190 protein-coding genes, 3 tRNA genes, 2 pseudogenes and 1 other annotated feature are annotated in these 202,743 nt (G+C 58.5%); of the genes and pseudogenes, 112 read left to right on the plus strand and 83 right to left on the minus strand.

Annotation, left to right across the window (positions count from 1 at the left end):
• Nucleotides 1-90: 90 nt before the first annotated feature.
• The 4 genes from AB5Y84_RS05460 to torC all read right to left on the minus strand — a co-directional run bounded on the left by AB5Y84_RS05460 (nt 91) and on the right by torC (nt 4,921).
• Complete coding sequence (locus AB5Y84_RS05460) at nt 91-459, minus strand: hypothetical protein (protein WP_064338674.1); 369 nt, start codon at nt 457-459, stop codon at nt 91-93.
• A 7-nt stretch (nt 460-466) separates the two neighbouring features.
• Nucleotides 467-1,135 (minus strand): molecular chaperone TorD, encoded by a 669-nt coding sequence (gene torD / locus AB5Y84_RS05465; RefSeq protein WP_058057287.1) that lies wholly within the window; start codon nt 1,133-1,135, stop codon nt 467-469.
• 99 nt (nt 1,136-1,234) lie between these two features.
• Nucleotides 1,235-3,727, minus strand: coding sequence for a trimethylamine-N-oxide reductase TorA (gene torA / locus AB5Y84_RS05470; protein ID WP_368176531.1), 2,493 nt, complete (start codon nt 3,725-3,727; stop codon nt 1,235-1,237).
• A 27-nt stretch (nt 3,728-3,754) separates the two neighbouring features.
• On the minus strand, nt 3,755-4,921 hold the full coding sequence (torC, locus tag AB5Y84_RS05475) for a pentaheme c-type cytochrome TorC (RefSeq protein ID WP_368176532.1): 1,167 nt from the start codon (nt 4,919-4,921) through the stop codon (nt 3,755-3,757).
• 145 nt (nt 4,922-5,066) lie between these two features.
• On the opposite strand from torC, the gene torR reads away from it, so the two are divergent.
• Nucleotides 5,067-5,780, plus strand: a complete 714-nt coding sequence (torR, locus tag AB5Y84_RS05480; RefSeq protein ID WP_179903230.1) for a two-component system response regulator TorR — start codon at nt 5,067-5,069, stop codon at nt 5,778-5,780.
• 36 nt (nt 5,781-5,816) lie between these two features.
• Here torR and AB5Y84_RS05485 read toward each other — a convergent pair whose 3' ends face one another.
• Together AB5Y84_RS05485 and torT are read right to left on the minus strand one after the other, a co-directional pair.
• Complete coding sequence (locus AB5Y84_RS05485) at nt 5,817-6,221, minus strand: GFA family protein (protein WP_368176533.1); 405 nt, start codon at nt 6,219-6,221, stop codon at nt 5,817-5,819.
• Nucleotides 6,222-6,258: 37 nt separating this feature from the next.
• Nucleotides 6,259-7,305 (minus strand): TMAO reductase system periplasmic protein TorT, encoded by a 1,047-nt coding sequence (gene torT, locus AB5Y84_RS05490; protein ID WP_368176534.1) that lies wholly within the window; start codon nt 7,303-7,305, stop codon nt 6,259-6,261.
• Between the two features lie 70 nt (nt 7,306-7,375).
• Between torT and torS the strand changes: the two genes are divergently transcribed.
• Nucleotides 7,376-10,201: a TMAO reductase system sensor histidine kinase/response regulator TorS gene (gene torS / locus AB5Y84_RS05495; protein ID WP_368176535.1), complete on the plus strand. Its 2,826-nt coding sequence runs from the start codon at nt 7,376-7,378 to the stop codon at nt 10,199-10,201.
• 52 nt (nt 10,202-10,253) lie between these two features.
• Here torS and AB5Y84_RS05500 read toward each other — a convergent pair whose 3' ends face one another.
• Nucleotides 10,254-10,538, minus strand: coding sequence for a hypothetical protein (locus tag AB5Y84_RS05500; protein WP_368176536.1), 285 nt, complete (start codon nt 10,536-10,538; stop codon nt 10,254-10,256).
• A gap of 324 nt (nt 10,539-10,862) precedes the next feature.
• Here AB5Y84_RS05500 and glyA point away from each other — a divergent pair, with 324 nt between their 5' ends.
• From glyA to ribBA, 6 genes and pseudogenes are all read left to right on the plus strand, one after another.
• Entirely contained in the window at nt 10,863-12,116 is a 1,254-nt protein-coding gene (gene glyA / locus AB5Y84_RS05505) for a serine hydroxymethyltransferase (protein ID WP_005338884.1), read from the plus strand.
• Between the two features lie 79 nt (nt 12,117-12,195).
• Nucleotides 12,196-12,670, plus strand: a pseudogene (locus AB5Y84_RS05510) (hypothetical protein).
• Between the two features lie 135 nt (nt 12,671-12,805).
• A complete protein-coding gene (nrdR, locus tag AB5Y84_RS05515; RefSeq protein ID WP_005338880.1) occupies nt 12,806-13,255 on the plus strand; it encodes a transcriptional regulator NrdR in 450 nt (149 codons plus the stop codon).
• Between the two features lie 97 nt (nt 13,256-13,352).
• Nucleotides 13,353-14,462 carry a bifunctional diaminohydroxyphosphoribosylaminopyrimidine deaminase/5-amino-6-(5-phosphoribosylamino)uracil reductase RibD gene (gene ribD, locus AB5Y84_RS05520; RefSeq protein ID WP_368176537.1) on the plus strand — a complete coding sequence of 370 codons (1,110 nt, stop codon included), beginning with the start codon at nt 13,353-13,355 and terminating at the stop codon, nt 14,460-14,462.
• Nucleotides 14,463-14,517: 55 nt separating this feature from the next.
• Nucleotides 14,518-15,171 (plus strand): riboflavin synthase, encoded by a 654-nt coding sequence (locus tag AB5Y84_RS05525; protein ID WP_005358459.1) that lies wholly within the window; start codon nt 14,518-14,520, stop codon nt 15,169-15,171.
• 147 nt (nt 15,172-15,318) lie between these two features.
• Nucleotides 15,319-16,428 (plus strand): bifunctional 3,4-dihydroxy-2-butanone-4-phosphate synthase/GTP cyclohydrolase II, encoded by a 1,110-nt coding sequence (ribBA, locus tag AB5Y84_RS05530; RefSeq protein ID WP_005358461.1) that lies wholly within the window; start codon nt 15,319-15,321, stop codon nt 16,426-16,428.
• A gap of 57 nt (nt 16,429-16,485) precedes the next feature.
• Here ribBA and AB5Y84_RS05535 read toward each other — a convergent pair whose 3' ends face one another.
• Nucleotides 16,486-17,712, minus strand: a complete 1,227-nt coding sequence (locus tag AB5Y84_RS05535) for a trypsin-like serine protease (RefSeq protein WP_005338873.1) — start codon at nt 17,710-17,712, stop codon at nt 16,486-16,488.
• A gap of 212 nt (nt 17,713-17,924) precedes the next feature.
• Between AB5Y84_RS05535 and ribE the strand changes: the two genes are divergently transcribed.
• From ribE to AB5Y84_RS05575, 8 genes are all read left to right on the plus strand, one after another.
• The gene (ribE, locus tag AB5Y84_RS05540; protein ID WP_005338866.1) at nt 17,925-18,395 is read left to right on the plus strand and encodes a 6,7-dimethyl-8-ribityllumazine synthase; all 471 of its coding nucleotides are present in this window, start codon (nt 17,925-17,927) and stop codon (nt 18,393-18,395) included.
• Between the two features lie 14 nt (nt 18,396-18,409).
• Nucleotides 18,410-18,823 (plus strand): transcription antitermination factor NusB, encoded by a 414-nt coding sequence (nusB, locus tag AB5Y84_RS05545; RefSeq protein ID WP_005343514.1) that lies wholly within the window; start codon nt 18,410-18,412, stop codon nt 18,821-18,823.
• 57 nt (nt 18,824-18,880) lie between these two features.
• A complete protein-coding gene (thiL, locus tag AB5Y84_RS05550) occupies nt 18,881-19,840 on the plus strand; it encodes a thiamine-phosphate kinase (protein WP_368176538.1) in 960 nt (319 codons plus the stop codon).
• Nucleotides 19,837-20,331, plus strand: coding sequence for a phosphatidylglycerophosphatase A (locus AB5Y84_RS05555; RefSeq protein WP_368176539.1), 495 nt, complete (start codon nt 19,837-19,839; stop codon nt 20,329-20,331). The genes thiL and AB5Y84_RS05555 overlap by 4 nt, the downstream gene beginning before the upstream one ends.
• A 487-nt stretch (nt 20,332-20,818) precedes the next feature.
• Nucleotides 20,819-22,543 carry an ABC transporter ATP-binding protein gene (locus tag AB5Y84_RS05560; protein WP_100654430.1) on the plus strand — a complete coding sequence of 575 codons (1,725 nt, stop codon included), beginning with the start codon at nt 20,819-20,821 and terminating at the stop codon, nt 22,541-22,543.
• 70 nt (nt 22,544-22,613) lie between these two features.
• A complete protein-coding gene (locus AB5Y84_RS05565) occupies nt 22,614-24,170 on the plus strand; it encodes an ABC transporter substrate-binding protein (RefSeq protein WP_103250977.1) in 1,557 nt (518 codons plus the stop codon).
• Nucleotides 24,171-24,269: 99 nt separating this feature from the next.
• A complete protein-coding gene (locus AB5Y84_RS05570) occupies nt 24,270-25,244 on the plus strand; it encodes an ABC transporter permease (RefSeq protein WP_005349514.1) in 975 nt (324 codons plus the stop codon).
• A gap of 4 nt (nt 25,245-25,248) precedes the next feature.
• Complete coding sequence (locus AB5Y84_RS05575) at nt 25,249-26,190, plus strand: ABC transporter permease (RefSeq protein ID WP_019445927.1); 942 nt, start codon at nt 25,249-25,251, stop codon at nt 26,188-26,190.
• Nucleotides 26,191-26,264: 74 nt separating this feature from the next.
• Here AB5Y84_RS05575 and dxs read toward each other — a convergent pair whose 3' ends face one another.
• The 3 genes from dxs to xseB are packed head-to-tail and all read right to left on the minus strand — an operon-like array spanning nt 26,265 to nt 29,297.
• Nucleotides 26,265-28,133: a 1-deoxy-D-xylulose-5-phosphate synthase gene (gene dxs, locus AB5Y84_RS05580; protein WP_368176540.1), complete on the minus strand. Its 1,869-nt coding sequence runs from the start codon at nt 28,131-28,133 to the stop codon at nt 26,265-26,267.
• Between the two features lie 21 nt (nt 28,134-28,154).
• Entirely contained in the window at nt 28,155-29,045 is an 891-nt protein-coding gene (gene ispA, locus AB5Y84_RS05585; RefSeq protein WP_005338839.1) for a (2E,6E)-farnesyl diphosphate synthase, read from the minus strand.
• Nucleotides 29,046-29,297 (minus strand): exodeoxyribonuclease VII small subunit, encoded by a 252-nt coding sequence (xseB, locus tag AB5Y84_RS05590; RefSeq protein WP_005338838.1) that lies wholly within the window; start codon nt 29,295-29,297, stop codon nt 29,046-29,048.
• A 211-nt stretch (nt 29,298-29,508) separates the two neighbouring features.
• Here xseB and pomA point away from each other — a divergent pair, with 211 nt between their 5' ends.
• The 3 genes from pomA to greA all read left to right on the plus strand — a co-directional run bounded on the left by pomA (nt 29,509) and on the right by greA (nt 31,799).
• Nucleotides 29,509-30,267 carry a flagellar motor protein PomA gene (pomA, locus tag AB5Y84_RS05595; RefSeq protein WP_005338837.1) on the plus strand — a complete coding sequence of 253 codons (759 nt, stop codon included), beginning with the start codon at nt 29,509-29,511 and terminating at the stop codon, nt 30,265-30,267.
• 5 nt (nt 30,268-30,272) lie between these two features.
• Nucleotides 30,273-31,166: a flagellar motor protein MotB gene (locus AB5Y84_RS05600; protein ID WP_005338834.1), complete on the plus strand. Its 894-nt coding sequence runs from the start codon at nt 30,273-30,275 to the stop codon at nt 31,164-31,166.
• Between the two features lie 156 nt (nt 31,167-31,322).
• Nucleotides 31,323-31,799, plus strand: a complete 477-nt coding sequence (greA, locus tag AB5Y84_RS05605) for a transcription elongation factor GreA (protein ID WP_005338833.1) — start codon at nt 31,323-31,325, stop codon at nt 31,797-31,799.
• Nucleotides 31,800-31,875: 76 nt separating this feature from the next.
• Here greA and AB5Y84_RS05610 read toward each other — a convergent pair whose 3' ends face one another.
• Nucleotides 31,876-32,457, minus strand: coding sequence for a PilZ domain-containing protein (locus AB5Y84_RS05610; protein ID WP_368176541.1), 582 nt, complete (start codon nt 32,455-32,457; stop codon nt 31,876-31,878).
• Nucleotides 32,458-32,560: 103 nt separating this feature from the next.
• Nucleotides 32,561-32,857, minus strand: coding sequence for a ribosome assembly RNA-binding protein YhbY (yhbY, locus tag AB5Y84_RS05615; protein WP_005338829.1), 297 nt, complete (start codon nt 32,855-32,857; stop codon nt 32,561-32,563).
• 97 nt (nt 32,858-32,954) lie between these two features.
• On the opposite strand from yhbY, the gene rlmE reads away from it, so the two are divergent.
• From rlmE to pnp, 15 genes are all read left to right on the plus strand, one after another.
• Complete coding sequence (rlmE, locus tag AB5Y84_RS05620; RefSeq protein WP_005338828.1) at nt 32,955-33,584, plus strand: 23S rRNA (uridine(2552)-2'-O)-methyltransferase RlmE; 630 nt, start codon at nt 32,955-32,957, stop codon at nt 33,582-33,584.
• Nucleotides 33,585-33,629: 45 nt separating this feature from the next.
• Complete coding sequence (gene ftsH / locus AB5Y84_RS05625; RefSeq protein WP_005338827.1) at nt 33,630-35,576, plus strand: ATP-dependent zinc metalloprotease FtsH; 1,947 nt, start codon at nt 33,630-33,632, stop codon at nt 35,574-35,576.
• Nucleotides 35,577-35,635: 59 nt separating this feature from the next.
• Nucleotides 35,636-36,481 (plus strand): dihydropteroate synthase, encoded by an 846-nt coding sequence (gene folP, locus AB5Y84_RS05630; protein ID WP_005338825.1) that lies wholly within the window; start codon nt 35,636-35,638, stop codon nt 36,479-36,481.
• Nucleotides 36,482-36,496: 15 nt separating this feature from the next.
• On the plus strand, nt 36,497-37,831 hold the full coding sequence (gene glmM / locus AB5Y84_RS05635) for a phosphoglucosamine mutase (RefSeq protein WP_368176542.1): 1,335 nt from the start codon (nt 36,497-36,499) through the stop codon (nt 37,829-37,831).
• Between the two features lie 131 nt (nt 37,832-37,962).
• A complete protein-coding gene (gene tpiA / locus AB5Y84_RS05640) occupies nt 37,963-38,727 on the plus strand; it encodes a triose-phosphate isomerase (protein WP_368176543.1) in 765 nt (254 codons plus the stop codon).
• Nucleotides 38,728-39,054 carry a preprotein translocase subunit SecG gene (gene secG / locus AB5Y84_RS05645; protein ID WP_368176544.1) on the plus strand — a complete coding sequence of 109 codons (327 nt, stop codon included), beginning with the start codon at nt 38,728-38,730 and terminating at the stop codon, nt 39,052-39,054.
• Between the two features lie 7 nt (nt 39,055-39,061).
• Nucleotides 39,062-39,146 (plus strand) — tRNA-Leu (locus AB5Y84_RS05650).
• Nucleotides 39,147-39,238: 92 nt separating this feature from the next.
• Nucleotides 39,239-39,315: transfer RNA gene (locus AB5Y84_RS05655), tRNA-Met, on the plus strand.
• 166 nt (nt 39,316-39,481) lie between these two features.
• A complete protein-coding gene (rimP, locus tag AB5Y84_RS05660) occupies nt 39,482-39,940 on the plus strand; it encodes a ribosome maturation factor RimP (RefSeq protein WP_005338809.1) in 459 nt (152 codons plus the stop codon).
• A 14-nt stretch (nt 39,941-39,954) separates the two neighbouring features.
• A complete protein-coding gene (gene nusA / locus AB5Y84_RS05665) occupies nt 39,955-41,457 on the plus strand; it encodes a transcription termination factor NusA (protein ID WP_005338808.1) in 1,503 nt (500 codons plus the stop codon).
• Between the two features lie 20 nt (nt 41,458-41,477).
• Nucleotides 41,478-44,171, plus strand: coding sequence for a translation initiation factor IF-2 (gene infB / locus AB5Y84_RS05670; protein WP_005338806.1), 2,694 nt, complete (start codon nt 41,478-41,480; stop codon nt 44,169-44,171).
• Nucleotides 44,172-44,226: 55 nt separating this feature from the next.
• Nucleotides 44,227-44,664, plus strand: a complete 438-nt coding sequence (rbfA, locus tag AB5Y84_RS05675; protein WP_005338799.1) for a 30S ribosome-binding factor RbfA — start codon at nt 44,227-44,229, stop codon at nt 44,662-44,664.
• Nucleotide 44,665: 1 nt separating this feature from the next.
• Complete coding sequence (truB, locus tag AB5Y84_RS05680) at nt 44,666-45,616, plus strand: tRNA pseudouridine(55) synthase TruB (protein WP_368176545.1); 951 nt, start codon at nt 44,666-44,668, stop codon at nt 45,614-45,616.
• A gap of 144 nt (nt 45,617-45,760) precedes the next feature.
• Nucleotides 45,761-46,030 carry a 30S ribosomal protein S15 gene (gene rpsO, locus AB5Y84_RS05685; protein WP_005338797.1) on the plus strand — a complete coding sequence of 90 codons (270 nt, stop codon included), beginning with the start codon at nt 45,761-45,763 and terminating at the stop codon, nt 46,028-46,030.
• Nucleotides 46,031-46,197: 167 nt separating this feature from the next.
• Complete coding sequence (gene pnp / locus AB5Y84_RS05690; protein WP_005338796.1) at nt 46,198-48,345, plus strand: polyribonucleotide nucleotidyltransferase; 2,148 nt, start codon at nt 46,198-46,200, stop codon at nt 48,343-48,345.
• 98 nt (nt 48,346-48,443) lie between these two features.
• Here pnp and AB5Y84_RS05695 read toward each other — a convergent pair whose 3' ends face one another.
• The 11 genes from AB5Y84_RS05695 to AB5Y84_RS05745 form a co-directional block, all read right to left on the minus strand.
• Nucleotides 48,444-49,502: a chemotaxis response regulator protein-glutamate methylesterase gene (locus AB5Y84_RS05695; protein WP_005338795.1), complete on the minus strand. Its 1,059-nt coding sequence runs from the start codon at nt 49,500-49,502 to the stop codon at nt 48,444-48,446.
• Nucleotides 49,499-49,990, minus strand: a complete 492-nt coding sequence (gene cheD, locus AB5Y84_RS05700) for a chemoreceptor glutamine deamidase CheD (RefSeq protein WP_005349556.1) — start codon at nt 49,988-49,990, stop codon at nt 49,499-49,501. Before cheD ends, AB5Y84_RS05695 begins: the two co-directional genes overlap by 4 nt.
• Before the next feature lie 3 nt (nt 49,991-49,993).
• Nucleotides 49,994-50,797 carry a protein-glutamate O-methyltransferase CheR gene (locus tag AB5Y84_RS05705; RefSeq protein ID WP_040068586.1) on the minus strand — a complete coding sequence of 268 codons (804 nt, stop codon included), beginning with the start codon at nt 50,795-50,797 and terminating at the stop codon, nt 49,994-49,996.
• Between the two features lie 56 nt (nt 50,798-50,853).
• The gene (locus AB5Y84_RS05710; RefSeq protein WP_368176546.1) at nt 50,854-52,608 is read right to left on the minus strand and encodes a methyl-accepting chemotaxis protein; all 1,755 of its coding nucleotides are present in this window, start codon (nt 52,606-52,608) and stop codon (nt 50,854-50,856) included.
• A gap of 43 nt (nt 52,609-52,651) precedes the next feature.
• Complete coding sequence (locus tag AB5Y84_RS05715; RefSeq protein WP_128815057.1) at nt 52,652-53,221, minus strand: chemotaxis protein CheW; 570 nt, start codon at nt 53,219-53,221, stop codon at nt 52,652-52,654.
• 12 nt (nt 53,222-53,233) lie between these two features.
• Nucleotides 53,234-55,159, minus strand: coding sequence for a methyl-accepting chemotaxis protein (locus AB5Y84_RS05720; protein ID WP_368176547.1), 1,926 nt, complete (start codon nt 55,157-55,159; stop codon nt 53,234-53,236).
• Nucleotides 55,160-55,169: 10 nt separating this feature from the next.
• Nucleotides 55,170-57,380, minus strand: coding sequence for a chemotaxis protein CheA (locus AB5Y84_RS05725; RefSeq protein WP_368176548.1), 2,211 nt, complete (start codon nt 57,378-57,380; stop codon nt 55,170-55,172).
• Between the two features lie 22 nt (nt 57,381-57,402).
• Nucleotides 57,403-57,729, minus strand: coding sequence for an STAS domain-containing protein (locus AB5Y84_RS05730; RefSeq protein ID WP_005349569.1), 327 nt, complete (start codon nt 57,727-57,729; stop codon nt 57,403-57,405).
• A gap of 13 nt (nt 57,730-57,742) precedes the next feature.
• Nucleotides 57,743-58,111 carry a response regulator gene (locus tag AB5Y84_RS05735; RefSeq protein ID WP_005338778.1) on the minus strand — a complete coding sequence of 123 codons (369 nt, stop codon included), beginning with the start codon at nt 58,109-58,111 and terminating at the stop codon, nt 57,743-57,745.
• A 9-nt stretch (nt 58,112-58,120) separates the two neighbouring features.
• A complete protein-coding gene (locus AB5Y84_RS05740) occupies nt 58,121-59,335 on the minus strand; it encodes a methyl-accepting chemotaxis protein (protein WP_368176549.1) in 1,215 nt (404 codons plus the stop codon).
• 253 nt (nt 59,336-59,588) lie between these two features.
• A complete protein-coding gene (locus AB5Y84_RS05745; protein WP_368176550.1) occupies nt 59,589-60,677 on the minus strand; it encodes a ketoacyl-ACP synthase III in 1,089 nt (362 codons plus the stop codon).
• 226 nt (nt 60,678-60,903) lie between these two features.
• Between AB5Y84_RS05745 and AB5Y84_RS05750 the strand changes: the two genes are divergently transcribed.
• From AB5Y84_RS05750 to AB5Y84_RS05760, 3 genes are all read left to right on the plus strand, one after another.
• Nucleotides 60,904-61,845: a LysR family transcriptional regulator gene (locus tag AB5Y84_RS05750; protein ID WP_368176551.1), complete on the plus strand. Its 942-nt coding sequence runs from the start codon at nt 60,904-60,906 to the stop codon at nt 61,843-61,845.
• A 128-nt stretch (nt 61,846-61,973) separates the two neighbouring features.
• Nucleotides 61,974-62,582 carry a LysE family translocator gene (locus tag AB5Y84_RS05755; RefSeq protein ID WP_368176552.1) on the plus strand — a complete coding sequence of 203 codons (609 nt, stop codon included), beginning with the start codon at nt 61,974-61,976 and terminating at the stop codon, nt 62,580-62,582.
• Nucleotides 62,583-62,679: 97 nt separating this feature from the next.
• Nucleotides 62,680-64,539, plus strand: coding sequence for a U32 family peptidase (locus AB5Y84_RS05760; protein ID WP_368176553.1), 1,860 nt, complete (start codon nt 62,680-62,682; stop codon nt 64,537-64,539).
• A gap of 66 nt (nt 64,540-64,605) precedes the next feature.
• Here AB5Y84_RS05760 and AB5Y84_RS05765 read toward each other — a convergent pair whose 3' ends face one another.
• Together AB5Y84_RS05765 and AB5Y84_RS05770 are read right to left on the minus strand one after the other, a co-directional pair.
• The gene (locus AB5Y84_RS05765) at nt 64,606-65,079 is read right to left on the minus strand and encodes a methylated-DNA--[protein]-cysteine S-methyltransferase (protein WP_368176554.1); all 474 of its coding nucleotides are present in this window, start codon (nt 65,077-65,079) and stop codon (nt 64,606-64,608) included.
• A complete protein-coding gene (locus tag AB5Y84_RS05770; RefSeq protein ID WP_368176555.1) occupies nt 65,076-66,614 on the minus strand; it encodes an AlkA N-terminal domain-containing protein in 1,539 nt (512 codons plus the stop codon). The genes AB5Y84_RS05765 and AB5Y84_RS05770 overlap by 4 nt, the downstream gene beginning before the upstream one ends.
• A 411-nt stretch (nt 66,615-67,025) precedes the next feature.
• On the opposite strand from AB5Y84_RS05770, the gene AB5Y84_RS05775 reads away from it, so the two are divergent.
• The 6 genes from AB5Y84_RS05775 (at nt 67,026) to AB5Y84_RS05800 (ending at nt 70,888) form a co-directional block, all read left to right on the plus strand.
• A complete protein-coding gene (locus AB5Y84_RS05775; RefSeq protein ID WP_005343572.1) occupies nt 67,026-67,415 on the plus strand; it encodes a type IV pilin protein in 390 nt (129 codons plus the stop codon).
• Between the two features lies 1 nt (nt 67,416).
• Nucleotides 67,417-67,836, plus strand: a complete 420-nt coding sequence (locus AB5Y84_RS05780) for a GspH/FimT family pseudopilin (RefSeq protein ID WP_005349592.1) — start codon at nt 67,417-67,419, stop codon at nt 67,834-67,836.
• Nucleotides 67,833-68,225 carry a prepilin-type N-terminal cleavage/methylation domain-containing protein gene (locus tag AB5Y84_RS05785; protein ID WP_088870005.1) on the plus strand — a complete coding sequence of 131 codons (393 nt, stop codon included), beginning with the start codon at nt 67,833-67,835 and terminating at the stop codon, nt 68,223-68,225. The genes AB5Y84_RS05780 and AB5Y84_RS05785 overlap by 4 nt, the downstream gene beginning before the upstream one ends.
• Entirely contained in the window at nt 68,219-68,779 is a 561-nt protein-coding gene (locus AB5Y84_RS05790; protein ID WP_201992248.1) for a PilW family protein, read from the plus strand. The genes AB5Y84_RS05785 and AB5Y84_RS05790 overlap by 7 nt, the downstream gene beginning before the upstream one ends.
• Complete coding sequence (locus AB5Y84_RS05795) at nt 68,776-70,392, plus strand: hypothetical protein (protein WP_368176556.1); 1,617 nt, start codon at nt 68,776-68,778, stop codon at nt 70,390-70,392. The genes AB5Y84_RS05790 and AB5Y84_RS05795 overlap by 4 nt, the downstream gene beginning before the upstream one ends.
• A 94-nt stretch (nt 70,393-70,486) precedes the next feature.
• On the plus strand, nt 70,487-70,888 hold the full coding sequence (locus tag AB5Y84_RS05800; protein WP_201987934.1) for a VOC family protein: 402 nt from the start codon (nt 70,487-70,489) through the stop codon (nt 70,886-70,888).
• A gap of 135 nt (nt 70,889-71,023) precedes the next feature.
• Here the strand turns inward: AB5Y84_RS05800 and AB5Y84_RS05805 are convergent, their stop codons facing one another.
• From AB5Y84_RS05805 to AB5Y84_RS05820, 4 genes are all read right to left on the minus strand, one after another.
• Nucleotides 71,024-72,502, minus strand: coding sequence for a carboxypeptidase M32 (locus tag AB5Y84_RS05805; protein WP_368176557.1), 1,479 nt, complete (start codon nt 72,500-72,502; stop codon nt 71,024-71,026).
• Nucleotides 72,503-72,640: 138 nt separating this feature from the next.
• Entirely contained in the window at nt 72,641-73,222 is a 582-nt protein-coding gene (gene smrA / locus AB5Y84_RS05810; RefSeq protein WP_005338734.1) for a DNA endonuclease SmrA, read from the minus strand.
• A gap of 187 nt (nt 73,223-73,409) precedes the next feature.
• Nucleotides 73,410-73,589, minus strand: coding sequence for a DUF3149 domain-containing protein (locus AB5Y84_RS05815; RefSeq protein ID WP_005338733.1), 180 nt, complete (start codon nt 73,587-73,589; stop codon nt 73,410-73,412).
• Nucleotides 73,590-73,725: 136 nt separating this feature from the next.
• Complete coding sequence (locus AB5Y84_RS05820; protein ID WP_368176558.1) at nt 73,726-74,613, minus strand: TraB/GumN family protein; 888 nt, start codon at nt 74,611-74,613, stop codon at nt 73,726-73,728.
• A gap of 88 nt (nt 74,614-74,701) precedes the next feature.
• On the opposite strand from AB5Y84_RS05820, the gene AB5Y84_RS05825 reads away from it, so the two are divergent.
• A complete protein-coding gene (locus AB5Y84_RS05825) occupies nt 74,702-75,034 on the plus strand; it encodes a DUF1904 family protein (protein WP_368176559.1) in 333 nt (110 codons plus the stop codon).
• Nucleotides 75,035-75,142: 108 nt separating this feature from the next.
• On the opposite strand, the gene AB5Y84_RS05830 is transcribed toward AB5Y84_RS05825, so the two are convergent.
• The 6 genes from AB5Y84_RS05830 to AB5Y84_RS05855 all read right to left on the minus strand — a co-directional run bounded on the left by AB5Y84_RS05830 (nt 75,143) and on the right by AB5Y84_RS05855 (nt 82,465).
• Nucleotides 75,143-75,970 carry an SDR family oxidoreductase gene (locus AB5Y84_RS05830; RefSeq protein WP_368176560.1) on the minus strand — a complete coding sequence of 276 codons (828 nt, stop codon included), beginning with the start codon at nt 75,968-75,970 and terminating at the stop codon, nt 75,143-75,145.
• Nucleotides 75,971-76,111: 141 nt separating this feature from the next.
• Complete coding sequence (locus AB5Y84_RS05835) at nt 76,112-77,566, minus strand: OprD family outer membrane porin (RefSeq protein WP_019446288.1); 1,455 nt, start codon at nt 77,564-77,566, stop codon at nt 76,112-76,114.
• Between the two features lie 501 nt (nt 77,567-78,067).
• The gene (locus tag AB5Y84_RS05840) at nt 78,068-80,005 is read right to left on the minus strand and encodes a methyl-accepting chemotaxis protein (protein ID WP_368176561.1); all 1,938 of its coding nucleotides are present in this window, start codon (nt 80,003-80,005) and stop codon (nt 78,068-78,070) included.
• A 106-nt stretch (nt 80,006-80,111) separates the two neighbouring features.
• Nucleotides 80,112-80,996 carry a DMT family transporter gene (locus AB5Y84_RS05845; RefSeq protein WP_368176562.1) on the minus strand — a complete coding sequence of 295 codons (885 nt, stop codon included), beginning with the start codon at nt 80,994-80,996 and terminating at the stop codon, nt 80,112-80,114.
• A gap of 187 nt (nt 80,997-81,183) precedes the next feature.
• Nucleotides 81,184-81,260, minus strand: a tRNA-Arg gene (locus AB5Y84_RS05850).
• 50 nt (nt 81,261-81,310) lie between these two features.
• Nucleotides 81,311-82,465 carry a flagellar assembly protein FlgT gene (locus AB5Y84_RS05855; protein WP_368176563.1) on the minus strand — a complete coding sequence of 385 codons (1,155 nt, stop codon included), beginning with the start codon at nt 82,463-82,465 and terminating at the stop codon, nt 81,311-81,313.
• A gap of 206 nt (nt 82,466-82,671) precedes the next feature.
• Here AB5Y84_RS05855 and AB5Y84_RS05860 point away from each other — a divergent pair, with 206 nt between their 5' ends.
• Nucleotides 82,672-83,292 (plus strand): FlgO family outer membrane protein, encoded by a 621-nt coding sequence (locus AB5Y84_RS05860; RefSeq protein ID WP_005338718.1) that lies wholly within the window; start codon nt 82,672-82,674, stop codon nt 83,290-83,292.
• 10 nt (nt 83,293-83,302) lie between these two features.
• On the plus strand, nt 83,303-83,728 hold the full coding sequence (locus AB5Y84_RS05865) for an LPP20 family lipoprotein (RefSeq protein WP_005349622.1): 426 nt from the start codon (nt 83,303-83,305) through the stop codon (nt 83,726-83,728).
• Between the two features lie 74 nt (nt 83,729-83,802).
• Here the strand turns inward: AB5Y84_RS05865 and pheA are convergent, their stop codons facing one another.
• Nucleotides 83,803-84,975, minus strand: a complete 1,173-nt coding sequence (gene pheA, locus AB5Y84_RS05870; RefSeq protein ID WP_101323838.1) for a prephenate dehydratase — start codon at nt 84,973-84,975, stop codon at nt 83,803-83,805.
• Between the two features lie 38 nt (nt 84,976-85,013).
• Nucleotides 85,014-85,135, minus strand: a sequence feature (Phe leader region).
• Nucleotides 85,136-85,305: 170 nt separating this feature from the next.
• Here pheA and AB5Y84_RS05875 point away from each other — a divergent pair.
• The 17 genes from AB5Y84_RS05875 to AB5Y84_RS05955 all read left to right on the plus strand — a co-directional run bounded on the left by AB5Y84_RS05875 (nt 85,306) and on the right by AB5Y84_RS05955 (nt 98,345).
• Entirely contained in the window at nt 85,306-85,917 is a 612-nt protein-coding gene (locus AB5Y84_RS05875; RefSeq protein ID WP_368176564.1) for an HAD family hydrolase, read from the plus strand.
• Between the two features lie 18 nt (nt 85,918-85,935).
• Nucleotides 85,936-86,214 (plus strand): DUF6482 family protein, encoded by a 279-nt coding sequence (locus tag AB5Y84_RS05880; RefSeq protein ID WP_005338699.1) that lies wholly within the window; start codon nt 85,936-85,938, stop codon nt 86,212-86,214.
• A gap of 79 nt (nt 86,215-86,293) precedes the next feature.
• Nucleotides 86,294-87,130 (plus strand): hypothetical protein, encoded by an 837-nt coding sequence (locus AB5Y84_RS05885; protein ID WP_042054408.1) that lies wholly within the window; start codon nt 86,294-86,296, stop codon nt 87,128-87,130.
• A 106-nt stretch (nt 87,131-87,236) separates the two neighbouring features.
• Entirely contained in the window at nt 87,237-87,809 is a 573-nt protein-coding gene (locus tag AB5Y84_RS05890) for a DUF3157 family protein (protein WP_368176565.1), read from the plus strand.
• 189 nt (nt 87,810-87,998) lie between these two features.
• Nucleotides 87,999-88,640 carry an autotransporter gene (locus tag AB5Y84_RS05895; RefSeq protein WP_368176566.1) on the plus strand — a complete coding sequence of 214 codons (642 nt, stop codon included), beginning with the start codon at nt 87,999-88,001 and terminating at the stop codon, nt 88,638-88,640.
• Between the two features lie 180 nt (nt 88,641-88,820).
• Nucleotides 88,821-89,768, plus strand: coding sequence for a DUF523 and DUF1722 domain-containing protein (locus AB5Y84_RS05900; protein ID WP_005338692.1), 948 nt, complete (start codon nt 88,821-88,823; stop codon nt 89,766-89,768).
• Nucleotides 89,769-89,837: 69 nt separating this feature from the next.
• Nucleotides 89,838-90,725 carry a MerR family transcriptional regulator gene (locus AB5Y84_RS05905; RefSeq protein WP_368176567.1) on the plus strand — a complete coding sequence of 296 codons (888 nt, stop codon included), beginning with the start codon at nt 89,838-89,840 and terminating at the stop codon, nt 90,723-90,725.
• The gene (gene phrB, locus AB5Y84_RS05910; protein WP_368176568.1) at nt 90,722-92,143 is read left to right on the plus strand and encodes a deoxyribodipyrimidine photo-lyase; all 1,422 of its coding nucleotides are present in this window, start codon (nt 90,722-90,724) and stop codon (nt 92,141-92,143) included. The genes AB5Y84_RS05905 and phrB overlap by 4 nt, the downstream gene beginning before the upstream one ends.
• A 1-nt stretch (nt 92,144) precedes the next feature.
• Complete coding sequence (locus tag AB5Y84_RS05915) at nt 92,145-92,573, plus strand: nuclear transport factor 2 family protein (protein ID WP_368176569.1); 429 nt, start codon at nt 92,145-92,147, stop codon at nt 92,571-92,573.
• Nucleotides 92,570-93,304, plus strand: coding sequence for an SDR family NAD(P)-dependent oxidoreductase (locus tag AB5Y84_RS05920; RefSeq protein WP_368176570.1), 735 nt, complete (start codon nt 92,570-92,572; stop codon nt 93,302-93,304). The genes AB5Y84_RS05915 and AB5Y84_RS05920 overlap by 4 nt, the downstream gene beginning before the upstream one ends.
• Complete coding sequence (locus tag AB5Y84_RS05925) at nt 93,301-94,560, plus strand: NAD(P)/FAD-dependent oxidoreductase (protein ID WP_368176571.1); 1,260 nt, start codon at nt 93,301-93,303, stop codon at nt 94,558-94,560. The genes AB5Y84_RS05920 and AB5Y84_RS05925 overlap by 4 nt, the downstream gene beginning before the upstream one ends.
• Nucleotides 94,557-95,339 carry a DUF1365 domain-containing protein gene (locus tag AB5Y84_RS05930; protein ID WP_368176572.1) on the plus strand — a complete coding sequence of 261 codons (783 nt, stop codon included), beginning with the start codon at nt 94,557-94,559 and terminating at the stop codon, nt 95,337-95,339. Before AB5Y84_RS05925 ends, AB5Y84_RS05930 begins: the two co-directional genes overlap by 4 nt.
• Nucleotides 95,339-96,595 carry a cyclopropane-fatty-acyl-phospholipid synthase family protein gene (locus AB5Y84_RS05935; RefSeq protein WP_005343660.1) on the plus strand — a complete coding sequence of 419 codons (1,257 nt, stop codon included), beginning with the start codon at nt 95,339-95,341 and terminating at the stop codon, nt 96,593-96,595. Before AB5Y84_RS05930 ends, AB5Y84_RS05935 begins: the two co-directional genes overlap by 1 nt.
• Before the next feature lie 2 nt (nt 96,596-96,597).
• Nucleotides 96,598-97,074, plus strand: a complete 477-nt coding sequence (locus AB5Y84_RS05940; protein WP_368176573.1) for a DUF2878 domain-containing protein — start codon at nt 96,598-96,600, stop codon at nt 97,072-97,074.
• A complete protein-coding gene (locus AB5Y84_RS05945; RefSeq protein WP_216949541.1) occupies nt 97,071-97,292 on the plus strand; it encodes a TIGR02450 family Trp-rich protein in 222 nt (73 codons plus the stop codon). Before AB5Y84_RS05940 ends, AB5Y84_RS05945 begins: the two co-directional genes overlap by 4 nt.
• Nucleotides 97,249-97,791, plus strand: coding sequence for a chalcone isomerase family protein (locus AB5Y84_RS05950; RefSeq protein ID WP_368176574.1), 543 nt, complete (start codon nt 97,249-97,251; stop codon nt 97,789-97,791). The genes AB5Y84_RS05945 and AB5Y84_RS05950 overlap by 44 nt, the downstream gene beginning before the upstream one ends.
• Before the next feature lie 14 nt (nt 97,792-97,805).
• Complete coding sequence (locus tag AB5Y84_RS05955) at nt 97,806-98,345, plus strand: DUF3833 domain-containing protein (protein WP_368176575.1); 540 nt, start codon at nt 97,806-97,808, stop codon at nt 98,343-98,345.
• Nucleotides 98,346-98,418: 73 nt separating this feature from the next.
• Here the strand turns inward: AB5Y84_RS05955 and nqrM are convergent, their stop codons facing one another.
• The 9 genes from nqrM to AB5Y84_RS06000 all read right to left on the minus strand — a co-directional run bounded on the left by nqrM (nt 98,419) and on the right by AB5Y84_RS06000 (nt 106,279).
• Entirely contained in the window at nt 98,419-98,643 is a 225-nt protein-coding gene (nqrM, locus tag AB5Y84_RS05960; RefSeq protein WP_005338668.1) for a (Na+)-NQR maturation NqrM, read from the minus strand.
• Nucleotides 98,644-98,652: 9 nt separating this feature from the next.
• On the minus strand, nt 98,653-99,690 hold the full coding sequence (locus AB5Y84_RS05965; RefSeq protein ID WP_005358608.1) for an FAD:protein FMN transferase ApbE: 1,038 nt from the start codon (nt 99,688-99,690) through the stop codon (nt 98,653-98,655).
• A gap of 3 nt (nt 99,691-99,693) precedes the next feature.
• Nucleotides 99,694-100,917, minus strand: coding sequence for an NADH:ubiquinone reductase (Na(+)-transporting) subunit F (nqrF, locus tag AB5Y84_RS05970; protein WP_005338656.1), 1,224 nt, complete (start codon nt 100,915-100,917; stop codon nt 99,694-99,696).
• A 32-nt stretch (nt 100,918-100,949) separates the two neighbouring features.
• A complete protein-coding gene (nqrE, locus tag AB5Y84_RS05975) occupies nt 100,950-101,546 on the minus strand; it encodes an NADH:ubiquinone reductase (Na(+)-transporting) subunit E (protein WP_005338645.1) in 597 nt (198 codons plus the stop codon).
• A 3-nt stretch (nt 101,547-101,549) separates the two neighbouring features.
• Nucleotides 101,550-102,182, minus strand: a complete 633-nt coding sequence (locus AB5Y84_RS05980; RefSeq protein ID WP_005338644.1) for an NADH:ubiquinone reductase (Na(+)-transporting) subunit D — start codon at nt 102,180-102,182, stop codon at nt 101,550-101,552.
• Nucleotides 102,175-102,963 (minus strand): Na(+)-translocating NADH-quinone reductase subunit C, encoded by a 789-nt coding sequence (locus tag AB5Y84_RS05985; RefSeq protein ID WP_005338643.1) that lies wholly within the window; start codon nt 102,961-102,963, stop codon nt 102,175-102,177. The genes AB5Y84_RS05980 and AB5Y84_RS05985 overlap by 8 nt, the downstream gene beginning before the upstream one ends.
• On the minus strand, nt 102,953-104,182 hold the full coding sequence (locus AB5Y84_RS05990; RefSeq protein ID WP_005338642.1) for an NADH:ubiquinone reductase (Na(+)-transporting) subunit B: 1,230 nt from the start codon (nt 104,180-104,182) through the stop codon (nt 102,953-102,955). The genes AB5Y84_RS05985 and AB5Y84_RS05990 overlap by 11 nt, the downstream gene beginning before the upstream one ends.
• A 3-nt stretch (nt 104,183-104,185) precedes the next feature.
• The gene (locus AB5Y84_RS05995; protein ID WP_005349684.1) at nt 104,186-105,529 is read right to left on the minus strand and encodes a Na(+)-translocating NADH-quinone reductase subunit A; all 1,344 of its coding nucleotides are present in this window, start codon (nt 105,527-105,529) and stop codon (nt 104,186-104,188) included.
• A 435-nt stretch (nt 105,530-105,964) separates the two neighbouring features.
• Nucleotides 105,965-106,279: a BolA family transcriptional regulator gene (locus tag AB5Y84_RS06000; RefSeq protein WP_167572444.1), complete on the minus strand. Its 315-nt coding sequence runs from the start codon at nt 106,277-106,279 to the stop codon at nt 105,965-105,967.
• A gap of 204 nt (nt 106,280-106,483) precedes the next feature.
• Between AB5Y84_RS06000 and AB5Y84_RS06005 the strand changes: the two genes are divergently transcribed.
• The 5 genes from AB5Y84_RS06005 to AB5Y84_RS06025 all read left to right on the plus strand — a co-directional run bounded on the left by AB5Y84_RS06005 (nt 106,484) and on the right by AB5Y84_RS06025 (nt 111,339).
• Nucleotides 106,484-107,617, plus strand: a complete 1,134-nt coding sequence (locus AB5Y84_RS06005; RefSeq protein ID WP_216948125.1) for a methyltransferase — start codon at nt 106,484-106,486, stop codon at nt 107,615-107,617.
• Nucleotides 107,618-107,634: 17 nt separating this feature from the next.
• Nucleotides 107,635-108,219 (plus strand): YajG family lipoprotein, encoded by a 585-nt coding sequence (locus AB5Y84_RS06010; protein ID WP_005349692.1) that lies wholly within the window; start codon nt 107,635-107,637, stop codon nt 108,217-108,219.
• A 2-nt stretch (nt 108,220-108,221) separates the two neighbouring features.
• Nucleotides 108,222-108,809 carry a peptidylprolyl isomerase gene (locus AB5Y84_RS06015; RefSeq protein ID WP_041980608.1) on the plus strand — a complete coding sequence of 196 codons (588 nt, stop codon included), beginning with the start codon at nt 108,222-108,224 and terminating at the stop codon, nt 108,807-108,809.
• 172 nt (nt 108,810-108,981) lie between these two features.
• On the plus strand, nt 108,982-110,361 hold the full coding sequence (locus tag AB5Y84_RS06020; protein WP_368176576.1) for an MFS transporter: 1,380 nt from the start codon (nt 108,982-108,984) through the stop codon (nt 110,359-110,361).
• Between the two features lie 156 nt (nt 110,362-110,517).
• Nucleotides 110,518-111,339: an outer membrane protein OmpK gene (locus tag AB5Y84_RS06025; RefSeq protein ID WP_005338635.1), complete on the plus strand. Its 822-nt coding sequence runs from the start codon at nt 110,518-110,520 to the stop codon at nt 111,337-111,339.
• Between the two features lie 107 nt (nt 111,340-111,446).
• On the opposite strand, the gene AB5Y84_RS06030 is transcribed toward AB5Y84_RS06025, so the two are convergent.
• Nucleotides 111,447-111,929 carry a YajQ family cyclic di-GMP-binding protein gene (locus AB5Y84_RS06030; RefSeq protein ID WP_005338634.1) on the minus strand — a complete coding sequence of 161 codons (483 nt, stop codon included), beginning with the start codon at nt 111,927-111,929 and terminating at the stop codon, nt 111,447-111,449.
• A 200-nt stretch (nt 111,930-112,129) separates the two neighbouring features.
• On the opposite strand from AB5Y84_RS06030, the gene AB5Y84_RS06035 reads away from it, so the two are divergent.
• Both AB5Y84_RS06035 and AB5Y84_RS06040 read left to right on the plus strand, forming a co-directional pair.
• Nucleotides 112,130-113,083, plus strand: a complete 954-nt coding sequence (locus tag AB5Y84_RS06035; RefSeq protein ID WP_201952240.1) for a ketopantoate reductase family protein — start codon at nt 112,130-112,132, stop codon at nt 113,081-113,083.
• A 37-nt stretch (nt 113,084-113,120) separates the two neighbouring features.
• A complete protein-coding gene (locus AB5Y84_RS06040) occupies nt 113,121-113,681 on the plus strand; it encodes a DJ-1 family glyoxalase III (protein WP_201973039.1) in 561 nt (186 codons plus the stop codon).
• Between the two features lie 111 nt (nt 113,682-113,792).
• Here the strand turns inward: AB5Y84_RS06040 and AB5Y84_RS06045 are convergent, their stop codons facing one another.
• A complete protein-coding gene (locus tag AB5Y84_RS06045; RefSeq protein WP_005338629.1) occupies nt 113,793-113,999 on the minus strand; it encodes a hypothetical protein in 207 nt (68 codons plus the stop codon).
• 131 nt (nt 114,000-114,130) lie between these two features.
• Here AB5Y84_RS06045 and dinB point away from each other — a divergent pair, with 131 nt between their 5' ends.
• The 6 genes from dinB to rlmM all read left to right on the plus strand — a co-directional run bounded on the left by dinB (nt 114,131) and on the right by rlmM (nt 120,746).
• Nucleotides 114,131-115,186 carry a DNA polymerase IV gene (gene dinB, locus AB5Y84_RS06050; RefSeq protein ID WP_368176577.1) on the plus strand — a complete coding sequence of 352 codons (1,056 nt, stop codon included), beginning with the start codon at nt 114,131-114,133 and terminating at the stop codon, nt 115,184-115,186.
• Between the two features lie 66 nt (nt 115,187-115,252).
• Nucleotides 115,253-117,394 carry a methyl-accepting chemotaxis protein gene (locus tag AB5Y84_RS06055; RefSeq protein ID WP_005338625.1) on the plus strand — a complete coding sequence of 714 codons (2,142 nt, stop codon included), beginning with the start codon at nt 115,253-115,255 and terminating at the stop codon, nt 117,392-117,394.
• A 284-nt stretch (nt 117,395-117,678) separates the two neighbouring features.
• Nucleotides 117,679-118,599 (plus strand): transcriptional regulator GcvA, encoded by a 921-nt coding sequence (locus tag AB5Y84_RS06060; protein ID WP_005338622.1) that lies wholly within the window; start codon nt 117,679-117,681, stop codon nt 118,597-118,599.
• A complete protein-coding gene (locus AB5Y84_RS06065) occupies nt 118,592-119,221 on the plus strand; it encodes an alpha/beta family hydrolase (RefSeq protein ID WP_323895603.1) in 630 nt (209 codons plus the stop codon). Before AB5Y84_RS06060 ends, AB5Y84_RS06065 begins: the two co-directional genes overlap by 8 nt.
• 51 nt (nt 119,222-119,272) lie before the next feature.
• Complete coding sequence (locus AB5Y84_RS06070; protein WP_368176578.1) at nt 119,273-119,659, plus strand: DUF423 domain-containing protein; 387 nt, start codon at nt 119,273-119,275, stop codon at nt 119,657-119,659.
• The gene (gene rlmM, locus AB5Y84_RS06075; RefSeq protein ID WP_368176579.1) at nt 119,652-120,746 is read left to right on the plus strand and encodes a 23S rRNA (cytidine(2498)-2'-O)-methyltransferase RlmM; all 1,095 of its coding nucleotides are present in this window, start codon (nt 119,652-119,654) and stop codon (nt 120,744-120,746) included. Before AB5Y84_RS06070 ends, rlmM begins: the two co-directional genes overlap by 8 nt.
• A gap of 82 nt (nt 120,747-120,828) precedes the next feature.
• Here rlmM and AB5Y84_RS06080 read toward each other — a convergent pair whose 3' ends face one another.
• The 7 genes from AB5Y84_RS06080 to queF all read right to left on the minus strand — a co-directional run bounded on the left by AB5Y84_RS06080 (nt 120,829) and on the right by queF (nt 130,054).
• Nucleotides 120,829-121,287 (minus strand): hypothetical protein, encoded by a 459-nt coding sequence (locus tag AB5Y84_RS06080; protein ID WP_368176580.1) that lies wholly within the window; start codon nt 121,285-121,287, stop codon nt 120,829-120,831.
• A gap of 117 nt (nt 121,288-121,404) precedes the next feature.
• A complete protein-coding gene (locus tag AB5Y84_RS06085) occupies nt 121,405-122,412 on the minus strand; it encodes an isocitrate dehydrogenase (protein ID WP_005349723.1) in 1,008 nt (335 codons plus the stop codon).
• Nucleotides 122,413-122,571: 159 nt separating this feature from the next.
• Nucleotides 122,572-123,372 carry a flap endonuclease Xni gene (xni, locus tag AB5Y84_RS06090; protein WP_368176581.1) on the minus strand — a complete coding sequence of 267 codons (801 nt, stop codon included), beginning with the start codon at nt 123,370-123,372 and terminating at the stop codon, nt 122,572-122,574.
• Between the two features lie 135 nt (nt 123,373-123,507).
• Complete coding sequence (gene ppnN, locus AB5Y84_RS06095; RefSeq protein ID WP_019445906.1) at nt 123,508-124,863, minus strand: nucleotide 5'-monophosphate nucleosidase PpnN; 1,356 nt, start codon at nt 124,861-124,863, stop codon at nt 123,508-123,510.
• Between the two features lie 148 nt (nt 124,864-125,011).
• On the minus strand, nt 125,012-126,628 hold the full coding sequence (locus AB5Y84_RS06100; RefSeq protein WP_368176582.1) for a diguanylate cyclase: 1,617 nt from the start codon (nt 126,626-126,628) through the stop codon (nt 125,012-125,014).
• Between the two features lie 83 nt (nt 126,629-126,711).
• The gene (locus tag AB5Y84_RS06105; protein WP_368176583.1) at nt 126,712-128,994 is read right to left on the minus strand and encodes a tetratricopeptide repeat protein; all 2,283 of its coding nucleotides are present in this window, start codon (nt 128,992-128,994) and stop codon (nt 126,712-126,714) included.
• A gap of 211 nt (nt 128,995-129,205) precedes the next feature.
• Nucleotides 129,206-130,054 carry an NADPH-dependent 7-cyano-7-deazaguanine reductase QueF gene (queF, locus tag AB5Y84_RS06110; RefSeq protein ID WP_368176584.1) on the minus strand — a complete coding sequence of 283 codons (849 nt, stop codon included), beginning with the start codon at nt 130,052-130,054 and terminating at the stop codon, nt 129,206-129,208.
• 204 nt (nt 130,055-130,258) lie between these two features.
• On the opposite strand from queF, the gene syd reads away from it, so the two are divergent.
• Nucleotides 130,259-130,807, plus strand: coding sequence for a SecY-interacting protein (syd, locus tag AB5Y84_RS06115; RefSeq protein WP_368176585.1), 549 nt, complete (start codon nt 130,259-130,261; stop codon nt 130,805-130,807).
• Nucleotides 130,808-130,899: 92 nt separating this feature from the next.
• Here the strand turns inward: syd and AB5Y84_RS06120 are convergent, their stop codons facing one another.
• The 5 genes from AB5Y84_RS06120 to AB5Y84_RS06140 all read right to left on the minus strand — a co-directional run bounded on the left by AB5Y84_RS06120 (nt 130,900) and on the right by AB5Y84_RS06140 (nt 133,832).
• Nucleotides 130,900-131,685, minus strand: a complete 786-nt coding sequence (locus tag AB5Y84_RS06120) for a Zn-ribbon-containing protein (protein WP_368176586.1) — start codon at nt 131,683-131,685, stop codon at nt 130,900-130,902.
• Between the two features lie 3 nt (nt 131,686-131,688).
• Entirely contained in the window at nt 131,689-131,985 is a 297-nt protein-coding gene (locus AB5Y84_RS06125) for a DNA-binding protein (RefSeq protein ID WP_368176587.1), read from the minus strand.
• A gap of 84 nt (nt 131,986-132,069) precedes the next feature.
• Complete coding sequence (locus AB5Y84_RS06130) at nt 132,070-132,306, minus strand: DUF2789 family protein (RefSeq protein WP_158110992.1); 237 nt, start codon at nt 132,304-132,306, stop codon at nt 132,070-132,072.
• 74 nt (nt 132,307-132,380) lie between these two features.
• On the minus strand, nt 132,381-132,680 hold the full coding sequence (locus AB5Y84_RS06135) for a DUF3301 domain-containing protein (protein WP_088869964.1): 300 nt from the start codon (nt 132,678-132,680) through the stop codon (nt 132,381-132,383).
• A 111-nt stretch (nt 132,681-132,791) separates the two neighbouring features.
• A complete protein-coding gene (locus AB5Y84_RS06140; RefSeq protein ID WP_103251461.1) occupies nt 132,792-133,832 on the minus strand; it encodes a DUF3549 family protein in 1,041 nt (346 codons plus the stop codon).
• A gap of 276 nt (nt 133,833-134,108) precedes the next feature.
• On the opposite strand from AB5Y84_RS06140, the gene AB5Y84_RS06145 reads away from it, so the two are divergent.
• The 6 genes from AB5Y84_RS06145 (at nt 134,109) to ptsG (ending at nt 140,462) form a co-directional block, all read left to right on the plus strand.
• Nucleotides 134,109-134,444, plus strand: a complete 336-nt coding sequence (locus tag AB5Y84_RS06145; protein ID WP_100646598.1) for a YqcC family protein — start codon at nt 134,109-134,111, stop codon at nt 134,442-134,444.
• Nucleotides 134,441-135,214 carry a tRNA pseudouridine(65) synthase TruC gene (gene truC, locus AB5Y84_RS06150; protein WP_139473973.1) on the plus strand — a complete coding sequence of 258 codons (774 nt, stop codon included), beginning with the start codon at nt 134,441-134,443 and terminating at the stop codon, nt 135,212-135,214. The genes AB5Y84_RS06145 and truC overlap by 4 nt, the downstream gene beginning before the upstream one ends.
• A gap of 90 nt (nt 135,215-135,304) precedes the next feature.
• Entirely contained in the window at nt 135,305-135,745 is a 441-nt protein-coding gene (locus AB5Y84_RS06155) for a flavodoxin (protein WP_368176588.1), read from the plus strand.
• Nucleotides 135,746-136,287: 542 nt separating this feature from the next.
• Nucleotides 136,288-137,538 (plus strand): maltoporin, encoded by a 1,251-nt coding sequence (locus AB5Y84_RS06160; RefSeq protein ID WP_368176589.1) that lies wholly within the window; start codon nt 136,288-136,290, stop codon nt 137,536-137,538.
• A gap of 77 nt (nt 137,539-137,615) precedes the next feature.
• Nucleotides 137,616-138,608 carry a MalM family protein gene (locus AB5Y84_RS06165; RefSeq protein WP_368176590.1) on the plus strand — a complete coding sequence of 331 codons (993 nt, stop codon included), beginning with the start codon at nt 137,616-137,618 and terminating at the stop codon, nt 138,606-138,608.
• Nucleotides 138,609-139,031: 423 nt separating this feature from the next.
• Nucleotides 139,032-140,462, plus strand: coding sequence for a PTS glucose transporter subunit IIBC (gene ptsG, locus AB5Y84_RS06170; protein ID WP_005338586.1), 1,431 nt, complete (start codon nt 139,032-139,034; stop codon nt 140,460-140,462).
• Between the two features lie 291 nt (nt 140,463-140,753).
• Here ptsG and AB5Y84_RS06175 read toward each other — a convergent pair whose 3' ends face one another.
• The 4 genes from AB5Y84_RS06175 to map form a co-directional block, all read right to left on the minus strand.
• Complete coding sequence (locus tag AB5Y84_RS06175) at nt 140,754-141,137, minus strand: DUF3461 family protein (protein WP_005338583.1); 384 nt, start codon at nt 141,135-141,137, stop codon at nt 140,754-140,756.
• Nucleotides 141,138-141,263: 126 nt separating this feature from the next.
• Entirely contained in the window at nt 141,264-142,091 is an 828-nt protein-coding gene (dapD, locus tag AB5Y84_RS06180) for a 2,3,4,5-tetrahydropyridine-2,6-dicarboxylate N-succinyltransferase (protein WP_005338581.1), read from the minus strand.
• A gap of 174 nt (nt 142,092-142,265) precedes the next feature.
• Nucleotides 142,266-144,902, minus strand: a complete 2,637-nt coding sequence (gene glnD / locus AB5Y84_RS06185) for a bifunctional uridylyltransferase/uridylyl-removing protein GlnD (protein WP_100654337.1) — start codon at nt 144,900-144,902, stop codon at nt 142,266-142,268.
• 85 nt (nt 144,903-144,987) lie between these two features.
• Nucleotides 144,988-145,776 (minus strand): type I methionyl aminopeptidase, encoded by a 789-nt coding sequence (gene map, locus AB5Y84_RS06190; RefSeq protein WP_005338579.1) that lies wholly within the window; start codon nt 145,774-145,776, stop codon nt 144,988-144,990.
• Nucleotides 145,777-146,147: 371 nt separating this feature from the next.
• On the opposite strand from map, the gene rpsB reads away from it, so the two are divergent.
• The 17 genes from rpsB to accA all read left to right on the plus strand — a co-directional run bounded on the left by rpsB (nt 146,148) and on the right by accA (nt 165,469).
• Nucleotides 146,148-146,876, plus strand: a complete 729-nt coding sequence (rpsB, locus tag AB5Y84_RS06195; protein ID WP_005303470.1) for a 30S ribosomal protein S2 — start codon at nt 146,148-146,150, stop codon at nt 146,874-146,876.
• 104 nt (nt 146,877-146,980) lie between these two features.
• On the plus strand, nt 146,981-147,862 hold the full coding sequence (gene tsf / locus AB5Y84_RS06200) for a translation elongation factor Ts (protein ID WP_005338578.1): 882 nt from the start codon (nt 146,981-146,983) through the stop codon (nt 147,860-147,862).
• A 71-nt stretch (nt 147,863-147,933) separates the two neighbouring features.
• Nucleotides 147,934-148,668: a UMP kinase gene (gene pyrH, locus AB5Y84_RS06205; RefSeq protein ID WP_005338577.1), complete on the plus strand. Its 735-nt coding sequence runs from the start codon at nt 147,934-147,936 to the stop codon at nt 148,666-148,668.
• Between the two features lie 101 nt (nt 148,669-148,769).
• The gene (frr, locus tag AB5Y84_RS06210; protein ID WP_005338576.1) at nt 148,770-149,327 is read left to right on the plus strand and encodes a ribosome recycling factor; all 558 of its coding nucleotides are present in this window, start codon (nt 148,770-148,772) and stop codon (nt 149,325-149,327) included.
• Between the two features lie 72 nt (nt 149,328-149,399).
• The gene (uppS, locus tag AB5Y84_RS06215; protein WP_005338574.1) at nt 149,400-150,176 is read left to right on the plus strand and encodes a polyprenyl diphosphate synthase; all 777 of its coding nucleotides are present in this window, start codon (nt 149,400-149,402) and stop codon (nt 150,174-150,176) included.
• A 27-nt stretch (nt 150,177-150,203) separates the two neighbouring features.
• Nucleotides 150,204-151,061: a phosphatidate cytidylyltransferase gene (locus AB5Y84_RS06220; protein WP_026034918.1), complete on the plus strand. Its 858-nt coding sequence runs from the start codon at nt 150,204-150,206 to the stop codon at nt 151,059-151,061.
• Nucleotides 151,061-152,257 carry a 1-deoxy-D-xylulose-5-phosphate reductoisomerase gene (ispC, locus tag AB5Y84_RS06225; protein ID WP_368176591.1) on the plus strand — a complete coding sequence of 399 codons (1,197 nt, stop codon included), beginning with the start codon at nt 151,061-151,063 and terminating at the stop codon, nt 152,255-152,257. Before AB5Y84_RS06220 ends, ispC begins: the two co-directional genes overlap by 1 nt.
• A complete protein-coding gene (gene rseP, locus AB5Y84_RS06230; RefSeq protein WP_219263300.1) occupies nt 152,257-153,609 on the plus strand; it encodes a sigma E protease regulator RseP in 1,353 nt (450 codons plus the stop codon). The genes ispC and rseP overlap by 1 nt, the downstream gene beginning before the upstream one ends.
• Before the next feature lie 34 nt (nt 153,610-153,643).
• Entirely contained in the window at nt 153,644-156,175 is a 2,532-nt protein-coding gene (gene bamA / locus AB5Y84_RS06235; RefSeq protein WP_368176592.1) for an outer membrane protein assembly factor BamA, read from the plus strand.
• A gap of 149 nt (nt 156,176-156,324) precedes the next feature.
• Nucleotides 156,325-156,837: an OmpH family outer membrane protein gene (locus tag AB5Y84_RS06240; protein WP_005338563.1), complete on the plus strand. Its 513-nt coding sequence runs from the start codon at nt 156,325-156,327 to the stop codon at nt 156,835-156,837.
• 3 nt (nt 156,838-156,840) lie between these two features.
• Complete coding sequence (gene lpxD, locus AB5Y84_RS06245) at nt 156,841-157,860, plus strand: UDP-3-O-(3-hydroxymyristoyl)glucosamine N-acyltransferase (RefSeq protein WP_005338561.1); 1,020 nt, start codon at nt 156,841-156,843, stop codon at nt 157,858-157,860.
• 24 nt (nt 157,861-157,884) lie between these two features.
• Nucleotides 157,885-158,346, plus strand: coding sequence for a 3-hydroxyacyl-ACP dehydratase FabZ (gene fabZ / locus AB5Y84_RS06250; protein WP_005338559.1), 462 nt, complete (start codon nt 157,885-157,887; stop codon nt 158,344-158,346).
• Nucleotides 158,347-158,351: 5 nt separating this feature from the next.
• Nucleotides 158,352-159,143, plus strand: a complete 792-nt coding sequence (gene lpxA, locus AB5Y84_RS06255) for an acyl-ACP--UDP-N-acetylglucosamine O-acyltransferase (protein ID WP_005338557.1) — start codon at nt 158,352-158,354, stop codon at nt 159,141-159,143.
• Entirely contained in the window at nt 159,136-160,275 is a 1,140-nt protein-coding gene (gene lpxB / locus AB5Y84_RS06260; protein ID WP_279489596.1) for a lipid-A-disaccharide synthase, read from the plus strand. The genes lpxA and lpxB overlap by 8 nt, the downstream gene beginning before the upstream one ends.
• A gap of 119 nt (nt 160,276-160,394) precedes the next feature.
• Entirely contained in the window at nt 160,395-160,985 is a 591-nt protein-coding gene (gene rnhB / locus AB5Y84_RS06265) for a ribonuclease HII (protein WP_346201000.1), read from the plus strand.
• 38 nt (nt 160,986-161,023) lie between these two features.
• Entirely contained in the window at nt 161,024-164,503 is a 3,480-nt protein-coding gene (dnaE, locus tag AB5Y84_RS06270) for a DNA polymerase III subunit alpha (protein WP_368176593.1), read from the plus strand.
• 15 nt (nt 164,504-164,518) lie between these two features.
• Nucleotides 164,519-165,469, plus strand: a complete 951-nt coding sequence (gene accA / locus AB5Y84_RS06275; protein ID WP_005338549.1) for an acetyl-CoA carboxylase carboxyl transferase subunit alpha — start codon at nt 164,519-164,521, stop codon at nt 165,467-165,469.
• Between the two features lie 313 nt (nt 165,470-165,782).
• On the opposite strand, the gene AB5Y84_RS06280 is transcribed toward accA, so the two are convergent.
• Both AB5Y84_RS06280 and tal read right to left on the minus strand, forming a co-directional pair.
• Entirely contained in the window at nt 165,783-165,965 is a 183-nt protein-coding gene (locus tag AB5Y84_RS06280) for a DUF3545 family protein (RefSeq protein ID WP_005338547.1), read from the minus strand.
• 160 nt (nt 165,966-166,125) lie between these two features.
• Nucleotides 166,126-167,076: a transaldolase gene (gene tal, locus AB5Y84_RS06285; RefSeq protein WP_005349780.1), complete on the minus strand. Its 951-nt coding sequence runs from the start codon at nt 167,074-167,076 to the stop codon at nt 166,126-166,128.
• 701 nt (nt 167,077-167,777) lie between these two features.
• Between tal and AB5Y84_RS06290 the strand changes: the two genes are divergently transcribed.
• Nucleotides 167,778-169,208: an alanine/glycine:cation symporter family protein gene (locus AB5Y84_RS06290; protein ID WP_368176594.1), complete on the plus strand. Its 1,431-nt coding sequence runs from the start codon at nt 167,778-167,780 to the stop codon at nt 169,206-169,208.
• Between the two features lie 64 nt (nt 169,209-169,272).
• On the opposite strand, the gene AB5Y84_RS06295 is transcribed toward AB5Y84_RS06290, so the two are convergent.
• The 3 genes from AB5Y84_RS06295 to AB5Y84_RS06305 are packed head-to-tail and all read right to left on the minus strand — an operon-like array spanning nt 169,273 to nt 173,190.
• On the minus strand, nt 169,273-171,288 hold the full coding sequence (locus AB5Y84_RS06295; protein WP_368176595.1) for a transglutaminaseTgpA domain-containing protein: 2,016 nt from the start codon (nt 171,286-171,288) through the stop codon (nt 169,273-169,275).
• Complete coding sequence (locus AB5Y84_RS06300; RefSeq protein WP_368176596.1) at nt 171,275-172,270, minus strand: DUF58 domain-containing protein; 996 nt, start codon at nt 172,268-172,270, stop codon at nt 171,275-171,277. The genes AB5Y84_RS06295 and AB5Y84_RS06300 overlap by 14 nt, the downstream gene beginning before the upstream one ends.
• Complete coding sequence (locus AB5Y84_RS06305; RefSeq protein WP_368176603.1) at nt 172,270-173,190, minus strand: AAA family ATPase; 921 nt, start codon at nt 173,188-173,190, stop codon at nt 172,270-172,272. The genes AB5Y84_RS06300 and AB5Y84_RS06305 overlap by 1 nt, the downstream gene beginning before the upstream one ends.
• Before the next feature lie 367 nt (nt 173,191-173,557).
• On the opposite strand from AB5Y84_RS06305, the gene AB5Y84_RS06310 reads away from it, so the two are divergent.
• The 3 genes from AB5Y84_RS06310 to dtpB all read left to right on the plus strand — a co-directional run bounded on the left by AB5Y84_RS06310 (nt 173,558) and on the right by dtpB (nt 177,937).
• Complete coding sequence (locus AB5Y84_RS06310; protein ID WP_368176597.1) at nt 173,558-174,730, plus strand: MFS transporter; 1,173 nt, start codon at nt 173,558-173,560, stop codon at nt 174,728-174,730.
• Between the two features lie 18 nt (nt 174,731-174,748).
• Complete coding sequence (yidZ, locus tag AB5Y84_RS06315) at nt 174,749-175,711, plus strand: HTH-type transcriptional regulator YidZ (RefSeq protein ID WP_368176604.1); 963 nt, start codon at nt 174,749-174,751, stop codon at nt 175,709-175,711.
• Between the two features lie 720 nt (nt 175,712-176,431).
• Nucleotides 176,432-177,937, plus strand: a complete 1,506-nt coding sequence (gene dtpB / locus AB5Y84_RS06320; RefSeq protein ID WP_368176598.1) for a dipeptide/tripeptide permease DtpB — start codon at nt 176,432-176,434, stop codon at nt 177,935-177,937.
• A 60-nt stretch (nt 177,938-177,997) separates the two neighbouring features.
• On the opposite strand, the gene ruvX is transcribed toward dtpB, so the two are convergent.
• The 7 genes from ruvX to metK all read right to left on the minus strand — a co-directional run bounded on the left by ruvX (nt 177,998) and on the right by metK (nt 183,664).
• On the minus strand, nt 177,998-178,420 hold the full coding sequence (gene ruvX, locus AB5Y84_RS06325) for a Holliday junction resolvase RuvX (RefSeq protein WP_005343821.1): 423 nt from the start codon (nt 178,418-178,420) through the stop codon (nt 177,998-178,000).
• Between the two features lie 43 nt (nt 178,421-178,463).
• Complete coding sequence (locus AB5Y84_RS06330) at nt 178,464-179,018, minus strand: YqgE/AlgH family protein (RefSeq protein WP_005349793.1); 555 nt, start codon at nt 179,016-179,018, stop codon at nt 178,464-178,466.
• Nucleotides 179,019-179,220: 202 nt separating this feature from the next.
• On the minus strand, nt 179,221-180,171 hold the full coding sequence (gene gshB, locus AB5Y84_RS06335) for a glutathione synthase (protein WP_139443201.1): 951 nt from the start codon (nt 180,169-180,171) through the stop codon (nt 179,221-179,223).
• 114 nt (nt 180,172-180,285) lie between these two features.
• Nucleotides 180,286-181,017: a 16S rRNA (uracil(1498)-N(3))-methyltransferase gene (gene rsmE / locus AB5Y84_RS06340; protein ID WP_042055147.1), complete on the minus strand. Its 732-nt coding sequence runs from the start codon at nt 181,015-181,017 to the stop codon at nt 180,286-180,288.
• Nucleotides 181,018-181,137: 120 nt separating this feature from the next.
• The gene (locus AB5Y84_RS06345; protein WP_368176599.1) at nt 181,138-181,842 is read right to left on the minus strand and encodes an endonuclease; all 705 of its coding nucleotides are present in this window, start codon (nt 181,840-181,842) and stop codon (nt 181,138-181,140) included.
• Nucleotides 181,843-181,916: 74 nt separating this feature from the next.
• Nucleotides 181,917-182,444: a SprT family zinc-dependent metalloprotease gene (locus AB5Y84_RS06350; RefSeq protein WP_158111015.1), complete on the minus strand. Its 528-nt coding sequence runs from the start codon at nt 182,442-182,444 to the stop codon at nt 181,917-181,919.
• A gap of 68 nt (nt 182,445-182,512) precedes the next feature.
• Nucleotides 182,513-183,664, minus strand: a complete 1,152-nt coding sequence (metK, locus tag AB5Y84_RS06355) for a methionine adenosyltransferase (RefSeq protein WP_005338519.1) — start codon at nt 183,662-183,664, stop codon at nt 182,513-182,515.
• Between the two features lie 349 nt (nt 183,665-184,013).
• On the opposite strand from metK, the gene tkt reads away from it, so the two are divergent.
• Together tkt and AB5Y84_RS06365 are read left to right on the plus strand one after the other, a co-directional pair.
• Nucleotides 184,014-186,005: a transketolase gene (gene tkt / locus AB5Y84_RS06360; RefSeq protein ID WP_149153405.1), complete on the plus strand. Its 1,992-nt coding sequence runs from the start codon at nt 184,014-184,016 to the stop codon at nt 186,003-186,005.
• 208 nt (nt 186,006-186,213) lie between these two features.
• Complete coding sequence (locus AB5Y84_RS06365; RefSeq protein WP_368176600.1) at nt 186,214-187,047, plus strand: hypothetical protein; 834 nt, start codon at nt 186,214-186,216, stop codon at nt 187,045-187,047.
• 142 nt (nt 187,048-187,189) lie between these two features.
• On the opposite strand, the gene AB5Y84_RS06370 is transcribed toward AB5Y84_RS06365, so the two are convergent.
• Entirely contained in the window at nt 187,190-188,455 is a 1,266-nt protein-coding gene (locus tag AB5Y84_RS06370) for a RidA family protein (protein WP_368176601.1), read from the minus strand.
• A gap of 590 nt (nt 188,456-189,045) precedes the next feature.
• Nucleotides 189,046-189,225, minus strand: coding sequence for a hypothetical protein (locus AB5Y84_RS06375; RefSeq protein WP_368176602.1), 180 nt, complete (start codon nt 189,223-189,225; stop codon nt 189,046-189,048).
• A 410-nt stretch (nt 189,226-189,635) separates the two neighbouring features.
• Here AB5Y84_RS06375 and AB5Y84_RS06380 point away from each other — a divergent pair, with 410 nt between their 5' ends.
• The gene (locus AB5Y84_RS06380; RefSeq protein WP_201947399.1) at nt 189,636-190,508 is read left to right on the plus strand and encodes a hypothetical protein; all 873 of its coding nucleotides are present in this window, start codon (nt 189,636-189,638) and stop codon (nt 190,506-190,508) included.
• A 22-nt stretch (nt 190,509-190,530) separates the two neighbouring features.
• On the opposite strand, the gene AB5Y84_RS06385 is transcribed toward AB5Y84_RS06380, so the two are convergent.
• Together AB5Y84_RS06385 and AB5Y84_RS06390 are read right to left on the minus strand one after the other, a co-directional pair.
• Nucleotides 190,531-191,652: an anhydro-N-acetylmuramic acid kinase gene (locus AB5Y84_RS06385; protein WP_013724010.1), complete on the minus strand. Its 1,122-nt coding sequence runs from the start codon at nt 191,650-191,652 to the stop codon at nt 190,531-190,533.
• Nucleotides 191,653-191,964: 312 nt separating this feature from the next.
• Complete coding sequence (locus AB5Y84_RS06390; RefSeq protein WP_201947403.1) at nt 191,965-193,290, minus strand: peptidoglycan DD-metalloendopeptidase family protein; 1,326 nt, start codon at nt 193,288-193,290, stop codon at nt 191,965-191,967.
• A gap of 109 nt (nt 193,291-193,399) precedes the next feature.
• Between AB5Y84_RS06390 and tyrS the strand changes: the two genes are divergently transcribed.
• Nucleotides 193,400-194,599, plus strand: a complete 1,200-nt coding sequence (gene tyrS / locus AB5Y84_RS06395) for a tyrosine--tRNA ligase (RefSeq protein WP_005347884.1) — start codon at nt 193,400-193,402, stop codon at nt 194,597-194,599.
• A 42-nt stretch (nt 194,600-194,641) separates the two neighbouring features.
• Here tyrS and AB5Y84_RS06400 read toward each other — a convergent pair whose 3' ends face one another.
• Nucleotides 194,642-195,577, minus strand: coding sequence for a LysR family transcriptional regulator (locus AB5Y84_RS06400; RefSeq protein WP_043818935.1), 936 nt, complete (start codon nt 195,575-195,577; stop codon nt 194,642-194,644).
• A gap of 108 nt (nt 195,578-195,685) precedes the next feature.
• Between AB5Y84_RS06400 and budA the strand changes: the two genes are divergently transcribed.
• Nucleotides 195,686-196,480: an acetolactate decarboxylase gene (budA, locus tag AB5Y84_RS06405; protein ID WP_005338506.1), complete on the plus strand. Its 795-nt coding sequence runs from the start codon at nt 195,686-195,688 to the stop codon at nt 196,478-196,480.
• Nucleotides 196,481-196,498: 18 nt separating this feature from the next.
• A complete protein-coding gene (gene alsS / locus AB5Y84_RS06410) occupies nt 196,499-198,169 on the plus strand; it encodes an acetolactate synthase AlsS (RefSeq protein WP_042081073.1) in 1,671 nt (556 codons plus the stop codon).
• 114 nt (nt 198,170-198,283) lie between these two features.
• On the opposite strand, the gene AB5Y84_RS06415 is transcribed toward alsS, so the two are convergent.
• Together AB5Y84_RS06415 and AB5Y84_RS06420 are read right to left on the minus strand one after the other, a co-directional pair.
• Complete coding sequence (locus AB5Y84_RS06415) at nt 198,284-199,696, minus strand: MATE family efflux transporter (protein WP_042055186.1); 1,413 nt, start codon at nt 199,694-199,696, stop codon at nt 198,284-198,286.
• Nucleotides 199,697-199,769: 73 nt separating this feature from the next.
• Entirely contained in the window at nt 199,770-200,708 is a 939-nt protein-coding gene (locus AB5Y84_RS06420) for a LysR family transcriptional regulator (protein ID WP_042055187.1), read from the minus strand.
• Between the two features lie 498 nt (nt 200,709-201,206).
• Here AB5Y84_RS06420 and AB5Y84_RS06425 point away from each other — a divergent pair, with 498 nt between their 5' ends.
• Together AB5Y84_RS06425 and AB5Y84_RS06430 are read left to right on the plus strand one after the other, a co-directional pair.
• Nucleotides 201,207-202,499: an HAAAP family serine/threonine permease gene (locus tag AB5Y84_RS06425; protein ID WP_005338498.1), complete on the plus strand. Its 1,293-nt coding sequence runs from the start codon at nt 201,207-201,209 to the stop codon at nt 202,497-202,499.
• Between the two features lie 116 nt (nt 202,500-202,615).
• Nucleotides 202,616-202,743, plus strand: a pseudogene (locus AB5Y84_RS06430) (IS3 family transposase); the annotation flags it as partial.

Below are 202,743 nucleotides of genomic sequence, written 5' to 3' on the forward strand. Positions count from 1 at the left end.
GCCGGGAGTCAAGCGGAGTTATCTGGTTGTTTTGACGGCAAGAATAGGCAGAAAAACCTGATAAAAAGGGTGGAAAAAGGGGGCGAGTGGTTATCCCTTCTGGCGACCAAACGCCTGAATGCCGCGCACCAGTACCAGCCAACCGAGCAGATGGAAAGGGAGGGCAAGCAGATAGAGCAGCAGGAAGTGCGACTCGCAGCCACTGCTGTTGATGAAGTCGATCCAGGCGGCCAGCAGCGCCAGCATGCCGGCAATCTGGAAGCGGCGGCGCAACACCACCTCGACGCCGAGATTGGCAAGGTAGAGGGTGAGCAGGATGCCAGCAAATCCGGTGAGCTGGGCGGTGCCGTAGAGCTCGCGATCCGGGTTGAACAGCAGCGCAATCAGGGGAGTAATGCCCTGATCCAGCGGGATCAGGGCCAGCAGCCAGCATGCAATCAGAAGCAGGGCTGTCTTCATCGCGGGCTCAGTCGGCGGACGGTGCCGGTTTGACCAGAGAGAGGTAGTTGGCATCCATCTTGAGGAAGACCCCCAGCAGACGGGCACTGGCGCCGTAGAAGCCAAACCGGTCGGCGGCGCGACAGGCGCTTTCGAACTTGTCGAACCACCCCAGCAGATGACCGTGCAGCAGTGCTTCCTGCTCGTCGAGCCAGCGTTCCCGCTCGGCCGCGCTCTTGGCTTCCGCCGCACGAATGATGAGATTGCCCATCAAATCCAGCTCGATGGCCAGATGGTCGGCAGGCTCTTTGTATTTATCGCTGACATTGATACCAAGGCGATCGAGGCGGGCCTGCATCTCGGCCATCGGGGCCTGCATCAGCAACTTGGCCTCGCCACGGTAGAGCGATTCGTAGGGCAGGGCGCCCTGCTTGGGATCCACCAGAAACAGACCGGCGAAGTCGGCGGCGAGTTCCAGTTGGCGATCCGGGCGCACCAGCAGGCGGGCGATGGCATCGTTGAGTTCGGCCACGGCTTCACGCATCGGATCCAGGGTGGAGAGGCTTTTCAGGAAGCTTCGCACGTCATAGGTGTCATATTCGGCGATCTGCTCATCACTGAGTTCGGCGGCGAACAGGGTGGAGAACCACCAGTAGAGTTCGGCCCGGCGTTCGCTGGTAGCCATAAATTCCTGCATTTTTCCTCCGTGGATGGCAATCGGGAGCCTTGATGGCTCCCGATTCTAACGACTTTAAAAATAAAGGAAACTCAAGGGGGCGCTTTCGTCCCCCCGGGGTCAGAGTGCCGGGAACATGGGGTCGATGCCCTTTGCCGATTTCGGCGCGCCAAAGGCAGTGACGGCGGGTGCCTGTCCGCGGAACTTCTCGATCTCCACCAGCGCGGTATGGGCCGTGGTAGCCTGCGCCAGGCTGGAGGAGCCGATGTCGGCGGTCAGCACGTTGGGATCGCCGTAGGTACAGAGAGTCCCTACCTTGCCGCCCTCTTGCGGGCCATACCAGGCCCCTTCCTGAATGCGCACCACCCCAGGGGCGTAGTCATCGCTCACCACCAGACCGGCCAATACCTGACCGCGGCCGTTGAACACCCGCACCAGATCACCGTCCTTGAGGCCGCGGGATTTGGCATCCTGCGGATTCATATAGACAGGTTCGCGACCCTGCACCGTGTAGGTGGCGCGGTAGTTGTCGGAGGAGCAGAGCTGGCTGTGCAGCCGCTTGTCCGGGTGGCAGGATTGCAGGTGCAGCGGGTACTGTTTGCTGCCCGGCCCGCCGTGGGAACGCTCGTAGGGTTCAATCCAGACCGGGTGGCCCGGGCAATCCCCATAGCCGTAGTTGGCGATGGTCTTGGAGTAGATCTCGATAAGGCCGGACGGGGTACCGAGCGGTTCCAGATCCGGCTCCTGACGGAACGACTCGTGGCGCACCCAGGGTTGGCCTGCCGGGAAGGTGACGAAGCCTTCGCCGTGCCAGAACTGGCTGAAACGGGGCAGACGAATGCCGATGCCGCGGCCCTGCAGGCGGGCGTCGTCATAAATGCTCTGGATCCACTCCAGCTTGCTCTTGCCACCGGTGAACTCGGCCTCGCGACCGAAGCGACGGCAGAGATCGGCGAAGATGTCATAGTCATCGCGTGCCTCGAACAGCGGCTCCACCACCTTGTACATGGCCAGAATGCCCGCATTGGAGTGAGAACCCCACTGCTCGATGTCATCCCGCTCGTAGGTGGTGGTGGCGGGCAGCACGATATCGGCGAAGCGGCAGCTGGCGGTCCACTGGTGATCGATGCTGACCACGGTTTCCAGCTTGCGCCAGGCCGCGACCATCTTGTTGCGATCCTGCTGGTGGTGGAACGGGTTGTTGCCGCAGAACACCGCCATCTTCATGTGGGGGTAGGTGATGGTCTGGCCGTTGAAGGCGATCTGCTTGCCCGGATTGAGGATGCAGTCGACGAAACGGGCCACCGGAATGTACTTGGAGTAGCCCTTCCAGTCGCCGTCATGGATCGGCTTGACCCCGGGAATGACCGAGCTGAAACCGGACATGATGGGGCCGCTGGAGGTGATGGTGCCCGCTCCGTTGTAGTGCCAGCCAAAGCCGTAACCGCCCCCCGGCAGGCCGATCTGGCCAATCATCGAGGCCAGAACCACCAGCATCCAGGCGTACTGCTCGCCGTGGTGCATGCGCTGTACACACCAGCCGCCGATAAGCTGGGTGCGGCCGCTGCTCATGGTGCGGGCCAGCTCGCGGATGGTCTCGGCTGGTACGCCACAGATGGCGGCGGCCCACTCGGCGTCCTTCACCTGACCATCGCTGGTGCCCAGCAGGTAGGGCAGGAACTTGTCAAAGCCGGTGGTGTAGTTCTTCAGGAACGCCTCGTCGTGGCGCTTCTCGCTATACAGGGTGTGGGCGATGCCCAGCATCAGCGGTACGTCGGTTTGCGGATTCAGGGTCACCTGATCGCAGTTGAGGTACTTCTGGGTCTTGGATTTGACCGGGTCGACACTGATCACCCGGATCTCGCCTTTGGCCACCTTCTCTTTGAGTTGGGCCCAGTAGTCGTAGACGCTGTGATCCGGCACCAGCCAGCCCACTTGCAGGTTCTTGATGGGATCAGAACCCCAGATGACGATGGTCTTGCTGTGTTCCAGCACCAGCGGCCAGGAGGTCTGCTGCTCATACACCTCCATGGCGCCCGCCACGTGGGGCAGGATCACCTGGGCGGCACCGGTGGAGTAGTCACCAGCCTTGGCCAGATAGGTGCCGTGCAGGTTCATGGCGCGCCCCAGCATGGCACCAGCGGAGTGCAGTTTGCCTACCGACTGCCAGCCGGAGTGGCCGGCATAGAGGGCGCTCGGGCCATAGGTTTTCTGCACCCGTTCCAGCTCGTGATAGAAGAAGTCCAGCGCTTGGGACCAGGTGACCCGCACGAAGCGGTTCTGGCCGCGTTCGCTGGTGTCGGACTGGTGGCCCTTGCGTAGCCAGTCCAGTCGCACCATGGGGTAGCGGATGCGGGAGGGGTTGTAGACCACCTCACTCAAGGCCTTGAGCATGTCGGTGGGGTGCTTGTCATGCTCGAACGGCAGGGTCTCGACCCAGCGGCCATCGACCACCCGGGCACGGAAGGCGCCCCAGTGGGAACCGGACTGCACCAGTTTTTCGCCGGACTCGGCGGCCATCACGGCGCGACCGAGCAGGGAGGGGCCGATCAGGGCAGAGGCACCGCTGGCCAGCAAGCCACCCAGAAAACCACGACGGGAAATATTGATCATCTTGTTATTCCTCTTTCGAATCCGGACTTAGTGGCTGCCCTGACCACCGGTATCGGCGGCATGATTTTGCAGGTATTTGAGCAGGGTGCGCTCCTCTTCCTTGCTCAGGCGATAGTAGGCAGACATCGCCTTGAGCCCCGAGATCCAGCCGTTGGCAGTGAAGTGAGCGGGATCCGGCGCGCCGTGGCAGGAGTTGCAGGTGGATTTGTACATCTCGCCGGCGTAATCCCAGATCGGTTTGAGCGAGGATTCAAAGCCCTTGCCATCGACCCAGGCCTGCACCTGAACCTGTTCCCACTTGATATGGGTGGCGCTGTCGGTCTCCTGCTTGAGCACTTTCTCGCTCGCTTTCAGTTCATCACGGATGGTGGCGACGAAGACCCGCTTGCCCATGTATTCGCTCAGCACCCGGCCCTTGCCATCGCTCTCGCGCCACCCTTCGATGGTCACCTTGAGGCGATCGCCGCTGCGGTCCACCACGTCGATGCGGGAGGCGGGCAGCAGTTTGCCGACCGGGTCGGTGCTCTGTTCGCTGGCGTAGAGATCTTTTTCACCCAGGTTGTAGAGGGTCTCGGCGGCTGGCGCCTCTTGCGTGTCGTTGACCAGGGTGGCGTAAGTGGCCCGGAAGCCGCCCGCCATGTTGGGCAGTTCGTGGGCGATGCCCTTGTGGCACTCGATGCAGTTCATGTTCTTCGCCGCCGCATCTTTCATCGCCAGCGCTGCCGCCGGGGACTGCTTGGCGTGATCCATGTTGTCGTAGCTGTGGCAGGACTTGCAGGTCTTGGAGTTCTGGCTGCTCATCCGCGCCCACACCTTCTCGGCCAGATGCAGACGCCGGTCCTCGAACTTCTCCTGGGTGTCGATGCTGTGACCTATGTACTCCTGATAGAGGTCGTTGGCCGCCTCCATCTTGCGGGCCACCTTGCCGACGAAATCCTTCGGCTGATGACAGTCGGTACAGACCGCCTGTACCCCTGAGGCATTCTTGAAGTGGATGGACTCCTTGTACTCCGGATAGACGGTGTCTTTCATGGAGTGGCAGGAGATACAGAATTCGAGGCTGCTGGTTTTCTCAAAGCCGTAGTGCAGGCCGACGGTGCCCGCGAGGGTGACGCCGACGCCCACCAGAAGCAGCGCCAGTACCGACCAGCGACGGCTGGGGGTGCGCAGGAAGTGCCACAGTTTTTTCATCATGCTCTCTCACATCACTTTTTTGATGGGAGCCATGATAGGGAGGCGTTGTGAACAGGGCTGCCGCCACAAATTAATGAAATAGGGGTATTTATGACAAAATGTGAATAGAATAATCCTCCCTTGTCGACCATCGTGAACCCTGCCCATGAGCTACCACATTCTGGTTGTTGAAGATGACGCGGTTACCCGCGAGAAGCTGACCGGCTATTTCGAGCGGGAGGGCTATCGGGTGACTGCGGTCGAAAACGGCCAGGAGATGCGCGCCGTGCTGGCGGAGCAGAGGGTCGATCTGGTGATGCTGGATATCAATCTGCCGGGAGAAGATGGTCTGCTGCTGACCCGTGAACTGCGGGCGCGCAGCACGGTGGGGATCATTCTGGTCACCGGCCGCAGTGATGCGGTAGACCGGATTGTCGGCCTCGAGATGGGGGCCGATGACTATGTCACCAAGCCGTTCGAGCTACGGGAGTTGCTGGTGCGGGTCAAGAATCTGCTGTGGCGGATCTCGCTGGCGGCCGCCGCGCCGAGCGAGCCTGCGGTCGCTGACGATGCGGTGCGCTTTGGCCCCTGGCGTTTTGATATTCCCCGCCGCCAGCTCAGCAAGGACGGGGTGCCGGTTCGTCTGACCAAGGCCGAATATGAAGTGCTGGTGGCCTTTGTCGCCCATGCCGGGCGGGTGCTCAGTCGGGAGCGGATCCTGACCCTCATCAGCCATCGCGGCGATGGCCCGAGCGATCGCACCATAGACGTGTTGATCCGGCGGCTGCGCGGCAAGATGGAAGCGGATCCGCGGGATCCCCAGCTGTTTGTCACCGTCCATGGTGAAGGCTATCTGTTTGCCGGTGAGATAGCCTCCTGAGCCCGTTACGGTGGCCTTGACCTGTTTGACCGGGTATCAGACCGGCGGGCGGGTATCAAATTGCGGGCAGTCGTCGCCAATCTGGTGCCAGGGCGCCTTGGAGCCGACAAAGATGTGAAACGCGGGCCGCTGGCTCGGCACATCGTCCAGTACCCCGAGGCGCAGGTTGATCTTGCCGCTGCTGCTCTTCTGGCTGAACAGGCTGGAGCCGCAGTGGCGGCAGAAGGCCAGGGTGGTCTCTGCCGATTTCTGGTAGCGGCTGATGGCATCAATGCCCTTCACTATGGTGACCTGGTTGCCATCCAGTCCGCCGACCGAGGCGTAATCTCCCCCTGAAAACTTGCGGCATTCGCTGCAGTGGCAGTTCCCCATATAGTCAAACTGATCCGGCAGGGTCAGGGCGACGGCGCCGCACAGGCAGCTGGCATGTAACTCTTTCATCTCTTCTCCTTGAGTGTGCTAATCGGATTTGGAACGGCTATTCGACCCGATAGACGGGGCGAAAAGCGCCATCCGAGAGGGAATCGGCGGGGTCGGCCAGCGGTGCAGACAACGTCAGAATGGGTGGCCCCATCACCCGCGGGCACTGCTCGGCACTGGCATCCGGGTGTTGCAGCAGGCAGACCGCCTGAGCGACCGCAAGGCACCCCTGCAGCCGCATCTGATCGCTGTTGGCGGCCAGGATCTTGCCCCGGCGCAGGCTCCGCTGTACCCCGTGGCTGAAGTAGGTGCTCAGCACCTGAGGCCTGTCGATATGGCGCTGCGCCAGCTCGTTGACCGCCACTTCGGCGGCGATGGCGCCTCCCACCAGATAGTCGAGGTCGGGATAGCGGGCCAGCGTCTGCTGCACCAGCGTGCGCTGGATTTCCCGGCTGTTGTCGCCGCGCTCGGTGGTGACCAGCTTGATGGCGCTCCCCTTGATGGCGTCGGCAAAGCCCGGCTCGACAAAGTTGTTGCCGCCGCTTGCCTGCGGGCCGGGGAAGAGGGCGACCGAGACCGGTTTGCTGCCGGCGGGGTGGCGCTGCGCCAGCCAGTGGCCAATCTGCCAGCCCATCTGGTACCAGGAGACTCCCACCTTGGCCTGCACCAGACCGCTGGGCAGATCGTTGACCAGTCCAAAGACCGGCAGCGGCGTGACCTTGATTGCCTCGCGCAAGCCCTGATAGCTCACCGCGCCGAGCAAGATGGCGTCGCTCCCTTCCTGCACGCAGCGCAGCAACTGCTGGCGCTGCTCGGCGAGGGCACCGTAACCCCCTGCTTCGTGGAGCTGCAACTTGACTCCCAGCCGCTTCGCCTCGTCAACCATGCCCTGATTGACCGAAAGCCAGTAGGCGTCGCGCAGATGGGGGTAGAGGGCACAGAGGGTCAGCGGTTTGGTTGCCGCAGCGGGTTCCTGCCACTGCTGGCGCAGCGGCTGGCCGCTGAATTCGCCGCCGGGCCAGATATCGACCGTAAAGGCGAGGGCGGCGCGGGGAAGCATTAGCAACCAGATCAGCAACAACGGGGAGAGATAGACGCTTCGCATGGCCAGGGGTTTTGTTAAAGTGTTGGGCCATATTATCCGGTCAAAGCCGACCACAACCAAGGGACTTCCCGTGAGAATCTTTTCCGGCCTGGGTGGCAAGTTGCTGCTGGCCTTCTCCCTGATGGCGTTGCTGACCCTGAGTGCCTCCCTGCTGGGCTGGGTGGGGCTTAGCCATCTGCGCCAGCTGGAGCAAGGGGTACAGCAGACGTTGGCCGATCAGGAGCTGGCCCGCACGCTCTCTCGCCTCAGCGGCGAGATCCAGAGCGCGTCGCGGCTGCTGGCCACCGCAACCAGCGAGCAGGAGCGGGAGCATCAGGGGCGCTTGCTCACTCTGCAGGGGCAACAGTTGCAGCAGGTACTGGCACAACTTGGCCGTGGGCAGGGTTCAACAAGCCTCGATCAGCTCAACCAGAGCATTATCGGTAATCTGGGTCAGCAGGGCTGGCTGGTGGGGGAAAGATTGACCCTGATGGCGCAAGGGGAGGCGCAGCGGTCCCGTCTGGTGGCGGCGGCCGGACAGATCGCCGAGCTGGCGCGCAGCCAGATGGAGAACGCCGAAACCGTGATGGTGGCGGGATTGGATTCCCTCTACCAACAGCAAGGCGCGCAGGCGGCCCGGACGCTGGACCGCCTGCTGGAACAGGATCTCGACTGGCTGGAGCAGATGACCGAGCTGCGCCATCGCACCCTGATGCAACAGCAGCGCATCGAGGAGATGTGGCGCAGCGAACGGCAGGAACAGTTGCAAACGCTATTACAAGAGGGGCAACGGGAGCTGGCCATCTTGCAACTGCGGGCCGGGGCGGTGACCGATCCGGCTCGTCGTCAGGCGGTGGAGCAGGCGCTGACCGTGCTGGTGCAGAGCGACAAGCTGGTGCAACTGCGCAGCGACTGGCTCGGCAAGGGGGAGGCGCTGCGGGTGCTGGCCAATGCCAATGAAGCCCTGATGAGCAGTCTCAATCAGCAGGTCGGAGAGCTGGTCAGCCGTGCTCGCGATTCGCTGGGGCAGAGCCAGCAGGCGCTAAGCCAGCGTCTCAGGCTGCTGGAGCAGGCGTTGATGGCCATTGGCCTGTTTACGCTGGTCCTGCTGATGCTGCTGATGTGGCGCATGGTCTACGGCCGGATCGTCTGGCCGCTGCAACGGGCGGTGGCGGGGATGAGCCGGTTGGCGCGCGGGGATCTGGCCCCCCTTGAGCCGATCGCCAGCACCGGGCGCGATGAGCTGGCGGAGTTGGGCCGGGCCCTGCAGGTGTTTCGTGACAATGCGGTTGAGCTGGGCCGTTATCAGCGCGAGCTGGAGTCGCGGGTCGAGGAGCGCACCGGCCAGCTCAGCCACGCCAACGAGCGGCTCAATGAGGAGGTGGAGAAGCAGCGGCAGGCCCGCGCCGAGGCAGAACAGGCCAACCGCGCCAAGTCGGTGTTTCTCGCCACCATGAGCCACGAGATCCGCACCCCCATGAACGGCATTCTGGGCGGTCTAACACTGCTGGAAGATACCCACCTGAGCGATACCCAGCAGCGCTATCTGGCCGCCATCGAGCACAGTGGCGAATCCCTGCTGGAGATCCTCAACGACATTCTCGACTACTCCAAGATAGAGGCGGGCCATGTGGAGGCGCGCCGCGAACCCTTCCCCCTGTTCCAGCTGGTGGATGAGCTCAGCGCGTTGTTCCGGCCAAAGGCTGCGGCCAAGGGGGTCACCCTGGCGCTGGAATATGCGCCCGGGCTGGCGCCTGTGGTCGAGGGGGATCTGGGCAAGCTGCGCCAGGTGCTCGGCAACTTGCTCGGCAATGCGGTCAAGTTTACCGCCCGTGGCCAGATTACCCTGGCGGTGGCGCCTCTTGCCTGCCAAGGCCCTTGCGCCGAGCCCTGCATCCGCTTCGTGGTGCGCGATACCGGCCCCGGCATTCCGGCCGATGAGCAGGAGGCGGTGTTCGAGGCGTTTCGCCAGCGCAAGCGTGATATAGGCCATCAGGGCGGCACCGGGCTGGGACTGGCGATCAGCCGTAAGCTGGTGACTGCCATGGGGGGCGAGCTGAACCTTGTCAGCGAACCGGGCAAGGGGTGTGAATTCAGCTTCAGCCTGCCCTTGCAACGCTCGAGTGCCCAGCTGCCTGCCGAGGCGCAACCGCTGCACCTTGGCAAGTCCCGTGACATCCTGCTGGTGGAGGATAACGAGATCAACCGGTTGGTGGCGCACGGCATGCTGACCCGCCTCGGCCATCGCGTCACCCTGGCGGAGGATGGTCGCAGCGCACTGGCGCTGGTGACCGAGCGTCCCTTCGAGCTGGCGCTGCTCGATATCAATCTGCCCGATATGGACGGCATGACCCTGCGCGAGGATCTGGCAGCCATCAGCGAGGAGATGCATGAGCGGCCGCTGCCCGCCATCGCCATCTCGGCCCAGATGTATCCGGAGGATATCCGCCACTGCCTTGCCGCCGGGTTTGTCGATTTTGTCGGCAAGCCGGTGCGGCTGGCGGTGCTGGCGAACGCCATAGATCAACTATTTCGACAAGAAGGGGCCTCTATTGAGCCGCAGGTGCAGTTATCAGTAGCCGTGCCCCCAATTAACCAGCCCGGGTGGGCCAATCCGGTACTGGATGCCGATCTGCCCCTGCTCGGCATGGCGCGGATCCGCCAGCTGGTCGCGCTGTTTGAGTCGCAAGGGCGGGTGTTGGTGGATAAGTTGGCTCAGGGTGAGGGAAGTGAGCAACGTCAGCTGGCGCACAAGCTCAAGGGGAGTGCGCTGGCGCTTGGGTTGACCGAATTTGCCAGCCACTGTGCGGCTCTTGAGGCGGGGGGCGGTGAGCCTGCGACAATCGGGGCGCAATTTGACGCGGCGGTGAGCGGGTTGCAGCTGTGGCTGGCGGCCAACAGGGATTCGCCGTTCTGATCCCTGCTGGCGATGTACAACGTTCATAGGGGGTGGACAGTCCCTGCGCCGTTTATTCGATCTCCCGAAATAGCACCTGCTTGCACTTGGCACAGACCCATTCCCGGCGAAAATCGGTCAGGTGCACCATGCCTACCTCCAGCAACTCGTGGTGGCCGCAGTGATAACAGAAGATGATGTCGCCATCGACTGATTCAGGGTGGGCCGCCAGATATTCGGCTTTGGTGGGGAGTTGATCCCACGAGGTGGTGGGGACATGTTTGCGTTGGCTGGTGTAGTAGACCCAGTAGAACAGAAAAAAGACAGCCAGGATCACGAATGTCAGCAGATGGTCCATCTTGAACTCCTCCGGTTAGGTGCAGCCCCTCGGATGCATGGCTGCAATCAGCTCCATCATCATTAAATTTGTTTCGAATGAATATGTTACAGGATGGATAAAGAGGGCGTTGTGATCCCCTTCGGGTTTTGCCCGCCCGCCGCGGGATGAAAAATGTATCGTTTGGCGGAGCGGCCAGGGTATTGAACGGGGAGGGAATCTTGCTTTTTACAACATAAATTCAACATTTTTTTAGGTGGTTGGACTGTCTCTTTGATCCAGCTCACGTTACAATGCCCGCGCCCACTTCACCTAACGCGCAAACGATTTTCAGGAGAGAAACGGATGTTGAAACGTGACATGACCATCGCCAATTATGATCCGCAATTGTGGCAGGCCATCACAGACGAAACCCGTCGTCAGGAAGAGCATATCGAGCTGATTGCGTCTGAGAACTACACCAGCCCCCGTGTCATGGAAGCCCAGGGCTCCCAGCTGACCAACAAGTACGCTGAAGGTTACCCCTCCAAGCGTTACTACGGTGGTTGCGAGTATGTGGATGTGGTCGAAACCCTGGCTATCGAGCGCGCCAAAGAGCTGTTCGGTGCCACTTACGCCAACGTGCAGCCGCACTCCGGCTCCCAGGCCAACAGTGCCGTTTACATGGCACTGCTGCAGCCGGGCGACACCGTACTGGGCATGAACCTGGCCCACGGCGGTCACCTGACCCACGGCTCTCCGGTCAACTTCTCCGGCAAGCTATACAACATCGTGCCTTACGGTATCGATGAGTCCGGCAAGATCGACTACGACGACATGGAACGTCAGGCTGTCGAGCACAAGCCGAAGATGATGATCGGTGGCTTCTCCGCCTACTCCGGCATCGTTGACTGGGCCCGAATGCGCGAAATCGCCGACAAGGTCGGTGCCTACCTGTTCGTCGACATGGCCCACGTGGCTGGTCTGATTGCCGCTGGCGTCTACCCGAACCCGGTTCCCCACGCTCACGTGGTCACCTCCACCACCCACAAGACCCTGGCCGGTCCGCGCGGTGGCCTGATCCTCTCCGCCGCTGACGACGAGGAACTCTACAAGAAGCTCAACTCTGCCGTCTTCCCGGGTGGTCAGGGTGGCCCGCTGATGCACGTCATCGCCGGTAAAGCCGTTGCCTTCAAAGAGGCGCTGGAGCCGGAGTTCAAGACCTATCAGGCTCAGGTTGTCAAGAACGCCAAGGCGATGGCTGCCACCTTTATCGAGCGCGGTTACAAGATCGTCTCCGGCGGTACTGACAACCATCTGATGCTGGTTGACCTGATCGGCCGCGAGCTGACCGGTAAGGATGCTGACGCTGCGCTGGGTAAAGCCAACATCACCGTCAACAAGAACTCCGTGCCCAACGACCCGCGTTCCCCGTTCGTCACCTCCGGTGTGCGGATCGGTACCCCGGCCATCACCCGCCGTGGTTTCAAGGAAGCCGAGTCCATCGAGCTGACCCACTGGATCTGCGATGTACTGGACAACCACGACAACGATGCCGTGCTGGCCACCGTGCGTGAGAAGGTGCTGGATATCTGCCGCCGCTTCCCGGTTTATGGCTGATAAGCCAGACCATCCGGTTTGAGACCAATGCCACCTTCGGGTGGCATTGTTTTTTCTGGCGTTGGGCAACACGAGATGGATGAGATTGAACCACGAAGAGAAGTTACCGAGCGAAGAGGCACACTCCTGCGCAGAGCGGGACAAGGTGCTGGAGGCGGAGCTTCGGCTGGCAATCCGCGCCCAGTATCACTTTCGTGCCAGTGAGCAGGGGCTGCTGGCATGGGATGTACGGCGGTTGGTGCGACTGAGCCGTGATCTGCCGCTGCAGGCGGTGGCATTGCGACATTGCCGAGCTCGACCGTGATCACTGGTATGGCCATGGCAGCGCCACTCCTACGGTGCGCAGCGTAGTCGAGCACTGCCAGCTCATCATGGCGGCGGATCTCGCCTACCCGATCATTCTCGACAGCGCCGGTCGGGTGATGGATGGCATGCACCGGATAGGCAAGGCATTGATGCTGGGTCATGACTATATCGATGCGGTGCAGTTTACGGTCGACCCAGCCCCCGATTATCTGGGTTGTGATCCTGATACTCTGCCTTACGACGAGTGAGTTGCCCATTAGTGATAACGAACAGAAAAATCACGCTTTTCCGCTTTTTACCACGGTTGGATGGCCGTGTTACACTGGCCGACCTAGATCCTGGCCCGCCGGGCCGGTCCCTGTTCCATTAACGCCGGAGGTCCGATGCATTGCCCATTCTGTAGTGCGGTTGATACCAAGGTGATCGATTCCCGTCTGGTGGCAGAAGGCCATCAGGTGCGCCGCCGTCGTGAGTGTCTGCTCTGTCACGAGCGTTTTACCACCTTCGAGATGGCCGAGCTGGTGATGCCCCGCGTCATCAAGTCCAACGGTTCCCGCGAGCCGTTCAACGAAGACAAGCTGCGCGCCGGCATCCTGCGGGCGCTGGAGAAGCGGCCGGTGAGCATGGAGGCCATCGAAAAGGCGGTCAACCATATCAAATCCCGCCTGCGTGCCACCGGTGAGCGCGAAGTCGCCTCCGAGCTGGTAGGCAATCTGGTGATGGATGAGCTCAAGAGTCTGGACAAGGTGGCCTATATCCGCTTTGCCTCCGTCTATCGCAGCTTCGAAGATATTCGCGAGTTCGGCGAAGAGATCGCCAAGCTGGAGAAGTAAACCGCCATTCTCACCCATGTTGCCGCGTCCGATTACGCTGCGCTAATCGAACCTACGATACTGCGTAAAGTCGAGATGTGTTGTCAAAGGAGCCCGAATGTTTAGTCAAGATGATTACCAATGGATGAGTCGGGCCCTCGAACTGGCCCGCCGCGGCCGCTACACCACGGCTCCCAACCCCTGCGTCGGCGCCGTGCTGGTCAAAGATGGCGTGGTGGTTGGCGAAGGGTGGCATCAGAAGGCGGGCGAGCCCCATGCCGAGGTCTATGCCCTGCGCGCCGCCGGTGACAACGCCCGTGGTGCTACCGCCTATGTGACCCTCGAACCCTGCTCCCACCATGGCCGTACCCCTCCCTGCGCCGAAGCGCTGATCAACGCCGGCGTGGCCCGGGTGGTGGCGGCCATGGTCGATCCCAATCCCCAGGTGGGTGGGCGTGGCCTTCGGATGCTCTCCGAAGCGGGGATCAAGACCGATTTCGGCCTGCTGGCGAGCGAAGCGGAAGCGCTCAACCCGGGCTTTTTCAAGCGGATGCGTACCGCCTTCCCGCGAGTGACCGTCAAGCTGGGGGCCAGTCTCGATGGCCGCACCGCCATGGCGAGCGGCGAGAGCCAGTGGATCACCTCCCCGGATGCACGCCGCGATGTGCAACGGCTGCGGGCCCGCCACGATGCGGTGCTCTCCAGCGCTGAAACCGTGCTGGCCGATGGTGCCTCCCTGACCGTGCGCTGGGACGAGCTGCCCCCCTCGGTCAAGGCGAGTTATCCCAAGGAGACCCTGCGCCAGCCGCTGCGGGTCATCGTCGATTCGCAAAACCGGCTCACCCCGGATCTGCCGCTGTTCCAGAGCGAGAGCCCGGTGCTGCTGGCCTGTCACAAGGCGTCCGGCGAGTGGCCCGAGTGGGTGCAGCAGCTGGAGCTGCCGCTGCTGGATGGCAAGCTGGATCTGGTCAGCCTCTTCATGCTGCTGGCCAAACAGAACGTCAACTCGGTGCTGGTCGAGGCGGGCCCGCGGCTGTGCGGCGCTCTGCTGGAAAAAGGGCTGGTGGATGAGCTGGTGCTCTATCAGGCTCCAAAATTGATGGGTGACGAGGGGCGTGGCCTGTTCCATCTGCCGGGTCTGACCCGGCTGTTCCAGGCCCCCAAGCTCGCCATAAAGGATGTGCGCATGGTCGGCCAAGATATTCGCATTACCGCCAAAATAGCCTGATTTATCAATGTTCAAGGGGGCATAATCAGCCCCCGTCATCAGCAAGGTGATCTGCATGTTTACCGGAATTATCGAAGCGGTGGGAACCCTGGCCGAGCTGCGCCGTCAGGGCGATGACATGGCCCTCACCGTCCACGCACCAGGTCTGGATTTTAGCGACGTCAAACTGGGCGACTCCATCGCCACCAACGGCGTCTGCCTCACCGTGGTGGCGCTGGGCGACAAGAGTTATACCGCCGACGTGTCGCTGGAAACCCTCTCCCGTACCGGTTTTGCCGCCGCCAGAGTGGGCGATCGGGTCAACCTCGAGAAGGCGCTGATGCCCACCTCCCGCCTCGGCGGCCATCTGGTCTCCGGCCATGTGGATGGGGTAGGGGAGGTGAAAAGCGTCTCCAGCAGCGGCCGCGCCATCGAGTACTGGATCAAGGCGCCGGGGGAACTCTCCCGCTACATCGCCGAGAAGGGCTCCATTGCGGTGGATGGCATCAGCCTCACCGTCAACGCGGTGCAGGGGGACCTTTTCCGCCTGACTATCGTGCCCCACACCGCGCAGGAGACCACCATCGCCAGCTGGAAGCCGGGTCACAAGGTCAACCTCGAGGTCGATCAGATCGCCCGTTATCTGGAGCGGCTGATGATGGGCAAGAGTCAGGAGAGCAGCGCCTCCACCCTGACTCTGGACAAGCTGGCCAAGGCCGGTTTTCTCTGATGGTCGGGGTGTTGGCCCCGACCAAAACGATTTTCTGTGATCCCGCTCCGATTGAAATGGGGCAATGCGCCCCAATCTAGAGCAGCATATCTCGCATTCCCGTTGAGCCTGCGGGCTCAATCCCCAAATAGACAGATGGAGTAGCCCATGGCGCTGAGCACAACCCAGGAAATCATTGCCGATATCAAGGCTGGCAAGATGGTGATCCTGATGGATGACGAGGACAGGGAGAACGAAGGGGACCTCATCATGGCCGCCTCCTGCGTCCGTCCGGAGGATATCAACTTCATGGCCCGCTACGGCCGTGGCCTCATCTGCCTGACTCTGACCCGGGATCGCTGCAAGCAATTGGCGCTGCCGCTGATGGTGGATCGCAACAATGCCCAGTTCTCCACCGCCTTTACCGTCTCCATCGAGGCGGCAGAAGGGGTGACCACAGGTATCTCAGCTGCCGATCGCGCGGTGACCGTACAGGCGGCTGTGGCGCCCAACGCCAAGGCGGCCGATCTGGTGCAGCCGGGCCACATCTTCCCGCTGATGGCGCAGGATGGCGGCGTGCTGACCCGTGCCGGTCACACCGAAGCCGGTTGCGATCTGGCCCGTCTGGCTGGTTTCGAGCCTGCGGCCGTCATCGTCGAGATCCTCAACGAAGATGGCACCATGGCGCGCCGTCCGGATCTGGAGGTGTTCGCCGAGGAGCATGGCATCAAGCTTGGCACCATCGCCGACCTTATCGAGTACCGCAACCAGCACGAGACCACTGTCGAGAAGGTGGCCGAATGCAAGCTGCCGACCGAGTTTGGCGAGTTCGACCTCATCACCTTCCGCGACACCATCGACAATCAGGTTCACTTCGCCCTGAAAAAGGGTGAGGTGCAGGCCGACCAGCCGACCCTGGTGCGCGTCCATCTGCACGATGTGCTGAGCGATCTGCTGCTGACCGACCGCCACGCCGCCCGCAGCTGGCCGCTGCCCAAATCCATGGCCCGCATTGCTGACGAAGGCGGCGTGCTGGTGATTTTGGGGGCGGAATCCCATGGCGCCGAGCTGCTGGCTAGGGTCAAGGGTTTTGAAGCCGCCGACAAGGGACTGGCACCGGAAGGAGCCAAGTGGCAGGGCACCTCGCGCCGGGTTGGCGTGGGCTCCCAGATCCTCAAGGCGCTCGGCGTGAGCAAGATGCGCCTGTTGAGCTCGCCGAAGAAGTACCATGCCCTCGGTGGTTTCGGTCTGGAAGTGGTTGAGTACGTCGGCGAGTAATTAATCTTTGTAGGATAAAAAAGATGACGCCATGGCGTCATCTTTTTTTCGTTGGTTTCAACGGCGACGCCGCAGCCAGGCTATTGGTATTAGTAACAGTGCTGCTAGACCGATAGAACCACCGCCGCCACCGCCACTACCTGATGTGGTTGTCGGCTGGGAGGGTTGGACGGGTTGCGGTGTAGGTTCAGGGATGGGGGCTGGTTCTTCTTTTGTTGTGATACCTATAAGTGCTGCTTCAAGTGTTGAAGCTCGTCCAGCAATGGTACTTTTCATACTAATGATTTCGGCACGAATAGAGTCAACAGCGTATTTGCCATCGAAACGAACGCGAATTGTGCAATCTTGGCCCGGTTTTAGTTCAACGTTACAGTTATTGGCTATTCCAGGTGCAGTAGTTACCAGATCACTCAGGGTTGCGTTGAACATGGTGCGGTTGACTAGTCTATATTCTGCCCAGCGGCTCTGGTTTGCCGGAACATTCAGTCCGCGTAGTGATGTAATGGTAATGTTGTGTTTTTGTTCGTTTATCCAATCGGCCAAAGCAGGTGCATAAGTGTATCCCCCTGCGGCTCCGGAAGCACATGGAAAGGCCCCATAGCTAGTGATGCCGACCAGCTGTCCCATATAAACCAATGGCCCCCCGCTATCGCCTTTGCAGGAGTCCTGCATCACGGTCTGCCCGGCAAAGATATGGCTCAGGGTTGTGTCTCCATACCATCTGTCCCTGTCGCCTTGATAAGGGAGGTCAATAGTCTGCAGTACTGGACTGTCAATAGTGGCCTGCGGATTGATGCCGCCATAACCGTAGGTTCGTAGTTGAGTTGGCCCAATCCATGTGTCTTTGGTATTTAATGGTGCCACAGTGATAGGAGCATTGGCTGTGGGTGTTGCCAGGTGCAGCAGGGCAATATCTTTTTCAAAGGTTGGAATATCAAAACCGAGGGATTTCAGACGATTGACCAGATATTCGGTATTCATCAAAACTTGGTCAATCGAAGTCCGTTGATGAGATTTGCTCAAGTCCGTTACGCCGATGGCGACTTCCATCTTGCCTACTTGCGGGTTTTCTACGCAATGGGCTGCTGTGACGACCCACTCACGATCGATAAGAGTACCGCCACAGTAGTTAAACCATGTTCCGTTAACATTTTCCCCAATGGCAACCATCCAGCTGGGAGCGGTAGTACCACTGCCGCCAATAATGCGTGGTGTGCTATTTGCGTGAGGCGATATAGCTGCGATGATTGCAGATATCAATGCCGCACGTTTTAAATACAACATTTCGAACTCCTTTCAGTGTGTTTTTATTTTACCGCACTGGAACGATGCGGTTGTGGGGGGGAGTATTATGGGTCTTATTGACTGGCTGTGAAAAAAGTTAATAGATGGAATTTGCCGGAGTTATGAAGCTGGTTTTTGTCGTGGGTCTGTTGTGCTAGAATGTGCGCACTTTTGACTCCGGCCCTTTTGATTGCACAGATACAGGATTTCCAATGAAGGTTATCGAAGGAAATATCGCCGCTCCTGAGGCGCGCGTTGCTATTGTTGTTGCCCGTTTCAACAGCTTCATCAACGACAGTCTGGTGAACGGCGCGGTGGACGTACTGAAGCGTCAAGGTCAAGTGCAGGACAGCAACCTGACACTGGTAAAAGTGCCGGGCGCGGTTGAAATGCCATTGGTCATCAAGAAGCTGGCCAAGAGTGGTCAATACGACGCCATCGTGGCGGTCGGTACTGTCATCCGTGGCGGCACCTACCACTTCGACCTGGTGGCAAACGAGAACAGCAAGGGCATGGCCCAGGTAATGATGGAATATGAAATTCCCGTTGCCTTCGGTGTGCTGACCACTGAAAACATTGAACAAGCCATCGAGCGTGCAGGTACCAAGGCGGGTAACAAGGGTGCAGAGGCTGCACTGGCTGCGCTCGAAATGATCAACGTCCTGAAAGAACTGGACGTGTAACGAGGAGAAGTACATTGAAACCGTCTGAGCGCCGTAAAGCCCGCCATTGCGCCACCCAGGCCATCTACCAGTGGCAGATGACCAAGGCTAACGTGGGTGACATCGAAGAGCAGTTCAAGATCGATCAGGACACCAAGGGTGTAGACCTGAACTATTTCCGCGATCTGCTGTTCGGGGTAGCCCTCCACTGCAGCGAGCTGGACAAGGTGTTTGCACCTTTCCTCTCCCGTCCTCTGGAAGAAGTGGACATGGTGGACAAGGCGATCCTGCGTCTGGCGACCTACGAGCTGACCCGTCGTGATGATGTACCGCCGCGCGTGGTCATCAACGAAGCGATCGAGCTGGCCAAAGCTTTTGCTGCCGATGACAGCCACAAGTTTGTCAACGGTGTACTGGACAAGGTGATCAAGTCGCTGAACAAGCGTTGATCCTGCTGTCCGTCATCATCTAAGAGAGGAGCCAGCTTATTGCTGGCTTTTTACTGTATGGGTGAATTTGAGCTGATTGATAAGTACTTCAAGGTCCCCCACGCCCGCAAGGACGTGGTGATGGGCCCTGGAGATGACTGTGCCCTGCTGACCCTGCCCCCCGATACCCAGCTGGCGGTGAGCACCGACACTCTGGTGAGCGGCGTACACTTCTTTCCCGACATGGATCCGGTGGATCTCGGCTACAAGGCGCTGGCGGTCAATCTCTCCGATCTCGCCGCCATGGGGGCCGAGCCGCGCTGGGTGTCGCTGGCGCTGACTCTGCCTGCCATCAACGAAGGTTGGGTCGCCGGGTTTGCCGAAGGGTTTCTGGAGCTGGCCGAGTACTACAATGTGGCGCTGGTGGGCGGAGACATGACCCGCGGGCCGCTCTCCATCACCATCTCGGTGAAGGGATCGGTGCCTGCTGGTCGCGCCCTGATGCGCAGCGGCGCCAAAGCCGGTGACGGCATCTATGTGACCGGCACTCTGGGAGATGCCGCGCTGGCGCTCTCCCACCTGCTGGGCAAACGCACCCTCAACGAGAACCAGCTGGCGGCAGTGCTGCCACGGCTCGACCACCCCCATCCCCGCATTCTGGCCGGACAGGCGCTGCGCGGGCTGGCGGGGTGTGCGCTGGATCTCTCCGATGGTCTGGCATCGGATCTCGGCCATATCCTCAAGGCGTCCGGTGTGCGGGCCCAGATCGATCTCGATCTGCTGCCGCTCTCGCCGGTGCTGCAGGATGCGGTGAGCGAGCAGGAGGCGTGGCAACTGGCGCTGGCCGGTGGCGATGACTACGAGCTCTGCTTTACCGTACCGGAGGAGCACCGTGGCGCGCTCGATACGGCGCTGGCCCACAGCGGGGTCAAGTTCAGCCGCATCGGCCGCATCGTGGCGGGCGAGCCGGGCATCGACTACCTGCGTGGCGACCAAGCGGTCGAGCTGCAGCTGAAAGGGTGGGATCACTTCGCATGAGTTTGTTCAGGATAAAGCCCGAGCTGACACGACTGGATCTGAAAAATCCGCTTCACTTTTTGGCGGTGGGGTTTGGTTCCGGTCTCAGCCCCAAGGCGCCGGGCACCATGGGCACCCTGGCGGCCATTCCGCTCTACCTGCTGGTGAGCGGTCTGCCGACCTATTGGTTTATCGCCTTGCTGGCGGTGGGGTTTGTGGTCGGTATTCGTATCTGTCAGAGCGCCACCGATGCCATCGGTATGCCGGATCACGGCGCCATCGTCTGGGACGAGGTGATCGGTTTTGGTGTCACCATGATCGCCGCGCCAGCCGGTTGGGAGTGGGTGGTGGCGGGCTTCGCGCTGTTCCGGTTGTTTGATGTGCTCAAGCCCTGGCCCATCTCCTGGTTTGATCGCCGGATCCACGGTGGCCTGGGCATCATGCTGGACGATCTGATCGCCGGCCTGTTCGCCCTGTTTTGTATGCAATTACTGGTATTCTGGCTCGGTTGAGAGCCACTTTCCGGGGGATGACCGTTCTGGCATCCCCCGATTTATATCTGCTTAATTTTCATTCATCGGCATATGCTGCCGTTTATCATCCATTTCACATAAATATTCACTACTCATTCGGGGCTGGTGATTGTTTTGGAAATAGTGATAAATGCTGCTTGTTGCGTTGTTGTTGAAATTAAAGTAATGATACCAATAGATGTGCGGACGCACCGGCCATTTGTGTGATGAAAATCATCATTTATCTCTGCCGAATTGGTGGTTATCTGCACAAAACATTGCGGAATTGTATAACTCAATCATTTACACCCGTGGTCAAACCGTCTAAGTTACTCGCGGGTTATTCCAAAAAAATGCAAAAAACCCGCCCGGATCGCTGGTTTCGCTGCCTCATGGATTGAGCAAATATTGCCCAAGGTAACAACCGGCATCTGCGGCTGATTTACGGACGAATTATTTGGGACGGATGTCCCCCGCAGAGGTAAACATGTCCTTGCTCGAAGTAAAGAACTTGCGGATCGAGTACCCCTCCCGCTACGGGGTGCTGGCCGCGGTGAAGGATCTCTCTTTCTCTATCGAAAAGGGTGAGATTGTCGGGGTGGTCGGTGAATCCGGCGCCGGCAAGTCCACCATCGGCAACGCCGTTATCGATCTCCTGAGCCCGCCGGGTCGCATCGCCCGTGGCGATATCTATCTCAATGGCGAACTCATCTCCGGCAAGAGCCAGAACGAGATGCGGGCCATCCGTGGCTCCCGTATCGGGTTCATCTTCCAGGACCCCATGACCTCCCTCAACCCGCTGTTCACCGTTGAGCATCAGCTGGTGGAGACCATTCTGGCCAATACCGACCTCTCTCGCGAAGCCGCTTTTGCCAAGGCATTGGAGCTGATGGGGGCGGTGGGTATTCCGCAGCCGGAGCTGCGCATCAAACAGTATCCGCACCAGTTCTCCGGTGGCATGCGTCAGCGGGTGGTTATCGCCATTGCGCTCTCCTGCGATCCGGAGCTGATCATCGCCGATGAGCCGACCACGGCGCTCGACGTCTCCATTCAGGATCAGATCCTCCAGCTTATCCGCGCCCTCTGTAAAGAGCGTCAGGTGGGCTGCATGCTGGTGACCCACGACATGGGCGTGGTCTCCAACGTTACCGACAAGGTGGCGGTGATGTATCGCGGCGATCTGGTGGAGTTCGGCCTGACCGAACAGGTGCTGGGCAGCCCCAATCACCCCTATACCCGCAGCCTCATCTCGGCGGTACCCCGCTCCGATGTGAAGCTGGTGCGTTTCCCGCTGGTTTCCTATATCGAGGATGCCAGTGCGCCGGATACCAATATCGACCTCAAGACCCACTGGCTCGGCCAGAGTCAGGACGAGCGTGCCTATGAAGGGGCGCTGCTGCGGGTGGAGAATGTCGATCTGAAGTTCGTTACCAAGGACTCCATCTTCCCGAGCCGTCGTCAGTATGTGCGCGCCTGCAACAACATCAGCTTCGAGATCTTCGAAGGGGAGACCTTCGGTCTGGTGGGGGAATCGGGTTCCGGCAAATCGACCATTGCCCGCGCCATAACCGGTCTCTATCCGCCTGATACCGGCAAGATTTTCTTCGAGGGGATCGATCTGACTGCCCTCAAGAGCGAGCGCGAGCGCCGCCCGCTGCGTCGCCAGATGCAGATGGTGTTCCAGAACCCCTATTCATCGATGAACCCGCGGATGAAGGTGCGCGACATCATTGCCGAGCCGATCCGCTTCCATCAGCTGGCGAGCAGCGAGAGCCAGATTGAGGGGATTGTCGGGGATCTGCTGGATCACGTGGGTCTCGGTCGTGGTGCTGGCCTCAAGTACCCCCACGAGTTCTCCGGCGGCCAGCGTCAGCGCATCTCTATTGCCCGCGCCCTGGCCACTCGCCCGCGCTTCCTTATCTGTGACGAGCCGACCTCGGCGCTGGATGTGTCGGTGCAGGCCCAGATCCTCAACCTGCTCAAGGATCTGCAGCAGGAGCTCAAGCTCACCATGCTGTTTATCAGCCACGATCTGCCGGTGATCCGCCAGATGTGCGACCGCATCGGGGTGATGCAGCACGGCCATCTAGTGGAAGTGGCCGAGACCGAGAAACTCTTTACCAATGCCGAGCATGAGTACAGCCGCAAGCTGATCTCCCTCATGCCGGAGTTCAAGGGAATGTCCCGCGAGGGGCTGGAAATCGCAAGCTAGGAGAGCGCCGGTGCGCCGGTCTGCTTGTCAAAAAAAGTGTCATAAGAAAGCCAAAAGCATGGAGAACAAGATGAAGAAAGGATTGTCCAAGATTGCCCTGGCGCTGTTTGCCGCCGGTTTCGCCTTCAGTGTCTCAGCCGCTGATATCAAGGTGGGTGTCGCCTCTGACGCCACTTCGCTGGATCCGCAGGAGCAGCTCTCCGGTCAGACTCTGGAGATGTCGCACCTGGTATTCGATCCCCTGATGCGTTACACCCAGGACTTGCAGTTCGAGCCCCGTCTGGCCGAGAAGTATGAGCGTATTGACGACAAGACCGTCCGCTTCCACCTGCGCAAGGGGGTCAAGTTCCACTCTGGTAACGATTTTACCGCAGACGACGTGGTGTGGACCGTCAACCGCCTGAAATCCTCCGTCGACTTCAAGGCGATCTTCGATCCCATCAGCGAAGTGAAGAAAGTCGATGATTACACCGTCGATCTGATCACCGCCAAGCCGTTCCCGCTGGTGCTGCAGACCGTCACCTACATCTTCCCGATGGACTCCAAGTTCTATACCGGCAAGACCGAAGCGGGCAAAGACAAGGCGGAGATCGTCAAAAACGGCGACTCCTATGCCTCTACCCATGTTTCCGGTACTGGCCCGTTCACCGTCAAGTTCCGCGAGCAGGGTGTGAAGCTGGATTATGCCCGCAACGCCAACTACTGGGACAAAGCCTCCAAGGGTAACGTCGAGAACCTGACCGTGGTGCCGATCAAGGAAGATGCGACCCGTGTTGCAGCCCTGCTGGGTGGCGACGTGGACATGATCTATCCGGTTGCGCCGAACGATCTGGAGCGCGTGAAGAATGGCAAGGACTCCCAGCTGGTTACCCTGTCCGGTACCCGTGCCATCATCATCGAGCTGAACCAGAACACCAATCCGGCGCTGAAAGACAAGCGCGTGCGTCAGGCGATCAACTATGCCATCAACCAGGTGGGTATCGTCGAGAAGATCAACAAGGGCTTCGGTACCCCTGCTGGCCAGCTGAGCCCGAAAGGCTATGCCGGTCACAACGAGGCGCTGGTGCCCCAGTATGATCTGGCCAAGGCCAAGGAGCTGATGAAGGAGGCCGGTTACGAGAAAGGCTTCAAGATGACCTTCATCTCCCCGGCCGCCCGCTACGTCAACGACGTCAAGATTGCCCAGGCGGTTTCCGCCATGCTGGCCAAGATCAACATCAAGGTGGATCTGAAGACCATGCCGGTGGCCCAGTACTGGCCCGAGTTTGACAAGTGCGCCGCAGACATGCAGCTGATCGGCTGGCACTCCGACACTGAAGATACCGCGAACTTCTTCGAGTTCCTGACCTTCACCAAGGATGCCAAGACCGGTATGGGCCAGTACAACTGCGCCGGTTACGCCAACGCCGAAGCTGACAAGCTGGTGATGGATGCCAACGCCGAGACCGATCCGGCCAAGCGTGCCGAGATGCTGAAAAAGGTCGAAGCCATGCTGATCGAAGATGCTGCCTATGTGCCGTTGCACTGGGAAGATCTGGCCTATGGCGCCAAGAAGAACGTCGACATCAAGCCGGTGGTCAACGTGATGAACTTCCCTTACCTGGGTGACCTGGTGGTCAGCAAGTAAGCGAACGTCGCAAGGAAGGACGGGGCGGGGTGGTCAGCTGGCCACTCCGCCCACTAACAGAAGCCTGTGCCACGACACAGGCCACGTAGAAGGACAAGCATGTTTACATTCCTGCTGAAACGGTTCTATCAGGCCGTGATAGTGATGTTCGTCATCAGCCTGGTCGCCTTCTCCATCCAGGACAACCTGGGTGACCCGTTGCGCGAGCTGGTGGGACAATCCGTCTCCGAAGCCCAGCGTCACGAGTTGCGCGAGAAGATGGGCCTTAACGATCCCTTCCTCATCAAATACAGCCGCTTTCTGAAAAATGCGGTGCATGGGGATTTGGGCACCTCCTATTTCTTCAAGCGACCCGCTCTCGAGGTGATCCTCGACAAGCTGGTGGCTACCCTTGAGCTGGTGTTTGCTGCCGCACTGATCATCGTGGTGGTCTCCATTCCACTCGGTGTCTATTCGGCGATCCGCCCGCGCAGCATTCCCACCAAGATCATCATGGCGGGGAGCAGTATCGGCATTTCGATCCCGGTATTTTTGACCGCCATCATGCTGATGTACCTCTTCTCCATCCAGCTGGGCTGGCTGCCAGCCTATGGCCGCGGCGAGACTCGCAACCTGCTGGGCTGGGAGTCGGGCTTCTTCACCTGGGACGGTATCCTGCATCTGATCCTGCCGGCGGTGTCCCTCTCTTCCATCATGCTGCCGCTGTTTATCCGGCTGGTGCGCTCCGAGATGCTGGAGCAGCTCTCCTCCGAGTACGTCAAATTCGCCCGCGCCAAAGGGCTGGATAACAACAAGGTCTACTATCAGCACGCTCTGAAGAACACCATGCTGCCGGTCATTACCGTCGGTGGGGTGCAGATCGGCACCATGGTGGCCTACACCATTCTGACCGAGAGCGTGTTCCAGTGGCCGGGCACCGGCTTCCTGTTCCTCGAGGCGATCCACCGGGTCGATACGCCCCTCATCACCGCCTACGTCATCTTCGTGGGACTGATCTTCGTGGTGACCAATACCCTGGTCGACCTGCTCTACGGGTTGATCAACCCGACCGTTAACCTGACTGCCAAGGGGTAAGCGCATGACTAATGCTGTAACTGCAAGCCCAAGCCGTTGGGCACGATTCAAGAACTCTGACATCGTCTACTACTTCCTGCGAGACAAGGTAGCCATGTTCAGCTTTGCGGTGTTCGTGGTATTTGTGCTGGCGGCGCTGCTGGCCCCCTGGCTCGCCCCGCACAACGTCTATGACCAGACCAGTTTTGATCTGATGGATGCCGAGTTGCCCCCCTCCTGGCTCGAAGGTGGCGAGGAGCGCTTCTGGCTCGGCACCGACAACCAGGGGCGGGATATCTGGAGCACCATCCTCTATGGCGCCCGTATCTCCCTCACTATCGGTCTGTTTGCGGTGGCGCTGCAGCTGGTGCTCGGTATCGTCATCGGTCTGATTGCCGGTTACTTCGGTGGCCGCATCGACAACCTGCTGATGCGCTTTGCCGATGTGCAGTTGTCGTTCTCCACCATGATGGTGGCGATCATCATCTCCGCCATATTTCAGGCAACCTTTGGCTCCGAGTTCTACTCGAAGTTCGCCATCATGATGCTGGTGGTGATCATCGGTATCGCCGAGTGGCCGCAGTATGCCCGTACCGTGCGCGCCTCTGTGCTGGCGGAGAAGAAGAAGGAGTATGTGGAAGCAGCCAAGGTGATGGGATTCCGCGCCCCGCGCATCATGTTCCGCCACATTCTGCCCAACTGTTTGTCGCCCATTCTGGTGATCTCCACCGTGCAGGTGGCCAACGCCATCATGAGCGAGGCGGCACTCTCCTTCCTCGGTCTGGGAATGCCGGTTGATCAGCCCTCGCTCGGTTCGCTTATCAGCGTCGGCTTCAACTACATCTTCTCCGGCTCCTGGTGGATCACCGCCTTCCCGGGAATCTGTCTGGTGGTGCTGGTGCTGGTCATCAACCTGCTGGGTGACTGGCTGCGGGATGTGTTTAACCCCAAGATCTACAAAGGGTAATCCGGGTTAGAAACGCAAAAATAAGAAGGGCGCCAATGAGGCGCCCTTCTTTTGCTTGATAGCTTTGAACGTTATCAGGCTTGCAGCCAGCTTTCGATACTGCGCTGGATGCCTGCATCGTCCAGACCGAGCAGGGCATAGATCTCCTGCTGGGTACCCTGTTCCACGAAGCGATCCGGCAGGCCGAGGTTGAGCACCGACTTGCACTGTTTGCTGCGCATCAGCAGTTCGTTCACCGCCGAACCGGCGCCGCCCATGATGGCGTTGTCTTCCAGAGTGACAAACTGATCGTGGCTGGCTGCCAGCGATAGCACCAGTGCCTCATCCATTGGTTTGACAAAGCGCATGTCCACCAGGGTGGCATCCAGCGCTTCGGCGGCCGCTTTGGCGTGGTGCAGAAGGGTGCCAAACGCCAGAATAGCGGTGCCTTTGCCTTCTCGCAGGATACGCCCCTTGCCAAGCTCCAGCGCCTGCATCTCTGACGAGATGGGGGCATCGCTCAGGCTGCTGCCGCGTGGGTAACGCACTGCGGCAGGGCCCTGATGGAGATAGCCGGTATAGAGCATCTGGCGGCACTCGTTCTCGTCAGATGGCGTCATCACCACCATGTTGGGCACGGTACGCAGGAAGCTGATGTCGAACGCCCCTTGATGTGTCGGGCCATCGGCGCCCACCAGACCGGCCCGGTCGATGGCGAACAGCACCGGCAGATCTTGCAGCGCTACGTCGTGGATCACCTGATCGTAGGCGCGCTGCAGGAAGCTCGAATAGATGGCCACCACCGGCTTCTTGTCGGCGATGGCGAGACCAGCGGCGAAAGTGACCGCATGCTGCTCTGCAATGGCCACATCGAAGTAGCGATCCGGATATTGCTGGCTGAATTTCACCAGACCGGAGCCTTCGCGCATGGCGGGGGTGATGCCGACCAGCTTCTCGTCTTTGGCCGCCATGTCGCACAGCCACTGGCCAAAGATGGCGGAGAAGGTGGGTTTGGTGCTGCTCGCCTTGGGCAGGGAGCAATCGTCAGGATTGAACTTGGGCACGGCGTGATAACCGATGGGGTCTTTTTCGGCCGGCTCGTAACCCTTGCCCTTCTTGGTCTTTACATGCAGCAGCTGCGGGCCCTTGAGATTGCGCATGTTGCGCAGGGTCTCGACCAGAGCCTCGATATCGTGACCGTCGATGGGGCCGATATAGTTGAAGCCGAACTCCTCGAACAGGGTGCCGGGCACCACCATCCCCTTGAGGTGCTCTTCGGCCCGCTTGGCCAGCTCCTTGACCGGTGGCAAACCCGCCAGCACCTTCTTGCCGCCTTCGCGGATGGTGGTGTAGAGCTTGCCTGACATGACCCGGGCCAGATGGTTGTTGAGCGCCCCGACATTCTCTGAGATGGACATCTCGTTGTCGTTGAGGATCACCAGCATGTCCTTGTGGACATCGCCGGCGTGGTTGAGCGCTTCAAAGGCCATCCCTGCGGTAATGGCACCATCACCAATCACCGCTACCACCTTGCGACCCAGCCCTTCACTCTCGGCGGCGACCGCCATACCGAGCGCCGCACCGATGGAGGTGCTGGAGTGGCCGACGGAGAGCACGTCGTACTCGCTCTCGCCGCGCCAAGGGAAGGGGTGCAGACCGTCTTTCTGTCGGATAGTGTGGATCTGGTCACGGCGCCCGGTCAGGATCTTGTGGGGATAGGCCTGATGACCCACATCCCAGATCAGCCGATCGAACGGGGTGTTGTAGACGTAGTGCAGGGCCACGGTCAGTTCGACGGTACCGAGGCCGGAGGCAAAGTGTCCACTGGAACGGCTCACCGAGCGCAGCAGATATTCGCGCAGCTCGCGGCACACGGCAGGCAGCCGTTCGAAGGGGAGAGATCGCAACTCGACCGGCGTGTCAGCGAGGGCCAGGTTGGGGAAATTGCTAATATCAACGCTCATATTGTTACTGTTATCCAGCGTTTAGTGGGTTCGCTCGATGATGTAATCGGCAAACGCTTCCAGAATGTCGGTATTGTAGGGCAAGGATTGCAGGGCTGTTAAGGCTTTCCCATGCAGTTCGCGAGCCAGCTCACGGGCATTTTCGAGTCCGAGCAGGGCTGGATAGGTACTTTTCTCCAGCGCCAGGTCAGAACCTTGTGGCTTGCCCAGGGTGGCGGTATCACCTGTGATGTCGAGGATGTCATCCTGCACCTGAAAGGCGAGGCCAATCGCGGCGGCATAGGTTTGCAGGGCAGCCAGCGTGGCGTCATCGACATCGGCTTTGCACAGGGCGCCGAGTGCCACGGCGCATTCAATCAGCGCACCGGTCTTGTGGCGGTGTACCTGCTCCAGTTCGGTAAGCGTGATCTGGCGCCCTTCGGCCTGCAGATCCAGCGCCTGGCCGCCACACATACCGAGATAGCCGGAGGCGCGGGCAAGGGTACTCAGCATTCGCACCCGGTTGGCCATCAAGGCGTCGGGCATGGGGTGATCGGCCAGAATGGAGAACGCCAGGGTCTGCAGCGCATCACCGGCCAGAATGGCGGTTCCTTCGTCAAACGCCTTGTGAACGGTTGGCTGACCACGACGCAGGTCGTCGTTATCCATGGCGGGCAGGTCATCGTGCAGCAGGGAGTAGGCGTGGATGCACTCCACGGCAGCCGCAGGGCCATCCAGCAGTTCGCTCTTGACGCCCAGCATCTCGCCGACCGCGTAGACCAGAAACGGGCGAACCCGCTTGCCGCCCAGCAGCAGGCCATAACTCATGGCATCGCGCAGGCGCGGCGCCATGGCGGGCAAGGATTCAAGTTGTGCTGACAGACAGTCGTCAATACGCTGACGATGCAGACGGGAAAAATGGTCCAGCGCCACTCACTCCTCTCCTTGTTCTGGCTGGAAGGGGGCGAGCTGGTCACTGCCATCGGCTTGACTGAGCAGGATCTGGATCTTCTGTTCGGCCAGTTCCAGCTTCTGCTGACCGGCCCGTACCAGATGAACGCCCTGCTCGAACTGCTTGAGTGCCTCTTCCAGGGGTAGGGAACCTTGTTCCAGCTGATGAACGATGGTTTCCAGCTCTTCCAGAGTGGCATCAAAACTCAGACGGTCGATTTTTTTACTGGCCATGTCCATCCTCGGGGATTGAAAAAAACGGCTTATATTAACATCGACCGTCCACAGGGGGGAGGCAGAAAAGCACTGGCTCCTCAAACTCTCGCTAAACTGGCCGATAATGAGCCATCATTCTCAGTGGATGCATGCTTGCCGCTAGGGTCGCAATAGCAGAAAATTCAACAAACTATAATTAGGCATAAGAATCGATGACAGGAGTAGGGACGTGGATCTAGGGAGCTTGTTAGGTATCGTTTTAGGATTTGGTGTCGTGATTTACGGCATGATCCTTGGTGGCTCGTTGAGCATGTTTATCGATATGCCATCGGTCTATATCACTATTCTTGGCTCAATCTTCATCGCTATGATGAAGTTCAATATCGGGCAGTTTTTTCTGGCTTTCAAGGTGGCGGGCAAAGCCTTTATGTACAAGGGCGACAAGCTCGACGACCTGATCGCCAAAGCCGTTGAATTGGCTGACGCGGCTCGCAAAGGCGGCTTTTTGGCGCTGGAGGCCGCAGAGATCCCCAATGCATTTATGAAAAAAGGGATCGACATGCTGGTGGATGGTCACGATGCCGAAGTGGTGCGTGCCGTGATGGAAAAGGATATTGACCTGACAGCCGAGCGCCATGTCATTGCCATCAAGGTCTTCCGTACCCTTGGGGATCTGGGCCCAGCCATGGGGATGATAGGTACGTTGGTGGGCCTGGTGGCCATGTTGTCAAATATGAGTGACCCCAAGTCGATCGGTCCGGCAATGGCGGTGGCCTTGCTGACCACCCTGTACGGAGCGATTGAGGCCAACATGATCGCCATTCCTATTGCTGACAAGCTGGAGCTGCGCAGCGGGGAGGAGAAGCTCAGTCGTACCCTGATCCTTGATGCCATTATGGGGATTCAGGATGGCCAGAACCCGCGGGTGATCCAGTCCATGCTGCAGAACTATCTGAGCCAGTCCAAACGCAATACCGGCGCGGAGTAGGCACCATGTCTGATTGCAAATGTCCCCCCCCCGGTCTTCCTGCCTATATGGGCACCTTTGCCGACCTGATGTCGCTGCTGATGTGCTTCTTCGTGCTGCTTCTCTCCTTTGCCGAGATGGACGTACTCAAGTTCAAGCAGATCGCGGGCTCTATGAAGAATGCTTTCGGAGTGCAGAACATCCTTGAGGTGAAAGATATTCCCAAGGGAACCTCGGTGATTGCCCAGGAGTTCAGGCCCGGTCGCCCTGAGCCCACGCCGATTGATACCGTGATGCAGCAAACCATCGATATGACTCAGACCGAACTGGAGTTTCTGCCCGGCGAGGCGGATCAGGCCGGTGGTCAGGACAAGAGTGACGGCAAGCAGACGGGGGGCGATACCGCGCAGGATGCGAAGAAGGCGCAAGAACAGTCCAATACCCTGGCCAAAGCCCTCGCCGAGCAGATGAAAGATCAGATCCAGGATGGCGCTATCGAAATCGAGGCGCTGGGCCAGCAGATCATTATCCGGATCAGGGAGAAAGCGTCGTTCCCGGCCGGTTCGGCGTTTCTGCAGCCCCAGTTCTGGCCGGTCATTCGCAAGGTAGCGACCCTGCTTAAGGATGTGCCGGGTGAAATCACCATCTCCGGTCACACCGACAACGTGGCGACCGAAGATGAGCTGTTCCAGTCCAACTGGGAGTTGTCGTCGCAACGGGCGGTGGCGGTGGCGCACCAGATGCTAAAGGTCCCCGGTTTTGATCAGGGACGGCTGGTGGTGCAGGGGATGGCGGACTCCCAACCACTGGTGCCCAATACCACCCCGGAAAATCGTCGGATGAACCGGCGGGTGGAGATCGCCATCATGCAGGGCAAACCGACCGTTTCGTCCCCAATTTCCGTACCGGAAGGGAAGTAGGCGAGGGGAATGCCGATGACGCAAGTGGGATCTGCATCAGGGGGCTGACGTGGATTTTGTGTTGGCTTCATATTAAGATGCCTCATCCGAACCGATTGCTGCGGCCTCCTTGCAGATGGCCGCAGTTTCTATTTTCAAGCAACCCAGGTTTCGACTATGAATCATACTCCGATGACTGTTCGCGGCGCTGAGAAGCTGCGCGAAGAGCTCGATTATCTCAAGACCGAGCTTCGTCCCCAGATTATCGAAGCGATTGCCGATGCCCGTGAGCACGGTGATCTGAAGGAAAACGCCGAATACCATGCCGCTCGCGAGCAGCAGGGGTTCTGTGAAGGCCGCATTCAGGAGATTGAAGCCAAGCTCTCCAATGCGCAGGTGATCGATGTCACCAAGATGACCAACAACGGCCGCGTTATTTTTGGCGCGACTGTGACTCTGCTCAAGAGCGAGACAGAGGAAGAGGTGGTCTACCGCATCGTGGGTGACGATGAGGCTGATATCAAACAGAACCTGATTTCCGTCAACTCCCCCATTGCCCGCGCCCTGATTGGCAAGGAAGTGGACGATGTTGCAATCGTCAAGACGCCGGGCGGTGATGTGGAATACGAAGTGCTGGAAGTCGCTTATATCTAAGCGAATGCTATAGACGATGAAACAGGGGGGCTGGCGCTCCCCTGTTTGTCTTTATCTATATGATTATTGATAAAAATCAGGACAGATACGCCTCGGTAAAGGCGTCCTGATGACGCTGAAACAACCAGTGGCGCAGCCGTTCGATGTTGCTCTCGCTCATTTGAAAGCTCAGCGCCCAGGTGGCATGGTCGGCATTGGCTTTAATGCGCCTAACCAGTCGTCCCTGCAGTGGAAGAGGGGCCTCTTGCTCGAAGCAGGGCTCGCCGTTGATGGGGGTATCGGCCACCATGTCGATTGGCAAATTTTCCACGATGAGGCCGTTGAGGGAGAGGCTGAGTACCTGAAACAGGCCCAGCTCGCTGCATAGCTTGGCTTTTTGGGTGAGACGCCAGGCGCGCGGTTGCGCAAATCCCAACTCCCTGATGACCGGTGCAGATAACCGGGGCTCGACGAAGCCATCTTCCCCTTGGGTAAAGCTCAGGGGAAAACGCAGCTGATGGCCTGCGAAGCGGGCTTCGAGTACAAGGTGTTCGGCTTTTTGCAGTAAGCCAAGCATGGGGGCATCGAGGTGACCACTCAGAACATGGGTGTCCTGATTGCTCCCCAAGTCCCGCAGCATGGCCAGCTCATCGTCGGTCAGAATAGGATGGTGAGCCATAATGCGTGTCCGGAAGTATTCATCGCAGGTTAAGGGCTTTGCGACTACTTTGGCAAGCGACTCGGGAAGAAGTGGAATAAGGAAAGAGCGATGCTCTTTCCTTTTACTTGCGGGGCAGCTGGATTTTGGGTTCGTTGGCTTGACGATAAATGGTCAGCACATGACCCATGCTTTGCACCTTGATTGAACCGGTTTCACGGACGATAGCATCCATAACCAGTTGTTTCATTTCGCGATCTTCAGAGGCAACCTTAACCTTGATCAGCTCGTGATGGTTCAGTGCCAGATCGATCTCGGCCAGTACACCTTCGGTCAGACCATGCTGACCCAGCAGGACGACAGGCTTGAGGCTATGGGCAAGGCCCTTGAGGTACTGTTTCTGTTTATTGTTGAGAATCATCGCAATTTCTTCATAAGTCAGGGTTGAAAGGGGCGTATTCTACCCCCACTTAGCCCTTAATACTAATAACCCTTGTGGTTTTTTAAAGTCGATTATCATGACCCAGAAAAAACGTTCCCCCAGTTCAACTCGCTGGTTAAAAGAACATTTCGACGATCAATACGTCAAAAAAGCCCAGAAAATGGGCCTGCGTTCTCGTGCTGTTTTCAAGATTGACGAGATCCAGGGCAAGGATCGCTTGCTGAAACATGGCATGACCGTAGTGGATTTGGGTGCAGCTCCCGGTGGTTGGTCCCAGTTCGCGGTTGAACAGGTTGGTGATTCGGGTCGCGTCATCGCATGTGACATTTTGCCGATGGATCCCATTGCTGGTGTCGATTTCCTGCAAGGGGACTTTCGGGAGGAAACTGTGCTCGGCGCCTTGCTGGAACGAGTGGGTCCCGACAAGGTCGATGTCGTGATGTCTGATATGGCGCCCAACATGAGCGGTACCCAGCAGGTGGATCAGGCTCGCGCCATGTATCTGGTCGAGCTGGCACTGGACATGTGCAATCAGGTATTGCGTAGTGACGGCAGTTTCGTAGTGAAGGTGTTTCAGGGAGAGGGCTTTGATGCCTATCTCAATGAAATTCGTAAACTTTTCTCCGCTGTCAAAATTCGTAAACCAGACTCATCCCGCGCCAGATCACGGGAAGTCTACATTGTGGCTACCGGTTTTAAACTGTAGTACCCTAACCTTCATCGTTAACTGTCAGTCTGCGAGGTTACTGATTTGAGTGACATGGCGAAAAACTTAATCCTGTGGCTGGTCATCGCCGTCGTTTTGATGTCGGTGTTCAATAGCTTCAGCCCCAGCGATACCACCAGTCGCCAGTTGGACTATTCCAGCTTCGTTAAAGAGGTGACCCAAGAGCAGATCCGTGAAGTGCGGATGGATGGTAAGGTCATTAATGGCGTCAAGCGTACTGGTGAACGATTCACCACCATCATCCCGGCGCCGGATCCCCAGCTGCTCAACGATATGCTCAATCACAATGTCAAAGTGATGGGCGAGAAGCCGGAAGAGCCGTCTCTGTTGACCTCTATCTTCATCTCCTGGTTCCCGATGCTGCTGCTGATCGGTGTCTGGGTCTTCTTCATGCGTCAGATGCAGGGCGGCGGTGGCAAAGGTGCCATGTCCTTCGGCAAGAGCAAGGCTCGCCTGATGAGCGAAGATCAGATCAAGACCACCTTTGCTGATGTTGCAGGTTGCGATGAAGCCAAGGAAGAAGTGAAGGAGCTGGTCGACTATCTGCGCGACCCGAGCAAATTCCAGAAACTGGGTGGCAAGATCCCGACTGGTGTGCTGCTGGTTGGTCCTCCCGGTACCGGTAAGACCTTGCTGGCCAAGGCCATTGCGGGCGAGGCCAAGGTGCCGTTCTTCACCATCTCTGGTTCCGATTTCGTGGAGATGTTCGTCGGTGTCGGTGCCTCCCGGGTGCGTGACATGTTCGAACAGGCCAAGAAATCCTCCCCCTGCATCATCTTCATCGATGAAATTGATGCGGTCGGTCGCCAGCGTGGCGCCGGTCTGGGTGGTGGTCACGATGAACGTGAGCAGACTCTTAACCAGATGCTGGTCGAGATGGATGGTTTTGAAGGCAATGAAGGCATCATCGTCATCGCAGCCACCAACCGTCCTGACGTACTGGATCCGGCACTGCTGCGTCCGGGCCGTTTCGACCGTCAGGTTGTGGTCGGTCTGCCGGATGTCCGTGGTCGCGAGCAGATCCTGAAAGTGCACATGCGCAAAGTTCCGTTGGCGGATGACGTCAATCCGGCGCTGATTGCCCGTGGCACCCCCGGTTTCTCCGGGGCGGATTTGGCCAACCTGGTCAACGAGGCAGCCCTCTTCTCTGCTCGTGAGAGCCGCCGAGTGGTCTCCATGGCCGAGTTCGAGAAGGCCAAGGACAAGATCATGATGGGTGCGGAACGCCGCTCCATGGTGATGAAAGAGTCCGAGAAAGAGATGACTGCATATCATGAAGCCGGTCACGCCATCATTGGTCGTCTGGTTCCGGATCATGACCCGGTTTACAAGGTCTCCATCATTCCGCGCGGTCGTGCGCTGGGTGTGACCATGTATCTGCCGGAGCAGGATCGCTGGAGCCACTCCAAGCAGCATCTGGAGTCGATGATCTCCAGCCTGTATGGCGGTCGTCTGGCAGAAGAGCTGATCTACGGTGCCGAGAAGGTTTCTACTGGTGCTTCCAACGACATCGAGCGAGCGACCGACATTGCACGCAAGATGGTGACCCAGTGGGGTATGTCCGAGCGTCTCGGCCCAATGCTCTACGCGGAAGAAGATGGTGAAGTGTTCCTCGGTCGCAGCATGGCCAAGGCCAAGCATATGTCCGACGATACAGCTCGTGTGATCGATGCCGAGGTCAAGCAGGTCATCGACCGCAACTACGCCCGTTCCAAGCAGATCCTGCTGGATAATATGGACGTGTTGCACAGCATGAAAGATGCGCTGATGAAGTACGAGACCATCGACGCCAAACAGATCGATGATCTGATGGCGCGTCGCGAGGTACGTGCTCCGAGCAACTGGCATGACGAGCACGGTGATACCCCGCAAGGCGGCTCCACTGTAGCTGCCGAGGCCAATCCTGCCGATGAGGCTGCACCGGTGGCGGATGTCACTATCGACAAAGCCAACGACGCGCCGGCCAAATAATTGTGACTCTCCAAACCCCGGGCTTGCCCGGGGTTTTTCTTTATCAGATGGACGTGAAAATGCAGTTAACCAGCAAGGGGCTCAGCCTCTCCCTCGATCGTCCCCATGTGATGGGGATCCTCAATGTGACGCCCGACTCCTTCTCCGATGGCGGTAATTTCAACCAGTTTGAACGGGCAATGGCCCATGCGCGCCAGATGGTCTCTGACGGTGCGACCCTCATCGACATCGGTGGCGAGTCAACCCGCCCTGGTGCGCCCGATGTGAACGAGCAGGAGGAGCTGGACAGGGTCATTCCTGTTGTGGAGCAGATGGTTCGTGAGCTGGATGTGATGATCTCCCTCGATACCTCCAAAGCGGCTGTGATGCGGGAGGGTTGCAAGGCGGGTGCCCATCTGATCAACGATGTGCGGGCGCTGCAAGAGCCTGGAGCGCTGCAGGCCGCGGCCGAAGCGCGGGTTCCGGTCTGTCTGATGCATATGCAGGGGCAGCCGAGAACCATGCAAGTCGAGCCGCACTATGACGACCTGATCGGGGAGGTACGCGCCTTCTTTGATGAGCGTATTGCGGCTTGTCTGGCGGTCGGGATCCGTCGTGAAGAGCTGTTGCTGGATCCGGGATATGGCTTTGGCAAAACCCTTGCACACAACTATCAGCTGTTGGCGGCTCAAAAGGAACTGCTTGATTATGGCTTGCCGCTATTGGTGGGGATGTCGCGAAAGTCTATGATAGGCAACCTGCTGGGCCGTCCGGTGGATGATCGTCTGGCGGGCAGTCTGGCATGCGCCCTTATCGGCATGCAGCATGGGGCCCGCATCATCAGGGTACACGATGTTAGGGAGACCATGGACGCATTGCGCGTCGGTTGGCTGGCAATGACGGGACAAGATTTTATTTCCAGATAATAAAGAGAACAGACAATGGCAAGAAAGTATTTCGGTACCGATGGTGTGCGTGGCAAGGTTGGCGAATACCCGATCACTCCTGATTTTGTAATGAAATTGGGTTGGGCTGCCGGCAAGGTGCTCTCCAAGAAGGGCACCAAAAAGGTGCTGATTGGCAAAGATACCCGCATCTCCGGTTACATGCTGGAATCCGCGCTGGAAGCGGGGCTCTCTGCGGCAGGCCTCAAGGCCATTCTGATGGGTCCCATGCCCACGCCGGCGGTTGCCTACCTGACTCGCACTTTCCGTGCCGAAGCTGGCATCGTCATCAGCGCTTCCCACAACCCCTTCTATGACAACGGCATCAAGTTCTTCTCCGCCGATGGCACCAAGCTGCCTGATGATGTCGAGCTGGCTATCGAAGCCGAGCTGGATCACGAGCTCAAGTGTGTCGAGTCGGCCGAACTTGGCAAAGCGGTGCGCATTGATGATGCCGCCGGTCGCTATATCGAATTCTGCAAGAGCACCTTCCCCTCTCACATGAATCTGGATGGGGTGAAAATGGTGGTCGACTGTGGCCACGGCGCTACTTACCACATTGCGCCGTCGGTTTTCCGCGAGCTGGGTGCCGAAGTGATCACCATGGGCTGTGCCCCGGATGGTCTCAACATCAACGATGGTGTCGGTTCGACTGCACCTGACGCTCTGGTGGCCAAGGTGCTGGAGTGCAAGGCCGATCTGGGGGTTGCCTTTGATGGTGATGGTGATCGTCTGATCATGGTTGACCATACCGGCTATCTCATCGACGGTGATGAAGTGCTCTATATCATCGCGCGCGATGCCCTGCGCAATGGTCGCCTCAAAGGCGGTGTCGTCGGCACCCTGATGGCCAACATGGGTCTGGAGCTGGCGCTGCAAACCCTGGGCATTCCGTTTGCCCGTGCCAAGGTGGGTGACCGCTATGTGCTGGAGATGATGGAAGAGAAGGGCTGGCGCATCGGTGGCGAGAACTCCGGCCACATTATCTGTCTGGATCAGACCACTACGGGTGATGGCATCGTAGCCGCCTTGCAGGTGCTTACCGCCATGCGCAGTGCCGAGATGCCGCTGGCCAAGCTGCGCTCCGGCATGAGCAAGTTCCCGCAGGTGCTGGTGAATGTTCGTTTTGCCGAAGGCAAGGATCCGCTGGCCGCGGATGCTGTCATGGCTGAGGTTGCCAAGGTGGAACAGGAGCTGGCTGGCCGTGGTCGCGTACTGTTGCGTAAATCAGGTACCGAACCGCTGATCCGGGTCATGGTCGAAGGGGAGCATGAACAGCAGGTGCGTGACATGGCTAAGCGCATCGCCAAGCAGGTTGAATCGGCGTTTTAATGAACAACCAGGGCGGCTTTTTAGCCGCTCTGGTTGTATCTTGTTCAAACGATTCAAAAATTTAAAAATAGCACTTGTCAGCTGAGCATCCTCTGGATATTATCAGCCCCGCTTTCGCAAGGGAGTTGCCGATGGGACATCGCAAGCCGTTTGTAGCAGCCAACTGGAAGTTGCACGGTAGTAGGTCGCAGTTAGAGCAGTTTACGAGTCAGTGTCTAAACGGCGTTGACGGGAAAGTAGATGTGGTTCTCTGCCCTTCCCATGTGCATCTCGACTTTAGCGCTTCACTGCTCAATGAGCAGAAGGTAATAAAGTTGGGGGCTCAGAATGTGAGTCAGCACGCGGCTGGCGCTTACACTGGAGAAATCTCGTGTCGGATGCTGGTAGAGGCAGGGTGTTGTTACGTATTGGTAGGGCACTCCGAGCGTAGGCGTCTCTTTGGTGAGACCAGTTTTATCGTCGCAGAGAAGTTTGCGGCAGCCAGAGCGGCAGGCTTGATTCCCATCCTCTGTTTAGGTGAATCAGGTGCGGCGAGGCAGGCGAGAAGAGCCTTCGAGGTGATCGCTGAAGAGCTGGATATCGTCATAGAGAAAAATGGCGCGATGGCTTTCGATAATGCTATCATCGCCTACGAGCCGATTTGGGCTGTAGGTACAGGTAAATGCGCCACACCCGAGCAGGCACAAGAGGTTCATTCCTTTATACGTGGTCGCTTGGCGGAGGATACTCCGGTAATAGGTGAGAAAGTTAGAATCATCTATGGTGGGAGCGTAACGCCGAGCAACGCGAGAGATTTGTTTGCACAGCCCGACATTGATGGCGGACTGATTGGCAGAGCAAGCCTCGATAGCGATGCGTTTTTAGGAATTGTTGAAGCGGCAAAGGGTGCAAGTTAAATGTACGAGATTCTTTTAGTCGTTTATCTGCTGGTTTCACTGGCTCTGATTGGTCTGGTGATGATTCAGCAAGGTAAAGGGGCTGATATGGGCGCCTCCTTCGGCGCAGGGGCATCGAACACAGTATTCGGCTCCGGTGGTTCAGGCAGTTTCCTGACCCGAACAACAGCAATTTTGGCTACTCTGTTTTTCGTTATCAGCCTGGTGCTCGGATCTATGTCCAGCAACAAGGTAAAACAGAGTAGTGAGTGGGAAAATCTGCAACAAACCCAACAGGTTGAGCAGACCAAAGCGCCAGTGAAGAAAGATACTGACGTTCCCGAGTAAGAGTTTTGCCGTGGTGGTGGAATTGGTAGACACGCTATCTTGAGGGGGTAGTGCTCTAGGGTGTGCGGGTTCGAGTCCCGCCCACGGCACCAATTAAGCAGTGAGCTCGGGAAACCGAGTGTATTATAGCCAGTCACTCTTGTGTCGAGAGAGTGAAGTGGCTATAATCTCGCACGATTTCGGACGCGGGGTGGAGCAGCATGGTAGCTCGTCGGGCTCATAACCCGAAGGTCGTCGGTTCAAATCCGGCCCCCGCAACCAAATTTCACGCATTTCCTACGCTCAGGAAGGCGGTCGCTGCGAGGCGACAATCAGGGTAAAGCGCCAAGCCCCGATTTGACATCGGGGCTTTTTGTTATGTGCAATTTACTCTGAATCGATATCTATCTGGGCTTTATGCCCTTTTTTTGTTTTTCGGAGGGTGACTTTGGCTACGTTGGAACAACGTTTGACCGATCTGCTCGAGGCTCCGGTCGTTGCCTTGGGTTTTGAACTTTGGGGTATTGAGTTTATCCGTGCGGGTAAACACTCCACCTTGCGTGTCTATATCGACGGCGAGCAGGGTGTGACTGTCGAGAACTGTGCTGAGGTCAGCCATCAGGTTGGCGCCATCATGGACGTCGAAGATCCCATCACCGAGGAGTATTACCTCGAGGTATCCTCCCCCGGCCTGGATCGTCCCCTGTTCAAGGTTGCCCATTTCGAAAAATACGTTGGCCAAGAGGCGGCGGTAACGCTTCGGATGGCAACAAACAACCGCCGCAAGTTCAAAGGCGTAATCAAAGCTGTGCAAGGCGACATGATCACCCTGACAGTAGATGGTAAGGACGACGTGTTGGCTTTCACCAATATCCAAAAAGCGAACATAGTGCCGAACTTTGGTTAACGAGGCTATCGGATATGAATAAAGAGATTTTGCTGGTCGTTGACGCAGTATCCAACGAGAAAGCGGTACCCCGTGAGAAGATCTTCCAGGCTCTGGAAACCGCGCTGGCGACTGCGACCAAGAAGAAATATGAAGGCGAGATTGAAGTTCGGGTCGAAATCGATCGCAAGACCGGTGACTACGACACTTATCGCCGCTGGGTAGTCATTGCGGATCAAGCCGCGATGGAGAACCCCTATGCTGAAATCACCCTGGAAGCGGCACAAATTGATCAGCCGGAAATCCAGATCGGTGAGTATGTTGAAGACCAGATCGACTCTGTGACCTTCGACCGTATCACTACCCAGACCGCCAAGCAGGTTATCGTGCAGAAAGTGCGCGAAGCCGAGCGTTCACAAGTAGTTGATCAGTTTAAAGATAAAGAAGGCACCATCATCAGTGGTGTGGTCAAGAAGAGTAACCGCGACAACGTCATCCTGGATCTGGGCAGCAATGCTGAAGCCGTGATCTTCCGTGATGACATGCTGCCGCGCGAAACCTTCCGCCCGGGCGACCGTGTCCGTGGCCTGCTGTATGCAGTGCGTCCGGAAGCCCGTGGTTCCCAGCTGTTTGTCAGCCGTTCCAGCCCGGACTTCCTGAAAGAGCTGTTCCGTATCGAAGTACCGGAGATCGGTGAAGAGATGATCGAAATCATGGGCGCTGCCCGTGATCCGGGTTCCCGCGCCAAGATCGCGGTGAAGACCAACGATCGTCGTATCGACCCGATCGGTGCCTGTATCGGTATGCGTGGTGCCCGTGTGCAAGCTGTCTCCGCCGAGCTGAGCGGTGAGCGTGCCGACATCGTACTGTACGATGACAACCCGGCCCAGTACGTGATCAATGCCATGGCACCTGCCGATGTGGCCTCCATCATCGTTGATGAAGACAACCACACCATGGATATCGCCGTGGAAGCTGCCAACCTGGCTCAGGCCATCGGTCGCAATGGTCAGAACGTGCGTCTGGCCTCCCAGCTGACCGGTTGGGAGCTGAACGTGATGACCGTTGAGGACATGCGTGCCAAGCACCAGGCCGAAAACGACCGCATCATGAACCTGTTCACCAGCACTCTGGATATCGACGACGATTTCGCCGGTCTGCTGATGGAAGAGGGCTTCTCTACCCTGGAAGAGATCGCCTTTGTACCGGTCAACGAGCTGCTGGCTATCGACGGTCTGGATGAAGACATGGTCGAAGAGCTGCGCAAGCGCGCCAAAGATGCCCTGACTACCAAGGCACTGGCCAAAGAAGAGTCTTTCGATGGCGTTGAGCCGTCCGAAGAGCTGCTCAATCTGAACGGTCTGAGCCGCGAACTGGCTTACGCTCTGGCGGGCCGTGGCGTGGGCACCCTGGAAGATTTGGCTGAGCAAGGTATCGATGACCTTGCTGATATTGAAGGGCTGACTGCCGAGAAGGCAGGTGAGCTCATTATGGCTGCTCGCAATATCTGTTGGTTCGGAGAAGAGCAGTCCGAGTAAGATCAAACGGAGGAAAATGAATGGCAGAAGTATCAGTCAAACAACTTGCCACTGACATCGACACACCGGTTGATCGTCTTCTCCAGCAGTTTGTCGATGCCGGTATCAGCAAGAGCAAGGCCGACGACATGGTCAGCGAGTCTGAGAAACAGGCTCTGCTGGCACACCTGAAGAAACAGCATGGAGGTGACGAGGTCGCCGCTCCTGCCCGCATGACCTTGCAGCGCAAGACCAAGAGCACCATCAGTGTTCAGGGGACTGGCGGCAAGAACAAGGAAGTGCAGGTAGAAGTGCGCAAGTCTCGCACCTATGTAAGACGCTCGGCGCTGGAAGATGAACAGCGTCAGGCGGAAGCCGAGGAAACAGCGCGTTTGGAAGCAGAAGAAAAAGCTCGTCGCGAGGCCGAAGAGAAGGCTCGCCTCGAAGCTGAAGAGAAGGCTCGCCGTGAGGCTGAGCAAGCTCGTCGTGAAGCTGAGGAAAAGGCGCGGATCGAGGCACAATCAAAGGCTCGACAGGCTTCACAGCCCGCCAAAGCAGCCAGTAGCACAGCTCAGCAAGAGGCAGAAAAGATGGCCAAGCGCGAAGCAGAAGAACTGAAGCGCCAACAGGAACAGACAGCTTTGAAAAAAGCTGAAGAACTCGCCGCGAAGAAAGCCGAAGAGGCTCGTCTCATGGCGGAACAGAACGCAGCCCGCTGGGCTGAAGAAGAGGCCGCTCGCGCCAAAGAGAGCAGCGACTACCATCTGACCACCAACAAGCATGCGCAAGCCGCAGAAGACGAGTTGGATCGGAAAGAAGAGACCAGCCGTCGCACTGCCGCAGCAGCCAAGGCACCGAAGAAAGCCGGTCGTCGTGAAGATGATCGCGACTCTCGCAACCCGCGTGCCCGTAAAGGCAAGCGCGGCAAGGTCGCCATGCCGAACGCCATGAAGCACGGCTTCAACAAGCCGGCTGCCGTGGTGAACCGCGACGTCGTCATCGGCGAGACCATCACTGTGGCCGAGCTGGCCAACAAGATGGCTGTCAAGGGCGTTGAAGTCATCAAGGTGATGATGAAGATGGGTGCCATGGCCACCATCAACCAGGTGATCGACCAGGAGACCGCTCAGCTGGTCGCCGAGGAGATGGGTCACAAGGTTGTGCTGCGTCGTGAGAACGAGCTGGAAGAGGCGGTACTGTCCGATCGTGACGAGACCTCCGAAGCCAAGCCGCGCGCACCGGTCGTTACCATCATGGGTCACGTTGACCACGGTAAGACCTCGCTGCTCGACTACATTCGTAAAGCCAAGGTTGCTGCTGGCGAAGCCGGTGGTATTACCCAGCATATCGGTGCTTACCACGTCCAGACCGACAGTGGCATGATCACCTTCCTGGATACTCCGGGTCACGCGGCGTTTACCTCCATGCGTGCTCGTGGTGCCAAGGCGACCGATATCGTTGTTCTGGTTGTTGCAGCTGACGACGGCGTGATGCCGCAAACCATCGAAGCTATCCAGCACGCCAAGGCTGCCGGTGTGCCGCTGGTTGTTGCGGTCAACAAGATCGACAAGCCGGAAGCGGATCCGGATCGCGTCAAGACCGAACTGGCCCGTTACAACGTCATGTCCGAAGATTGGGGTGGAGACTGCCAGTTCGTGCACGTATCCGCCAAGTCTGGCGAAGGCATCGACGACCTGCTGGAAGCCATCCTGATCCAGGCTGAAGTACTGGAGCTGAAAGCGGTGGTTGACGGTATGGCCAACGGCGTCGTGATTGAATCCTTCCTGGATAAAGGTCGTGGTCCGGTTGCTACCGTACTGGTACAAGAAGGTACTCTGCGTCAGGGCGACATCGTTCTGTGTGGTCTCGAGTACGGCCGTGTTCGCGCCATGCGTGACGAACTGGGTCGCGAGATCAAGGAAGCGGGTCCGTCCCTGCCGGTGGAAATCCTGGGTCTGTCCGGCGTTCCCTCTGCCGGTGACGAAGCTACCGTTGTCCGTGACGAGAAGAAAGCCCGTGAAGTGGCGCTCTATCGTCAGGGCAAGTTCCGCGAAGTCAAGCTGGCTCGCCAGCAGAAGGCCAAGCTGGAAAACATGTTCGCCAACATGACCGAGGGCGAAGTGTCCGAAGTGAACGTGGTGATCAAGGCCGACGTACAAGGTTCTGTGGAAGCGATCTGCGATGCGCTGGTCAAACTCTCCACCGACGAAGTGAAGGTGAAGATCGTGGGTTCCGGCGTAGGTGGTATCACCGAAACCGACGCGACCCTGGCTGCTGCTTCCAGCGCCATCCTGGTTGGTTTCAACGTCCGTGCCGACGCATCTGCGCGCAAGGTCATCGAATCCGAGAGCCTGGATCTGCGTTACTACTCCGTCATCTATGACCTGATCGACGAAGTGAAGCAGGCCATGAGCGGCAAGCTGGCCCCTGAGTATCGTCAGGAAATCATCGGTCTGGCTGAAGTGCGTAGCGTCTTCAAGTCTCCGAAGTTCGGCGCCGTTGCCGGCTGTATGGTTACCGAAGGTGTGGTCAAGCGTTCCAACCGTATCCGCGTTCTGCGTGACAACGTGGTTATCTATGAAGGCGAGCTGGAATCCCTGCGCCGCTTCAAGGATGACGTCAACGAAGTTCGCAACGGCTACGAGTGTGGTATCGCGGTCAAGAACTACAACGACGTGCGCGAAGGCGACCAGATCGAAGTTTACGAGACTGTTGAAATCCAACGGACTCTGTAAGCCGAGAGTTAGACAAAATAGGGGGCCGCGGCCCCCTTTTATCGCAGGATAGAATATGGCCAGAGAATTCAGCCGGACCCGTCGGGTCGGACAGCAGATCCAGCGTGAAATCGCGCTGATCCTGCAGCGCGAGGTGAAAGACCCGCGCATCGGCATGGTGACCGTTTCCGATGTGGAAGTGTCCCGTGACCTCAACTATGCCAAGATTTACGTCACCTTCTTGCAGCTGGAAAATGATGCAGAGCGCATCAAGGAAGGCTTGCAGGGTCTGACCGAAGCAGCCGGATATATCCGTAGTCTGCTGGGCAGTGCCATGCGTCTGCGCGTGGTGCCCGAGCTGCGTTTCTACTACGACCAGACCCTGGTCGAGGGGATGCGTCTCTCCAACCTGGTGACCAACACTGTGCGTGAAGACAAGCGTCGCATGGCCGAATCCGGCCGTGACGAAGAAGCTGAATCCGCACCGGATGACACGACAGAGGATAAAGCCTGAGATGACCCGAAGACGTCGTTTCAAGGGCCGTGATGTGCACGGCATTCTGCTGCTGGACAAGCCGACCGGCCTGACCTCCAACGATGTGTTGCAGAAGGTCAAGCGCATTTACAACGCCGCCAAGGCCGGTCACACCGGCGCACTGGATCCGCTGGCGACCGGCATGCTGCCGATCTGCCTCGGCGAGGCCACCAAGTTCTCCCAGTATTTGCTGGAAGCGGACAAACGCTATGAGGTGACCGCCAAACTGGGCGAGCGCACCAACACCAGCGACTCCGATGGTGAGGTTGTCTCTACTCGTCCGGTGAACGTGGCTGTCGGTACCCTGATCGAGGCGCTGGATCAGTTCCGCGGCCCCATCATGCAGGTGCCGTCCATGTACTCCGCGCTCAAGCACAACGGCCGTCCGCTCTACGAATATGCCCGTGAAGGCATCGAGATCGAGCGAGAAGCCCGTCCCATCACCGTATTCGAGCTCAAACTGCTGAGCTTTGAAAGTGATGAAGTGCGCCTTGAAGTGCACTGCAGCAAGGGCACCTACATCCGCTCTCTGGTGGATGATCTGGGTGAAGCGCTGGGTTGTGGCGCCCACGTGACCCAGTTGCGCCGTACCCAGGTGGCCAGCTATCCGTACGAGCGGATGCTGACGCTGGAGCAACTCGAGTGCATCTTCGAGCAGGCCAAGGCCGAGAGCATCCCGCCGCGTGAGCAGCTGGATCCGCTGTTGTTGCCGATGGATACCGCCGTGGCAAGCTTGCCCGAGGTGAACATGCTGGCGGTTGTGGCTGCCTATGTGAATCAGGGCCAGGCGGTGCAGGTAGCGGGTGCGCCGCAAAGCGGTCAGGTTCGCATGACGGTCGGCCCGGAGCGCGAGTTCATCGGGGTTGGCGAGATTGATGATGATGGCCGCGTTGCTCCCAAGCGACTGGTGCGTTATCACGACGAGGAGTGATCCTCAGGCGGTATCAGGGCGTCTTTCCCGTTTCGCCTCTTTATCGTTGCGAAATGGGGCGGGGACGATTATGATACCGCCCTCATTTCACGGCTGAATTAGAGATTGGCTGTGAACCTTTAAACACTCTACTGGAGTATTACCATGTCTCTAAATGCTGAGATCAAAGCTCAAATCGTTGCTGACAACGCTCGTTGCGCCAACGACACCGGTTCCCCCGAAGTGCAAGTTGCCCTGCTGACTGCCCAGATCAACCATCTGCAAGGTCACTTCAAAGAGCACTCCAAGGACCACCACGGTCGTCGCGGTCTGCTGCGCATGGTTTCCCAGCGTCGTAAGCTGCTGGACTACCTGAAGCGTAAAGATTCCGAGCGTTATGCTGCTCTGATCGCCAAGCTGGGTCTGCGTCGTTAATCGACCTTCAGATTTCGCGAAAAAGGGGAACCGTCAGGTTCCCCTTTTTTATTGCTCTTCAAGCCGTTGCCTGCCTCACAGAATTCGCGTCGCCGCTTACCTTTTGCATCGAATCAAGTATACTTGTGCGCGAATTTAAAGAGCCAAATTGTAAAAAGGAAATTCACGTGAATCCTATTGTAAAGTCATTCCAGTACGGTCAACACACCGTCACTCTGGAAACCGGTGTGATGGCCCGTCAAGCCACTGCGGCCGTTATGGTCAGCATGGACGATACCTGCGTATTTGTGACCGTAGTCGGCAAGAAAGAGGCCGATCACGGCCGTGATTTCTTCCCGCTGACCGTCAACTACCAGGAGCGTACCTATGCTGCTGGTCGTATCCCGGGTGGTTTCTTCCGTCGTGAAGGCCGTCCGAGCGAAGGCGAGACCCTCATCTCCCGTCTGATCGACCGTCCTATTCGTCCGCTGTTCCCGGAAGGCTTCCTCAATGAGGTTCAGGTCGTTGCGACCGTAATGTCCGTGAATCCGGCCGTATCCCCCGACATCGTTGCCATGATCGGTGCCTCTGCTGCACTGGCCATCTCCGGTATCCCGTTTGGCGGCCCGATCGGTGCTGCTCGCGTGGGTTACATGAACGGTCAGTATGTGCTGAACCCGACCACCACCGAACTGCCGCAGAGCGATCTGGATCTGGTGGTTGCCGGTACTGCCAACGCGGTACTGATGGTTGAGTCCGAAGCGGCCATCCTTTCCGAAGAAGTGATGCTGGGCGCCGTGGTATACGGTCACGAGCAGATGCAGACCGTGATCAATGCGATCAACGAGTTTGCCGCTGCCGTCGGCACCAAGCCGTGGGACTGGACTCCGCCTGCCGTCAACGAAGCGCTGAAAGCCAAGGTTGCCGAGCTGGCGAGCGCCGAACTGGGTGAAGCCTACCGCATCACCGAGAAGGCCGTTCGTTACGAAACCATCGCGGCCATCAAGGGCCGTGTGGTTGAGCAAGTTATCGCTTCCGGCGTGGAAGAAGATGCCAAGAAGATCGGCGAAGAGTTCCACAGTCTGGAAAGCCGCATCGTTCGTGGTCGCGTAGTACGTGGTGAGCCGCGTATCGATGGTCGCGATCCGGAAATGATCCGCGCCCTGAGCGTAGGTACCGGTATTCTGCCCCGTGCTCACGGCTCTGCCCTGTTCACCCGTGGTGAAACTCAGGCCATCGTGGTCGCCACTCTGGGTACCGAGCGTGACGCCCAGAACATCGATGAGCTGACCGGCAACCGTGCCGATCGCTTCATGCTGCACTACAACTTCCCGCCATACTGTGTCGGTGAGACTGGCATGATGGGTAGCCCGAAGCGTCGTGAAATCGGTCACGGCCGTCTGGCCAAGCGCGGCGTTGCTGCCGTGATGCCGAGCGCCGCCGAGTTCCCGTACGTGGTGCGCGTGGTCTCTGAAATTACCGAATCCAACGGTTCCTCCTCCATGGCGTCTGTCTGTGGTTCCTCTCTGGCGCTGATGGATGCCGGTGTGCCGATCAAGGCCTCCGTTGCCGGTATCGCCATGGGTCTGGTGAAGGAAGAAGAAGGTTTCGTTGTGCTGTCCGACATTCTGGGTGACGAAGATCACCTGGGCGACATGGACTTCAAAGTAGCCGGTACCACCGAAGGTGTGACCGCGCTGCAGATGGACATCAAGATCGAAGGCATCACCAAAGAGATCATGGAGATTGCTCTGAAGCAAGCTCGTGGCGCTCGTCTGCACATCCTGAAAGTGATGGACGAAGCTATCCAGGCTCCCCGTGCCCAGATCTCCGATTTTGCACCGCGTATCCACACCATCAAGATCAATCCTGAGAAGATCAAGGACGTGATCGGTAAGGGTGGTTCCGTGATCCGTGCGCTGACCGAAGAGACCGGCACCAACATCGAGCTGGATGATGACGGCACTGTACGTATCTCCGCCGTGGCCAACGAAGCCGCCATGGAAGCGATCCGTCGCATCGAGGCCATCACCGCCGAGATCGAAGTGAACCGCATCTATGAAGGTAAAGTTGTTCGTCTGGCCGATTTCGGTGCATTCGTCAACATTCTGCCGGGCAAAGATGGTCTGGTACACATCTCCCAGATCACCGACGCTCGCGTGCAGAACGTGGCTGACCACCTGACCATCGGTGACGTAGTCAAGGTGAAGGTACTGGAAGTGGACCGTCAGGGCCGCGTACGTCTCTCCATCAAGGAAGCGAACGCCCCGACCGAAGCGGCTGCACCTGCTGCTGACGCCGCTCCGGCCGCTGAAGAAGCGCCTGCTGCAGAGTAATCTGCTCGCCTGATACCGGATTGGTTCCGGTTGATGTAAAAAGTCCGGCTCCCCAATGGGAGCCGGACTTTTTTATGGTCAAAACGCGCTATAAGGGATTACTTGCCGAGGATGGCGTACTGCATCTCTTGCAAGGGGAGCACATGGCGGGCTGCTCCCAGCTTGATCGCCTCTTTGGGCATGCCGAAGACCACGCAGGATGCCTCATCCTGGGCATAGGTGTTGGCACCCGCATCCAGCATCTCGCGCAATCCCCGTGCACCATCATCCCCCATGCCGGTCATGATGATGCCGGTGGCATTCTTGCCGGCATATTTGGCGACGGAGCGAAACAGCACATCCACCGAGGGGCGATGGCGGTTGATAAGCGGCCCGTCGACTACCTCGACGTGATAGTAGGCCCCGCTGCGCTTGAGCAGCATATGCTTGCCTCCGGGGGCAATCAGCGCCAGCCCCGGGATCACCCTGTCATTGTTTCTCGCCTCCCGCACTTCTATCTGGCAGACCCCGTTCAGGCGTTCTGCAAACATGGCGGTAAATTTCTCCGGCATGTGCTGCACGATGACAATGCCGGGGCTGACCCGGGGCAAGGCAGTCAGCACGGCTTCCAGTGCCTGGGTGCCGCCGGTTGAGGTGCCGATGGCGATGAGCCGCTCGGTGGTTTGTGCCATGGCGTGCTGGTTGGGCGCCAGCATGGCATCCGCGTTGAGTTTGGTGCTGACCGGCACAGAGGATGGCTTGCCCACGCGCTTGAGGTTGGCTTGGGCCGCAGCACGTACCGCCATAGCCAGGTCGTGGGCAGATTCTTGCAGAAAGCTTTTTATCCCCATGGTCGGCTTGGTGATGATGTCCACCGCGCCGGCAGCCATTGCCTGCAGGGTGGTCTCGGCTCCCTTTTCGGTGAGGGAGGAGCAGATCACCACCGGGGTTGGATGCTCTGCCATGATCTTGGTGAGAAAGGTGATGCCATCCATACGGGGCATCTCCACATCGAGCACGATGACGTCAGGCCACTCTTTCTTCAGCTTTTCCTGGGCAAACAGGGGATCCGATGCTGTGGCGATCACCCGGATATCAGGCTCCTGCTCCAGCACCGCTTGCAATACCTGTCTGACCACGGCGGAATCATCCACCAGCATGACCCGGATCTGCTTCATTCTCGCGACTCCCGTTGATGTGGCAGACGATGATGGCGGAGCCAGACACTGCCGTTGCTGAGCTCAAAGAGCAAGCTTCGGTGGCCGCTATGGCCAAGATGATGAGCCTTGATATCAAGGCCAAGGTGTCGGGTCAGCTGCCAGGCTGCCTGAATATTTTTGGCGGCGACATTGTTGTCGCTCTGTGCGTATTGAGGCTCGGTAAACATGTTGCCACCCCCGAACAACTTGGCCTCATATTCATGGATAGGGGCGGGATAGTGACTGGCCGCTTGCAGCAGCAAGGCGAGGGCCTCATCGGCATAGCGCCCATCCAGCTTGGTAGAGGGATTGCGCCGACTTGGCAGCATGTAGTGGCACATTCCTCCCTGTTTCTGCTCCGGATGCCACAAGGTGATGGCAATACAGGAGCCCAGTACGGTTCTGACCACCACATCCTCCTTGCCAAAAAAGAGCTCTCCCGGTTGCAGGATCACCTCCCGAGTCATGACTTATCTCTTCTGATAGATGGAAGGCGAGACAAGCTGCAGGCCGTGGTGCAGGCCATGCAGGCTCTCGGCGTGGCTCACCAGCAGGTAGCCACCGGGTTTGAGTCTGGGTACCAGCCGCTGCAATACTTGCCCTTTGGTCTCCTTGTTGAAGTAGATCATCACGTTTCTGATGAAGATGACGTCAAACATGCCGATGTCCGGCAGATCCTGATTGAGGTTGATCTGCATGAACTGCACCTTGTCCCGCAACTTGCGATCGATGATGAAGATGCCCTCCTGCAGGCCCACACCCTTGAGGCAATATTTCATCAAAAAGGGCAGTGGAATATTTTGCGCCCGCTCGATGGGGTAGCGACCGCTCATCGCCTGTTCCAGCACCCTGGACGAGATATCGGAGGCCAGGATCTCCCAGTTGAAGGTGCTGCGTTTTTCCGCGAGGGTCATGGCCAGACTGTAGGGCTCCTCGCCGGATGAGCTAGCAGCGCTCCAGACCCGCAGTGGTTGCTCGGGCGGGAGCGCTGAGACTATCTCCCGCGTCAGAAACTCGAAGTGTTTGGGCTCCCTGAAAAAGTAGGTTTCGTTGGTGGTAAGGAGATCAAGCGCCAGCTGCAGTTCGCTGCTGCGATCGTTCATGATGAGCTGGAAGTAGTCGTCATAACTATCCAGCTCATAGTGGCAGAGGCGTTTCGCCAGTCGGCTGGCTACCAGCGCCTTCTTGGCCGGAGACAGCTCTATCCCCGCCGTTTGATGAAGCCAGCGTTGGAAACGGGAGAACTCATCATCATGCAGCTGGGTTTGATACAAAAAACTGTCCCTCTACCTGTGTTGTCGGAGATGGGAGAGGCAACGCCTCTCCGTGACTAGAACCGCACAAAATCACCATCGCCGATGGGGCGTTGGACTGTGGTGGCTCGTTCCCGACTGTTGGCATTGCTCTCGTTCATGAAGCGACCTCGGGTATTGGGGTGAAGATGCGAGCTGGCTGCTTTACCTTCTTTGGCGTGGGCCTCGAGGGTAAAGAACTCCATGGCCAGTTGCAGCTGTTCAGCCTGGCTGCTCATCTCTTCTGCTGTGGCAGCCAGCTCTTCGCTGCAAGAAGCGTTCTGCTGGGTAACCTGACTCAGCTGGTTCATGGCCTGATTGATCTGGCTGACACCGGTGGATTGCTCAACCGAAGCGGCACTGATCTCCTGCACCAGATCCGAGGTCTTGTTGATGGAGGGCACCATTTGATCGAGCAGGCGACCTGCTTTTTCCGCCATCTCGACACTGCTGGAGGCCAGCTCACCAATCTCCTGTGCTGCCACCTGGCTGCGTTCGGCCAGTTTGCGCACCTCCGCCGCCACTACGGCAAAGCCTTTGCCGTGATCGCCTGCCCGCGCCGCTTCGATAGCTGCGTTGAGTGCCAGCAGGTTGGTCTGGTAGGCGATGTCATCGATGATGCCAATCCGTCTGGCGATCTGCTTCATGGCATCCACAGTCAGTTTGACCGCTTCTCCTCCCTCTACGGCTTCTTTGGCTGCCTTGCTGGCCATGCCATCGGTGACCTGGGCATTGTCGGTATTCTGGTTGATGCTGGCGCTCATCTGCTCGATGGAAGCGCTAGTCTCCTCCATGCTGGAGGCTTGTTCACTGCTGGATTGGCTGATCGACTGGGCGGTCGCGCTTACCTGCTCGGCGGCACTGGAGAGGTTGTCAGAGGCGCCGCGCACTTCGGTGACGATGTTGGTGAGCGAAGCGATAGTTTTGTTGAGCGCATCCTTGGTGGTGCCAAACACGCCAGGGTAGTCCGCCTCAATCTGTTGGGTCAGGTCACCTTTTGCCAGACATTGCACGACCCGGATGACGTCGTTGAGGGTGCTGTCGATCACTTCGGCAATCTGGTTGATCCCTTCTCCCATCGCCTGAAAGAAGCCGCTCTTGCCAGTAAGTTCCATCCTGCGGTGCAGCTCGCCATTGATCACGGCCTGCACAATGTCGGACATCTCTTTCTCTATCATCACCTCCTTGGTTCTGTCGGCCCATTCGACCACGGATCCCAACCGTTCACCGGTATCGTTGAAGACCGGATTGGCGATCAGGGAAAAGGTACGCCCCCCCAGCTGGATCTGGGTACGGTAGGTGCTGTTGAGTTTGGCCAGCATGGCGCGCTGATGGCCGGGATTTTTATGGAAGCTGTCGATGTTGGCGCCCATCAGCTGATTGGCGTTGAAGCTGTAGAGCTCTTTCTTGATGTCAGTCTCAGCCTGATTGAGCATGCCGGTCACTGCCTCGTTCATATAGATAATGTCGAGGTTGGTATCGGCAATCATCACGTTGGTGCTGGCACAATCGAGGGCTTTGCGAACCAGCTGGTTCTCATGGAGCAGCATCTGGTTCTTTTTAATGTCGTTGCGACTCTGTTCCAGCTTGTCACTGAGCAAGGTGACCACCTCGTTGATGGCATGTCCTACTTCACGAAAGGGACTGTCCATACCGGAAAGATCGAGTGGTGCTGGAACCTGCTCTGCCAGGACTGCGTGTTGCAGCTGGCCGATTGCGTCGAGTAACTGGGTCCGCTGCCTCACTTCGGTGGCATTGTCTCCGAAGAGTTTTCCTAAGAGTGATTGGGTCATGAGCGTTTCCTTATGCTGCATGTCGTGGAGTATGGAGGCCTTTTCAGGAGGGTTGCAGGTTGCCTTGTGGCAACCTTGCCTGTGGCTGGGCCAGTTCGTTGAGTTGAGCCATCTCATCGAGTGACAACACTTTCCCGGTATCTATGAGGATGACGAATTTGCCGTTGACCTTGCCCATGCCGCTGATGAAATCGGCCCGGATGCGGGCACCAAAACTGGGTGGGGGCTCGATATCTGCTTGTGGGATACCCAGTACTTCCGATACGGAATCCACCACAACGCCAATATCCTGACCTACAGGTTCATCGCCCTGCGGGGCCATTCCCTCAATAATGACGATGCAACTGCGGCGAGTGATGACCGACGGTGCATTGCCAAAGCGGGCATTCAAGTCTACGACCGACACTACCGCCCCTCTGAGGTTGATTACGCCGCGAATAAAACCCGGCATCATCGGAACCGGAGTGATATTGCCGTATTCGATGATCTCTTTGACCCCCAGAATATTGATGGCGAACATCTCGTTGTTGATCAGGAATGTCAGGTACTGGGCATCGCCACTGTTCTCGTCAGCGGCCGCTGATGGCACCGTGATGTCGGTGGATGTATGCATGGTCGCCTCCGGTTAAAAGCGGACAAAATCCGCGTCATCAATGGAATGGGATGATGGTTGATTGGGCTGGCTGGCCCGTTGTGGGGGGGCGATGAAACTGCCTCTGGGTGGCATGCCCTTGTGGCCGGTTTCATGGGGCCTGGTGTTGAGCTGCGCACTTTTCTCCAGAGCAAAAAAGGCCATGGTTTGCTGCAGTTCGCTGGCTTGTGAACTCATCTCTTCGGCCGTGGCTGCCAGCTCCTCGCTGCTGGCTGCATTCTGCTGTGTCACCTGATTAAGCTGGTTCATGGCCAGACTGATCTGGTTGGCTGCACTGGCTTGTTCACCTGAGGCGGCATTGATCTCTTGTACCAGGTCAGAGGTTTTGCGAATGGAGGGGACGATCCTCTCCAGCAGGTTGCCAGCCCGCTCTGCCTTGCTGACGCTGTCGGAGGAGAGCTCGCCAATCTCCTGCGCTGCGATCTGGCTGCGCTCTGCCAGTTTTCTCACCTCGGCAGCAACCACCGCGAAGCCTTTGCCATGTTCTCCGGCGCGAGCCGCCTCGATGGCGGCGTTGAGGGCAAGCAGGTTGGTCTGGTAGGCAATGTCGTCGATGATGCTGACTTTCTTGGCGATTTGCTGCATGGCGGTCACCGTCTGTTGAACGGATTGGCCCCCTTCGGTAGCCTCCAGTACCGAGTTGCTGGCCATGCTGTCGGTGATCTTGGCGTTCTCGGTGTTCTGATTGATGCTGGCGCTCATCTGCTCGATAGAGGCGCTGGTCTCTTCAACGCTGGCTGCTTGCTCGCTGGTGGCCTGGCTCAATGCCTGCGCCGTATTGCTCACCTGATTGGAGGCATTGGTCAGGTTGTCGGCGGCGTTGCGTACCTCTTCGATGATATTGGTCAGCGCAGTGATGGTCCGGTTGAGGCCGTCTTTGGTCTGGCCGAAAATACCTGGGTAGGGCTCATCGATCCGTTGGGTCAGGTCCCCTTTGGAGAGCGCGGTGGCGATGCGCATCACATCTTCCAGACTGGTATCTGTCACATGGGAAAGGCGATTCAGCAGCTCGGATACCCGCTTGATATAGCCTTGACGATCCTCCAGCGCAATCTTGTGGCTGAAGTCGCCCTGTTCGACAGCGGCGGTGACCAGCGTTTCGATATCCGTGATCAAGGCACCCAGTTTCTTGACCATGTTATCCATCGCCATCAAGAGCTGACCCGCTTCATCGTTGGACTCTATCCGGATCGATACATCCAGATTGCCCTCAGCCAGACTATTGGCCACGCGTAGAGCCTGTTCGATGGGGGTGATGATGCTTTTGATCAGCAGGGTGCCAAACCAGGCTGCGAGTGCGATGCCGACCGCGATAACTACCGCCATGGTTATCAGCATCACGTCATACCAGGATTGCGCTGCGGTATATTCCGACTTGGCCACATTGAGCTGCAGGTTGACCAGCTCGGTGATTTTGTTGCCTATCGGGTCGATGGAGCCATAGAGGGCACCGTCAAAAGTGTTCAGCATGCCAGTAATCATGCCGTGCTGGGTGGCGAGGTATTTCTCCAGCTTGCCAATATCGGTATCGGCCGCGTTGAACAGGGTTGTCGCCTCGGCTGACAAGCGTTGTTCATCCGGTGTGAGGGTGGTGGACTGGTAGTGATGCCACTCGTTTTTGATTGTCTGCTGTGCCTGTTGTATCTGCTTCAAAGCCTCTTCTGCCGGGATCAGCCCCGCATTGGCCTTGTTGAGGTTGTCGATGATCGAGACGGCATAGCTGTCGGAGATGGTCTTCAGCTGCTTGAGGGGAACCACCCTGTCGTTGTAAACGCGCTGCAACCCGGTATTGCTGCTCTGCATGTTGTATAACCCGAGGCTGCCAACGGCCAGCAGCAGCAGGCAGAGCATGCAGAGCAGTATAATAAGACGCAATTTGATGGTGGAATTTTTTAACATGATGGTCCCCTCAGTTGATGCTGGATTGAGGCAGGTTGCGCGACACTGTCAACCTGTTGAGCTGACAGGATTCCTGAGTGATTGCGTGCTGGATCAGCGAAGGAATGTCGAGGATCAGGGCGACCTCTCCCCCCCCCAGAATGGTTGAACCACTAATGCCCTGCAGGCGCTGGAACAATTTTCCCAACGGTTTGATGACGGTCTGGAATTCTCCCAGCAGTTCATCCACCACCAGTCCGGATTTTTTGCCTGCATGGCTGACCACGACAATGTTCTCGCGCCTTCCTTTGCTGCCATTGGTATCGAAGTAGTGTTGCAGGCGGATAAAGGGCAGCACCTCGCCACGCAAATTGATGTAATTGCGACCCTGGGTATCGGACAGTGCACTCTGGGTCAATTCAACGCACTCGATCACCATATCGAGGGGAATGACGTAGTGGGTGTCGCAGACTCGCACCAGGAAGCCGTCGATGATGGCAAGGGTAAGCGGCAGGCGGATCTGCACACGGGTTCCTTTTCCCGGGATGCTGTCCAGATCGACTGTGCCGCGCAGGGCAGAGATGTTGCGTTTGACGACATCCATGCCCACCCCGCGACCGGAGAGGTTGGTTATCGCCTCGGCGGTAGAGAACCCCGGCTCGAAGATCAGGTTGTATATCTCCTGATCCGTCAGCGTGGTGGTTGGGCTGATCAGGCCGCGCTCGATGGCTTTTTGCTGGATCCTGGCTTTGTTGAGACCTGCGCCGTCATCCCGAATTTCGATGACGATACTGTTGGAGTCGTGATAGGCATTGAGATTCAGGGTGCCACGGGGGGGTTTGCCTGCCAGCAGCCGTTGTTCTGCCGATTCGATGCCATGATCCATCGAGTTTCTGACCAGATGCATCAGCGGATCGCCGATCTTCTCTACCACCGACTTGTCCAGTTCAGTCTCGGCACCGGAGATCACCAGAGTGATATCCTTGTTCAGTTCCTGACTGACATCGCGCACTACCCGCTGGAAGCGGTTGAAGGTATCACCGATAGGCACCATTCGCAGGCGCAGTGCACTGTCGCGGATCTCTTCCACCAGCATGGCAATGACCGAGGTGGCTTCCTGTAGCTGGCTTTCGCGGGTGCGTTGGGCCAGCAGATTGGCTCCTGAACTGGCGACTACCAACTCCCCGACCAGATTGATCAGATCGTCCAGCTTGTCGGCATGCACCCTGACGTAACGGCCCTCTTTGCTCTTGCTCTCCTTGGTCTGGTTCTGTTTTTTCAGGGCGGCATCGACGACGGCTTCGTTGACGGCACCCTGCGCAATCAGGATTTCTCCGAGTTTGGGCGCTTGTTCTGCCGGGGTCGCTTGTTGTGCCTGCAGACCGCTTGCTAACTCCTCTGCAGTCAGGGCGCCGGTGTTGACCAACAACTGCCCCAGCATGGCGCTATCTTCCGGCAGCGACTCGATCAGGTTGATGAACTCGGCGATCTTGCTGTGGGGTGGCAAGATGGTGATCTGGCAGTCATCTCTGACAAATTCAAAGACATCGCTGATGGCCGCCTTGTCTGCCTGCGAGTCGAAGTCTATCTCGTAGCCGAGGTAGCAATTCTCCGGATCGAACTGTTCCCAATCCGGTAGCGCCTGATGGATTGTCTCCACCGAGCATATGGTTCCGAGGGTGCCGAGATAGCGCAGAAATGCGGCCGGATCCATGCCATTGCGCAGCACATCGGGGCCAAAACGCAGGGAGATATGCCACAGGGAGGCGGAGCTGGTAATTCCTCCCTCTTTTTCGATTTTGGGTTCCGGCGTATGTACAGTATCTGGCAGCGTGGCATGGGGGACGCACTGATGACGGGTGAGGGTGAGCCTCAGCCGTTCATCCTGGTTGGCATCGCCCTCGCTTAACGTGCTGCCCTGTTCTGCAACGACACTGATGAGCGTCTGGATGTGGTCACAGCTCTCCAGCAGATCCTTGATCAGAGGAGAGGTGACGGTGAGCTGCTGATTGCGGATCTGGTCTAGCAGATCCTCGACAATATGGGTAAACCCGACGATGGGTTGCAGACCAAACAGGCCAGCCGACCCCTTGATGGTATGAGCAGCACGGAAGATGGCACCAATCAGCTCGCTATTGTCAGGGTCAGATTCCAGTGATAGAAGGGCTGACTCCATCTCTTCAAGCAACTCGCGTGCCTCGGCGATATAGGTTTGTAAAGCCTGATCAAGATCGATGCTCACGGTGACTCCTTGTCATGGTGGCTCAGGGCCGTTCGCCATGGGTGATGAGGGTGGGGTCGCCAAAAAAGGCCGAGAGTTGGCAGAGCTCCAGCAGTTCAAGCACAACATGGCTGTGCCAGACCAGCGCCAGGGAGGTGCCCTGCTGCAGAGCGGTCTTCTTCGCTGCCAGCAGCAGTTGCAGTCCGGCGCTGTCTATCTCGGATACCGCCGCCAAATTCAGCTCCAGTTCGTTCCCCTGATGCAATAAGGGCGAGAGGGCATCTTTCAGCTCGCTGACTGTATAAATGGTGATCTCGTCCGGCATGGTCACCACTACCTTGTTGTCGAGTAGCTCACTCTGTAGTTGCATGATGCGCTCCGGATCACGGCATGATGAGCTTGGCTACTGCGGCCAGCATCTGTTCGGGCTGGAAGGGTTTGACCACCCAGGCTTTGGCTCCCGCGGCTTGTCCCTCCTGCTTCTTGCTGTCCTGAGACTCGGTGGTCAGCATGATGACAGGGGTAAATTTGTAGTTGGCCAGCTTTTTGGCCTCTTTGACGAAGGTGATGCCATCCATGTTCGGCATGTTGACGTCACTGATGATCAGGTTGATCTTCTTGCCATCAAGTTTGTTGAGCGCATCTTTGCCGTCAGAGGCTTCCATGACCTCATAACCGGCGCCCTTGAGGGTCATGCCCACGACTTGGCGAATAGTTGCCGAGTCATCCACGATCAGGATCGTTTTGCCCATATCTCTCTCCTAGAAAAATGTGATGTCGGCGCTGCTTGGTTGCGCGTTGACAGAACGGGTGGTGCGACCATGGTGAATATTGCGCTGTTCGTCGGTGGCGTATGAGAGTTCCATCTCTGCCAGCCAGCGATTGGCATCGATCTGGATTGGCCCTGTCGCATTGCTGCTCTTCTCCGAAGCAACCAGATGGCTTGAGAGGCTCTCCATGTTTTGTCTGACGTGGCTGAGGATCTGGCTGACCCTGTCTTGAAATTGCAGCGAGACAATGACGCTGGAGATTTCGCGATGGATATCGGTGCTCTCGTTTTGCAGCAGGGAGGCGGATTCCGCCAGGCTGTCAGTGGCATGGCGAAAACGGGCCAGTACCTGTTCGATTGTCTGCTCCGAGTTGAGTGCCGAGGCGTGATCCCGTGCGGCAGCATTTTCGGCAATCTGGAATGCGCGGCCGATAGCAGTATTGATGGTGTCTACCTTGTCGGTCATCTTCTGGGCGGTTTCGCTGGAGAGGCGGGAGAGGTTGCGCACTTCATCAGCGACCACAGCAAAGCCACGGCCTGCTTCCCCTGCGCGGGCCGCTTCAATGGCGGCGTTGAGGGCCAGCAGGTTGGTCTGGGAGGCGATTTTGGCCACATCCATGGCCATGGTGTTGAGCTCTATGGTGTAGGTGGTCAGGCTTTTTATCTCACCCAGCATGGCGTCTCGATTGGCCTGGGCGGAATGCAGGATGGCAACCACTTCATTGAGCTGCTGCTGGCTCTCGCTCAAGACTCCAGCCATGCCACGGGAATTGGCATCACCCAATTCTCCGGCTGCCAGATGAGAAGCATTGACTGCTTCTTCCAGCTTGTTGGCCAAGCCGCTGAAGCGTTGAGTCAGGTCAATCATCGCGGCTTCGGTTTGTTGACGAGAGCTTTCAATTTGCTGGGACCAGATAGGTAGAGCCTTCTCGCACACCTGTTCGAGCCCGATGATGGAGTGGGCGAGAGGATCGGTTGCGACGGTTTGTTCCTCTCCTGCACGATGTCGGAGTGTGTGCTGGTGGAAGTGACTCGATGTCCAGAGCGCGGCGGCAATACCAACCAGCACATTGAGCAGCAGGTAGAGAGGTGACAGCGCATCGGCTAGCTGCAGCAACAGGCAGCTCAGCAGAGCAAGCCCGATGCAGCAAATCCAGCAAACTGGTTCCCAAAGCGGTGTGTTCACGCCACTTTTGTGTTGTGCCATACGTAGCTTATCCCTGTGCAATTATTTGGTAAGAGGTAAAGGCGCGGGACCGAAACAGTCATGGTGCCCCTTGACGCTCTTTTCTTTATTTATAGTTGGCACAATAAGGTTAGCGGAAAAAAATTAATTGGCTGCAAATCGGAGTTGTTTGTATCAGCGATTGCCGTATCAAGTGGCTTGCGAAGTGGGGGGAAGAGCCAGGTGGGGATGAAAAGGAGAGAAGGAGCCTGATGATTCAGGCTCCTGATGAGGATCAAGCCTCGTTGGCGTGAGCCTTCTGGCAACCTTCCACTGCGTGGGTAATCAGTTCCAGCGCGCTCTTGTCACACGGGGGCAGTTCGGCATCGCACGCCTTGATAGGGGTGACGCGATCGCCCCACTTGATGATGGCGGCCCCCCAGGTCAGGCCGGCACCGAAAGCGGCGGTCAGCAGATAGGAGTTCGGCTTGACGCGGCCCTGCTCCAGCGCTTCACACAGGGCGATGGGCACAGTGGCTGCGGAGGTGTTGCCGTAGTTTTCGATGTTGACCATCACCTTCTCCATCGGCGCATTCATCCGCTTGGCGAGGGTCTCGATGATGCGGATATTGGCCTGGTGCGGCACGATCAGGTCGACCTGCTCCGGCGCAATACCGGCCTGCGCCAGCACAGTGCTGGTGGCTTCCCCCATGCCGCGCACGGCGCGTTTGAAGATCTCCGGCCCTTCGAAGTTGAAGGTGAACAGACCATCGATGTCGGCAAAACGCACCCGATCGGTACCGAAGTTCGGCACATGCAGGATCTCCCGCGCTTCGCTGTCACAGCCGAGCTTGTTGGCGATCAGGCCACACTCCAGCTCACTCGCCTCGATTACCACGGCACCGGCACCATCGCCAAACAGCACGGCAGTATCGCGGCGCGCCCAGTCCAGCAGGTAGGTGAGGCGCTCGGCACCAATCACCAGCACCTTCTTCATCATGCCGGTCTGCACCAGCGAGGTGGCGACGGAGAGGGAGTAGACGAAACCGGTGCAGGCAGCGTTGAGGTCAAACACGGCGGCATTGACGGCACCGAGCTTCTTCTGTACCGCAGAGGCGGCACTTGGCAACAGGTTGTCCGGGGTTGCGGTCGCCAGGATGATGCCATCGAGATCGCTCGCTTCCAGACCGGCGCAGGCCAGTGCACGGCGAGCGGCCAGGGTGGCGAGATCCGAGGTGCTGACATGGGAGATCCGGCGGGCCTTGATGCCGGTGCGCGGATAGATCCACTCGTCTGACGTATCCATGATGGTGCTGAGGTCATCGTTGGTCAGCACGGAGGGAGGCAGGCATTTGCCCCAGCCGGTGATATTGGCGTATTTCATCTTGTTACCGCTTCTCAAAGTGGATCGCCCGCGGGCGGAAAATCGTGCAATTATGCCGTACGAGACAACCACTGTCATCTTGTGGTCATGGTTATGTGCGGGGGGCTCAGCTGTGCCATCTGGTCGCAAAGGGCTACAACGTGCTGAACATGGCTGGAAATTTTGCTTAAAACGCGGGACTCCTCTGCCCTAAGATAGGCGTTTCACCACCGATGAGGGTATCTCCTTGCTCAGAGCCAATCTCAACTTGTTGCCGACCCTCAAGGTACTGCTGGAGACCCGCAATATCAGCCGCGCCGCCGAGCTGCTGCACCTTAGCCAGCCCTCCATCAGCAAGCAGCTTGCCCAGTTGCGCAGCGAGTTTGATGACGAGTTGCTGGTGCGGGAGGGGCAACGCTGGCTGCTGACGCCACGGGCCGAACTGTTGGCCGCCCAGCTGGCGGATTCTCTCGGTGCGCTGGAGCGGCTCTACGAGGCCCCAAGGTTTGACCCGAGCCGCTGCGAGCGGGTATTTCGACTCGCCTCTTCTGATTATGTTGCCCAGCATATCCTGCCCGATATCTGTGCCGCGCTCGCCAAAGAGGCGCCGTTGGCGGCGCTGGAGTACAGCCTGTGGGACAAGCGTCAGCTGCCGCAACTGTGGCAGTCCGAGCTGGATCTGGTCTCCACCATCACCGAGCAGGTACCGGAGCAGATCCGTGGTCTGCATCAGGGGGAAGATCGGCTGGCGGTGCTGATGGGATGTCACCACCCGCTGGCAGGCAAGACGCTTAATCTCGATGACTATCTCGCCTGGCCTCACCTGCAGGTGAGTGGCGGTGGCGACAAGGACAGCCCGGTGGAACAGGTGTTGGCGCCGCAGGGACTGAGTCGGCGCTGGTTTGCCAGAGTTCCCTTCTTTCAGGCGGCTGTGGAGGTGTTGCTGCGCACCGATTGCCTGATGACCACCCCGGCTCATATCGCCTGGCAGCTCTCCTGCGGCCATGAGCTCACCTTTGTCGACCTGCCCTTTGCTACCCGCGACCAGCAGTATCATCTGCTGTGGCATCAGCGCCACCATCAGGATCCGGCCCACCGCTGGTTTCGCGAGCTGGCCTACCCATTCCTGCGGGATCACCTGCAACGTACCGTCGGCGAGAGTCGCAAGCTGCTCGATCACGGCGGTTAGCCGCAGTCGGTTGTGTGGCGTTATAGCCATGGGTTATGGGTTCTATTCGTAACTTTCACTACTGGCATAATGGCTCAGCCCGTACCCTGAATGCAGGTCATCATATCGAGCATATAAAGAGGAAAAGCATGGAACTGACGAGTTGGCTGGCTCTGGCCGCAATCTGCGTGATGGGGGCCATCAGCCCGGGGCCGAGTCTGGCGCTGATCATCCGCAACACTGTGCAGGGTGGGCAGGGGCACGGCGTCGCCACTGCGCTTGGCCACGGTCTCGGGGTTGGTATCTATGCGCTGGTCACCGCGCTTGGCCTCTCCATCCTGATCACCCAGACCCCTATCCTGTTTGATCTGATCCGCTACGGCGGCGCCGCATTTCTTGCCTGGCTCGGGGTGAAAGCTCTGCTGGCAAAACCAACCAGTGACGAAGGGAATGAAGAGGTGCATCAACTGCGCGGTCGGCAGGGGGCCTTTGAAGGTTTTATGGTTGCCTTTCTTAACCCCCAGCTGGCGGTTTTCTTCATCGCCCTGTTCAGCCAGTTTGTGCGGGCCGATACCGGCTGGAGCGAAGGGGGCATCATGATGCTCACCGCTGGCGGGATCGATGCCGTCTGGTACGTGCTGGTGGCGCTGGTGCTCTCGCGCGGGCCGGTGCTGGCGTGGCTTAAAGCCAAATCCTTTGTGATCGATAAGGTGAGCGGCCTGGTGCTGCTTGGACTGGCACTCAAGGTGGTTGTGTAATCCTGTATTTCGCATATACCTTAAGCGGGATCAAGGCACGCAGGCGGTGAATGGGCTAGAGTAGCGCCCATTTGCTGTCCGCCCTGATCCCGAGACCATGCACCAGAACAAGCACCCGTTAAGCCACAACAACCGGTTGGAGCTGCTGGCTCCGGCCAAGAACCTCGTCTACGGCATCGAAGCCATCAACCATGGTGCCGATGCCGTCTACATGGGCGGTCCTGCCTTTGGCGCCCGCAGTGCGGCGGGCAACTCCATCGAGGATATCGAAGCGCTGGCACGTCACGCCCACCGTTTCGGCGCCCAGGTCTTTGTCGCCTTCAACACCCTGCTGCACGATCATGAGCTGGAGCAGGCCCGGCGGCTGACCCACCAGATCTACGAAGCCGGTGCCGATGCGCTCATCGTGCAGGATATGGGACTGCTGGCGCTGGATTTGCCTCCCATCGCGCTCCATGCCAGTACCCAGACCGACAACCGCACGCCGGAGAAGGTGAAGTTTCTGCAGGATGTGGGTTTCTCTCAGGTGGTGCTGGCGCGCGAACTGTCTCTTGCGCAGATCCGCGATATCAGTGCAGCGACCAATGTACAGCTGGAGTTCTTTATCCACGGCGCGCTCTGCGTCTCCTACAGTGGCCAGTGCAATATCAGTCATGCCCGTACCGGCCGCAGCGCCAACCGTGGCGAGTGTGCCCAGCTCTGCCGTCTGCCCTGTTCGCTGCAAAAGCCGGATGGCGAAGTGCTGGTGGCCGACAGCCACCTGCTGTCACTCAAGGATATGGATCAGACCGACAACCTGGAGGCCTTGATCGAGGCGGGGATCCGCTCCTTCAAGATTGAAGGGCGACTCAAGGGGCTCGACTACGTCAAGAACGTTACCGCCTGGTATCGCCAGAAGCTCGACGCCATTCTGGATAGCCGCTCCGATCTGGTCGCCGCCTCTGCGGGTCGTTGCAGCTACAACTTCACGCCTGACCCCAAAAAGAGCTTCAACCGCGGCAGCACCGATTACTTCCTCCATGGTCGCCAGCAGGGGATCGACTCCACAAAAAGCCCGAAATATGTGGGCGAGCCGCTGGGGCGGGTCACCAAGGTGACCCGTGACGGTATCGAGATCGATGGCAAACAGGTCACCCTCAACAACGGCGACGGTTTGGGCTTCTTCAAGCCGAACAACGAGCTGGTGGGTATGCGCCTCAACAAGGTAGAAGGTAAGCAGTTACTCCTGTCAGAACGCATGCCGGGGTTGAAGGTGGGGACCGAAATCTACCGCAACCACGATCAGGCGTTCAGCAAGATGCTGGAGAAGGCGAGCGCGGATCGCCGCATCCGGGTCGATATGGTGCTGGCTGAGTGCGATGAGGGCGTGATCCTCACGCTCACCGACGAGCAAGGCATCAGTGCCGCGGTGACGCTTCCCTGTGACAAACAACCTGCCGACAATCCGGAGCGGGCGCTGCAGCAGGCGCGGGATCAGCTTGGCAAACTCGGCAATACCCTGTTTGTGGCGCGCAAGATTGAGTTGGCATTCACTCACCCGCTATTTATCGCCGCATCACAGCTCAACGGTCTGCGTCGGGAGGGCATCGCCGCGCTGGAGGCGGCTCGCGTGGCCAGCTACCAGCGCCCCGAGCGACGGATCGCGCTGCGGGATATCAGCTATCCCCAGCACCGCCTCTCCTACCTTGGCAACGTGCTGAACAGCGCCGCCGAGCAGTTCTTCCGCGAACACGGGGTGGAGCGCATCGCGCCCGCTTATGAGGCGAACAAGGAGGAGCGGGAAGTGGTGCTGATGATCACCAAGCATTGCATTCGCTATAGCCAGAACCTCTGCCCGAACGAGGTGCCGGGTCTCAAGGCCGAGCCGCTGGAACTCAAGATGGGTAAAGACACCTTCCGCCTGCGTTTTGACTGCAATCGCTGCGAAATGCATGTGATGGGCAGCCTGAAACGCTGATCAAACAGCCCCTTTCTCCATCCGGAAAGGGGCAATTTTTATCGCAGGTTCTCTGCCTACCCTCCTTTAATTGCCCCTCTCCAGCGCCAGCAGTGCCTTTTTAATCTCCAATCCCCCCGCATAGCCGGTCAGGCTGCCGTTTTGGCCGATCACTCGATGGCAGGGGACGATGATCGAGAGCGGATTGCGGCCATTCGCCGCGCCCACTGCCCGTACCGCATCGGGTTTGCCGATGGTGCGAGCGATATCGCTGTAGCTGCGAGTCTCGCCGTAGGGTATGTCACACAGCGCTTGCCACACCGCTTGCTGAAAGGCGGTGCCGTGGGCGGCAAGGGGTAGGGAGAAGCGCTGCAAGTGACCGGCAAAATAGGCGTCAAACTCGGCGAGGAAGGGGGCCAACGCCCCATGGTCTTGCTGCCAGCAACTCATATCGGGCAGTGCCCGCAGGCCCGCCACAAAGTCCACGTGTACCAGACCAGATTCATTGATGGCGACCAGCAGATCGCCGCAGCAGGTCGGCAGGATATCGTAGCGGATCATGGGGTTATCTCCTGTGGTTGGTTATCTGGCTGTTGTTCGTTGCCGGTGGCATGGAGCAGCAAATTGGGCGCTTCACTCATGGCGTGCCACAGCCAGCTTGCCGCATAGCTGCGCCACGGCTGCCAGGCGGCGCTTTGCGCCAACACCTCCTTCACCGGCAGCTTGGTGCCACCCCCCAGCGCTTTTTGCAGCACCAGATCAGAGGCGGGGAAGGCATCGGTATCGAGCCCGCAGCGCAGCCGCCAGTACGAGACCGTCCAGGGGCCTATACCCGGTAGCGCCAGCAACTGCTCGTCACTGGCCGTAGTGAGGGTCAGCTCACCGCTGGCCAGTGCTTGTGCCACTCCCCGCAGAGTGCGAATGCGGCTGCTGGGCATGCCGATACCGTCGAGATCGAGTTTGCACAGCTGGGCGGGGGTCGGCAATTGCGTTACCCCGAATTGTGCCTCGGTGCGTGCCACCAGTCGCCCGAGTATGGTAATTGCTCCCTTGACTGAGACCTGCTGGCCGACGATGGCGCGCAGCATCACCTCGTATTCGTCCCAGCCTCCCGGCAGCCGTACGCCGGGCCAGCGTGTCTGCAAACGGCCCAGTAGCGGATCCTGACCGAGCCGATCGCCGATCCGCTGCATGTCGGCATCGAGGTCCCACATCCGGCGCACCCGGTAGAGCAGATCGGGCAGCGCTGCGAGCGGCAGATCATGGACTGTGAGTTGCAGGCTGTGCCCCTTGCCCTGCGCGATACGCACCAGCGCGACCTGATCGCCTACCCGGTAGCGCCGCTCATACACCTCACCATCCACCCGCTCCAGCCCGGGGATTGCCCGCAGCCGGTAGAACGCCAGCATGGCCGCTACGTCATACGGGGGGCGATAGGGCAGTTGCAGCGTCAGGGTTGCGCCGTGCGGCTGCGCGCTCATGTGCTCTGGCGCATGATCCTCTTGTTGGCGCAGGGTGCGCGGGGCCAGTCCGTAGGCGTTGAGCCAGGCGTCATTGAAGCGGCGGATGCTGGCAAAACCGGCGGCAAACGCGATGTCGGTAATGGGCAGCCCGGTTTCGGTCAGCAGCCTTTTTGCGAGCAGCAGGCGGCGCGTCTGCTCCACCTGTTTTGGCGAGGCGCCGAGGTGCTGCTCGAACTGGCGGCGTAGCGTGCGTTCGCTGATCCCTGCCTCAGTGGCCAGTTTGGCGAGCGTGCCCTCCGCCAGCTCTCCGCGATCGATGCGTGCCAGCAGACGTGCCAGTTCAACCGGCAGATCGCCACGGGCGGCGGGGGCCAGCTCCGGGCGGCAGCGCAGGCAGGGGCGCAGCCCATACTGCTCGGCAGCTGCGGCGCTTTGGAAGTAGCGAACATTGTGCTCGTGGGGTGGCCGTGCCGGGCAGACCGGTCGGCAGTATATGCCGGTCGAGAGCACGCCGGTAAAGAAGCGGCCATCGAAGCGAGCGTCGCGGGCGAGCCGTGCGGCGTGACACTGTTCGCGGCTGAGGGTGTTGATCACCTCATCTTGTGACGACTCTGGGCTGGGCTTTGCATTCATGGTGTGGGCGGCTTTGCTGGAATAGATGGCAAGAGAGTAAGGGGGCTCGGGGGCCGTGACTAGCCAGAAACGGACAGGGATAGCAAAAATTGGCCAAAGGTTTTTTTGCTCTTTCATTGCACGGCCGGGTTTCACTCTTCGTCACGCTGTTATTCATGTATCGCGGCTCGGCAGAAGGGGGCATAACGGACGGGTCGGAGGCACGATTGGCCTAGCTTTATTTTCTGAGCGAGATTAGTGGCGGCAAAAACTGCTTAAAAATTAATAACAGATCACATAACTATCTTTTTTACATTGAGTGTGGCGATTTTGTGTTGTTCAATCGAGTCAGTTAATTTTTGGTGATTATTAAGTCATCGCATTTGCGGCCCAGGGCCGACCAATAACAACAACACTTGCCAAGGATGATAAGTGAACGACTGTAAGGCATGGCCCCATTGCCGGGGGTTTAGTCTGATCGAGTTGTTGATCGCCATGACGGTTGTCAGCATTCTCGCGGCCATCGCGTTGCCAGCGTATCAGGGTTATCTGCAACAGGGACGTCGTTACGAAGCGCAACAGCAATTGCTGGAGCAGGCGCTCGCCCTCGAACGTATCTATACCCAACAGGGCCGTTATCCCGACACGTTTGCCACCCCTTCAAACACGGATTTCTACCAGTTCAGCTACAGCCAGCAAGATGCTGGCGACTACCTGCTCAAAGCCATACCAACGACGCGACAACAGGATGAGTGCGGCACTCTGACCCTCGATCAGACCGGTTATCGCGCGGCCAATCGCCATGACTGCTGGGGATCATAAGATGAATGTGCGTGGATTTACTCTGATTGAGTTGATGATCACGGTCGGCATCGCCGCCATCTTGCTATTGGTCGGGTTGCCCTCCATGAGTCAGCGCCTCGCGGCCGAACGGCTTGATCGCAGTGCGACCGAACTCGCTTCAGCCTATCGTTTTGCCCGCAGCGAAGCGGTCAAGCTGACCCTGCCGGTGGTACTGCAGGGCACCGAGAACGGTGGCTGGGAGGTGATGGCCGACAGCCAGCGGTTGCGTCAGGCATCGGCTCCCGGTGGCGGTGTGGTGATCAAGCCGTTTGACCCCATCCAGATCGCGCCAACCGGCAGCAGCAGCCACGCCGAGATCATTCTGGCCAATCGGCTCGGTGAGCAGCGGGTGCTCTGCGTGGCCCCGAGCGGCCAGCTGCTGCAAGGGAGCTGCTCATGAGACACGCCGCACTTGCCCGCCAGCAGGGCTTCAATCTGGTGGAGATCATGGTCTCCATGGTGTTGGCGGTGATGGTGTTTCTCGGTCTCGCCAAGGGGCAGGTGGTCTCGTTGCAGCAGGCGCATTACAGCTTGCAGAGCACGCTGGCTACGATCGAGGCGAGCAACAGCGTGGAGCAGATCTGGAGCTCGCTGTGCGAAGTGCAGCGCAAGCCCGAGCGGTTCACTCAGGCCGATTTTCTTGCCCGCTTCATCCTGCAGGATGGCCACCGGCTGGTGCTGCCGAACCGTTATAGCGACAACTTTGTGGTCGCTATCGAGTGGCAGGATGAGCGGGTCTCCGGCGCCAAGCGGGTGGAGCTGAACGCAGGATTTCCGCCTTTATGCTGAGCGTCCCCTCACGGCAACGAGGCGTCAGTCTCGTCGAGCTGATGATCTCCATGGTGCTCGGTCTGATGCTGATGCTGGCGATTTTTGCCGGTTACGCCCCGATCAAGAGCACGGTCGAGCAGAGCAAGGCGCTGGAGCAGGCGAACGAAGTGTTGCGCTTTGCCACTCTCACCTTTACCAACAGCATCAAGCAGGCGGATCAGCTGATAGCCGTCACCCCTGATCGCCTGACGCTGGCCTTCAAGGTAGAGGGGGGCAATCAGGTGCTCTCCTGCCTTGGCAACCAGAAAACCGCCGATTTTACCGAGCAGTACCGCTTCACGCCACCGGTACTCAGTTGCGATGACGGGGATGGCCCGCGCCTGTTGCTGGCCCATCTTCAGGATCTTGAATTCGGCCAGCAGGGTGCGTTGGTCAATATCCGCATCTTGCCCGAAGGGCTGCCGAGCTATCTGGCGCCAGGGGTAGAGGTGCAGGTGGCCCGTCGCAAGGCGGTCTGGGCGGAAGCGTTGGCCACATCCGGTGCCAACGCCACAGCAGGGGGAGCGGGATGAACAAAGGATTGCAGGGGCAGCGGGGAGCCGTACTGCTGGTGGTGCTGGTAGTGAGCCTGCTGTCGAGTCTGCTGGTGTTTACCAGCATTCAGGAGAACCAGTTGCAGGCTCGCCTGAGCGGCAATTTTCACAAGAAGATCAATGCGCAGCTCAGTGCCGAGCAGGGGATGAACGAGAGTTATCGTGCACTGCATCAGGCGCTTGGCGCCGAACCGCGGATAGAGTGGGAGCGACTGGTGCAGAAGGTGCCTGGCAAGGGGGAAGGAGCCATGGCGGGCAGCCGCTTCAGCATCGATCAGCTGGATGCCTCCACAGGCAGCAAGCTGGCGTTGCAGAGCCATGGTCACTATCTGGAGGGGAATGCCAGCCTCAACGCCCTGTTTGCCCTTAAGCGCGAGCCCGGCAATCTCATCTTTCAGGATTCGGTGGTGGCGTGTGAAGGGTTGAGCCTCTCCGGTAGCGGTTTTATCGACAGCTACGATTCGCGCAAGGGCAAATATGGCGGCACCAACATTAAGCAGAATGCCAAGGTGGCGACCGTCAGTGACAAGGCCAATGTAGTGCTCGCCGGGCACTCCCCCATCTGGGGTGATGTGCGGGCGACCGGCTCGGTGACCTTGAACGGCTCTTCACCTGTTGCGGGTAATGTACTTGCTGGTGGCGACATCACCATTTCTCCTTCTGATGGTGTCGTCAGGGTTGAGGGCAGCGTAAACGGGAGTGGAAATTTTGCCTTGCAAGGGGGGCATATTGCCGGAGCTGTTGCGATCAATGGTGATGTTTCTATGGGTCATGGCACAAGCATTGCTGGCGACAAGTTGAACTATGGTGGGAACGGGGCATTCCTTGATGCCAAGCATCAGAAGTATCTGGATCCCCAGTACCGCACTCATCCCAAGCTGCCACCCGTGGCCGGACAGGTGTGTGACCCGCTCAATGTGGCCGCGCTGCCCAAATCGTTCCCCCCTGCCACACTGCCCATCAATGGGCCGCTGACGCTGGGCGCCACCCAGCAGATGGTGCTGACCATGGATCCCGCCACTGGCTCGGTCACCAGCAGCAACCAGCATAAGCCCGGGCTGCCGCTACCCGGCAAGGGGGAGCTGTTTGGCAAGGATCAGACCATTTATCAGCTCGACAGTCTCAATATGGGGGCCGATGCCACACTAACCATCAAGGGGGATGTGGTGCTGCTGATCGACAAGGATTTCACCATGACTGGCAGCAACAAGTTGACGGTGAGCGAGGGCAGTAGTCTGACCCTGATCGTCAGCGGCAAGGTCGATCTCGGGGCCGGTGCCGAGGTGACGGCAGCCAAGCAGGGGCTGACCACTGTCGGTACGCCTGCTATCTCCCTCTATTCCGCGTATAGCGGCAAGGATGGGATCAAGCTGTCGGGTAATACCCCGCTCTATGCCGCCCTCTATGCCCCGCTGACCGAGATGAAGATCAGCGGAAGTGGCGGTCTGTACGGGGCGGTGCGGGCAAAACACCTGACCGAGAGTGGCGCTGGCGGTGTGCACTATGACGAGGCGCTGGGCATGGCAGATCTGGGGGACGATCAGGGGCCGCCGCCGACACTGGCGCTGCGGCAGTGGCACTTTGTGCAGTGAGGCTGGCGAGCCGCTAAAAAGGATCGAACGGGGCGCGCAACTGTGAGAAGGTGGAGGTCTGTCCACCCAGCCGTTCACTGTTGAGGAGAGCTCCATGCCAGGCCCCGCTCGCGCCGGTGCCCTGATCTATGCCAAGGATCCGGGCCTGCTGACCCACTTTTACCGTACCCTACTGCAGATGGTGGTCTGCAGTCAGGATGAGCAGTTGGTGGTGCTGGAAAACAGCGATATCCAGCTGCTGATCCACGCCATTCCAGAGCCCTATGCCGGGCAGGTCGTTATCAAGCGGCCGCCGGAATTGCGGGAAGAGGGGGCCATCAAGCTGTTCTTCACCGTATCCAGCCTCGCCTGGGCGGAAGCGAAGGCGGCGGATCTCGGCGGCGGCCTGCTGCCACAGCAGTGGACTGGGCCCGGCTTTGTGGTGCGCAACGCCTTCGACCCTGAGGGCAATATCCTGCAACTGCGCGAGTTGCTGGGTGCCCCGGATCCCCTCTGAACTCTCTCTTTTTACAGCATTGCCGTGACGGCGTGCTGTGCCATGCACCGCCATAAAAATGAACCGCCATAAAAACGGGGCCCTGTAGTGGTCAACTAAAAAGGGCCCCGTTCTGCTGTTAGCTTACTGCGCTTATTACTTCAGGTAGCGCTGTTCCAGATGCTGGCGCAGCCAGTGCGGGTTGAGCGCTTCACCGGTGGCACGGCGCACCAGCTCGTCGGTGCTGTGCAGGCTCCCTTGCGACCAGATGTTGCGCCCGAGCCAGCCGAAGATCTCCGGCAGGCGGCCCGCCGCGATCACCTCACCCATGCTGCCCAGCTCTTTTTCGAGGGCAAAACGCAGCTGGGCGGCATACATGGCGCCCAGGGTGTAGCTCGGGAAGTAGCCAAACGAGCCGTCGGTCCAGTGAATATCCTGCATGCAGCCATTGCGGTAGTTGCCCTTGGTAGAGAGCCCCAGCCACTGCTGCATCTTGGCATCCCACAGCTCGGGGATGTCGGCCACCTCGATCTTCCCTTCCACCAGATCGCGCTCCAGCTCGTAGCGCAGGATAACGTGGGCCGGATAGGTCACCTCGTCCGCATCGACCCGGATAAAGCCCGGCTCGACCCGGCTGTAGAGCTTGGCCAGATTGTCCGGCGCAAACGCCGCCTGCTCGCCGAAGTGGTGACGAATGCGTGGCGCCAGCAGCGCGAGGAAGGCCGGATGATGCCCCAGCTGCATCTCGCAAAACAGGCTCTGACTCTCGTGGATCGCCATGGAGCGGGCCTCGGCCACCGGCTGACCCAGCAGATGGCGCGGCAGCCCCTGCTCGTAACGGGCGTGACCGGTTTCGTGCACTATGCCCATCAGGCTGGAGACAAACTCCTGCTCGTTATAGCGGGTGGTGATCCGCACGTCGGTCGGCACGCCGCCACAGAAGGGGTGACTGCTCACATCGAGCCGGCCGTGTGCGAAATCAAAGCCGAGCAGTCCCATCACCTCCTGACCGAGCGCTTGCTGGGTCGGGATGGGGAAGGGGCCTTGCGGCAGCAGCAGGGCATCGCCCTTCTGCTGTTCGCTCACAGTCTGGATCAGGGTCGGTAGCCAGCTGGCGAGATCGCCGAAGATCTGATCGAGCCGTGCGCTGGTCATGCCCGGCTCATAGAGGGCCAGCATGGCGTCGTAGGGGCGCACGCCAAGCGCATCGGCCCGCAGCTGCGCCACTTCACGGGAGAGTTTCACCACCTCCTCGAGATTGGGAGCAAAGCCGGCCCAGTCGTTGTTCTTGCGCTGGCTGCGCCAGGCGTGTTCGCACTTGCTGCCAGCGAGCGACAGCGCTTCGACCAGCTCACCGGGCAGCAGGCTGGCATCTTGCCACTGGCGCTTGATCTCGCCGAGGTTGGCCCGTTGTACTTCATCGAGCGGCTCACTCTCGGCCTTGGCAATCCAGTCGCCCAGCTCGGGAGCGGTGCGCTTCTGGTGGATCAGCAGACCGAGTTCGGCCATCGCTTCGGCGCGGGCATCGTTGCCCCCTTCCGGCATCATGGCCGCCTGATCCCAGCCACAGATGGCGGCGAGGTGGCTAAAGCGGTGGATCTGCTGCTGATGTTGTTCAAGCTTTTGATATGACATGGGATTGTCCTTGTTATCGTCCCTGATGGTATGCCGCCCCGTACCTGGCATGATCGGGGCTGGTCGATGCTAACACCGCGGCTGTATAGTTGACCACCATCATGCAGGCGTGCCAAAGGTGTGGGGGCGAGAGGCGGGTTAGCCGAGCCGCTTCTGGTGCCGCTCGCGGTTTTCCGCTTTTTTGCGCTCGCTTTTGCGCAGCAGCACATAGAGCGCGCCGCTGCCGCCGTGGCGACGTTCGGCGCTGTGGATCGCCATGACGGCGGGCAGTTGCGGCAACCAGGCGCTGACATAGCTTTTCAGCAAGGCGCGCGGGGTGCTGCGCTCCCCCTTGCCGTGCAGGATCAGCAGGCAGCGGATATCCCGGACTTCACAATCCGCAATGAACTGCACCAGTGTCTGGCGCGCCTCATTGAGGGTTTTCTGGTGCAAGTCCAGACTTGCCTGCAGCTCATATTTGCCGAGCCGCAGCTTCTTGTAGACCCCCTCCTGCACCCCATCACGCTTGAAGCCGACGATTTCGTGCGGATCGCGCATCTCGATGGCCTCCATGGTGAGGTGGTCGAGGGCGAGTTGTTCGGCAGTGGCAGCCTGGCGGCGAGCGAGCTGCGCCTCGGTCGGGGCGGATTTGGCCGCATGGGGATGGATGTTGTCGCTGCGAATGGGCCGCACGTCGGCCACTTCATTCATAAATAGCGAGAGTTCGTCGTTATGAGACACGGCAGGCTCCCCATAAGAAAAAGTGGGGGTCATTATAACGGTCGCAACCGGCACAGAAAACGGGGAAAGGGGGAGGGGATAAGGGGCACCCAGCATGGACATTAGTGCAGTCTGGCCCGGGAATCACAGTCGCGAACCATAAAACAGCACAGGCGGTCAGTGTGAACTGCCGCCTGTGGTCAGAGGATTATTTGCCCTCTTTGGGTTGTTGAGAATGGGGTTGCTGTGAATGAGGCGGTTGCGAGTGCATCACCTTGTAGATGAAGTAGGCCGCGTAAGAGCTGATGAGCAAGAAGGTGCCGATAATCACCAGCATCGACATCAATCCCACGCTGTTGCCAAACATCAGGTCCAGCCAAAAGTCCATTTTATTGCTCCTGTCACCCGGTTGATGACAGGCATGATAAATACCTCTTTGCCCTGTCCGGGATGATCCCGATCAACTCCCTTGCAGGTTGTTTAATAACCAGCGCGATCTGTGATCGTTCTCACTGGACTCCTTGCTACCGTGCCTGCACAGGGCCCGGTGTGGTGAGCGGGGTAATGCGCCACCCTTGCTGCTCCAGCAACGCCAGCAACCCCTGCTCGCCATAAAGATGTAGGGCGCCTACCACGATAAAGCTCTCATTGGGCAGGGTGGACCATTTCTTCAGCCAGTTGTGATTGCGCTCGGCCAGCAGGGTCTGCTCCATCCAGCTTTGCAGCGGGGGGGGAGCCATCTCCTCCTTGAGCAGATTGATAAGCATCGCCTCATCTCCCTGCTGCCACGCCTTCATCACGGCGGCGAAACCACTCTCCAGCATCGGTAGCTCATCCAGGGTGCTGGCGAGCATCAGGGTCTGGTTGTCACCCACGCTGGCCAGATAACCGAGCTGCTCCAGCAGGGTTTCAAAACCCACTACCGGTTTGCCCTCTTTGGCGGCCCGGGTGGCAAAGTGCTGGTCTATCCCGAGTTCACTTTTGAAGTCGGAGCGGGCCATGGCGGCCTGGGTCAGGGTAATGGCGGCAAACCAGGGGCGCAGGGTGGCGAGGGTCGCCTCGTCGATGCCATAGCGGGCGCCCGCCATCAGGGTGCGTTGATAGAGCTCGGCAGGTAGATGATCCTTGAGCGGCTTGCCATCCACCAGTCGGGTGAGGGAGCCGGTCTGTTGCCACTGATCCGGCGTGATGCTGTTCATGTCCACCTCCATCACCAGTGCGCGACTCTGCAGCCAGGCACGCTCCACCGGCTCGGGCAGCGGATAGAGGGCTGGTTTGCCCGCATGGATGGAGCCCAGCAGCCAGTGTTGCTGGTTGCCCTTGCTCACCCGATAGAACGCGGGATCGGCAAAGGCGTGCAGTGGTAGCAGCAGGCAGATCAGGAAGGCAAAGAGGGTGTGATGAAATCTCATGGGGATCCTTAATGTGCGCCGGGTGACTTCTCTTGCTGACAATAACTCCTATGATAAGTCCTCATTTCAGATAACCAAGAGGTTTGCCATGCCCAATCTTCGTTTTCGCGCCGTGGCGCTCGAGACCCTGCAACAGGTGAGCGGCCCGCTGCTGGCCGAGCTTTGCGAGTTGACCGGCGGCAAGCCGGAGTTTGTCACCATGGAGCAGGTGGAGAGCTGCTGGATCCGCAACGGCGAGCCAGAGGCGGGATTTCCGTTTGTCGAGTTGCACTGGTTCGAACGGCCGCAGGAGATGCAGGACGCTGCCGCGCGCCTTATCACGCGCCATTTGAAACGGGTGCTGGGGGAGCAGACCTATGTGGTGGTGCAGGTGATCCCTCTGGTCAAGAGCGCCTACTACAGCAACGGTGAGCACTATTAATGGCGAGCACTATTGAAGAGAGGGACAGACCAGGTTGGCGGGTCGGGTGACGCCGCTACCCGGCTAACGCCACCTAGGCGACCGGGTACTTGGTCGCCAATCACGGGATCAGGCCGATTTGGCCAGCAGTTTATCGAGCCAGCGAGTGGGCAATACCCGTCGCAGGAAGGCAAACAGCCGGGTCGGCGTGGTCACCGGATAGCGCGCCTTGGGATGGGCGTGGGTCAGTGCATGGAGCAGTGGCGGGATGCAGGCGTCGCTTGGGAGGGTAAAGCTGCTGGTGGCCCCCTCTTTTTCCAGCCGCGTCAGGGTCTGGCGGTAGGCCGATTGATGACGGCTCTGGGCCGGATCGATGTGCCGCAAGAAGGCGCTGCGGGCATTGGCACGAAAACGGGTATCGATGGGGCCCGGTTCAATCAGGCTGATATGTACCCCGCTACCCGCCAGTTCGAGGCGCAGGGTGTCGCTATAACCTTCCAGCGCAAATTTGCTGGCGTTGTAGGCGCCGCGATACTTCATGGCAACCAGTCCCAGAACTGAGCTGTTCTGCACTATCCGCCCCTCTTTGGCCTCCAGCATCGGCGGCAGCACCTGACGGATCAGATGGTGCCAGCCAAACAGGTTGGTATTGAATTGTTCCCTGAGTGCCTCGGTGGGCAGATCTTCCAGCGCCCCGGGTTGGCCATAAGCGCCATTGTTGAACAGGCCATAGAGGCGCCCGCCTGCCAGATGGAGCGCCGCACTGGCACCCAGCTCGATGGACGCAGGGTCCGCCAGATCCAGCTGTACTGCCAGCAATCCCTGTTGCTGCAAGCGGGCCACATCTTCCGCCTTGCGCGCCGAGGCGATCACGGTAAAACCGTGCTGCCCGAGCGTCTGTGCGGCGGCGAGGCCAATACCGCTGGAACAACCGGTGATGAGAACAAAACGGGGCATGATGGCGTCCTTGTGACTGCTGACAAAAGCGTGCGGGCTGGTGAGCGGATAAAATCCTTATCCGGCTCGCATGTTAGCCTGCCAACCGGCAAAAAGAAAACCGGGCCAAGTGGCCCGGTTTGCTGACATCGTATTGCCTGATTACATGATGGTAAACGGCATGATGATGTGGAACTTGACGTCACGCTCGGAGGTAAACACGTTCGGATAGTCAGTCCAGCCCTTCCAAGTTGATGGCAGGTCATTGTTGTAGTCGGTGTAGTGCAGTTTGAACAGGGTGCCTTTCAGCTTGCCATCCTGCACGGTATAGCTGACATCGAAGTTGGCTGCCCACTCGGTATCGCCTTCAGCAACTTTAGTTCCATCACCTTTCTCCATATCCCAGCCGTAAGCACCGGATACGCCTACAGACCAGCCAGGAGCACCAACCAGGTCATCCAGAGAACGTGTTACACCGAAGAACAGCGCTTTTTCGTTGTTGGCGTTCCAGTCAGAGCGGGAGTCCCACCAAATTTCGTTGGCGCCCTGGGAGTTGCCGTAACCACGGGTCAGACGGGGCAGATAGTTACCTTCAACACCCTCAGCTTTGGTCCACATACCTTCCAGACGGAAACCGTACTGCGCATAGTTCCACGCAGCTGTCAGTGCTTGTTGCCATGCCAAGCCATCATAAGTTTCTACATCACGACCAGAGGCGTTTTTGTACGTTTCTGTTTCGGAGCCATAGAATTGGTAGCTGGTTGACAGGCCGCCCAGTACGTCAAACTTGTGAGCCAGTTTGAAGTGGTAGCTATCCATATAATCGGCTGATTGGCCGAAAGAGCCAGTAATGGCTGTGCCATTTTCAAAGGTGTAACGAGCGGCGACGGCATGGATGTAGTCGATCTCGTTTTCTTTATCGAAGGTATTACCCCAAGCTCCGCCCCACGCTTTACTTTTATAAAAGCCTTGGGTTTCTTTGAACCAGGGAGCCTTGTATTCATCTGCGATAGCGTAGGTCAAATAGAGACCACCTACGTTACCTTCAACTTGTCCACCACGGTAAGTACCTGGTTGGTAGGACCAGTTAACGCCAATCTGGCCAGGAACATACAATTGGGTATAGCCAGCTTTTGCAGTAAGACCTTCAACCAACTTCAACTTAAGGGCTGCGTTGGTCAGGCTTGCGCCATTTTCTGATTCGGTGTTGCTGGTTCCCCAAGCTCGTCCCCAGAAAGAGAATTCATTCTCGGCGTTGACAGGGTTACTTTCATCAATGGCTAAGTCATAGGCAGTGTATCCGCCCAAGTCCAAGCCAACCACGTCCCATGCATAACCCGAGTTGAAGTTAAGAGCTAATTGAGCGGTCGCATGGCTCAGGTTTGAGCGATATTTTCCGGTGTTATCTGCAGGTACTACACCTGAGTCAACACGGGCGCGATCACGCTGGAAGTAGAACAGACCGCCGGTCAGTTTGGAGTCTTTCACGAAGGTTTCATAGGACTGGCCGTATTCCGGGCTCATCATGTCCTGAGCTGCCAACGCCATACCGGGGGCGACCAGAGCGGCTACCACAGCGGCACTCAAAGCGGCGCGCTTGAAGATCACTTTTTCCATTTTTATTGCTCCTGATTTTATGGACTTAGCTTTTTTTCCGGCAGTTGGCATCGGGCCTACCGCTCGGTATTGGCATTGCAATCAAAACCCCGAAGGGCAAAAAATCTTGTCTTGGCTACCTGCAAACCCGGATGTCTTGGCACATCTGTAGTTGGCAGTCCTGATCATCACATGTTGTTTTTTTATGTTCCGATTCTTGGCTATCGGACAACCCCAAGAGTACGTTCGCGGTGCGAAATATCAATGAAAAGTTCCCTCAACGTTTCAAAAGTATGACCGAGTGCAAATAATCATGGGCAAGGTCGTAAACAGCCTCATGGCAGGTATCACGGTTATGAGAGCGTTTTCTTGAGAGCGCAGCCAGCGCCAGTGCGGGTTTTCATCCGGTACGGGGGAAGAGGTGTCAGTTAACCTGCCGATAACAGATAATTTTGTGCTACAAAAAAACTTTCCCTCTGGTTGAGGGAAAGTGATCTGGCAAAGATGTGGGGTGAATAGGGGTCAGCCTTGCTGGCCGAGGATGCGGGGGATCTGCTGCGCCTGATGGTGAATATGGGAGGAGACCTGCACCGAGAGCTGACTCACCTGACGGGCATGCTGATGGATACGGGTGATCAGATCGGCAAAACTGGCCAGTTTGTGCTCCTGACTTTTGGCGTTGTCGGCGCCCTGCAGGGCGATCACTGCGGTGTTGCGGGCGATCTCCCGCACTGCCTGGGTGGTCTGGCGCAGTTGTTCCGCCTGCGCCCGCTGGCGGCTTGACTCGCTGGTGATCCGGTTCAGTACAGTGCCAAGCTGTTCACCGGATTGGGTCAGACGCCCCAGAATATCGGTGATCTGGTTGAGGGATTGCTGGGTATTGGCCGAGAGGTGGCGCACCTCATCGGCGACCACCGCAAAACCGCGTCCCTGTTCCCCTGCGCGGGCCGCTTCGATGGCGGCGTTGAGGGCCAGCAAGTTGGTCTGCTGAGCGATATGACCGATCACATCGACAATGGCCGTCACATCGGCAACCGAGCGGGTGAGGGCTTGCAGCGCCTCATCGCTCTCGTCAATCGCCAGTCCTGTCTGATGAGTAGCGTGCAGCATGCTGCCCACCAGATCTTCACTCTGGCTCATCGCCTGTTCGTTATGGTGGGCATGCTGGGCGATGTCGGCGGCGACCTGATGGACCTCTCCGGCCAGCTGGTTCAGCTCATCCATCATCTGACCGCTCTCGTCGACCACCTGTTCGGTCGTGCGGGTGCTGTGGTGGATCTCGTCAACCTGGCTGACCATCCCTTGCAGACTGAGGGATACCGCTGACAGCTGCCCCTCTTTTTGTTGTTGGTCCAGTTGCAGACGACCGATCAGCCGGTTGTAGCTGGCAACGATATCGGCCAGCTCGTTGCGATCGCGCCCGGCAGGCAACGGCTCGGCCTGCCCCGTCTGATCGAGCTGCAGAAAGGCTCCGCGCAGTCGTAACAAGGGGGCGAGCAGCCAGCGTCGTTGCACCAGCGCAAACAGCAGAGCGACTATCACCAGACAGAGCGCCAGCGTGCCGAGGATGGTGGCCAGCTCCTGATTGACGGCTTGCCGTTCGTGGGCAAGTTGTTCCCCCATCTGTCTGGTCGCTTGCAACATCGCCATGATGTCTTGCTGCACGGTCTGGCGGCCAGCCTGTTGCTGTTGTAGCGCCGTGCGGCTGTTGGCCAGCTCCTGCGGATAGCGGCCCAGCAGCGAACGTAATTCGCTGCGCGGTTGATCTCCCAGCTCCTTGCGTACCGGCTCCCCCAGGGTGAACTCATCGGCGGGCGCCTCTTCATACAGGCCGAGCAGCGGCAAGGCTTGCAGCGCTTGCGCCTGTTTTTGCAGTGCCTCCAGCTCGAAGCGGATCCCTTCGAGCAGCTTCTCATTGCCTTGCTCCATATAGCTTTGTCGCAAATGGGCGAGGCGCGGCAGGCCCGCCAGGATCTCGGCTGCACCGCGGCGATATTGTTGTGCCGCAGCAGATTGTTCCGTGCTGGCGCCTTGCTCCCCATAGCGGATCAGTTCCATGGCCTGGCTGCCCAGTTCACTCTCCGCATGTTGCAGCAACAGCTGGCTGTTGCCCGAGAGCTTGCCTGCGGCCTGATAGTCGTGAGCGATGCGCTGCGCCATCTGTTCGAGTTGCTGTTTGAGCGGGGCCGCCACGGCATCATCCTGAGCGGCCAGCGAGGAGAGCGCTTGCTGGCGGATCTTCTCTGCCGCGGTCAGTTGCTGCGGATCGCCGCTGTTGAGGTAGTCACGCAGACTGTTTTGCAGGGTAATGGTCACCAGTTGTTGCAGCGTTTCGTGCTGGCGCTGGGCTTGACTGGTACGGGCAAGCTGTTGCCAGCCGTGGTAGAGAGCCAGTGCCTGTCCTCCCGCGACCAGTAGCAGAACCAGGGAGGAGAGGGAGGCGTAGTGGGCGATTTTCACGGGGTTATTCCTGTCAGCGCAGACCATGGAGGAGCATGGCCCGAGCCTAAACAGGGATGATGGCGCTTTTATGACAAGGCGGGTCAAGTGGCCCCATGTTGCCGATTTAACTGGATGAGGAAGCCTGCGCGCTATTACGTTGGCCCAGCATACCGAGCAGGGCGCCGCCCATAATAAGTGCTCCGGCCAGAAGATGGCGCGGGGTGAGCGCTTCACCATTGAGCAACACCAGCAGCAAGGTGCTCAGCAGCGGTGTCAGGTAGGCAAGCGCCCCGATCCGGCGAGGATCGCCGTCTCGCAGTGCAAGATACCAAGTAACGAAGGCCGCCCCCATGGGGCCCAGCGCCAGCCCGATGATGAGGAGCCAGTCACTGGTGGGGATCTGCGCGAGCGGCAGAGGCCCTTCGAGCAGACGGGCAAGCAGCAGCGCCAGCAAACCCGCGGGCAGACAGGCTGCCGCAGTGACCACGGCGGGGGCTGGCGGCAGACGGCGTGATAATACCGAGTAGGCTCCCCAGACGACAGCTGCACCGAGCGCCAACAGGTATCCCGGCAGATGGGTCTGCTGTAGTTGCAGCTCGCCGTTGACTATCACCAGCATGGAGCCCGCCAGACCAAAGGCGCCAGCCAGCAGATGACGGGCATGGAGTGGATAGCCGGGCAACAACAGCGGGGTGAACAGAATGATGCAGAGCGGCCAGAGGTAGTTGATGAGGTTTGCCTCCAGCACCGGGGCATGGCGAAAGCTCATAAAGAGCAGCAGATGGTAGAGCAGCAATGCCGTAACCGTCACCAGCCAGGTAATCGGGCGAGCACGCCACTGGCGCCAGAACGGCAAGGCCCCGACCCCGCAGAAAAACAGCACCAGCCCGACCAGCACCAGTGGTGACACGTTAGTGACCCGTGACGTCAGCGCCGCCAGCGAGGCCCACAGCACAATGGTCACCAAGGCAAAACCGGTGGATCTATCCCACCAGGAAAATCCGGACATCCAACACTCCTTTGCAAGATGAAACAGGGCTTGGCCTCAAAGACAAGCCGAAGAGAAGCAGTCTATCAGAGCGCGCATGCTCTGAACGCAGAAAGGAGAGGGTCATTACGGTTGGATGGTCGGATTCATTGTCGCCAAAAACGACCAAGGGGTTGGCACCATGATGATGCCAACCCCTTGTTTTGTATGGCGCTCCCGACTGGAGTCGAACCAGTGGCCTGTCCCTTAGGAGGGGACCGCTCTATCCTGCTGAGCTACGGGAGCTGTGTGGCGGGCATTATACAAGAAGCAACTCCCTTTTAAACCCTTGATTCTTATTCCAATACTGCCAAATCCCCATTCTGGATGTTAAACGGTGAATATTTGTTCTGGCTGCTGATGATGGCGCCATCGTCGAATACTTGCACCACCTCGAACAGGCCGTCGGCCGGGTTACGCATCATGCGCGACTTGCCGTAGGGGTCGATGAAGTCGGCGTTGTGCTGGATGCGGAACTGATCGCCAAGCTTGACGCCGTTGCGCCGCCCCAGATTGATGTAGGGGCCGCGTTCGTTCTGGCCGACCACCCGGGCGGTGACCGGGGCGCAGGTGAGCTGGGCTACCAGATCCTGAACTGCCTGTTGCAACTGGTAGTTGACCTCCTGGCCATAGCTTGACTGCCAGAACTGGCCGCTGCTGCTGCCCACCTGCTCCCGCTTGCCAAAGGTCCAGGTGGCACGTCCTTCATATACCTTACGGTTGATCAGACTGCCGTTGATGCCGTCGAACAGGTAGAGCTGCATGCGAAAGTTGCGTACGGGATCCTCATACCAGCTGGTCAGCTGGTTGCCCTGCGGCTCGATGGAGAGATCATCGATGCTGCCGAGCACCAGATACTGACTGTCGGTGCGCAGGCTGAGGGCCTTGATCTCTTCAAGGGCACTGCGATCCCCCTGTTGCAGATGCAGCGGGTCGATGCGCAGGTTTTCATCCAGCCACTGGCGCACCGCGACCCCTTGCGACGCATTGGCGAGAGTTTCGAATAGCCGCCGCGAGAGGTTTTCCGGCATGTCGTCCATGGCGCCATAGCTTGCCTGATCCGGATAGCGCATCCGCAGCCTGACCAGTGTCAAATCCTTGGCGAAGTGCTGGGTCTGGCAGATCTGGCGCTCGGCCTGAATGTCGGCCACTAGCGTGATATACATGCGGCCGTTGCGCACCTCTTCCCGCTTGAGCCGGTACTGGCGAATGTCGCCGCCGGAGCGGATCTGGATCTGCTCGGATCGCAGGCTGCCATTTTCCAGACGCTGGACGCTGGAAACGGCCGCGCCGCTGGCCAGCAGCGCCTGACGCAGGGCGTCGCGGGTTGCCTGCTCGCGGGCATAGACCTCATCGCCCCCCAGAATGGCGGCGCTGCCCTGTGCTTCGATAAGCTCGGCGCGGGCGCTCAGGCTGGCCAGCAGCAGGGTCAACAGCAGCGGTAATTTCATAGCAGATACCTTGAGTTGGCGGGCAGCCGCGCCATTTTGAGGAAATGGCGCCTGCTGGCCGACATGGATCACAACACGTTCCAAGTGGCAGCGCACGTTGGCGCTGACGATGTCCATTAAAAAGCAAGAATCATGCCTCATTCCCGGCTCAAGCTTTGTCCGGCGCGTCCGATAATAAGTCAGGTGCAGATACAGGAAAGGTATCCATGAACAAACTCATCACGGCGTTGGCGCTTGCCCTGGCATTGACCGGGTGCGGCTCCGACCCTATCAATCGGGATCAGGGTGACCCCCGCCAGGCGGCGCAGGGGATGGAGCTCAACTGGCTGGTGGCGCGCATGACCGATCAGCTGATGGAGCGCAAATCGCTGACCACCCTGACCGAGCCCATCGCGGTGGCCTCTTTCGTCGATCTCGATACCCTGCAGGATACCAACTGGATGGGGCAGCAGATTGAGGAGAGCTTTATCTACGAGCTCAACCGTCGCGGCGAGGTGGTGGTGGACTTCAAGCTGACCGGCAGTATCAAGGTGACGCCGCAGGGGGACTTCGTGCTGAGCCGCAACTACAAGGAGCTCTCTTCCCGTTTGCCGATCTCCCGCATTCTGGTCGGCACCTTCAGCCGCAACAGCAAGGGAATTCTGGTCAATGCCCGCGTTATCGACATGCGCACCAAGATGGTGGAGACCACTGCCCAGAGCCTGATCCCGCAAAAATATCTGTTCGGTGCCAACAATTCGTTTGGTCGGGCATCGATCAATCGCGGTTATCTGATGCGTGACAGTCAGGCCCGGCCGGGCGGTCATCTGGTCAACCTGACCCCGTGAGGAGCGAGTCATGAAGATCCTGTTTGGTTGCCTGTTGGCACTCTTGCTCACCGGTTGCAGCTACAACCGGGTGGTGGATTACACCCAGGGTGGCAAACCCGATGATTTTCCGGTGCTCAAGGCGGTGGGCTATGCGGTGATCGACATCCAGCCCGGCCCCTCCCAGTCGGAGAAGATGCTGCAAGCCATTCGCGCTTCCAAGATGGATGCTTATCGCGAGCTGGCAGAGCAGCTCAATGGTCAGCAGGTGCGCGGTCAGAGCAGCTACCGCGACTTGACCCAGACCTCCAACTCGCTGGATGTGTCGGTCGCTGGTGTGGTGCGTGGTGCCCGGGTGGTTGCCTCTTATCCGCGCGGCAATACCTATGCCACCGAGATGGAGCTCGATACCCGTGCCCTCTACAACATCAACCAGCTGATGGCCGGTCAGTTCTGAGTTGATCTTGCCGTGAAAACCGGCATCAAAACAAAAGGCGAGCAGGGTGCTCGCCTTTTGTCGTTGTGGGCTGGTTAGCTCCCCATCAGCACCGGCGGCACTGCGGTGGGTTTCACATCCTCGCTCGGGTAGCAGCCAAGCACCTTGATATAGCGGGTGATCTTGGTCAGCTCCACCAGTGCGGCCTGCATCGCCGGGGTCTGCAGGTTGGCGGAGACATCTAGGTAGAACATCTCTTCCCACGGGTTGCCCTGCACCGGACGGGATTCGAGCTTGGTCATGTTGATCTCGTGGCTGCGCAGCACCAGCAGCGCCTCGACCAGCGAACCCGGCTTCTGGGAGGTGGACATGATGAGGGTGGTCTTGGCCGGGATCTGCGGTGCCACATCGATGGGCTTGCGCGCTACCACGATAAAGCGGCTGTAGTTCTCTTTCTGGTTGGCGAGCTGCTCGGCCAGCACATCCAGACCATACAGTTCGCCACCGGCGGCGCTGCCGATGGCGGCGGCCTCCGGGCTGGCCAGTTCTTTCACCTTCATCATGGCACTGGAGGAGGAGTCGCAGATCTCGTGACGCGCCCCTTCCAATTTGCTCAGATAGTGGGAGCACTGCTGGAACACCTGCGGGTGGGCATAGAAGGTTTTGATGCGACTCAGCTCGGTCGGCACGGCGGTGAGGATGCAGTGCTCGATGGGGTAGGTGAGCTCGCCGACGATGGAGAGGCTGGTGTGCTGCATCACATCATAGACTTCGTTGATGGAGCCAGAGCTGGTGTTCTCGATGGGCAGCACGCCGAAGGCGGCGCGGCCTGACTCCACCGCATCCAGCACTTCACGGAAGTTCTGGCAGTTCACCTCGATCACCTGATCCTTGTAGCGCGCCAGATATTTGCGTGCGGCCAGGCTGGAATAGGAACCGCGCGGCCCAAGATAGGCGACGCTGGTCATCGGCTCCTGCTGCTCCGGGTTGAGCAGGCTCTGCAGATAGGCCTGCTGGGAGAGCACAGAGTCTTCGATGATGGTGTGATAGATGCGAGTGATGTACTGGGCATCCAACCCCAGCACGCGCCCTTTCTGGATCAGGGCAACCAGCAGCTCCTGCTCCCGCTGGTGGTCACGAATGGGGCGCGGGTTGGCTTGCTTGGCACGGGCGACCTCGATGCTGAGGGCCTTGCGTTTCGCCAGCAGGGCAAGCAGCTCCTGATCCAACCGGGTGATGTCTTGTCTGATCTCGTCGAGCGTTGCCATGATTGTTCCCTATCCAAGTAATCGATTGATATTAATGCAAAAAAAAGCCTCCGCTAGGGGAGGCTCGATTCGTCTTTGCTTTCTGTTCACACGACGACAGGCCTTCCCTCAAGCGGGCCGGATAAACGAGAAAGCAAAGAAGAATGGTGCGTGCATAGGTGTGTCCTTGAAGTAACGTCATAACCATTAAGGGATTTGTCGGTCTGATGCAAGTAAAACTTGCCCGCAGGCGGGGATGGGGGCAGGGTATCCGGTTAAGAAAATGGCGTATTAGCGATGTTCTATTGACTCTGTTTTGATGACTGACACCCAGTGGGGGAGGTAAAGACGATGGCGATTATTTTCGATCTGGGACGGGTGGTGGTGAGCTGGAATCCGGTAGACATAGTGCGTTCGGTGCGTGGCCCGCAAGGGGCCGAACAGTTGGCCGAGCTGCTTTTTAACCACCCGGATTGGCTGGAGGTGGACAGAGGCACCATGTCGCTCCACACCATGGCCCGGGAAGCGCAAGCGCGCACCGGCCTCTCGACGGCACAGAATCTGGCCATTTTACAGGCAGTTCCCGCTTCCCTGCTGCCAGATCCCGCTATGCTAACCCTGATAGCCGAGCTGCACGGGGCGGGGCACACCTTGTATGCCCTCTCCAACATGGGTCATGCCAGCATCGACTGGCTGGAGCTGCATCAGGATTTCTGGCGCTTCTTTAGCGGCAAGGTGGTGTCGGCGCGGGTACGGATGATGAAGCCGGAGCCGGATATCTACCGCTATCTGCTGGTGTCGTTCGATCTGAAACCGGCAGAGTGTCTCTTCATCGATGACAGTCCCGCCAACATTGCGGCCGCCGAGGCCCTCGGTATCAGGGGGATCGTCTTTACCGACGCGGCGAGTTGCCGCCAGCAACTGGGTGAGCTGGGCTGTTTGCCCGCCACCGGCAGGGGATGATGCCCCTCTAGGAGCACTATGGAGCATGGCCGGTTTCGCAATTGGCTCAGTCACTATCCCGAGGCGACCCTGATCATCGCCTGCAAGGATGGCAGCGGTTATCAGCTCTGTGTTGAGGCAGAAGGGGAGTGCCTCTGCCTGACCGACAGTGAGGGAGGGCGCCTGACCTTCACCTCGCTGGATCAGGCGCAGGGTTTCTTGCGAGCCCATCGGGTTCACCAAGCAAGATTGCGAATTTATGACGCCCAAAATGAAGATTTAGCAGCAGAATCACAGGAAATAATCATCAAGTTTTAATTTTAACCAGACTCTTTAAGGGTCTATTCAGTTTGTTTGCCGCACAATACTGCACCTGTTCATCATCCGGAGCTGTTTAATGGGTGCCAATGTAGTTGTACTGAATCAGGGATATGATCACTCTTTTCAAGCCAGGGAACAGCTGCTGATTGAGCGACTGGCAAGTTTTGACGAGCTGGTTGTCTCTTTTTCGGGACGGTTGGAATCCTGCTACAGCATCGAACTGTGCCGCGCTGCCGGTGTGAAAATCCACGCAATTACCCTCGATAATCCGACCCGCAGTCGCAGCGAAGTGGCCCGTGCCCGCCGTTATTGCCAGCGTTATGGCATCGATCACTGGGTCATCAAGAGTGACGAGATCGTCTTTTGCGATCGCCTGCCAAATATTGAAGGGCTGATCGACCCGGTTCGCCGCATTGGTGAGTATGTGCAGACTCGTTCTGAGTGGGCTCATCTGCCATTGCTGGTTCCGGCAGCGGTGGAGGAGCGTGATGATTATCTTGCCCAGTTCGGGTCTCTGCCTGCCAACTCAATCTGGTTTTTTGCCGACAACGGATTGATGCGCCGCGATTATCGTTACGGCTTCAACAAGCGTCAGCTCGGTCGTTGGGGCAAGGGGAGCAACGGTTGCCTCAGCAATCGCTTCACCAATCCACGGCAGCTTGAGCAGCGTTATCTGCGAATGGTGGATCAGGCCGAGCAGATGCTGGCCGACATGGGGCTGGACGAGGCACAGGTCTTTTTCCATACCCTGTGTGACTGCTCCACCACCCTGGCCCGGGTGCGTCTGCCCGAACACCAGCGTGCGCAGGCCTTTGATATGCAATCGGATATTTTGTCTGCCCTCAAGGGGAGCAAGTTCGATCTGGTGACCCTGGATATGGCACAGAAAGAGCGACACGATCTCGCCATCTAGTCTGCGGGCAAGCGATGCGGGTGCCAGAACGTGAGTGCCGTCATAGGCAAGGGGCGACGGGACTGTTTATACTGTCGCCCTTTCACCCGTTACCGAGCTTCGCCCAATGAAACCCTTCTCCCGTCTGCTGATTGCCCTGTGCCTCTCCCCCGTACTGGCGCAGGCTGCCCCTCTTTCTCAGGTGACGCTGCCCGATGGTCGGCAGATTCAGCTCAACGACGACTTCACCTGGGAGTATCTGGTGGTCAAACCGGCCGAGTCCGTACAGGGCGTGGCTGCTGATGGGAAGGCCGGGGCCGTGGTGGCCGTCGCGGCCCCGGTGTTGACCGATCAGGCCAAGGCCAATCCGGACCTGCTTGCCCAGATGGCGCGTGACGGTGTGGTGGTCAAGCTGGACAAGATCGAGGGATCTGACCCGCTGGTGCTGACCTTTATGGTGAGCAATACCGGTACCCGCAATGTAGTCGGGGTGCGTGGCATGGTGACCCTGTTCAGTGCTGACGGGGTGCAGCTGAGCCGTCATGAGGCCCGCTTCTGGGTTGCCGAGAATCGCCTGCCGGAGACCTATCTGCGCAAGGGGCAAGCCCGTCCGTCGCTGGCCCTCGAGATCCCCCGTCCTGCCGGATTGACCGGGCAGCCCTTGGTTAGGGTCGAAATTGACGAGGTGGTCTTCCGCTGATTTGGCGTTGTTCCGGCCCATGCAAACCGTGTGGGCCGGCAACTTGTTGCCGCTGACACCCCCTGCAATATCTGCTTACATCTGACATGGTTCTGCAACAGCTTGCAGCTCGGCAAGCCGGGAACCTGATCGCACAATGACTCCATACCAGCTCGCTAGCAACGGGCCCAATCACATGGAGTTATCATCATGAAAAAAGCAACTGTCTCTCTTCTGGTTCTGGCCGGGTTTGCCTCTACTTCCGTCATGGCGCAGGATGCCTTCAGCTACGCCAAGGGTTCCGCCACCTGGGCGCACACCAAATCCGACTATCTCAGCGGTACCTTCAGCAATGACAGCAAAGGAACCCGTGATTTTGGCGGTCTGAGCCTGGATCTCTCCAAGAGCTTCGGCTCCAACTTCTATGGTCGCGGCAGCACTGAATACACCTCTCGCAGCAACGGCAACGACAGCATGTCGATCTCCAGCATCGGTGTCGGTGTCTTTACCCCGCTGAGCACAGGTCTGAACCTCTACGGTGAAACCGGTGTGACCGGCTACATGCTGGAGCGTGAACTTGGCAGCGATATCGCTAACAAAGGGTGGGATGCTGTTGCTCGCAAAGATAGCGGCAGCATGTACGGTGAAGTGGGTCTGCGCTACGACATCGGCAATGTCGAGCTCTCCACCGCTTATCGCTACGCCAACATGACCGACGATATGCACGACTTCAAGGTGGGCGGTGCCTACAAGCTCAACCAGAACTGGGCGCTGACTGCCGATTACACCTATCGCAACTGGGATCTGCAAAAAGGTTCCATCTCCAGCCTGGGTGTGAAGTACAGCTTCTAATCCCCCTTCCCGTAGTCCGTAGTGTCTTGATTTTTACCCATGGCGTTCGCCATGGGTTTTTTCTTTTTCCGGTGATCCCTTTTTTCTCCTTGTGTCGTATCAGTCGCAAATAGTTATACAACTTTCATTTTTTTGTATAACTGCTATAACTGAATCAATGCTTATACAAGGAGCGTCATCATGTACAAGATTAAAGTCGGTATCAGTGCCTGCCTGCTGGGACAAGAGGTACGTTTCGATGGGGGCCACAAGCGCTCCAGCTTCTGTGAACGGGATCTTGGCGCTCACTTTGACTATCACCCCGTCTGTCCCGAGATGGCTATTGGCCTCGGGGCGCCTCGCGCCGCCATCCGGCTGGTCAAGCGCAACGGCGAGATCCGCGCCGAGGCGAGCAACGGCAGCTTCGATGTCACCGAAAAGCTGATCGCCTTCAGCGAGCAGAAGGCACGTCAGCTCGACTTTATCTCCGGTTATATCCTCTGCGCCAAATCCCCCAGCTGTGGTATGGAGCGGGTCAAAGTCTATGGCGCCAACAACGAGGGGAGCGCCAAGGAGGGGATTGGCCTCTTTGCCAAGGCGTTGATGGAGGCCAACCCCCTGCTGCCGGTGGAAGAGGATGGTCGGCTCTGTGATCCCATCCTGCGGGAGAACTTTGTGCTGCGGGTCTTCGCTTACCACGACTGGCAGCAACTCTGCGCCCGCGGCATTACCGCCTCTGCGCTGATCCGCTTCCACTCCCGTTACAAGTATCTGGTGCTCTCCCACGCCACCACCCACTACCGCATCCTCGGCAAGCTGCTCGGCAATCTGGGCAAGTCCACCAATTTGCAGGAGGTGGCCGACAACTACATCAAGGGATTGATGACGGCGCTGACCCTGCGAGCCAACCGCCGCAGCCACACCAATGTGCTGATGCACCTGCAGGGCTACTTCAAGCGGGTGCTGACCCCGGCCCAGAAGCAGGAGCTTGCCGATACCATCGACAAGTACCGCACCGGCATCTTCCCCTTGCTGGTGCCGCTCACCCTGATCCGCCACTACCTGCGCGAGTACCCCAATCCCTATCTCGCCGAGCAGGTTTATCTCAATCCACACCCCGATACGCTGAAATTGCGTTACGGGCTCTGAATCCGTTCTGTTGCCCCGGCGCATGGTTTGCGCCGGGGAGCCTTACCCCTCTGTTTGATGGACGTTGTCATGTCTGATTTATCGCAAGAAGTTGCTCCTCTCGCTGATGAGGGGATCTACCCCATTCGCGAGGTCTCCCGTCTCACCGGCGTCAACGCCGTGACCCTGCGTGCCTGGCAGCGCCGCTACGGTCTGGTGCAACCGGCCCGCACCGAAAAGGGCCACCGCCTCTACAGCGAGCAGGATATCCTCCAAATCGGCGAGATCCTGAGCTGGCTGGAGCGGGGGGTGAGTATCGGGCAGGTGAAGGGGCTCTTGAGTGAACCCCATTCCGCGCCGGTGAGCGATCACTGGCAGCAGACCCTGGAGCAGTTCAGTCAGGCGCTGCTCGCCTTCAACCAGCGCAAGGCGGAGGCTGAGCTCAACGATTTGCTGGCGAGCTACCCGTTCGAGCTGGTGCGCAGCCGGATACTGCAACCGCTGGTGGAGCGGCTACTGGGGCTGTGGCGCGAGCGGCCGGATGGCGAGCTGCTGCAACAGGTGTGGCTGGACTGGCTCCATACCCGCTTCGCCCGCCACCTGATCGAGCAGGAGAAGGGCGTGCCGAGCACGCTGGCGAGCTGGGGACAGGTTGGCCCCCTCGATCTGGTGTGGGCCGCCTACGAGCTGATCGGTCAGGGCTATGAGGTGCAACTGCTGGGGGCGGTGGAGCCGCGCCATGCCAGCCTGCTGGAGGGGCGTGCCGTTACCCCCTGGCTGGTGCTGCTGGGGGCCGGGCTTGGCAAACAGGAGCTGGCTGCCGGGTGGCCCGCCGGTACGCGTCTGTTTGGCGAGTTGGGGCGCCTCTACGACGATGAGTGGCTTAAAGCCCATGGCTGGCAGGCGAGCCTTGCCGAGCTGATGGCGGATGCCCCAGATGCTGCTGGCACCAGCGGACGCGGGAGGAAAAAATCATGAAACTGGTCTGGTTGCGCAATGATCTGCGCCTTGCCGACAACCCGGCGCTGCGGCATGCCTGCGCCGGTGATGAACCGGTCGCCGCGCTCTTTATCATCTCTCCTGCCCAGTGGCGGCAGCATAAAATGGCACCCGTCCGTCAGCGCTTTATGTTGGCGCAGGTTGATGAGCTGGGGCGCGAGCTGGCGGCCCTCGGCATCCCGCTCCATCTGCTGCGAGTGGAGACCTTTGCCGAGGCGCCCGCTGCGTTGGCAGACCTCTGCCGCGAGCTGGGGGTGACCCAGCTCTATGCCAATCAGGCTATCGAGATCGATGAGCAGCGCCGCGATCACGCCGTCAGCGCCGCGCTGGCTGAGCAGGCGGTGAGCTGTCACTGGTTCAACGGCTGTTGCCTATTGCCGCCGGGGCGGGTGCTGACCGGCTCGGGTGAGATGTTCAAGGTCTTCACCCCTTTCAGCCGCGCCTGGCTCAAGGCACTCGACGAGGAGGGGTTTGTCATTCATCGGGCGCCGACACCGCGTGGCGAGCCCTTGCCTTGGCAGCTGCTGGCTGAGCGGGAGTGGGTTGATGAAGGGCTCGGCGAGCTGACGGCGGATCCCCGCTGGCCGGTGGGGGAGGCAGAAGCTCTGCGCCGTTTGAACATTTTTTTGGAGCAGGCGGTGCTCGACTATGGGGAGACCCGGGATTTTCCTGCCATCGCGGGCACGTCCGTGCTTTCCCCCTATCTAGCGGCGGGCATCATCAGTCCTCGTCAGTGTGTGGCGGCTCTTCAGCAACGGCTCGGCTATCGGCCCCAGTCCAAGGCCCAGCCCGGCTTTGTCTGGCTCAATGAACTCATCTGGCGCGAGTTCTATCGCCACCTGCTGGTGCTAATCCCGACCCTCTCCATGAATCGCCCCTTCAAACCAGAGACGGCATCCTTGCCGTGGAGCTGGGACCCGGATGCCTTCGCCGCCTGGAGCGAGGGGCGCACCGGTTATCCCATCGTCGATGCGGCGATGCGCTGCCTCAACGCCACCGGTTGGATGCACAACCGGCTGCGAATGATAGTGGCGAGTTTTCTCACCAAGGATCTCCATATCCACTGGCGGCTCGGGGAGGATTACTTCATGAGTCGGCTCATCGATGGGGATCTGGCGGCCAACAACGGCGGCTGGCAGTGGGCAGCGGGCACCGGCGCCGATGCGGCGCCCTATTTTCGGGTCTTCAACCCCACCACTCAGGGGCAACGATTTGATCCACAAGGGGAGTTTATCCGTACCTGGGTAACTGAACTGGCCGATATTCCCGCCGCTTATGTGCATCAGCCCCACGACTGGCTGCGGCTCAAGGGGCGACAGGATTATCCGGCACCCATGGTGGATCACGCCGTTGCCCGGGTGAGAGCCATCGAGATGTTTCGCTCTCTGGAGAAATAGGATGAACGAGCCGCTGGCCCGCTTTATTGGCCTCTATCAGCAACTGGACAAACAGCAGTTGCACCGCTTGCCCGAGGTCTATGCCGAACAGGTGGTCTTTACCGACCCGGCTCATCGCATCGAGGGGCTGGCGGCCCTTGGCGACTATTTTGCCGCCCTCTATCAGCGCCTCGCCTACTGTCGCTTCGTCATTACCAGTCAGCAGCAACAGGGGCCGCAGGCCTGGCTCGGCTGGACCATGACCTTCTCTCACCCCAGCTTGCGTGGTGGTGAGCCGGTGACGGTGGAGGGGGCCACCCGCCTCGAGTTCGACGAGGCGGGCAAGGTGTGCCAGCACCGGGACTATTTTGATCTGGGCGCCATGCTCTACGAGCAGTTGCCGCTGCTCGGGCCCGTGGTGCGCACTATCAAGATGAGGCTTGGCGCATGAGCGGCCGGGTGCTTATTACAGGCGCGACCTCCGGCATTGGTCGTCAGTTGGCGCTGGATTACCGGCGGGCAGGCTGGCAGGTGTGGGGTTGTGGCCGCGATGGCGAACGGCTACAGGCGCTGGGGCTGCACGGCATCACGCCGCTGCAGTTCGATGCCCGGGATCTGGCCGCAATGAGCGGGGTGGCGGCTACGCTGCCATCCCTCGATCTTATAATCCTCAACGCAGGCAACTGCGAGTACATGGATGTGGCGGAGGGGTTTGACAGCGAGCTGTTTGCCCGTGTCATCGACACCAATCTGACAGCCACCGGCCATGCGCTGGCCGCCTTCTTGCCGTTGCTCGGGGCCGGGTCACGGCTGGCCATCGTCAGCTCGTCGGTGAGCTGGCTGCCGCTGCCGCGAGCCGAGGCCTATGGCGCCTCCAAGGCGGCCCTCGACTATCTGGCGGATACCTTGCGCCTCGATTTGGCCAGCAAAGGGATCGGGGTGACTCTGATCCGCCCCGGCTTTGTCCAGACGCCGCTCACCGCCAAAAATGATTTTCCCATGCCCTGTCTGGTGACGGTGGAGCATGCCTCCCGCGCCATCATGGACGGGCTGACCGCTGGTCGTCACCAGATCCACTTTCCCCGCCGTTTCATCTGGTTGCTGCGCCTGCTTGGTGCGCTGCCGGTGGGGCTCTGGCTGCGCCTTGGCCGCGCACTCGTATCGAAAGGAAGCCATTCATGAAGAAAAAGATCGCCATCGTCGGTTCAGGGATCTCGGGGCTCACCGCCGGTTTTCTGCTCCACAAACTCCATGACATCACCCTGTTCGAGGCGGCGCCGACTCTGGGCGGCCATACTGCGACCGTCGATGTGAATCAGGCTGGCCGCAGCTATGCCATCGACACCGGCTTTATCGTCTTCAACGATCGCACCTACCCCAACTTCTTGAAGTTGCTGGCGCGGATCGGCATGGCGCGCCAACCGGCCGAGATGAGCTTCTCGGTGAAGAGCCCGGAGGGGCTGGAGTATAACGGCCACAACCTCGATACCCTGTTTGCCCAGCGCAGCAATCTGTTGAGCCCCCGTTTCTACGGTTTTGTTGGCGAGATTTTGCGCTTCAACCGGGAGGCACGGGCCTGGCTGGCAGATGGTCAACATCAGGGTGCTGGCCCCGAGCTGACGCTGGGAGACTTTCTGCTGGCGGGGGAGTTTAGCGACTACTTCGCCCGCCACTACATCTTGCCGATGGGAGCGGCGATCTGGTCATCGACCCTGGCCGATATGCGCGCCTTTCCCCTTGGCTTCTTCCTGCGCTTTTTTGCCAACCATGGCCTGCTGGATGTGGCCAATCGCCCCCAGTGGTACGTGATTCCGGGCGGCTCGCGGGAATATATCGGCCCCCTTACCGCGGGTTGGCTGTCGCAGATCCGCCTCGCCTGTCCGGTGCAGAGCGTACGGCGTGACGCGGATGGCGTGGTGATCCAGAGCAGTTACGGCGAGGAGCGGTTTGACGAGGTGATCTTCGCCTGCCACAGCGATCAGGCGCTGGCGCTGCTGGCGGACCCCGGCGAGCGGGAGCAGGCTATTCTCGGCGACATGCCCTATCAGGCCAACGATGTCTGGCTCCATACCGATGCGCGCTGCCTGCCCACCCGCCGCAAGGCATGGGCCAGCTGGAACTATCAGCTCGATGGCAACGACGAGGCGCGGCCGCTGGTGAGCTACAACATGAACATCCTGCAGGGGGTGAACTCGCCGGAGCCCTTCTGCGTCAGCCTCAACCCCAAGGGCAAGGTGGATGAGAGCAAGGTGCTGCGCCGCTTCGTCTACCACCATCCGGTGTTCAATCAGGCCTCTATTGCCGCCCAGCAACGGCGTGCGGAGATCTGCGGCCAACAGCACACCCACTTCTGCGGCGCCTACTGGTACAACGGCTTCCATGAGGATGGGGTGCGCAGCGCGCTGGATGTCGCCAGACGCTTCGGGGCCGAGCTATGAACGGCGCCACCGTGGCCACGGAACATGAGCGTGCCGACGAACTGGCCGGTGTTACCAGCGCTATCTGGCAGGGCTCGGTACGCCACCGCCGTTTTGCGCCGCGGGCTCACACCTTCTCCTACAGCCTTTTTATGCTGGGACTGGATCTCGACGAGCTGCCGAAGCTCGATCAGGGGCGCTGGTTCGGTGTGGAGCGATCGGGACTGCTTTCGTTTCACCGCCGTGACTATCTCAAGGGGAGTGAGGGAAGCCTCAAGCAGGCGGTGTGGCAGAAGGTGAGCGAGCTGGGTGGTGATGCCGAGCCCGAAGGGCGGGTGCTGCTGCTCGGCAATGTGCGCTGTCTGGGGTTCTACTTCAGCCCGGTCAACTTCTACTTCTGCTACCGGCAGGGCGAGGCGCGCTATCTGCTGGCAGAGGTGTCGAACACTCCCTGGAACGAGCGTCACTACTACCTGCTGGATCTGGCGGCGCTGGCACCCCATGACAAGGATTTTCACGTCTCCCCCTTTATGGGGCTGGCGATGCGTTATCACTGGCGGATCAGGCCGCCCGCGCAGGAGACACTGATCCACATCGAGAGTCATCCCGTATCCGGTGAAGCCAAGCTGTTTGACGCCACCCTGGCGCTCACGCGCCAGCCGCTGTCGCGCAAGGGGCTGGTGGCCCTGCTGGCCCGCTGGCCATGGATGACCATGAAGGTGCTGCTCGGGATCTACTGGCAGGCCCTGCGTCTATTTATCAAACGAACCCCGATTTTTACCCATCCGGAGAGCCGCTAATGGAACTTGCTCAATCAACCCTCTCTGCCTCTTTCATCGACAAGGGGGCAAGACAACTGCTGCTCAATCTGCTGGGTCGCCTCGAACATGGCCAGCTGCTGCTGCGGGATGGCGGTGAGCGCCACAGCTTTGGCGTCGCGGGTACCGATCTGCATGCCGAACTGGTGGTGCAGGATCCTGCCTTCTATCGTCGCCTGTTGCTGGGGGGCAGCATTGCCGCTGGGGAAACCTGGGTGGAGGGGCTCTGGACCAGCCCGGACCCGGTGGCGCTGGTGCGGCTGCTGGCCCGCAACCTGACCCTGCTCGACTCCCTCGAGCGGCGCCTTGGCTGGCTCAGTTTCCCCTTCAACAAGGTGCGCCACTGGCTCAACCGCAATACTCTGACAGGTTCGCGCTCCAACATCGCCGCCCACTACGATCTCGGCAATACCCTCTATCAGGGTTTTCTCGACAGCCATATGCAGTACTCGAGCGCCATCTATCCGAGCGCCGAGGCCACTTTGGAAGAGGGTCAGCAAGCCAAGTTGCGCACCATCTGCGAGCGGCTGGAGCTGGGGCCTGACGATCATCTGCTGGAGATCGGTACCGGTTGGGGTGGCCTCGCCGTCTATGCCGCCCGCCACTACGGTTGCCGGGTGACTACCACTACCATCTCCCGGGCCCAGCATGACTATGCCAAGGAGTGGATTGCGCGGGAGGGGCTGGGGGATCGCATCACCTTGCTGCTGGAGGATTACCGCAAGCTGGAGGGCACCTATGACAAGCTGGTCTCCATCGAGATGATCGAGGCGGTGGGGCACGCCTTCCTGCCCGACTATTTCCGCCAGTTGTCACGGCTGCTCAAGCCCGGTGGCCGCCTGCTCATTCAGGCCATCACCATCGCCGATCAGCGCCACGCCCAATATCTGCGCGGAGTCGATTTCATCCAGCGCTATATCTTCCCCGGCGGCTGCCTGCCGAGCGTCTCCCAGATGGCGGGGTTGCTGGCGCGGGAGACGGACATGCAGCTGGTGCGATTGCACGATCACGGCCATCACTATGCCCGCACCTTGGCTCACTGGTGCGAGCGTTTTCTGGCGTTGGCGCCCGAGCTGCCCAAGCTCGGTTACAGCCAGGATTTCATCCGGTTGTGGCACTTCTACTTTGCCTATTGCGAGGGGGGATTCTGGGAGCGCACCATCAGTCTGGTGCAGCTGGAGGCCGCCAAGCCGGGGCCCGCTGGCTGGTCGGGTGATGTGCCAGTAAGCGGTCACTGACCATGTGGCAGTGGGCTCACTTGCTGGGGTTCAACCTCTACTGGTTGCTGGCGGTGAAGTGGCAGCAGCCGGGCCCGCTGCTGGCAATGTTGCTGCTGCACTTTCTCTTCTCACCCAGCCGCCAGCGTGACTGGCGGCTGCTTCCCATCGCGGTCACCGGCTGTCTGCTGGATGCCCTGCTCTGGCAGCTCGGCCTGTTCCGTTTCCCGTCCGGTTTTCCCCTCTGGCTGGTGCTGCTCTGGCTCGGTTTTGCCCTGACGCTGGCCCACGGTATGCGCTGGCTGCTGCGCTTGCCTCGCTGGCAGCAGGCACTGTTTGGCGTATTTGGGGGTGCCTCCTCCTATGTGGCAGGGGCTGCCATGGGGGCAGTAAACTTACCCTGGGGCATCTGGATCAGTTCGGCGCTGCTGGCAGTGATCTGGATGTGGTGGTTACCCGTACTCCTGTGGGTAATGGTCAAGCTGGAGGGTGAGTCATGACAAACACCTTTTCGACCGACTCGTTGCTTTTTTCCAAATGGACCAAAGAGGGCCAGCATGAGCTCGCGGATCGCTTCTATCTGGTGGTTGCCTGCCAGCGGGATGCGCAAGGTCGGCTGGTGCAGGTGGTGATGCAGGATATCAACACCCTGCAAGAACAGGAGATGGATTGGCATGAACTGGAAGACCCCAACCACTGGCATATGGGGTGGAATTAACCCGCTACTGCTGGCGTTTACGCTCTTGGCTGCAACCGCAGTGCAGGCTTCTGCCGCCCCCTGGCAGCAGCTGCGCCCGGTCGGGCAGGGGGAGATGAACTGGCTATGGTTCAAGCTCTACGATGCCACCCTCTACAGTGAAAGCGGGCACTATCAGCCCGGTCACTATCCGCAGGCCCTGACCCTCACCTATGCCAGATCCATCGAGCGGCAAGATCTGCTGAGCGCCACCGCCGCCGAGTGGCAGCGGCTCGGTCTTGGCACTGAGGTCGAGCGTCAGCGCTGGCTCGGCCAGCTCGCTGCACTCTGGCCCGATGTGCAGGCAGGCGACAAGCTCACCTTCTATGTCGACAAGGGCGGGGCAGGCCACTTCTGGTGGCAGGAGAAGTCCCTCGGGACTCTGGCCGATCCGCAATTCTCGGCCGCTTTTCTCGCCATCTGGCTGGCTGACAACAGCCGCGATCCCGCCCTGACCCGCCGCCTGCGTGGCCAACCCTGAACATGGAGTCTCTGATGTCTTTCTATCGTGCATACCGCTGGTTGCTGTTGCTCCCCTTTTTGCTGCTGAGTGGCTGTGGTGCCAGTCTCGATGACTATCGTGGGCAGGGGCCAAACTGGGATCTCGCCCGTTTCTTCAATGGCAAACTGGTGGCTCACGGCCTGGTGACCGACCGCAGCGGCGCAGTGACCAGTCGCTTTCGGGTCGAGATGGTGGGTCGTTGGAAGGACGGCAAGGGAGAGCTGTTCGAGCAGTTCTACTTTGATGATGGCCGCCAGCAGACCCGTACCTGGTATCTGAGCAAGGGCGATGATGGTCATTGGCGCGGTACTGCTTCCGATGTGGTGGGCGAGGCGGTGGGTAAAAGCGAAGGGTTCGCCCTCAACTGGCGTTATCAGCTCGATCTGGCGCTACCGGATGGCGAGGTGGTGCGGGTGAGCTTCGATGACTGGATGTACCTGCTGGATGAAGAGCGTCTGATCAATCGTGCCGAGATCAGCAAGTTTGGTATCCATCTTGGCGAGGTGATCCTCTATATCGAACGTCAGCTCTGACCGTTAACGCAAGATAACGGCCAGTAAAAAGCGCGCCGATGGCGCGCTTTTGTTTACCGAAAAACCAGAGTCATCAGATGATGCGGTTCTCTTCCAGCATCTTGCGACGGGCCTCTTCCTTGGCCATCTTTTTCTTGCGGTTGTCGCAGGGTTCCGGGCAATCGCACTCTTTCTCGATGCCGACGCTACCCAGACCGCCGCAGGAGCCGGAGATGGTCTTCTTCTGGAAGATGTAACCGATAGCCATGGCGGCTATCACCAGCATGAATACCCCGAAGGTGATCAGAAAAATCTGCATCTCTACCTCTTACTTCTTGACCAGATAGGGCTTGAAGGCATCGGAGTAAGCCTCTTCAAAGCCGTTGTCGGTCTTGGTGATCACGAAGATCGCCAAGCCGCGCTCGTTGGCATAGGCCAGGCTTTTCTCGGTCCCCATCACCATAAACACGGTGGCCAACCCGTCTGCGGTCATGCAGGAGGGGTGGATCACGGTGACCGATACCAGACGGTGCTGGATCGGCTTGCCGCTGCGCGGATCTATGGTGTGGGAGAAGCGCTGACCATCCAGTTCATAGTAGTTGCGGTAATCGCCGGAGGTGGCCACCCCGTTGTCACCGGGTACGATCACCTCTTGCACCGTGCCGGTGCCTGCGGTGGGCTTCTCGATGGCCACGCGCCAGGGGTGACCCTTGCCGTTGACGCCATTGATCCGCAGCTCGCCGCCAATCTCCACCAGATAGTTGCGCGCACCCAGTGACTCCAGATATTCGGCTACCTTGTCCACACCAAAGCCCTTGGCGATGGCGGAGAGATCGACGTAGAGGTCCGGAATATCTTTTTGCAGGGTATCGGCATCCACCGAGGTGATGACGTGCAGGTTGCCCAGACCGGTCTTCTGGCGAGTCTGGGTGATCAGCTCGTCTGAGGGGACCTTGGTCGGCTTCTTGTCCGGGCCAAAGCCCCACAGATTGACCAAGGGGCCAACGGTGACGTCCAGCGCCCCCTGGCTCTCACGGCCAATGTGAATGGCCTCTGTGACGACCCGTGCGGTATCGCGGGAGACCACTACCGGTTTGTTGTCACGGCTCTGGTTGAAGCGCGACAGTTCGGAATCGGGGCGATAGGTCGACATCTGATCGTTGACCCGCTCCAGCAAGACATCGACCTCGGCCTGCAATTTGGCTGGATCGGTGATGGCGCTGTCCGCCACCTTGATGGAGTAGTAAGTGCCCATGGTGCTACCGGTGATGTGGATCTCCGGTTTGGATTGGACCGTCTCCTGACCGCACCCAGTCAAGAAAAAGGCTAGCCCGAAGGCTAGCCAGGTCTTTACAACACTGTGCATGGATTAACCACCAAAGTCATCCAACAGGATGTTTTCGTCTTCAACGCCCAAGTCTTTGAGCATGTTGATGACGGCAGCGTTCATCACCGGAGGTCCACACATGTAGAACTCGCAATCTTCCGGTGCTTCGTGGTTCTTGAGATAGTTCTCGTAGAGCACGTTGTGGATGAAGCCGGTGTAGCCGTCCCAGTTGTCTTCCGGTTGCGGATCAGACAGCGCGACGTTCCAGGTGAAGTTCTCGTTCTCGGCGGCGAGCATGTCAAAGTCTTCGACATAGAACATTTCGCGCTTGGAACGGGCGCCGTACCAGAAGCTCATCTTGCGCTTGGACTTCAGGCGACGCAGCTGGTCGAAGATATGGGAACGCATCGGCGCCATACCTGCACCACCACCGATGAATACCATTTCGGCATCGGTGTCCTTGGCGAAGAACTCACCGAACGGACCGGAGATAGTCACCTTGTCGCCAGCCTTCAGGCTGAAGATGTAGGAGGACATCTGTCCCGGAGGGGCAGTCCAGTTGCTGGGCGGCGGGGTCGCGATACGCACGTTCAGCATGATGATGCCGAACTCTTCCGGATAGTTGGCCATGGAGTAGGCACGGATGATTGGCTCATCGACCTTGGACTCCAGCTCAAAGATCTTGAAGCGATCCCAGTCACCGCGATACTCCTCGGGAATATCGAAGTTCTTGTAGTGCACGTGGTGAGCCGGGGCTTCAATCTGGATATAACCACCGGCGCGGAACGGCACGCTCTCGCCATCGGGGATCTGCAGCTTGAGCTCCTTGATGAAGGTGGCCTTGTTATCGTTGGAGATAACAGTACATTCCCACTTCTTCACCCCGAAGATCTCTTCCGGCAGTTCGATATCCATGTCGGAGCGAACGGTAACCTGACAGGCCAGACGCTCGCCATGACGGGCTTCGCCCTTGCTGATGTGATCCAGTTCGGTCGGCAGAATGTCGCCGCCACCGGATTTCACCCGTACCTTGCACTGGCCGCAGGAGCCACCGCCGCCACAGGCGGAGGAGACGAAGATACCGCTGCCAGCCAGCACGCCGAGCAGCTTGCCACCGGCCGGGCTGGTCACAGCCTTGGCCGGGTCACCATTGATGCTGATTGTCACGTCGCCCGCGGTCACCAGCTTGGACTTGGCGAACAGAATGACTGCCACCAGTGCCAGCAGGATCACGGTAAACATGACCACACCCAAAATAATTTCCATCTATCGTTCCTTTCTGATTGCAGGAAAGCCGATTACAGGGAGATACCAGAGAAGGACATGAAGCCCAGCGCCATCAGACCGGCGGTGATGAAGGTGATGCCCAGACCGCGCAGGCCTTCCGGAACATCGGAATACTTCATCTTCTCGCGGATACCTGCCAGCGCAACGATCGCCAGCATCCAGCCTGCCCCTGAACCCACACCGTAGACCACAGACTCCATGAAGTTGTAGTCACGCTGCACCATGAAGGAGACGCCACCGAAGATGGCGCAGTTCACGGTGATGAGCGGCAGGAAGATACCCAGCGCGTTGTAGAGTGCCGGGAAGTACTTGTCCAGCGCCATCTCCAGGATCTGTACCAGTGCTGCAATCACCCCGATGAAGGTGATGAAGCTCAGGAAGCTCAGATCCAGACCGGATACCAGAGCGCCATCTTTAAGCACGTAGTTGTAGATCAGGTTGTTGGCAGGAACCGCGATGGTCTGCACCACAATAACGGCAATACCCAGACCCATGGAGGTCTTTACCTTCTTGGACACCGCCAGGAAGGTACACATCCCCAGGAAGAAGGAGAGTGCCAGGTTTTCGATGAAGATCGATTTAATCAACAGACTCAGATAGTGTTCCATACCTTAATCCTTCGCCTCCACCTGCTTGGGATCCTTGGTGCGTACGCCCCAAATGATCAGACCAATGATGAAGAATGCACTCGGCGGCAGCAGCAGCAGGCCGTTGGGCACATACCAGCCACCGTTGTTCACCAGCGGCAGCAGCTCGATGCCGAACCAGGTGCCGGAGCCCAGCAGTTCACGCACGGTCGCGACACTCAGCAGAATGGCACCATAGCCCAGACCGTTGCCGATACCATCCAGGAAGGAGGGCAGCGGGGCACTCTTCATGGCGTACGCTTCGGCGCGGCCCATTACGATACAGTTGGTGATGATCAGACCCACGAAGACCGACAGTTGCTTGGAGATGTCATAGGCATACGCCTTGAGCACCTGGTCAACCACGATAACCAGTGAGGCGATGATCGCCATCTGCACGATAATCCGGACGCTGTTCGGGATCTGGTTGCGGATCAGGGAGATGAACAGGTTTGAGAAGGCGGTGACCGCCATGACCGCGAGGGTCATTACAAACGCAGTTTTCATCTGGCTGGTAACCGCCAGTGCAGAACAGACACCCAGCACCTGCAAGGCGATGGGGTTGTTGCCCAGCACAGGCGTCAACAGCAACTTCTTCATTTCGCTCTTGTCAGCCATTGTTGATTTCTCCTGCACGAACCTTGGCCAGGAAAGGACCGAAGCCCTTGGGACCCATCCAGAAGTCGAAGGTATGCTGTACGCCGTTACCGGTCAGAGTGGCACCGGAGAGACCATCGATCTCGTGCTCGGAGCCCGCCGGAGCATGGCCCTTGATGACGCGCAGCGCCGGCATGCCATTCTGGTCGAACAGTTTCTTGTCCTTGAACAGCGCCTGCCAGGCCGGGTTTTCGATCTCGCCACCCAGACCCGGGGTTTCACCGTGGTCATAGTAGGTGATGCCCTTGATGGTCTGGCCATCAGCGGCAACGGCGACGAAGGCATACATGGTCGACCACAGACCCTGACCGTAGATGGGCAGGATGATGCTGTCGATCTTGCCTTCGGCATCCTTGGCGAAGAATACCGGGATCTGCTTGGAGATCTGACGCAGGCTGGCCTTGTCGTCAGCGGCAGCAAGACGGATGCTGCGGGCCGGATCTTTGGCTGCCTGCTTGGTGTCGAAGTTGTCGGCATCGCCGTCAACAAAGTCACCGGTCGCCAGATCCACCAGACGCGCTTCGATCTTCTCGCCGTACAGTTTGGCCAGGTCGCGCTTGGCCACTTCGCTTACATCCACACCGGCTACGGCGAGAATGTTGCTCTGCTTGTCCAGCGCCTTGTTTTCCTGCTGGGTAGAACGCAGGCCCACAGCGGCAACGGATACTACGATGGAACAGGCCAGACAGAGGCCGGTGACCACGCTGACGGTGCCGAGGGTTGAATCTTTATTAAACGCCACGAGCAATCCTCCGCTTGATGTTTGCCTGAGCGACGAAGTGGTCAAACAGGGGAGCAAACAGGTTCGCAAACAGAATGGCCAGCATCATGCCTTCCGGGAACGCAGGGTTGACCACGCGAACCAGCACGACCATTACGCCGATCAGGGCGCCATACCACCACTTGCCTTTGTTGGTAAAGGCTGCGGAGACAGGGTCGGTCGCCATGAAGGCCATACCGAAGGCGAAGCCACCCAGTACCAGATGCCAGTGCCACGGCATGTTGAACATGGGGTTGGTATCGGAACCGATGACGTTGAATAGCAGGGAGGTGGCGATCATACCGATCATCACGCCGGCGATGATGCGCCAGGAGGCGATGCGCATGTAGACGATCATGGCGGCACCCAGCAGGATCATCAGGGTAGAGACTTCACCGATGGAACCCGGCAGGTTACCCAGGAAAGCGTCCATCCAGCTGATAGCCTGGCCGGTTGCACCGTTGATCAGCGCCATCTGGCCGCCTTGGGCCCACTGGCTCAGGGCAGTCGCGCCGGAGAAGCCGTCAACGGCAACCCACACTGCGTCACCGGAGATCTGGCCCGGGTAGGCGAAGAACAGGAACGCACGACCAGCCAGCGCCGGGTTCAGGAAGTTCTTGCCGGTACCACCGAACACCTCTTTGGCCATCACCACACCGAAGGTGATACCCAGCGCAGCTTGCCACAGGGGCAGCTCGGGCGGCACGATCAGGGCAAACAGAATTGAGGTTACGAAGAAGCCTTCGTTGATCTCGTGTTTGCGCACCATGGCGAACAGCACTTCCCAGAAACCACCGACAAAGAAGACGGTGATGTAGATCGGGAAGAAGTGGGTGGCGCCGATCAGCATCTTGCTGCCGATACCGGCTACAGCCGGATCGAGGGAGGCGCCCAGCATGGTAGCCAGGGCATATTGCCAGCTGCTGGCACCAGCAGCCGAGCCCATGTGGGCAATGGCGGCAATCGCCTGGTTACCAACGTTGTACATGCCCCAGAACATGGCCGGGAACACTGCCAGCCACACCATGATCATCATGCGCTTCAGATCGAGCGCATCACGAACGTGGGAGGCGTTGCGGGTAACGCTACCCGGGGTATAGAACAGGGTGTACGCCGCTTCGAACAGGGCATAGTACTTGGCGTACTTTCCACCCGGTTCGAAGTGGTGTTCCATATTTTCAAGAAGTTGCTTGAAACTCATCGCTTAACCTTCCAGTTCAATCTTGGTCAGGCACTCACGCAAGATCGGGCCGTACTCTGTCTTGCCGGGGCAGACAAAGGTACAGAGCGCCAAATCTTCCTCATCCAGCTCCAGGCAGCCCAGTGCTTGCGCACCGTCGGTATCGCCGGAGACCATGTCCCGCAGCAGCAGGGTCGGCAGGATGTCGAGTGGCATCACCCGCTCATAGTTGCCGATAGGCACCATGGAACGGTCACTACCGTTGGTAGTGGTGGTGAAGTTGATCAGCTTGCCCTTCATCAGATGAGAGAGGGTGGTACGGGTGATAGAGAACTTGTTGGCGCTGGGGTTGATCCAGCCCAGGAACTCTTTCTCGCGACCTTCACCCAGCACGCAAACCTGATTGTGGTAGCGGCCCAGGTAGTCGTGAACACCTTCGGCTTTGGCACCACTCAGGATAGAACCGGAGATGATACGGTTTTCGTCGGCACGCAGCTCATTGTTGGTGAGCTGGCTGATGCAGGCGCCCAGACGGGTACGCAGCAGACGCGGCTTGAGCACGTTCGGGCCAGCCAGCGCGATCACCTTGTCAGTGAAGATCTGACCGGTGGTGAACAGCTTGCCGAATGCAATCACATCCTGATAGTTGATGTGCCACTGCACCTTGGTGCTGCTGACCGGATCCAGGAAGTGGATATGGGTACCCGGCAGACCGGCAGGGTGCGGACCAACGAAGATCTCTTCTTTGACCTGAGCCAGCGGAGAGTGGGGCAGACTGCCTTCGCCTTTACAGACGTAGACGGCGCCGTCGGTCAGGCGGGTCAATACGGCCAGACCATCGAGGAAGGCCTGCGGCTGTTCCTTGATAATCAGCTCGGCATCGGCTGCCAGCGGGTTGGTGTCCATTGCAGTCACAAAGATGGCGCGCGGGGCAGACGCTACCGCGGGGACTTTGCTGAACGGACGGGTACGCAACGCAGTCCACTGACCTGATGCGACCAGGATCTCTTGCACCTTGCTGCGCTCGAGCTTGGCCAGCTCGGCAGAGGCAAAATGCTCAAACGTCACCTGTTCATCGGAACCGTCCAGGTCGATGACCACAGACTGGAGAACACGTTTGGCACCACGGTTGATCTCTGAAACCACACCGGTGGCAGGAGCTGTGAATTTAACGCCCGGATTCTTCTTGTCTTCAAAAAGATCCTGACCTTTGATGACGCGATCACCTACTTTGACGAACATAGTAGGTCGCATCCCCACAAACTCCTCGCCCAGTGTCGCAACACGGGTGATGGCGGGGCCATCGTAGATTACTTGCTCTGGCGCACCCAGCACGGGGATGTCCAGTCCTCTTTTGATTGTAATCATACTTACTTGCACTACCGTTACGGGAGAGGTTGGTTAGCGCCGAGAAATACATCACGACGGGTGGTTGAATGAGTCGATGTTGTGGTTGCGCCAGGTGGGCAGGCTCAACAATTATTCAACATGCAGGCTCACTCAAAAGCGCTTGAGTTTACCACTTAAGGTGCATTTTCTGCCATGCCAAATGGGCAAAATCCCCGTGCCATCACAAAATTAACCTGCAATGAATAAGCCCCCGACACCTTGTAAGTAGTGGTTTTAAAGGTTTTTTTATTTCGATACCTCGATGGGGGTATTTGCCGTTGTCTCCACTATCAACAAAAAGCCTTGATGCCGAAATATACCCCCCTTGGATGTAGCCTTTTCGGGGCCAATGGGGGAAATATGTTTAATTTTTGTTGGCAGGTTCTCGAGGGAAATCCTGTGGTACAACCGGTTTCAGGAGAGTGACGGTTTGCCAACGCAGCTCGGGGTGCGCGGGGCGTGGCCTTTTTCCTGCCACTCGCTCTCTGTGTAGGTATGCAGTGCCAGTGCATGAACGGCACCGGCCAGCTCGTCGGCCAGCACCGCATTGACCTGACGATGACGGGCCAGCAGCCGCTGTCCTGCAAATTGCTCGCTGACGATCACCACCTTGAAGTGGCTCTCAGATCCCGGTTCCACACGGTGCATGTGGCTCTCGTTGATCACCTCCAGCACGGAGGGGGAGAGGGCGGCGGTCAGCTTGGCTTCAATCAGTTGTTGGATGGTCATCGGATCGGCTTCCAGAGTGAATGTCGGGCCATTCTATCGGCAGTCGCGGGATGGAATAAGCCCCCGTAAGAGGGAAATCACCCGTCAGTTGCCCCCTTGATGCGCATCGAACTGGTGAAATTCCTGCTCCTCGCTAGAATAGCGCCACTTTGCGTCGCCCCTGGCGCCTGTATACACGAATCAAGCCGAGGTTGGACTCTTCCTATGCAAACCCTTCTCGACACTCCCCATTGCCAGCTCACGCTCTACCGCTATCCGCGCCAGAGTCAGGAGACCCTGCAAGCCTGGGATGCGGCTGACGAATACCTGATCAATACCCTGGCGGAGTCTCCCCTCGAGCAGGCGGGCCCCGTCATCATCATGAATGATGGTTTTGGCGCGCTGGCCGCCTATCTGCATCCGCACTCCCCCTGCTGCGTCACCGACTCTTACATCAGTGAGCGGGCGACCCTGGCCAATCTGGCCGAAAACGGACTGGATGCAGGCGGTATCCGCTTGCAGGATGCGCTGGCGCCGCTGCCCGATGCCCCTGCGCTGGTGGTGATCAAGGTCTCCAAATATCAGGCACTGCTGGAGCAGCAACTGCTGGCATTGCGTGCGGTGGTGACACCGGCAACCCGCGTTATCGCTGCCGGCAAGGCGAAGGATATTCATACCTCCACCCTCAAGTTGTTTGAGAAGTATCTGGGGCCTACCCGTACCTCGCTGGCCTGGAAGAAGGCGCGCCTCATTCACTGCGAGCCGCAGGCAGAACGTCCCGCGCTGGCCAACCCCTTCCCGACTGTCTGGCCGCTGGAGGGGAGTGGCATGCTCATCCACAACCATGCCAACGTCTTCTCGCGCACCAGTCTCGATATTGGTGCCCGCTTTATGCTGGACAACCTGCCCATCCACAGTGCCCGCAAGGTGATCGATCTGGGCTGTGGCAACGGGGTGCTGGGTCTGTCGCTGCTCGCCAAAGACAGCGAGGTGGAGGTGACCTTTATCGATGAATCCTATATGGCGGTCGCCTCGGCACAGCTCAATGTCGAGCACAATCTGCCTGATGCACTGCCGCGCGCCCGCTTTATGGTCAATAACTGTCTCGATGGGGTGGCGGTCGGCTCGGCGGATCGGATCCTCTGCAACCCTCCTTTCCATCAGCTGCAGGCGATCACCGATCATATCGCTTGGCAGATGTTCAGCGATGCGCACCGGGTGTTGCCTCAAGGGGGTGAACTCTGGATAGTAGGCAACCGTCATCTGGACTATCACAACAAACTCAAGCGCTTGTTTGCCAACGCACAAGTCGTTGCGTCGAACAGCAAATTCGTTATTTTGAAAGCCATCAAACGCTAAAGCCAAAGGAAACCATGATGAAAAAGTCACTCTTGCTGCTGGCCGCCCTGATGCTGGGCGGGTGTGCCACTCATTGGCCGGAGACGGCGCTGCTCAATCCGCAGGTGATCCCCGCCAACCAGCAATACTACTCTGGCAATCGCATCACCATGGAAGGGGTAGACAAGCGTGAGGCTGCCTACGTCTTCTCCATCAAACATAAAGAGAAAGCCCCCGTGCTGGTCAACAGCGAGCGTCCGCTCAACCTGCTGATGGCCGAGCGGCTGGCCGAAGGTCTGCGCAGCCAGGGTCTGGAAGTGGGCAACAGTGGCACCACCAACCTGACGCTGGTGATCTCCAACGCTGCAGTCAATGTGGAAGAGAAGACCTTTACCTATGTCACCAAGTCCCGCGTCAGCCTGCAGGTGATCGCCGATTTCCAGGGCAACCGTCTGACCAAGCAGTTCAACATGTCCTCCAGCAAGGAGAGCCCGAGCGAGCCAAGCATGGCCGATCTGGAGTCTACACTGAACCTGCAACTGGGTAGCGTGCTGCAGCAGATCATGGCGGATGATGCGCTGCGCGGTTACCTGAAAGGTCAACCGAATGGTGCAGGGGTTTGATGATGAAAAAACTCTGGTTGCTGGCCATGCTTATCGCCCCGCTGGCGTTCGCAGGCCCGAAAGTCAGAATGGAGACCAACCACGGCAATATCGTGGTGGAGCTGGCGTCCAAGCAGGCGCCCCAGACGGTGAAGAACTTCCTGCGCTACGTGGCTGATGGCAGCTATGACGGCAGCATCTTCCACCGGGTGATCCAGGATTTCGTGGTGCAGGGTGGGGGCTACAACCAGCAGTTCCAGCAACTGCCAACTTATGAGCCTGTGGTCAACGAGTCGCGCGGCGGTCTGGCCAACAAGCGTGGCTCCATCGCCATGGCCCGCACCCAGGCGGTCGACAGCGCTACTCGCCAGTTCTACTTCAATCTGGTCGACAACAATAACCTCAACGCCGGTGGCTCTGCGGGTTATACCGTGTTCGGTCAGGTGGTGCAGGGGATGGAGGTGCTGGACAAGCTGGCTCAGGTACAGACCGGTTACAGCCCCATTCTGCGCGCCAACGATGTGCCGACCAGTCCCATCATTCTGAAGAAGGTGGTCTTGTTGGCAGAAACTCCGGCAGACAAGAAAGTCGACAAGAAAGCGGGCAAGTAATCCTCACCGGACGCGGTTCGTCACCTCGCTTCGTCAGGTCACGATACAAGGCTCATCCCGTTCGGGATGGGCCTTTTCTCTATCCGGGCTTCTTTTGCCTATCTCTTTGCTTGCCTTGGCTATCTGCCATCAACCTGCCAAAATGACGCACTTTTCCAAAGTCGTCAGGTAGTTGAACATGATCCGCAAACCAAGCTGGAGAGAGTCCCTCGCCGTCTATCTCGAATTTCGGGTGTTTATTCTCTTTGCCATGGGTTTTTCATCGGGTCTGCCGCTGCTGCTGGTGTTCGGTACCCTCTCATTCTGGTTGCGCGAGGCCGATGTCAGCCTGACCGATATCGGCTATATGAGCTGGGTGGCGCTCGCCTATGGATTTAAATGGCTGTGGTCGCCGCTGGTAGATCGCATGCCGCTGCCGTTGCTCTCCGCGCTGCTGGGGCGTCGCCGTAGCTGGATGTTCTTCTCCCAGCTGCTGATTGCCGCCGCGCTGGTAGGCATGGCGTTCTGCGATCCCAAGACCGAGCTGGCTCAGCTGGCGATGTTTGCCCTGCTGGTGGCCTTTGCCTCGGCCACGCAGGATATCGTCATCGACGCCTATCGCATCGAATCCGCTCCCGAGCGGCTACAGGCGGCGATGGCTGCCTCCTACATGACAGGCTACCGACTGGCGATGATCATGGCGGGCGCCGGTGCGCTGGCGCTGGCAGCCTTGTTTGGCAGCAACAGCGGCTATGACTATCGTGGCTGGCAGATTACCTATCTGGTGATGGCGGGTTTGATGTCACTCGGGGTTATCACCACGCTGTTTTGCCACGAGCCGGATATCGATCTGGCCGAGCAGGGCAAACAACAGGCCGAACGCAAGGTGCAGCTCCTGGAAAAAGGGTGGCCTGCGCTGTTGGCTAGTGCGGGGGCCTGGGGCTATGAGGCAGTCTGGTGTCCGTTCGCCGACTTCTTTCGTCGCTATGGCAGCTCGGCGCTGCTGATCCTGGCTCTGATCGCCTGTTATCGGGTTGCCGATGTGGTGATGGGGGTGATGTCCAACAGCTTCTATGTGGATATGCAGTTCAGCAAGACCGAGGTTGCCACTATTACCAAGGTGTTTGGCGTCATCATGACGCTAGTGGGGGCTGCGCTGGGGGGCGTGCTGGTGATGCGCTTCGGTACGCTGCGCATCCTGTTCTTGGGGGCGTTGCTCACCGCCAGCACCAACCTGTTGTTTGCTCTGCTCAATCAGGTTGGTCACAATCTGGAACTGCTGACACTGATCATTTCCCTCGACAACCTCAGTGCCGGTATCGCGACCGCGGCCTTCGTGACCTATCTCTCCAGCCTGACCAATGTGGCATTTTCGGCCACTCAGTACGCCCTGTTCAGCTCGGTAATGTTGCTGCTACCCAAGTTGCTGGCCGGTTTTTCCGGGCAGGTTGTGGAGCAGATTGGCTACAGTGCCTTCTTTGTCGGAACCAGTTTATTGGGCTTGCCGGTGTTGTTGTTGATTGTGCTTGTCGCCAGAAAAGGGAGTGAGTTGCTCTCAACGGCTGACAAATAGCAAGCGTTTGCGTAGAATCGGGGGTGATTAGATTCACACTTCCGGATAAAGTTCCCGAGAAGTTGTTTCACCCCCAATTTTATTTGATTAGAATCCCTCTCGCTCCTTGTGGGCAGGCTACGGAAAACCTCAACTAACGCACAAGAGACCAATAAAATGGCCAAATTTACCAAGACTCTGATCGCTGCCGGTCTGCTGGCTGCTGCCGCTACCCCGGCCTTCGCTGCTGACTACAGCGGTGATATCCACAAGAATGATTTCAAATGGATGCAGTTCAACGTAATGCATACCATTGACCAGCGTCCTTACATGGGCAGCGACTACAACGACACCTACCTGGAAATGGAATTCGGTGGTCGTTCCGGTATGTTTGATCTGTATGGCTATGTCGATGTGTTCGATATTTTCCAAAGCAGCCATAGCGACAAACACAATGGCCAGAACATCTTCATGAAGTTCGCCCCGCGTCTTTCTCTGGATGCCCTGACTGGTAAAGATCTCTCCTTCGGCCCGGTACAAGAGCTCTACATCGCTACCCTGAACAACGTTGATGACTCCATGATGGAGAACATGATCGGTCTGGGTGCTGATGTACAGGTGCCTTGGTTCGGTAAAGTTGGCATGAACCTGTATGCTCGCCATGCAACCGAAAGTGGCTTCAAGGCCGAAGAGGGTGACTGGAACGGTTATCAGTTCTCCATGAACTGGTTCAAGCCTTTCTATACCTTCTCCAACGGCAGCTTCGTCTCCTATCAGGGCTACTTGGATTATCTGTTTGATAAAGATATCCATGGCGACAACAACCAGAGTGCTAACGGTTTGGGTACTTTCCACGGTATCTACTGGCACTCCGACCGTTACGCAGTTGGTTACGGTCTGAAGTACTTCAACGAAATCTACGGTATCAACAATGGTGCCTTTGGTGGTCTGAACACTACCGGTTTCGGTCACTACTTCTCTGTTACCTACAAGTTCTAATAAAACTTGGGGTACAAAAAACCGGAGCATCTGCTCCGGTTTTTTTATGGCCGCGATTTAGATAGCGTGGCGCGAGTCATCAATTGCGCCACGGCTGAGTGGATAAATCAGTCGCGGAAGTTCTGGAACTGCATCGGTTGACCCAGTTCGGCGCCACGGACCAGTGCCATGGTCTCTTGCAGATCGTCACGCTTCTTGCCGGTGACACGTACTTCATCACCCTGGATGGCGACCTGTACCTTGATCTTGGAGTCCTTGATCAGCTTGACCAGCTTCTTGGCGATCTCTTTCTCGATCCCCTGCTTGAATTTGACGGTCAGGTGGAAACGCTTGCCGGAGTGAACCGAGTCACCCACTTCCATGGAGCTGTTTTCGATGTTGCGCTTGAGCAGGGCACCGCGCAGGATTTCGACCATCTGCTTGAGCTGGAAATCGGCATCGGCTTCCAGTTTTACCTCTTCCTTGTTCAACTCGAAGCTGGCTTCTACCCCACGAAAATCGAAACGGGTGGCCAGTTCACGATTGGCGTTGTCGACTGCGTTCAACACCTCGTTCATTTTGACTTCAGAGACAATATCGAATGACGGCATAGCCAAAGCTCCTCATGTTGCGTTATCGGGGGGCAAATCTACCAGAAAACGGGCAAATTTGCTGATTTTGATGGGGTTGCTCTGCTAGAATCCCCTGCGCACAGGACGGGTGGACCCGTTAGTGTCCACCAGCGACATCTTCACTTATCCCCGGTAACAGGTTGAGAGGATTGCAACCCTTACCCTGACAGAGTCACACCATGCCAAGCGGATTAAAAAATTCCCGACAGCCCGTTATTCCACCCGTTACTCCGAAGTGGTCACTGTTGGGTTGTGGCGCCCTCGGCGGCGTTTTTGCCTCCCTGTTGACCCAGAGCGGTCAATCTACCCGTGTCTTGTTGCGCGAACATCATAAGTCCACGCTCCATCCGGGGATCGACTTCACCTCGCTGGAGGGGCATGTTCAGTTGCTCAATATCGAGCGCGGATTTGTCAGCAAACCCGGCAAGATCCAGCGTCTGCTGGTGATGACCAAGGCCAGTCAGGTGATTGCCGCACTGACACCCCTGGTGGGTAAGCTGGATGCCGGCGTGCCGATCGTGCTGCTGCACAACGGGATGGGCATTGCCGAGCAGGTGGTCGAGATGTTCCCGCACAATCCGGTGATTGCCGGTGTCACCAGCCATGGCGCCATGCAGTGCGGCCATTTTGTCTTCCGTCATACTGGCAAGGGTGAAACCTGGCTTGGCCCGATCAACGACGCCGCCAAGGCCCACGCTGCGCTCGCGGACGAGCTGGCGCTGGCACTAGGTCAGGCTGGTTGGGATGAGCAGGTATTGACGCGCCAGTGGCAAAAGCTGGCCATCAACTGTGCCATCAATCCCCTGACGGCCCTCTACAAGCTGAAAAATGGCGAGCTGGCTGGCCCCCGTTTTGCCGATGCCCTGCAGCAGATCTGCGTGGAAGTGGCGGATGTGATGTGTGCCGAAGGAGTTGCAACCACGGCAGAGGAGTTGCAACGCCGGGTGATGACAGTGGTGGAACTGACCGCTGACAATTACTCCTCCATGTATCAGGATATGGAACTGGGACGCGAGACCGAGATTGAGGCCATCACCGGCTTCCTGTTGGCCAAGGCTGCCCGGCATGGCATTGCCGTACCGGTCAATCAGGGTCTCTATCAGGCGATCAAAGAGAAGAGTCAGGCCGTCTGATCCGTTACATGGCAGAGCAAGCAGCAAGGAGGCGAGCGTGAGTGTACTGGTGCTGGTGGCCCCCGGGTCAGAAGAGATAGAGACGGTTGCGATTGTCGATACCCTGGTGCGCGCCAGCATCGAGGTGGTACTGGCCTCTTGTTGCCCAGCCGGATCCCGGCAGGTGAAGGCATCGCGCGGGGTACAGCTGGTGGCCGATTGTCATATCGACGAACTGACCCGTCGGGATTTTGAAGCCATCGTGGTACCCGGCGGCTTGCCCGGCAGCGAAGTGATCCGCGATACCCCGCTGGCCATCGATCTGCTCAAAGAGCAGGCCGCTCTTGGCCGCTGGCGCGCTGCCATCTGCGCCGCCCCTGTGGTGGTGTTGCAACATCACGCTCTGCTGGATGGTGCCATCGTCACCTGTCATCCCGGCTTTCAGCCCCGACTACCGACATCGCAGCTGTCACATGAGCGGGTAGTCAGAGATGAGGCTCATCGCCTTATCACCAGCCAGGGGCCGGGCAGCGCCATCGAGTTTGCGCTTGAACTGGTCCGGATGCTGCGTGGGGATGAGGTGGCGGCCACTGTCGCTGGCCCTATGGTGCTGCCTTGAGTGTATTCTGTTGCTGAATCCAGCTGGCCATGCTTTGAAAAACGGGCCCCGGTCATCTTGATCGGGGCCCGTTTGTTATCTGCCGTTGTCGGTCATGCCATCTTGTCCGGCTCAGTAGTCGTACTGTGAGCACTGTTTTTTGTTGTACTCAGTTTTCCAGCGTGCCAATTCTTGCTCTGTGCCGAGCTTGTCCCCTTTCTTGATGGCCTGTTCCAGTATCTCAATCCGGTCGTACAGCCAGCGGCACTCTGCCGTCGGGTTGTTCTTGCCGATGCCGGTCAACGGCAGCAAACAGAGTCCCAGCCAAAGATATTTCATCCCGAACGCTCCTTGTCATTGTGGTAGTAAAGGTCTCCTTGGAGTCTACTATTTTAGCCGCAACGAGAGAGATAGAGCTGCGGTTATCCTTGGGGTAAGATGATGTCATGTCTGTTTATTTATACAGTAGTATGCGCAAAATCATCCATATCGACATGGACTGCTTTTTTGCCGCGGTGGAGATGCGGGACAATCCGGCGTTGCGGGAGGTGCCGCTTGCCATCGGTGGGTCCTCCGAGCGGCGCGGTGTCATCTCGACCTGCAACTATGTGGCGCGCCGGTTCGGTGTGCGCTCCGCCATGCCGAGCGCACTGGCGAAAAAACTCTGCCCGCCGCTGGTACTCATCCCGGGGCGAATGGCGGTGTACAAGGATATCTCCCGTCAGCTCAGGGCCATTTTCCTGCGCTATACCAATCAGGTTGAACCACTGTCGCTGGACGAGGCTTACCTCGACGTGACCCACAGTCGCTGTTGTGGCGGCAGCGCCACCCTGATGGCGCAAGAGATCCGGCAAGCCATCGTCACCGAACTGGGGTTGACCGCCTCGGCCGGAGTGGCCCCCAACAAGTTTCTCGCCAAGCTCGCCTCGGAGCAGCGCAAACCCGATGGTCTGTTTGTCATTCGTCCCGACGAAGTGGCCGAATTTGTCTGCCAGTTGCCCCTCGGCAAACTGCCCGGGGTGGGGCGCAAGACTGCCGAGCGGCTGGAGGCTCAGGGGCTCTACACCTGTGAGGATGCGCGGGCCTTGTCGGCACAAGAGCTGTGCAGTCGTTTTGGCAAGCTGGGGGAGATGCTGACGACCCGGATCTGGGGGCTGGATGAACAGCCGGTGCAGGCGCACCGGATCCGCAAAACCATCGGGGTGGAGACCACCCTGGCGAACGATGTTTGTGACGAAGCCGCCTGCCTGACGGTATTGCAGCAACTGCTGCCGGAGCTGGAGCGGCGATTTCAGCTGGCGTGCCCTGCCGAGCAGGTGATGGGGCAGGGGATTAAGCTCAAGTTTGCCGATTTCCACCAGACCACCGTCTATCGCAGTCAGGGGGGCTATCAGCCAGCCTTGTTCGTTCCCCTGCTCAAAGAGGGGCTACAGCGGGCGCAAGGGCGTTCGGTTCGCCTGCTGGGCTTGGTGGTGGGTTTGCCAAAAGAGGGTGAAGTTAATCAACTCTCGCTGGATTTGCTGTGAGAGAGTTAAGTTTTTGTTTATAAAGTCGATAATCTATCCATATCTGTATGACGTAGGAATATTGGCATGAGCGCTCTTTCTGTCCAGGGTCGGATTACCCTGATCGCCGGTTGCTGTCTGTTGGTGACAGCCGCCGCTCTGGTTGCCTCTTCGATTTACAACGCGAACAAGATGCAACAGCAGGTGCGGCAAGCCACCATGCATGAGGCGCAGCAGTCTGCCGAGAACTGGATGAAGGCTATGGGCTCGGAGCAGGCGGCCAAGGTGACCAGCTATCTCGATGAGGCCTATTTCCGCGCCAGTTTGCTGGCGGAGAACGTGTTGTTCCAGCGCAAGAATGCGGCCGAGAACTTTGTCCATTCGGAGGCGCTGCGCAGCGCCGTCAATCAGCAACTGCACGATGCCGTTGCCTCATCGACCAATCTGCTTGGTGTCTATGCGGTGTTCGAGCCTGACCAGCTGGATGGGGAAGACAGCAACTATCAGGGCTCAACGGCGCTGGGTTCCAACGACAAGGGGCGTTTTTCCAGTTACTGGGCCTACGACAACGGCAAGATAGAGCCGGAAGTGCAGAATGAGGATGTACTGGCCGATGAGAGCCCGACCGAGGCTGGTGGAATCGAAAACGAGTGGTATCGCTGCAGCATTCGCACCCGTGCCCTCTGCCTGCTGGAGCCCTATCTGGACGATGTGGGTGATAAACAGATATTGATGACCTCGGTGACGGTCCCGCTGCTGGAGCAGGAGACCTTGCTGGGGATGGTCGGGGTCGATATCTCGCTGGCCACTTTGCAGAGTCTGGTCAGCACCATGGACAAGGAGCTCTATGAGGGCAAGGGCAGAATCTTGCTAGTCAGTCACGAGGGGCGCGTGGCGGGAGCCGATGAGTTCGATGTGACAATGGGGCGCGGGCTGGATCAGAAGTATCAGGGGCTGGCCAGCGAGCTGAAAGGCTGGCTCAGTCAGGGGCAGGAGCTGACTCGCTGGAGCAGCGACGGCGCCCTGTTGCAGACCTTTGTCCCGGTATCCATGCGTGGCACCGACCGTAAATGGGGCATCTACATTGAATTGCCACGGGCCGTAGTACTGGCTTCGGCCCAGCAACTGCAAGATGAGCTGGCCAGTGAGGCCAATCGCAGCGTGGTCTCGCAGCTGTCAATCGGGGTGCTGATCTCGCTGGTGGCCCTGAGTTTTATCTGGTTGATGGCGCGCCAGATTGTGGCGCCCATCCGCGCTGTAGTTGCCCGCCTCAAGGATATCGCCAGCGGCGAGGGGGATTTGACCCAGCGTATCGAGATCCAGCGGCAAGACGAGATCGGCGAGCTGGCCAAGTGGTTCAACAGCTTCCTCAACAAGTTGCAATCCACCATCAGTCAGGTAATTGATACCGTCTCCGGTACGCGCAACAGTGCCGAGCGAGCCGCGCAAGTGGCCGAGCGCACCAGCAGCGGCATGCAGGCCCAGTATCAGGAGATCGATCTGGTGGCGACGGCATTTGAAGAGCTGAGCGCCACGGCGTTGCAGGTCTCCGGTAATGCCGGCTCGGCGGTGGCTGCCGCCAACACCACTGATGCCGCGGCGCAAGAGGGTAAATATGTCGTTGCCGATACCCAGGAGGCGATGCGCAAGCTGATGACCATCATCAACGATGCCCAGCCGGTGGTGGAGCGACTCTCCGCCAACAGCGACAACATCAATGACATTCTCATCGTGATCCAGGGAATTGCCGAGCAGACCAACTTGCTGGCGCTGAATGCGGCTATTGAAGCGGCGCGGGCCGGTGAGCAGGGCCGTGGCTTTGCCGTGGTGGCCGATGAGGTGCGCAATCTGGCGGGTCGCACCCAGAATGCCATCGTCGAGATCCAGACTCTGATCAGCCAACTGCAATCCGGTACCGGCGCCGTGGTCAAGGCGATCCGCGATGGTCATGGACAGGCTGACGAGACCCTCGCCAAGGTGGATCTCTCGGTGCAGGTGCTGGAACAGATTATCCAGTCGGTCTCCACCATCCATCAGATGAACGAGCAGATTGCCCGGGCGGCGCAGGAGCAGAGCCGGGTGGCGGACGAGATCAACCGTAACGTCAGCAACATTCGTGATGTGAGCCACACCATTCGGGCCGAGGCGGCGACATCCGCCGAAAATGGTCGCGAGCTCTCTGCGCTGGCGGATAAACAGCAGCAGCTGGTGGGGCAGTTCAAGGTATAGAAGGGATGAAAAAAGGCGCCATCCAGCTGGAGGCGCCAAACACATTCAGATGACAGACTGGGTCAAACCGGTGAGATTTGAGCCCCTCTTCCCGCAGAGGAAGAAACACAACACCACAATCGCAGTCGAAAGACTCACTAAAAACACATGTAAACCAACACGTAGTAGAAAATGTGAGCCATATGACGACTGATTGTTGGGCGAATTATGTTTATTCACTGGTCGACCCGCAACCGACAAATTATAATGCGCCCCATTAGAAAAACTCATCGTCGGCTGGTGTCATGTCTCGTCGTTTACCCCCGCTCAATGCCCTCAAGGCCTTTGAAGCAGCGGCTCGTCACTTAAGCTTTACCCGCGCAGCAGAAGAGTTGTTTGTGACTCAGGCTGCCATCAGTCACCAGATCAAGGCGCTGGAGGAGTATCTTGGCATCAAGCTGTTCCGCCGCAAAAACCGCTCCTTGTTGCTGACCGAAGAGGGGCAGGGCTATTTCCTGGATATCAAGGACATCTTTGCCTCCATTTCTGAGGCGACCGACAAGTTGCTGGCCCGCAGTGCCAAGGGGGCGTTGACTGTCAGTTTGCAGCCGAGTTTCGCCATCCAGTGGCTGGTGCCGCGGTTGGTCAAATTCAGCGAGCGTCATCCTGATATCGATGTACGGATCAAGGCGGTCGATCTCGACGAAGGGTCGCTCACCGACGATGTGGATGTGGCCATCTACTACGGGCGCGGAAACTGGCCGGGTCTGCGCTCGGACAAGCTGCATACCGAATACCTGATCCCGGTCTGTTCCCCCTTGCTGCTGACCGGGCCCAAACCGCTGCGTACGCCGCAAGATTTGACTCTTCATACCCTGCTGCACGATACCTCCCGCCGCGACTGGAAGGCCTGGTTCCGCCAGCTCGATATCGATGCACCTAACGTCAATCAGGGGCCCATCTTCAGCCACTCCACCATGGTGATCCAGGCGGCGATCCACGGCCAGGGGGTGGCGCTCGGTCATAGCGTGCTGGCACAACCCGAGATTGAGGCCGGCCGCCTTATCTGCCCGTTCGAGCAGGTGCTGGTGAGCAAAAATGCTTTCTATCTGGTGTGCCAGGAGCAACAGTCGGATCAGGGCAAGATCGTGGCCTTCCGCGACTGGATGCTGGAGCTGGTGGAGCAGGAAGAGGCGCGTCGCAGGGCAAGGCTCGCCGATGCATGAGGTGATCCGCGAGGGGGCAGTTGATGCCCCCGTTCGCATTTTGCTGGCCCACGGGGCAGGCGCGGGGATGGATCATGTTTTTCTTGCCGAGTTGTCACGCCTGCTGGCTGGCCCCGACATCGAAGTGGTGCGCTTCAACTTTCCCTACATGGCCAAGCGAGCACAGGATGGCAAGCGCCGCCCGCCTGACAGGGCGCCTGTGTTGCTCGCCCATTGGCGCGACATGATCCGCGAGTTTGCCCATCCAAGGCTGTTTCTGGCGGGCAAGTCGATGGGCGGGCGGATGGCGGCGGAACTGTATAGCGACGGCGAGGGTGAGATGAATGCTGCAGGATTGCTCATTCTCGGGTATCCTTTCCACCCTCCGGCCAAGCCCGACAGCTGGCGAGGCGAGGTACTCAAGCATATTGCAGTGCCAACCCTGCTGTTGCAGGGGGAGCGCGATACCTTCGGTAGTCGCGCCGAACTGGCCGATTTCCCCTTCTCACCCGCCGTATCGGTCCATTGGTTGACCGATGGTGATCATGGTTTCAAACCGCGTAAAGCCAGTGGCGTGAGTGAGCAGGAGAATATGCAGCATGCAGCGGCGGCCATCAGCCATTTTGTGGCCCGGCATGGATAGCACGAGAGGGTTGGCTTTATTGCCAGCCTCGATGAGAGAGGGAGAGTGAAGATGCAGATCCATCGACATTGGCTGATACTGGCCGGTCTCTTCGGGTTGACGGCCACCATGCTGGGGGCTTATGGCGCCCATGGATTGGCGACGACCGGCATTACGCCCGAGCGTCTGGCGGCGTTCAATACCGCCGTGCAATATCAGTTTTTTCACGCATTGGCCCTGCTGGTTCTGGGCTGGTGTGGTGTGCGCAGCAGGGTGATCCACCTGGCTGGCACCGCTTTTGTGCTGGGGATAATCGGATTCTCCGGCAGTATTTACGCCATGGTGCTGCTTGGCAGCAAGGGGCTGGGGTTGATTACCCCGGCCGGTGGCCTCTGTTTTATGTTGGGATGGGCGGCCCTGATCTGGGCCGGCTGTCGTCTTGGAGGAAAAAATGAATAATCTGCTGCTTTATTGCCGCCCCGGTTTTGAGAAAGAGGCGGCTGCAGAGATCGCCGAGCGTGCCGGTAACATGCAGTGCTACGGTTTCGCCCGGGTCAAGGACGACAGCGGTTATGTGATCTTCGAACTGTATGACGAGGAGCAGGCGGACCTGCTGGCTCGCAAGCTGCCGTTCCGGGAGCTCATCTTCATCCGCCAGATGCTGGTGGTCACCCATGAGCTGAAGGATCTGGATGTCGCGGACAGGATCTCCCCGATCCTTGAGGCGGTGAGTGACTACACCATTTGCGGCGATCTGCGGGTCGAAACCGCGGATACCAACGAAGCGAAAGAGCTGTCGGCCTTCTGCCGCAAGTTCACCGTGCCGCTTCGTCAGGCGCTGCGCAGCAACGAGATCCTGACCAAGAAGGAGACGCCAAACCGTCCGGTGTTCCACGCCTTCTTCATGGCCAATGATCATGTGTTGCTGGGTTACTCCTATTCGTTCAACAACTCCGGATTCCACATGGGTATCCCGCGCCTGCGCTTCCCGGCCGATGCGCCGAGCCGCTCCAGCCTCAAGCTGGAGGAGGCGTTTTACGTGTTCGTGCCGCGGGAAGAGTGGAATGTGCGTCTCTGCTCCGGCATGAAGGCTGTGGATCTGGGTGCTTGCCCGGGCGGCTGGACCTATCAGCTGGTGCGCCGTGGCATGATGGTGACTGCGGTCGACAACGGCATGATGGCCCAATCCCTGATGGATACCGGTCAGGTCAAGCATATCCGGGATGACGGTTTCGTCTGGCGACCTAGCAAGAAGAACACCTACTGGCTGGTGTGCGACATGGTCGATAAACCGGCTCGGGTCGTTCACATGATTGCGGACTGGTTCCGTGAGGGCGACTGCCAGGAGGCGATGTTCAACCTCAAGCTGCCGATGAAGAAGCGTTATGCTGAATCGGTACACAATATTGAAGTGCTGCGCGAGATGCTCAAGGAGATCGACAACGCGTTCGTGATCCAGGCCAAGCAGCTCTATCACGATCGGGAAGAGATCACCGTGCATGTTTACAACAAGTACTGGGTCTCCAAACTCGAGCCCAAGGCGTGATGTAGCCGTTCAGCCCATATGATAAATACCAAGGCCGACAGGGAAACCTGTCGGCTTTTTGCTATTCGGCTGCCGGAAAATATCAGAAACGGTAATCGAGGCGCAGGGAGGATTCGTCGTCGGTCACCTTGATCTCTATCTGCAGCGGGATGGTTTTGTCGACCGGATTGAATTGCATTTTGATGCCATCCCCTCTCAATCTGATTGCCGTATGCAGTCCACCGGCTTTGAATTTGACCTTGGGTCTAAAGCGTTCAATCGATAGACTGATGCTCTTTTCCGGGGTCAGATTGAGCTGCGGGTAGGAGGTGATCTTTTGATTGCCAAAGTTGTCGGTGGAGACTTCAATACCAAACGACAGGGGGTTGGGCGCCTTGAGCAAGTCGTTGGTATCCAGGCTTGAACGCCATACCTCGGTGGCAGTCCGTTTTTCCTGCTGTGGCAGTTTGGCAGTTTGGGTCTGTTGATCCTGTTCGAAGGCACTTGCAGTACCACACACCAGCATCAGACCCGACACCAGATAGCACCCGTATCCCTTCATGAAAAACACTCCCTGTTCTTCTTCTCTATTGAACATAGTTGCTGTTTGGGGAGTGGCAAAGGATTCGGAAATATAAAAAAGGGAGCCTAGGCTCCCTTTTAAAATCAATTGGTTAGCTTACAGGCGATCGATGATGGCCTGGGTGAATTCGCTGGTGGAAGCCGTGCCACCCAGATCCCGGGTGACCCGATCACCGGATTCGATGGTGGCTCGTACAGCCTCGCGGATCCGCTCAGCCTTATCCTGCATGCCGAGGTACTCCAGCATCTGAATGGAGGCGAGTATCACCGAGGTCGGGTTGGCGATATTCTTGCCAGCTATGTCAGGCGCAGAACCGTGGACCGCTTCGAAGATGGCTGCGCCATCGCCGATGTTGGCACCCGGAGCCATGCCGAGACCGCCGACCAGACCGGCGCAAAGATCCGAGAGGATGTCGCCGAACAGGTTGGTGGTGACCATGACATCGAAACGCTCCGGGTACATCACCAGGTTCATGCAGGCGGCATCGACGATCATCTCTTCGCTCTGGATATCCGGGTAGTGGCTGGCGATTTCACGTGCCACTTCGAGGAATAGGCCGGAGGTCGATTTGAGGATGTTCGCCTTGTGGATGATGGTGACCTTCTTGCGCCCTTCCTGACGGGCCAGCTCGAAGGCGAACTTGACGATGCGCTCGGCCCCTTCGCGGGTGATGATGCTCATCGCCTCGGCACTCTTGTTGTCATCACTGCGCTTCTGACCTGCACCCGAGTACATCCCTTCGGTGTTTTCACGCACCGTGATGATATCGATGTTGTCGTAACGGCTTCTGGTGCCCTTGAAGGAGATGACCGGACGCACGTTGGCGTAGAGGTTGAACTTCTTGCGCAGGGAGACGTTGATGGAGGTAAAACCGCCGCCGACCGGTGTGGTCAATGGCCCTTTCAGGCTCACCTTGTTCTTCTCAATCAGATCCAGGGTAGCCTGGGGCAGCAGCTCGCCATGCTTCTCGAGGGCAACCAGACCCGCATCAGCGTATTCGTACTCAAAATCACAGCCCGCATGGGTCAGGATCTGGATGGCTGATTCAATGATGCTGGGGCCGATGCCGTCGCCGGGGATCACGGTAATTTTTCTTTTGGACATGAGAGGGTTCCACTTCCAGGGTATAGGGGAGGATGGGGCTGCTTTATAGCATTTACTCAGCAAACCAACCACATTCCTTTACATTCTACTCACTTTTATCAACAGCGAGGGTGAGTCTCGTCATGGTTCACGCCCTTGTCTGCATTTTTGTTCGGCCATTTAGTCCGGCTGGGGCGGGTAGCGGATGTCCCGCAGGTTGAATCCCAGCGGAATATCCCGCTGCAAGTGCACCAGCCGCTGGGCCAGCAGGGCTTCATCCTGATGTTGGCGCAGCTTGAGCAGTGGCTTGGCGGCGTCCTCTTGCTGACAGGCTTCGAGCATGGCTGCCAGATTGCCATATTTCTGCAACAGCTGGGTGGCGGTCTTGGGGCCGATCCCCGGAACCCCCTTGATATTGGAACCGCTGATACCGGTCAGGGCCCAGAAGTCGACCAGCTGAGCAGGGGCTACCCCATATTGCTGCTGGACGAAGGCGGCATCCAGCCAGCGCTTGTTGAAGTAGTCGCGCACCCGGATCTGCGGGCAGATCAGTTGGCAGAAGCCCTTGTCGGTGGAGATGATGGTCGCCTGATGGCCATGGCTGGCGATGCCACTGGCAAGGGTGGCGATAAGGTCATCCGCTTCATCGGTCTCGGAGAGCAGGGCATCGACCCCGCACTCCCAAAATGCATCCTGCAGGGTCGCCAACCCCTCACGCAGTTCGGGGGGCATGGGGGTTCGCCCCTCCTTGTAGGCCGGATAGACCTCTTTGCGCCAGCTATGCACCTCGCCATCAAACACGGCAATGACATGGGTCGGCTCGCTATTGGCCAGCAGCTTGCGGCAGGTATTGATAAGGTTGGCGCGGGTTGCAACCAGCGCCTGGGCAGGGGTCAGTGCCTGCTGGGCCTGTACCGCGTGCAGACGGCGAATGAGGTTGAGGGCATCGATGATGAGCAGGTGTGGCCGGATAGTTGACATGGGGCACTCTTGGCGGTCGGGACGCCCCATTGTAACAAACCGCTCGCCTTATGGGGGATTGATGGCAGTAGGGAGGGCATTGAGCCAATAAAGAGGGGCGCCGATGCGCCCCTCTGTCGATGATGTATCTGTACCCTAGCGGACGATTTCGTAGCAGGGCACATACTGGCTGCCCGGCAGCTTCATCCGCTGCTGCTTGACGAAGCTCTCCAGCAGTTTGTCCATCAGGTGCATCAGCTCCTTGTCGCCGTGCAGCTTGAAGGGGCCCTTCTTCTCGATGGCGCGAATGCCCCCTTCCTTGACGTTGCCGGCGACGATGCCGGAGAAGGCACGACGCAGGTTGGCGGCCAGCAACTGGGGCGGCTGGTTGCGGTGCAGATCCAGACTGGCCATGCTGGCGTGATCCGGTTCGAAGGGGAGCTGGAACTCCGGCTCAATCTTGAGGGACCAGTTGAAGGAGTAGGCATCACCGACCGATTTGCGGTATTCGCGGATTTTCGGCATCGCCTCCTTCATCACTCGGGCCACTTCCGGCGCGTCGCCGACAATGATCCGGTAGAGCTTGGTCGCCGGTTCACCGAGGGTCGCCTTGATGAAGTCGTCGATGGCACGGAAGTAGTCGGCACTCTCTTTCGGGCCGGTCAGGATGATGGGCATCGGCTGCCGCTCGTTGGCCGGATGCATCATGATGCCGAGCAGATAGAGCAGCTCTTCGGCGGTGCCGACTCCGCCCGGGAAGATGATGATGCCGTGACCAAGGCGCACGAAGGCTTCCAGCCGTTTCTCGATATCCGGCAGGATCACCAGTTCGTTGACGATGGGGTTGGGCGGTTCGGCCGCGATGATGGAAGGCTCGGTCAGGCCGATGTAGCGGCCGTTTCTTACCCGCTGTTTAGCATGGCCGACGGCGGCACCCTTCATCGGGCCCTCCATGGCCCCCGGGCCACAGCCGGTACAGATGTTCAGCTCGCGCAAGCCCAGTTCGCTGCCCACGGCGCGGGTGTACTGGTATTCGATCTCGTTGATGGAGTGGCCACCCCAGCAGACGATCAGGTTGGGATCGGCGCCGGGCAGGATCACCTTGGCGTTGCGCAGGATGGCGAACACCACGTTGGAGATGTGAGTGGAGTTGGTCAGATTGACCAGGCGGTTGGACTCGAGCTGATTGGAGACATAGAGAATGTCGCGCAGCACCGAGAAGAGGTGCTCCTGAATGCCGCGAATAATCTCGCCATCGACAAAGGCGTGCTCGGGGGCATTGAACAGTTCCAGCTTGACCCCGCGCTCGCGCCGGATCACATGAATATCGAACGATTTGAAGCGCTCCAGGATCTCCTTGGAGCTGTCGGTATGGCTACCGGAATTGAGCACTGCCAGCGAGCAGTTGCGAAACAGTTGATAGATATCGCTGGAGGCAGTCTGCTTGAGGCGATCCACCTCAAGCTGTGACAGCAAATCCATGCTGCCGACGGGATTGATGTGCGTAATCATAGGTTCCCCTTTACTCACTTGTTATCGTTGTGTTTTTCCCTGGGGAGAAAAGGGGACGCTATGTTGCATCCCCTGAGATCGATAGTAGTGGTAACAGAGGGTGGAGGGAAATAGGGCGACGACTGTTCGCTGTTTTTTTAGCCGCTTGTCAGGCCAGAGTCACTTGATCCCGACCTGTGTGCTTGGAGTGGTAGAGCGCCTTGTCCGCCCGCTCGAACACATCTGACGGGTTGTCCCCATCCTTGAACAGGGTTGCGCCGATGGAGATGGTGATCTCCACCTTGGCATCGCGAAAACGGAACGGGATGCTCTTGATGGTCTGGCGCAGGGTCTCCAGCGGCTTCTGGAACTTGTCCGGGTTGATGTTGGGCAGCAACACCACGAACTCTTCCCCACCAAAACGGGCGATGAAATCAGTGTCACGCAGCGCACTCTGCAGCGCCTTGGCGACCACTTTCAACGCCTTGTCACCCGCCATATGGCCGTAGTTGTCATTGATGTTCTTGAAGTGATCGATGTCGATGATCGCCATGCAGAGCGGAGTGCGGTAACGAAGCCAACGTTTGTATTCCTGCTCCAGCCGTTCATCGAGGGCGGCCCGGTTGTGTACCTGGGTCAGGCTGTCGAGGAACAGCTTGTGTTTTTGAATGGTCAGCCGCTTCTTGTACTCGGCGGTCTCCTCCTTCATCAAGCGCAGCTTGGACTCCATGGTGGAGAGGCGGGTGAGCAGGTGACGCTCCCGCGCCGCCGTGCTGTCACGCTCTTGCAGCAGCAGGTTGATGGCGCCCATATGGCCGGAGATGGCGCGCTTGAGCGCATCGATGGAGTTATGGCTGGCTAGGGAGTGATCGATCGCCTGCAACTCGTTGACCAGCGCCTCGCGGGTCTCGCGGGTTTCGTTTTGCAGCGCACGCCCCTCATCGAGGGATTCGGTAAACCCGACATGTACCGCGGACAGGCTCTCGTTGAGGGAGCTGAGGAAGGCGCGGGAGGCTTTACGCTCCTCACGGGTGCCTTCGATGATGAGCTCGATCACCTGCAGGCAGGTTTCCGCCAGCAGGGCAGGGTTGATCCCGATCAGCAGTTGGCGGCGAATGTCGCTCAGGCTCTCGCCGATGGCGCCGGCAAAGTCGAGTTCGGTGATAAGCCGCTGCAGCTCATCGGCGATACGGGTGTGATCCTTGAGATCAAACGGGTCTACATCGGGTTGGCCATCGTTGCTGGCAGTATCACTTTCTTGTTGAGTTGCACCTGAAGGTGTCAACAGGGGTTGGCTTGGCAGCAGCTGGATCTTGATCGCCTGCTGGTAGAACTCCAGCAGCTTGATCACCTTCTTCTGGTGATCGGCAATGCCGTAACCGACCGGACTTGCCAGAAATTCCTTGAGGGACTTGCGGGTCTCTTCCGGGAAGCCCTTGATGGTTTTCAGCTGTTTGGAACCAAGTTCGATGGCGGTCTGGGTCAGGGTGATCGACTCTTCCAGCGCATTGCTGTGCTGCTGCAGCAATTTTTCAATGGCAAGTAGCTCTGCATCCAGCGAGGTAAATGCGGGATTGTTATCCAGTTTCTGCTTGAGCTTGGCGAAGCGATTATCCAGCTCGCGGTCGAAGCCACGGCAGGAGAGCATCAACTTGTTGATAAACTGGATGCCGCGAGCACGCTCTGCATCGGAAAACGACAGCACGCCGTCGAGTTCCAGCTGTTTCTGCTGAAGGGATTCCCTGAGTCTTGCCAATTGTCCTGCTACGGCAGCGATGTCATTCATTATCAGGTCGCCCTGTTGTCATTATTGTTTTTGGTGTTGGATAGCAACAGTGGTCGAACCTGGTTTCGATCCTCGCCTGTTATCTACATTATTTCCTGGTGGTTATCGGCTGCCGGCTTCCTTGCAAGGCTGGGCCAATTAACCCATTGCTTTTCATGAGAAGAATTGACTTTTACCAGTCCCTTGTCAATTGCCATCAGGCCGCATTGCCACACATCTCCATTAAAAAATGCCGCTTGTTGGCAATCGATCGCAGCCAGCTCCAACCAGGCGTTTTGCTGGCATTTTTCACTGAGCTGAATGGCTCCCGACAGGGCGAGATAGCAGAGGTCAAACAGGCCATTGTGATCGAGCGCGGTCGCCGCCTTCGGCAGGAAGGGGTGACTGACAATCCCGAGGCTGATCTGGCGATCCAGCGGATAGTTGCAAGGGAAGGCGGCGATGGCGGTCAGCAGGTCTCCTGCCAGTTGATGCAGGTTGGTGACGTGGCGCTGTGGCACCACATAGAGCATGTGTCCTTCACGCAAGTCATAGATACGGCCATCTTGCGGGGTCAGGGTGTCCATATAGGCACCGAAGGCCTGCTCGATTTCTCTGCTGGCCTGATAGCCGTGGCGCTCCAGCGTATTGACCAGGAAAGGTACCCGGAACAGCAGATAGTGCAGTTTGTCATCGAACTCGCTGGAGGGCTGCTCGCTGAGGTACCAGCGATCCGATTTCAGCTGGCGCTTTGCCATCTCCCGCGGCCAGCGGTTCATCAGCCGCTGCCAGTTGGCCAGCCCTGAGCGTGGCTCGATCAGCAGGGCCTCATTGGTCCGTTTCAGTTGCAGGCGGGCAGTACGCAGCTTGAGCCAGAGGGTGAAGAAGAGGTAGATAAAGAGCGCCAGCAGCAGGCTGGTGGTGATGCTCGACCAGAGATAGCGCTCCTGCTGATGCTGGCTGTTGTTAAGCCGCTGCTCCAGCTCCTTGATATGTTGTACCCGCTCGACCTGAACATAGTTGTCGCGGATCGCCGCCTGCTCCATGGCTTGCTCCTGCTGGCGCACCTCCTCGCCAAGACGGTGGAAGCGCTTGTAGCTGTCGAGGGCCTGACGCAGATACCCCTTCTGCTCGTAGGCAAGCGACAACAGGCGGAATACTTCGTACTGACGGCGAGTATCGCCGAGCTGATTGGCCAGCGCGCGGGCGTTCTCCAACTGCAGGATGGCGATGGCGGCCTCCTGCTTCTTCAGATAGAGCTCGCCGAGCAGCAACAGGGTATCGATCAGCGGCTCTTTGGCATCGCTCAGCTCATGGGACTGACGGGCCGCATTGAGGTAGTTGCTGGCCAGCGAGAGGTTGCCGCTTTGCAGGTAGGTCTTGCCGATTTCATATTTGAGCAGGGAGGCCTGCGGTCGGTTGCTCCCCTCATCGAGCAGATCCAGCGCATTGAAGAAGTAGACCAGCGCCATATTGAGGTCGCCCTGCTCGCGGTTGAGTCGCGCCAGCACCATCAGGGAGTCGCACAGCAGGGAAGGGTTGCCGATGGAGTGGAAGTAGTTGGCCGCCTCATTGGCATACTGCAGCGCTTTCTGGGGCTCCTGCTCCTGCTGGTAGAGTTTGACTATCTGGTTCGACAGCAGGCCGAGAAAGAGCGGGTCATTGAGACTTTTGGCCTGTTGCTGGGCATCGATATATTCCCCTAGTGCCAGCTGTGGCTGCTGCAGCGCGCGATAAAGATCGCCGCTGATGGCGCTGACCCAGGCACTGGCGAGAGGATTGGGGGTCTTGGCGGCCCAGATCCGCGCATCTGCCAAGTGGGTCTTGGCATCATCGAAGTGCTGGTTCTCGATGTCGTAGCTGGTGCGTTGCAGGCGGCCATAAATTTGCAGCTGGCTCTGCTTGAGAGTGGGGACGGCCAGCTGTTCGTCCAGTTGATCCATCAGGGCGCGGCTGGTGCTCTGGTTATCCGGTTTAAGGGCCTGACTGCGGATCTTCAGATAGAGGCCGTGGGCCTTGAGTTCCGGTTGCTGCTCTTTGTCTGCCAGCGCCATCGCCTTGTCGAGCGCTTGCTGGGTGGCCTGATATTGGCCCAGTTGCAGCAGACACTCCCCTTTGAGCAGATGGGCGCCTATGGTCTGGGCTGCCGTGCTGTAACTCAGGATGGGCTCGCGATAACCGAACTCCTGGCGATTGCTGATGATTTGCTGGGGATTATTGGCTGCGCGCGTCAGGAAGGCGGTGGTGATCTGGACGCATCTGGCAGGATCGGTCAGTACCATCGATTGCGCTTGTTGCAGATCGATAGAGAGTTGCTCCTTGTCCAGATCCAGATTCGGAGCTGACAGGGAGGACATCATCATGGCCAGAAAAAACAGTTGATTCATTGGATTAAGGACGGCGCAGAGGTGTTGGCATGTTATCCAAGCCCCCCCCTGCGAGTCCAGCGTTTACTGTGGTTTGCTGGTGGCCGGCAAGTGGGTTTCGTCTGGATTTTATTATCCAGCCCCCTTATCACAGCTGCGTAAAGCATCGATTGAAACCTTTTTTGCCAGTTATGGAGGGCAGTGTATCTGCCCTCTCTGTCGAAGCTCGACTTTATTGGCGGATCAGACGCAGGTTGGCGGGCACCGCTTCGAAATTGGAGCGGAACGGGTTGATGTCGAGGCCGCCGCGACGGGTATAGCGGGCATAGACGGTCAACTGCTCAGGTTGGCAATAGTGCTTGAGGTCGATAAAGATCCGCTCGATGCACTGCTCGTGGAACTCGTTGTGCTGGCGAAACGAGATGAGATAGCGCAGCAGCTTCTCCCGATCGAGTTTCGGCCCCTTGTAGCGGATCACCACAGAGCCCCAGTCCGGCTGGCTGGTCACCAGACAGTTGGATTTGAGCAGGTGGCTATGCAGGGTCTCTTCTACCTGTTCGCTACCGGCTGCCCCGTGCAGCAGGGACGCATCAAACTCGTAATTGTCTACCTCGATATCCTGCTCATCGATGCACTCGCCAGGCAGCAGGGCAATCTGGTGCGGCGCCTTGTCGAGGGGGAACAAGGTCACCTTAACGGTCTCGCCGGCACAGGCGCTCAGATCCCTGGTCAGCATGGCGGCGACTGCCTCGATAGAGTCGCAACGGGTCTGGTTGAAGGAGTTGAGGTAGAGCTTGAAGGATTTGGATTCGATCAGGTTCGCACTGGTGGCCGGAATGGCCACTTCACCCACCGCCACCATCGGCTTGCCCTTGGCATTGAGCCAGGAGAGCTCATAGAGGGTCCAGACATCGCAACCGCTAAAGGGGAGATCATCGCCCAGCTTGAGATCATCCCGGTTCAGGCTACGTGGAACCGGCTGCAGCAGGGAGGGGGTGTACTGGCTAATGTAATCGGATTGCTGGCCCAGGCTCAGGCCGGTCAGGGCGCTGGCCCCGGCGTATCTATCTTGTTTGCTCACAGGGTTGCTCACGTAATGTGCTCATGATGAGTTGAATGAAACGGGCCATTGCAGGGCCGGATGGTTGCAGCCGTTTGGCTTGGGCGTCGGCCTCTCTGTATCCCGTGTTCTGTTTCCCGGGTCGCAAGGTCGGCTGGCAACCTTGTCTGTTACCGGGTTTGGTGGTGCAATAGCGGACTTTGCCAGCAATTGTGGGGATTTTCGATGTCGGATCAAGTTTTGTCTGCCCTGGAGCACTTTTTTGCCCGCTGGCAACGGGATGGCGAGGCCAGACGAGGCCTGCCCCTGTGCGAGTGGGAGGCGGACTGGCGTTCCCCCTGCCAGCTTGGTGAGCCCGCCGATGGTCGGGTGGCCTGGCGTCCTCACTATCGCTCCGAGCCCGCCGATTTTACGGCCATGGCCGATGCCCTTGAGCTGACAATTCATCCCGGCGCCATTGCCCTGTTCGGGCACTGGTTCAGCCGCCCCATCCCCTGCCTTTTCAAGGGGCTGCGCCTTGAATTGATCCTGCCGTGGAACGAGGCGGATCTCGACCTACTCAGGGAGAACCTCATCGGTCATCTGCTGATGCTGCGCAAGCTAAAACGAACCCCCTCCATCTTTATTGCCACCACCCGCAACGAGATGACGCTCATTTCCCTTGATAACGAGAGTGGTCAGGTGTGGCTGGAGTGGCTCGATTCAGGCCGCCGTCTGCCGTTGGCGCCCTCCTTACCGGCGTTTCTGGAACGGCTTGAGACGTTGCCGCAATAGCACCTGTTCGAGCCAAGGTTACTCATCGGAACGAAAAGAGCCTTGCCATGCGGCAAGGCTCTTTTTTATGGCATCGCGTACAGGGAACGCGCTTAATCCTTGAAATCCCAGGAGAGGTTGGAGACCAGACGGCAGCTGTCGCACTTGAAGTCGAAGATCTCGTGCAGTGGCTCTGCCAGCGCCCACTCACCGCCACAGCTGGGGCAGGGGCGCGCCTTCTCCTCGGCCGCGCTCAGCCCGCCCACCCGGTAGAGGTAGTAGTAGGTGGGGATGCCGCTCAGCACTTCCAGCCGTTTGGTCAGATCGCTGCCGCGCCGGTAGAGGCGGCTGCCCACTTCGCCGATTTCGTGCAGCGCCGCATGTTCGGCGATGGAGCCGTTCATCTGCAACTGATCGCACGCCTCCCAATCCTCCTGCCACTTGATGATTTGTTTCTGATCGCCGTTGGCGACCGCGGGCAGCTGGTAGAGCGGAATGGGGGCGAAGTGGTCGCCACAGCGCAGCGGCGAGCAGGTATGCAGGAAGCTGGTGTAGAGCAGCATCCAGCTCGGCCGCTCGCCCTGCTGGCCGCAAGGATCTGTGCTGTCGGAGAGCAGATCCGCCCCTTGAAGATGGAGCTTTGGCGCCAATAACCCGGCCTGATTGAGCTGCTGCTCGGCCAGTTTTACCTGCTCGCTCTGGTTGTCGGGGTGCAGGCTATCCTGCTCCGGGCAAACCACCCGACTGACGAAATAGCCGTCATGCATGCTGGTGGGGAATTCCCGCCCGAGGATCTGGCCCTGATAACGCAGCATGTCGAGGTAGTTGACGATGGCCCGCTCGGCTTCGCCAAGGGAGGTATCGCGGTAACACTCAAAGCAGAGTTCGACGATATACATGGTTCAGCCTTGCCCCTGCTGGAGGAGCAGGTCGGTCAGGCGATCCACCTTCTGTTCGATGCGCGCGAGCTGTTCGGCGAGTTGCTGCAGGGTGAGCTCCGGTGCTGGCTGAGGCACAGCCTCTGGCAGGATCTCGCTCTCGGCGGTCGCGACGGGCTGCAGCTTCCACTGGCTCAGCACTTTCAGCAGCTCGGCCATCGGCACAGGCTGGGTGAGGCGGGCCTTGATCATGGCAGTGGTGGGTGTCAGGCCCTTGGCGGCCAGCTCGTTGGCAATTCGGATGATCTCGTGGGCGGACATAAGCATGCTCTGGGTGAGAAGGGGGGATCGATATCGGGGCGGGATCTTAACCAAAGCCGGCAGGGGAGGAAAGGGGCGGGCGGCTTAGCGGGGCTGGCGCAGCATCACATCGAGCAGGTCGATTGCCTCGCACCAGTCGGAGTCGTTCCACAGGGCATCGCGCAGAAAGCTGGCCTGGGCGGCGTTCCAGAAACCGGCCTCCGGCAGCAGGGTCTCATTGTCGAGGTGATGGTCGTGCACAAAGCGGTGCAGGCTCAGCTCGTCGTTGGCCATCCCGAGCTGGGCAAACAGGGCTGGCAGATCGTGGACAAGGGGTTCCATCTCGTCTCTCCCTTTGTTTAATCCCTGAGATTATAGACAGGCACAGCAACCGGGCGCAGAGACGAGATTGGAGATCAGGCAGAGGGGATGCGATGGGGTGGCAGATCAACGCCTACGATGTGCAGCCCCTGCATCTTGAGGGTGCCCTGATAGTGGCTCTCGCCATCGCTGGAGAATTCAAACTGATAGTGGGTCAGCAGCCGCATGGGATTGCGGGCCAGCTCCCGCCGGTTGCGGGCCAGCGACAGCAGTTGCAGATCATGGTGCTGGCAGTAGCGGCGCATGTATTGCCAGGCCACTTCTGCCTGTTGGCGTTGCAGCCAGAACAGGCCGGCAATCGCAATCAGCAACAAAATTCCGAGCATCTCTCCCATAGGCGGGCTTCCTTATCGTGATGTCGATAACCGGGAGTCCTGCTCGGCACTCCCGATCTCCTTTTCTATTTCCCGCCGTGTTGCCTCGTGGCGTGAGGGGGAGGCGAGGGATCAGGCCGAGGCAAACAGACGGCCGATGGCCTTGCCCAGCGCATCGCTGCGGTCGGGGTCGCGCAGTCTGGCCAGCATATCATTGCGCAGGGCCGGTAAAGTGACCAACTCGGCAAAAACCTGATTGAAGAACTGGGTCGGTTGTAGCGCCAGTTGTTCCAGATAGTGGCTGAGCAGATTGGCATCTTTCAGATCGGGCCAGAGCCGGCCCGCAATGGCGAGCAGCAGCGCCGGGCTTGGCTGGGTTTGCAGCAGGGTCAGCAGCTTGTTGGTGCGCAAAGTGCTGCCGGGGCAGGAGGCCATGGCGCGGCAGAGGTAGGCCAGGGTCTCCGGGTTGGGGGCGGCGCACTCCTGCTCCTTGCCGATCCGCTCGAGCAGGGCGCCTTGTACTGCCGGCGGCAGCGGGGCGTTTTCAAGGCTCTGGCAGAGGGCGTAGAGCGGTTCCTGCGGCAGTTTGGGCAGCGCCTTGCAGATCAGCGCCAGATTGCGTTCATCATGCAGCCGCTCGGCCAGATCGGCAAAGCCCTGCAGCCCCAGAGTCTGCCAACCGGTGTCGTTGGGGGCGGCCAGATAGTGGCAGAGGGCATCGTAATAGGCAGAAGGGGCCTGCTCCAGCTGTCGCGCCAGCTTGGCATGCAGACTGGCCATCTTGGCCTCCGCCGGGCGGAAGGTGTAGGGATTGTCGGCCAAGCGCTGGGCTTTCTCTTCATCCAGATCGCCGGTGAGCTTGTAGCCCAGGGTCTCCACCACCTGATCCATGAACAGCTTGGGGCCGTTTGACATCAGCAGGCCGCGCTCATCGAGGGCAAACTTGAGGAACCAGAGGTAGTGGCGAGACTCGCTCGGCTGGAAGAAGTGCACACCCAGCCAGGCGTGCTGTTGCAGCGGCCAAGGGTAGGGCTCCTGCTGCTGTTCGATGCGGACAAAGGTGTCGCTTGCCAGTGGCCGCACCTGGCGGCCCATGTCAAACAGCTGGAACTGGGTGCCAGCCTGAGTCAGAAATTCGGTCAAGGTATTGATGGCAGTAGGCGTCGCAGACATGGTGAGATCCGGCTAATGGTGATGCGGGCCGATTATAAGGCCCTTGCCGAGGATAGCCAGTGGCAGCAGACGCGTGTTGCGGCAGATATCAACATGGCAGCCATGCGGGGGGAGGTGTATAGTATCGCCCTTTTTTAAAGGCGGCAGGCCGCGCTGGCTGCCGTGTGTGTCGATGAGCCGGATGAATCGCCGGTGCTGCGCGACCGAATGTACCGGCATCCTGGCTGACCCTGTCGGGTCAGCGGATCAATCTGTGGTTATGAGGAAGAGAGCGAGATGAATCAATATTTGCTGGTAGCTGGCCTGTTGGGGGAACTCACCGCCGAGTTGCAGCGCCTCGAGCGCTGGCAAGCTGACCATCCCGGTGACGAAGCCCTGGCAAGCACCCTGCCTTTTTGTGTCGATACCCTGAGCTTTGATCAGTGGCTGCAGTTCGTGCTGATCCCGCGCATGGAGCAGCTGGTGATGGTGCAGGCTCCGCTGCCCACCAGCGTTTCCCTCTATCCCATGGCCAGCGAAGTCTACAAAGAGGATCTGGCCGAGGCAGAAGCGCTGCTGCGCCTGATCGCCCGCTTCGATCTGCTGCTTTCCGGCAAAGTGATCGAACAATGATGCCAGATCAAACCCGAGAAGAGAGTGACTTGAAGCTGACCCTGCTCTATCAGGATGAGTGGCTGGTGGCGGTCAACAAACCGTCTGGTCTGCTGGTGCACCGCAGCTGGCTCGACAAGGGTGAGACCCGTTTTGCCATGCAGATGACCCGGGATCTCATCGGTGGTCGCCATGTCTATCCGGTGCATCGCCTCGACCGACCCACCTCCGGCGTGCTGCTGTTTGCGCTCGATCCGGTGATTGCCCGCGCACTCACCGAAGCCTTCACCCAACGTCAGGTACACAAGGAATATCTGGCTCTAGTACGGGGCTGGGCGCCCGAGCAGGGGGTGATCGACTATCCCCTCAAGGAGCAGCTGGACAAGATTGCCGATGCCATGAGCAACCCGGATCGCCCGGCGCAGGATGCCGTCACCACCTTCCGTCGCCTGCATCAGGTCGAGCTGCCCCACGCGGTCTCCAAGAAGCACCCTACCAGTCGCTACAGTCTGGTCAGATTGTTCCCGAAGACCGGCCGCAAGCATCAGTTGCGCCGCCATATGGATCATCTGTTCCATCCTATTGTGGGCGACACCACCCACGGGGATGGGCGCCACAACCGTTTCTTTCGCGAGCACTTCGGCTGCGAACGGCTGCTGCTGGTGGCCCGCACCCTGAGCTTTACCCATCCGGTGCTCAAGGTGCCGATGCGGATCCAGGCGCCGCTCGGTCAGGATGTGTTGCACCTGTTTGCCGAGCTGGGCTGGCCCGCCAGCGAGAGCGACTACTAAGCGCCTGATCCTCAGTCCTGAACCGGTGGCATCTGACGCCAGCTTGCTGATAGAGTTGCTCAAAAGAGTGACTCAAGCAGGGAGAGGAGAATGGCGCAGATCGATATCGTGGTAGGAACTGTCTACGGCGCAGCCATGCTGGTGGCCGAGACCTTGGCAGATGAGCTGGAACGCAAGGGGCATCACTGTACCCTGCACGAAGAAGCACGGCTGGCGGACATCGACCCCGGCCGTTTTTTATTGCTGGTCAGTGCCACCACCGGGCAGGGGGACATTCCTCCCAATCTGCAGCCCTTTGCCTGCGAGCTGGCTGACAAGGCGCCCTGGCTCAAGGGGCTGCGGTATGCCTTGATTGCCATGGGCGACAGCAGCTATGACCATTTTTGTGGCGCGGGCCGTCGGCTGGACGGGTTGCTGCAAGAGCTGGGGGCCACGCGAGTGATGCCCCCGCTGGAGCTGGATGCTACCGTGCACGATGAACCCGAACAGGTGGCGCTCAGCTGGCTGAAAAAGTGGGATATTCAGCCCTGAATATTCTCTGAAATAGAGCCATATCAATCCCCTGATCCTTAACCGGCAGGGGATTGTTATTTGCACAAATGTTATCTCACTCAGCAAGCATATTTCCCACTCTTATTGTCGATAGTGGCGGAGGGATATTTTCCCCTTTTGGCATTCCATCGGCGTAATGGTTTCAAGCGCACCGCAGACCCGTCGTCCAAATAAAAGTTCAATCTTGAAAGCGATCTCAGTCATGTTTTTGTCATTCGAACGTAAAATAATGACTTTGGTTCAGTCGCGAATTAATTGCTGGTAACGCTTTCAGGTTTGCTGTAATTGCTTGTTTTGTGTCTCTATTGGTTATCTATTGCCTTTATTGTCGATTTTTTACTGGCTGGCGTTGTGGTGATCGTTTGCCGAGCGATTTGTCGCCATTTTGTGAGTCGCTTCATATTTGTCGTGAAATACGCTCCCTATAATCAACCTCGGTTATCACCAACAGGATTACATGGTGATAAGAAGTTGAATATTCAGGATCACACTCCTCACTGCGGGAAATAAGGAATATGACAATGAAAATGAAGTGGCTCCCGATTGCAGCAGCTGTTACTGCCGCACTGGCTTCCCAAGCCGCCTTTGCCGTAGATTTCCACGGTTATATGCGTTCCGGTGTCGGTGTTTCCGATAACGGAGACATGCAGACGAATGTGAGTAAAAACAGAGTCGGTCGCTTGGGTAACGAGAATGATACCTTTGCCGATATTCAGCTTGGGCAAGAGGTTTACAATAAGAACAACCAGACGTTTTATGTCGATTCAATGTTCTCAATGACTTCAGGCCAGAAACGTGACTGGGAAAATACTAAAGGGGATGATGCCGATTTTGCTTTGCGCCAACTAAATGTACAAGCAAAAAACCTGTTTGGTGGCAATGAGACCCTGTGGGCGGGTAAGCGTTACTACCAGCGTCATGACATCCATATTTCCGATACCTACTACTGGGATGTGTCTGGTGCCGGTGCTGGTATAGAGAACATTGAGGTTGGTCCGGGCAAATTGTCTGTCGCAGTTTTACGTAATGATCCATGGGAAGCCATCACTGGTGATGCGCAGACGATGGACACCAACGTATTTGATATCCGTTACGCCGGTATCCCGTTGTGGACTGATGCATCTCTTGAGATGGGTTATGACTTTGCCATGGCTAACCCGACTGATCTGCAAGACAAGCAGAATCCGAATATCAACGATGGGCACATGCTGACTGCCGAGTTGACTCAGTCAATGCTGGGCGGCTTTAACAAGACTGTAGTTCAGTACTTTATGGATGGTCTGGCTGCTCAAGGTGTTAGCTATGGCGCCGGTTCAGGAAGTGGCTTGCAGTCAAATTCCAGTAGTGGTGATGGCTTCCGTTTTATCAACTGGGGTGTGCTGCCAGTTGGTGACAAAGTTGAATTTGGCCACCAGCTGATTTATGCGCAGGCTAAAGACTTTACTGAATGGGGCACTCAGTACGAGGACAAGGATACTTTCTCTGTTGTTGTTCGTCCGATGTACAAGTGGAATGATGTCATGAAGACCATCGCTGAGGTGGGTTACTTCAAAGATCATGAAACCAAGAAAGGCTCAAGTGAAGCCTCTACTGATGGTAGCAAGTATACACTGGCACAAGCTTGGTCTGCAGGCTCAGGTTTCTGGGCTCGTCCTGAAATCCGTGTTTTCGCCTCCTATGTACAGCAAGATGGTCAATTCCGTGCTGACAGCAACGGTGTTAAGCAAGACAACGCTTGGAACTTCGGTGTACAAGCCGAAGCTTGGTGGTAATCTCTCCATCACCTGATTTCAAGTCGCCCCCGCTTGTCGGGGGCTCTTTTTTTCAAGATGGCGTGTAGGGTATGCAGATGAAATATAGCAAGGTAGCGTTGACGATTTTGTGTTCCACTCTGATGACGGCATGTGCGTCGCTTGAGGCAACGGTGGCTCCGACTCAGGAGTACAAGAGCATCCTCGATAGCCGTGCCAGCGCACTTCAGCAGCTCGGCTCAGCCACCGTATGTTGCACTAGTATCAACGAGTTACAGTATCAGCCGTTGGCTGCTGAGCAGAAAAGAGTGGTTGCTATTGATGGCAGCTCTCCGGCATTCAACTTCCCGGAAGGCAAGAGCTATTACGCCGCCTTCAAATTGCCGACCAATTCCGGTGATCTCAAGGTCACGGTTGCTGGGCTGATTGACAAGACGTTGTTTAACCCCACAGTGTTGCTGCTGGATTCCCAGTTCAAGCCGACCCGCACCATTGGTGCCGACATCATTACCTACAAACCAGCGCGTATGTTGGATGGCGATCGGGTTGAAGGCGTTTTTACCATCGACCGTTCCTATGTCGGCAACCCGAACAATGAAACCTATATGGTGATTTACACCACTCAGGCTACCTTGAGCCAGACCACCCAAGCAATGAGTCCTTCCAAGATGATGGCCAAGTCTCTGAGTGTGCAGGATTATGGTGCCAAGGATCCGCTGATCCCGCACTCTGCATGGGGTGTGGTCAAGATTGATGTAGAAGATATGAGTGCCAGTGCGCTGGGGGATAACTTCTACAAGCCGGTTTACCAGGAAGCGATCGATGCTAATACACCGATCGTGGATGCGACCCCTAACAAGTTGGTTGTGCCAGTTGCTACCGCTGCAACTGCAGTGGCTGGGGCAACTGCAGCCAAACCTGCTCCTGCCATGCTGAGTGAAACAGAAGCCTTCTACCAGAGCCAGATAGAAAAAGCGGTCAAGGCGGGGGATATCGACAAGGCGATGAAGCTGGTGAACGAGGCCGAGCGGGCTGGTTCAACCAAGGCAAAAAGCGTGTTTATTGATGCGGTCAAGCGCTCGCAAAAATAAAGTAATACGACCGTTTGCTGGTCAGATATATTTGTTGAGGCCTCCCTTGTTGGAGGCCTTTTTAATCGGTAGACTGTAATAAATAAAAACCACGCCGTTACATTGAGTTACATTGAGTTGCCATTTGATATAAATTGCATTGTTAAAATACAAAATGAAACTGCTATTTATATGTCTTTGTAATAAGGTGATAATGCGGATTATTAACTTATATTAGAGGCGTTTTTTAGCCGCTAAACAAGTTGTGATCTTCCCTCCAAATTCAATATTCCCCCGCCTTCGAAAGCAGCAATTTATGACCCGCTGGGTTATATTCTGATGGTCAAAATAAACAAGCCCGACTCGAAGATATCTGAATGAATCAGTGCTTATTTCATCCAGATAGATCGTTCAGGGACGACAATCCATTCAGGAGCGCACACAATGTTCAAAAATGCTTTCTCTAATCTGCAAAAGGTTGGTAAGGCGCTGATGCTGCCAGTATCAGTCTTGCCAGTCGCAGGTATTCTGCTGGGGGTGGGTGCTGCCCACTTCAGCTGGATGCCGGAAATTGTCTCCCAATTGATGGAGCAAGCCGGTGGTTCTGTATTTGGCCAGATGGCCCTGCTGTTCGCAGTGGGTGTTGCTCTGGGCTTTACCAATAACGACGGTGTATCCGGTCTGTCAGCCATCGTTGGCTACGGCATCATGGTCGCAACCCTGAAGGTCATGGCACCTGTGATGGGTGTTGAAACCATCGAAACCGGCGTGCTGGGTGGTATCCTGGCCGGTGGTATTGCTGCCTGGGCCTTCAACCGTTTCTACAAGATCCAGCTGCCAGAGTACCTGGGCTTCTTCGCGGGCAAACGTGCCGTACCCATCATCACCGGTTTCCTCTCCATCGGTCTGGGTGTGATCCTGTCCGTGATTTGGCCGCCAGTGGGTGGTGCCATCGGCGCCTTCTCTGACTGGGCTGCCAACCAGAACCCGGTACTGGCCTTCGGGATCTACGGCGTGGTTGAGCGCTCTCTGATCCCGTTCGGTCTGCACCACATCTGGAACGTACCGTTCTTCTATCAGGCTGGTACCTGCGTCAACGGTGCCGGTGAAACTGTTCACGGTATCATGACCTGCTTCCTGACTGCTGATGACGCTTCCCGCGCTGCCGGTAACGGCTTCGGTCAGCTGGCTGGTGGCTATCTGTTCAAAATGTTCGGTCTGCCTGCTGCTGCGTTCGCCATCGCTCACGCTGCCAAGCCGGAAAACCGCGCCAAGATCGTTGGTATCATGGCCTCTGCAGCCCTGACCTCTTTCCTGACCGGTATCACCGAGCCGATTGAATTCTCCTTCCTGTTCATCGCTCCGGTTCTGTACGCCATCCACGCAGTACTGGCTGGTCTGGCTTATGTGCTGACCAACTCTCTGGGTATCGTACACGGTCACACCTTCTCCAACGGCTTCATCGACTTCGTGGTGCAATCACCGCGTGCCGACAACATGCTGCTGCTGGTTGGTCTGGGTCTGGTTTACGCGGCCATCTACTACGTCGTATTCAGCTTCGTTATCCGTGCCATGAACCTGAAAACCCCGGGTCGTGAAGACGAGACTGCTGAAGAGGCCGTTGGCCAAGGCAAAGACGAGATGTCTGCTGCTCTGGTTGCCGCCTTCGGTGGTAAAGAGAACATCGCTTCTCTGGATGCCTGCATCACCCGTCTGCGTGTTGGCGTGAAAGATGTTGCCAAGGTTGACCAGGCTGGTCTGAAGAAGCTGGGTGCTGCCGGTGTGGTAGTGGCTGGTTCCGGCGTTCAAGCCATCTTCGGCACCAAGTCCGACAACCTGAAAACCGACATGGACATCTGGATGAAGAGCAACTAATTCTGTTGCCTGAATATCAGCGTGTTTGAAGAGGGAGGCGAAAGCCTCCCTCTTGCTATTTCTGGTTATGGATCGTGCGAGTCACAGCAGGTCGAGCTCGGCAGGAGTCTCGTTGCCCAAGGGGCGATATGTAACGGGCTGCCCAATGGTGGCCCAACAGCACAAGGTGGTGTGCCTCGCTCGCCTTATCGCACACCATCACCAGATCAACCTTATAGCCAGATAACGTCATCCAGTAATCAGCCAATAAAAAGAGCGCCATCTGGGCGCTCTTTTGTCGAGTCGAGGGGATTAGAGTTTCTCCAGATCCCGTTCGATTTCGCTGATCTTGTTCTGTACCACTTTTTCCAGATGGCGCAGGTCGCGCAGGATCTTCTGCTTGATGTCCGGGTCGGCCTGCTGATGAACGCCCTGGGTCAGGTTGTCCAGCTCATCCACCACATACTTGAGGTTGGCGTTGATCTCGGTGACATCCTTGTACTCATGGGTACCGGAGTCGACCAGCATGGTCTTGCGCTGGCGGGGATACTTGAATTTGACACTCTTGGCGAAGAACTCGCCTTTCTGCTTCTTGAAGTAGATCTTGAGGATGTCGTGGTTGGCCTCCTGGCGCAGGGTATAGCTGTCGACGGAGGCGGGATCCTGGATCCCCAGGCTCTTCAGATTCTCGTACATCAGGCTTCCTCGGTTTGAAACGATCCTGTCCCATCCATCTTAACCGATGCCTCATGGCTTGCCTGTGACAGGGGCGCCAAAATGAAAAGGGCGCCATCAGGCGCCCTTTCATCACAGCAATGCTGATTACTCGTCGATGGAGCGCAGCAGAGCGTTGATGCCGACTTTGGCGCGAGTCTTGGCATCCACCTTCTTGACGATCACCGCCGCGTAGAGGCTGTACTTGCCGCATTTGGAGGGCAGGGAGCCGGAGACGACCACGGAGCCAGCCGGTACGCGGCCGTAGTGGATCTCGCCGGTTTCACGGTCATAGATGCGGGTGGACTGGCCGATGAAGACGCCCATGGAGATGACGGAACCTTCCTCGACGATGACCCCTTCAACCACTTCGGAGCGGGCACCGATAAAGCAGTTGTCTTCGATGATGGTCGGGTTGGCCTGCAGCGGTTCCAGTACGCCGCCGATGCCGACGCCGCCGGAGAGGTGAACGTTCTTACCGATCTGGGCGCAAGAGCCGACAGTGGCCCAGGTATCGACCATGGTACCTTCGTCAACGAAAGCGCCGATGTTGACATAGGAGGGCATCAGCACGGTATTGGGGGCGATAAAGGAGCCTTTGCGGGCGGTCGCCGGCGGCACCACGCGCACACCCGCTTCCTTGAACTGCTCGGCAGTGTAGTTGGAGAATTTGAGGGGAACCTTGTCGTAGTACTGGGCATCGTCGCCCTTGATGATGCCGTTGTCGTTGATGCGGAAGTAGAGCAGCACCGCTTTCTTCAGCCACTGATGGACAACCCACTCACCGGCAATCTTCTCGGCAACCCGCGCCTTGCCGGAGTCCAGCAGGTCGATGGCTTGCAGGATGGCGGACTTGGTGGCGCTATCCACGGAGCCCGGAGTAATGGTGTCGCGGCGCTCGAAGGCCGCTTCAATGATCTGTTGCAACTCGGTCATGACAGGTTTCCTTTAAAAAATTCTGTTTGTTGTATCACACTTTTCCGACCCTTTTTAAGGGGTTGACCGGAATTCTTCCGGCCAGCGACCATTTCTTCATCCGATGTGCGCCAACCAGTTGTTTGGCATGGCAAAAAACGCCCGACAACCAGCCTCTTTCGAATCACTCTTCGCTTAATCCAGTACCGACTGTTGGGGATTGAGTTGGTGTACCAGTCGCTCTTCCAGCTGTTTTTGCTGCTCGGCGGTCAATGGTTCGCCATCGAGACTGGTCAGGCTGAAAAAGTCCTCGACCCTCTCACCGAAAGTGGCGATTTTGGCGGCGTGCAGCGACAGACCACACTGCTGGAATACGGCACCGATCCGCGCCAGCAGGCCAGGAGTGTCGAGGGCTGTCAGCTCCATCAGGGTGTGGCGGCTTTCCCCTTTATGAGGCAAAAAGACCACCCTGGTTGGCACGCTGAACTGGCGGTGGCGCCGTGACAGCGGCTTGTTGCGCAGCACCAGCTTGCCCGGCTCCTGCAGCGCTTTCTCCAGCGCTTTCTTGATGGTGGCGGTGCGGTTGGGGCTGATGGGCTCGCCGCTCGGCTCCAGCACCACGAAGGTATCGAGCACATAGTTACTGCGCGAGTTCATGATCTGGGCGTCGTGGATGTTGAGGTTCTTCTGATCCAGTGCCGAGGCCACGGTGGCAAACAGATTCGGGGTATCGCGGCAGTAGATAAATACCTCGCTGCCGCCGCGGGTCGGGTGTTTGCCGATGATCACCAGCGGCGCCGGATTGTCACCATGCTCGATGATGTGGCGGCAGTGCCAGGCGATCTGCTCCGGGCTGTGGCGCAGGAAGTAGTCGGCCTTGAAATCGGCCCAGAGCTGGTTGATTGCCTCTTCCGATACATCCCGTTGCGCCAGCAGTTGCTTGGCCTGACGCTGGTTTTCGCGAATGCGCAGCCGCATGTCGGGCGGGTTCTCCAACCCCTGGCGCAGCGCCTTCTGGGTGGCGAAGTAGAGCTCCCGCAGCAGGGTGCCCTTCCAGTCGTTCCACAGGGTATCGTTGGTGGCGCAGATATCGGCCACGGTGAGGCAGTAGAGCAGGTCGAGATGCTGTTCGTCGCGCACCTTCTGGGCAAAGTCGGTGACCACGTCGGGGTCATAGATGTCACGGCGCTGGGCGGTGACCGACATCAACAGGTGGTGGCGCACCAGCCAGGCGACCAGTCGACTCTCGTAGCGATCGAGGCCGTGCAGCTGGCAGAACTCCAGCGCATCGACGGCGCCGAGTTCCGAGTGATCGCCGCGCCGCCCCTTGGCGATATCGTGGAACAGGGCGGCGATGCTGAGCAGCTCCGGTTTGCGCAGCCGGGTGAAGACCTCGTGGCAGAGCGGGTGGCTCTGGCGACTGGCCGGATTGGGAAACTGATGAATGTTCTTGAGCAGCCGGTGGGTGTGCTCATCCACCGTGTAGGCGTGGAACATATCGAACTGCATCTGGCCGACGATCAGGTTCCACTGCGGCAGGTAGGCCGCCAGAATGCCGTACTTGTGCATCAGGGTGAGCGGCAGGCCGATGCCGTTGGGGTGGCGCAGCAGCGCCATGAACAGGCGACGGCAGTCGGGCAAGTCTTGCAACCAGCAGTTGAGTTTGCGGCGCGCCTCGCGCAGTTGGCGCAAGGTGGCCGAGTGGATACCCGCAATCTCGGGGTGTTGGGCCATCTGATAGAAGAGGCGCAGGATGGCGGCCGGTTCACGGCTAAACAGCTCCGCATCCACCGCATCGATGAGGCGGCCACGGAGCTGGAACTCGTCGGAGAGGCGGCGCACATCCATGGCGGTGTTGCCGAGGATCGCCTCGTCAAACAGCTGCAGCAGCATCTCGTTGAGCTCCGAGACCCGACGCACCGTCTGGTAGAAGCGCTTCATCATCTGCTCGACCGGAGTGTTGCCTTCCCCCTCGAACCCCAGCATCTGGGCCACGGTGCGCTGGCGATCGAACAGCAGGCGGTTATCTCCCTTGTTGATTGCCATATGCAGGGCAAAGCGCACCTTCCAGAGAAAATTCTGGCAGTCGAGCAGCTCACGATACTCGGCGCGGTTGAGAAAGCCGTGGCTGGTCATCTCGAACAAAGTGGTGGCGCCAAAGTGGCGGCGGGCGACCCAGGCGAGGGTCTGAATATCCCGCAGGCCACCCGGATTGCTCTTGAGATCGGGCTCCAGCTTGTAGGCGGTACCGAGAAACTGCTGATGGCGCTCCGCCTGCTCTTGCCGTTTGGCGCGAAAGAAGGCTTCGCTCGGCCAGAAGTGCTGGGGGCCGGTGGCCTCTTTCAGTTGCCGGAAACCCTCCTGGCGACCTGTGATGTAGCGGGCCTCAATGAGGTTGGTGGCGACCGTAATATCGGCGCGCCCCTGCTCGAGGCACTCCGCCACGTTGCGCACCGCCTGACCCACCTCAAGTTTGAGGTCCCACAGCAAGGTGATGAACTCGCCGATGCGCAGTCCCAACACCTCGTCCAGTTCATCGCCATCATAGAGGATCAGCAGGTCGATATCGGAGTGGGGGTGCAGCTCGCCGCGGCCATAGCCCCCCACCGCGATCAGGGTCAGATCGCTCTTGTCAAAGCCGAACTTCTGCCACAACCGGCAGAGCAACTGATCCATGTACTCGGAGCGGGTGGCGACCAGCTCGATGATGTTGTCGCCGGCATCAAAACGGGCGTGCAGCCAGCCGAGAAAGCGGCTCAGGTACTCTTTGCAGTTGTCGCGAGTGAGCTGGTCATCGGGTAACAAATGGGGGGAAAGCAGGCTGGCGTCCATGGCATCTCACACACAGTGGCAGGCAAACGGCTGAAACAGAAGTAAAAACCCCGGCGCTTTGGAAGTTCAGGGCCGGGGTTCGATGTTAGCTGTGTTTGATGAAGCGGTCGATAGTGTCATCGGGGCGCAGGGTGAGCACCTCGCAGCCATCCTCGGTCACCAGCAGGGTGTGTTCCCACTGGGCGGAGTCGCCGCCATCCTTGGTGGTCACGGTCCAGCCATCCTTCGGATTGACCTTGCAGTGATACTTCTTGCTGTTGACCATGGGCTCGATGGTGAAGCACATGCCCGCTTTCAGCTCCAGCTTGCCACTGTTGCGGTAGTGGAGGATCTGCGGCTCTTCGTGGAACTCGGCACCGATACCGTGACCGCAGTAGTCACGCACCACGGAGAAACCGGCTTTCTCAACGATGGGCTGAATGACGGCGCCAATCTCGGTAATGCAGGCACCCGGACGCACCTTCTTGATGGCGGCGTAGAGGCTCTCTTGCGCAACTTTGCAGAGCTGGCGGCGCAGCGGGGTGGTCTCGCCCACGATGAACATGGCCGAGGTATCGCCGTGGTAGCCATCCTTGATGACGGTGATATCCAGGTTGATGATATCGCCATCACGCAGCTTCTTGTGATTCGGGATGCCGTGGCAGATCACATCGTTAACCGAGGTGCAGATGGATTTGGGAAAGCCGTGGTAGTTGAGCGGAGCTGGAACCGCCTGTTGTACGTCGACAATATAGTCGTGGCAGAGGGTGTTCAGTTCGTCAGTGGTGACGCCAGCTTTGACATGGGGCGCAATCATGACCAGCACATCGGCGGCCAATTGGCCGGCAACGCGCATCTTTTCAATCTCTTCCGGTGTCTTGATTTTAATGGACATGGGATCTCTCTTGCGGCCTGCCACTGGGCCTGCGAGGGCAGACAGGACAGGTAATGAAAAATAGATGCGTTTGCAATCAGGGCAAAATTTTATCCGCAACCCCCGCGTACTTCCAGTGTGATTGTCATCACAACGTCAAATCGGCGTCGCAGCATCCTCTGGCGGGATCCATATTTACACCTGTTTAGGGTGTCGGCCGGTGGTGTCCTGAACAAAGTTATGGTATAAAGCGCGCCGGAATGGGGAACTTGCGTCCCGATTTCATCACCCTTACTTAAACAACACACACACATCGACACATATGCCGGGGTGCCTTAACGGGTCGGTTATATGGGATGTGTGGAGGCCTAACCCCAATACAGAGGTATAAAATGGCTAAAGTTTCTATGCGCGACATGCTGCAAGCCGGCGTTCACTTCGGTCACCAGACTCGTTACTGGAACCCGAAAATGAAATCCTACATCTTCGGTGCCCGCAGCAAAGTTCACATCATCAACCTGGAAAAAACCGTTCCGATGTTTGACGATGCCATGAACTTCATCAGCTCCGTAGCTGCCAAGAAAGGCAAGGTACTGTTCGTTGGTACCAAGCGTGCCGCGTCTGAAGCCGTAAAAGAAGCCGCTGAGCGTTGCGACCAGTTCTATGTAAACCACCGCTGGCTGGGCGGTATGCTGACCAACTGGAAAACCGTTCGTCAGTCTATCAAGCGCCTGAAAGATCTGGAAACCCAGAGCCAAGACGGTACCTTCGACAAGCTGACCAAGAAAGAGGCGCTGATGCGTACTCGCGAAATGGAAAAGCTGGAGAAGAGCCTGGGTGGTATCAAGAACATGGGCGGCCTGCCTGACGTTCTGTTCGTTGTCGATGCCGACCACGAGCATATCGCTATCAAAGAAGCCAATAACCTGGGTATCCCGGTAGTTTCCATCGTTGATACCAACTCCAACCCGGACGGCGTTGACTATGTCATCCCGGGTAACGACGACGCTATCCGTGCCGTACAGCTGTACCTGAATGCTGCTGCTGACACCGTACTGGAAGCTCGCGCTCAGGACATCGTTGTTCAAGCCGAACAAGATGGCTTCGTTGAAGCTGAGTAATTGATAAGGACTGTAAAGCCCTTATTAACCAAGCTGATGTAATTGGTTAGCAGGGGCCCTTGTGGCCCCTGTTTCTTGTCAATTCAAGACCGAGGATACTGGACATGGCTAACGTTACTGCCGCCCTGGTAAAAGAACTGCGCGAGCGCACTGCCGCTGGCATGATGGATTGCAAAAAAGCACTGGAAGAAGCTGCTGGTGATATCGAGCTGGCAATTGAGAACATGCGCAAATCCGGTCAGGCCAAAGCCGCCAAGAAAGCTGGCCGTATCGCCGCTGAAGGCGTTATCTTTGCTCGCACCGAAGGCAACGTTGCCGTCATGATCGAGCTGAACAGCGAAACCGACTTCGTCGCCAAAGATGCCAGCTTCATGGCAATGGGCCAGAAGATCGCTGACATCGCTGCGACCCAGAAAATTGCTGACGTTGACGCGCTGAAAGCCGCTGACTTCGGTAACGGCGAATCCGTCGAGCTGACCATCACCAACCTGATCGCCAAGATCGGTGAGAACATGAACCTGCGTCGCGTGATGCTGGTTGAAGGTGACAACCTGGGTACCTACGTTCACGGTTCCCGCATTGGTGTTATCACCAAGCTGACCGGTGGTTCTGCCGAGCTGGCCAAAGATCTGGCCATGCACGTTGCTGCCAACAGCCCGCAATTCGTCAAGCCTGAAGACGTGTCTGCTGAAGTCGTTGCCAAAGAGCGCGAAATCCAGATCGACATCGCCATCAACTCCGGCAAGCCGAAAGAGATCGCCGAGAAGATGGTTGAAGGCCGCATGAAGAAGTTCACCGGTGAGGTTTCCCTGACTGGTCAACCGTTCGTGAAAGATCCTTCCATGACCGTTGCCGAGCTGCTGAAGAAAGAAGGCGCTGACGTTGTCTCCTTCACCCGTTTCGAAGTGGGCGAAGGCATCGAGAAGCAAGAGACCGATTTCGCTGCTGAAGTTGCAGCCCAAATCGCGGCCGCTCAAAAGGCCTAATCGAACCGGTTTTTCCGTTTCCCCAGACCGCGACTTATGTCGCGGTCTTTATATGACCAGGAATCAGTGACATGAGTACCAATCCCAAACCTGCATACAGACGTGTTCTTCTGAAGTTGAGTGGTGAAGCCCTGCAAGGATCCGAGGGTTTCGGCATTGATCCGGCGGTGCTGGAGCGGATGGCCCAAGAGATCAAAGAACTGGTTGAGTTGGGTGTTCAGGTCGGTCTGGTCATCGGTGGCGGCAACCTGTTCCGTGGTGCCGGTCTTGCCAAAGCGGGCATGAACCGCGTGGTGGGCGACCACATGGGTATGCTGGCAACCGTGATGAACGGTCTGGCCATGCGTGATGCCCTGCATCGTGCTTATGTGAATGCCCGTCTGATGTCTGCCATCTCCCTGCAAGGCGTCTGCGACTCCTACAGCTGGGCCGAGGCAATCAGCCAGCTGCGTGCTGGCAAAGTCGTTATCTTCTCTGCCGGTACCGGCAACCCCTTCTTCACTACCGATTCTGCGGCTTGCCTGCGCGGGATCGAGATCGAAGCTGACGTGGTGCTCAAAGCCACCAAGGTTGATGGTGTATACAACGAAGATCCGGTCAAGAATCCGGATGCCGTGCTGTATCATGAACTGAGTTATGATGAAGTTCTTGAAAAAGAGCTCAAGGTGATGGATCTTGCTGCCTTTACCCTGGCACGTGACCATGATCTGCCGATCCGCGTGTTCAACATGAACAAACCGGGTGCCCTGCGCCGGGTTGTCATGGGTGAACCGGAAGGCACTCTGATCCACCACGTTGGTAAATAAGATAAAAGTGAGCCACCTGGCGCTCTTATCCTATCCATCACGTCAGTAAATAAGATAGACACGGGCCGTGTAGCGGCTCGTTCGCCAAAAGGAAAACCACTGTGATCAACGAGATTAAAAACGACGCCAAGGACCGTATGGGCAAGAGCGTAGAAGCGCTCAAGACTCAAATGTCCAAGATCCGTACCGGCCGCGCTCACCCGAGCCTGCTCGACGGCATCCAGGTTGAGTATTACGGTGCTGCCACTCCGCTGAAACAGTTGGCCAACGTCGTGGCAGAAGATGCTCGCACCCTCTCCATCTCCATTTTTGACCGCTCCATGATCCAGGCGGTAGAGAAGGCGATCCTGACCTCCGATCTGGGCCTGAACCCGTCCAGCAATGGCCAGACCCTGCGCGTACCGCTGCCGCCGCTGACCGAAGAGCGCCGTCGCGACCTGACCAAGATCGTCCGTGCCGAAGCGGAAAATGCCCGTGTTGCCGTGCGCAACATCCGTCGTGACGCCAACGCTGATCTGAAAGCGCTGCTGAAGGACAAAGAGATCTCCGAAGACGACGACCGTCGCGCCCAGGAAGAGATCCAGAAACTGACCGACTCCTACATCAAGCTGGTCGATGAGGCCCTTGCCGTAAAGGAGAAGGAGCTAATGGAAATCTAACCGTCTGAAAGGTATATTACGAGCGCCGTGTAGTGCCCCTGCACGGCGCTTTTGTCTTTGTGGGAGAATTACATGTCGCTTTTGGCTGCGTTGGGTGATTGTGCCAACTCGTCTTTACCCCGTCACGTCGCCATCATCATGGATGGTAACGGTCGCTGGGCCCAGAACCGAGGCAAGATGCGGGTTTATGGCCACAAGGCGGGTGTCAAGTCAGTGCGCGAGGCCGTTACCTTTGCTGCGCGTGCCAAGATCGAGGCATTGACCCTGTTTGCATTCTCCAGCGAGAACTGGCGCCGCCCGGAAGGGGAGGTCAGTGCGTTGATGGAACTGTTCATCACAGTGCTGGGTCGTGAGGTGCAGAAACTGCACAACAACGGGATCCGGCTCAAGGTGATTGGCGATACTGCTCGCTTTAGTGAGCGGTTGCAGGCCAAAATCGCCAAGGCGGAAGCCTTGACCGCCAATAACAAGGGGTTGACCCTGAACATTGCGGCCAACTATGGCGGCCAGTGGGATATCGCCCAGGCGGCCCGCAAGCTGGCTAAAGCAGTGGCGGCCGGTGAACTGGCCGCTGACGACATTGATGAATCCATGTTGACCCGCGAGGTTTGCATGGCCGATCTGCCACCCGTGGACCTGTTGATCCGCACTGGTGGCGATCATCGCATCAGCAACTTTGTGTTATGGCAGCTCGCCTATGCCGAGCTCTATTTTACCCCGGTATTGTGGCCCGATTTCAACGAGGCCGAGTTCAGTGAGGCGGTTGCCTCTTTCGTTGCCCGCGAGCGTCGCTTCGGTTGCACGGGTGAACAGATACGGGAATTGATCGCCGAGCAGCAGACCGGCTAAACCCCGCTCCCAAGAGAGAGGTTTCTTTTGCTAAAACAACGAATTATTACTGCTTTGATGTTGATCCCCCTGGTGTTGGGGGCGCTCTTCTTTCTGCCATTGAAATTTTTTGCCCTGTTGGCTGCGCTGGTGTTTTTGTTGGCCAGTCGTGAATGGAGTGGGTTTGTCTCTGCTGCTCCGCAGCAATGGTTACCTATCGTATTTTGTCTGTTGCTCGGTGCCAGCCTCTTTTGGCTGCCGGTGGAGCAACTCTGGACGCCCCACCTGCACCCCCTCGTGATGGGCGTGCTCTGGACCGCGGTAAGCTGGTGGTTGCTGGGTCTGCTGCTGGTGTTGCGTTATCCCCAAAGCGCCAAGCTGTGGAAAGAGTCTATCTGGCTCAAGTCGCTGTTTGGTCTGGTGACCCTGGTTCCCTTCTTCTGGTCGCTGGTCGCCATCCGTGGTTACAACTTTTACCATGACCCCATGATGGGCGCCTGGATCCTGTTGTTCGTGATGGGACTGGTCTGGGCGGCAGATTCTGGCGCGTATTTTTTCGGCAAGGCGTTCGGTAAGCACAAGCTGGCACCGGCTGTGAGTCCGGGCAAAACCATCGAAGGGATGTGCGGCGGCCTCTTTACCGCCAGCCTGCTGGCCATCGGCGTTACCTGGTCGATGGGATTTGTTCCTGCCAAGATGATCACCGTGCTGTTTTGCTCTCTGCTGGCGGTGCTAGCCTCCGTACTCGGCGATCTGACCGAGAGCATGTTCAAGCGCGAAGCGGGCATCAAGGACTCCGGCACTCTGCTGCCGGGTCATGGCGGCATTCTCGACCGGATCGACAGCCTGACTGCCGCCCTGCCGGTGTTTCTGCTCAGTTATCTGCTACTCAGTCAGGAGTTTTGATGCACAAATCACTGGTTATTCTGGGGGCCTCTGGCTCCATTGGTCAGAGTACCTTGAAAGTGCTGCGCCATAACCCGGGCAGTTGGCAAGTGTTGGCGTTGACCGCCGCCCGCAACGTGGATGCCATGTTGCGGGACTGCCTCGAATTCTCCCCCCGTTTTGCCGTGATGGTCGATGAGGAGGCCGCCCGTGAGCTGGCTGCCCGTCTGAAAGCGCATGGCAGTGCGACCCGGGTCATGTCTGGTGCAGCAGCCCTTTGCGATGTGGCCGCTCACCCCGACACCCATAGCGTGATGGCCGCCATCGTCGGTGCGGCCGGTCTGGCCCCGACCATGGCTGCGGTACGTGCCGGCAAGCGTATTTTGCTGGCCAACAAGGAGGCGCTGGTGATGTCCGGTGCTTTCTTCATGGAAGCCGTGCGCGAGCATGGCGCCGAGCTGCTGCCTATCGACAGCGAACACAATGCCATCTTCCAGTGTCTGCCGACTGCCGTGCAGCGCCAGCCCGGTTTTTGCGATCTGGCGGCGGCGGGGATCAGCAAGATTTTGCTGACCGGTTCTGGCGGCCCGTTCCGTTACACCGAGATCGGCGAGCTGGCCAAGGTGACACCGGCGCAGGCCATCGCGCATCCCAACTGGTCGATGGGGGCCAAGATTTCGGTCGACTCCGCCACCATGATCAACAAGGGGCTGGAGTACATCGAGGCGCGCTGGTTGTTCAATGCGGCGCCCGAGCAGATCCAGGTGGTGATCCACCCGCAGTCGGTGATCCACTCCATGGTGCAGTACAAGGATGGCTCAGTGCTGGCCCAGCTTGGCAATCCGGATATGTGTACCCCCATCGCCCATGCGCTGGCTTATCCCAATCGCATCCCTTCCGGTGTGGAACCTTTGGATTTCTTCAGTGTCGGAGAGTTCAGCTTTATCCGGCCTGATTACGATCGCTACCCCTGTCTGGCGCTGGCCATCAATGCCTGCCAGAAGGGACAAGCGGCGACCACTGCGCTCAATGCGGCCAATGAGGAGGCGGTTGCCGCCTTCCTGGCCGGGCGCATCGGTTTTATGGATATTGCCCGGATCAACGAGGCAGTGATGCTGGCGCTGGAGAGCAGCGCCGTCGGCTCGCTCGATGATCTGTTTGCCCTGGACGGTGCGGCCAGAGCCCGTGCTCACACTTTGATTGAGGAGCTTGGCTGATGGGCGGTGTGTTGTGGAATATCGGTGCCTTTGTTGTTGCGCTGGGCCTGCTGGTCGCGGTGCACGAGTTTGGTCACTTCTGGGTGGCCCGTCGTTGTGGCGTCAAGGTTGAGCGCTTCTCCATCGGTTTTGGCAAGGCGATCTGGCGCCGGATGGGTAAAGATGGCACCGAATATGTGCTGGCGCTGATCCCCCTCGGTGGCTACGTCAAGATGCTCGATGGCCGGGTCGATGAACTCAAGCCCGGTGACGAGCAGTATGCTTTCAACCACAAGAGTGTCTGGGCGCGGATGGCGATTGTTGCCGCAGGCCCCATGGCCAACTTCGTGTTTGCCCTGTTTGCCCTCTGGCTGATGTTTATCATCGGGGTGCCGAGCGTCAAGCCGGTGATCGGTGAAGTGCGTCCGGCATCCATCGTAGCCGAGGCGGGTGTGCTGCCGGGGATGGAGATTGTCGGGGTCGGCGATGAGCAGACCGGTGACTGGGAGAGCGTCACTTACGCCCTTATCAGCCATCTGGGTGACGATGCTGTGACTCTCAAGGTGCAGGCACCCAATACCAGCTATGCCACCGATAAAACTTTGTCGCTGACCGGCTGGACCTTCGATCCGGATAAAGAGTCGCCCATCGGCAGCTTGGGAATTGTCCCCCTGAGTGGCAAAGTGCTGCCAGTCGTGGCTGCCGTGGTGGCCAAGAGTGCCAGTGAAAAGGCGGGGCTGCAGGTCGGTGACCGTATCAAACAGGTCGGCGATCAGCCTATTACCGCGTGGGCCCAGTTTGTCGAGCTGGTGCAGAAGGCTCCGGGCGAACCCCTGCAAGTGGTGGTTGAGCGCAACAACAGTGATCTCAACGTGACCCTGACCCCGGATAGCCGCAAGGTGCAGGGCAAGCTGGTAGGATTCGTCGGTCTCTCGCCGCAACTGGTTCCATTACCGGATGAATATCGAATTCTGTTACAGTATGGGCCTTTGCAGGCGCTGTGGCATGGCGCGGACAAGACCTGGAGCCTGATCACGCTCACCTTTGACATGATTGGCAAGTTGATCGGTGGCATCGTGTCGCTGGACAACCTGAGCGGCCCCATCTCCATTGCCAAGGGCGCCGGCAGCAGTGCCGACTATGGTCTGGTCTATTTCTTGAGTTTTCTGGCGCTGATCAGCGTCAACCTGGGAATTATCAATCTGTTCCCCCTGCCGGTGCTCGATGGTGGCCATCTGGTCTATTTCCTGATCGAAGCGGTCACCGGCAAGCCGGTATCAGAGAAAATACAGGAAGTGGGTTTCAGGATCGGCGCCGCCATTCTGATGTTATTGATGGGCATTGCGCTGTTTAACGATTTCGCTCGCCTCTGAGGCCAGAGCATCAACAAGGACACATAAGAACAAAATGGCTGTTAAAAAAGCATTGGTGTTGAGTTGCCTGCTGGGTGCCAGTTTCCTGGCCCAGGCGGCCCCTGCCTCTTTTGTGGTGCAAGATATCCAGGTCGAAGGTCTGCAACGGGTGACCCTGGGTGCCGCACTGTTGAACCTGCCGATCCGGGTCGGTGATACCGTCGACTCCGTGGCTCTGGCCAGCGCCATCAAGAAGCTCTATGCCTCGGGTAACTTCGAGGATGTGAAGGTTTACCGTGATGGCCAGGTGCTGCAGGTGATGGTCAAGGAGCGTCCAACCATCTCCAGCATCGAGTTTGCCGGCAACAAGGATATCAAAGAGGAGCAACTGACCCAGAGTCTGGAGTCCTCCGGTATCCGTGTGGGCGATCCGCTGGATCGCACCGTACTCACCTCCCTCGAGAAGGGGCTGGAAGATTTCTACTATGGCGTGGGTAAATACTCTGCCAAGGTCAAGGCCATCGTCACCCCGTTGCCGCGCAACCGGGTCGACCTCAAGTTCACCTTCGTGGAAGGGGAAGCGGCCAAGATCCAGCAGATCAACATCGTCGGCAACAGCGTCTTCCCTGAAGAGAAGCTGATTGCCCAGCTCTCCCTGCGCGACGAAGTGCCCTGGTGGAACTTTACCGCCGACCAGCGCTATCAGAAGCAGAAACTGGCCGGTGATATCGAGACCCTGCGCTCCTACTACATGGACCGCGGCTATATCCGCTTCCAGCAGGAGTCTACCCAGGTCTCCATGACCCCCGACAAGAAGGGCGTCTACGTTACCCTCAACATCAAGGAAGGGGATCAGTACAAGGTCTCCGGTGTCCAGCTCAAGGGTGACCTGATCGACCGCGGTGGCGAGATGAAGGGGTTGATCCCGATCGCTGCCGGCAGCACCTACTCTGCCAGTCAGGTGACTCATACCGAAGAGGTGCTCTCCAAGTTCCTCGGCCGTTACGGCTACGCCTATCCGAAAGTGGTCACCTTCCCGCAGATCAATGACAAAACCAAGGAAGTGGAGCTGATCGTCAACGTTGAGCCGGGCCCCCGTGTCTATGTGCGCAATATCAACTTCAGCGGTAACGCCACCACCGAAGATCAGGTGCTGCGTCGCGAGATGCGCCAGATGGAAGGCACCTGGCTCTCCTCCGACAACATCGAGCAGTCCAAGAGTCGTCTCAACCGTCTTGGTTATTTCGAGAGCGTCGAAGTGGACACCAAGCGGGTGCCGGGCAACGATGATCTGGTTGACCTCGACTTCAAGGTCAAGGAGCAGCCAGCAGGCTCCATCAACGCCGGTATCGGTTACGGTACCGAATCGGGTCTGAGCCTGCAGGCGGGGATCTCCCAGGACAACTTTATGGGTACCGGTAAAAAGGTCTCCATCAACGCCAGCACCAACGACTACTCCAAGAACGTTGACCTGAGCTACAACGATCCCTATTTCACCGTGGATGGTGTCAGCCTGGGTGGTCGGGTCTACTACAACCAGTTCCGCGCCGATGATGCCGATATCGTTGATTACGAGAATGAAACCATCGGTTTCCGTCTCTCCAGCGGCTTCCCGGTCAACGAGTTCAACCGTCTCGACTTCAGTACTGGTATCGAGAGCACCAAGCTGAGCCGTCCGTCATTCAATGCCCAGAACTATCAGGAGTGTCTGAAGGACAATCCGGATACTGATGGCAATACCTACTGCTGGGATCAGTGGAACGATAACCGCCAGTCGGTACAGATGGATCAGTTCTGGAATGCTTACTCACAGGATGGTTCCAACCTCGATTTCGTGACCGTTGATGTCACCGCTGGCTGGACCCGCTCTACCCTGAACAAGGGGATGTTCCCGACCGCCGGTGATCGTCAACGTATCAACGCCAAGGTGACCGTACCGGGCATGGAGCTGCAGTACTACAAGCTCTCTGCCGAAGATGCCCACTACTTCCCGCTCGATGCGGATCACAGCTGGGTAATGATTGGCAAGGGGCGTGTCTCCTACGGTAACGGCTATGGCGATGACTCCATGCTGCCGTTCTTCGAGAACTACTATGCCGGTGGTTTCGATACGGTACGCGGCTTCAAGAGCAATACCATTGGTCCCAAGGCGATCTACAAGACCTACAACAAGCCTGGTGCTGGCAGTTGCACGGGTTCTCAGCCGTGTGAAACTGGCTACTACGAAGGTTCCGACACCTCGGTGGGTGGCAACGCTCTGGCCGTCGCCTCACTGGAGCTGGTCTTCCCGACCCCGTTCGTCTCCGAGACCTATCGTCCGCAGATCCGTTCCACCGTCTTTATGGACGCAGGTACCGTCTGGAGCACCGATTTTGCCAACGGTGCATATCCTTGCGCCGCCGGTTCTGATTGCAACTATCTGAGCCAGGACTACTCCAACCCGGGCAATATCCGGGTCTCTGCCGGTGTCTCCCTGCAGTGGCTCTCGCCGATGGGCCCGCTGGTGTTTGCCTTGGCCAAGCCGATCAAGAAATATGAAGGGGATCGCACCGAAGTCTTCTCCTTCAACATCGGTCGTACTTTCTAAGCAGAGTTTCGCCCCCACCCATGCGGTGGGGGTCTTCAATGATGGGACGCGCGGTATGCGTGCCTCACCAGGTAACAAGACGGTCCTAACGCCGCTTGCATAATCGGGTAAATCAGGTAGCCCTCGCCATGAGGGAACAAGGAGTAAGTGTGAATAAAGCGTTGAAAGTAGCTGGTTTGAGCTTTGCACTGATGGCTGCCGGCATGGGTTCTGCCTTCGCTGAGACCAAGATCGCCGTGGTTGATATGGGCGAAGTCTTCCAAAAGCTGCCCCAGCGTGAAGCCGTTGCAGCCAAGCTGAAAGGTGAATTCGAGCCGCGCATGCGTGAGCTGCAGAAGCTGGAACAGGAAGGCCAGAAGCTGGTCGAGAAGTTCCGCAAGGATGAAGCTTTCATGAGCGCCGAGCAGAAGAAGCAGAACCAGGAGAAGCTGGCCAAGCTGCAGATGGAGTTCAACCAGAAGCGTCAAGCCTTTGAGCAGGACAACGGTCGCCGTCAGTCCGAAGAGCGCAACAAAATCCTGACCAAGGTGCAGGCTGCCATCGATTCCATCGCCAAGAGCAATGGTTACGATCTGGTGCTGGAGCGCAATGCCGCCCCGTATGCCGCCAGCAAGCTGGACATCTCCGGCCAGGTTATTTCTCAGGTAAGCAAGAGCAACTAATTGATGGCATTCACTCTCGCACAGCTGGCCCAGCAACTGGGGGCCCAGGTCCATGGCGACGGAACCCTGGAAATCCGCAAGGTAGCGACATTGGAAAAGGCCGGGGAGGGGGATATCACCTTCCTGTCCAACAAAAAGTACCGGCACTATCTGGAGCAGAGCAAGGCGACCGCCGTGCTCATTACAGAAGCGGATCTGCCATTTTGTCCCACCAATGCCCTGGTGCTCAAAGACCCCTATGTGGGCTTTGCCCGGGTAGCCCAACTGCTGGACACCACCCCGCAGCCGGCCACGGATATCCATCCGAGCGCCGTTATCGCGGCTGACGTGCAACTGGGCGAGAGAGTGGCTATCGGCGCCAATGCAGTGATCGAATCCGGCGTCGTGCTGGGTGACGATGTACGCATTGGCCCAGGCTGTTTTGTTGGCAAGAATACCCGGCTGGGAGCCCGCTCCCGGCTGTGGGCCAACGTTACCCTCTATCACAATGTGACCATGGGCACCGACTGTCTGGTTCAATCCGGCACAGTGATCGGCGCCGATGGTTTCGGTTATGCCAATGAACGTGGCGAGTGGATCAAGATCCCCCAGCTCGGCGGTGTGACCATTGGCAACCGGGTCGAGATCGGTGCCTGTACCACCATTGACCGCGGTGCGCTGGAAGATACCCGCATCGCTGACAACGTCATCATCGACAACCAATGCCAGATCGCCCACAACGTGGAGATCGGTTACGGCACCGCCGTGGCGGGCTCTACCGTGATGGCTGGTAGTCTCAAGGTCGGCAAATACTGTATCATTGGCGGCGCTTCCGTCTTTAACGGGCATATGGAGATCTGCGACCAGGCCACCGTCACCGGTATGGCCATGGTGATGCGACCCATTACCGAGCCCGGTGTCTACTCTTCCGGCATCCCTCTGCAAACCAATAAAGAGTGGCGCAAGACCGCCGCCCGGGTGATGCGTATCGAAGAGATGCACAAGCGGTTAAGCAAGCTTGAGAAGAAGCTGGATCAAGAATAATCACGATTGGTATAGGGTACTGTTTTGACTACTGAAAAAAAGAGCCTGGGTATCCAGGAAATCATGGATCTGCTGCCCCACCGTTATCCGTTTCTGATGGTGGATCGTGTAGACGACTACGAGATCAGCGATGAGCGCAAAACCCTGCGTGCCATCAAGAACGTCTCGTTCAACGAGCCGATCTTCCAGGGGCACTTCCCGGCCAAGCCGGTGTTCCCGGGCGTACTGATCCTGGAAGCGATGGCACAGGCCACCGGTATCCTGGCCTTTACCATGGTGGGCAAGCCGTCTCCCAACGAACTCTACTATTTTGCCTCAATCGACAACGCTCGCTTCAAGCGTCCGGTCGGCCCCGGTGACCAACTGGTGCTCGACGTGGAGTTCCTGAAAGAGCGTCGCGGTATTGCCAAGTTCACCGGTGTCGCCACCGTCGACGGTGAAGTGGTCTGTACCGCCGAGCTGATGTGCGCCAAACGCGAGGTTTAACACACGTGATCGACCAGACTGCCATCATTCACGATACTGCCATCGTCCATGAGTCTGCCGTGATCGGTAAAGGGGTTGAAATCGGCCCCTTTTCTGTCATCGGCGCCGAGGTGGAAATCGGTGACAACACCTGGGTAGGTTCCCATGTGGTGATCAAGGGCCCGACCAAGATTGGTCGCGGCAACAAGATCTTCCAGCACACCTCCATCGGTGAGGATTGCCAGGACAAGAAGTACGCCGGTGAGCGCACCTTCCTTGAGATTGGCGACAACAACGTCATTCGCGAGAACTGCACCTTCCACCGTGGCACCATTCAGGATCAATCCCTGACCAAGGTCGGCAGCGGCAACCTGTTCATGGTCAACGTTCATGTTGCCCACGACTGCATCATCGGTGACAACTGCATCTTCGCCAACAACGCGACCCTCGCGGGCCACGTGGTGATCGGTGACTTCGTGATCTTCGGTGGTCTCTCCGCCATTCACCAGTTCGGCCGCGTCGGTTCCCACGCCTTCGTCGGTGGCTGCGCCGCCCTGAACAAGGACGTGCCGCCTTACGTGATGGCCGCCGGCAACTACGCCAAGCCGTTCGGGGTCAACTCCGAAGGTCTGCGTCGCCGCGGTTTCAGCGCCGAGGCTATCTCTGCCGTCAAGCGTGCCTACAAAGAGATCTTCCGCTCCGGCAAGACCATCGAAGAGGTGCTGCCGGTGCTGATCGAGATGGCGCAAGCCGAACCGGCCGTCCAGCTCTATGTGGATTTCCTCAAAGACAACGAGCGCGGGATCATCCGTGCCTGATCCGGTTCGTATCGGTATCGTCGCCGGAGAGGTCTCCGGCGACATTCTGGCTGCCGGTCTGGTGCGCGAGCTGCAGGCCCGCTACCCGGATGCGCAGTTCGAAGGGATCGCCGGGCCGCGGATGCAGGCCCTCGGCGTCAAGGCGCTGTTCGAGATGGAAGAGCTCTCCGTCATGGGGATCACCGAGGTGCTGGGCCGTCTGCCGCGCATTCTCAAGGTCCGTCGCAAACTGCTGCGCCACTTTATTGCCAATCCGCCCGATATCTTCATCGGCGTGGATGCACCGGATTTCAATATCGGGGTGGAGCTGAAACTGCGCCGCGCCGGTATCAAGACGGTTCACTATGTCAGCCCCTCTGTGTGGGCCTGGCGCCAGAACCGCATTCACAAGATCAAGGCCGCTACCGACATGGTGCTCGCCTTCCTGCCGTTCGAGAAAGCCTTTTACGACCGTTTCGATGCCCCTTGCCGTTTTGTCGGTCACACTATGGCGGATGATATTCCGCTGGTGCCAGATCAGGCTGCCGTGCGTCGCAATCTCGGTATCGATGCCAATCGCCGCTGGCTGGCAGTGCTGCCGGGCAGCCGCACCGCAGAAGTGGGCTTTATGTCCCCCCTGTTTCTCGAGGCGTGCAAACACCTGACGGTGCGCTATCCGGATCTCGGCTTCATCGTGCCGCTGGTCAACCAGAAACGGCGCGAGCAGTTTATGGCCATCAAGGCCGAGGTAGCGCCGGGTCTTGACATGGTGCTGCTGGAAGGGCAGGGCCGCGAGGCGATGATCGCCGCCGACGTGGTGATGCTGGCCTCCGGCACCGCGGCGCTCGAAGCCATGCTGGTGAAAAAGCCGATGGTGGTGGGTTACAAGCTCAAGCCCTTCAGCTATTGGCTGGCCCAGCGACTGGTAAAGACCGAATTTGTCTCTCTGCCCAACCTGCTCGCCGGTCGCATGCTGGTACCGGAACTCATCCAGCACGAGTGCACCCCGGAGAATCTGGTGGAAGAGGTGAGCAAGTATTTCGAGCACGACAACAGTGCGCTGGTCAACACCTTCACCGAGCTGCACCAGCTGATCCGCTGCAATGCCGACTCGCAGGCTGCCGATGCGGTGGCGGATCTGCTCGGCAGATAACGCTATTTCGGACCGTCGATTGCGCCGCGCAGCCCGTTAATCCGTTTTCCGAGCGGTGATGCCGCGCCAGTCGACCCCTGTCAGGCCCCACGGGGCCTGTTTTGATTCAAGGCTACAAGATGATGATCGATATTCCTGACGACAAGCTGGTTGCCGGTGTGGACGAAGTGGGTCGTGGCCCCCTGGTGGGCGACGTGGTCACCGCTGCGGTCATTCTCGATCCCGCCAATCCGATCGCGGGGCTCAACGACTCCAAGAAGCTCTCCGAGAAGAAGCGGCTGGCGCTGTTTGACGAGATCAAAGAGAAGGCGCTCGCCTGGGCCATCGGTCGCGCCACTCCGGAGGAGATCGACAAGCTCAACATTCTGCATGCCACCATGCTGGCGATGCAGCGCGCCGTGGCGGGATTGAAGGTGACGCCCGAGCTGGTCTTTATCGATGGCAACCGCTGTCCGGCATTGCCGATGGAAGCGCGCGCCGTGGTCAAGGGCGATAGCCTGGTGGCCGCCATCAGCGCCGCCTCGATCCTCGCCAAGGTGACCCGCGATGCGGAGATGACCGAGTTGGACAGTCGTCATCCCGAGTATGGTTTTGCCCGTCACAAGGGTTATCCGACTGCGGAGCACCTCGCCATTCTGGCCGAGCGTGGCCCGTTGCCGGAGTATCGCAAGAGCTTCAAACCGGTGCGCCGCGCACTGGGGATCGAGTAGACCATGCCATTTAGTTTGAGCAGCGAGAGGAGATGACGATGGCTGACCCCCGTTTTATCCACCTGCGAGTCCACTCCGACTTCTCCATGGTCGATGGCCTGCAGAAGATCAACCCCATTGTCGGGGCGGCGGCGGCCAACAACATGCCGGCGCTGGCGCTGACCGATCAGATGAACATGTGCGGTCTGGTGCGCTTCTATGGCGCCGCCCACGGCAAGGGGATCAAGCCCATCGTCGGGGCCGACTTCTGGGTGCAGAGCGATGAGCTCGGCGACGAGCAGTTCCGTCTCACCCTGCTGGCTATGGATAACGACGGCTACCAGAACATCACCCTGCTTATTTCCCGCGGTTACCAGCGCGGCCATGTGCAGGGGCGGCCGGTTATCGACAAGAGCTGGCTCGCCGAGCATGCCAAGGGGGTGATCGTCCTCTCCGGCGGGCGCGAGGGGGATGTGGGCAAGTTCCTGCTCAAGGGCAACCGGCAGATGACCGAGCAGTGCGTCGCCTTCTATCAGACCCACTTCCCCGATGCCTACTACCTCGAACTGCTGCGTACCGGTCGACCCGACGAAGAGGTCTACCTGCACATGGCGGTGACCATCGCCACCGAGTTCGAGCTGCCAGTGGTCGCCACCAACGAGGTGGTGTTCCTCAACGCCGATGACTTCGATGCCCACGAGATCCGGGTTGCCATCCACGATGGCTATACCCTGATGGACAAACGCCGCCCCCGTCGCTACAGCCCCCAGCAGTACCTGCGTAGTCAGGAGGAGATGGCGGAGCTGTTTGCCGACATTCCCGAAGCGCTGGAAAACACGGTGGAGATCGCCAAGCGCTGCAACGTGACGGTGCGTCTCGGCGAGTACTTCCTGCCCAACTTCCCGACCGGTGACATGACTACCGAAGATTTTCTGGTGGCCAAGTCGAAAGAGGGTCTGGAGGAGCGTCTCGAGTTTCTGTTCCCGGATCCGGCGGTGCGGGCCGAGCGCCGTCCTGAGTATGACGAGCGTCTCGATGTCGAGCTGAAAGTGATCAACCAGATGGGCTTCCCGGGTTACTTCCTCATCGTGATGGAGTTTATCCAGTGGTCCAAGGACAACGGCATCCCCGTTGGTCCGGGCCGGGGGTCGGGGGCAGGCTCTCTGGTGGCCTACGCCCTCAAGATCACCGATCTGGATCCGCTGGAATTTGACCTGCTGTTCGAACGTTTCCTGAACCCCGAGCGGGTATCCATGCCCGACTTCGATGTCGACTTCTGCATGGACCGACGCGATGAGGTGATCGAGCACGTCTCCGACATGTACGGCCGGGATGCGGTCTCCCAGATCATCACCTTCGGCAGCATGGCGGCCAAGGCGGTGGTGCGGGACGTAGGCCGGGTGCTGGGCCACGCTTACGGCTTTGTAGATCGCATCTCCAAGCTGATCCCGCCGGATCCGGGCATGACGCTGGCCAAGGCATTCGAGGCCGAGCCCAAGCTGCCCGAGCTCTACGAGCAGGATGAGGAGGTCAAAGACCTCATCGATATGGCCCGCCGCCTGGAAGGGGTGGTGCGCAACGCCGGTAAACACGCAGGTGGCGTGGTGATCGCACCCACCAAGATCACCGACTTTGCGCCGCTCTACTGCGATGATGAGGGCCATCACCCGGTCACCCAGTTTGACAAGAACGACGTGGAATACGCCGGTCTGGTGAAGTTCGACTTCCTGGGTCTGCGCACCCTCACCATCATCGACTGGGCGCTCGGCATGATCAACCCGCGTCTTGCCAAAGAGGGCAAGCCGCCGGTGGATATCGCCGCCATCCCCATCGATGACAAGAAGTCGTTCGACCTGCTGCAGCGCTACGAGACCACGGCGGTATTCCAGCTCGAATCCCGCGGCATGAAGGATCTCATCAAGCGGCTGCGCCCCGACTGCTTCGAAGACATGATCGCACTGGTGGCCCTGTTCCGACCGGGCCCGCTCCAGTCAGGCATGGTGGATAACTTCATCGACCGCAAACACGGTAATGAAGCGATCTCCTATCCGGACGAGAAGTGGCAGCACGAGAGCCTGAAACCGATTCTGGAACCGACCTACGGTATCATCCTCTATCAGGAGCAGGTGATGCAGATCGCCCAGACCCTGGCGGGTTATACGCTGGGTGGTGCGGATATGCTGCGCCGGGCGATGGGTAAGAAAAAGCCCGAGGAGATGGCCAAGCAGCGGGCCGGTTTCGAGGAGGGGGCCGTCAAGAATGGCATCGACGGCGAATTGGCGATGAAGATCTTCGATCTGGTGGAGAAGTTTGCGGGCTACGGCTTCAACAAATCCCACTCCGCTGCCTATGCGCTGGTCTCCTACCAGACCCTCTGGCTCAAAACCCACTTCCCGGCCGAGTTTATGGCGGCGGTGATGACCGCCGATATGGACAACACCGACAAGATCGTGACCCTGGTGGACGAGTGTCAGCGGATGGGGCTCACCGTGATCCCGCCGGATGTGAACACCGGCCGCTATCGCTTCTCGGTCAACGAAGATGGCCATATCGTCTACGGGATCGGGGCGGTGAAAGGGGTGGGTGAAGGCCCCATCGATGCAATCTTGAGCGCCCGGGATCAGGACGGCCCGTTCCGCGATCTGTTCGACTTCTGCAACCGGGTCGATATCAAGAAGCTCAACAAGCGGGTGATGGAGAAGCTGATCCTCTCCGGCGCCATGGATCGGCTCGGCCCCCACCGTGCCGCCCTGATGGCGACCCTGGAGGAGGCGATGCGGGCCGCCGAGCAGCACGCCAAGGCGCAGGCAGTGGGGCAGGTCGACATGTTCGGCGTGCTCACCGAAGAGATTGACGACGTCAAGAAGGCGTTTGCCAACGTGCCGCACTGGCCTGACAAGGTGTGGCTGGAAGGGGAGCGCGAGACTCTCGGGCTCTATCTCACCGGCCACCCCATCAACCAGTACAGCAGCGAATTGCGTCGTTATACCTCGGGTCGCCTGTGCGACCTGCATCCCACCTCCCGCGATACCGTGACCACGGCGGCGGGGCTAGTGATCGCGGCTCGCAGCATGGTGACCAAGCGTGGCAACAAGATGGGGATCTTCACTCTGGACGACCGTTCCGGTCGCCTTGATGTGACCCTATTCAGTGAAGCGCTGGAAAAATATGAAGAATTGATGCAAAAAGACCGCATTTTGGTTGTTTCTGGACAGGTCAGCTTTGATGACTTCTCCGGTGGCCTTAAAATGTCGGCTCGAGAATTACTGGATATCAATGATGCGAGGGAGCGTTTTGCCAGAGCAATCCGCATCTCCCTCGATGAACAGCGGATTGATGATCGCTTTTTCCCGCGTTTGTGCGAGATTTTGGAGCCCGCCCGTGCCGGAGTGTGTCCGGTTCAGGTAAACTATCGTCGCCCCGGCTCCCGGGTGCGATTGACGCTCGGTACCGAGTGGCGGGTGACGCCCACCGATCAACTGATAGATGACTTGCGAGTCCTGCTTGGACGAGAGCGGGTTGAATTGGTTTTTGATTAGAGGTTCTAAGGCCCTATGAGTCTTTTTCTGGATTTTGAACAGCCGATTGCCGAGTTGCAGGCGCAGATTGATGAACTCAAACATGTGAGTGAAGGCAATCACGCCGTGGATCTGAAAGACGAGATCCGCCGGCTGGAGAAGAAAAACGAAGAGCTGACCAAGAAGATCTTCGGTGATCTGGGTGCCTGGCAGGTATCCCAGATGGCGCGTCATCCCCAGCGCCCCTACACCTTTGACTATATCGAGCATATCTTCACCGATTTCGACGAGTTGGCTGGCGATCGCGCCTATGCCGATGACAAGGCTATCGTCGGCGGCATCGCCCGTCTCGACGGTGAGCCGGTGATGGTGATTGGTCACCAGAAGGGTCGCGAGACCAAAGAGAAAATCAAGCGCAACTTCGGCATGCCGCGTCCGGAAGGATACCGCAAGGCCCTGCGTCTGATGGAGATGGCCGAGCGCTTCAAGATGCCGATCATCACCTTTATCGACACCCCGGGCGCTTACCCAGGCGTCGGTGCCGAAGAGCGTGGCCAGTCCGAGGCGATTGCCCGCAACCTGAAAGTGATGGCCGGTCTGACCGTGCCGGTGGTCTGCACCGTGATCGGTGAAGGCGGCTCCGGTGGTGCGCTGGCTATCGGCGTGGGGGATCGCGTCAACATGCTGCAGTACTCCACCTACTCCGTCATCTCGCCGGAAGGGTGTGCCTCCATCCTGTGGAAGAGCGCTGACAAGGCCTCCGTAGCTGCCGAAGCGATGGGGATCACTGCCCAGCGTCTGAAAGAGCTCAAGCTGATCGACCACGTGATCGACGAGCCCCTCGGCGGTGCCCACCGCGATGTGGAGAAGATGGCCAAAAACCTCAAGGCTCGCATCAAGCAGGATCTGGACGCCCTGCGTCCGCTCGATACCGAGCAACTGCTGGAGCAGCGCTACCAGCGTCTGCTGGGCTACGGCTACTGCTAAGCGCAGCCGACAGCCCCGAGTATTCAGGCCCCCGTCATCGACGGGGGCTTTTTATTGCTGATGACATGTCTTGCGGTGATTGCCCCAATGCGCCCTGAAACGGCGCAGTTCAGTCTTCGCGGGTGAGGTGCATGGTCGGTATGCCATGCCGTTGGTGAGGGCTGTCAGGGACTGTGGCAACCCGTTGTCTGTCGCCTGCCCGCTGCATCCTGTGGCATCGCTGGCGATGGCACGACAAGCCGCTTGATCATCCGATTGCGGCATAAAAAAGCGCCCCGGCTGTGCGGAGCGCTTTTACAGGTGTCTGGCGGTATTACAGTTCAATCTCGTCTGTAAGACCTTCATAGGCGATATCGATGGATTGCAGCTCCTTCTGCAGGCGATGTTTGTCTTTCAACGCCTCGATTTCACGCCATTTACGTTTTTTTCCCGTTGTCCCGCGGCTACGCGAACCGAGTTCAACCACCTCGTCATAATCGAAGTTGAACATTTCCATGGCTCCCTCCTTGGTTTTTATCGTTTTCACCACCCGTATAACATAACGAATCTGAAATTAAAACGTTTTCGTGACGACTCTATGACAACGCTAAAAAAGCCCATGAAAAAAAACCGGGCCCCTTGGTGGGGGCCCGGTTTTTATCAGAAAAAAGAACCGATTACAGGCGGCTTGCCAGCATGGTTTCCAGCTTGCCCTGGTCGATGGCAAACATGCGGATGCCTTCGCCCAGCTTCTCGTGAGCCATGGCGTCTTGGTTCAGTTCCCAGCGAAATTCGGCTTCGGTCATCGGAGTCGGTTTGGCCTTGCGCTCACCGGTGTAGTCCAGTTTGCGTACCACGGCGCCTTCGGTCTTGCTCAGCTCTTCCAGCAGGGCCGGGCCAATGGTCAGGCGGTCGCAACCGGCCAGTTCCAGGATCTCGCCGGTGTTGCGGAAGCTGGCGCCCATCACGACAGTCGGGTAGTCGTGCTGCTTGTAGTAGTTGTAGATGGAGGTGACGGAGACCACGCCCGGATCTTCGCTGGCGGTGTAATCACGGCCATTTTTGGCCTTGTACCAGTCGAGGATACGACCCACGAACGGGGAGATCAGGAAGGCACCGGCTTCGGCACAGGCACGGGCTTGGGCGAAGGAGAACAGCAGGGTCAGGTTGCACTGGATACCCTCTTTCTCCAGAACCTCGGCGGCACGGATCCCTTCCCAGGTGGAGGCCAGCTTGATCAGAATGCGGTCGTTGCTGATACCCGCTTCGTTGTAGAGACGGATCAGCTTGCGGGCCTTGGCGATGCTGGCTTCGGTATCGAAGGAGAGGCGGGCATCCACTTCGGTAGAGATGCGGCCAGGAACGATCTTCAGCACTTCCAGACCGATGTTGACGGCCAGCTTGTCGCCCGCGTCGATGATTTGCTGTGCCTTGTCCTGGCTCTGGGCTTTGGCCCACTTGATGGCGTCTTCGATCAGCGGAGCGTACTCGGGGATCTCGGAGGCCTTCAGAACCAGAGAGGGGTTGGTGGTGGCATCGATGGGCTGATAGCGTTTGATGGCTTCGATATCACCGGTGTCGGCAACAACAGTGGTCAGGGCTTTCAGCTGGGTTAATTTATCGGCCATAGCGAATATCATCTCTTAATGAGGGAGTAATCCCTGGGTTGCGGGCTTGAGACGGTGGTTCTGAAATAAAATTACAGGATCTTGGTGCCTCAGGCTCAGAAAAGCGCGATGGGGGCGGCCCATCGTCATTGCCTGCCTAATTAATACTGATGTAGTGCATCCTGCAATAGGGGCGCTTGGTTGTTAAACATTCAGGCTGTTGAGTTATCCCGTTTTATGGCTTGAAACTATATGATTAGTAAGGTTTTTTACATTTCCTCCCGACCTCGCTCCGGTTTGCTTTCAGTTGAACTTTTTTAGCCAATATCCATATTTGTGTCGTCGATCACATAAATTATCTCGCTACGTACTTGAAATTTAATTACAGCGAAAACGTTTGGCGAAATATCGCCGTTTGAAAACCATTTCATGCAAGCGTTTGCGTTTTCGGATAGCTCATCAGGGATATATCAAAATGGTTCTCTTATGGGGCTTAATGGTGGCCTGTCTGATTGAATTATTGAGTTTGTTGAAAGTTTGCGATTTAAATGGAGCTTTATGGGCTTTTACCGTTCGTTTTTTGTGTCTCGCGTGACCGGGATCACTATTCCGGGCTCTCCCGCTGTGCTAGATTCCGCCCCTTTAGCGAAACGCTAATTAAACGACAGACAGAAAACGGTCAGCGCAGACTGGCCATGGATGTGAATAACAACGAGAGAATTATGGACACCTTGATTGCGATGCTAAACGACCTGATGTGGGGAGCCGTGCTCATCTACCTGCTCATCGGGGTCGGTATCTTTTTCACCTTCCGCCTGGGTTTTATCCAGATCCGTCACTTTGGCCACATGTTTTCCGTGCTGAAAAACAGCCGTAAATCGGACAACGCGGGCATCTCCTCCTTCCAGGCCCTCTGTACCAGCCTTGCCGCCCGTGTCGGCACCGGCAACCTGGCCGGTGTGGCTGTCGCCATCTATCTGGGTGGCCCCGGCGCCATCTTCTGGATGTGGCTGATTGCCTTTATCGGCATGGCGACCGCCTTCGTCGAAAGCACCCTGGCCCAGCTCTACAAGGTCAAGGATGAGGATGGCAACTACCGTGGTGGCCCGGCCTACTACATGGAGAAAGGCCTTGGCATGCGCTGGATGGGGGTGGTCTTCTCGCTCTGTCTGATCCTGGCGTTTGGTCTGGTGTTCAACGCGGTGCAGGCCAACTCCATCAGTTTGGCGATGAAGGTGGCGTTTGGCATTCCTGACTGGGTCAGCGGTCTGGCGCTGGTGGCGCTCTCCGGCCTGATTATCTTCGGCGGCATTCGTGGCATAGCCCGTTTTGCCGAGCTGGTGGTGCCCTTTATGGCACTGGCCTACATCCTGCTGGCGCTGCTGATCGTGGCGATGAACATCACCGAGTTGCCCCATGTCTTCATGCTGATCATCAAGTCCGCCTTCGGGATTGAGCAGGCAGGCTCGGGTGCGCTCGGTTATGCCATCTCCCAGGCGATGATCAACGGTATCAAGCGCGGTCTCTTCTCTAACGAAGCGGGGATGGGCTCTGCGCCCAACGCTGCGGCGACTGCCACTCCCTATCCGCCGCACCCGGCCTCCCAGGGTTATGTGCAGATGCTGGGGGTCTTTATGGACACCATCGTCATCTGCAGCTGTACCGCCGCCATCATCCTGATGTCCGGTCAGTTTGAGCCGGGATCCGGCGTGACCGGTGTCGAGCTGACCCAGCGGGCGCTCTCCTCCCAGATTGGCAGCGGTGGCAACATCTTCATTGCGGCGGCCATCTTCTTCTTCGCCTTCACCTCTATCGTGGCGAACTACTCCTATGCCGAGACCAATCTGGTGTTCCTCGAGCACAACCACAAGGGTGGCCTGATGCTGTTCCGGGTGTTCGTGCTGGGGATGGTGATGTTCGGTGCCGTGGGTGAGTTGCCGATCGTGTGGGCGATGGCGGATGTCTCCATGGGTCTGATGGCCATCGTCAACCTGGTGGCGATCCTGCTGCTCTCCAGCGTCGCCATCAAGCTGGCCAAGGATTACAACGACCAGCTCCGGCTGGGCAAGGTGCCCACCTTCGATGCCAACAAATACCCCGAGATCCGCTCCCAGCTGGAAGAGGGGATCTGGGACAATCCGACCAAAAAATAACAAGCGGTGAGTCAAACCTCTTGATTAAAACCTGAAGGGGGGAGCCGGTGGCTCCCCCCTTCTTTTATGGCGCACTCGTTGGCTGTTGATCCCAGCGCTGGGCGAGCTGTCTGACACGCCGTCGTAACTGGCGCCCGCAGCGCCCTTGTTGCCGGTCGCTGAGGGGGGCATAACGCCAGAGTCGATAGAGCCACGCACTCTTTAGCAGGGAGTGGGCAAGGTCGGGACGCAGCCGTGCCAGCCGCTCGCACCATGCCCCCATGCTCTCGGCGGGCTCTGGGGGATAGCCGCTGCGTTTACCCCGTTTGAGCAGGGGCTGCCAGATGCGCCGCTCTGGCGGCAGGCGGGCGGGCAACAGCAGGGGCAGGCTCACCAGCAGGGCGACCAGCATCAGGCTGGCGAGGATCAACCAGGGAGTGTGTCCCGCCAGTGCAGGCCAGCGCAGGCCAATTTGCTGCCAGAGCTGGCCCGCATCGTAACCAATCACCCAGCGACTCCACTGGTAGTCGATATTGTTGCCCCACCAGCGCAGTTGATTGAGCAGAGCCCAGTTGCGATAACGCTGCAAAGCGAGGGGGTCGGCAGCGGTAAACTCGTCGCTCAGCGCTTCCCTCACGCCGCCTTCAATACGCTCCGGCGCCACTACAGCCGTGGGGTCGATTCGCCGCCACTTTCCCCCTTCATCGAGATACTCCACCCAGGCGTGAGCATCGAACTGGTGTACCGCCAGATAGTTGCCTCTGGGATTCCACTCGCCGCCGAGATAACCGGTGACCAGCCGTGTCGGAATACCGGCAGCGCGCAGCACGAAAGCGGTCGCCATGGCGTAGTGGCCGCAAAAGCCCTGCTTGGTATCGAACAGGAACTCATCCACCCTGTCACGGTCAAGTCGTGGCGGGGTCAGGGTGTAGTAATAGGATTGGCTGCGAAACTGCGCGAGCAGGGCGGCGACCAGCTTTGCGCGTTCTGGATAGCGCACAGCCAGCCCTTGGCCATGGGCGCGCGCTCTCGGGTTGCCTCCGGCTGGCAGTTGCAGGTTGCGCTGGGCGGCTTGGTGGTCATCCTCGGGCAGCGCTTCGCCACTGCCAATGCGATAGCGGATCGCCACCTCGCCGCTTCCCTGACGATAGAGGGTGTCGAGAGGGGTAAGCAGCACCGGACCCGCCAGCAGGCGCGGTTCACTCAGGGCAAAGGCCCAGCGGTGGCGCTGGGGCTCGGCGATCACCTCGTAGCTCCCGGCGGGCAACGGACTATCTGCCAGTTGAGTGTTGGCCTGTGAAGAGGGTGCCAGAAGGGTCAGCCCGGTCTGCACCGGCACTGTCTGCTGCCATGCTTTGACCTTGGGGCTCAGCAACCAGCGCTGACCATCGAAAACTTCTTGGCGCATCACCGGAAAATAGCGCTCGCGGACAGGGGGCGGGCCATCGGCAAAAGTGACCCGAAACGCCAGTTCCGAGGAGTTGACCAGTTCGCTGATATCGCCGGGGGCCAGCTCTTCCGAGAGCCCCGACAGGGCGCGGCTGGTGGTGGGCATCTGCCAGAGGGGCGGGAGCTTTGGCAGCAGCATAAATAGAGTGATAAGCAGGGGAAGCGCCAGCAGCAGGGCACCGCCCGCACTGCGCCATGGCCTTTTCTGTTCGGGGGCGACGGCGGCCACCAGCGCGGTCACTGCCAGCCAGAGCGCTACTGTCATTCCGGCCGTCCAGCCGATGTTCTGTCGCTGCACCAGCGCCAGCGCGATAAGAAAGAAGGCGAGCAGAAGCACCAGCTCGATATCCCGCTCGCGCCGTACCTCGATCATCTTGAGGCTATAGCCGAGCCAGAGCAGATTGATCAGGGCGGGCAGGGTGCCCAAGCCACGCCACTGTAGTCCCAGCAACAGCACAGTGGTGATGGCCAGCAGCGCCAACCTGCGGGCAGGCAGGGGCGGCCAGCCGCGCCACAGCATCATGGCCCGGACGCCGAGGGTCATGGCGCCTACTGCCATCACCCAGAGCTGCAACTGTGGCCAGAGCGCCGCGACCAGCAGCAGCTGTTGCAGGGCGATGAGTGGTAACAGGCGGCGGTTATCGAGCAGCATCGGGCGTGCTCTTCGGTGGTGTTGCATCGAATTGGGCCAGTGCCAGCAGGCAGCGCTGCACAAAGGCGGCGCCGCTATCGGGTCCCAGCGTCTGGTTTGTCAGTGTCAGGGTAAAGGGGATGCCCCGCTTGCCGTAATCTGCGCACCACCAGGCCAGCACTGCCAGCCGCTGCTCCAGATCCCCACCCGCGACCCGCTGTAAGGTGAGGTGGCTGTCATCCTGCTGTGGTTCATGGAACTGTTTGGTCAGCAAGCCGCGCCCCTGGGCAAGCTGCTTCCAGGCGACCCGGCTCAGTGGTTCACCGGCCTGATGTGTCCGTAGGGTATCAAAGTCACCGAGAGTGGCCGGAGCGGGCTGGCCCTGATGTCCTTCGCTTTCGGTCGCATGTTCCCCTCTTAGCGCCCCGAACATCGGTTTGGGGGCGAGCCAGCCCTCCAGTTGCAAGTCCAGCAGGGACCAGCAGCGAAACAGACCGAGGGGGTAGCGGCTCTCGACCTGCAATCGGCCAAGGGGCAGTGGCCCGCGGCGAGAGCCCGATACCGGCAGGATAACAGTGCGGGACACAGCGTCGGCCTGTGCCAGCCAGAGGATGCCTTCGTTGAGGCTAAAGCTGAGTGCCTGTATCGGGCGCGGGCTCTGCACCAAGATACGGATAGGAAGCTGGCTACCCGCTTCCCCCAGCACCAGCGGCCCACCCAGCAGCTCCAGCCCCAGCAGGTTGCGGTGGGTGAGCCACATGGCTGCCATAAACAGGCTGCCGAGGCAGTAGGCCACCAGCAGTACCAGATTGTTCTGGTAGTTGGTGCCTAGCAGATAGATGGTGAGCAGCACCAGCAGATAGAGCAGCCCCATGCGGGTGGGGAGGATAAAGAGGCTGCGGGTACCCAGCGTGATCTGGCGGGCCGGGGGAATGCGGCGGTCGAGCCAGCGTCGCTGCCAGCGGGCTCGCCACTGCTGCCAACGGTTTAGCAATTTGCTCATCAGGGATTGTCCGGATCGACCCTGGCCAGCAATCGCTGGCTCAGGGGACAGGCTTCGCCGTGCTGTACGCCAAAGCTGCCCCGCAGCCGATGCTCGGCCACATAGGGGAAGACTGCCTGCACATCCTCCACCGTGACAAAGCGCCGCCCCGCCACCAGCGCCCAGGCCCGGCTCACCGCCAGCAAGGTCTGGGCTGCCCGGGGGGAGAGGGGCTGCGGCAACTCCCCATCAAAGCGGCTCTGGTGCACCAGTGCCAGCAGGTAGTCGAGGGTGGCATCGGAAACATGGATAGCATCCCCTTCGCTTTGCAAGGTGGTGAGTCCGGCAGCATCCAGCATGGCGGGCAACGGGCCGCTCGGCTGGTGGCCCCGCAGTAGCTGGCGCTCCGCCTCTCGTGGTGGAAAACCCAGCGAGAGTCGCACGGCGAAGCGGTCGAGTTGGGACTCCGGCAGCGGATAGGTGCCCGCCTGATCCGCCGGATTCTGAGTGGCGATGACGAAAAATGGATCGGGGAGTGGGTGCGTATTCCCCTCAATGCTCACCTTGCCCTCGGCCATCGCCTCCAGCAGGGCGCTCTGCACCTTGGGGCTGGCACGGTTGATCTCGTCCGCCAGCAGCACCTGGGTGAAGATGGGGCCGGGGTGAAAGCGAAATGTTTGCTGCTGGGGGTCAAAAATCTGAAGCCCCAGCAGGTCGGCGGGGAGCAGATCGGCGGTGAACTGCATCCGCCTGCATGCAAGCCCCAGCACCTGTGCCAGCGCGTGGGCCAGGGTGGTCTTGCCCATACCGGGCAGATCCTCGATCAGCAGATGACCGCGCGCCAGCAGGGTCACCAGCGCGATTTTCAGTTGCAGCGGCTTGCCCAGAATGACTTGCTCCAGTGCCGCCAGCAGCCCGGCAATCTGCTCTTCTCTTTTCATTACCTTCATACACATTCCCTGTATTGCGTCGCACCTACAGCTTATACGCCCGCAAGGGCGAAGGCGGATAACAGACGGGCGGTAAAAGTGCAGCGCAGGGATGGCAATGAGCGGGAGGTGACGCGGTTTATTAGTGAGTCTGCTCGATTCAATATGGCCGTCCAGGCACGTAACTCAATACAATATTTCCTGATTGGAATGTACCGATCGCCATCTCTTCACTAGGTGAGGGCGCTGGGCGCCCATATAGTTGCCCCCATTGCGACGCACTGTGTTGCTACCTTTGTCACCACCTTGGCCCTGCCTACTCTTCGCCTGTTGCTGCCATCTGGCGGGAGCTGGCGGGTCAATCAGCTATGGAGCATCCATGCCTGTATTCCTGTTGTGCACTTTTCTGATGATCATCCTCTATCCGGTCGGGATCGATCTCTATCTGGTCGCCGTGCCCAAGATTGCCGATGCCCTGCAGGCGAGCGAGGCGCAGATCCATACCGCCTTCTCCATTTATCTGTTTGGCATGGCGGCGACCGTGCTGTTGGGCGGGATGATTGCCGATCGCTTCGGGCGGCGCTGGGTGGTGCTCGGTGGCGCGCTGATTTTTGTCCTTGCCTCGCTGGTAGCAGGCAATGCGGAGGGGATCAGCCAGTTCTATTTCGGCCGTTTCTGGCAGGGAGTCGGGGCGGGGGCGCTCTATATCATGACCTTTACCGTGCTGCGGGACGTGCTGTGTCAGGAGCGGCTGGCGATGGCGCTCTCGATGATCAACGGGGTGATCTGCGTGATCCCGGTGCTGGCGCCGGTGCTCGGTTACCTCATCCTGTCACATTTTGATTGGCGCGGGATCTTCGTGGCGATGGCGCTGGTGGCGGCCGTTAGCGGTCTGGTGAACTTGCTTCTGCTCAAGGAGACCCGTCCGGCCCGGCAACCGGGGAGTGGCGCTGCGCTGCCCTTTGCCCTGCTGCGCTCGCCGCGCTTTATGCTGCTATCCCTGCTGACCAGTGCCAGCGTGACCGCCATTCTGGTCTATGTCAGCGTCTCGCCGCTGATCCTGATGAAGGAGTTTGGCTTCACCACCGAGCAGTACTCCATCGTGATGATGGTGATGGCCGGCGTGAGTATGTCCACCTCTTTCCTGACGCCCCTGCTGTTGCGACGTTTGGGCAAACAGAAGGTGCTGGCGGTGGCTCATCTCTCCTATCTGCTGGCGGCGTGCTCACTGATCGGCAGCTGGCAGGCGGGGGGCGATATCCATCTGCTGCTGCCGGGGTTTGCGCTGGTCTGTGTCGGCTTCTCCTGTGGGTTCGGGGTGGCGATGGGGGAGGCGCTCGATGGTTGCCAGCACAATGTGGCGTTCGCTAGCGCGGTGCTCTGCATCATGCAGATCAGCCTCTCCGGCCTCTATATCTGGCTGCTGGGCCAACTTGGCTTTGCCCCGACCGAGATGCTGATCTGCGCTCTGCTGCTGGCACTGCTCAGTTACCTGGCTGTCAGAGGGCTGTTACCATGGCTCGCGCTTCGTGAAGTGCGGTCGCAGGGCTGATGGAAGATGAGAGGGGATATGCGCAATCTGGGTGAACTCGATTTGAACCTGCTGGTGGTGTTCAAGTACCTGATGCAGGAGCGCAGTGTGGCAGGGGCGGCCAAAAAGCTCTGTGTCACTCCGTCGGCGGTGAGCAAGTCTCTGGCCAAATTGCGGGAGTGGTTTGACGATCCCCTGTTTGTGCGGGTGCGGCAGGGGTTGCAGCCCACCAACCTCTCCCTGACCCTGGAGGAGGAGCTGAAGGTCTGGTTCCAGCTCACCGACAGCATCACCTCGCTCAATAGCGAGGCGATCCCAGACGGTGCCCGTTTCACGCTGGTGATGGAGTCCCCCTTCTACATCAGCTTCCTGAGCGATCTGCCCATGACCATCTACCAGAAGTACCCCCACTCGGTAGTCAGGATGCTGGGGTGGGATCACCACTCCCTCAACGACATCGTCAATGGCGATGCGGATCTCGGCTTTTGTGCCCGCGAGACCCATGGCCGCTCCTTGGCCAAGGTCAACCGCTTGCCTTATTACATCGATCACGAGGTGCTGTTCACCGATCGCCCGGTGGTTTTTTTGCGCAAGGATCACCCATTGCTCGAGCAGAAGTGGTCGCTGGAGAACTTTCTGGCCTGCCCCCAGATCAGCATGGTGTGGGAAGCGAACGATACCTGGGCTCTCGACAGTCTGCTGGAGGACGAGGGGCTGAAGCGGGAGGTGCCCATCATGGTCTCCAGCTTCGAGCAGGCGCTGCATATTGCCTCCCAGTCGAGCCACGAGCTGATTGCGGTGACTCCTTCCTACTGCGGTGGTTATGCCAGTCGGCATCACTGCAATCTGATCGCCATGCCGCTGCCGCTACCCGAAAAGCTCTACGCTCAGCTGGAGATCGCCTTCATCCTGTTGTGGCACAAACGGCACAATCAGGATGCCAAGGTGATGTGGCTGCGCAACGAGATCCGGCGACTCTACAATGACGAATTGCCACGCTAATGTGGTCGTGACGGTGCCCATCGATCAGCCGGAGTAATTTGCTCCGGCTTTTTGTTGTCGCATCGCCCGGATGAGCGGGATTTGGCACGACTGAAGTGCTGCGTCCGGGGGGCATGGGTTCAAGCTGTGTGCCATTCAACTCTCTTTATGCACAGATTGGCATTGGTTGCACGTCTCGAGTGAAGCTATTTTCACGAAAAAAACTCATGTGGTTTCATTAGAAAACTTCACTGACGGTCACTTTTAAAGTGTGATCGACCATTAAGTTCCTTTATTTGCAGTGATATAGCATGACTCCCCTTGGAATGGCGGGGTTAGATAGCGCCTGTGTAGTGTGATAGCCAGTAGAGCGCGACGTGAGCCAGCCCCACAGGTCGTCTGTGGCCGTGCCATGCCCCGGCTATCTGGCCACCAGCCATGAGTGACGGAGCAGAGGGGAATAAGCATCAAGGTTGATAGACCGGCTTGAGTAAAGGGATGCTGCAAAGGTAGAACCCGGAGCCGGCAACTGTACTGGGAGACGCCACTCACCATCCCCCGATAACCCGTAATTGAAACCGGCTAGATGAAAGACACCTTTCATCGAACGGGGCCCGTGCACCCGAAAATAGCCAGATTGGCAGGCTGACTGTGCTCCCCGTTATGGCAATGGCGGGCAAAAAATAGTGCGGCAGCCACCACCAGATTAATAAAAATAAATCTCAGCAAAGGCAGGTTACTATGCGTCCAGCAACAGCACCGACCGGGTTGTTACAACAACCCAAACCCTTCTTTATGATATTTTTCGTCGAACTCTGGGAGCGCTTCGGTTATTACGGCGTGCAGGGGATATTGGCGGTCTTCTTTGTGCAACAACTGGGATTTTCCCAAGAGCAATCCTTTATTACTTTCGGTGCCTTCTCTGCGTTGGTATATGGCCTGATCTCGGTCGGCGGCTATGTCGGCGACCATGTGCTCGGCACCAAGCGCACCATGGTGCTGGGGGCCGTGGTGCTGGTGATAGGCTACTTTATGACCGGCCTCTCTATCTACAATCCCGACCTGATTTTCTATGCGCTGGGCACCATTGCAGTCGGTAACTGCCTGTTCAAGGCCAATCCGGCCAGCCTGCTTTCAAAATGCTACCAGCCAAAAGATCCGCGGCTGGATGGGGCGTTTACCCTGTTCTATATGTCGATCAATATCGGCTCCCTTATTTCCCTCTCGCTGGCACCGGTGATTGCCGATCACTACGGCTACACCGTGACCTATAACCTGTGCGGGGTGGGGCTGATTATTGCGCTGCTCACCTTCTTTGCCTGCCGCAATATGGTCAAGGATATTGGCTCCGAGCCGGATCACCTGCCACTGAATTACAGCAAGCTGCTGCTGGTTATATTGGGCTCGGTAGCCATGGTCTTCTTTTGCGCCTGGCTGATGCACCATGTGGTGATCGCCAATATGGTGCTGATGACGGTGACCATCGCCGTGGTGATCTTCTTCTTTCGCGAGGCATTCAGGCTCGACACAGTGGACCGCAACAAGATGTATGTGGCCTTCGTGCTGATGCTGGAGGCGGTGCTCTTCTATGTGCTGTATGCCCAGATGCCGACGTCTCTGAACTTCTTTGCCATCAACAACATGCACCACGAGATGTTGGGTATGAGCGTCAACCCCATCAGCTTCCAGGCGCTCAACCCCTTCTGGGTGGTGGTGGGTAGCCCGGTACTCGCGATGATCTATACCCGAATGGGCAGCAAGGGGCGGGATCTCACCATGCCGCTCAAGTTCACCCTCGGGATGTTCTTCTGCTCGCTGGGCTTTCTGACGGCGGCAGCATCCGGCTGGTGGTTTGCCGATGAGCAGGGGCTAACCTCCCCCTGGTTTATGGTGCTTATCTACCTGTTCCAGAGTCTGGGCGAGCTGATGATCAGTGCGCTGGGACTGGCGATGGTCGCCGCGCTGGTGCCACAACGCCTGATGGGCTTCATTCTCGGAATGTGGTTCCTGACTCAAGCGATGGCGTCCCTGCTGGGTGGCTATGTGGCGACCTTTACCGCCGTGCCGCAAGGTGTGACGGATCCGCTGCAAACTTTGCCCATTTACACCGGCGTATTTGGCAAGATCGGGATGGCGACCCTGCTGATTGCGGTGGTGATGGGGCTGATGGTGCCCTGGCTCAACCGGATGATGAATGCGACGCCGACAGAGGTCGAGGGGCTGGTGGCGGGTCAATCACAGGCGTAATGAGGGGAGGATAGTGCGAGACAAGGCAAGGGCTGCGACCCTTGCCTTGCTGTTGATGGCTTAGTTGTACTGCTCTTCCATCCAGGCTTCGACGATCAGCTGCGCCGATACCCCGTCCACACTGCCTTTCTCCAGCGCGCGATAGCCGCCTCGCTCAAACAGCCGGGCGCGGGCATCTGTGGTGGTGAGTCGCTCATCCTTGAACTCCACCGGCTTGCCGAAACGGCCATGCAGCCGGTTGCCGAATTTGCGAGCCCGTACCGTGATCTCCTGATCGGTGCCATCCATGTTCAGCGGCAGACCGACCACCAGCAGATCCGGTTGCCACTCCTTGAGCAGCTTCTCAATCTCGTCCCAGTTGGGGATGCCGTCGTTGGCCTTGAGGGCGCGCAGAGGCTGGGCTGTGCCAGTCAGCTCCTGACCGATGGCGACGCCAATGCTCTTGGTGCCATAGTCAAAGCCCATGATGCTGCGTGATGACATAACTGATAAATCCTCGAAATAGAGAGCGGAGCGGGCCAGCCGATCAGCTGTGGCCGATGTCGCTGGAGAGGTGAACCGGGTTCACCCCTATGCTGGCGGCAGCTTGCTGCCAACGTTTGTGAATGGGGGTCTTGAACACCAGAGCCGGATTGGGGGGGATCACCAGCCAGGCGCCATCCACCAGCTCCTGCTCCAGCTGCCCGGCGCTCCAGCCGGCATAACCAAGGGCCACCAGCCAATGGGCAGGGGCCTCGCTTGTACCCAGAGTTTCCAGAATATCCTTGGAGGTGGTCACCATCATCTCATCCCCCACCTGCAGGGTGGAGTTGAAGCCGGGTCGGAAGCTGTGCAGCACGAAGCCGCGATCGGCGTGAACCGGCCCCCCTTGCAGCACCGGCTGCTTGAGTTCCGGGTTGTTGGGCGGATTGAGCTGGAGCTGGGTCAGCATGGTTTCCAGCGACATCTCGACCGGAATGTTGACGACCAGTCCCATGGCGCCCTCTTCGTTGTGCTCGCACAGATAGACCAGCGAGCGCTCGAAGTAGGGATCCGTCAGGCTTGGCATGGCAAGCAGGAAGTGATTTTGCAGTGTTTGCATAGAGGCCAAATAGTGCAAAGGTATTTGAGGTCAATTATGGCAGTTGATCCCCATGGGAAAAACCGCTTTTTGGGCTGGGCGAGATCCCGCCCCTTTCCGGATCGCCTTGAAACAGAGAGGGTGGCGCTGGGCCACCCTCTCTGTTTTGGGGCTTGTCGGGGGCGGGTTACCCCTGAACAGGCCGGTTTAGCCTGCCTGGCGATTATTTGTCCAGCCGACGCTCGATGGCATCCATCAACATGCCGGTGATGTGCACATCGAAGGCCGCTTCAATCTCGCGAATGCAGGTCGGGCTGGTGACGTTAATCTCGGTCAGGCGATCGCCGATGATATCGAGGCCAACGAAGATAAGGCCCTTCTCTTTCAACGTCGGGCCCACCGCACGGGCGATGGCCCAGTCAGCTTCGCTCAGGGGGCGCGCTTCACCGCGGCCACCGGCTGCCAGATTGCCACGGGTTTCGCCTTGCGCCGGAATACGGGCGAGGCAGTAGGGAACCGGTTCACCGTCCACCACCAGCACCCGCTTGTCGCCATCCTTGATGGCGGGCAGATAGGTCTGCGCCATGCAGTACTGGCTGCCGTGGGCGGTCAGGGTCTCGATAATCACGCCGACGTTGGCGTCATCTTCCTTCATGCGGAAGATGGAGGCGCCGCCCATGCCATCCAAGGGCTTCAAGATCACGTCTTTGTGCTTCGCGTGGAAGGCGCGCAGCTTGTCGGCGCGGCGGGTCACCAGCGTGGTCGGGGTGTGCTCGGCAAACCAGGCGGTGTAGAGCTTCTCGTTGGCGTCGCGCAGGCTCTGCGGCTTGTTGACGATGAGGCAACCCTCATCCTCGGCCCGCTCCAGCATGTAGGTGGCGTAGATAAATTCGGTGTCGAACGGCGGATCCTTGCGCATCAGGATCACATCGAGGTTGGAGAGGGGCTGATCCACCACCTCGCCCAGGGTGTACCAGTCGGCATAGTCATATTTGACGGTGAGCGGGCGCATGGTGCCAAAGGCGCGACCGGCTTCCATGTAGAGATCCTTCATCTCCAGATAGAAGAGCTCATAGCCGCGCTTTTGCGCCTCTTCGAGCATGGCAAAGCTGGAATCTTTCTTGATGTTGATGGCCGAGATGGGGTCCATCACGATGCCGAGTTTAATGGTCATCCGCTGTTCCTTCTTAATGGCTCGATAGGGTTGTAGGGTCGATTAGCGCAGCGTAATCGGCCGCTTGCGGCTGCGTCGATGCAGCCATAGGGTTGATTGATGCGGCCGATAGTATCAAGCGAGATCGCCGAAGCGGCACTGCAGCGCAGTAATCGCAGTCAGGGCGGCGGTTTCGGTGCGCAGCACCCGCGGCCCCAGCAGCATCTCTTTGAAATCTTCCTGCACGGTACGGGCGATCTCGTCGCTCGACAAGCCCCCTTCCGGGCCAATCAGCAGGCGCACGCCGTGCTCGGGAACGGGCAGGGTGTTGATGCTGTACTCGGCCCGCGGATGCAGGTTGAGCTTGAGCTCCTTGGTCTCTTCTGCCAGCCAGGCGTCCAGCTCCATCGGCATGCGCACCTCTGGCACCACGTTGCGGCCGCACTGTTCGCAGGCGCTGATCACCACCTTCTGCCACTGCTCGCGTTTCTTCTCCAGTCGATCGGCTGGCAGCTTGACGCCGCAGCGCTCGGAGAAGAGCGGGGTGATGCAGGTGACGCCCAGCTCCACCGATTTCTGGATGGTGAAGTCCATCTTGTCGCCACGGCTGATCACCTGACCCAGATGGATGGCCAGCGGTGACTCCACCGATTGGGTATCGCAGCTGTCGATGGTCACTTCCACCGACTTCTTGCCGACGCTGGCGATGGTGGCGGGATATTGATTGCCATCGCCGTTGAACAGCTCGAGCTGCTGGCCCGGCTGCATGCGCAGTACCCGGCCTATATGGTTGGCGCCGTCTTCCGACAGGGCGATGGTCTGGCCAACTTGCAGGGTGGCCGGTTCATAGATACGTGGAATGCGCATGGCTGCTTGTCAGTCTCTTGCTTGGAAACCCTTTATATCCTGCGGCGAGCAAGGCTCACGCGGCAGTAGGGAAGGGTTTCATGATTAGGAGGGGCGCTCCCCCTCCCCGGTCAAATGGGGTTATTGGCACTGCTTTTCAATAAAGGGATTGGTATTGCCCTGCAGCTTGCCGATGCGGCGATTGCGCTCGCACTCCCAGCTCTCTGCCGGGTACTGGCGATCCCAGGCTTCAAACAGTTTACGCTGTTGCGCTGCCATACGCAGCCCATACTGCTGGCTCATGTAGAGGTAGGCGCGGGCAATCTGGCCCCGTACCGGCCCCTTGGGTGGTTGCACCCGACGATCCTTGAAATCCACCAGCATCTGGCACTGACCGTACTGATCCGGCTTGCCGTTCCAGTCGGAGAAGCGGTAGTTGGCGCGATCGCCGTTCACTTCGCCAATGGCGGGGAAGAGGTTGTGCATGTCCCCCTCCATCTTGTTGAACTCGGGGCTCGCCTTTTCGCAGTTCTTGCGACCGCCATCCTGCCAGCACTGCAGCTGGTGGCCGAACTCCCAGGCCGGTACCACGTGTTCCCACTCGATGCGGGCGGCGCGCTTGGCCTGCTTGCGCGGCTCATAGCCGCAGCTGGCGAGATCCGGGCTCATCTTCTTGCCCTGATAGTCGATGTCACAGCCGCAGTAGAAGGTGGTGACCGCAGGCTGGCTGCGATAGAGCTTCACCAGATCCTGCTTGGCTTCACGAAAGGTCTGGGCGTGCAGGGGGGCGCTGAGCAGCGGCAAACCGGCCAGCAGGGTCAGGGCGAGGGAGGAGATGAAACGCATGGGATTCCTTGCAAAACGGGGTGATTGACGAACGATGGCGGGCACCCTATCACAGGGGCGCGACACAAGCTGGCTTACTGCTCTGGCTCCGGCCGTTCCCGCTCCAGCGGCTGCTTGCAGCGGCGGCAGTGGTAGCGGGCCTCGCCGCGCACCACCTTGTTGTGGCGGCGAATAGAGAGCTGATGCTGCTGGCAGTGACAGCGATAGGGCACGGTGCGCTGGGCCAGTACCGCCAGATCGAAGCTGTGGGTGGTTCTGGGCTCAAGGCCGAACACCTCCCGCATCACCGATTGCCACTGGCGGCCGTGGGGCAAGACCCGGCTTTTGCCGCGACCTTCACCCCACAGGGCATAGACCAGCAGATGGGCCACCTCGTGGGGCACCACCTCATCCAGAAACGCCTGCTGGTTGGCCTGATAGAGGGCGGGATTGAAGCGCAGCTCCCAGGTTTGCAGCCGCGCCGATCCTGCCGCCCGGCCCCGCATATTGCAGTAGATCCGAGGGCGGGGGAAGGTGCGGCCAAGGCGCGCCTCGGCCTGCACAAAGCAGGCTTCTACGCGTTGTTGCAGCAGGGCGACAAGCTGGGAAGGGGTGGCAGACATCAACATCTCGTCAGATAGCGGATAAGCAAAAGGGGAGCCAGGCTCCCCTTTTATCACAACAGCGAGCCTTACAGGCCAGCGGCAGAACGCAGCAGCTCGGCCTTGTCGGTCTGCTCCCACGGGAACTCGTCGCGACCGAAGTGACCGTAGGCAGCGGTAGCCTGGTAGATCGGACGCTTCAGATCCAGCATTTCGATCAGGCCATACGGGCGCAGTTCAAAGTGCTCGCGCACCAGCTTGACCAGCAGCTCCTCGGCGACCTTGGCAGTACCGAAGGTTTCGACGCTGATGGAGGTCGGCTCGGCCACGCCGATAGCGTAGGAGATCTGGATTTCACAGCGATCGGCCAGACCGGCGGCAACGATGTTTTTGGCAACGTAGCGGGCGGCGTAGGCAGCGGAGCGGTCAACCTTGGACGGATCCTTGCCGGAGAAGGCGCCACCACCGTGACGGGCCATGCCGCCGTAGGTGTCGACGATGATCTTGCGACCGGTCAGACCGCAGTCACCCATTGGGCCGCCGATAACGAAACGGCCGGTCGGGTTGATGAAGTATTTGGTGTCCTTGTTGACCCACTCGGCCGGCAGCACCGGCTTGATGATCTCTTCGCGTACCGCTTCAACCAGATCTTTGTGGCTGATGGATTCGGCGTGCTGGGTAGACAGTACAACGGCATCCACACCGATGATCTTGCCTGCGTCGTCGTAGGCGAAGGTCAGCTGGCTCTTGGCATCCGGACGCAGCCACGGCAGGGTGCCGTTCTTGCGCACTTCAGCCTGACGCTTCACCAGCAGGTGAGAGTAGGTGATGGGGGCCGGCATCAGCACGTCGGTTTCGTTGGTGGCGTAGCCGAACATCAGGCCCTGGTCGCCAGCGCCCTGCTCCAGCGGATCGCTGCGGTCAACGCCCTGGTTGATGTCCGGGGACTGCTTGCCGATGGCGTTCAGCACGGCGCAGGAGTCAGCGTCGAAGCCCATGTCGGAGTGGGTGTAGCCGATTTCACGCACGGTATCACGCACGATCTCTTCGATATCAACCCAGGCAGAGGTGGTTACTTCACCGGCCACCATGACCATACCGGTCTTGACCAGGGTCTCGCAGGCGACACGGGCCTTGGTATCTTGCTTGAGGATGGCGTCCAGTACCGCATCGGAGATCTGGTCCGCAATCTTGTCGGGATGGCCTTCGGAGACCGACTCGGAAGTAAACAGCTTTGCCATGATAAGAGTCTCAGCTTGTCTGGGTTATCGCCACAGCAATAACCGGATGAATGGGATGGTGTAGAGGTATCTACATCTGGACGTCTATTTTAATTAGCGCCCCCCGTGATTGCCAGCACTATTTTGTCGCGCAGTGTCCAATGGGTCACAAGCGGTGCTCTCCTATCCCGAAAGGGATGGGAATCAAACGTTTTTCTCTGGTTGCTTTGGTCAATAGAGGGCAAGAAAAGCGATTGTCCTCCCAAAGCCACTTTATTCATCCAGATAATATTTGCACGCCGCGCGCCCTGCTGGGACAATAACGCGCCTTAATCTTGGCCATCAAATGAAGCAATCGCAGGAGATTCAGATGCCTTCTCGTAAAGAGCTTGCCAATGCCATTCGTGCATTGAGTATGGATGCCGTTCAAAAAGCCAACTCCGGTCACCCGGGCGCCCCCATGGGAATGGCGGATATCGCCGAAGTGCTGTGGCGTAGCCACCTCAGACATAACCCGAACAACCCCAAGTGGGCCGACCGCGACCGTTTCATTCTCTCCAACGGCCACGGCTCCATGCTGCTGTACTCCCTGCTGCACCTCTCCGGTTATGACCTCTCCATCGACGATCTGAAAAACTTCCGCCAACTGCACTCTCGCACCCCGGGTCACCCGGAGTACGGCTATGCACCGGGCGTTGAAACCACCACTGGCCCGCTGGGTCAGGGCATCACCAACGCCGTTGGTATGGCGATCGCCGAAAAAGCCATGGCTGAGCAGTTCAACCAGCCGGGCCACGACATCGTTGACCACTACACCTATGCCTTTATGGGCGACGGCTGCCTGATGGAAGGTATCTCCCACGAAGCGTGCTCTCTGGCAGGTACCCTGCAACTGGGCAAACTGATCGCGTTCTGGGATGACAACGGTATCTCCATCGACGGTCACGTAGAAGGCTGGTTCACCGACGACACCGTCAAGCGCTTCGAAGCCTACGGCTGGCACGTTATCCCGGCTGTTGACGGTCACAGCCCGGAAGCTATCAATGCCGCCATCGAAGCCGCCAAGGCCGAGACCGGCAAGCCGACCCTGATCTGCTGCCGCACCATCATCGGTTACGGTTCTCCGAACAAATCCGGTTCTCACGACTGCCACGGCTCACCGCTGGGCAACGACGAGATCGCCGCTGCTCGCGCGTTCCTGAAGTGGGACCACGCGCCGTTCGTTATCCCGGCCGATATCGCTGCCGAGTGGAACGCTCAGGAGAAGGGTGCTGCACTGGAAGCCGACTGGGCTGCCAAGTTCGCCGCCTATGAAGCCGCTCACCCGACTCTGGCTGCCGAATTCAAGCGCCGCACCGCTGGCGAACTGCCGGCCAACTGGGCTGCCGAATCCGCCAAGATCATCGAAACCCTGCAAGCTAACCCGGCCAAGATTGCGACCCGTAAAGCGTCCCAGAACTCTCTGGAAGCGTTCGGCAAGCTGCTGCCGGAGTTCATGGGCGGCTCTGCCGACCTGGCTCCGTCCAACCTGACCATGTGGTCCGGCTCCAAGTCTCTGACCAACGACGATGCCTCCGGCAACTACATCCACTACGGTGTACGCGAGTTCGGCATGTCCGCCATCATGAACGGTATCGCCCTGCACGGTGGTTTCATCCCCTACGGCGCCACCTTCCTGATGTTTATGGAGTACGCTCGCAACGCTCTGCGCATGGCCGCCCTGATGAAGCAGCGCGCCATCTTCGTTTACACCCACGACTCCATCGGTCTGGGTGAAGATGGCCCGACTCACCAGCCGGTTGAGCAGATCGCCTCCCTGCGTCTGACTCCGAACATGAGCACCTGGCGTCCGTGTGACCAGGTTGAATCCGCCATCGCCTGGAAACACGCCATCGAGCGTACCGACGGCCCGACCTCTCTGATCTTCTCTCGTCAGAACCTGGCCCAGATGGACCGTACTGCCCAGCAGTTGGCCGATACCGCCAAGGGTGGCTACGTGCTGAAGGATTGCGCCGGTACTCCGGAGCTGATCCTGATCGCCACCGGTTCCGAAGTGGAACTGGCCGTTGCCGCCTATGAGCAGCTGACTGCCAAGGGCCGTGCCGTGCGCGTGGTCTCTCTGCCGTCTACCGACGTGTTCGATGCCCAGTCTGCCGAGTACAAAGAGTCCGTCCTGCCGGCCTCTGTCACCAAGCGTGTGGCCATCGAAGCCGGCATCGCTGACTACTGGTACAAGTACGTCGGTTTCGGCGGCAAGATCATCGGTATGACCACCTTCGGTGAGTCCGCACCGGCCGAGCTGCTGTTCAAGGAATTCGGCTTTACCGTGGAAAACGTGGTTGCGACCGCAGAGTCCCTGTAATAGCTGACCATTGGGCCACTCTGGCCCAATAGCCGGAAAATAAAGCGCCCTCCATCGCAAGATGGGGGGCGTTTTTATTTCTTACTACATTTTATTGGCTTGAAGAAAGTCATGCTTATTTTGTTTAAAAATCTGTATAGTATTTCCATTTTTTGACCTCTAGTAATATTGTGTTGTTAGATCAGGAGCATAAGATGGGAGGATTTAAGTGTTATTTGAAAAACCTAATATAAAAAGACCTATTTCTTTAGATACTGTTTGTTTATTTCTAGTTGTTGTCATTGCAACGGCATATATAACCTATGGCGTTTGTGTAGTTTATGGTTTGGTTGGTACCTTTGACAGTAGCTATAAAATAACATTCTTGGACATTATTAATGGTTTTGCCCAAATAGCGACCTCATTAGCTTTCGGATTAGCATTGCTGCAATATAGAAAAAGTGTCATTCAACAAAGACAGCTTATTATTGCTTCGGAGGCAAGAGTACAAATAGATAAAATGGTCGTGGTTATTGAAAACATCAAAGTGGGTAATGACAGCAATTTAATTAATCTTGACCAGTCAATGACTCAGTTGTCAAACATAGCAAATAACTTCGATGAACTATATAGTGCGATGAAGGAGGATATTCATAAAGCAATCGTGAGAATGCAATGGCAAGATATGCATTTTAACTATTTACGACGAGCTTTCAATGAGATAGACCCTATAGTAATTATTAGAAACGAATCATCGATAAGTGACGAAGAATTAGATTTAGCTATGGTTGATGCTCAAAAGGAATCAGAAAAAGTAATTGATGTTTACAAAAAGTATACTTTTTTAAAAGCATTGGTAAATCACCACAGTATTTCTGATAAGTTTTCATTTAAAAACAAATTCAATTCTTTAGATATGTTTGTAGTTTATTTTTTGAATGATAAAAATTTAGACTGTTTATTCTATGGTTTAATGTCTCATGTTGATATTAGAGCTTGCGCACCTATATTAGCTGTAGCTGAGCCAAGTAAATGGGCTTTGGAAAAAATCCCAAATAGATAAACAAAGTTAATTTGTAGAATAGATTGGTGAAGCGTAATCGGACGCTCGCGTTCTTTAAGACAATGCCATAAAAATAATATCCCTTCCTGTTACCTAAAAAGAGACCGGCATTTAGCCGGTCTCTTTTTATTTATCGCAACCCTTACGCCTGCGGCGGGGTACTTTCCGCATTGGACATCACAGCATCAATTTGCACCAGGGCACCGGCGGGCAGTTCGCTGACTCCGAATACGGTGCGGGCAGGCAGATAACCCGGGAAGTATTTGGTGTAGATGGCGTTGACCGCATCCAGATCGGCGATATTGCCGAGCTGGATATTGACCTTGACGATATCGTCCATCACATGGCCGATGCTCTCCACAATCGCTTTGATATTGCTGAGGCACTGGGCCGTCTGCTCCTTGATGCAGCCAGCCAGGATCTTGCCGGTGGCAGGGTCAATCGGCAGTTGGGCAGAGAGATGGTTGTAGTGGGAGAAGGCGACGGTCTGGCAATGGAGCGGGCTGCGCGGTGCCTTGTCGGTATTGCGGGCACGGATCACCAGATTGTGACGGTCTTCCACCAGTTGCGGCGGGGTGCCGTCACCGTGGGAGATGACCGCATCCATCTGCACCCGAGCCCCCATGGGCAGGGCGGCGGCACTGACCACCGAGCGGGCGGGCAGATAGGCGACGGCGCGGGCAATGGCGGAGTCGGGGAAGAAGGTGGTGTAGACCTCGTTGACGGCTTCCAGATCGGCCAGATCGGTCAGATAGACGGTAACCTTGACGATATCGTCAAACGGCACGTCGATGCTCTCCAGCACCGCCTTGATATTGCGCAGGCACTGGCCCGCCTGCTCCTTGATGCCACCGGCAACCAGCTGGCCCGAGGCGGCATCGACCGGCAGCTGGGCGCCGATATTGTTGTAGTGGGAGAAGGCCACGGTGTGGGTGGAGAGCGGATTGTGCGGCGCCTTGTCACTGTTGCGGGCCAGTTTAATCAGCGGGCAAGGATCTTGCGGGAAGGTACCTTCGCCGTTGGAGATGATGGCATCGATCTGCACCAGCGCGCCCAGCGGCAGGGCGGCGACGGCGAGGGTGGTGCGGGTCGGCAGATAGCCCGGGAAGAATTCGCGATAGACGGCGTTGACCGCCTCAAGATCCGCCATCTCTTTCAGGAAGATGGTCGCTTTCACCATATCGTCCATCACATGGCCGATGCTCTCGATGATCGCCTTGAGGTTGCTCAGGCACTGTCTGGCCTGCGCGGTGACATCGCCACTCACCATCTTGCCGGTGGCGGGATCGACCGGCAGCTGGGCGGAGATATTGTTGTAATGAGAAAACGCCACCGTTTGGGTGCAGGGGCCCAGATCCTGGGGTGCATGGGGGGTATTTCTTGCCGACTTGATGATGGTGCCATTCATAGATATGCCTCTTTTTAATATTTGTTGTTCATTCAGGTACAGGTTTACCCCATCTTGTTGTGCGCCACGGCCACTACGCCAGCGACGGCATCCCCGGTTATTATTTGTGATCCACTCAATTACTGAGAGGAATAAGGGAGAAGAGGACAGGGTAGATATTTCAGACGCTGCGATTCTATGAGTGGCTATCAGGGGTTGCAAACCGCTGATTGCATTTCTATGAGATGGCTCAATGGGCGCAAATTTAATCATATTGCTATTCAATTCACCCGAAATAGGAGCCAATTTGTGTGCAAATGGTGCCGAACCGGCGGACAGCCTTGTCCTGACTGGGTTTGCCCTCCCCCTCTTCGGGGTATTGGCGTGTGAATAAAGGGTTAATATTATGCACCGATGTGCAAATAATGCATATTATGGTGCATGGATATCTGTTTTCAGATTTTTTAAGGGGCTATGAAAATTCCCGTGAATATGCATATCCACCTTATTAAAGATACCTCTGGAATATAATTCACGGCTTTTGCATTCCTCTCTGTTAATGATTATTCCGGCATACTCGATGACACCTTGCTGGCAGCCGGGATCTGTTATTAGCGCCATAAAATGCTATGCCATGAATTTGCACGGCGGATCTGCTCCTGCTGCACAGGAGTGGGGAGCATGGCGTTGGCGTTGGCGTTGGCGTTGGCGTGACGCTGTGCGGGAGCGGTGGTGCTGGATGAGAGGTAGCGTTGGATGAGGGGCGGTGGTGGCAATACGCGTCTCTTCACTCCGGTTGCATCACCCGATGGGTGGGGTTGCCCCGCGTCGTCGCTTTTTCCACTTTTTGAGAGTTTGTCCTATCTGCCCCTCATCGGTGGCTGGTTGTGATGATTGGGATGGTTTTCAGGGCTCGGGAACAGCTCAGGTGACTTCGCAGGAATAAAGTTCAATGTACTGTTTTTAAAGGAAAATGCGTCAAAAAATGGATTTATCGACCGCTTTCTATGGTTTCTTGATGAAACTGTTAATTAGTGGCGTGATTGCGAGTCAGGTCGCTTTTTTCAATCGCTATTAATCGTATGATTAATAAGGTAATCAAGGAGCCCTGACGGAGAGCATCGATGCACCGGCAGGCCATTGCCCAGGATTGGCAAGCGAGATCGCGTCGCGATCATCATTACCTGACTGTGGAGGATTTATGCTGGGTTTCGTTCTGGGCGATATGTATTGTCAAACATCTGGACAGCGGTTACCTCCTCGCCTGGGAAAGAGCTTTCCCATTCCTGCCGATTACCGACTGCGCGGCCGGGTATCCGCCGCCATCATGACCATCGAGAGCCTGCTCGATACCCCTTATCCGCAAAAGCAGTTTCGTGATCTGGTCTTTGGCGCCTTTATCGAGCGCCAGCGTCGGCTGTTTGGCGAACATGTGATTGTGGCCCGCATGGAAGGGGAGGAGGGGCTGGAACTGTCGATTGACCTCTCGTTTGTCAGCACCGCCGTACCTGTGGGCCTCTTGGCCATCTCTGAAGAGCTGGCCCTCGCCACGGCGCCGCGTCCCAAGAAGAGCCATCCCCACTACGAGGCGCTGTGCAAGGCGATCGACTGCATGGTGATGCTGATGTTTTATGGCAAGGTGATCCGCCAGCGGAATACGGTGTTGGAAAATATCGGCCATCAGTTTGGTTATCAGCCCGCGGCGACCCTGACGGTGCGTGTTGGCAAGGGTGGGGAGGATGATTACTACGCCTTCATGGTCAATATCATGACCTGTATTGCTCACTCCAACTCGCTCAAGGAGGCGCTGGAGAATGCCAGCCGGATGGGAATTCAGGAGCCCGCTTTCTTCTGCATCGTCGGGGCGATTGCCAGCACTCTGTGGGGCGTTCCCAGACAGTGGGCGTATCAAGCCTCACAGCTGATCCATCGCTCCCACCACCACTACATCCAGAATCTGCTTCGCTGTGAAACCCGTGCCGGGCGGCGCCATATCAATCTGGAGCCGCCAAAGCCCCCGCTGTTTGCACCGATCCGGCAACAGGTTGTACGTCTGTTCAAGGGGGCACACTGATCCGCAGCCCCCTTGTCATCACTCAGGCGGGATAGAGGGCACCCAGCACAGCCGGACGGCTGGCGCCGGTGACGGCGGGCAGGTTACCCGGCTTGCGGTGAACAAAGCACATGGCCAGCCAGGCAAAGGCAGCCCCTTCCACCCAGTCGGGGGCAAGGCCCAGCTCGGCAGTGCTGGCGATGCGCCATGCAGGCAGCAGGCTGGCCAACTCCTTCAGCAAGGGGGCGTTATGGGCACCGCCGCCGCAGACAAAGAGCTCTGCTTTCGGCTGGCTGGCACCGACTGATTCGGGCCGGGCGGGCAGTTGGCGGGCGATGCTGTGGCAGGTGAGCGCCTGCAGGGTGCGCTGCACATCCACGGGGGCGTATGAAGTGCCTGCCAGCTCCCCATCGAGCCAATCGAGGGTAAACATCTCCCGTCCGGTGCTCTTGGGGGCGGGGGCGGCGAAATAGGGGTGAGCCAGCAGCTTTTCCAGCAGGGCCGGGATAGGCTTGCCACTGGCGGCCCATTTGCCACCGGCGTCATAGCTGCCGCCGTGGGGCTGATGGCGGCGATACCAGCCATCGAGCAGGGTGTTGGCCGGGCCGGTATCAAAACCATATACCCCGCCCGGATTGCCCGGCAGCACCGAGATATTGGCGATGCCGCCGAGGTTCAGTACCACTCGCAGGGCGCCGGGTTTGGCAAACAGCGCCTGATGGAAGGCGGGCACCAGCGGCGCCCCCTGACCACCGAGGGCCATATCCATGGTGCGAAAATCGGCGATAACGTCGATGCCGGTCAGGGCGGCCAGCAGGGCGGCGTTGCCGATCTGCAGGGTAAAGCCAAGCTGGGGGCGATGGCGGATGGTTTGGCCGTGGCTGCCGATGGCGCGAATATCTTTGGGCTCAAGCTTCGCTTTGGTCAGCAGCGCGTGGGTGGCGGCGGCAAACTCTCGCGCCACCAGATTATCGGCTACCCCCATGCGGTCGATTTCGTTGTCGCCCGGGGTGCAGAGGGCATGCAACGTGCGGGCGGTCTCTTGCGGCCAGGGGTGGCAAAGCGCCGCTTCGACCCGCAGTTCATCCCCGGCGATCATCACCAGCACGGCATCAATGCCGTCCATGCTGGTTCCCGACATCAGACCGATATAGCGTTCAGCCATGTGTCTCCTTACATTGCTGCTTGAAAATGCGGTGTGCAGAGAGGGTGAAGAGGGGAACGGCTTTCATCCCATGCCACATGGCGTGGTCTTTGAGATCAGACCGATATAACGCTCAACCATGGGGCATCCTCAATGCGGACCGGAAAAAGAGTGAGAGAGACAGGATAGATAAGCCCTTACGCCTGTGCCACATGCCGCTCCCGGTGTTCCATCTCATCTTATGTCCTAAGGCGGACTCATTTCAATCCGGTTGCCTGGCGCGAGCTCAATAAAATGGGCTGGCAGGGCCTTCACCCTGCCAGCCCTGATGGCTTAGTTGCCGCGACCATCCCGCTTGTTCTGGGCCAGCTGCAGCTCGGGGTTGTCGAGCTTGGCCAGTTGCGGCATCGCCAGCTTTTTGAAGTTGGCCAGCTCGCGTCCGCTCAGGGTCTCTGCCTGCGGCAGGGTGAGGGTGCGCGGGTTCTTGTGAATGCCGCCCACCACGAATTCGTAGTGCAGGTGCGGGCCGGTGACGCGGCCGGTGCCACCCAGAGTGCCGATGGTCTGCCCCTGCTTCACCCGCTGCCCCTTGTTGACGGTGCGCTTGGAGAGGTGCAGGTACTTGGTCACATAGTTGCCAGCATGCTTGATAAAGACGTAGTTGCCGTTGAACTGGTTGTAACCGGCGGCCACCACGCTGCCGGAGCCCGCCGCCATGATGGGGGTACCCACCGGCGCCACATAGTCGATGCCGTTATGGGGGCGGATCTTGCCGGTCACCGGATGGAGGCGGCGCGGGTTAAAGTTGGAGCTGATGTATTTGAAGTTGACCGGCGCACGCAGGAAGCTCTTGCGCATCGCCTTCCCTTCCGGGGTGTAGTAGTTGCCATCTTCATTGAGCACGGCGCGGTAGGCGGTGCCCTGGTTGACGAACTCGGCCGCCAGAATATCGCCAGAGGCGACCCGCTCGTCGTCGCGGAACTTGTCTTCATAGACCACCCGGAAGCTGTCTCCCGGCTGCAAGTCCTGGGCAAAGTCGATGTCCCAGCCGAAGATGGCGGCCAAGTCCATGATCTGATCTTCGGTCATCCCCGCATCCACCGCGGCGCCCCAGAAGCTGGAGCGGATCTCCCCTTTGCTCACCTGTTCGCGGGTGTCGAGGGCGATCTTGACGTTGCGAGCGACAAAGGTCTCCTCCTTGCGGCTCACCTTGAGCGCCTGCTCCAGACTGTGGGGGTAATAGAGGCTGTGCAACTGGCCATCTTCGGTCAGCTTGAAGGTGAGCTCCTGCCCAGGTTGCAGCATGCGCAGGGGATCGCTGCCCTCGAGCTGGTCGATCAGGTGCAGATCCGTGGTGCTCAGGCCAATGCGCTGGAAGATCACCCCCATGTTGTCGCCACGGCGCACCTTCACCTGCTTGGTGATGTAGCGCGGTTTGGGCGGGGTAACGGGCTGGGCGGCTTCGGCCGTCAGCTCGTCGTTCAGTGTGTTGTCGTTAGCCGGTTCCCGCAGGGCAATTTCGTTGCCGTTTTCATCGACCCGTGTTGCTACTGCCTGTTCGCTGGGCCAGGCAGCCAGCATCATGATCATGATGCTCAAGATCAGCACCATCTTGCGGTGCCAGTGGGGGAGTGCGTTGAAGGCGTGCCAAATAACCATGAGAAGCAGATGAAGTCGGGCAGAATGGAAGGATTTTACAGCCTTTCCAATTGGCCCGCCATTCCAGTAATATGTTTGGCCCTGTGGAATCGTGATGGAGAGTCAAAAAATGTCCCAGCTCGAGGTGGCGCTAGCCGAGATCAAGCGCGGAGCGGAAGAAATTCTGGTTGAAGAAGAACTTGTCGCCAAGTTGAAGGAAGGGCGCCCGCTGCGCATCAAGTTGGGCATGGACCCGACCGCCCCCGACATTCACCTGGGTCATACCGTGATCCTCAACAAGCTGAAGACCTTCCAGGATCTGGGCCATGAAGTGATCCTGCTGATCGGTGACTTCACTGCCATGGTGGGAGATCCCTCCGGCAAGAACGCCACCCGTCCGCCGCTCTCCGAAGAGGCCATCAAACACAACGCCCTCACCTATGCCGAGCAGGCGTTCAAGATCCTCGACCCAGCCAAGACCCGCATCGAGTACAACTCGACCTGGCTGAGCGAGCTGGGTGCGACCGGCATGATCAAGCTGGCGGCCAAGCAGACCGTGGCCCGCATGATGGAGCGTGACGACTTCAAAAAGCGCTACACCGGCGGCCAATCCATCGCGATTCACGAATTCCTCTATCCGCTGCTGCAAGGCTATGACTCGGTCGCGCTGAAGGCGGACGTTGAGCTCGGCGGTACCGACCAGAAGTTCAACCTGCTGATGGGCCGAGAGCTGCAAAAAGATGCCGGCATGGCGACCCAGTGTGTGCTGATGATGCCGCTGCTGGTGGGTCTGGATGGCGTCAAGAAGATGTCCAAGTCCGCAGGCAACTACATCGGCGTTCACGACGCTCCGGGCGAGATGTTCGGCAAGATCATGTCCATCACCGACGATCTGATGTGGAACTACTACGAGCTGCTCTCCTTCCGTCCGCTGGCCGAAATCGAAGAGTTCAAGGCAGGCATCGCTGCCGGTACTCTCAACCCGCGCGACGTGAAGATCTGGCTGGCCAAAGAGATCATCGCCCGTTATCACGACGAAGCGGCGGCCGAAGCGGCTCACGAAGATTTCACCCAGCGCTTCTCCAAGAACGCCATTCCGGACGAGATGCCGGAAATCGAGCTGGCACTGGAAGGCGAAGGGCTGGCCATTGCCAACCTGCTGAAAGAGGCCGATCTGGTGGCCACCACCTCCGAAGCGCTGCGGATGATCAAGCAGGGCGCAGTCAAGGTGGATGGCGAGAAGCTGGAAGATGGCAAGGCACTCATCGGTGCCGGTACCGCCGTCTATCAGGTCGGCAAGCGCAAGTTTGCCCGGGTGACTGTCAAATAAGCAGTACCGTCAAATAAGCCGTCGCATCAGGCAAGCTGGTCATCAAACCGGTTCAAGCTTGTTCAACAGGGCCTCCTTCGGGAGGCCTTGTCGTATCTGGGCGGCACGGATCTGGGCGATAAAGTGCCGCAGCACGGCACTGCTTGGGTGTGGCCGTGTCGCCAGACTGATACTGGTCATCATGCCGTTGCCCTCAATGGGGTGGTAACTGACCCCGAGCGGACGCAACGCCGCCACCGAGCTGGGCACCAGAGTCACGCCAAAGCCCGCCTGCACCATGCCGACGGTGGAGATCACCTGTGGGCATTCGGGCCCCAGTATCGGCTCGAACCCCGCCTCCCGACAGAGGCCCACGATGCCGTCATAGAGCCCGGGCCCGATGGCGTGGGGAAACAGAATAAAACTCTCGTCCTTCAGGCTGGCCAGTGGCAAGGGGCCAGGCTTGGCCTTGGGGTGACTGGTCGGCAGGGCGATCAGCAGCGGCTCCTGCTCGATAAGGTGATGGGCAAAGCCCTCGCTACCCCGACAGGGGAGCCGCAAGATGGCGGCATCCAGCCGATCGTTGCGCAGCGCCTCCACCAGTGCCGGCATGGTGCCCTCCTGCGGGCTGAGGGCTACCTCGGGGTAGCGCTCCCGGTAGTCGTGCAGCAGGGTCAGCACCGCGGGGTGGAGCACGGTGGAACCGGCAAAGCCGATCCGCAGCGCCCCCTGCTCGCCCCGGGCAATCCGCTTTACCTTCAGTTTTGCCGCATCGGCCAGCGCCAGGATCTGCGCCGCATCCCGATAGAGGCTCTCGCCCGCCTCGGTCAGCTCGACACTGCGGGTCAAACGGCGCAGCAGCGGGGTGCCCAGAGTCTCCTCCAGCTTGCGGATCTGCTGGCTCAGGGGCGGCTGGGCCATGTTGAGTGATTCGGCTGCGCGGGTGAAATTCTGCTTTTCAACAACGGCCATGAAGTAGCGGAGCGTACGAAGTTCCATATCGATTGAGTCTCAAAGTCATGGGATCAGCGTATTGGTGTTGAAATGTGAACCAAGTCACCATTGGAGCCGAACGCTAACAGGATTCAGGGTGGAGGTGAAACCCGAATGGAACATATTGCAACATCTGACAGTGCCGGGTGCAGCTGTGCCCTCGAAGTGAGTCAGCAGTTTTCCCGCTGGCGCAGGCAGCATGATGGTGGCGAGATCTACCAGAGTTCCCTGATGAGCGCCCTGCTGGCGGGGGTCTACGAAGGGGAGACCACCATGAGCGAACTGCTGCGCCACGGCGACTTTGGCCTTGGCACCTTCAACCACCTCGATGGCGAGCTGATCGCCTTCGAGCGCCAGATCCACCAGTTGCGCTCCGATGGCTCGGCCCGGCCCGCCCGCGCCGATCAGAAGACCCCCTTCGCGGTGATGACCCATTTTCGCCCCTGTCTGGAGCGTCGCTTCGATCACCCCCTGAGCCGTGACGAGATCCACCAGTGGGTGGATCGGCTGGTGGGCTCCGACAACGTTTTCGTCGCCCTGCGCCTCGACGGCCAGTTTGAAACGGCCAAGGTACGAACCGTGCCGCGTCAGGAGCCCCCTTATCGCCCCATGCTGGAAGCCATCGAACAGCAGCCGCTGTTCCGCTTTGCCGCAGTGGCGGGGACTCTGGTGGGTTTTCGCTGCCCGCCGTTCGTGCAGGGGGTCAATGTGGCGGGCTTTCACGAGCACATGATCACCGCCGATCGCAAGGGGGGCGGTCATCTGCTCGACTACACCATGGCCCACGGCACCCTGCGACTTTCTGTGGTGCGTCACCTCAATCTGGCCCTGCCATCGGATCCCGCTTTCCGGCAGGCCGACCTCAACCCCGCCGATCTCGATCGCGCCATTCAGGCCGCCGAAGGCTGATAGACAAGGAGCAATATCATGGAAAACAGACAGTGGAAGTGCGGTGCAGAGCTGGTGGTTCGTCATCTGGAGGCGCAAGGGGTCAAGCAGGTGTTCGGGATCCCGGGGGCCAAGATTGACCGGGTGTTCGATGCGCTGGAGGACTCCCCCATCGAGACCATAGTGGTGCGCCACGAGGCGAACGCCGCCTTTATGGCGGCCGCCGTGGGGCGTCTCACCGGCAAGGCGGGGGTGGCGCTGGTCACCTCGGGCCCCGGTTGCTCCAACCTCATTACCGGGCTGGCGACCGCCACCTCGGAAGGGGACCCCATGGTGGCGCTGGGCGGTGCGGTGCGCCGTGCCGATGGTCTCAAGCTCACCCACCAGAGCATGGATACGGTCAATCTCTGCCGTCCGGTCACCAAGTTCAGTGCCCAGGTCAACAGCGGGGCGGCGATCTCCGAAGTGATGGCCAACGCCTTCCGCGCCGCCGAGCTGGGGCGGCCGGGGGCGGCGTTTGTCAGCCTGCCGATGGATATCATCAACAAGCCGGTGCAGGGTAATGTGCTGGTGCCTCGGGAAGTGCCGGAGCCAGGCTGCGCCGATGAGCAGAATATGGAGCAGGCATTGACCCTGCTGCGCAACGCCGAGAATCCGGTGGTGCTGCTCGGCCTGATGGCGAGCCGGCCGGAAAATGCCGAGGCAGTGCGCGCCTTCCTCGACAAGGCGCGGCTGCCGGTGACCGGTACATATCAGGCTGCCGGGGTGGTGGACAGCTGCCACTTCGATGACTTTGCCGGGCGGGTGGGGCTCTTTAACAACCAGCCGGGGGATCAGCTGCTGGCGGGGGCCGATCTGGTGATCTGCATCGGCTACAGCCCCATCGAGTACGACCCCGTGCTGTGGAATGGCGACAGGGAACGGCGCATCCTCCATATCGACGTGCTGCCTGCCGATATCGACAGCAGCTACTGCCCGACCGCCGAGCTGGTGGGGTCGATCCGCGCCAACCTGTTGCAGCTGACCCGCATCATGGGCAATCCGAAAATCCGTCCCCCCGAGGTGGATCGGCTGCTGCAAGGGGTACGCCAGCAGCGACTGCGACTGGCAATGCGGGCCGACGATCTGCACGGCAATCCGGTTCACCCCTTGCGTATCGTGCGCGAGCTGCAGGATCTGGTGCGCGACGACATGACCCTCTGCGTCGACATGGGCAGCTTCCATATCTGGATTGCCCGCTACCTCTACAGCTTCCGCGCTCGTCAGGTGTTGATCTCCAATGGTCAGCAGACCATGGGGGTGGCACTGCCGTGGGCCATCGGCGCGGCGCTGGTGCGGCCGGGGGAGAAGGTGATCTCGGTATCGGGGGATGGCAGCTTTATGCAGTCAAGCATGGAGCTGGAGACGGCGGTGCGGCTCAAGAGCAATATCGTCCACATCATCTGGGTCGATAACGGCTACAACATGGTCGCGATGCAGGAGCAGCAGAAGTATTGTCGCACCTCCGGCGTCTCTTTTGGTCCCATCGACTTCAAACGCTATGCCGAATCGTTCGGGGCGGCCGGTTTCGCGGTGCGCTCTGCCGACGAGCTGCGCGCCACCCTGCGGGCCGCGCTGGCGGTGGAGGGGCCAGCTGTGGTGGCCATTCCGGTGGATTACTCCGACAACCCGGGGCTGATGGCCCAGCTCAGGCCAGAAGTATTGGCATAGTGTGGGCCGCGGTGTTGGCCTGGCTTGTTGTGTAAGCGCAAGCAGACCCGCCCATATAGCAAAACCCGGCATCAATGGATGCCGGTTTTTTATTGCTACGCGGGATGGGTGGCCTTAACGGGCCAGCTGGACGGCGGCGCGTGCGCGGGCCGGTTGTGGGCGACGCTTGTTTTTTGGTGCGCAGGCCATCTTCAGGCGCAGCCACTCGCGCCACAGCAGCCAGCAGAGCGGCAGGGTGAGCAGCAGCACGGTCGCGGGCTGGGCCATCAGCACCCCATCACGGCCCCACAGTTGCGGCAGCAGGAAGATGAGCGGCAGCAGCAACACGGTTTTGGCGATGGAGATGACCAGCGCCTGACGGGTACGTGCCATGGATTGCAGCAACACGATGCCGAACATGATGATCCCCTCCAGCGGAATGGCGCCGAGGTTGAGGGTCAGGCTGCTGATGGCGGCGGCCAGCAGTTCGGGATCCTTGTCGCCGGTATAGAGCATGGCGACCTGTCCCGGCAGCAGTTGGATGGTGAGCCACACCAGCATGCCGTAGATAAAAGTGAACTTGAGCCCCATCTCCATCAGGTACTTGAGGTTGCGATGGCGCTTGGCCCCTGCCGCCTTGCTGATGAGCGGCTGAATGCCGAACGCCAGCCCCTGCAGAATGACGATAAAGACCGCTTCGGTGTAACCGGCCACGGTAAAACCCGCCAGATCCTTCACATTGCCATACACCATCAGCTGGCTGTTGTGCAGCATCAGCAGCAGGCCGAGGTTGAACTGGGCAATCAGGCTCGGCAGGCCGGTAAAGAGCAGGTGCGGCATGGCGGGGAGGTTGGGTACCAGATCCCGCCAGCTGAGGCGAAGCCGCGCCCAGGGGGTAAAGAAGTAGCCAAGACCGATCAGGCTCACCGCACCCTCTGCCATCAGGGTGGCTTGCGCAGTACCGATCAGTCCCAGCCCCAACCGACCCACCATGATGTAGTTGAGGATGATATTGAGCACGGCGCCGCTGCTCACCAGCACCATGGCCAGTTTCGGGCGGCCATCGTTGCGCAGCAGATAGGGGACCGCCAGATTGCTGGCCAGCAACAGAGTGCCGCCGCCAATCCAGGTGAGGTAATCGCTTGCCTGTTTCCAGGTCTCTGTGCCCTGTTCAATCCCCAGCCCCAGCAGGATATCGGTGTGTGTGTAGTAGAGCAGCACCGGCGCAACGCCCCCGAGTCCGGCCAGCAGCCAGAGGGCGTTGACCAGCGCCTGACGGGCCAGTGTGTCGTTTTTCGCCCCTTGCTGGAAGGAGATAGCGGTGGCCGCCCCCATGCTGATCATGGCGGCCAGACCGATCAGCACCATGATGACCGGATAGACCAGGTTGATCCCGGCGAGGCCAGCGGCGCCGACATAGTGGCCGACGAAGATGCCGTCGATGAGGTAGTAGGCCCCCGAGACCAGCATGGCAAGAATGGAGGGGAGGGCGTAAGCCCAGAAGCGACGGGTCATGGCCCGTTGCCGCAGTGTTAAATAGGCAGACATATCTGTTCTCTCGGGGAGTTCGATTATCGAACAGATAGTCTAGATTAATACTTATTTGGTGATAATCAGGGTTTCACTTGATGAATTGCTGAGTATTGCTCACTAATCCGGGGTTTTGGTAGTGCGCCTTGAGCATGTCGATCAGGATGCGCAGCCCGCTGCCCAGCTGATGCCGACTGGGATAGAAGAGGTAGAAGCCGGCAAAGGTGGGGCACCAGGGCTCCAGCACGGTGAGCAGTTTCCCCTCCGCGACCTTTTGGCTCACCTCCTCTTCCAGACAGTAGGCGAGCCCCAGCCCCGCCTCGGCGGCGCCCAGATAGAGGGCCGGGGTGCTGGTGGTGAGTGGCCCGGTCACTTCGATCTCCAGCATGGTGCCGTCGGCGGCAAAGGCCCAGCGATAGTGGTGGTGCGGGGTGAGGCGATAGCCGATGCAGGCGTGGCGGCTCAGCTCGCTCGGGTGCTCCGGTGTACCGTGCTCCGCCAGATAGGCCGGGGAGCCCACCACCAGATAACGCTGGGGCGGGCCGAGGGGGATGCCGATCATCTCCTTGGGCAGCAGATCGCCATAAAAGAGCGCGGCATCGTAACCATCTTCAATCAGCCGGGGCATCAGCTCCTGCTCCACTACCTCCACCTGCATCCGCGGATAGCGGGCCAGATAGTCGATGAGTACAGGTGCCAGCAGGCTGTCGATGGCGCCGCGGGGGGCGCAGAGTTTGAGTCGACCCACCGGTTCATCGCTGTTGCGGGCCAGCTCGCAAAGCGCCTCTTCCAGGGTATTGAGGGTGGGGAGCAGCTGCTTGAGCAGCCGCTGGCCCGCTTCGGTCGGCACCACGGCGCGGGTACTGCGGTTGAGCAGCCGTACTCCCAGACGGGCTTCCAGCCCCTTCAGGCTATGGCTGAGGGCGGAGGCGGAGACCCCGAGTTCGAGGGCGGCCTTGCTGAAACTGCGGTGACGGGCGACGGCGGCAAACACCGCCAGTTCGGCGAGATCGGTACGGGTAATGGTCATCATCAATCAACAAAAAGGCGTAAGTCACAAGGGTACGCCAAGGCCGTGCTGCACACAATCCGCGCTAAACGGGTGGCTTGTTGCAAATATGTAGCTGCTCGCAGGCTATTGATTCCAGTGAAACTAAGTTGGATTGTTAAAAAAAACTCACAATAAGGCGCTTTGAGTGTGATCTTGGTCGTCCGAAAGGCGACCAAAATCAAACTTTGGTTGATTAATTCAAAAAAACGCTGTGATTAATAAGGGCATTTAATTAAAGTCAGCCCATCAAGAGTGGCGCACGTTAATCGGTTGTTAAGTGAGACGGGCGCCGACCCTCAGGGTCAAAATCTCGCACTGTTGTTTGTTGCAATCCTGTTGTCACAAGGAGTGATGGCCAGGTTGCCGGGGGGCGAGAGGTTAATATCAAGGACGGACAGCAGGCGTTCCAGGGAGATGGAACCGGGCCAAGGCCCGACCAAACAAGAATCCCATTTTCCTAGATGACAGGAACAACGTATGTCTGACATGAATATTGCAGCTGATGGTCGTTTAGCCAGCAACACCTCCCGCGGCGTCAACAAGGCCGATGTGGTCTGGATGCTGGGTCTGTACGGTACCGCGATCGGTGCCGGTGTGCTCTTCCTGCCAATCAACGCCGGTGTAGGTGGCCTGTGGCCGCTGGTTGCCATGTTGATCCTGGCGCTGCCGCTGACTTTCTTTGCTCACCGTGGTCTGACCCGCTTCGTGCTGTCCGGCTCTACCCGTGATGGCGACATCACTGAAGTAGTAGAAGAGCACTTCGGCAAGACCGCAGGCAAATTCATCACCCTGCTCTACTTCTTTGCCATCTACCCGATCGTGCTGATGTATTCAGTCGCCATCACCAACACCGTCGAGAGCGTGATTGTTCACCAGCTGGGCATGTCTGCACCTCCCCGTGCCGTTCTGTCACTGGCCCTGATCCTCGGTCTGATGGCCGTTGTTCGTCTGGGCGGCCAGGTTATCGTCAAAGCGATGAGCGTGCTGGTATTCCCGTTCGTGCTCACCCTGATGGGTCTGGCGTTCTACCTGATCCCGCACTGGAACGGTGCCATCATCACTGAAGCTCCGGCCCTGTCCGACGCCTTCAACGGTGACTTCATCAAGACCCTGTGGCTGGCTATCCCGGTAATGGTGTTCTCCTTCAACCACTCCCCGATCATCTCCTCCTTCGCGGTGGACAACAAAGGTCGTTACGGTGAAGGTGCCGAGAAGAAGTGCAGCAATATCCTGCTGGGCGCCCACGTCATGATGGTGATGACCGTTATGTTCTTCGTATTCAGCTGCGTACTGAGCCTCTCCCCAGCTGACCTGGCTGCTGCCAAAGAACAGAACATCTCCATCCTGTCCTACCTGGCCAACCACTTCGATAACCCGGTTATCGGTACTGTGGCTCCGCTGATCGCCATGGTTGCCATCAGCAAATCCTTCCTGGGTCACTACCTGGGTGCGCAAGAAGGCATGAACGGCCTGATGGCCAAGGCGCTGCGCGAGAAGGGCAAGAACGTTGACACCAAGCAACTGAACAAAGTTACTGCCGTGTTCATGATCCTGACCACCTGGGCCATCGCTACCATCAACCCGAGCATCCTCGGCATGATTGAAGACCTGGGCGGCCCGATCATCGCAATGCTGCTGTTCCTGATGCCGATGTACGCCATCACCAAGGTTCCGGCCATGCGCAAATACGCTGGCAACATCAGCAACGGCTTCGTGACCATCATCGGCCTGATCGCCATGTCCGGTATCATCTACAAGCTGATTGCCTGATAACTCCGGTTACCAAGTTGAATGAAGAAGCCGCCTCGCAAGAGGCGGCTTTTTTTATGGCTTTGTCCCGTCCTGAATATGGTTTACACCTTTCCCCCCAATAAATGGAGAGCCCGATGGGACAAGGTGTGAAACGGACACAGCGCGATTACTCGCTGACTTTTAAACTGGCGCTGGTCGAGCAGATTGAAAAAGGCGAGCTCACCTACAAACAGGCTCAGGTGCGTTATGGCATTCAGGGCCG

Origin of the sequence: Aeromonas sp. s11 (assembly GCF_040907945.1) — a bacterium.
GTDB lineage: Bacteria > Pseudomonadota > Gammaproteobacteria > Enterobacterales > Aeromonadaceae > Aeromonas > Aeromonas veronii.

Bases quoted from the DNA above. Each gene is read 5' to 3' on its own strand.
- AB5Y84_RS05460 (WP_064338674.1), bottom strand. From the start codon at position 459: ATGAAGACAGCCCTGCTTCTGATTGCATGCTGGCTGCTGGCCCTGATC.
- torD (WP_058057287.1), bottom strand. From the start codon at position 1,135: ATGCAGGAATTTATGGCTACCAGCGAACGCCGGGCCGAACTCTACTGG.
- torA (WP_368176531.1), bottom strand. From the start codon at position 3,727: ATGATCAATATTTCCCGTCGTGGTTTTCTGGGTGGCTTGCTGGCCAGC.
- torC (WP_368176532.1), bottom strand. From the start codon at position 4,921: ATGATGAAAAAACTGTGGCACTTCCTGCGCACCCCCAGCCGTCGCTGG.
- torR (WP_179903230.1), top strand. From the start codon at position 5,067: ATGAGCTACCACATTCTGGTTGTTGAAGATGACGCGGTTACCCGCGAG.
- AB5Y84_RS05485 (WP_368176533.1), bottom strand. From the start codon at position 6,221: ATGAAAGAGTTACATGCCAGCTGCCTGTGCGGCGCCGTCGCCCTGACC.
- torT (WP_368176534.1), bottom strand. From the start codon at position 7,305: ATGCGAAGCGTCTATCTCTCCCCGTTGTTGCTGATCTGGTTGCTAATG.
- AB5Y84_RS05500 (WP_368176536.1), bottom strand. From the start codon at position 10,538: ATGGACCATCTGCTGACATTCGTGATCCTGGCTGTCTTTTTTCTGTTC.
- glyA (WP_005338884.1), top strand. From the start codon at position 10,863: ATGTTGAAACGTGACATGACCATCGCCAATTATGATCCGCAATTGTGG.
- nrdR (WP_005338880.1), top strand. From the start codon at position 12,806: ATGCATTGCCCATTCTGTAGTGCGGTTGATACCAAGGTGATCGATTCC.
- ribD (WP_368176537.1), top strand. From the start codon at position 13,353: ATGTTTAGTCAAGATGATTACCAATGGATGAGTCGGGCCCTCGAACTG.
- AB5Y84_RS05525 (WP_005358459.1), top strand. From the start codon at position 14,518: ATGTTTACCGGAATTATCGAAGCGGTGGGAACCCTGGCCGAGCTGCGC.
- ribBA (WP_005358461.1), top strand. From the start codon at position 15,319: ATGGCGCTGAGCACAACCCAGGAAATCATTGCCGATATCAAGGCTGGC.
- AB5Y84_RS05535 (WP_005338873.1), bottom strand. From the start codon at position 17,712: ATGTTGTATTTAAAACGTGCGGCATTGATATCTGCAATCATCGCAGCT.
- ribE (WP_005338866.1), top strand. From the start codon at position 17,925: ATGAAGGTTATCGAAGGAAATATCGCCGCTCCTGAGGCGCGCGTTGCT.
- thiL (WP_368176538.1), top strand. From the start codon at position 18,881: ATGGGTGAATTTGAGCTGATTGATAAGTACTTCAAGGTCCCCCACGCC.
- AB5Y84_RS05555 (WP_368176539.1), top strand. From the start codon at position 19,837: ATGAGTTTGTTCAGGATAAAGCCCGAGCTGACACGACTGGATCTGAAA.
- AB5Y84_RS05560 (WP_100654430.1), top strand. From the start codon at position 20,819: ATGTCCTTGCTCGAAGTAAAGAACTTGCGGATCGAGTACCCCTCCCGC.
- AB5Y84_RS05565 (WP_103250977.1), top strand. From the start codon at position 22,614: ATGAAGAAAGGATTGTCCAAGATTGCCCTGGCGCTGTTTGCCGCCGGT.
- AB5Y84_RS05570 (WP_005349514.1), top strand. From the start codon at position 24,270: ATGTTTACATTCCTGCTGAAACGGTTCTATCAGGCCGTGATAGTGATG.
- AB5Y84_RS05575 (WP_019445927.1), top strand. From the start codon at position 25,249: ATGACTAATGCTGTAACTGCAAGCCCAAGCCGTTGGGCACGATTCAAG.
- dxs (WP_368176540.1), bottom strand. From the start codon at position 28,133: ATGAGCGTTGATATTAGCAATTTCCCCAACCTGGCCCTCGCTGACACG.
- xseB (WP_005338838.1), bottom strand. From the start codon at position 29,297: ATGGCCAGTAAAAAAATCGACCGTCTGAGTTTTGATGCCACTCTGGAA.
- AB5Y84_RS05600 (WP_005338834.1), top strand. From the start codon at position 30,273: ATGTCTGATTGCAAATGTCCCCCCCCCGGTCTTCCTGCCTATATGGGC.
- greA (WP_005338833.1), top strand. From the start codon at position 31,323: ATGAATCATACTCCGATGACTGTTCGCGGCGCTGAGAAGCTGCGCGAA.
- AB5Y84_RS05610 (WP_368176541.1), bottom strand. From the start codon at position 32,457: ATGGCTCACCATCCTATTCTGACCGACGATGAGCTGGCCATGCTGCGG.
- yhbY (WP_005338829.1), bottom strand. From the start codon at position 32,857: ATGATTCTCAACAATAAACAGAAACAGTACCTCAAGGGCCTTGCCCAT.
- rlmE (WP_005338828.1), top strand. From the start codon at position 32,955: ATGACCCAGAAAAAACGTTCCCCCAGTTCAACTCGCTGGTTAAAAGAA.
- folP (WP_005338825.1), top strand. From the start codon at position 35,636: ATGCAGTTAACCAGCAAGGGGCTCAGCCTCTCCCTCGATCGTCCCCAT.
- glmM (WP_368176542.1), top strand. From the start codon at position 36,497: ATGGCAAGAAAGTATTTCGGTACCGATGGTGTGCGTGGCAAGGTTGGC.
- tpiA (WP_368176543.1), top strand. From the start codon at position 37,963: ATGGGACATCGCAAGCCGTTTGTAGCAGCCAACTGGAAGTTGCACGGT.
- secG (WP_368176544.1), top strand. From the start codon at position 38,728: ATGTACGAGATTCTTTTAGTCGTTTATCTGCTGGTTTCACTGGCTCTG.
- nusA (WP_005338808.1), top strand. From the start codon at position 39,955: ATGAATAAAGAGATTTTGCTGGTCGTTGACGCAGTATCCAACGAGAAA.
- infB (WP_005338806.1), top strand. From the start codon at position 41,478: ATGGCAGAAGTATCAGTCAAACAACTTGCCACTGACATCGACACACCG.
- rbfA (WP_005338799.1), top strand. From the start codon at position 44,227: ATGGCCAGAGAATTCAGCCGGACCCGTCGGGTCGGACAGCAGATCCAG.
- truB (WP_368176545.1), top strand. From the start codon at position 44,666: ATGACCCGAAGACGTCGTTTCAAGGGCCGTGATGTGCACGGCATTCTG.
- rpsO (WP_005338797.1), top strand. From the start codon at position 45,761: ATGTCTCTAAATGCTGAGATCAAAGCTCAAATCGTTGCTGACAACGCT.
- AB5Y84_RS05695 (WP_005338795.1), bottom strand. From the start codon at position 49,502: ATGAAGCAGATCCGGGTCATGCTGGTGGATGATTCCGCCGTGGTCAGA.
- cheD (WP_005349556.1), bottom strand. From the start codon at position 49,990: ATGACTCGGGAGGTGATCCTGCAACCGGGAGAGCTCTTTTTTGGCAAG.
- AB5Y84_RS05710 (WP_368176546.1), bottom strand. From the start codon at position 52,608: ATGACCCAATCACTCTTAGGAAAACTCTTCGGAGACAATGCCACCGAA.
- AB5Y84_RS05715 (WP_128815057.1), bottom strand. From the start codon at position 53,221: ATGCATACATCCACCGACATCACGGTGCCATCAGCGGCCGCTGACGAG.
- AB5Y84_RS05720 (WP_368176547.1), bottom strand. From the start codon at position 55,159: ATGTTAAAAAATTCCACCATCAAATTGCGTCTTATTATACTGCTCTGC.
- AB5Y84_RS05730 (WP_005349569.1), bottom strand. From the start codon at position 57,729: ATGCAACTACAGAGTGAGCTACTCGACAACAAGGTAGTGGTGACCATG.
- AB5Y84_RS05735 (WP_005338778.1), bottom strand. From the start codon at position 58,111: ATGGGCAAAACGATCCTGATCGTGGATGACTCGGCAACTATTCGCCAA.
- AB5Y84_RS05740 (WP_368176549.1), bottom strand. From the start codon at position 59,335: ATGGCACAACACAAAAGTGGCGTGAACACACCGCTTTGGGAACCAGTT.
- AB5Y84_RS05745 (WP_368176550.1), bottom strand. From the start codon at position 60,677: ATGAAATACGCCAATATCACCGGCTGGGGCAAATGCCTGCCTCCCTCC.
- AB5Y84_RS05755 (WP_368176552.1), top strand. From the start codon at position 61,974: ATGGAACTGACGAGTTGGCTGGCTCTGGCCGCAATCTGCGTGATGGGG.
- AB5Y84_RS05760 (WP_368176553.1), top strand. From the start codon at position 62,680: ATGCACCAGAACAAGCACCCGTTAAGCCACAACAACCGGTTGGAGCTG.
- AB5Y84_RS05765 (WP_368176554.1), bottom strand. From the start codon at position 65,079: ATGATCCGCTACGATATCCTGCCGACCTGCTGCGGCGATCTGCTGGTC.
- AB5Y84_RS05770 (WP_368176555.1), bottom strand. From the start codon at position 66,614: ATGAATGCAAAGCCCAGCCCAGAGTCGTCACAAGATGAGGTGATCAAC.
- AB5Y84_RS05780 (WP_005349592.1), top strand. From the start codon at position 67,417: ATGAATGTGCGTGGATTTACTCTGATTGAGTTGATGATCACGGTCGGC.
- AB5Y84_RS05785 (WP_088870005.1), top strand. From the start codon at position 67,833: ATGAGACACGCCGCACTTGCCCGCCAGCAGGGCTTCAATCTGGTGGAG.
- AB5Y84_RS05790 (WP_201992248.1), top strand. From the start codon at position 68,219: ATGCTGAGCGTCCCCTCACGGCAACGAGGCGTCAGTCTCGTCGAGCTG.
- AB5Y84_RS05795 (WP_368176556.1), top strand. From the start codon at position 68,776: ATGAACAAAGGATTGCAGGGGCAGCGGGGAGCCGTACTGCTGGTGGTG.
- AB5Y84_RS05800 (WP_201987934.1), top strand. From the start codon at position 70,487: ATGCCAGGCCCCGCTCGCGCCGGTGCCCTGATCTATGCCAAGGATCCG.
- AB5Y84_RS05805 (WP_368176557.1), bottom strand. From the start codon at position 72,502: ATGTCATATCAAAAGCTTGAACAACATCAGCAGCAGATCCACCGCTTT.
- AB5Y84_RS05815 (WP_005338733.1), bottom strand. From the start codon at position 73,589: ATGGACTTTTGGCTGGACCTGATGTTTGGCAACAGCGTGGGATTGATG.
- AB5Y84_RS05820 (WP_368176558.1), bottom strand. From the start codon at position 74,613: ATGAGATTTCATCACACCCTCTTTGCCTTCCTGATCTGCCTGCTGCTA.
- AB5Y84_RS05825 (WP_368176559.1), top strand. From the start codon at position 74,702: ATGCCCAATCTTCGTTTTCGCGCCGTGGCGCTCGAGACCCTGCAACAG.
- AB5Y84_RS05830 (WP_368176560.1), bottom strand. From the start codon at position 75,970: ATGCCCCGTTTTGTTCTCATCACCGGTTGTTCCAGCGGTATTGGCCTC.
- AB5Y84_RS05835 (WP_019446288.1), bottom strand. From the start codon at position 77,566: ATGGAAAAAGTGATCTTCAAGCGCGCCGCTTTGAGTGCCGCTGTGGTA.
- AB5Y84_RS05845 (WP_368176562.1), bottom strand. From the start codon at position 80,996: ATGTCCGGATTTTCCTGGTGGGATAGATCCACCGGTTTTGCCTTGGTG.
- AB5Y84_RS05855 (WP_368176563.1), bottom strand. From the start codon at position 82,465: ATGAAATTACCGCTGCTGTTGACCCTGCTGCTGGCCAGCCTGAGCGCC.
- AB5Y84_RS05860 (WP_005338718.1), top strand. From the start codon at position 82,672: ATGAACAAACTCATCACGGCGTTGGCGCTTGCCCTGGCATTGACCGGG.
- AB5Y84_RS05865 (WP_005349622.1), top strand. From the start codon at position 83,303: ATGAAGATCCTGTTTGGTTGCCTGTTGGCACTCTTGCTCACCGGTTGC.
- pheA (WP_101323838.1), bottom strand. From the start codon at position 84,975: ATGGCAACGCTCGACGAGATCAGACAAGACATCACCCGGTTGGATCAG.
- AB5Y84_RS05875 (WP_368176564.1), top strand. From the start codon at position 85,306: ATGGCGATTATTTTCGATCTGGGACGGGTGGTGGTGAGCTGGAATCCG.
- AB5Y84_RS05880 (WP_005338699.1), top strand. From the start codon at position 85,936: ATGGAGCATGGCCGGTTTCGCAATTGGCTCAGTCACTATCCCGAGGCG.
- AB5Y84_RS05885 (WP_042054408.1), top strand. From the start codon at position 86,294: ATGGGTGCCAATGTAGTTGTACTGAATCAGGGATATGATCACTCTTTT.
- AB5Y84_RS05890 (WP_368176565.1), top strand. From the start codon at position 87,237: ATGAAACCCTTCTCCCGTCTGCTGATTGCCCTGTGCCTCTCCCCCGTA.
- AB5Y84_RS05895 (WP_368176566.1), top strand. From the start codon at position 87,999: ATGAAAAAAGCAACTGTCTCTCTTCTGGTTCTGGCCGGGTTTGCCTCT.
- AB5Y84_RS05900 (WP_005338692.1), top strand. From the start codon at position 88,821: ATGTACAAGATTAAAGTCGGTATCAGTGCCTGCCTGCTGGGACAAGAG.
- AB5Y84_RS05905 (WP_368176567.1), top strand. From the start codon at position 89,838: ATGTCTGATTTATCGCAAGAAGTTGCTCCTCTCGCTGATGAGGGGATC.
- phrB (WP_368176568.1), top strand. From the start codon at position 90,722: ATGAAACTGGTCTGGTTGCGCAATGATCTGCGCCTTGCCGACAACCCG.
- AB5Y84_RS05915 (WP_368176569.1), top strand. From the start codon at position 92,145: ATGAACGAGCCGCTGGCCCGCTTTATTGGCCTCTATCAGCAACTGGAC.
- AB5Y84_RS05920 (WP_368176570.1), top strand. From the start codon at position 92,570: ATGAGCGGCCGGGTGCTTATTACAGGCGCGACCTCCGGCATTGGTCGT.
- AB5Y84_RS05925 (WP_368176571.1), top strand. From the start codon at position 93,301: ATGAAGAAAAAGATCGCCATCGTCGGTTCAGGGATCTCGGGGCTCACC.
- AB5Y84_RS05930 (WP_368176572.1), top strand. From the start codon at position 94,557: ATGAACGGCGCCACCGTGGCCACGGAACATGAGCGTGCCGACGAACTG.
- AB5Y84_RS05935 (WP_005343660.1), top strand. From the start codon at position 95,339: ATGGAACTTGCTCAATCAACCCTCTCTGCCTCTTTCATCGACAAGGGG.
- AB5Y84_RS05940 (WP_368176573.1), top strand. From the start codon at position 96,598: ATGTGGCAGTGGGCTCACTTGCTGGGGTTCAACCTCTACTGGTTGCTG.
- AB5Y84_RS05945 (WP_216949541.1), top strand. From the start codon at position 97,071: ATGACAAACACCTTTTCGACCGACTCGTTGCTTTTTTCCAAATGGACC.
- AB5Y84_RS05950 (WP_368176574.1), top strand. From the start codon at position 97,249: ATGAACTGGAAGACCCCAACCACTGGCATATGGGGTGGAATTAACCCG.
- AB5Y84_RS05955 (WP_368176575.1), top strand. From the start codon at position 97,806: ATGTCTTTCTATCGTGCATACCGCTGGTTGCTGTTGCTCCCCTTTTTG.
- nqrM (WP_005338668.1), bottom strand. From the start codon at position 98,643: ATGCAGATTTTTCTGATCACCTTCGGGGTATTCATGCTGGTGATAGCC.
- AB5Y84_RS05965 (WP_005358608.1), bottom strand. From the start codon at position 99,690: ATGCACAGTGTTGTAAAGACCTGGCTAGCCTTCGGGCTAGCCTTTTTC.
- nqrF (WP_005338656.1), bottom strand. From the start codon at position 100,917: ATGGAAATTATTTTGGGTGTGGTCATGTTTACCGTGATCCTGCTGGCA.
- nqrE (WP_005338645.1), bottom strand. From the start codon at position 101,546: ATGGAACACTATCTGAGTCTGTTGATTAAATCGATCTTCATCGAAAAC.
- AB5Y84_RS05980 (WP_005338644.1), bottom strand. From the start codon at position 102,182: ATGGCTGACAAGAGCGAAATGAAGAAGTTGCTGTTGACGCCTGTGCTG.
- AB5Y84_RS05990 (WP_005338642.1), bottom strand. From the start codon at position 104,182: ATGAGTTTCAAGCAACTTCTTGAAAATATGGAACACCACTTCGAACCG.
- AB5Y84_RS05995 (WP_005349684.1), bottom strand. From the start codon at position 105,529: ATGATTACAATCAAAAGAGGACTGGACATCCCCGTGCTGGGTGCGCCA.
- AB5Y84_RS06000 (WP_167572444.1), bottom strand. From the start codon at position 106,279: ATGACCATCCAACAACTGATTGAAGCCAAGCTGACCGCCGCCCTCTCC.
- AB5Y84_RS06005 (WP_216948125.1), top strand. From the start codon at position 106,484: ATGCAAACCCTTCTCGACACTCCCCATTGCCAGCTCACGCTCTACCGC.
- AB5Y84_RS06010 (WP_005349692.1), top strand. From the start codon at position 107,635: ATGAAAAAGTCACTCTTGCTGCTGGCCGCCCTGATGCTGGGCGGGTGT.
- AB5Y84_RS06015 (WP_041980608.1), top strand. From the start codon at position 108,222: ATGAAAAAACTCTGGTTGCTGGCCATGCTTATCGCCCCGCTGGCGTTC.
- AB5Y84_RS06025 (WP_005338635.1), top strand. From the start codon at position 110,518: ATGGCCAAATTTACCAAGACTCTGATCGCTGCCGGTCTGCTGGCTGCT.
- AB5Y84_RS06030 (WP_005338634.1), bottom strand. From the start codon at position 111,929: ATGCCGTCATTCGATATTGTCTCTGAAGTCAAAATGAACGAGGTGTTG.
- AB5Y84_RS06035 (WP_201952240.1), top strand. From the start codon at position 112,130: ATGCCAAGCGGATTAAAAAATTCCCGACAGCCCGTTATTCCACCCGTT.
- AB5Y84_RS06045 (WP_005338629.1), bottom strand. From the start codon at position 113,999: ATGAAATATCTTTGGCTGGGACTCTGTTTGCTGCCGTTGACCGGCATC.
- dinB (WP_368176577.1), top strand. From the start codon at position 114,131: ATGCGCAAAATCATCCATATCGACATGGACTGCTTTTTTGCCGCGGTG.
- AB5Y84_RS06055 (WP_005338625.1), top strand. From the start codon at position 115,253: ATGAGCGCTCTTTCTGTCCAGGGTCGGATTACCCTGATCGCCGGTTGC.
- AB5Y84_RS06060 (WP_005338622.1), top strand. From the start codon at position 117,679: ATGTCTCGTCGTTTACCCCCGCTCAATGCCCTCAAGGCCTTTGAAGCA.
- AB5Y84_RS06065 (WP_323895603.1), top strand. From the start codon at position 118,592: ATGCATGAGGTGATCCGCGAGGGGGCAGTTGATGCCCCCGTTCGCATT.
- AB5Y84_RS06070 (WP_368176578.1), top strand. From the start codon at position 119,273: ATGCAGATCCATCGACATTGGCTGATACTGGCCGGTCTCTTCGGGTTG.
- rlmM (WP_368176579.1), top strand. From the start codon at position 119,652: ATGAATAATCTGCTGCTTTATTGCCGCCCCGGTTTTGAGAAAGAGGCG.
- AB5Y84_RS06080 (WP_368176580.1), bottom strand. From the start codon at position 121,287: ATGAAGGGATACGGGTGCTATCTGGTGTCGGGTCTGATGCTGGTGTGT.
- AB5Y84_RS06085 (WP_005349723.1), bottom strand. From the start codon at position 122,412: ATGTCCAAAAGAAAAATTACCGTGATCCCCGGCGACGGCATCGGCCCC.
- xni (WP_368176581.1), bottom strand. From the start codon at position 123,372: ATGTCAACTATCCGGCCACACCTGCTCATCATCGATGCCCTCAACCTC.
- ppnN (WP_019445906.1), bottom strand. From the start codon at position 124,863: ATGATTACGCACATCAATCCCGTCGGCAGCATGGATTTGCTGTCACAG.
- AB5Y84_RS06100 (WP_368176582.1), bottom strand. From the start codon at position 126,628: ATGAATGACATCGCTGCCGTAGCAGGACAATTGGCAAGACTCAGGGAA.
- AB5Y84_RS06105 (WP_368176583.1), bottom strand. From the start codon at position 128,994: ATGAATCAACTGTTTTTTCTGGCCATGATGATGTCCTCCCTGTCAGCT.
- syd (WP_368176585.1), top strand. From the start codon at position 130,259: ATGTCGGATCAAGTTTTGTCTGCCCTGGAGCACTTTTTTGCCCGCTGG.
- AB5Y84_RS06120 (WP_368176586.1), bottom strand. From the start codon at position 131,685: ATGTATATCGTCGAACTCTGCTTTGAGTGTTACCGCGATACCTCCCTT.
- AB5Y84_RS06125 (WP_368176587.1), bottom strand. From the start codon at position 131,985: ATGTCCGCCCACGAGATCATCCGAATTGCCAACGAGCTGGCCGCCAAG.
- AB5Y84_RS06130 (WP_158110992.1), bottom strand. From the start codon at position 132,306: ATGGAACCCCTTGTCCACGATCTGCCAGCCCTGTTTGCCCAGCTCGGG.
- AB5Y84_RS06135 (WP_088869964.1), bottom strand. From the start codon at position 132,680: ATGGGAGAGATGCTCGGAATTTTGTTGCTGATTGCGATTGCCGGCCTG.
- AB5Y84_RS06140 (WP_103251461.1), bottom strand. From the start codon at position 133,832: ATGTCTGCGACGCCTACTGCCATCAATACCTTGACCGAATTTCTGACT.
- AB5Y84_RS06145 (WP_100646598.1), top strand. From the start codon at position 134,109: ATGAATCAATATTTGCTGGTAGCTGGCCTGTTGGGGGAACTCACCGCC.
- truC (WP_139473973.1), top strand. From the start codon at position 134,441: ATGATGCCAGATCAAACCCGAGAAGAGAGTGACTTGAAGCTGACCCTG.
- AB5Y84_RS06155 (WP_368176588.1), top strand. From the start codon at position 135,305: ATGGCGCAGATCGATATCGTGGTAGGAACTGTCTACGGCGCAGCCATG.
- AB5Y84_RS06160 (WP_368176589.1), top strand. From the start codon at position 136,288: ATGAAAATGAAGTGGCTCCCGATTGCAGCAGCTGTTACTGCCGCACTG.
- AB5Y84_RS06165 (WP_368176590.1), top strand. From the start codon at position 137,616: ATGAAATATAGCAAGGTAGCGTTGACGATTTTGTGTTCCACTCTGATG.
- ptsG (WP_005338586.1), top strand. From the start codon at position 139,032: ATGTTCAAAAATGCTTTCTCTAATCTGCAAAAGGTTGGTAAGGCGCTG.
- AB5Y84_RS06175 (WP_005338583.1), bottom strand. From the start codon at position 141,137: ATGTACGAGAATCTGAAGAGCCTGGGGATCCAGGATCCCGCCTCCGTC.
- dapD (WP_005338581.1), bottom strand. From the start codon at position 142,091: ATGACCGAGTTGCAACAGATCATTGAAGCGGCCTTCGAGCGCCGCGAC.
- glnD (WP_100654337.1), bottom strand. From the start codon at position 144,902: ATGGACGCCAGCCTGCTTTCCCCCCATTTGTTACCCGATGACCAGCTC.
- map (WP_005338579.1), bottom strand. From the start codon at position 145,776: ATGTCCATTAAAATCAAGACACCGGAAGAGATTGAAAAGATGCGCGTT.
- rpsB (WP_005303470.1), top strand. From the start codon at position 146,148: ATGGCTAAAGTTTCTATGCGCGACATGCTGCAAGCCGGCGTTCACTTC.
- tsf (WP_005338578.1), top strand. From the start codon at position 146,981: ATGGCTAACGTTACTGCCGCCCTGGTAAAAGAACTGCGCGAGCGCACT.
- pyrH (WP_005338577.1), top strand. From the start codon at position 147,934: ATGAGTACCAATCCCAAACCTGCATACAGACGTGTTCTTCTGAAGTTG.
- uppS (WP_005338574.1), top strand. From the start codon at position 149,400: ATGTCGCTTTTGGCTGCGTTGGGTGATTGTGCCAACTCGTCTTTACCC.
- ispC (WP_368176591.1), top strand. From the start codon at position 151,061: ATGCACAAATCACTGGTTATTCTGGGGGCCTCTGGCTCCATTGGTCAG.
- rseP (WP_219263300.1), top strand. From the start codon at position 152,257: ATGGGCGGTGTGTTGTGGAATATCGGTGCCTTTGTTGTTGCGCTGGGC.
- bamA (WP_368176592.1), top strand. From the start codon at position 153,644: ATGGCTGTTAAAAAAGCATTGGTGTTGAGTTGCCTGCTGGGTGCCAGT.
- lpxD (WP_005338561.1), top strand. From the start codon at position 156,841: ATGGCATTCACTCTCGCACAGCTGGCCCAGCAACTGGGGGCCCAGGTC.
- rnhB (WP_346201000.1), top strand. From the start codon at position 160,395: ATGATGATCGATATTCCTGACGACAAGCTGGTTGCCGGTGTGGACGAA.
- dnaE (WP_368176593.1), top strand. From the start codon at position 161,024: ATGGCTGACCCCCGTTTTATCCACCTGCGAGTCCACTCCGACTTCTCC.
- accA (WP_005338549.1), top strand. From the start codon at position 164,519: ATGAGTCTTTTTCTGGATTTTGAACAGCCGATTGCCGAGTTGCAGGCG.
- AB5Y84_RS06280 (WP_005338547.1), bottom strand. From the start codon at position 165,965: ATGGAAATGTTCAACTTCGATTATGACGAGGTGGTTGAACTCGGTTCG.
- tal (WP_005349780.1), bottom strand. From the start codon at position 167,076: ATGGCCGATAAATTAACCCAGCTGAAAGCCCTGACCACTGTTGTTGCC.
- AB5Y84_RS06290 (WP_368176594.1), top strand. From the start codon at position 167,778: ATGGACACCTTGATTGCGATGCTAAACGACCTGATGTGGGGAGCCGTG.
- AB5Y84_RS06295 (WP_368176595.1), bottom strand. From the start codon at position 171,288: ATGCTGCTCGATAACCGCCGCCTGTTACCACTCATCGCCCTGCAACAG.
- AB5Y84_RS06300 (WP_368176596.1), bottom strand. From the start codon at position 172,270: ATGAGCAAATTGCTAAACCGTTGGCAGCAGTGGCGAGCCCGCTGGCAG.
- AB5Y84_RS06305 (WP_368176603.1), bottom strand. From the start codon at position 173,190: ATGAAAAGAGAAGAGCAGATTGCCGGGCTGCTGGCGGCACTGGAGCAA.
- AB5Y84_RS06310 (WP_368176597.1), top strand. From the start codon at position 173,558: ATGCCTGTATTCCTGTTGTGCACTTTTCTGATGATCATCCTCTATCCG.
- yidZ (WP_368176604.1), top strand. From the start codon at position 174,749: ATGCGCAATCTGGGTGAACTCGATTTGAACCTGCTGGTGGTGTTCAAG.
- dtpB (WP_368176598.1), top strand. From the start codon at position 176,432: ATGCGTCCAGCAACAGCACCGACCGGGTTGTTACAACAACCCAAACCC.
- ruvX (WP_005343821.1), bottom strand. From the start codon at position 178,420: ATGTCATCACGCAGCATCATGGGCTTTGACTATGGCACCAAGAGCATT.
- AB5Y84_RS06330 (WP_005349793.1), bottom strand. From the start codon at position 179,018: ATGCAAACACTGCAAAATCACTTCCTGCTTGCCATGCCAAGCCTGACG.
- gshB (WP_139443201.1), bottom strand. From the start codon at position 180,171: ATGACCATTAAACTCGGCATCGTGATGGACCCCATCTCGGCCATCAAC.
- rsmE (WP_042055147.1), bottom strand. From the start codon at position 181,017: ATGCGCATTCCACGTATCTATGAACCGGCCACCCTGCAAGTTGGCCAG.
- AB5Y84_RS06345 (WP_368176599.1), bottom strand. From the start codon at position 181,842: ATGCGTTTCATCTCCTCCCTCGCCCTGACCCTGCTGGCCGGTTTGCCG.
- AB5Y84_RS06350 (WP_158111015.1), bottom strand. From the start codon at position 182,444: ATGTCTGCCACCCCTTCCCAGCTTGTCGCCCTGCTGCAACAACGCGTA.
- metK (WP_005338519.1), bottom strand. From the start codon at position 183,664: ATGGCAAAGCTGTTTACTTCCGAGTCGGTCTCCGAAGGCCATCCCGAC.
- tkt (WP_149153405.1), top strand. From the start codon at position 184,014: ATGCCTTCTCGTAAAGAGCTTGCCAATGCCATTCGTGCATTGAGTATG.
- AB5Y84_RS06370 (WP_368176601.1), bottom strand. From the start codon at position 188,455: ATGAATGGCACCATCATCAAGTCGGCAAGAAATACCCCCCATGCACCC.
- AB5Y84_RS06380 (WP_201947399.1), top strand. From the start codon at position 189,636: ATGCTGGGTTTCGTTCTGGGCGATATGTATTGTCAAACATCTGGACAG.
- AB5Y84_RS06385 (WP_013724010.1), bottom strand. From the start codon at position 191,652: ATGGCTGAACGCTATATCGGTCTGATGTCGGGAACCAGCATGGACGGC.
- AB5Y84_RS06390 (WP_201947403.1), bottom strand. From the start codon at position 193,290: ATGGTTATTTGGCACGCCTTCAACGCACTCCCCCACTGGCACCGCAAG.
- tyrS (WP_005347884.1), top strand. From the start codon at position 193,400: ATGTCCCAGCTCGAGGTGGCGCTAGCCGAGATCAAGCGCGGAGCGGAA.
- AB5Y84_RS06400 (WP_043818935.1), bottom strand. From the start codon at position 195,577: ATGGAACTTCGTACGCTCCGCTACTTCATGGCCGTTGTTGAAAAGCAG.
- budA (WP_005338506.1), top strand. From the start codon at position 195,686: ATGGAACATATTGCAACATCTGACAGTGCCGGGTGCAGCTGTGCCCTC.
- alsS (WP_042081073.1), top strand. From the start codon at position 196,499: ATGGAAAACAGACAGTGGAAGTGCGGTGCAGAGCTGGTGGTTCGTCAT.
- AB5Y84_RS06415 (WP_042055186.1), bottom strand. From the start codon at position 199,696: ATGTCTGCCTATTTAACACTGCGGCAACGGGCCATGACCCGTCGCTTC.
- AB5Y84_RS06420 (WP_042055187.1), bottom strand. From the start codon at position 200,708: ATGACCATTACCCGTACCGATCTCGCCGAACTGGCGGTGTTTGCCGCC.
- AB5Y84_RS06425 (WP_005338498.1), top strand. From the start codon at position 201,207: ATGTCTGACATGAATATTGCAGCTGATGGTCGTTTAGCCAGCAACACC.